General features: G+C 44.1%; 205 protein-coding genes and 5 pseudogenes (2 of these 210 cut by a window edge). 146 read left to right on the forward strand and 64 right to left on the reverse strand.

What is annotated here, in order from left to right:
- The 8 genes from pulA to BN1546_RS18495 form a co-directional block, all read left to right on the forward strand.
- On the forward strand, nt 1-2,178 hold the 3' portion of the coding sequence (gene pulA, locus BN1546_RS18460) for a type I pullulanase (protein WP_090738524.1). Its footprint begins 351 nt before the window's first position; 2,178 of the gene's 2,529 nt are visible here — the last part of the coding sequence; its start codon lies off the left edge, out of view; the stop codon is at nt 2,176-2,178.
- A gap of 236 nt (nt 2,179-2,414) precedes the next feature.
- Nucleotides 2,415-3,056 (forward strand): 50S ribosomal protein L25, encoded by a 642-nt coding sequence (locus BN1546_RS18465; RefSeq protein WP_090738525.1) that lies wholly within the window; start codon nt 2,415-2,417, stop codon nt 3,054-3,056.
- A 208-nt stretch (nt 3,057-3,264) separates the two neighbouring features.
- On the forward strand, nt 3,265-4,761 hold the full coding sequence (locus tag BN1546_RS18470) for a methyl-accepting chemotaxis protein (RefSeq protein ID WP_090738526.1): 1,497 nt from the start codon (nt 3,265-3,267) through the stop codon (nt 4,759-4,761).
- A gap of 182 nt (nt 4,762-4,943) precedes the next feature.
- Nucleotides 4,944-5,930: a S66 family peptidase gene (locus BN1546_RS18475; RefSeq protein WP_090738527.1), complete on the forward strand. Its 987-nt coding sequence runs from the start codon at nt 4,944-4,946 to the stop codon at nt 5,928-5,930.
- Between the two features lie 37 nt (nt 5,931-5,967).
- On the forward strand, nt 5,968-7,629 hold the full coding sequence (locus BN1546_RS18480) for a sensor histidine kinase (RefSeq protein WP_176702343.1): 1,662 nt from the start codon (nt 5,968-5,970) through the stop codon (nt 7,627-7,629).
- Nucleotides 7,626-8,390, forward strand: coding sequence for a LytR/AlgR family response regulator transcription factor (locus tag BN1546_RS18485; protein ID WP_013372559.1), 765 nt, complete (start codon nt 7,626-7,628; stop codon nt 8,388-8,390). The genes BN1546_RS18480 and BN1546_RS18485 overlap by 4 nt, the downstream gene beginning before the upstream one ends.
- A 189-nt stretch (nt 8,391-8,579) precedes the next feature.
- On the forward strand, nt 8,580-9,833 hold the full coding sequence (locus BN1546_RS18490; protein ID WP_040103093.1) for an L-lactate MFS transporter: 1,254 nt from the start codon (nt 8,580-8,582) through the stop codon (nt 9,831-9,833).
- Nucleotides 9,834-10,009: 176 nt separating this feature from the next.
- Nucleotides 10,010-10,921: a serine/threonine protein kinase gene (locus tag BN1546_RS18495; RefSeq protein ID WP_090738528.1), complete on the forward strand. Its 912-nt coding sequence runs from the start codon at nt 10,010-10,012 to the stop codon at nt 10,919-10,921.
- Between the two features lie 40 nt (nt 10,922-10,961).
- On the opposite strand, the gene BN1546_RS18500 is transcribed toward BN1546_RS18495, so the two are convergent.
- Nucleotides 10,962-13,052 (reverse strand): vWA domain-containing protein, encoded by a 2,091-nt coding sequence (locus BN1546_RS18500; protein WP_255305430.1) that lies wholly within the window; start codon nt 13,050-13,052, stop codon nt 10,962-10,964.
- 638 nt (nt 13,053-13,690) lie between these two features.
- On the opposite strand from BN1546_RS18500, the gene BN1546_RS18505 reads away from it, so the two are divergent.
- From BN1546_RS18505 to BN1546_RS18570, 14 genes are all read left to right on the forward strand, one after another.
- Nucleotides 13,691-15,859 carry a hypothetical protein gene (locus BN1546_RS18505; RefSeq protein ID WP_025365581.1) on the forward strand — a complete coding sequence of 723 codons (2,169 nt, stop codon included), beginning with the start codon at nt 13,691-13,693 and terminating at the stop codon, nt 15,857-15,859.
- A gap of 119 nt (nt 15,860-15,978) precedes the next feature.
- Nucleotides 15,979-16,404 carry a hypothetical protein gene (locus BN1546_RS18510; RefSeq protein WP_007431573.1) on the forward strand — a complete coding sequence of 142 codons (426 nt, stop codon included), beginning with the start codon at nt 15,979-15,981 and terminating at the stop codon, nt 16,402-16,404.
- A 130-nt stretch (nt 16,405-16,534) separates the two neighbouring features.
- Nucleotides 16,535-16,987 (forward strand): J domain-containing protein, encoded by a 453-nt coding sequence (locus BN1546_RS18515; protein WP_090738530.1) that lies wholly within the window; start codon nt 16,535-16,537, stop codon nt 16,985-16,987.
- Nucleotides 16,988-17,019: 32 nt separating this feature from the next.
- Nucleotides 17,020-17,568 carry an FHA domain-containing protein gene (locus BN1546_RS18520; protein ID WP_090738531.1) on the forward strand — a complete coding sequence of 183 codons (549 nt, stop codon included), beginning with the start codon at nt 17,020-17,022 and terminating at the stop codon, nt 17,566-17,568.
- Nucleotides 17,569-17,632: 64 nt separating this feature from the next.
- Nucleotides 17,633-18,160 carry an FHA domain-containing protein gene (locus BN1546_RS18525; protein WP_040103097.1) on the forward strand — a complete coding sequence of 176 codons (528 nt, stop codon included), beginning with the start codon at nt 17,633-17,635 and terminating at the stop codon, nt 18,158-18,160.
- A 35-nt stretch (nt 18,161-18,195) separates the two neighbouring features.
- A complete protein-coding gene (locus BN1546_RS18530; protein WP_090738532.1) occupies nt 18,196-19,026 on the forward strand; it encodes a PP2C family protein-serine/threonine phosphatase in 831 nt (276 codons plus the stop codon).
- A gap of 22 nt (nt 19,027-19,048) precedes the next feature.
- Nucleotides 19,049-20,926, forward strand: coding sequence for a hypothetical protein (locus tag BN1546_RS18535; RefSeq protein WP_058710414.1), 1,878 nt, complete (start codon nt 19,049-19,051; stop codon nt 20,924-20,926).
- A 47-nt stretch (nt 20,927-20,973) separates the two neighbouring features.
- Nucleotides 20,974-22,293 carry a normocyte-binding protein gene (locus BN1546_RS18540; RefSeq protein ID WP_090738533.1) on the forward strand — a complete coding sequence of 440 codons (1,320 nt, stop codon included), beginning with the start codon at nt 20,974-20,976 and terminating at the stop codon, nt 22,291-22,293.
- Nucleotides 22,290-22,979: an iron-dependent peroxidase gene (locus tag BN1546_RS18545; protein WP_090738534.1), complete on the forward strand. Its 690-nt coding sequence runs from the start codon at nt 22,290-22,292 to the stop codon at nt 22,977-22,979. Before BN1546_RS18540 ends, BN1546_RS18545 begins: the two co-directional genes overlap by 4 nt.
- A 31-nt stretch (nt 22,980-23,010) precedes the next feature.
- A complete protein-coding gene (locus tag BN1546_RS18550) occupies nt 23,011-25,662 on the forward strand; it encodes an Hsp70 family protein (protein WP_090738535.1) in 2,652 nt (883 codons plus the stop codon).
- Nucleotides 25,663-25,723: 61 nt separating this feature from the next.
- Entirely contained in the window at nt 25,724-26,236 is a 513-nt protein-coding gene (locus BN1546_RS18555; protein ID WP_040103103.1) for an RDD family protein, read from the forward strand.
- A gap of 232 nt (nt 26,237-26,468) precedes the next feature.
- On the forward strand, nt 26,469-27,245 hold the full coding sequence (locus BN1546_RS18560) for a DNA and RNA helicase (RefSeq protein ID WP_090738536.1): 777 nt from the start codon (nt 26,469-26,471) through the stop codon (nt 27,243-27,245).
- A gap of 498 nt (nt 27,246-27,743) precedes the next feature.
- Nucleotides 27,744-28,676 carry a DUF2167 domain-containing protein gene (locus BN1546_RS18565; protein ID WP_025676101.1) on the forward strand — a complete coding sequence of 311 codons (933 nt, stop codon included), beginning with the start codon at nt 27,744-27,746 and terminating at the stop codon, nt 28,674-28,676.
- 50 nt (nt 28,677-28,726) lie between these two features.
- A complete protein-coding gene (locus BN1546_RS18570) occupies nt 28,727-29,392 on the forward strand; it encodes a hypothetical protein (RefSeq protein ID WP_090738537.1) in 666 nt (221 codons plus the stop codon).
- Between the two features lie 105 nt (nt 29,393-29,497).
- Here BN1546_RS18570 and BN1546_RS18575 read toward each other — a convergent pair whose 3' ends face one another.
- On the reverse strand, nt 29,498-30,529 hold the full coding sequence (locus BN1546_RS18575) for a PocR ligand-binding domain-containing protein (protein ID WP_090738538.1): 1,032 nt from the start codon (nt 30,527-30,529) through the stop codon (nt 29,498-29,500).
- A 189-nt stretch (nt 30,530-30,718) separates the two neighbouring features.
- On the opposite strand from BN1546_RS18575, the gene BN1546_RS18580 reads away from it, so the two are divergent.
- The 4 genes from BN1546_RS18580 to BN1546_RS18595 all read left to right on the forward strand — a co-directional run bounded on the left by BN1546_RS18580 (nt 30,719) and on the right by BN1546_RS18595 (nt 36,019).
- Nucleotides 30,719-31,852, forward strand: a complete 1,134-nt coding sequence (locus BN1546_RS18580; protein ID WP_090738539.1) for a glycerol dehydrogenase — start codon at nt 30,719-30,721, stop codon at nt 31,850-31,852.
- 1 nt (nt 31,853) lies between these two features.
- Nucleotides 31,854-33,614 carry a dihydroxyacetone kinase subunit DhaK gene (dhaK, locus tag BN1546_RS18585; RefSeq protein ID WP_090738540.1) on the forward strand — a complete coding sequence of 587 codons (1,761 nt, stop codon included), beginning with the start codon at nt 31,854-31,856 and terminating at the stop codon, nt 33,612-33,614.
- 163 nt (nt 33,615-33,777) lie between these two features.
- Complete coding sequence (locus BN1546_RS18590) at nt 33,778-34,029, forward strand: hypothetical protein (RefSeq protein ID WP_013372537.1); 252 nt, start codon at nt 33,778-33,780, stop codon at nt 34,027-34,029.
- Between the two features lie 385 nt (nt 34,030-34,414).
- Entirely contained in the window at nt 34,415-36,019 is a 1,605-nt protein-coding gene (locus BN1546_RS18595) for a cellulase family glycosylhydrolase (RefSeq protein ID WP_090738541.1), read from the forward strand.
- A gap of 325 nt (nt 36,020-36,344) precedes the next feature.
- Here BN1546_RS18595 and BN1546_RS18600 read toward each other — a convergent pair whose 3' ends face one another.
- The gene (locus BN1546_RS18600; RefSeq protein ID WP_013372535.1) at nt 36,345-37,349 is read right to left on the reverse strand and encodes an LLM class flavin-dependent oxidoreductase; all 1,005 of its coding nucleotides are present in this window, start codon (nt 37,347-37,349) and stop codon (nt 36,345-36,347) included.
- 152 nt (nt 37,350-37,501) lie between these two features.
- Here BN1546_RS18600 and BN1546_RS18605 point away from each other — a divergent pair, with 152 nt between their 5' ends.
- Complete coding sequence (locus BN1546_RS18605) at nt 37,502-37,825, forward strand: DUF3817 domain-containing protein (protein ID WP_016324638.1); 324 nt, start codon at nt 37,502-37,504, stop codon at nt 37,823-37,825.
- Between the two features lie 144 nt (nt 37,826-37,969).
- Here the strand turns inward: BN1546_RS18605 and BN1546_RS18610 are convergent, their stop codons facing one another.
- Entirely contained in the window at nt 37,970-38,926 is a 957-nt protein-coding gene (locus BN1546_RS18610; RefSeq protein WP_090738542.1) for an acetylxylan esterase, read from the reverse strand.
- A 36-nt stretch (nt 38,927-38,962) separates the two neighbouring features.
- Nucleotides 38,963-39,226 carry a YkgJ family cysteine cluster protein gene (locus BN1546_RS27920; protein WP_209446902.1) on the reverse strand — a complete coding sequence of 88 codons (264 nt, stop codon included), beginning with the start codon at nt 39,224-39,226 and terminating at the stop codon, nt 38,963-38,965.
- A 297-nt stretch (nt 39,227-39,523) separates the two neighbouring features.
- Here BN1546_RS27920 and BN1546_RS18620 point away from each other — a divergent pair, with 297 nt between their 5' ends.
- A complete protein-coding gene (locus BN1546_RS18620; RefSeq protein ID WP_013372531.1) occupies nt 39,524-39,781 on the forward strand; it encodes a GlsB/YeaQ/YmgE family stress response membrane protein in 258 nt (85 codons plus the stop codon).
- A 125-nt stretch (nt 39,782-39,906) separates the two neighbouring features.
- On the opposite strand, the gene BN1546_RS18625 is transcribed toward BN1546_RS18620, so the two are convergent.
- Nucleotides 39,907-41,199 carry an MFS transporter gene (locus BN1546_RS18625; RefSeq protein WP_090738543.1) on the reverse strand — a complete coding sequence of 431 codons (1,293 nt, stop codon included), beginning with the start codon at nt 41,197-41,199 and terminating at the stop codon, nt 39,907-39,909.
- Between the two features lie 279 nt (nt 41,200-41,478).
- Between BN1546_RS18625 and BN1546_RS18630 the strand changes: the two genes are divergently transcribed.
- Genes BN1546_RS18630 through BN1546_RS18640 form a run of 3 tightly spaced genes read left to right on the forward strand, consistent with a single transcriptional unit; the run spans nt 41,479 to nt 43,783 of the window.
- Nucleotides 41,479-42,330, forward strand: a complete 852-nt coding sequence (locus tag BN1546_RS18630; protein ID WP_013372528.1) for an amino acid ABC transporter substrate-binding protein — start codon at nt 41,479-41,481, stop codon at nt 42,328-42,330.
- Between the two features lie 17 nt (nt 42,331-42,347).
- Nucleotides 42,348-43,016: an amino acid ABC transporter permease gene (locus BN1546_RS18635; RefSeq protein WP_013372527.1), complete on the forward strand. Its 669-nt coding sequence runs from the start codon at nt 42,348-42,350 to the stop codon at nt 43,014-43,016.
- 14 nt (nt 43,017-43,030) lie between these two features.
- Entirely contained in the window at nt 43,031-43,783 is a 753-nt protein-coding gene (locus BN1546_RS18640; RefSeq protein ID WP_090738544.1) for an amino acid ABC transporter ATP-binding protein, read from the forward strand.
- 86 nt (nt 43,784-43,869) lie between these two features.
- Here the strand turns inward: BN1546_RS18640 and BN1546_RS18645 are convergent, their stop codons facing one another.
- From BN1546_RS18645 to BN1546_RS18655, 3 genes are all read right to left on the reverse strand, one after another.
- The gene (locus BN1546_RS18645) at nt 43,870-45,027 is read right to left on the reverse strand and encodes an MFS transporter (protein WP_090738545.1); all 1,158 of its coding nucleotides are present in this window, start codon (nt 45,025-45,027) and stop codon (nt 43,870-43,872) included.
- 259 nt (nt 45,028-45,286) lie between these two features.
- Entirely contained in the window at nt 45,287-46,570 is a 1,284-nt protein-coding gene (locus BN1546_RS18650; protein WP_013372524.1) for an AAA family ATPase, read from the reverse strand.
- Complete coding sequence (locus BN1546_RS18655; protein ID WP_090739171.1) at nt 46,570-48,027, reverse strand: RtcB family protein; 1,458 nt, start codon at nt 48,025-48,027, stop codon at nt 46,570-46,572. The genes BN1546_RS18650 and BN1546_RS18655 overlap by 1 nt, the downstream gene beginning before the upstream one ends.
- A 541-nt stretch (nt 48,028-48,568) precedes the next feature.
- Here BN1546_RS18655 and BN1546_RS18660 point away from each other — a divergent pair.
- From BN1546_RS18660 to BN1546_RS18680, 5 genes are all read left to right on the forward strand, one after another.
- Nucleotides 48,569-48,898: an ArsR/SmtB family transcription factor gene (locus BN1546_RS18660; RefSeq protein ID WP_007431533.1), complete on the forward strand. Its 330-nt coding sequence runs from the start codon at nt 48,569-48,571 to the stop codon at nt 48,896-48,898.
- Between the two features lie 28 nt (nt 48,899-48,926).
- Complete coding sequence (locus tag BN1546_RS18665) at nt 48,927-50,708, forward strand: SulP family inorganic anion transporter (protein ID WP_058830073.1); 1,782 nt, start codon at nt 48,927-48,929, stop codon at nt 50,706-50,708.
- A gap of 531 nt (nt 50,709-51,239) precedes the next feature.
- On the forward strand, nt 51,240-52,847 hold the full coding sequence (locus BN1546_RS18670) for a S8 family serine peptidase (protein WP_090738546.1): 1,608 nt from the start codon (nt 51,240-51,242) through the stop codon (nt 52,845-52,847).
- Nucleotides 52,848-53,386: 539 nt separating this feature from the next.
- Complete coding sequence (locus BN1546_RS18675; RefSeq protein WP_090738547.1) at nt 53,387-58,891, forward strand: S8 family serine peptidase; 5,505 nt, start codon at nt 53,387-53,389, stop codon at nt 58,889-58,891.
- Nucleotides 58,892-59,070: 179 nt separating this feature from the next.
- Entirely contained in the window at nt 59,071-59,421 is a 351-nt protein-coding gene (locus BN1546_RS18680; RefSeq protein ID WP_025365561.1) for a prenylated flavin chaperone LpdD, read from the forward strand.
- A gap of 8 nt (nt 59,422-59,429) precedes the next feature.
- Here the strand turns inward: BN1546_RS18680 and BN1546_RS18685 are convergent, their stop codons facing one another.
- Nucleotides 59,430-60,017, reverse strand: a complete 588-nt coding sequence (locus BN1546_RS18685; protein ID WP_025676003.1) for a hypothetical protein — start codon at nt 60,015-60,017, stop codon at nt 59,430-59,432.
- A gap of 221 nt (nt 60,018-60,238) precedes the next feature.
- Between BN1546_RS18685 and BN1546_RS18690 the strand changes: the two genes are divergently transcribed.
- The 5 genes from BN1546_RS18690 (at nt 60,239) to BN1546_RS18710 (ending at nt 63,764) form a co-directional block, all read left to right on the forward strand.
- A complete protein-coding gene (locus BN1546_RS18690; RefSeq protein ID WP_013372515.1) occupies nt 60,239-60,610 on the forward strand; it encodes a DUF4190 domain-containing protein in 372 nt (123 codons plus the stop codon).
- Between the two features lie 93 nt (nt 60,611-60,703).
- A complete protein-coding gene (locus tag BN1546_RS18695; protein ID WP_058711764.1) occupies nt 60,704-60,907 on the forward strand; it encodes a hypothetical protein in 204 nt (67 codons plus the stop codon).
- A gap of 91 nt (nt 60,908-60,998) precedes the next feature.
- Nucleotides 60,999-61,589 (forward strand): RNA polymerase sigma factor, encoded by a 591-nt coding sequence (locus BN1546_RS18700; protein ID WP_058830069.1) that lies wholly within the window; start codon nt 60,999-61,001, stop codon nt 61,587-61,589.
- The gene (locus tag BN1546_RS18705) at nt 61,564-62,766 is read left to right on the forward strand and encodes a DUF4179 domain-containing protein (RefSeq protein ID WP_090738548.1); all 1,203 of its coding nucleotides are present in this window, start codon (nt 61,564-61,566) and stop codon (nt 62,764-62,766) included. Before BN1546_RS18700 ends, BN1546_RS18705 begins: the two co-directional genes overlap by 26 nt.
- A 41-nt stretch (nt 62,767-62,807) precedes the next feature.
- Nucleotides 62,808-63,764, forward strand: coding sequence for a DUF5643 domain-containing protein (locus BN1546_RS18710; protein WP_090738549.1), 957 nt, complete (start codon nt 62,808-62,810; stop codon nt 63,762-63,764).
- 192 nt (nt 63,765-63,956) lie between these two features.
- Here BN1546_RS18710 and BN1546_RS18715 read toward each other — a convergent pair whose 3' ends face one another.
- Nucleotides 63,957-64,109, reverse strand: a complete 153-nt coding sequence (locus tag BN1546_RS18715) for a DUF1540 domain-containing protein (RefSeq protein ID WP_017426780.1) — start codon at nt 64,107-64,109, stop codon at nt 63,957-63,959.
- A 333-nt stretch (nt 64,110-64,442) separates the two neighbouring features.
- Between BN1546_RS18715 and BN1546_RS18720 the strand changes: the two genes are divergently transcribed.
- Nucleotides 64,443-65,587 (forward strand): IS3 family transposase gene (locus BN1546_RS18720; protein WP_090735930.1). Its coding sequence is split into 2 segments (ribosomal slippage): nt 64,443-64,716 and nt 64,716-65,587, totalling 1,146 coding nucleotides; the frame shifts between segments, so codons are not numbered across the junction.
- Nucleotides 65,588-65,697: 110 nt separating this feature from the next.
- On the opposite strand, the gene fabV is transcribed toward BN1546_RS18720, so the two are convergent.
- Nucleotides 65,698-66,885, reverse strand: a complete 1,188-nt coding sequence (gene fabV, locus BN1546_RS18725) for an enoyl-ACP reductase FabV (protein ID WP_090738550.1) — start codon at nt 66,883-66,885, stop codon at nt 65,698-65,700.
- 189 nt (nt 66,886-67,074) lie between these two features.
- On the opposite strand from fabV, the gene BN1546_RS18730 reads away from it, so the two are divergent.
- The 5 genes from BN1546_RS18730 (at nt 67,075) to BN1546_RS18750 (ending at nt 76,999) form a co-directional block, all read left to right on the forward strand.
- Entirely contained in the window at nt 67,075-72,801 is a 5,727-nt protein-coding gene (locus BN1546_RS18730; protein ID WP_090738551.1) for a WIAG-tail domain, read from the forward strand.
- 157 nt (nt 72,802-72,958) lie between these two features.
- Entirely contained in the window at nt 72,959-73,438 is a 480-nt protein-coding gene (locus BN1546_RS18735) for a hypothetical protein (RefSeq protein WP_090738552.1), read from the forward strand.
- 175 nt (nt 73,439-73,613) lie between these two features.
- The gene (locus BN1546_RS18740; RefSeq protein ID WP_090738553.1) at nt 73,614-74,324 is read left to right on the forward strand and encodes a response regulator transcription factor; all 711 of its coding nucleotides are present in this window, start codon (nt 73,614-73,616) and stop codon (nt 74,322-74,324) included.
- Between the two features lie 2 nt (nt 74,325-74,326).
- Nucleotides 74,327-75,706, forward strand: a complete 1,380-nt coding sequence (locus tag BN1546_RS18745) for a sensor histidine kinase (RefSeq protein WP_090738554.1) — start codon at nt 74,327-74,329, stop codon at nt 75,704-75,706.
- A 225-nt stretch (nt 75,707-75,931) separates the two neighbouring features.
- On the forward strand, nt 75,932-76,999 hold the full coding sequence (locus tag BN1546_RS18750; protein ID WP_013372507.1) for an ABC transporter ATP-binding protein: 1,068 nt from the start codon (nt 75,932-75,934) through the stop codon (nt 76,997-76,999).
- Between the two features lie 144 nt (nt 77,000-77,143).
- On the opposite strand, the gene BN1546_RS18755 is transcribed toward BN1546_RS18750, so the two are convergent.
- Nucleotides 77,144-78,367, reverse strand: coding sequence for a pectate lyase family protein (locus BN1546_RS18755; protein WP_172800017.1), 1,224 nt, complete (start codon nt 78,365-78,367; stop codon nt 77,144-77,146).
- 503 nt (nt 78,368-78,870) lie between these two features.
- On the opposite strand from BN1546_RS18755, the gene BN1546_RS18760 reads away from it, so the two are divergent.
- Nucleotides 78,871-79,608, forward strand: coding sequence for a cyclase family protein (locus tag BN1546_RS18760; protein ID WP_090738555.1), 738 nt, complete (start codon nt 78,871-78,873; stop codon nt 79,606-79,608).
- A 123-nt stretch (nt 79,609-79,731) separates the two neighbouring features.
- Here the strand turns inward: BN1546_RS18760 and BN1546_RS18765 are convergent, their stop codons facing one another.
- A complete protein-coding gene (locus tag BN1546_RS18765) occupies nt 79,732-80,145 on the reverse strand; it encodes a DUF4183 domain-containing protein (RefSeq protein ID WP_013372504.1) in 414 nt (137 codons plus the stop codon).
- Between the two features lie 249 nt (nt 80,146-80,394).
- Here BN1546_RS18765 and BN1546_RS18770 point away from each other — a divergent pair, with 249 nt between their 5' ends.
- Complete coding sequence (locus tag BN1546_RS18770) at nt 80,395-81,210, forward strand: DUF4183 domain-containing protein (RefSeq protein ID WP_244491531.1); 816 nt, start codon at nt 80,395-80,397, stop codon at nt 81,208-81,210.
- Between the two features lie 39 nt (nt 81,211-81,249).
- Here the strand turns inward: BN1546_RS18770 and BN1546_RS27365 are convergent.
- A pseudogene (locus BN1546_RS27365) lies at nt 81,250-81,547 on the reverse strand (NADPH dehydrogenase); the annotation flags it as partial.
- Nucleotides 81,548-81,640: pseudogene (locus BN1546_RS27925) on the reverse strand (transposase); the annotation flags it as partial.
- Between the two features lie 294 nt (nt 81,641-81,934).
- On the opposite strand from BN1546_RS27925, the gene BN1546_RS18780 reads away from it, so the two are divergent.
- The 3 genes from BN1546_RS18780 (at nt 81,935) to nfi (ending at nt 83,960) form a co-directional block, all read left to right on the forward strand.
- Nucleotides 81,935-82,519 carry a TetR/AcrR family transcriptional regulator gene (locus BN1546_RS18780; protein WP_090738556.1) on the forward strand — a complete coding sequence of 195 codons (585 nt, stop codon included), beginning with the start codon at nt 81,935-81,937 and terminating at the stop codon, nt 82,517-82,519.
- Nucleotides 82,520-82,591: 72 nt separating this feature from the next.
- On the forward strand, nt 82,592-83,173 hold the full coding sequence (locus BN1546_RS18785) for an NAD(P)H-dependent oxidoreductase (protein ID WP_090738557.1): 582 nt from the start codon (nt 82,592-82,594) through the stop codon (nt 83,171-83,173).
- An 82-nt stretch (nt 83,174-83,255) separates the two neighbouring features.
- A complete protein-coding gene (gene nfi, locus BN1546_RS18790; RefSeq protein ID WP_090738558.1) occupies nt 83,256-83,960 on the forward strand; it encodes a deoxyribonuclease V in 705 nt (234 codons plus the stop codon).
- A gap of 463 nt (nt 83,961-84,423) precedes the next feature.
- On the opposite strand, the gene BN1546_RS18795 is transcribed toward nfi, so the two are convergent.
- Nucleotides 84,424-85,617, reverse strand: coding sequence for a glycoside hydrolase family 5 protein (locus BN1546_RS18795; RefSeq protein ID WP_013372496.1), 1,194 nt, complete (start codon nt 85,615-85,617; stop codon nt 84,424-84,426).
- A 338-nt stretch (nt 85,618-85,955) separates the two neighbouring features.
- On the opposite strand from BN1546_RS18795, the gene BN1546_RS18800 reads away from it, so the two are divergent.
- From BN1546_RS18800 to BN1546_RS18840, 9 genes are all read left to right on the forward strand, one after another.
- The gene (locus BN1546_RS18800; protein ID WP_090738559.1) at nt 85,956-86,978 is read left to right on the forward strand and encodes a substrate-binding domain-containing protein; all 1,023 of its coding nucleotides are present in this window, start codon (nt 85,956-85,958) and stop codon (nt 86,976-86,978) included.
- A 317-nt stretch (nt 86,979-87,295) separates the two neighbouring features.
- Nucleotides 87,296-88,546, forward strand: a complete 1,251-nt coding sequence (locus BN1546_RS18805) for a PTS ascorbate transporter subunit IIC (RefSeq protein WP_013372494.1) — start codon at nt 87,296-87,298, stop codon at nt 88,544-88,546.
- Between the two features lie 73 nt (nt 88,547-88,619).
- Nucleotides 88,620-88,961 (forward strand): cupin domain-containing protein, encoded by a 342-nt coding sequence (locus BN1546_RS18810; RefSeq protein ID WP_025676085.1) that lies wholly within the window; start codon nt 88,620-88,622, stop codon nt 88,959-88,961.
- A gap of 258 nt (nt 88,962-89,219) precedes the next feature.
- The gene (locus BN1546_RS18815; protein ID WP_090738560.1) at nt 89,220-89,663 is read left to right on the forward strand and encodes a HEAT repeat domain-containing protein; all 444 of its coding nucleotides are present in this window, start codon (nt 89,220-89,222) and stop codon (nt 89,661-89,663) included.
- A 274-nt stretch (nt 89,664-89,937) separates the two neighbouring features.
- Complete coding sequence (locus tag BN1546_RS18820) at nt 89,938-91,698, forward strand: cache domain-containing sensor histidine kinase (RefSeq protein WP_090738561.1); 1,761 nt, start codon at nt 89,938-89,940, stop codon at nt 91,696-91,698.
- A gap of 2 nt (nt 91,699-91,700) precedes the next feature.
- On the forward strand, nt 91,701-92,501 hold the full coding sequence (locus BN1546_RS18825) for a response regulator (protein WP_090738562.1): 801 nt from the start codon (nt 91,701-91,703) through the stop codon (nt 92,499-92,501).
- Between the two features lie 136 nt (nt 92,502-92,637).
- Nucleotides 92,638-93,981, forward strand: a complete 1,344-nt coding sequence (locus BN1546_RS18830) for an extracellular solute-binding protein (protein WP_013372489.1) — start codon at nt 92,638-92,640, stop codon at nt 93,979-93,981.
- Nucleotides 93,982-94,007: 26 nt separating this feature from the next.
- Nucleotides 94,008-94,889, forward strand: coding sequence for a carbohydrate ABC transporter permease (locus tag BN1546_RS18835; protein ID WP_013372488.1), 882 nt, complete (start codon nt 94,008-94,010; stop codon nt 94,887-94,889).
- A gap of 56 nt (nt 94,890-94,945) precedes the next feature.
- Nucleotides 94,946-95,827, forward strand: coding sequence for a carbohydrate ABC transporter permease (locus BN1546_RS18840; RefSeq protein ID WP_043886031.1), 882 nt, complete (start codon nt 94,946-94,948; stop codon nt 95,825-95,827).
- A 497-nt stretch (nt 95,828-96,324) separates the two neighbouring features.
- Here the strand turns inward: BN1546_RS18840 and BN1546_RS27930 are convergent, their stop codons facing one another.
- The 10 genes from BN1546_RS27930 to BN1546_RS18890 all read right to left on the reverse strand — a co-directional run bounded on the left by BN1546_RS27930 (nt 96,325) and on the right by BN1546_RS18890 (nt 106,749).
- Nucleotides 96,325-96,588 carry a hypothetical protein gene (locus BN1546_RS27930; RefSeq protein WP_255305431.1) on the reverse strand — a complete coding sequence of 88 codons (264 nt, stop codon included), beginning with the start codon at nt 96,586-96,588 and terminating at the stop codon, nt 96,325-96,327.
- Nucleotides 96,589-96,758: 170 nt separating this feature from the next.
- Nucleotides 96,759-97,226: a DUF6985 domain-containing protein gene (locus BN1546_RS18850; protein ID WP_090738563.1), complete on the reverse strand. Its 468-nt coding sequence runs from the start codon at nt 97,224-97,226 to the stop codon at nt 96,759-96,761.
- A 653-nt stretch (nt 97,227-97,879) separates the two neighbouring features.
- The gene (locus BN1546_RS18855) at nt 97,880-98,332 is read right to left on the reverse strand and encodes a DUF6630 family protein (protein WP_025676075.1); all 453 of its coding nucleotides are present in this window, start codon (nt 98,330-98,332) and stop codon (nt 97,880-97,882) included.
- 21 nt (nt 98,333-98,353) lie between these two features.
- Nucleotides 98,354-99,328 carry a hypothetical protein gene (locus tag BN1546_RS18860; RefSeq protein ID WP_090738564.1) on the reverse strand — a complete coding sequence of 325 codons (975 nt, stop codon included), beginning with the start codon at nt 99,326-99,328 and terminating at the stop codon, nt 98,354-98,356.
- Nucleotides 99,329-99,344: 16 nt separating this feature from the next.
- Complete coding sequence (locus BN1546_RS18865; protein WP_090738565.1) at nt 99,345-102,419, reverse strand: contractile injection system protein, VgrG/Pvc8 family; 3,075 nt, start codon at nt 102,417-102,419, stop codon at nt 99,345-99,347.
- A gap of 25 nt (nt 102,420-102,444) precedes the next feature.
- A complete protein-coding gene (locus BN1546_RS18870) occupies nt 102,445-102,924 on the reverse strand; it encodes a DUF4280 domain-containing protein (RefSeq protein WP_090738566.1) in 480 nt (159 codons plus the stop codon).
- Between the two features lie 31 nt (nt 102,925-102,955).
- Nucleotides 102,956-103,585 carry a hypothetical protein gene (locus tag BN1546_RS18875; protein ID WP_090738567.1) on the reverse strand — a complete coding sequence of 210 codons (630 nt, stop codon included), beginning with the start codon at nt 103,583-103,585 and terminating at the stop codon, nt 102,956-102,958.
- A 12-nt stretch (nt 103,586-103,597) separates the two neighbouring features.
- Nucleotides 103,598-104,110 carry an imm11 family protein gene (locus tag BN1546_RS18880; RefSeq protein WP_025676071.1) on the reverse strand — a complete coding sequence of 171 codons (513 nt, stop codon included), beginning with the start codon at nt 104,108-104,110 and terminating at the stop codon, nt 103,598-103,600.
- A gap of 12 nt (nt 104,111-104,122) precedes the next feature.
- Nucleotides 104,123-105,226, reverse strand: coding sequence for a pentapeptide repeat-containing protein (locus BN1546_RS18885; RefSeq protein WP_090738568.1), 1,104 nt, complete (start codon nt 105,224-105,226; stop codon nt 104,123-104,125).
- A gap of 20 nt (nt 105,227-105,246) precedes the next feature.
- Complete coding sequence (locus tag BN1546_RS18890) at nt 105,247-106,749, reverse strand: hypothetical protein (protein WP_090738569.1); 1,503 nt, start codon at nt 106,747-106,749, stop codon at nt 105,247-105,249.
- 249 nt (nt 106,750-106,998) lie between these two features.
- Here BN1546_RS18890 and BN1546_RS18895 point away from each other — a divergent pair, with 249 nt between their 5' ends.
- The 3 genes from BN1546_RS18895 (at nt 106,999) to BN1546_RS18905 (ending at nt 109,272) form a co-directional block, all read left to right on the forward strand.
- The gene (locus BN1546_RS18895) at nt 106,999-107,961 is read left to right on the forward strand and encodes a helix-turn-helix transcriptional regulator (RefSeq protein ID WP_090738570.1); all 963 of its coding nucleotides are present in this window, start codon (nt 106,999-107,001) and stop codon (nt 107,959-107,961) included.
- Between the two features lie 108 nt (nt 107,962-108,069).
- Nucleotides 108,070-108,696 (forward strand): type 1 glutamine amidotransferase family protein, encoded by a 627-nt coding sequence (locus BN1546_RS18900; protein ID WP_058711322.1) that lies wholly within the window; start codon nt 108,070-108,072, stop codon nt 108,694-108,696.
- Nucleotides 108,697-108,747: 51 nt separating this feature from the next.
- Nucleotides 108,748-109,272 carry a VOC family protein gene (locus BN1546_RS18905; protein WP_058711323.1) on the forward strand — a complete coding sequence of 175 codons (525 nt, stop codon included), beginning with the start codon at nt 108,748-108,750 and terminating at the stop codon, nt 109,270-109,272.
- Between the two features lie 364 nt (nt 109,273-109,636).
- Here the strand turns inward: BN1546_RS18905 and BN1546_RS18910 are convergent, their stop codons facing one another.
- From BN1546_RS18910 to BN1546_RS18955, 10 genes and pseudogenes are all read right to left on the reverse strand, one after another.
- On the reverse strand, nt 109,637-111,064 hold the full coding sequence (locus BN1546_RS18910) for a pyridoxal phosphate-dependent decarboxylase family protein (RefSeq protein WP_090738571.1): 1,428 nt from the start codon (nt 111,062-111,064) through the stop codon (nt 109,637-109,639).
- Between the two features lie 21 nt (nt 111,065-111,085).
- Nucleotides 111,086-111,493, reverse strand: a complete 408-nt coding sequence (locus BN1546_RS27375) for a hypothetical protein (protein WP_176702344.1) — start codon at nt 111,491-111,493, stop codon at nt 111,086-111,088.
- 165 nt (nt 111,494-111,658) lie between these two features.
- Nucleotides 111,659-112,018, reverse strand: a complete 360-nt coding sequence (locus BN1546_RS18920; RefSeq protein ID WP_013311396.1) for a putative zinc-binding protein — start codon at nt 112,016-112,018, stop codon at nt 111,659-111,661.
- Nucleotides 112,019-112,206: 188 nt separating this feature from the next.
- Entirely contained in the window at nt 112,207-112,539 is a 333-nt protein-coding gene (locus BN1546_RS18925; protein ID WP_090738572.1) for an Imm8 family immunity protein, read from the reverse strand.
- A gap of 224 nt (nt 112,540-112,763) precedes the next feature.
- Nucleotides 112,764-113,555, reverse strand: coding sequence for a hypothetical protein (locus tag BN1546_RS18930; protein WP_090738573.1), 792 nt, complete (start codon nt 113,553-113,555; stop codon nt 112,764-112,766).
- A gap of 188 nt (nt 113,556-113,743) precedes the next feature.
- Entirely contained in the window at nt 113,744-114,331 is a 588-nt protein-coding gene (locus tag BN1546_RS18935) for a hypothetical protein (protein WP_255305435.1), read from the reverse strand.
- Between the two features lie 653 nt (nt 114,332-114,984).
- Entirely contained in the window at nt 114,985-115,410 is a 426-nt protein-coding gene (locus BN1546_RS18940) for a DUF600 domain-containing protein (protein ID WP_090738574.1), read from the reverse strand.
- A gap of 124 nt (nt 115,411-115,534) precedes the next feature.
- Nucleotides 115,535-116,017 (reverse strand): antitoxin YezG family protein, encoded by a 483-nt coding sequence (locus BN1546_RS18945; protein WP_090738575.1) that lies wholly within the window; start codon nt 116,015-116,017, stop codon nt 115,535-115,537.
- The gene (locus tag BN1546_RS28525; protein ID WP_369690603.1) at nt 116,010-117,059 is read right to left on the reverse strand and encodes a DNA/RNA non-specific endonuclease; all 1,050 of its coding nucleotides are present in this window, start codon (nt 117,057-117,059) and stop codon (nt 116,010-116,012) included. The genes BN1546_RS18945 and BN1546_RS28525 overlap by 8 nt, the downstream gene beginning before the upstream one ends.
- Nucleotides 117,048-119,088: pseudogene (locus tag BN1546_RS18955) on the reverse strand (contractile injection system protein, VgrG/Pvc8 family); the annotation flags it as partial. The gene BN1546_RS28525 and the pseudogene BN1546_RS18955, both read right to left, overlap by 12 nt.
- A 704-nt stretch (nt 119,089-119,792) precedes the next feature.
- On the opposite strand from BN1546_RS18955, the gene BN1546_RS27090 reads away from it, so the two are divergent.
- The 3 genes from BN1546_RS27090 (at nt 119,793) to BN1546_RS27380 (ending at nt 120,883) form a co-directional block, all read left to right on the forward strand.
- Entirely contained in the window at nt 119,793-119,993 is a 201-nt protein-coding gene (locus BN1546_RS27090) for a GNAT family N-acetyltransferase (RefSeq protein ID WP_141651589.1), read from the forward strand.
- A 403-nt stretch (nt 119,994-120,396) separates the two neighbouring features.
- Entirely contained in the window at nt 120,397-120,714 is a 318-nt protein-coding gene (locus BN1546_RS27935) for a hypothetical protein (protein ID WP_090738577.1), read from the forward strand.
- 1 nt (nt 120,715) lies between these two features.
- On the forward strand, nt 120,716-120,883 hold the full coding sequence (locus BN1546_RS27380) for a hypothetical protein (RefSeq protein ID WP_176702345.1): 168 nt from the start codon (nt 120,716-120,718) through the stop codon (nt 120,881-120,883).
- Nucleotides 120,884-121,054: 171 nt separating this feature from the next.
- Here BN1546_RS27380 and BN1546_RS18970 read toward each other — a convergent pair.
- Nucleotides 121,055-121,306: pseudogene (locus BN1546_RS18970) on the reverse strand (phenolic acid decarboxylase); the annotation flags it as partial.
- A gap of 200 nt (nt 121,307-121,506) precedes the next feature.
- Here BN1546_RS18970 and BN1546_RS18975 point away from each other — a divergent pair.
- Nucleotides 121,507-123,747 (forward strand): right-handed parallel beta-helix repeat-containing protein, encoded by a 2,241-nt coding sequence (locus BN1546_RS18975; protein ID WP_090738578.1) that lies wholly within the window; start codon nt 121,507-121,509, stop codon nt 123,745-123,747.
- 89 nt (nt 123,748-123,836) lie between these two features.
- On the opposite strand, the gene BN1546_RS27385 is transcribed toward BN1546_RS18975, so the two are convergent.
- Entirely contained in the window at nt 123,837-124,004 is a 168-nt protein-coding gene (locus BN1546_RS27385; protein ID WP_176702311.1) for a hypothetical protein, read from the reverse strand.
- 383 nt (nt 124,005-124,387) lie between these two features.
- Between BN1546_RS27385 and BN1546_RS27940 the strand changes: the two are divergent.
- Nucleotides 124,388-124,480 (forward strand): annotated as a pseudogene (locus tag BN1546_RS27940) (recombinase family protein); the annotation flags it as partial.
- Nucleotides 124,481-124,513: 33 nt separating this feature from the next.
- Nucleotides 124,514-125,185, forward strand: coding sequence for a recombinase zinc beta ribbon domain-containing protein (locus tag BN1546_RS18985; protein WP_238437881.1), 672 nt, complete (start codon nt 124,514-124,516; stop codon nt 125,183-125,185).
- A gap of 27 nt (nt 125,186-125,212) precedes the next feature.
- Here BN1546_RS18985 and BN1546_RS27390 read toward each other — a convergent pair whose 3' ends face one another.
- The 6 genes from BN1546_RS27390 to BN1546_RS19020 form a co-directional block, all read right to left on the reverse strand.
- Entirely contained in the window at nt 125,213-125,500 is a 288-nt protein-coding gene (locus BN1546_RS27390; protein ID WP_176702346.1) for a hypothetical protein, read from the reverse strand.
- A gap of 198 nt (nt 125,501-125,698) precedes the next feature.
- Entirely contained in the window at nt 125,699-126,247 is a 549-nt protein-coding gene (locus BN1546_RS18995; RefSeq protein ID WP_090738579.1) for a T6SS immunity protein Tdi1 domain-containing protein, read from the reverse strand.
- A 15-nt stretch (nt 126,248-126,262) separates the two neighbouring features.
- A complete protein-coding gene (locus BN1546_RS19005) occupies nt 126,263-129,349 on the reverse strand; it encodes a polymorphic toxin type 15 domain-containing protein (protein WP_255305436.1) in 3,087 nt (1,028 codons plus the stop codon).
- A gap of 417 nt (nt 129,350-129,766) precedes the next feature.
- A complete protein-coding gene (locus tag BN1546_RS19010; RefSeq protein WP_090738580.1) occupies nt 129,767-130,567 on the reverse strand; it encodes a hypothetical protein in 801 nt (266 codons plus the stop codon).
- Nucleotides 130,568-130,750: 183 nt separating this feature from the next.
- Nucleotides 130,751-130,972: a hypothetical protein gene (locus tag BN1546_RS27395; RefSeq protein ID WP_158451761.1), complete on the reverse strand. Its 222-nt coding sequence runs from the start codon at nt 130,970-130,972 to the stop codon at nt 130,751-130,753.
- 948 nt (nt 130,973-131,920) lie between these two features.
- Nucleotides 131,921-132,646: a hypothetical protein gene (locus BN1546_RS19020; protein WP_090738581.1), complete on the reverse strand. Its 726-nt coding sequence runs from the start codon at nt 132,644-132,646 to the stop codon at nt 131,921-131,923.
- A gap of 486 nt (nt 132,647-133,132) precedes the next feature.
- On the opposite strand from BN1546_RS19020, the gene BN1546_RS19025 reads away from it, so the two are divergent.
- From BN1546_RS19025 to BN1546_RS19075, 11 genes are all read left to right on the forward strand, one after another.
- Nucleotides 133,133-133,819, forward strand: coding sequence for a restriction endonuclease (locus BN1546_RS19025; RefSeq protein WP_090738582.1), 687 nt, complete (start codon nt 133,133-133,135; stop codon nt 133,817-133,819).
- Nucleotides 133,820-133,944: 125 nt separating this feature from the next.
- A complete protein-coding gene (locus BN1546_RS19030; RefSeq protein ID WP_090738583.1) occupies nt 133,945-135,453 on the forward strand; it encodes a hypothetical protein in 1,509 nt (502 codons plus the stop codon).
- A 1-nt stretch (nt 135,454) separates the two neighbouring features.
- Nucleotides 135,455-135,976 carry an ABC-three component system middle component 1 gene (locus BN1546_RS19035; protein WP_090738584.1) on the forward strand — a complete coding sequence of 174 codons (522 nt, stop codon included), beginning with the start codon at nt 135,455-135,457 and terminating at the stop codon, nt 135,974-135,976.
- Nucleotides 135,977-135,990: 14 nt separating this feature from the next.
- The gene (locus tag BN1546_RS19040; RefSeq protein WP_090738585.1) at nt 135,991-138,825 is read left to right on the forward strand and encodes an AAA family ATPase; all 2,835 of its coding nucleotides are present in this window, start codon (nt 135,991-135,993) and stop codon (nt 138,823-138,825) included.
- 812 nt (nt 138,826-139,637) lie between these two features.
- Nucleotides 139,638-139,943, forward strand: a complete 306-nt coding sequence (locus tag BN1546_RS19045) for a hypothetical protein (protein WP_063213714.1) — start codon at nt 139,638-139,640, stop codon at nt 139,941-139,943.
- Nucleotides 139,944-140,343: 400 nt separating this feature from the next.
- On the forward strand, nt 140,344-141,738 hold the full coding sequence (locus tag BN1546_RS19050) for a TldD/PmbA family protein (protein ID WP_090738586.1): 1,395 nt from the start codon (nt 140,344-140,346) through the stop codon (nt 141,736-141,738).
- 3 nt (nt 141,739-141,741) lie between these two features.
- Nucleotides 141,742-143,085 carry a TldD/PmbA family protein gene (locus BN1546_RS19055; protein ID WP_090738587.1) on the forward strand — a complete coding sequence of 448 codons (1,344 nt, stop codon included), beginning with the start codon at nt 141,742-141,744 and terminating at the stop codon, nt 143,083-143,085.
- Between the two features lie 215 nt (nt 143,086-143,300).
- Complete coding sequence (gene thrC / locus BN1546_RS19060; RefSeq protein WP_090738588.1) at nt 143,301-144,692, forward strand: threonine synthase; 1,392 nt, start codon at nt 143,301-143,303, stop codon at nt 144,690-144,692.
- Nucleotides 144,693-145,111: 419 nt separating this feature from the next.
- Nucleotides 145,112-146,488: an NADP-specific glutamate dehydrogenase gene (gene gdhA, locus BN1546_RS19065; protein ID WP_058830035.1), complete on the forward strand. Its 1,377-nt coding sequence runs from the start codon at nt 145,112-145,114 to the stop codon at nt 146,486-146,488.
- A 282-nt stretch (nt 146,489-146,770) separates the two neighbouring features.
- The gene (locus BN1546_RS19070) at nt 146,771-147,163 is read left to right on the forward strand and encodes a MarR family winged helix-turn-helix transcriptional regulator (protein WP_058830147.1); all 393 of its coding nucleotides are present in this window, start codon (nt 146,771-146,773) and stop codon (nt 147,161-147,163) included.
- A gap of 50 nt (nt 147,164-147,213) precedes the next feature.
- Complete coding sequence (locus BN1546_RS19075; protein ID WP_025679299.1) at nt 147,214-147,867, forward strand: nitroreductase family protein; 654 nt, start codon at nt 147,214-147,216, stop codon at nt 147,865-147,867.
- Between the two features lie 143 nt (nt 147,868-148,010).
- On the opposite strand, the gene BN1546_RS19080 is transcribed toward BN1546_RS19075, so the two are convergent.
- Both BN1546_RS19080 and BN1546_RS19085 read right to left on the reverse strand, forming a co-directional pair.
- Nucleotides 148,011-149,168, reverse strand: a complete 1,158-nt coding sequence (locus BN1546_RS19080; RefSeq protein WP_058830034.1) for a VanZ family protein — start codon at nt 149,166-149,168, stop codon at nt 148,011-148,013.
- Between the two features lie 7 nt (nt 149,169-149,175).
- The gene (locus BN1546_RS19085) at nt 149,176-150,519 is read right to left on the reverse strand and encodes an amino acid permease (RefSeq protein ID WP_013372423.1); all 1,344 of its coding nucleotides are present in this window, start codon (nt 150,517-150,519) and stop codon (nt 149,176-149,178) included.
- Between the two features lie 272 nt (nt 150,520-150,791).
- Between BN1546_RS19085 and BN1546_RS19090 the strand changes: the two genes are divergently transcribed.
- Nucleotides 150,792-152,786 (forward strand): AraC family transcriptional regulator, encoded by a 1,995-nt coding sequence (locus tag BN1546_RS19090; RefSeq protein ID WP_090738589.1) that lies wholly within the window; start codon nt 150,792-150,794, stop codon nt 152,784-152,786.
- 117 nt (nt 152,787-152,903) lie between these two features.
- Here the strand turns inward: BN1546_RS19090 and BN1546_RS19095 are convergent, their stop codons facing one another.
- Nucleotides 152,904-153,956 (reverse strand): 2,3-butanediol dehydrogenase, encoded by a 1,053-nt coding sequence (locus BN1546_RS19095; protein WP_090738590.1) that lies wholly within the window; start codon nt 153,954-153,956, stop codon nt 152,904-152,906.
- Nucleotides 153,957-154,297: 341 nt separating this feature from the next.
- Between BN1546_RS19095 and BN1546_RS19100 the strand changes: the two genes are divergently transcribed.
- Nucleotides 154,298-155,335, forward strand: a complete 1,038-nt coding sequence (locus BN1546_RS19100; protein WP_013372419.1) for a LacI family DNA-binding transcriptional regulator — start codon at nt 154,298-154,300, stop codon at nt 155,333-155,335.
- Between the two features lie 87 nt (nt 155,336-155,422).
- Nucleotides 155,423-156,058 (forward strand): hypothetical protein, encoded by a 636-nt coding sequence (locus tag BN1546_RS19105; RefSeq protein WP_090738591.1) that lies wholly within the window; start codon nt 155,423-155,425, stop codon nt 156,056-156,058.
- A gap of 97 nt (nt 156,059-156,155) precedes the next feature.
- Here BN1546_RS19105 and BN1546_RS19110 read toward each other — a convergent pair whose 3' ends face one another.
- Nucleotides 156,156-157,085, reverse strand: coding sequence for an AraC family transcriptional regulator (locus BN1546_RS19110; RefSeq protein WP_090738592.1), 930 nt, complete (start codon nt 157,083-157,085; stop codon nt 156,156-156,158).
- 349 nt (nt 157,086-157,434) lie between these two features.
- Here BN1546_RS19110 and BN1546_RS19115 point away from each other — a divergent pair, with 349 nt between their 5' ends.
- The 3 genes from BN1546_RS19115 to BN1546_RS19125 all read left to right on the forward strand — a co-directional run bounded on the left by BN1546_RS19115 (nt 157,435) and on the right by BN1546_RS19125 (nt 159,924).
- Entirely contained in the window at nt 157,435-158,172 is a 738-nt protein-coding gene (locus BN1546_RS19115; RefSeq protein WP_090738593.1) for an SDR family oxidoreductase, read from the forward strand.
- Nucleotides 158,173-158,400: 228 nt separating this feature from the next.
- Nucleotides 158,401-158,679: an ArsR/SmtB family transcription factor gene (locus BN1546_RS19120; RefSeq protein ID WP_013311367.1), complete on the forward strand. Its 279-nt coding sequence runs from the start codon at nt 158,401-158,403 to the stop codon at nt 158,677-158,679.
- 72 nt (nt 158,680-158,751) lie between these two features.
- A complete protein-coding gene (locus BN1546_RS19125) occupies nt 158,752-159,924 on the forward strand; it encodes an MFS transporter (RefSeq protein WP_090738594.1) in 1,173 nt (390 codons plus the stop codon).
- On the opposite strand, the gene BN1546_RS19130 is transcribed toward BN1546_RS19125, so the two are convergent.
- Nucleotides 159,880-160,569, reverse strand: coding sequence for an acetyltransferase (locus BN1546_RS19130; protein WP_090738595.1), 690 nt, complete (start codon nt 160,567-160,569; stop codon nt 159,880-159,882). The two genes, BN1546_RS19125 and BN1546_RS19130, sit on opposite strands and share 45 nt — an antisense overlap.
- A gap of 90 nt (nt 160,570-160,659) precedes the next feature.
- On the reverse strand, nt 160,660-160,839 hold the full coding sequence (locus BN1546_RS19135; RefSeq protein ID WP_013311365.1) for a hypothetical protein: 180 nt from the start codon (nt 160,837-160,839) through the stop codon (nt 160,660-160,662).
- 183 nt (nt 160,840-161,022) lie between these two features.
- Between BN1546_RS19135 and BN1546_RS19140 the strand changes: the two genes are divergently transcribed.
- Nucleotides 161,023-161,394 (forward strand): hypothetical protein, encoded by a 372-nt coding sequence (locus BN1546_RS19140; RefSeq protein WP_025679288.1) that lies wholly within the window; start codon nt 161,023-161,025, stop codon nt 161,392-161,394.
- Between the two features lie 210 nt (nt 161,395-161,604).
- On the opposite strand, the gene BN1546_RS19145 is transcribed toward BN1546_RS19140, so the two are convergent.
- The gene (locus BN1546_RS19145; RefSeq protein ID WP_025679287.1) at nt 161,605-162,606 is read right to left on the reverse strand and encodes a chitosanase; all 1,002 of its coding nucleotides are present in this window, start codon (nt 162,604-162,606) and stop codon (nt 161,605-161,607) included.
- Between the two features lie 420 nt (nt 162,607-163,026).
- Between BN1546_RS19145 and BN1546_RS19150 the strand changes: the two genes are divergently transcribed.
- The 4 genes from BN1546_RS19150 to BN1546_RS19165 are packed head-to-tail and all read left to right on the forward strand — an operon-like array spanning nt 163,027 to nt 165,221.
- On the forward strand, nt 163,027-163,830 hold the full coding sequence (locus tag BN1546_RS19150) for an isocitrate lyase/PEP mutase family protein (RefSeq protein WP_013372409.1): 804 nt from the start codon (nt 163,027-163,029) through the stop codon (nt 163,828-163,830).
- Nucleotides 163,831-163,850: 20 nt separating this feature from the next.
- Nucleotides 163,851-164,411: a bifunctional transcriptional activator/DNA repair enzyme AdaA gene (locus BN1546_RS19155; RefSeq protein ID WP_090738596.1), complete on the forward strand. Its 561-nt coding sequence runs from the start codon at nt 163,851-163,853 to the stop codon at nt 164,409-164,411.
- 23 nt (nt 164,412-164,434) lie between these two features.
- Nucleotides 164,435-164,962, forward strand: a complete 528-nt coding sequence (locus tag BN1546_RS19160) for a methylated-DNA--[protein]-cysteine S-methyltransferase (RefSeq protein ID WP_090739174.1) — start codon at nt 164,435-164,437, stop codon at nt 164,960-164,962.
- Nucleotides 164,934-165,221, forward strand: a complete 288-nt coding sequence (locus BN1546_RS19165; RefSeq protein WP_090738597.1) for an antitoxin Xre/MbcA/ParS toxin-binding domain-containing protein — start codon at nt 164,934-164,936, stop codon at nt 165,219-165,221. The genes BN1546_RS19160 and BN1546_RS19165 overlap by 29 nt, the downstream gene beginning before the upstream one ends.
- A gap of 114 nt (nt 165,222-165,335) precedes the next feature.
- Here the strand turns inward: BN1546_RS19165 and BN1546_RS19170 are convergent, their stop codons facing one another.
- Complete coding sequence (locus tag BN1546_RS19170) at nt 165,336-165,893, reverse strand: YdhK family protein (protein WP_090738598.1); 558 nt, start codon at nt 165,891-165,893, stop codon at nt 165,336-165,338.
- A gap of 284 nt (nt 165,894-166,177) precedes the next feature.
- On the opposite strand from BN1546_RS19170, the gene BN1546_RS19175 reads away from it, so the two are divergent.
- The gene (locus BN1546_RS19175; protein ID WP_013372404.1) at nt 166,178-167,017 is read left to right on the forward strand and encodes a MetQ/NlpA family ABC transporter substrate-binding protein; all 840 of its coding nucleotides are present in this window, start codon (nt 166,178-166,180) and stop codon (nt 167,015-167,017) included.
- Nucleotides 167,018-167,083: 66 nt separating this feature from the next.
- The gene (locus BN1546_RS19180) at nt 167,084-168,259 is read left to right on the forward strand and encodes an aminotransferase class I/II-fold pyridoxal phosphate-dependent enzyme (protein WP_090738599.1); all 1,176 of its coding nucleotides are present in this window, start codon (nt 167,084-167,086) and stop codon (nt 168,257-168,259) included.
- A 193-nt stretch (nt 168,260-168,452) separates the two neighbouring features.
- Here BN1546_RS19180 and BN1546_RS19190 read toward each other — a convergent pair whose 3' ends face one another.
- The 4 genes from BN1546_RS19190 to BN1546_RS19205 all read right to left on the reverse strand — a co-directional run bounded on the left by BN1546_RS19190 (nt 168,453) and on the right by BN1546_RS19205 (nt 171,912).
- On the reverse strand, nt 168,453-168,938 hold the full coding sequence (locus tag BN1546_RS19190) for a DUF5381 family protein (protein WP_090738600.1): 486 nt from the start codon (nt 168,936-168,938) through the stop codon (nt 168,453-168,455).
- Entirely contained in the window at nt 168,931-169,767 is an 837-nt protein-coding gene (locus tag BN1546_RS19195; RefSeq protein ID WP_090738601.1) for a hypothetical protein, read from the reverse strand. Before BN1546_RS19195 ends, BN1546_RS19190 begins: the two co-directional genes overlap by 8 nt.
- 34 nt (nt 169,768-169,801) lie before the next feature.
- Nucleotides 169,802-170,887, reverse strand: a complete 1,086-nt coding sequence (locus tag BN1546_RS19200) for a WXG100 family type VII secretion target (protein WP_025679278.1) — start codon at nt 170,885-170,887, stop codon at nt 169,802-169,804.
- A gap of 275 nt (nt 170,888-171,162) precedes the next feature.
- Complete coding sequence (locus BN1546_RS19205) at nt 171,163-171,912, reverse strand: MORN repeat-containing protein (RefSeq protein WP_025679277.1); 750 nt, start codon at nt 171,910-171,912, stop codon at nt 171,163-171,165.
- Nucleotides 171,913-172,069: 157 nt separating this feature from the next.
- Here BN1546_RS19205 and BN1546_RS19210 point away from each other — a divergent pair, with 157 nt between their 5' ends.
- From BN1546_RS19210 to BN1546_RS19370, 33 genes are all read left to right on the forward strand, one after another.
- Nucleotides 172,070-172,996 (forward strand): cell division protein ZipA C-terminal FtsZ-binding domain-containing protein, encoded by a 927-nt coding sequence (locus tag BN1546_RS19210; protein ID WP_090738602.1) that lies wholly within the window; start codon nt 172,070-172,072, stop codon nt 172,994-172,996.
- A gap of 11 nt (nt 172,997-173,007) precedes the next feature.
- Nucleotides 173,008-173,718, forward strand: a complete 711-nt coding sequence (locus BN1546_RS19215) for a DUF1963 domain-containing protein (RefSeq protein WP_255305439.1) — start codon at nt 173,008-173,010, stop codon at nt 173,716-173,718.
- 24 nt (nt 173,719-173,742) lie between these two features.
- Complete coding sequence (locus tag BN1546_RS19220; RefSeq protein ID WP_040103182.1) at nt 173,743-174,213, forward strand: DUF6097 family protein; 471 nt, start codon at nt 173,743-173,745, stop codon at nt 174,211-174,213.
- Between the two features lie 50 nt (nt 174,214-174,263).
- Entirely contained in the window at nt 174,264-174,734 is a 471-nt protein-coding gene (locus tag BN1546_RS19225) for a hypothetical protein (protein ID WP_040103183.1), read from the forward strand.
- Between the two features lie 110 nt (nt 174,735-174,844).
- Nucleotides 174,845-175,315, forward strand: a complete 471-nt coding sequence (locus BN1546_RS19230) for a DUF6097 family protein (RefSeq protein ID WP_040103182.1) — start codon at nt 174,845-174,847, stop codon at nt 175,313-175,315.
- Between the two features lie 50 nt (nt 175,316-175,365).
- Nucleotides 175,366-175,836, forward strand: a complete 471-nt coding sequence (locus tag BN1546_RS19235) for a hypothetical protein (RefSeq protein WP_040103183.1) — start codon at nt 175,366-175,368, stop codon at nt 175,834-175,836.
- 34 nt (nt 175,837-175,870) lie between these two features.
- Nucleotides 175,871-176,668: a hypothetical protein gene (locus tag BN1546_RS19240; RefSeq protein WP_090738604.1), complete on the forward strand. Its 798-nt coding sequence runs from the start codon at nt 175,871-175,873 to the stop codon at nt 176,666-176,668.
- Between the two features lie 123 nt (nt 176,669-176,791).
- Nucleotides 176,792-177,580, forward strand: a complete 789-nt coding sequence (locus tag BN1546_RS19245; protein WP_040103185.1) for a YwiC-like family protein — start codon at nt 176,792-176,794, stop codon at nt 177,578-177,580.
- 15 nt (nt 177,581-177,595) lie between these two features.
- The gene (locus tag BN1546_RS19250) at nt 177,596-178,702 is read left to right on the forward strand and encodes a TIGR04053 family radical SAM/SPASM domain-containing protein (RefSeq protein WP_025679268.1); all 1,107 of its coding nucleotides are present in this window, start codon (nt 177,596-177,598) and stop codon (nt 178,700-178,702) included.
- Entirely contained in the window at nt 178,695-180,116 is a 1,422-nt protein-coding gene (gene hemY / locus BN1546_RS19255; RefSeq protein ID WP_090738605.1) for a protoporphyrinogen oxidase, read from the forward strand. The genes BN1546_RS19250 and hemY overlap by 8 nt, the downstream gene beginning before the upstream one ends.
- Before the next feature lie 109 nt (nt 180,117-180,225).
- Nucleotides 180,226-180,933 carry a DUF542 domain-containing protein gene (locus tag BN1546_RS19260; protein ID WP_090738606.1) on the forward strand — a complete coding sequence of 236 codons (708 nt, stop codon included), beginning with the start codon at nt 180,226-180,228 and terminating at the stop codon, nt 180,931-180,933.
- 46 nt (nt 180,934-180,979) lie between these two features.
- Nucleotides 180,980-181,831 (forward strand): molybdate ABC transporter substrate-binding protein, encoded by an 852-nt coding sequence (gene modA, locus BN1546_RS19265; protein WP_058830016.1) that lies wholly within the window; start codon nt 180,980-180,982, stop codon nt 181,829-181,831.
- Nucleotides 181,828-182,505 carry a molybdate ABC transporter permease subunit gene (gene modB, locus BN1546_RS19270; RefSeq protein ID WP_043886027.1) on the forward strand — a complete coding sequence of 226 codons (678 nt, stop codon included), beginning with the start codon at nt 181,828-181,830 and terminating at the stop codon, nt 182,503-182,505. The genes modA and modB overlap by 4 nt, the downstream gene beginning before the upstream one ends.
- Nucleotides 182,506-182,703: 198 nt before the next feature.
- A complete protein-coding gene (locus BN1546_RS19275) occupies nt 182,704-186,378 on the forward strand; it encodes a nitrate reductase subunit alpha (RefSeq protein WP_040103189.1) in 3,675 nt (1,224 codons plus the stop codon).
- Nucleotides 186,368-187,957 carry a nitrate reductase subunit beta gene (narH, locus tag BN1546_RS19280; RefSeq protein ID WP_016324613.1) on the forward strand — a complete coding sequence of 530 codons (1,590 nt, stop codon included), beginning with the start codon at nt 186,368-186,370 and terminating at the stop codon, nt 187,955-187,957. Before BN1546_RS19275 ends, narH begins: the two co-directional genes overlap by 11 nt.
- Entirely contained in the window at nt 187,950-188,516 is a 567-nt protein-coding gene (gene narJ, locus BN1546_RS19285; protein WP_013372382.1) for a nitrate reductase molybdenum cofactor assembly chaperone, read from the forward strand. The genes narH and narJ overlap by 8 nt, the downstream gene beginning before the upstream one ends.
- Nucleotides 188,513-189,196, forward strand: a complete 684-nt coding sequence (narI, locus tag BN1546_RS19290; protein WP_013372381.1) for a respiratory nitrate reductase subunit gamma — start codon at nt 188,513-188,515, stop codon at nt 189,194-189,196. Before narJ ends, narI begins: the two co-directional genes overlap by 4 nt.
- A 45-nt stretch (nt 189,197-189,241) precedes the next feature.
- Nucleotides 189,242-189,694, forward strand: a complete 453-nt coding sequence (locus BN1546_RS19295) for a GAF domain-containing protein (RefSeq protein ID WP_013372380.1) — start codon at nt 189,242-189,244, stop codon at nt 189,692-189,694.
- Nucleotide 189,695: 1 nt separating this feature from the next.
- The gene (locus BN1546_RS19300; RefSeq protein WP_040103190.1) at nt 189,696-190,760 is read left to right on the forward strand and encodes a PAS domain-containing sensor histidine kinase; all 1,065 of its coding nucleotides are present in this window, start codon (nt 189,696-189,698) and stop codon (nt 190,758-190,760) included.
- A gap of 7 nt (nt 190,761-190,767) precedes the next feature.
- On the forward strand, nt 190,768-191,415 hold the full coding sequence (locus BN1546_RS19305) for a response regulator transcription factor (RefSeq protein ID WP_040103856.1): 648 nt from the start codon (nt 190,768-190,770) through the stop codon (nt 191,413-191,415).
- Between the two features lie 208 nt (nt 191,416-191,623).
- Nucleotides 191,624-192,820, forward strand: a complete 1,197-nt coding sequence (locus tag BN1546_RS19310; RefSeq protein ID WP_013372377.1) for a nitrate/nitrite transporter — start codon at nt 191,624-191,626, stop codon at nt 192,818-192,820.
- A 108-nt stretch (nt 192,821-192,928) separates the two neighbouring features.
- A complete protein-coding gene (locus BN1546_RS19315) occupies nt 192,929-193,948 on the forward strand; it encodes a ThiF family adenylyltransferase (RefSeq protein ID WP_013372376.1) in 1,020 nt (339 codons plus the stop codon).
- 86 nt (nt 193,949-194,034) lie between these two features.
- The gene (locus BN1546_RS19320) at nt 194,035-194,478 is read left to right on the forward strand and encodes a molybdenum cofactor biosynthesis protein MoaE (RefSeq protein ID WP_025679247.1); all 444 of its coding nucleotides are present in this window, start codon (nt 194,035-194,037) and stop codon (nt 194,476-194,478) included.
- Nucleotides 194,471-194,704 (forward strand): MoaD/ThiS family protein, encoded by a 234-nt coding sequence (locus BN1546_RS19325; RefSeq protein WP_058830014.1) that lies wholly within the window; start codon nt 194,471-194,473, stop codon nt 194,702-194,704. Before BN1546_RS19320 ends, BN1546_RS19325 begins: the two co-directional genes overlap by 8 nt.
- A 69-nt stretch (nt 194,705-194,773) precedes the next feature.
- The gene (gene moaA, locus BN1546_RS19330; protein WP_090738607.1) at nt 194,774-195,790 is read left to right on the forward strand and encodes a GTP 3',8-cyclase MoaA; all 1,017 of its coding nucleotides are present in this window, start codon (nt 194,774-194,776) and stop codon (nt 195,788-195,790) included.
- A 399-nt stretch (nt 195,791-196,189) separates the two neighbouring features.
- Nucleotides 196,190-197,014 (forward strand): BglG family transcription antiterminator LicT, encoded by an 825-nt coding sequence (gene licT / locus BN1546_RS19335; protein ID WP_090738608.1) that lies wholly within the window; start codon nt 196,190-196,192, stop codon nt 197,012-197,014.
- A 115-nt stretch (nt 197,015-197,129) separates the two neighbouring features.
- On the forward strand, nt 197,130-199,046 hold the full coding sequence (locus tag BN1546_RS19340) for a beta-glucoside-specific PTS transporter subunit IIABC (protein WP_090738609.1): 1,917 nt from the start codon (nt 197,130-197,132) through the stop codon (nt 199,044-199,046).
- Nucleotides 199,047-199,074: 28 nt separating this feature from the next.
- Nucleotides 199,075-200,532 (forward strand): glycoside hydrolase family 1 protein, encoded by a 1,458-nt coding sequence (locus BN1546_RS19345; protein ID WP_040103193.1) that lies wholly within the window; start codon nt 199,075-199,077, stop codon nt 200,530-200,532.
- A gap of 226 nt (nt 200,533-200,758) precedes the next feature.
- Complete coding sequence (locus BN1546_RS19350) at nt 200,759-201,595, forward strand: methyl-accepting chemotaxis protein (protein WP_090738610.1); 837 nt, start codon at nt 200,759-200,761, stop codon at nt 201,593-201,595.
- A 113-nt stretch (nt 201,596-201,708) separates the two neighbouring features.
- Entirely contained in the window at nt 201,709-202,059 is a 351-nt protein-coding gene (locus BN1546_RS19355; RefSeq protein ID WP_090738611.1) for a hypothetical protein, read from the forward strand.
- Nucleotides 202,060-202,145: 86 nt separating this feature from the next.
- On the forward strand, nt 202,146-202,952 hold the full coding sequence (locus BN1546_RS19360; RefSeq protein WP_090738612.1) for an alpha/beta fold hydrolase: 807 nt from the start codon (nt 202,146-202,148) through the stop codon (nt 202,950-202,952).
- Nucleotides 202,953-202,976: 24 nt separating this feature from the next.
- Entirely contained in the window at nt 202,977-203,960 is a 984-nt protein-coding gene (locus BN1546_RS19365; RefSeq protein WP_090738613.1) for a sensor domain-containing diguanylate cyclase, read from the forward strand.
- 280 nt (nt 203,961-204,240) lie between these two features.
- Nucleotides 204,241-204,687 carry a DinB family protein gene (locus BN1546_RS19370; RefSeq protein ID WP_016324608.1) on the forward strand — a complete coding sequence of 149 codons (447 nt, stop codon included), beginning with the start codon at nt 204,241-204,243 and terminating at the stop codon, nt 204,685-204,687.
- A gap of 12 nt (nt 204,688-204,699) precedes the next feature.
- Here BN1546_RS19370 and BN1546_RS19375 read toward each other — a convergent pair whose 3' ends face one another.
- Complete coding sequence (locus BN1546_RS19375; protein ID WP_090738614.1) at nt 204,700-205,743, reverse strand: IS1595 family transposase; 1,044 nt, start codon at nt 205,741-205,743, stop codon at nt 204,700-204,702.
- Between the two features lie 125 nt (nt 205,744-205,868).
- Here BN1546_RS19375 and BN1546_RS19380 point away from each other — a divergent pair, with 125 nt between their 5' ends.
- Both BN1546_RS19380 and BN1546_RS19385 read left to right on the forward strand, forming a co-directional pair.
- Nucleotides 205,869-206,264, forward strand: a complete 396-nt coding sequence (locus tag BN1546_RS19380; protein ID WP_090738615.1) for a hypothetical protein — start codon at nt 205,869-205,871, stop codon at nt 206,262-206,264.
- Between the two features lie 130 nt (nt 206,265-206,394).
- Nucleotides 206,395-207,351: a helix-turn-helix domain-containing protein gene (locus BN1546_RS19385; RefSeq protein ID WP_090738616.1), complete on the forward strand. Its 957-nt coding sequence runs from the start codon at nt 206,395-206,397 to the stop codon at nt 207,349-207,351.
- Between the two features lie 88 nt (nt 207,352-207,439).
- Here the strand turns inward: BN1546_RS19385 and BN1546_RS19390 are convergent, their stop codons facing one another.
- Together BN1546_RS19390 and BN1546_RS19395 are read right to left on the reverse strand one after the other, a co-directional pair.
- Nucleotides 207,440-209,029: an S-layer homology domain-containing protein gene (locus BN1546_RS19390; RefSeq protein ID WP_090738617.1), complete on the reverse strand. Its 1,590-nt coding sequence runs from the start codon at nt 209,027-209,029 to the stop codon at nt 207,440-207,442.
- Nucleotides 209,030-209,326: 297 nt separating this feature from the next.
- Entirely contained in the window at nt 209,327-211,087 is a 1,761-nt protein-coding gene (locus BN1546_RS19395; protein ID WP_090738618.1) for a methyl-accepting chemotaxis protein, read from the reverse strand.
- A gap of 360 nt (nt 211,088-211,447) precedes the next feature.
- On the opposite strand from BN1546_RS19395, the gene BN1546_RS19405 reads away from it, so the two are divergent.
- The 5 genes from BN1546_RS19405 (at nt 211,448) to BN1546_RS19420 (ending at nt 214,082) form a co-directional block, all read left to right on the forward strand.
- Nucleotides 211,448-212,650 (forward strand): MFS transporter, encoded by a 1,203-nt coding sequence (locus BN1546_RS19405; protein ID WP_090738620.1) that lies wholly within the window; start codon nt 211,448-211,450, stop codon nt 212,648-212,650.
- Between the two features lie 115 nt (nt 212,651-212,765).
- Nucleotides 212,766-212,909, forward strand: coding sequence for a hypothetical protein (locus BN1546_RS27400; RefSeq protein WP_158453334.1), 144 nt, complete (start codon nt 212,766-212,768; stop codon nt 212,907-212,909).
- Nucleotides 212,887-213,237 carry a CbrC family protein gene (locus tag BN1546_RS19410; protein WP_013372355.1) on the forward strand — a complete coding sequence of 117 codons (351 nt, stop codon included), beginning with the start codon at nt 212,887-212,889 and terminating at the stop codon, nt 213,235-213,237. Before BN1546_RS27400 ends, BN1546_RS19410 begins: the two co-directional genes overlap by 23 nt.
- A gap of 94 nt (nt 213,238-213,331) precedes the next feature.
- Nucleotides 213,332-213,658, forward strand: coding sequence for a hypothetical protein (locus tag BN1546_RS19415; protein WP_013372354.1), 327 nt, complete (start codon nt 213,332-213,334; stop codon nt 213,656-213,658).
- Nucleotides 213,659-213,674: 16 nt separating this feature from the next.
- On the forward strand, nt 213,675-214,082 hold the full coding sequence (locus BN1546_RS19420; protein ID WP_235329918.1) for a hypothetical protein: 408 nt from the start codon (nt 213,675-213,677) through the stop codon (nt 214,080-214,082).
- A 128-nt stretch (nt 214,083-214,210) separates the two neighbouring features.
- On the opposite strand, the gene BN1546_RS19425 is transcribed toward BN1546_RS19420, so the two are convergent.
- Nucleotides 214,211-215,215 (reverse strand): hypothetical protein, encoded by a 1,005-nt coding sequence (locus BN1546_RS19425; protein ID WP_090738621.1) that lies wholly within the window; start codon nt 215,213-215,215, stop codon nt 214,211-214,213.
- Between the two features lie 260 nt (nt 215,216-215,475).
- On the opposite strand from BN1546_RS19425, the gene BN1546_RS19430 reads away from it, so the two are divergent.
- The 9 genes from BN1546_RS19430 (at nt 215,476) to BN1546_RS19470 (ending at nt 225,095) form a co-directional block, all read left to right on the forward strand.
- The gene (locus tag BN1546_RS19430; protein WP_090738622.1) at nt 215,476-218,226 is read left to right on the forward strand and encodes an alpha-L-rhamnosidase; all 2,751 of its coding nucleotides are present in this window, start codon (nt 215,476-215,478) and stop codon (nt 218,224-218,226) included.
- A gap of 24 nt (nt 218,227-218,250) precedes the next feature.
- A complete protein-coding gene (locus tag BN1546_RS19435) occupies nt 218,251-219,444 on the forward strand; it encodes an MFS transporter (RefSeq protein WP_013372350.1) in 1,194 nt (397 codons plus the stop codon).
- A 28-nt stretch (nt 219,445-219,472) separates the two neighbouring features.
- Nucleotides 219,473-220,471 (forward strand): AraC family transcriptional regulator, encoded by a 999-nt coding sequence (locus BN1546_RS19440; RefSeq protein WP_090738623.1) that lies wholly within the window; start codon nt 219,473-219,475, stop codon nt 220,469-220,471.
- A gap of 93 nt (nt 220,472-220,564) precedes the next feature.
- Nucleotides 220,565-221,572 (forward strand): phosphotransferase, encoded by a 1,008-nt coding sequence (locus BN1546_RS19445; RefSeq protein ID WP_090738624.1) that lies wholly within the window; start codon nt 220,565-220,567, stop codon nt 221,570-221,572.
- Nucleotides 221,573-221,656: 84 nt separating this feature from the next.
- Nucleotides 221,657-222,817, forward strand: a complete 1,161-nt coding sequence (locus BN1546_RS19450; RefSeq protein WP_090738625.1) for an immunity 26/phosphotriesterase HocA family protein — start codon at nt 221,657-221,659, stop codon at nt 222,815-222,817.
- A 30-nt stretch (nt 222,818-222,847) separates the two neighbouring features.
- Nucleotides 222,848-223,366: a hypothetical protein gene (locus BN1546_RS19455; protein WP_090738626.1), complete on the forward strand. Its 519-nt coding sequence runs from the start codon at nt 222,848-222,850 to the stop codon at nt 223,364-223,366.
- 34 nt (nt 223,367-223,400) lie between these two features.
- Complete coding sequence (locus tag BN1546_RS19460) at nt 223,401-224,060, forward strand: DUF2625 domain-containing protein (protein WP_090738627.1); 660 nt, start codon at nt 223,401-223,403, stop codon at nt 224,058-224,060.
- Between the two features lie 29 nt (nt 224,061-224,089).
- A complete protein-coding gene (locus tag BN1546_RS19465; RefSeq protein ID WP_090738628.1) occupies nt 224,090-224,530 on the forward strand; it encodes a hypothetical protein in 441 nt (146 codons plus the stop codon).
- 28 nt (nt 224,531-224,558) lie between these two features.
- Nucleotides 224,559-225,095, forward strand: a complete 537-nt coding sequence (locus BN1546_RS19470) for an SMI1/KNR4 family protein (protein ID WP_090738629.1) — start codon at nt 224,559-224,561, stop codon at nt 225,093-225,095.
- Nucleotides 225,096-225,201: 106 nt separating this feature from the next.
- Here BN1546_RS19470 and BN1546_RS19475 read toward each other — a convergent pair whose 3' ends face one another.
- Complete coding sequence (locus tag BN1546_RS19475; protein ID WP_255305442.1) at nt 225,202-225,789, reverse strand: RBBP9/YdeN family alpha/beta hydrolase; 588 nt, start codon at nt 225,787-225,789, stop codon at nt 225,202-225,204.
- 348 nt (nt 225,790-226,137) lie between these two features.
- Between BN1546_RS19475 and BN1546_RS19480 the strand changes: the two genes are divergently transcribed.
- Nucleotides 226,138-227,883: a methyl-accepting chemotaxis protein gene (locus BN1546_RS19480; RefSeq protein ID WP_090738630.1), complete on the forward strand. Its 1,746-nt coding sequence runs from the start codon at nt 226,138-226,140 to the stop codon at nt 227,881-227,883.
- Nucleotides 227,884-228,000: 117 nt separating this feature from the next.
- Here BN1546_RS19480 and BN1546_RS19485 read toward each other — a convergent pair whose 3' ends face one another.
- Nucleotides 228,001-228,570: a DUF1697 domain-containing protein gene (locus tag BN1546_RS19485; RefSeq protein ID WP_090738631.1), complete on the reverse strand. Its 570-nt coding sequence runs from the start codon at nt 228,568-228,570 to the stop codon at nt 228,001-228,003.
- A gap of 34 nt (nt 228,571-228,604) precedes the next feature.
- Nucleotides 228,605-229,255, reverse strand: a complete 651-nt coding sequence (locus BN1546_RS19490) for a hypothetical protein (protein WP_090738632.1) — start codon at nt 229,253-229,255, stop codon at nt 228,605-228,607.
- A gap of 217 nt (nt 229,256-229,472) precedes the next feature.
- Between BN1546_RS19490 and BN1546_RS19495 the strand changes: the two genes are divergently transcribed.
- Together BN1546_RS19495 and BN1546_RS19500 are read left to right on the forward strand one after the other, a co-directional pair.
- Nucleotides 229,473-230,468 carry a hypothetical protein gene (locus BN1546_RS19495; protein WP_090738633.1) on the forward strand — a complete coding sequence of 332 codons (996 nt, stop codon included), beginning with the start codon at nt 229,473-229,475 and terminating at the stop codon, nt 230,466-230,468.
- Nucleotides 230,468-230,686, forward strand: partial view of a hypothetical protein gene (locus tag BN1546_RS19500; RefSeq protein ID WP_090738634.1) — the 5' portion only. Its footprint extends 867 nt past the window's final position; only the first 219 of its 1,086 coding nucleotides appear in the window; it begins with the start codon at nt 230,468-230,470; its stop codon lies beyond the right edge, outside the window. Before BN1546_RS19495 ends, BN1546_RS19500 begins: the two co-directional genes overlap by 1 nt.

The raw sequence follows: 230,686 nt of genomic DNA on the forward strand, positions 1-230,686 counted from the left end.
AATGGGCAACGTACGGCTATCATTGATTTGGATCGAACCAACCCGGATGGATGGGAACAGGATGAGGGGCCTGTACTTGAGCGTGCGACGGATGCCATTATCTATGAGCTTCATGTGCGTGATTTTTCGATGGACCCCCATTTTAATACGGGTATAAAAGATTTATCTGCCGCTCAGGGGCGGTTTGCAGCCTTTACGTATACGGGATTAACGGATTCCGAGGGTAACCGTATCGGACTGGATCATTTGCTGGAGCTGGGCATTACACATGTTCATTTGCTTCCCGTGGCTGACTTTCATACGGTGAATGACTTTTCGGAATTAGGAACTGAATATAACTGGGGCTATGATCCGCAGCACTATAATGTGCCGGAGGGGTCCTACTCTTCCAATCCAGCTGATCCGGAGGCGCGTATACGCGAGTTGAAATTGCTGGTACAGTCTCTGCATGCGGCCGGCATCGGTGTCATTATGGACGTCGTGTACAATCATACGTATTCGGTGGAAAAGGGTCCGTTTGAGCCAGTTGTACCAGGATATTATTACCGTACAGATGAGCAAGGGAAGCTCACCAATGGATCAGGTGTAGGTAATGAGATGGCAACCGAACGTCCGATGGTGCGCAAGTATATCAAGGATTCACTGCGCTATTGGGCAGAGGAATATCATATAGATGGCTTCCGGTTTGATTTGATGGCGTTGATTGATACACCGACTGTAGAGCAGCTTACTCGAGAACTTCGCTCTGAGATACGTCCCGATCTGCTGATCTATGGTGAGCCTTGGACAGGAGGAGAGTCCCCTCAGCCTTTGCTTACATTAAAAGGAACGCAGCGGGATAAGGGTTTTGCCGTTTTTAATGACAATTACCGTTCTGCCATTAAGGGAGATAGCGACGGTACAGGAAGCGGGTTTGCTACGGGTGCGGAAAATCAGGAGGAACGGGTACTTCAAGGTGCTTTTGGAGCTATTTATGATTTCACAGCTCAGCCATCAGAGACCGTCAATTATGTAACGGCCCACGATAATCTCAATTTGTGGGATAAAATTTTGACGGTGAGACATTTGCGGGAGCATTGTCGTTTTCCGCAATGGGAGCAGGGGAACCCCAAAGATGGAAGGACAGCCGAACAAGCCGTAGCCGAAGCAGACCCGTATCAGGAGATGGATGAAAGTAACCTACTTGAAAACGAAACTGTACGTAAGTCCCTGTTAGCTAACGGAATGGTTCTGACATCGCAAGGCATTCCTTTTATCCATGCAGGGGATGAACTGCTGCGTTCCAAATATGGAGACCATAACAGCTACCGAAGCTCTGATGTGGTGAACGCCATCCGTTGGAATCACAAGGCGAGGTTTCGACCTGTGTTTGATTACTACAAAGGCTTAATTGCTTTGCGGCGCAGTCACCCGGCATTCCGTATAGATCAGCGTGAGCTGGTGGAGCAGCATATGGAAGTCCTACAAAGCAATGGGCATGTGGTCGCTTTTGCCTTGAGGCATCATGCTAACGGCGATGCCTGGAATCATATTGTGGTGATTTATAACGGTTCGGATACAGAACAGACCATATCATTGCCTGCGGAATCGGACCGTTGGCATGTGGTCGTGGATGCACACGGGGCCGGGAATGAGACACGGTATGAGGTGGTAGGCCATCGTGTGACGGTATCGCGCTGGTCGATGATGGTGTTGTATGATCAGGATGGACCTCCGCAAGCCTCCTTTTTGACCGAGCAAGGTCAAGCCAACGAGCAAATGGATAACAAAACGAAAGGCTTGGATGAGGGGACAAATCAAGAGATTGCAGGTACAGCAATGACAGATGCCCAGCTAGGAAACGATAGAGAGGTTATTCCATTCCGCACAATTGAATTGATCTACGAGCGTGCAGATCGGCAATACTCTGGCTGGAATGTGTGGGTATGGGGCACCGGGCACCAGGACGGACATGTTGAATTTCATGATTGGGATAATGGTCGGGCAGTAGCCCGCATTCGGGTGGCTCCTGATGTACAGCGAATTGGCTACATTGTCCGCCTGAATCACTGGGATGCCAAGGATGTGGAGGCAGATCGATATATTGATGTAGATCTGACCCAGTCTGTGATGCAGGTATTGATTCATAGTGGCAGAGAGGAATATTTATTACTAGTTAACGATAGTCGGGCGGGATAGACTTGTATGCCTGGTTGTCATATATACACGAGAAAATAGCATTTTTCGATCATTTCGAGAAATGCTATTTTTTTATGCAAATGTGCGTCACTTTCAGAAAAAAGGGGTAAAATAGAATTATGGACTTGTTTAGTTTTGCCAGCTTGCTGGCTCATATTCTGTAGTACGACTGGTAAACCAAGCAAGATTCTTGGAGGAAAATCATTTGTAAGGTAACCTGAAGGAGGTTGTATATCATGAGTTCTAATGGAGGAAGTATTCAACTAACCGCCCAGCCGAGAACAGAGAAGAAGGGTTCGGCCATTCGTGGATTAAGGTTAAAAGGACGGATTCCAGCTGTGGTTTACGGCTCTGAAATCGAGGGAACCCCTGTACATGTCGATGCCAAGGAATTTAATAAAGTAGTCAGAACCGGACGTTCAGAGGTTTTTAATCTCACAGTAGAAGGCGGAGAAACGATCCCAGTAATTATTAAAGATTATCAACAGCGTGACAACCAATGGTTGCATGCCGATTTTTTAAAAATTTCCAAAAACAAACCGCTTCGCGTGCGTGTTTCTATTGATTATCAGGGAACCCCTGTAGGTACAAAAACAGGCGGTATCCTGCAAGTTCAAGAAACAGAAGTCGAAGTTGAAGGTTTGCCTTCTGACTTGCCGTCCACAATTGAAGTGGATGTATCCGCACTGGATATTGGCGACAAGCTGAGCGCAAGCGACTTAAAGCTTCCTAAAGGTGTGACGCTGCATGTCTCTGAAGAGGAGCAGCTGGCATCCGTGATCGTGCCGCGTGCAGTCGAGGTAGAGAATGCTGCTGTGGAAGGTGATGCAGCGGCAACTGAAGGCGCTGAAGAGGCTTCCGAAAACAAGGAATCTTAATGAAGTCAGCAGGCATATTGAACGTTGGCTGATTAAAGAAGATGATCAAACCGTGAGCTAAAAACCGTTCCCTGTTAGGGGGCGGTTTTTCTCTTTAAAGCACGACCATCATTCAATACGCGTTCTGATATGACGATATATATAGTATGGCATTTACATTTTTATTTTATAAATACCTAATATATATCTAAGGAGCGCGTACGCAATCATGGACAGAACGAATGAATTGTTGTGGCAAAGAAACAAATTGGTGATCATTATTTTTTGGATTATGACTTTGAGCAGCATCATCCCGGCAGTATCTAATCCCTCGATGTGGGTATCTAGTGGTGTAGGATTTGTAGTCGCGGCAGTTTTGACAATTCTGAATATGAAAAAGAAAGGAATCCGTCTTATTCCTTGGATTATTACATTTTATAGTGCATTAATATGTATATTTGTGAACTTGTCTAGCGTGGATGTAGTAGTTTCGATCTTTATCTGCTCATTGTTGTTGCTCTACCCATCTTACCGATATTTTCTGGTAACCATGACCTTAAATCTGTGTAATATTTTTGTACAAATTACGATCGGTACGCCCGCAACTCCCCAGGCTACCGGTTCTTTGCGTTATGTGCATGAGTTTATCATTGTTTTACTGATTGGTTTGCTACTGTTAGTGGTATCGGTGTTAAATCAAAAGCAGTTTCAGAAAACGGAAGAGCAAAATAAAGATATGGAGGCAACAAGGCAACGGATTGAATTCTTGTTTGAGCAAGTTAGACAAGCTGTAGCTGGATTGCATAGCTTTACAGAACGATTCAGGAATCAAGTGGATGCTACAGGCAACGTGACGAATGAAGTTGCTATCGGGTTTCAGGAGGTCGCTAAAGGCGTAGAAATGCAAGCTTCGAATATCACTGAGGTAACCGATAACTTGGCTCAGTCTGATCAGCACGTGCGCGAGGTTGCCGATCATTCCCGAGAACTGAAGCAGCTCTCCGAAGATACGAAAAATGCCGGGGGTAGAGGGAGCAGTCAACTACTTGCACTAACATCTCAAATTAAGGATTTGGGTCGGGTGATGAGTCGTACCAAAGAAGAATTAGATGAGTTTAAAGTGCAGAGTGACAATATGTCTTCCATGCTTAAAGATATTACTCAAATCTCAAAGCAAACCAATTTGCTGTCCTTGAATGCATCCATTGAGGCTGCCAGAGCGGGAGAGCATGGGAAAGGATTTGCGATTGTGGCTGGAGAAGTGCGTAATTTGGCTGAAATGGTTGGAAACACCTCAGTGGCGATGGAAGGTATTTTGGAGCAGCTGAGAACTCAGATGGATTCTGTTGTAAGTCAATTTGACATGGGACAGGAAAGATTACAGCAAAGTATGGAGTCGGCACATTCGACCGAAATTGTACTGGAGGATATCCTGCAAAATGCCAATAAAGTATTGGTGCAGGCCGTGGAGGTAGAGTCCAGTACGAATAGTATGCAGCAATTTTCGTCTCAGGTCGTTCAAGAGATGATGGAATTTTCCAGTGCGACAGAACAAGCAAGTGCAGCGTCAGAGCAAATTTTGGCTGGAGTAGAGGAGCAGCAAAATATAACCTCCAATATGGTGGCGGGATTTAGTGAGCTGGAGGCATTGATTATTCAGTTGAAAGAGCTGGTGCATGATCAGAATGAGGGCGGCAGTTCTAGCAAAATCAGCAAAAGTAAATAACCGAAAAGCTTCATCAGCGGACTAGAGATCCGGGGCTTATCGCTAACAAGCGGTATCCCCGGTTTTTTACTGTGTTTAAGAAGAAGGGAAATGAAGTGGGAAGTTTTAGAAGCTATAATTAGATGGAAGTTGATGGTATAATTTGTGGCAGTTTAAATGCTTTGTAACAAGGGGGAGTGGCTATGATGATGGGAAAGCAAGCACCTAAATTAAAAGCTGGAGACGAGATACGCATTCTTTCGCCATCCAGAAGCTTGTCTATTGTTTCTGAGGAAAATCGCCTGATTGCCCAGCATAGGCTGGAGGCGCTTGGGTTTAAAGTGAGCTTTTCACAGCATGTGCTGGAAAACGATGATTTTGCATCTTCTTCGATAGAGTCTAGAGTAGCTGACTTGCACGAAGCTTTTATCGATCCGAAGGTAAAGGGCATCCTGACCTCAATTGGGGGCTATAATGCCAATCAGCTCCTTGCCCATCTGGATTATGATCTGATCAGCGCTCATCCTAAACGATTTTGTGGTTATTCGGATATAACGGTGTTAAGCCATGCGATTTATGCTAAGACGGGGCTTATCACGTATGCGGGACCTCATTTTTTGACGTTCGCCATGTTGCGAGGAAATGAGTATACGATGACTTATTTCCAAAGGTTAATGTTGGAAGAGGGCAGCATTCAAATCCAATCTTCATCGGAGTGGAGTGACGATACTTGGTATCTGGATCAGGATAAAAGAAGCTTTCACCATAATGCGGGTCCATATGCGATTCATGAAGGAGAAGCAGAGGGTACGATTGTGGGTGGAAACTTGTGTACCCTGAATTTGTTACAGGGAACCCCATACATGCCAAGTCTAAAAGGAACCATAGTGTTTGTTGAGGATGATTACGAAAGCTCTCCCGCTACATTTGACCGGGATTTGCAATCATTGTTGCACCAGCCTGGATTTGATCAGGTTAAAGGAATCATCATAGGACGATTTCAGAAGGCGTCTCATATGACAGAAGAATTGCTGCGGCAAATCATTCGCTCGAAAAGAGAATTGGCCTCTATACCGGTGATTGCAGATGCCGATTTTGGCCACACCACGCCGCAGTTTACATATCCGATTGGCGGAAAGGCGCTTATTCGTGCCCGTAATGGCAGGGTGAGGATTGAAATATGTGAGTAGTGGTAGGCATATCCGTTTTTATTTGGGAGGAACGCATGTGAACGCCTTGTTGGAAATGCTGATGCAGCTATTTGAGCGCGCGGCATTGTTGCTGATTTGTTTGTTTTTTATTACACGTATCCCCCGGTTTAAGGAAACCTTGCAGAAGAACAGTCATTCTCCGGCAGAGCTGACGTTACTAACATTGATTTTCTGTATGTTTGCACTGTTTGGTACCTACACCGGGATTGAAGTTGAAGGCTCGCTGGTTAACGTTCGGATTATCGCAATTATGGCGGGCGGAATTTTATTTGGACCCTGGGTTGGGATCATTACAGGTATTGTATCTGGGATTCATCGTTATCTGATTGATATCGGGGGAATCACCTCGATTCCGTGTCTGATTACAAGTATTCTGGCAGGTGGGGTGTCAGGATATATCGGTCGCCGGGTCAATCGTTCCAAGAGATGGCTGGTCGGTATCGCCGCAGGTATGGTCTGTGAAGCGTTGACGATGCTGCTCATTCTGGTGATGGCCCAACCTCATGGTCTTGGTGTCGACATCGTTTCCAAGATCGGTCTACCCATGATTATCGGAGAAGTCAGTATCGGTTTAATCGTACTATTAATCCAGAGTGTGGAAGGGGAAAAGGAGAATATCGCGGCCAGACAGGCCAAGCTGGCATTGGATATTGCCAACAAGACGTTGCCTTATTTTCGTTCCATTAATGCGGAATCCTTGCATACGATTTGCTCAATTATAAAAGAAGACATCAAGGCAGATGCGGTGGCGATTACGGATACCAGAGATGTGCTGGCTTACGTCGGTTTTGGCGAAGAACGCTATCATATCGGGGATGAAATCATTAGCGATGTGACTAAATCGACGATCCGTAGCGGTAAAATCACGATCCGCAACCATATCGCTGACGACAAAACGCCCCAAATCCAGTCTCTGCTCATTATCCCGTTAGAGGAGCGGGGAGAAGTAACCGGAACCCTGAAGATTTACTACCGAAAAGCTTATAAAATTACGTATCCGCTGCAGACGATGGCGATTGGCTTGTCTCAGATCATTTCCACGTTAATGGAAGTGTCGCGTGTGGAGCAAATTAAGGAAGCGGCGAATAAGGCCGAGTTAAAGGCACTCCAGACGAAGATCAATCCTCATTTTCTATTCAACGCATTGAACGCCATTGCCTCAACGACGCGCACCAAACCGGACAAGGCGCGAGAACTGATCATCAATTTGTCAGGCTATCTGCGTTATAATTTGGAGTTGAATGATGATTTGATCGAAATTCACAAGGAGCTTCAGCAGGTGTCGGATTACGTAGAAATTGAAAAAGCGCGCTTCGGCAATCGGCTTCAGGTGGAGTATGTAATGGATGAGGTGTCAGTGCGTATTCCGAGCCTAATTATCCAACCCCTGGTTGAGAATGCAATTAATCATGGAATCCTCAAGAAAAAGGGACCAGGTACAGTAACCATTTCTGTAAAGGATCGTGGCGAAAAAGTGCGTATTTCTGTGGCTGATACCGGGGTGGGTATACGGGACGATGTTGTGGATAACCTATATCATGATCAAGTTCCAGCTAAACAGATCGGCTTGTACAATGTGCACAGAAGACTCAAGCTTATGTATGGTGAAGGAGTAATTATTCTTAAACATGATCCAGGCACCGAAGTTTATTTTGACATACCAAAGGAGAAGTCATGAAGGCCATAATTGTAGAAGACGAACTTCCAGCACGTGAAGAGCTGGAGTATCTTATTCAGACTCATAGCAGCATTGAGGTGACCGATAGTTTTGAGGATGGGCTGGATGTGTTCCGGTTTCTGCAAGATCAGGAAACGGATGCGATCTTTCTGGACATTAACATTCCTTCATTGGACGGGATGTTGTTGGCACAGAACATTAGCAAATTTGCTAAAAAGCCCTATATTATTTTTACGACCGCCTATAAAGAACATGCGGCGCAGGCTTTTGAACTGGAGGCGTTCGACTACATTCTCAAGCCATATGATGAAAAACGGATCGCATCCATGCTGCATAAGCTCGAAAATGCTTATGAGCAGCGAAACGCTCAAATACAGGAGCCTGTTCAGGCTGGGCAACCCCGAGCTGCTGAAACCAGTACCGTTGCTGCTCCGGGACGTATTAATCTGCTGAAAAATGACAAAATTATCGTAACGGATGCGAACGATATTTACTATGCGTGTGCGCAGGAAAAGGTAACTCGTGTCTTTACAAGGCACGAAGAATATACGATGCCGATGAGCATTTCGGAATTTCATGCCCGGCTGCCGCAGCAGGACTTTTTCCGTTGTCACCGATCGTACACGGTGAATCTGTCGCAGATCCGTGAGATTGTACCTTGGTTCAATCATACGTATCTCCTGCGCTTGCGTGGACTAGAAGCAGAAATTCCGGTGAGTCGCAGTAAGGCCAAGGAATTCCGGCAAATTATGCGACTTTAAAGGCATTTCATTCCGCTATATGTGCATTTCATTCCTCAAACGATTTCTGGCTGACATGCAGGGTTATAATAACCATGTAAACAGGATCCTTACAGACTTGCTCTTTCACAGACGCAAAGCGTACTGGATTCACGGTTATCATTATAACAAATGTATGCTGTAGAGCCGGAATGAAAAGAGGAGATCAATATGAAATCAAACAGCGGAAATCGCCTGCTGGTCGTACTTGGAACGATTATTGTCCAGATGGGCTTAGGTACCATTTACACATGGAGTTTATTTAATCAACCATTGGTGGACCGCTTTGGCTGGAACCTCAGTTCGGTCGCTATTACATTTTCAATTACCAGTTTTGCACTGGCGTTTGCTACGTTATTTGCAGGCAAGCTACAGGATAAATGGGGACTACGTCGTCTGATTTTGTGTGCAGGTGTCGTGTTAGGGGCAGGGCTCATGCTCAGTTCACAGGTAACTTCGTTATCCTTACTGTACATTTTGGCGGGTATTGTCGTAGGTTTTGCGGATGGAACGGCATATATTACATCACTGTCGAATCTGATTAAATGGTTTCCTGAGAAAAAAGGACTTATTTCCGGTATTTCAGTTGGGGCCTACGGAACAGGCAGTCTGATATTCAAGTATATCAACGGTTCGCTGATTCAGTCTGTTGGCGTATCGCAAGCGTTTCTGTATTGGGGAATGATCGTGCTGATCATGATCGTCGGGGGTTCTTTCCTGGTGAAAGAAGCAGTAGTCATGAATAAGCCTTCGGTACAAAATGGGGCTGTACAGCGGGACTACACCGTTAAAGAAATGCTGCGCACCAAGCAGGCATACCTACTGTTCGTCATGTTCTTTACCGCTTGTATGAGTGGTCTCTACTTGATCGGAGTGGTCAAAGATATCGGCGTACGGATGGCTGGTTTGGATGTAGCAACAGCCGCTAATGCGGTCGCTATGGTCGCTATTTTTAACACGGCGGGTCGGATTATATTAGGTGCGCTATCCGATAAGGTGGGTCGTCTGAAAGTGGTAGCAGGCGCACTTTTAACAACAGCAATTGCAGTTACAGTACTGAGTGTGATACCCCTGAATTTTGGTTTGTTCTTTGCCTGTGTAGCAGGGATTGCTTTTTGCTTCGGCGGCAATATTACAGTCTTTCCTGCCATCGTAGCTGATTTCTTCGGTTTGAAGAACCAAAGCAAAAACTATGGTATTGTGTATCAGGGCTTTGGCCTTGGTGCGCTGGCGGGGTCATTTATCGCTGCCTTGCTCGGCGGATTTATCCCGACCTTTACCACAATTGCTGTGCTGTGCGTTGTATCGTTCCTGATTGCCCTCACCATTCGCACCCCAGAACAAGGTAAAGGCAAACTGCGCAGTGAACGGAAGAAAAATGCCAACGGTGTACGCAGCATGAAGCCAGGTACAAAATTAGGTTAAACGATTTGAGAAAATAGGACCAGATGAATGCCAAAAGACCTGTCATCATTCTCTAAGGGAGATTATGGCAGGTTATTTGTTTTTCCAATAACCTATTTTACGCTATAATAAAAAGATGTGTAATAAGCCGATATATACAAAAGACATAAGCTAAGAACCTGACAGGAGGACGAGTCATGATCGTGGATACAAGCGGGAATCTGCTTGCCCGCAATACGAAGCTGCGAAATACATATCAAATTCGAAGCGCCTTGTCCCGCAGTGAGCTGGCCATCGTGTATACGGCAAGGCTGTTGGATAACCGAGAAAAGGTCATTGTGAAGGAATTTTTTCCGAATGCACTGGCTTTACGGGGGACAGATCGAAAAACGGTCACTTGTAGCGCTACGATGCAATACAAATACGTGGAATTTATGCATTATTTTTTGCGTGAAGGGCAAATGTTAAAGGAGTTAAGTCATCCGGGAATTGTCGGTTATATAGATCATTTTGAGGAAAATGGAACTGCTTATCTGGTCATGGAATACTGTGCAGGCAAAACGCTGGATCGAATGATGCAAGAAGAGGCTGTGCCAACGTCTGATCCTGCTTTTCTGTACCAAACGTTGCTGCCTTTAATTGATGCCTTGGAGTATATTCACAACAAAGGAATTATTCATCGGGACATTAAGCCAGGCAATATTATGATTGGGGAACATGGCAACATCAAGCTGATTGATTTTGGCTCTGCTGTGCATTTTGAAGGCAAGGAGCATCCGATCTTCACCACGGCAGGCTATTCTCCGCTGGAATTTTACTCTAACCGTTCGCAGCAGGGGCCTGTATCGGATATTTATAGCTTGGCCGCAACGCTGTATTATTGCCAAAAAGGATCACCTCCACCGGATGTGCCAGGCAGATTATTTGCAGATCGAACCGAACGGATTCGGATCGAAAATGCAGGGATTTCACTACTGCCGTATGTTATTAGGCGCGGTCTGGAAGTACAGGCTACCAAGCGTTGCCGCTCACTTCGATGGTTTAAAGCCGCCCTACGTGCGGAATATTGGATAAAAAAAGAGAAGCGCCCTACTCTTACGGTTCGTTAACCGTAAGAGACGGCGCTTCTCTTTTTTTATTCCGACGATGTTATCCTGTCGGAGCTTGAATATGGTCGGTGTAGACTGAAGTATTCGGCTTAATCGCTTTATAGCGCAGCTCAATTTCAGTGACACCATCCTCAAATGTGATATATAGTTTGTCACCATACTCCATGACCGCTTTTTTGTTGCGGATCAATCTGATTTTTCCATGCTGCAGGGCGCAGCGTGTATCATGTTTCACGATCAGAGTCCCTTTTTTACCTGCGGAAAATAGGATTCGTTCCGCTTCTGGTAATGGTTCGTGAACGTCAAGCGTACGGAATAACTCCTGCAAGCTGACCTTATGACCCGGAAAGGAGGTAAGCGGCCAAGATTTTACCGGAATCTCCTGCCCACTCGCTGTAGCGAGAAAATAACCTTCGATTCTTCCAGCAAACTGCGGCTTCGGTTGCAAGAACCAATACAGAAGAGCAGCTATCACAATGCTGATGGCTACCGTCCATTTAATGGCTGTATACCGGGATTGGACTGAAACGGTCAGTGTAGCGCTACTGGATGCACCTTCTGGATCGGTAGCGGTAATCTTTAGCTTCGTGTCACCTGTGTGAAGCTCGGATAGCAGCAGATCATTACCGTTAATCTCGGCATTAATCGTATCGTCAGAAGCTCCTGAATCCAGCTTATAGTTCAGCTTGTCATGATTGGGATCAACAATAAAGTCTGATAAACTTCGACGGGAATCACCGTCTTCTTTAACCAGGCGAATCGTCAGGTCTTTTAAAGCTTGTGGTGCTGCATTGGTGGCGTGAACCTTATGTACAGTTCCCTTACGGTACCACTGCGGACTATCCAGGGATAGCTGCCATGTATAATCACCCGTTTGGGGGAACGCATATTCGGTATAAAAGGCTCCTGACTTATAGGTCATAGGCACCTTTTTAGCTGTACCGCCCTTTACAGGGGTAACTATAATATGGGCTTGGAGAGATGTGTATACAGCTTCATCTGTAAGCTTTTGGCCATCCGGTAACACGAGCCGAGCTTGAAACGATGTCGCTTGACCCTTCAGCAATTGCATAGGCTTGTCGCCATGAGTTGCTGTTGTTTGCGTTCCCCCTGTAGTAGCTTCAGCTTCCAGTCGGTAGCTGCCAAGTAAATTGATTTTAACCAAATCTCCGCGTATTCCCCGTAATTTTAACTTCACTTTACCTGCTTGTGGATGCTCAATTTTCAAAATTGCATATCGGCTCGACTTGTACCTGCGGACATTTTCTGAATTGGAGTATAGCTGGGTTTCCAGCAGGGGATGCTCCGACAAAAGCACCAGATTGGCTTCCTCCATACTAGAGTCCGGTAGAGTCACCGTTAATTCTTGCATCTCGCCAGTGGTCGTAATTGCAGCAACTGGAACGAGCTTGGAGCGAATTTGACTGGCAAAAATACGGTTCAGAATTTCGGGCAGATCCTCAGCACTACTGGTAATAAAAGAAGCTCCTCCCGTTTGAGAAGCGATCCGTTCGAGTTCTTGCCGGTTTACCGTGCCATCATGATTCAGACCAATCGTATACACCGGGTATCCCTTGGTCTGTGCAGATTTGATGACAGAGGATACATCGTTATTCGAGTCACCCTTGGACCGAGAACCAGAAGAGGCACCAAAATCAGTCTCTCCATCTGACAATAAAATCATAAAAGGCTGACGCCCTTGGGATGCTGCTGCGGCTAGCAGTTCTGAGCCTTTACGCAGTCCCAGTCCCAAATCTGTATAGCCAGAACGGTTCAACATTCTGATTTCCTGCTGGATTTGCGATTTTTGCGCTGCCACGCCAATCGAAGTCAGTGGTTTTGAGGCGACAACGTGATGGTTGTAGGCGACGAAACCCACACGTGTACGGTCTGCATCACTCAAGTCCATAAACATACTGATGACTTCGGCGGCAATACCCTCTGGATCCGTGTCTCTCATGGAATAGCTGGTATCCAGTACAAAAACAGCATCGTAACCCTCGATCGAAGCAGTCCCCAAAGATGCTGCATTAGCCTGATTTACAGTGCAAATGACCCCGTTTAATCCTGTTTGAAAAAATAGTACAAAAGTCATGAAAGTAATAATTCCTAGTTTCCTTATTCTGAACATAAGCTCCTCCATCGGCGAGACCAATGTGGGCGTAGCAACTCTCCTAATCCTTGGGATATAAGGGATAAAGGATCAAAACAGCTGAAAAACCTCACATTAGCCATGAATTTGATACTTTTACGCTTCTCAGAAATATCCAATGAACTTCTATCGGTCATTGGATTCCATTTGTGAATATTTCCCTGAAGAAACAGGTCTAACATATCATAAAAATTACATACTTACGCATAAAATGAGTCAAAATGCCCTGTTTCAATCTGAGACTACAGAAATTGACAAAACTGAAGGGTGCTTTGTATGATAGCTTTCGTATCAACGGCAAAAATTGGGATTGAAGTTAGGAATACGAAATCATAAATTTGAAATTTCTGTGTTATATGACTTTTGATTTTGAATTTTCTCTCATTTGAATGCCTTGCCGTTAAAAGCCGAATAGCGCTTCGGACCGATTTTTGAGGTTATATGCCTGTACCGTAAATGTGGTATAAGCTCAATCCTTTGACGAATTTAAATGTTAAGTAGGGGGGAGGAGGCAAATGAACTAAAAATGAATATTCGTCCGTTTCAAATTGGACATCCCGTGTCCGTATATGGAGCAATGGACCTATAACTCATACTTTATTCATTTGCCGACAGCGATGGAAATCATTTATCAAACCAACCGGACAATGCTTTTTGAAGAGATTAACCCGGAAAAGCTGGACCTGATCACCATAGTAGGTGATGTGAAGGGTATCGACAGCTTGAGCGATGAGAAGATCAAGGAAATTAATCAGCACCTTCTGGTGCGTAGCTTTGACGAATTTTTGGATAAGTTTTCACCGACCGTATATTCATTTTTTAACGCGGCCAATCAAAAGGTCGTCTACACCCTTAAAAAGCCTGAGGGAATTGATGAGGATAGCATTTCTGAAATTCGTATTAATCAAAGTAATGATTTTCTGAAAATGTTATTTACGCTCATTGATACTAAGCGCAGTCAAGGAATCACCAATGTAGATTTCAAATTTGAAAATCTGCTGGATATGATTTCACCGAAAAAGGTTATGGACGATATTCGTCAAGTCCGCAAAGAAATTCACTATATGTACGGTGAATACGACAAGCTGGATGATGGCGATCCGAAGAAACTCGACATGGGTGACAAGCTGAATGCCATGTTCGAGGAAGCGAGCCAGAACTATAACAACGTTATGGCTATGCTGCCGCTGGCAATTGAGGACATCAAAACCCGTCTTCTGCTCGGTGGCGCCCAAGAGGAAAACGCCGGTGAGTTGATCCAGGTGGGTATGCTCTCCATTGGGGAAAGCGGCGAACTGAAAATTATTGAAGCGCCGAAGAGCGAAAGTACTGAGCTGATGCTGTTGGATGAGAACAGCACTGGCGATCTCTCCCAAGTATTCGAAGAAGATTATAACTCTATCACAGATACGCCTTCTGACTATGTGAAGGACTTGGTGGTTCGCACGTTTGTGCCACTTCCAGCTGTTCAGACCAAGGTTGACACAGCGGTTGAAGTTCAGAACTACAACACGTATCTTGAGTTCTATAAAAATGCCAAGGATGATTTCGTAAAGGCGGTTAAGCCGCTGGTAGAAAAAATCCTCGGTGTCAAAATGTTCTTCGACCAATATGCGACGAAGAGCAAAGGAATGCTGCCGACAATGCTGGTGGCGAATAACAAGCTGGACATGCTGGTGAAAAGCAGCAATATTCCACGTCTGGAAACGTACCTGAATACCGTAAATGCCAAAAATGAATTCAGCGACACCATCTGGTTCGGGATCGTTCCATCTATTGAGCTGGAAGCAGCTGGTAAGGTGAAGGTGTCTCGTGAACGCTTTAAGGGCAACGAGAAGGTCGTAAAGCAGGGCGGAAATTCAATGGAATCGCTCTCGATGCTGCTGCAAGTCGTGAAGGATTACAAAATTCAAATGTTCTTTAACTTTGAATCCGGTGAAGAGACGACCTTCAACAGTATGGCGACAGCAGGTATCGACAAATATGTCGATAAATGCGCCAGTCTTGTGCGCAGAGAATATAGCGAATTTGCGATTCCTTGTGTACCGAACTTTACCATTATTCCGAAGGATAAATCGGGTGTCATTATTGATAGCAAAATGCTACAGACCGAAGACGGTGTGCAACTTTCCAAGGAAAAAGAAGATATTCTCAAGCTGTGGATCGAGGGCGTATATGTAGGCGCTGCCTACGTGGCTGCTGGCTTGGTCGCTTCTTATCAATGTCCTGAATACCTGCGTGAGACGTTCAAAACGGTCAATAAAAACTTCCCTGGTGTACGCTTTGACATTGAAGCTGGGGACAACAGTCTGCGCACAGTGACGACGATGGCCAAGGAAATCACTGGGTTCACCAACACGATCAAGGATGCCATCAACCGTAAAAACTTTGGCTTTGTATTCTCGTCTGAGAATGCTCAGATTCAGGATAAGGATATCCGCCGGATTACTGTCTACAAGGCAAGAAGCATGGCGATGTCCGAGGACGGCTTTGACTCCATCTACAAAACGCTGGTCAGCACGTACATTGAACGTATTTTGCGCTACCAAACAGGAGACTTCAAGCACGAAAATATCGTCCGCTTCTTTAGTAACAATCCGAGCAGTCAGAAGAGCAAGTGGCTGAGCAGCAGAGGATCTGTGAACTCGATCATTCAGGACGGAGACGATATGAGCTTCATTATTGATGAGAAAAGCAATATGTGCCATATCGATCTGGTCTTCAATGGTAATGTGAAGAACCTGGAAGTCATGATCACTAAGGGAACCAGCTCGGTCAAATCATGATCCGAGCACTACGAAAGATGTTAGAGGCGTTTCTATCCAGAACCGCCTTTATACATAAATCGCGGAGAAGCACTGCTTCTTCCGCCATCATTTTACCTATTATCAAGGAGGCAACACACATGGGATTCAGATTGAAAGTAGAAGGACAAGAAACAATTGAGCTGGGCTTGGATAACATCCAAACGGTTATTTATGACACCGATACACCGGACGATTCCAATGCACGCTCCACTGACGTAGGCTCCACGCTGCGCATCAGCGGTAAAATCATCACAGCAGTAGACGGTGACAGCGCGGATGACACGTTGAAATTGGCTTTGTGGTCTCTGGTTCCTGCTGAAAAAGCAGACAGCTACCGTAAAGTAACACTGGAAGTTATTGCAGCTGATCAAGTTGTGCGTAAAATCTACTTCCCAAATGCTTTCGTTGTAGACTACAACGAGCACTTCGGCGACACAGAAGGTGTAGGTGCATTTACACTCTACATCAAACAAAAGAAAGACAAAACCGAGCTGGCTACCATCGACGGCGGATATCCGGTTTAAGCTTAACGTCTTAACGTTAAGTGCAGCTTAAACACACACTCACCCGGCGCATACGTGAAGGGTGGATAAATATTAAGAGGCCTACGGGTCTCTTAATATTTATTTTTTTCGGAGAGGGGAACATCAGACAATGACCAACTACTATGAGCTGCTCGGTGTCGGCCGGGATGCTTCGGAGGCAGAGATTAAGCAAGCTTACCGTAAACTGGCCAAAAAGTATCATCCTGATACCAACCAGGGAAGCGAGGAAGCAACGCGCAAGTTCAAGCTGATTCACGAGGCTTACAATACCTTGCGTGACGAAGCATTGCGGCAGGCATACGATGCTGAGCTCATCCGAAAAGTAACGGGAACTAGCGGAGAACAGCAAGAAAAAGCAAGAGGGGCAGCAGCACCTTCAGGGGGTACACGTAGGGCAGCCAAAGGATTCAATCCGGCTGACATAGGCACTGATTTTGAGCAATTTTTCGGCTTTCATCCGAAAACGAAGGAAGGCTCACCAGGGAAAAAAACGAAAAAATCCGGTGATCCGACGGATACCTCAGCCATGTTCAACCAATTTTTTGGTATTCGTAAAAAGTGATGATTTCAGGATAGAAACGGGGGAAGCAAGCAGTGAAAACGGCGCAGAGCAGATGGGTTTTCATCATAGATGTTGCCATGTTCGGGCTGATGCTGGCGATCGCCTTTTATGTGTTTAACCGTACAGGCTACAGCGGTTTGAAGACTGTGGTCGCGATAGGTATTGGGATTAGCGTGCTTGTATACATACTGCGCAATCTGGTTTCCGTGGTCCCTGTGCCAAGGCCAAAGGCAGAGCGTAAACGGATTGCCAAGCTGGTGTTAATTGATGAAGAAGGTGAATCCATTAAAGAATGGTATATCGAAGGCGAAACATCATTGTTAATCGGAAAAACAACGTCACGCTCTGAGGCGGATATTGATTTGGCAGGTACAGATTATGCTTCCTTGGTAAGTGTGGAGCATGCGGTACTCAACCGGATAAACAGTGACTGGTTTGTGGAGGATGTGGATTCCGGCAATGGGACCGGGCTACGGTCTGCGAACGAAAGTGTAACCAAGAAGCTGGAAAGTGGCGAGCCTTACCGAATTTACTCAGGTGATTTATTATATATTGCCAATACCAGGCTGCTCGTTAAATAGAAGAAGTTGCACAATCCTTAGATTGCTGTAAAGACAATCAAGACAATGGGGGAAGGAACCGACTATGAGTTTGACAAGATGCCCGAACGGACACATGTTCAGTACACGAAAGCACGGAAATACGTGTCCTTATTGTAATACAGTAGTAAATATAGCCGCACCCAAAAATGCCGAACCAGCAGCGAAAACAAACGTTGCAGGAGACGATGACAAAACCATGCCGTATTTAGGCGAAACCGTGGGGATTCACCCAGTAACCGGATGGCTGGTATGTATCGAAGGAGCACAGGTGGGTCAGGACTACCGCATTATGGCGGAGAAAAACTTTATCGGGCGCGCAGAGGAAATGCATGTCCGTATTATCGGAGACAACACGATTTCCCGCAGAAATCATGCGGTCATTGTGTATGATCCGAAGAAACGCAACTTTTACTTGCTGCCAGGCGATTCGTCAGGCTTGGCGTATCACAATAACGAGGCGGTATATTCACCAGTGGAGCTGGCTGCTTATGACGTGATTCAGCTCGGGCGCAGCAAATTTATCTTTATTCCGCTGTGCGGCGCTCATTTCGAGTGGGATAACGAAAATTAGAACGGAAGTGGGCAATGGTGCAGGGAGGTAACGATATGCAGCCTTATTTTGTTGTATGTGGAGCTGCGGTGCTATTCGCTGTTCTTCTCATCATCCGTATACGACTGACGCGAAGTTTCGGCAGCCGTACCGTGAGTGGAATTGAGATTGGAAATGGTCAAACGATCGGGAGCCGGAGCGAGCAGGATGATTATTTCTCCAGTATGACCACCCCTGTCGGTACGCTGGCGGTTGTTGCAGACGGGATCAGTGGGCTGGCCAATGGGCGTATGTCCAGTACCTTGGCTGTGACGACTTTTACGAAGGCATTTGCCAAGTTAGAAGATGCAATGAATTTGAACGGATATTTTGCAGAGGCCGCAACCCAAAGCAATCGAGGCATTTTGCAAAATTTGAATGGGCAGGGCGGGGGAACGACGCTCGCGGCGGTCATTGTGTGCGGCTATCAGCTGTATTACGGAGCGGTGGGCGACAGCTTGATTACAATTTACCGCAATGGTCACTTTCAGACAGTCAATTCCAAGCATACTGCGGAAACACTGCTGGAGGAACGAGTACTTGCTGGACAAATGACCTCGGAGGAAGCTAAAACGAGTCCTGTACGCAATCAACTGGTCAACTACTTGGGCTATGAAGGCTTTGAGAGCATGGAACTGGGGAGTGCACCAATTCGTCTGTATTCGGGTGATTATGTGCTGCTGTGCAGTGATGGCATTCAGGAGGCACTGACGGAGATTGAGCAGGAAGAGATCATGCGCAAGGGCGGAACTCCGCAGGAAATGGCGGATGCCATGATCGACACCATCAACGATAAAGGGTTTAAAAGTCAGGATAATGCGACAGTGCTTATTTTGGCGATAGGATGAAACAAGAAAGACGGGGGTAGCGATGCGCAAGGACAACAGCGATTTTAGTACCGCCTTTGTGTCGGAAGCGGGCTCTTACATAGACAACCGGGACTATTTTGCATTCATGGAGACGGACGACATGGCCTGTTATGTCCTCGCAGATGGTCTGGATTCAGATCAGGAGCTGCGCAGCGCAGAAATGGTTGTCAAAACGGTGCTGGAAAACTTCATGGAGAAACCTTCCATGTCCAAGCGGCGTTTGATGAGAGATCTGCGTGAAGCGCAGGAATGGCTGCAATTTGAAAGCCGTCGTGTCCGGCTCAAGGCCAGTCTACTGATGGTAGTGACCAACTATAACAAAATGGTGTACGTTTCGTGCGGTAATGTGCGGCTATATCATTTTCGCAATGGAAGGCTTAATTTCCGCAGCAAGGATCATAGCCTGGCTCAGTCATTGGCGGATGATGGACGTATTCCAGACGAAGCGACCAGTACACACGAGGAACGGGGCAATCTGCTGGAATACCTCGGGAATCCGAATGGGGTTCATGCCCATTTCGCCAAAAAGACACAGCTTGCAGATGGAGATGTAATGCTGCTCGCTACATCTGGGATGTGGGAGGATGTTGAACTGGCGGAAATGCTGGGTGCGCTGGAGGAAGCGAAGGACCCGGGTATGCTGACGGATACGTTGGAAGAGGTCCTGCTGAGCAAACAGCGCCGGACGGTGAATAATTACACGGCTGCCGCCATTTATGTAAACAAAGTTTTTCAGGAAAAACCTAAAAACCGTCGTAAGCTGATCAAACGGATCTTGATTGCGTTGCTCGCCTTTGTAATCGTGGGCGGGGGAGCATGGATTACACTAGCGCGTATGGCTGCGAACAAAGCGGCTGCGCTGGAAACGATGATTGAATCGGCTCAGGCCGCGGATGATTATGCAAGAGCAGGAGATTATGCAAAAGCGCTCAAATCCTACAGTGAAGCGAAAAATGCGGCGATTAAGATTAACGATAAAATTCACAAGCGACTGTATACAGCTGAGCAGAAAGTATCTCAATTGATGGTAGATGGAGACGGCTATGTAGAAAAGGCCGATTTCACCAAAGCTGAAGCCAGCTACGAGAAGGCACGGAAAAGTGCCGGGCTATATCCACCGTTTAATGTGAAGGACATTGAGCATAAAATCGACCAACTGGACAGCTATGCTGAGACAGCGAGCTGGATGAAGGACGGAGATTTAAAATTCCAGGGTGGCGATTATACCAATGCGCTTAAGCTGTACAAAAAAGCAAACAAGGCAGCGATGGAATCTGGTTATACGTCCGCGCAAAAAGAGCTGGAAAAGAAAATAACCGAGACCAATGACAAATTAACATCCATCCAGCAGCAGCTCAAGGAGATTCAAGCTGGCAAACTTCAGGCCAAAGGGGATCGGCTGATGAAAGATCTCGATTATGAAGGAGCCATTGACGCTTATAGCGGGGCACAGGAGATTTATCAGGAGATCGATAAGCTCGAAAGTGTTCTGGCGCTGGAGCGGAGCATAGCCAAGGCGGAGGAAAAGCAGAGCGCGGAGCAGCAGCAAAATGGTCAGCTTCCTGCTGGATTGGGATTGTCTGACGGAGCGATGAACGACACAGATACCGGGGACGCAGCGAGTGAAGCTTCATCTTCTGCTGGGGCAACCTCTGCCACAGCATCGCAAACGAAGGTTGCGCCGACGGCTTCAGCAGGTACTACGCCCGCGAAGAAGGAGGCCTCTCCGGCTGCAAAGAGCAGTGGTACGGGGGATGGCAATGCCGCTTCGGCCAAGGCGGACACCAGCAAAGAGCAAGGAACTGCTGATTCTGCTTCTAAAGCAGCCGGGGCGTCTAATTCAGAGAGCTTAGATCAGGCTGCTGCGAACGGGAAATAAGTTTTTAATGTTCATTGAATGCTGGAGTCGGAAAGGAGTGAGGCGTCGTGAAAGAGCTGGTACAGGATCGTTTGAGCAAGATGGACGATTTAGAGCAGAGACGTTTACTGAAAAATATGATGGCCGGGGTATTTATGAACCTCGTCGAATATCAGGAAGAAATGACCCGCCAGCTAGAACGGCGGGTATTTGAGGAAATTGAGAATACGGAAGAAAAGTTTGATGTGTATGTGTCATTGACATCGCGTGAGGACTATGACCCGATTCATGAATTTTTATATCCTGTGTTGCCCTCCGATGCAGAAGAAAAACAGGTAGACATCAGCCGTGTGGCAGAGGTGGTGGGCGAAGGCGGGGAGATGCCGCTGTTTACGCTTTTTCTCGAAATGGAGACCGAACGAATCTCGGCACTGGTACGCAGCAAGCGAATTTTCTCAGGAATGCTGGTCACGGAAACCGGAAACTATCCGATTCGTTTTCGTTTGGAGCATAACCGTTCTTATATTTTGGAGATTGAGCAGTTGTATCATACGTTTATGCAAAATGGTATGCCGTGGAAAACGATTAATCACCCGTACGCTTATAAATTTGTGGACTGTGTATTGATTGGTGGAGACGGCGAGCCGGCCGCTCATGAAGAAATCCATGAAATCACGATTTCGTTGGAGGAATTCGACATTTTTAAGAAAGCCGATGTTTTTCCGCTATGGAACATTGAAAGACTGGCTCTAAAGAACAGCGGTTTTCCTATACCAGCTATGGATCGTGTGAACTATGAGCATGTGCTGCCTTTGCGTAAAACAGGACCAGAGCATGGTTACCTGATTGACGGGACTGAAAGCGATATCCGCTATATCAAGCGGACAGAAGAGGAACTGACGATTGTCACACCACGTGATAAATCTGGCGAGTGGAATGTGTTGAAGGTTACGAAACCAGCTACAACCAAGCTTAGTCGTCAGACCTATCCGGTATTGTCCAATCGGCGGCAAGACAGCTTTTTGGGTCGCTATGCAGGGAAACAGGCCGTGATTGTCCGGGCCAAAGCAGAGATCACGCGCATCGTCAATTCGTTTGAAGCGGCACAGGGGCTGGAGCTAGAGCGTGTGGACATCTGGGGAGGTGCAGGGAGAAATGATATAAGCAACCTTGTAACCAAAACTCAGACGTATCCGTTAAATCCGTTTGTCAGCGATAATGTACGGACAGAGGATGGCAAGCAGATCATGCGATTGGGGTTCAGACGTGGTTCTGAGGATGTTTTGCCAACCGCACCTGCTTACATTTTGTCCGATTTAATGAGCTTTCTGGTGTCGGAAGTGCAGATGTATTTTCCAGAGTACAAGTGTGAAGGAGAATGGGTGTGAATTACGTTTGGGATTTGCTCATGCGCGCAAGGAAACAGGGGCTGGATGTAGATAAATTCCGCTTCGTACCCGCTGTCAGCTATTCTCCGTATATGGAGCTTAGCTTGGCTGAGCTGAATACGTCCCATTTGGAGCAGGTAGTGGAGATTAATCCGTACTACCGCTTTTATTCTATTTTTCGGGATCTGTTTCCACCGGATGCAGCAGAGGATCTGGAGCTGAGAGAATCGCTATTTGATATTATGATACATTTTCTGGCGGAGATCGATCTGTATCAAGGAATGAATCGGCGAGAGTACCATATCCGGTTTGTTCAGCGTGATATTGTGGATGGCATTTTTGGCCCGAAGGTAAAGGAAGCCTTTGGACAATTAAACCGTGAGGAACAGGACGCGATTGCTGAAGGCCTGCTGCGCCTGTATGAGACGGGGGAAGCCGTACATCTGCTAAAACAAACGATGCGTCGCGTCTTTCATCGCTCGATCATTTACACCAACTGTGAGGAAAAAGACGAACTGCTCATATATATTGGTCAGGAGGAAACGATGCTCTCACGAGTCAAAGTCGATTTGATTCTCGATTTGTTTCTTCCAGCACGGTTTACGACGGAATTGTATTGGACCAGTCATTTCGGCATTTTGGAGGAAGACCCTACGATGAAAATTGATGCTATCGCCCTCTATTAAGGCTAAATGGCTAAGAAAGGACATGTGAACGATGAACGGACCCTATACATACAGGTTGCTAGACCCGCTCACCGATCGAAAAAACGCTCGTTTCACGACCAAATATACGCGGGCGGAATTGGAGCAAATGACGACCTTTCAGTTGCGTGGCATATGTGATAAGGAGCGACTGGTCGAGGGCTTTGCGAATCGTCTGGCACGTGAAGAATTAATTCGCGTAATTTTGCGATTTCGAAGCGCGGAGGAGCATCTACTCATCACCAGACCCAATCCTAGCGGCTTTGAGCGTATGCAATCGGCATTACAGCGCAACTGGAACGACCGCCGGCAGGAGAGCGGTGGTATCCGAGTTCCCGCCAAAATCACGCTGTATCAGGGTGTGCGCACAGGTCGCATGGACAACTATCGGATCGAATCCGATTTGCCTTGGCTGAGCTCATCTAATGTGCTGCTGGTGAATGCGACAGGGGAATTGTGTGGTGTTTTAAATTTGGTGAAGGACGAGGGACGAACAGGCGTATATTATCTTTCTCGTCACCGCGATGCTGAACTGCGAGAGACATCCAATCATAGCTATAGCTTGCTGTTTTTGCGAAAGCAGGAATCAGAATATTTTTATAACCTCTACTATGGAGATAAGCCGATGCTACCGCTGAAACTTCAAGGTCACCGAATCCCGGTGGCAGAGCTGATCATTCGGGGCACGGAAACAACCGATGCGGTACTGGCGATTGACTTTGGCACCTCGAACACCACAGCAGGTGCTTATTTGGATAGTTCCTACGTTACGGCCCCTGATACAGGTATGAGCAGCACGGTAAGGCTGGATGCCATCAATTATGTATCATTCCCTGGCCCAAAAGGTACGGAAGGCGACTGGATCGAAGTGTTGCCGACCGCCATTCGCGTCGCAGACTGCTCCAATCCCGAACATATCGTTTATGCATTTGGGGAGGAGGCACTACGTGGAAGCGATGTGGCAGGCAGCCGTGCCACGGTATTACGAGGGATTAAACGTTGGGTCAATGACTATAAGCGAATCGAAGAATTAATGGATTCTGAGGGGAATACAGCAACTGCTTCCCGCAGCGATATTTTAGCGGCGTTTATCCGTTATGTGATTGCTACAGCCGAGCAGCAATTTAAGTGTCGGTTTCGCAATTTACACTTTTCTGCTCCTGTCAAGCTGCAGCCCCAGTTTATTGAGATGTTTAGCGATATTTTGCCTGATTACCGGATTGAAGCGGAGGATGCGCTGGACGAAGGGCTGGCAGTGCTCTACAACACGTTGGCAGACCAGATGGAACGAGGAACTTTTGCAGACGGTGAGGAGTATCAGGCACTTGTCATTGATTGTGGTGGGGGCACTACAGATCTGTCTTCCTGCCGCTTTCGGATAGAAGATGGACGTATTGCTTACAAGCTGGATATTCACACAACGTATGAAAATGGGGATACCAATTTTGGCGGCAACAATCTGACGTATCGGATTATGCAGTTTATGAAAATTGTATTTGCAGGTTATTATGCTGCCGAGACGCGTTTGCCTGACACCGATATTGATGCTCTGATCGGCATTCCTTCGGGAGATTTGTACCGTCATGTGGATGAGTTTGGAGTAGATGCTGTATATGCAGGGCTGGAGGAACGCTATCGCGACGCAGAGGCGATCTTGCCTACCGCGTTCAAACGGTATGAGCATGCTACACGGGATGAATATCAACGGGTACTGAGTAATTTTCATCTGTTGTGGAGTGCGGCAGAAAATATGAAAAAGGAATTTTTTCTACGTACGGGGATCTTGCGCAGTCGCTTTGAATCCGAGCAGGTATTATCTGCTGAAAGCGACCTGAACATTGCCGTAATGGATCGTTGGCTGGTTTCGGTGATTGAGAACGGACGGTTCCGTGATGAATATGGTTTGCCTGATGTGGTGTTTAATATTCGTGAAGTACAGCAGCTACTTAAGGCAGATATCTACAATATTGTGCGCAAGTTTCTGGATGATTTTTATTTGGAGGGGCGCTTGCAGGATTATTCGATTATCAAACTGACCGGGCAGTCCTGCCGGATAGACGTGTTCCGCGAAGCGCTTAAGGAATTTGTGCCAGGGCGCAGTATTGAGTTCCGACAAAAGGCAGAAGATCTAAGCCGGGTACCTGAGTTGAAAATGGCCTGTCTGCGCGGGGCTATCCGTTATCTGAACGCTAAAAAAATGGGGACCATTGAGCCTGTCATTACCAATCATATTCCAGCTATTCCGTATACGGTCAGCGCATGGACGCATACGGGGCGTGAGAAGGAGCTGATTGCGAGTTTGGAAAGCAACCGGGTACGCGGTTCGATTTCCCGGCCGTCTCAAGCGGTCGAAGTGGAATTCTTCCTGACGGCCAACGGGGGTAAGCTTCGTCAGCGCCATGTGTACCGCAGTCGGCCAGCTGCTTTTGAACCCATGCCGTATGAGGAAATCGCAGAGCTGTACGGTCGGGATATCCCGCAGGATGATACGGACTCCATCCGCAATGAGGAAACGAAATATTTTGTTTTTGTCGGGGATAGTCGTTGGGGCTTTTATGTAGTACCGATTACCCGCCGTGATGAATTGCTGTATCTGGGTCCCAAGCGCTTTTTTGCCTTCGAAAATGATCTCTCCGAGCTGGATTTCTTTGACGGCACGAAATAATAAATTAAGAATTATTCAAATGCAGAAATCAGAAAAGCACACAACACTTGGAGGGAATAACATGCTGTATGCAGGTTTTTGGAAACGAACTTTAGCCTATATCATTGACAGCCTTATTTTAGGATTTGTGTTTATGATAATCGGACTGGTCTGGATCATCATTCAGGCCATTGGAGATTGGGTGCCATCTCCGGCAGAAACCTCTATGCTGACAAACGGGCCGACTGCTGTTTTTACCATGCAATTATTGGGGCAAACTTTGATGAATTTGGGGGCTTCATGGCTGTATTTTGCGATCATGGAATCGTCCAAATGCAGAGCTACGGTGGGCAAGCTGGCTCTTGGTATCGTTGTAGTAGATGAATTTAACCAAAAGCTGAGCTTTGGACGTGCGAGTGCCCGCTACTGGAGTAAAATTGTATCGAGTATCATTTTGTGGATCGGTTTTATCATGGCAGGCTTTACAGCTAGAAAACAGGCTCTTCACGATCTGATCGCCCGTACCTATGTTGTGGACAAGCGTGAGCTGAATTATATACTTCGCGAGCAGGCTGGGCGCGGAGCCGGGATGTAAAGGTAGATAATAAATTCTGAGATTATAATGAACCTCAGTCTTCAATCAGGGGGAACACGATGGATTTACGCAGATGTATAGAAAAGAATTTTCGTCTATTTATTGGATTACTTGGAGTAAGTAAAGCTCCACCCACCACCGATGATGGAGTTACAGTCCCGCCGCCTGCGCCCGGTGTGAATCGGCTATCTGTTCCCCTAAATAAAGAAGAATAGAGAAAGGAGGGAACCCCATGTTAACGCATATCGTTCCAAAGTTTGAAAAAGGTCGTATTCTCAAAACCGAGATGCTGGAAAATCTGCGGGATTACCCACGTAGCTTTCTGGATATCCGATATCAGGATTATTCGGATGGCATTATTACCGGAATGAACGTGACCGTTGGGGAACATGCGCTGACCGTAGGCAGAGGCATTGTAAAGCACAAGAATAGATTATACCTGCTGGAGCAGGAGCAGGAAGTGCCGTATGCAGCCACGGGGCGGCTGTCGGTGTTGAAGCTGCTTTTTTTGGAACAAACAGATCGCCCGGATTTCACCGTGCATCATGCAGATATTGTGCTGGAGGCCGAGGCTGAGATCGGATTGGATGAACTGGAGCTGGGCCGGTTCAAACTCAAAGATGGAGCCGTGCTTCGCTCCAATTATCAGGATTTTGCTGATATGGCTACTGAATTTAATACATGGAGTGATATCCATGTCCCGTTTGCGGGCTTGTATCAAAGCACATTGCGCCCGGAAACGATGCGCTACTTTGCATCCGAACTGCTCAAAAGCGGTACAAACGATCCGATGGATTGTATGTTTGCACTGATGTGTCTGAACCTGGAGGCTGTGGACAGAGAATCTATCCAGCATTATATTGCGAACCGAAGTGGTGCGGAATATAAGGAATTTTCACATGCTCAGCTCCATAGGCAGCTAGTGTTGATTTTGGAAGGAGCCGGACGGGGGAAGCGCACAGCAGGCCGCTGGCAGGGCGGCGGAGCCGGACGGATGATTGTGGATTAAAATAACTGATAGAGGAGTGGAGTGTGCATCCCCTCTATCTTTACTTCTATGTCCCGGCATTTGATAAATCAATCCGGTGTAAGCCTATACATTCTTTTAAATAAAAAAATGACATATGTATAAAAAACAGGAATAAAGTCACTAAGACTATAGTCGCTTGTTTGGTGAAGTGTACATTTCTTATTCTGCTGAAATTCGACATTTTATATGCTAGATGAGACTTGAACGGATAAGTTGCAGCCATTACGCAATTGTGCTTGTCCATGATGAGTCTTTTCATATCGCTCCTCTATACCTTGTAAAACCAGTCCGATTAGAGTAGAAATTTGCATACATATGTATAAAAATGAGTATTAAGTCTTGGAAACGCCCTTTGCTACTGTGAATTGACAAAATATAAAGCAGTGGCTAATATGGTTGGGGACACGGGAGATATTGGAATTTATAAAGGGGTAATGAGTTTTGAATAAGAGACTAGATAACAAATGTAACAACAAAATGAGATGGAGCCAAACGATTTTGGGAGCGCTGTTGGCGCTTAGTCTGGTGTTACTCAGTGGAGGAAACGCGTGGGCTTCATCCAGTGAACAATTAAAATGGGTTGAAGGTGGCCGAAAGGTAGACCTGGGAAAGGTGGCTACGGTTGATTTAGACTCATCTCTTCTTTTTTTGGATGCGGCTAACACTGCAAAGGTAAGCGAGATGAATCACGAAAAGCCATCTGGCAAGGAAATTGGGAGTATATTTCCGAAAGATGAAAATCAAAATTGGGAAGTTGTTTTTGAATACTATGAACTTGGACATATCAAGGATGATGAAAAAGAAGATATCGATGCAGATGCCATTCTAGATAGTTATAAAGAAGGTACGGAAGAGAGTAACAAGGAAAAGGCGGAAAGTGATCGCCTGTATGTTACAGGCTGGGATGTGGAGCCTTTTTATAATGAAGCGACCCATAATCTAACTTGGTCTATGCTGGCGGAGGATGGGAACAAGGAAAAGCTGATTAATTATAATGTTCGCGTGCTCACTCGTCAGGGTTATATCTCTGCCATATTAGTGTCCGATCCTGCACATTTGGAGGCGGATAAGAAGTTTTTGAATGAGAAAATATTACCCAAGTTGACCGTCAAATCAGGTGAGCGATACGAGGATTTTAATGCTTCAACAGACAAAATTTCTGAGTATGGCCTGACTGGACTGATCTTGGGAGGAGCTGGCTTGGCAGTAGCTAAAAAGGTAGGCTTGTTAGCATTAATCATTGCTTTTTTTAAGGGCGCGGGAATTAAGGTGCTCGTCCTCATTGGTGCGGCTTGTGCAGGTGTGTTTGGTGTGATAGGCAAGTTTTTTGCCAAATTATTTCGCAAGAAAAAATCAGAATCCTTGCACAATGAAACGAATGCTCAGGATCAGTCAGAAACATTACGGTAGCTCTAAAGAAACACACCATAATAAAATTGCTGATAAAAAGGGGGATTTGTATGTCCGTTCATGATGATGAGAAAACGAAAATTTATAAATTGGATAATAAACGTTTTGCTATTCTCCATCCTCATGCCATTCTTACCGATTTGGCTCAGGCTCAGGCAGAAGCAATCAGTGTGCAGCTTTCCGAAGGAACTGTGACGATGGAAGAAATGGAGCATTATGATTATTGTATTCCATTACATGCAATAGAAAGCGTGCAAACAAATTTGACCAAATTTGATGATACATTGCTTCTTACCTATACAAAAGCAGGTAGCTCCACAGCTGAAAAAGTGAAAATGGAATTTGCCAGTGACGAAAAGGACGCGTTCGTACAGCATTTGTACAGCTATATGAAAGAGGATTACACTTATGAGCAATCTACGAATACAGCTTGGGCATCTATGAAACCGTCGATCGTCTTTTTTCTATACACATTATTGATCGGGGGCTTTCTCTCCTGGTTGGCGTATTATATGGAGACGGCTGATGAGTATTCGTTCAGGGTACCTGCCATCCTGTACCCGGTTGTAGAGCTGATATCATATACGGGTTATATCCCGGTCGTCATCTTTATGGGGGTAATTGCACTGATTTCCTTAATGATGGTCGTCAAAAGAGCCATCAAACCAAGCACTAAACTGATCATCGAGCGCAAGCCACTATCTCAGGCAGCCTGATCAGTACACACAGATATGTAGCTTAGATAAGAGCTTTGCCAAGACCAATTTAAACAGATGATTCTGGTAACAATATACCCATGAATCATCTGTTTTTTCGTTTATTTATCCCTTGTAATACTTTCGGTACACCGCAGGTGTTGTGCCTTCATATTTTTTGAATATTTTAATAAAATACCCCGGCTCATTGAAGCCAAGCTCACTACTGATCTGGGATACAGGAATATCTGTAGCTTCGAGCAGCTGCTTCGCCCATTTCATCTTTAAGCGGGACAGATAGCTGGAAAAGTTCTCACCCGTTTCCTTCGCAAACAGCCGACTAAAATAACTCGGACTAATGTGACACAAGTCAGCCATGGCTTTTAGAGAGAAAGTTTCACCTTTGTGCTCATAAATATATTCAAAGGCGGGTTTGAGTACAGGATTCCCGCACGGAATATCCTCATCCCCTGAGGAATTCAGATAGGCATCTGCTAAGAAATTATTCATTTCTTTCTTAAGGCTTTCGATATGCTTCAGCGAGTAGCCAGGAAGGATCTCGGACAACTGCGGATTGGACTGTATGGCCGAAGCCTTTTCGAACATTTCTGCAAGAAGATTTTTGTTCATTGCTTCTTCAACAATATAATTACACAATAAGGATAACATGTTGGAGATCATCTGAATTTCCTGATAAGTCATCGTCGGCAGATCGGCGTAGTAGTCCTTAAGTTCCTCCCATTTGGAACTGTACAGTTTTTCATTTTTTGACGTGAGGATTTGTTCCAGCTGTAAAGCGCTCGAAGGATCGGCTAGGCGAACCTGACCTGCCATGACGGCGCCGATGTACTTATCGTCGATAATAATCGGTACTGCGATGTCAACGATGTCATAATGACAGAGATAAATATAAGGTTTGTTGGAACGCACCGCTTCAAGTCCACCACGAGAATCACATTTTTGACAGTAGGGAAGGAGATTCTCATCTTGGCGAACCTTCTTGCAGAACGATTGGCATTGGCTGTGGCTAGTTACGGGATTCCCTCTATAATCGACGGTGAGAATGGCTAATTTGGTAACGGATGCTAATGAATCCTGCAACTGCTCCCACTTTTTCAAATCAAAGATTTTCTGGATGCTCAAATGTTCACGTATCAAGATTCTCATCCCTTAATGGTAAATTATCCTGTAAGCAACAACAAAAAAGTACAATTTACATTTTTCAGTGCAAAAAAATACGATTGTAGATTATAATATATTCCTTGATTCCTCCAATGTAAAGTTCACATGGTTCGTTTATAGTTTTAATCAGAACGAAACCAACACCATTAAAGGGAGGAATTATAGATGAGAAAAGCTTTTATCAGCCCAAGCAAATATGTACAAGGTGAAAACGAATTATTGAATTTGGGTTACTATGTGAGCACCTTCGGCAAATCTGCCTTACTGATCGCGCATCCAGCCGATGTGGAGCGGGTGAAAGATAAGCTTGATTCCACTACGGAAAAGTATAACGTGACCTTTATTGAAAGCGGTTTTATGGGTGAGTGCTCCAGACAGGAAGTGACTAGACTCCAGGAAATCGCCACTGCAAATGGATGTGATTGCATCGTTGGTCTCGGCGGCGGCAAAGCGATTGATGCGGCGAAATGTGTGGCACAAGGGGAAGCGCTTATCATCTGTCCGACGATTGCTGCGACGGATGCGCCGACAAGTCACTCGGCCGTTCTTTATACTCCAGAAGGCGCCTTCGACGATTACGCCTATTTTAAACAAAGCCCGAGTGTCGTATTAGTCGACACCACTGTAATTGCCAATGCACCAACCCGATTCCTCGTATCAGGTATGGGGGATGCACTGTCGACTTACTTTGAAGCCCGTGCGACTTCCCGTTCTTACTCCAGGGTCAACGCTGGACTGCCTAACGGAGTACGCGAGGGACAGTGTGCGCCAGCAGTAGGTACGAATGCGGCGATGGCACTTGCAACGTTATGTTATGAAATGCTCTTAAAAGACGGTGCCAAAGCAAAAGCGGCATGTGATGAAAATCAAGTTACACAAGCACTCGAAAATATCATTGAAACTAATATTTTACTCTCAGGTCTTGGCTTCGAAAGCGGCGGACTTGCTGCGGCCCATGCGATTCATGATGGACTCACCATTTTGGAAGGCACGCATCATTATTATCATGGAGAAAAAGTCGCATTCGGTACGATCGCACAGCTGGTGCTCGAAAACGCACCGACGGAAGAATTACATCAGGTACTGGATTTCTGTTTAACCATCGGTTTGCCGGTCTGCTTGGCCGATATCGGTGTCGATCATATCAGCCGGGAAGAACTCATGGAAGTAGCTGCTAAAGCCTGCATTGAGGAGGAATCGATTCATGCCATGCCGTTTCCGATCACGGTGGAGCAGGTTGCAGCGGCAATTGCTGCGGCCGACCGGATCGGCAGCCAGTACAAAGCGGAGGTAAAATAGCATGAAAAAGGTCATCAACCGTACGGAAAACTTGGTTCTTGAGATGTGCAGCGGTATTGCGCTCGCGCATCCCGAGTTGGAATTCCTGTCAAAATATAAAGTGCTCAAGAAAAAGGAACTGAACACGGAGAAAGTAACGCTCATCAGCGGCGGTGGCAGCGGACACGAGCCCGCTCACGCTGGCTTTGTCGGCAAAGGGATGCTCGATGCGGCGGTCTGTGGTGATGTTTTTGCCTCTCCTTCGCAAATTCAAGTGTATCAGGCCATTCGAGCAACCGCTGGGAAAAAAGGCACACTGCTGATTATCAAAAACTACAGCGGCGATATCATGAACTTTAGAAACGGTGCCCATTTGGCTGCTGAAGATGGTCTGGAAGTGGACTATGTAAAGGTCGAAGACGACATCGCTGTAGAAGACAGTCTATATACGGTCGGACGACGCGGTGTAGCGGGCACGGTACTTGTGCATAAGATTGCGGGTGCAGCTGCAGAAGAGGGCCGTAGTCTGGCGGAAGTCAAAGCAGTGGCGGAGAAAGCCGCTGCGAATGTACGCAGTATCGGATTCGCATTGACGTCGTGCACCGTGCCGGCGAAGGGCTCGCCAACGTTTGAGCTCGGGCCAGATGAAATTGAATACGGCGTTGGCATTCACGGCGAGCCTGGAATCAGACGCGAGAAGCTGACAGATGCGGATACGCTGGCACGCAGAATGGTAACCGACCTCCTTCGGGACATGCAGATCGAAAACGGATTTAGCGGAGAAATCGCTCTGCTGATCAATGGTTTTGGCGGTACGCCTCTACAAGAACTGTACCTTTTCAATTATGCGGTCACTCGCGAACTGGCAGCGAAGGGGATCAAGATCAATCGAGCTTTCGTTAACAATTTTATGACGAGTATCGATATGGCGGGCATCTCAGTTTCGATCATGAAGCTGGACGGCGAGTTGAAAACGCTACTTTCCCATGAAAGCAACGCGCCGGCGTTCAAGGTGTCTGGACCTGTTGATCATGTTGAATTCACGGAGCTTTCAACTGTAGCAGACGAAAATCAGCAAGTATCTTTCGAGGTGGAAACCGCTCCTGCCTTTGCAATTATTGAGGATAACAAGATTACGTTGAACAATCTGATATACCTGGTTGACAAAATGAGTGAGGTTATCATCAAGAATGAGGTGCCTTTCTGCGATCTTGATTCTCATGCAGGCGACGGAGATTTTGGTATGAGCGTTGCGAAGGGATTTCGTCAGCTGAAACGGGAATGGAGCGATATCCTAGACCAAGATTCTTTGACGATGGGGGCCTTTCTCCATTCGTGCTCGCTCGTCATCATGGAATACTGCGGCGGTGCTTCGGGCCCGATCTGGGGCTCGGCATTTCGCGCAGCAGCACGCTCTGCGGGCGAAAGAAACGAGCTCACCGTTACCGAATTCGCAGATCTGATGCAGGCTGCGGTGCAAGGCATACAGTCGACAGGCGAACGTTCTTTCGGCAGAGGAGCCGTCGTTGGTGATAAAACGCTTATTGATGCATTAGTGCCATGTGCGGATAGCTGGGTAGAGAGCGCGAAATCAAATGTTGACGTGAAGGCAGCCTTTGTACGAGGTGCTCAGGCCGCTGTACTAGGGGCCAAAAAGACAGAAAACATTGTGGCACGTATGGGACGTGCCGGAGCGGTCGGAGAGAGAAGCCTTGGTTATCCAGATGCGGGGGCTTATGCGCTTGGAGTAATTTTTACAGAGCTTGCTGAATGTTTGAATTGATTCGCTAATTCTTAAAAATTCAAGGTTTGTTCATTGCAATTGGGATGCATTAGGTTTATAATTTCAGACGGATTCAAAAGGCTTATCCCTGGATCCGTGGGAGATCATCCCATCTGAGCAAGCATACTGCATGCTCAAATAAGAATTAAGCGAGGGATTTACAATGAAAACCTGCTGCACCATCCAAGTTGACGAAGACAGTTTAGTTATTGATTTGCCAGAAGAAGGAACCACGCTAGAGTCCCTGCTCGGTGATATTGAGAGTTGTGGAGGCAGTGAAGAACCTTGGCTACAACTTATAGACAAGGTAATGGGTAACTCATCTGAGACTGTACTGACAGATCAAGCGACGGATGGCGGCGATATGAACGAAGATCAGGCAACCCAAGAACCTCAAGCTGCCGCTAAGGGGTAATAGGGACATCATACATTAAGACGAATTGTTAATATTATCTGATCACATATAAGATCATGATAAGACTGCTGTACCGAGCCTAGGCATCGGGAAGCAGTCTTTTTTTAGGTTAAACTTAATAAGTAAATGAGACTTTTGTCCCTTCAGTGCTCTATAGTAGCCAACTAAGGGGTACATATCCCAAAACCGTGACTTCTTGTTCATTTTCTGGGATAAAGTCGAAACGTAACATGAAACTAACTATAATAGTAGTAGCATCCATATACAGGTAAGTGACATCGAATGTTGGGCCTGATCCTTTTATTGTATAAAAGAGGGGGCGAAAAAGCGGAGAACAACGTACTGATAAGTCTTATCTACTTTATTAAAAGGAAGGAATGTGTAAATGATGAACGGGCAATGGGTCCTGCCAAGGATCGCAAAAAGAGTAGCAGTAATGTTAACAGCAGTGTTGCTATTGACGTTAACGAATGGGTTCAACTGGAATGCGCCGACAGCAGAGGCGGCCGGGACGACCCCTGTGGAACGTTACGGACAACTTTCAGTAAAGAACGGTAAACTGGTGGATAAAAATGGACAACCTGTACAGCTCAAGGGCATTAGTTCTCATGGCGTTCAGTGGTTTGGGGATCTGGTGAATCAGGACACTATGAAATGGTTACGGGACGATTGGGGCATTTCCGTGTTTCGAGTTGCGTTGTACACTGAAGAAAATGGTTATATTGCCAACCCTTCATTGAAAAATAAAGTGAAGGAAGCAATTGAGGCAGCACAGAAACTGGGCCTGTACGTCATTATTGACTGGCACATTCTCTCAGATGGTGATCCGAACACTCATAAAAATGAAGCCAAAGCTTTCTTTAATGAATTTTCCACTAAGTACGGTCATTTGCCTAACGTAATCTATGAACTTGCTAATGAGCCGAATGGGAATGTAAACTGGAACAATCAAATCCGAACTTATGCATCTGAGGTATCTCAGGTTATTCGAGCTAAGGACCCGGATAATATTATTATTGTAGGAACAGGTACTTGGAGTCAGGATGTACATGATGCAGCAGACCATCCGCTTCCAGATAAAAATACAATGTATACCGTGCATTTCTATGCAGGTACACATGGACAATCTTTACGTGATCGGATTGATTATGCCCTGAACAAAGGTGTAGGCATTTTTGCTACCGAGTGGGGTACAAGTGACGCTTCGGGTAACGGTGGTCCGTTCCTGAATGAATCCAAAGTATGGACTGATTTTATGGCCAGTCGCAAAATCAGTTGGGCCAATTGGTCGCTTTCCGACAAAAATGAGACCTCTGCTGCCCTGTTGCCTGGTGCTGACCGCAAGGGTGGATGGCCTGATTCACAATTAACGGCTTCCGGCAAATTTGTAAAACAGGCGATTCTGGAAGGCTCCAGCAATCATGGTGGAGGAAGCAACGGCGGGAATAGCGACGGAGATGGCAACAATGGTAGTAATAACAATGGTGGAAACAACGGTGGCGATCACAGTGGAAGTACACCAGGCGGTAATAATGAAGGGATTGTGCTTCAATATCGCACTGATGACACGAACGCCAAGGATAATGCAATCCGGCCTCAATTTAATATCAAAAATACCGGAAAAACAGCTGTGAAGTTGAGTGACCTGAAAATTCGCTACTATTACACAGATGAGAGCAAACAAGCTCAGCAGTTTTTTGTAGATTGGGCCAAGATTGGTAATGAAAAGGTAAAAGCAACTTTTGTAACTTTGCCAAATCCGAAGTCCAAGGCTGATAAATATGTGGAGATTTCCTTCACAGATGGAGCGGGAACGATTCAGCCCGGCGGCGAAACCGGAGAAATTCAATCTCGTATTCATGCGGCGAATTGGAGCAACTTTGATGAGACCAGCGATTACTCCTATGGAGCTGCCCAAACAGTATTCGCAGACTGGGACCATGGCACCGTATATCAACAGGGTAAGCTGGTATGGGGCATAGAGCCCTAGAATTTTCCGTAGCTTTTACAACTTTGGACGAGTGAAAGATATGGGACTTTTGGTTGCACTCTTTTGAAGATATGAAGTATAGCGTATGAGCCTTTGGTATATGGATGATGGAACTTTAGAAGTAAACAACTCATACTTTCGTTCCGTTGGATATACTACCAAAGTACCATATGACATTCAACTTTTGTGGTGTCTACACTACTTCTATAGTACAGATGGGTTGGTTCAAATGAACCGATCCTCTACAACAAACCCCCGCTGTTGCCATTATAGGCAGGCGGGGGTTTTAAAGTTTCTAAAAATTAGCCTCAGTTCAACCGTCTGTTTATACTAAATTAAAAGCTTTGGCCAGCAGTCGGTAGGACTGAACACGTTTATCAAAGTCATGAATGGATGAAACGACCAGTAACTCATCGGTGCGATACTGCTCTGCCAGTCTCAGCAGCTGTTCCTTGCACTGTTCAGGAGTGCCAACAACACGCCATGCTGCGGACTGACGTAGCCGCTCACGATCAAATTCTGTATAGGGATAGGACATGGCTGTTTTCACCGATGGAAGAGAATTCATTTCTTTACCCTGCATGAGTAAAAGGAAATACAAACTAGCACTGGACGCCAGCTGCTCAGCTTCCTCTTCAGTTTCAGCGCAGGCTACCGTAACTGCCGCCATAGAGCGGGGCTTATCTCCTAAAATCGAAGGCATGAATTGCTCGTGGTAACGCGCGGTAGCTTCTACGCCGCCCGGAGTACCGAAAAATTGGGCAAAGGCATAGGAGGCACCCATCATCGCGGCCAATCTGGCGCTCTCCCCGCTGGAGCCAAGCAACCATAATTCAGGAACGGTCGATATCATCGGGGAGGCGTGAAGACCAGCAAACCGATGATTGTCAGGCACCGAATCATGGAAGTAGTCGATTAAATCTAGAATCTGCTGTGGATATTGTTCGACAGCTTGGTATTTCCCTTCCTGCAAAGCGCGAGTAGCCAGCGGCAAGCCGCCTGGAGCACGCCCAATCCCCAAGTCAATGCGTCCTGGGTGGAGCGCCTCCAGCAGGCGGAAGTTTTCAGCTACTTTATATGCGCTGTAGTGTGGTAGCATAATACCGCCTGAACCCACACGAATACGCGATGTATGAGCGGCCAAATGGGCAATCAATACCTCGGGACTGGAGTGTGCTAGTGTTTTGGACGCATGATGCTCGGATACCCAATAGCGGCTGTACCCCAGTTGATCAGCTTCACGCGCTAAATCTGTTGTATTAGACAATGCATCTTGAGCGGAACCGCCTTCAGGAATATGAGACTGGTCCAGTATACCCAGTTTAAGCATTTGTAATCACCTCTTACACAACTGTATCAAACACAACTCATTTGGTCAAAATTCAAAAATGGATAGGTTGGAGTTTGGGGATCTTTTCGTTATAATAAAAGATGCAAAAGGGATGAGAGAACATTCCTGCTCATGGAGAGGGGATTGAATTTGTGTTAAGAACACCTTTGGGGCGTGTCCGGCTCATGCTCTGGATTCAAGCTATAGCGTATTTGGCGATACTATTCACCCACCAGCCGCTGCAGGCTGCGGGCATGACCCAGGCGGTTATGGTGATTGGTAACATATACCGGGTGAGCTTTCTGTTGCTCCTCGTTGCTCTGATCTATGGAAAAACCGCATTGCATTGGTCTATACGGCGGCCTCTTTTCATTATGTTTGCATCCTTCATTCCGTTTGGCCTGATGATTATGGATTTTGTTTGGGTCCGAAAATGGACAGGGGATTCGGCAGCAGAACAGCGAACTGCATCGTAAACTTTGCAGAGATGCTTTGTTGTGAAGTGTCGAGGAGCTTGTCAGAGTAAGCAGGACTGGCTCCGATGCAGTTGAAAGAACATTACGCAGATAGATGCGTGGTGTTCTTTTTTTTATGCACCGGAACCGGAGGAAACCGTTAACTCAATCTAATGCTAAGATTTGAACTAAAAATTCAGCCGTCTTGCGTCTATGGAAACCTTCTACCCAATGTCCGGTGAACGGATAAACTTCAATTGTTTTTGGTGATTCAATGCGGTTATAAGCAGCAAAAATCGTCTCTGGCATGCACACCGTATCCTTCAACCCTACAGATACCATGACCGGGATACGAATGCGATGAGCTAAATTCATCACGTCAAAATAACTCAATGTATGTAGTACCTGCTCCAAATGCTCGGGGAAGCGGTTTGCGAATTCGGCAGCTTCTGTCAGTGAACTGGTAGAATTCATCATGCCAAAATCCATATGACACATATTAGGAATATCCGCTACTATAGTAGCAGCTTTATCGCTGAGTGCACCCACCATTAATGCAAGTCCACCACCCTGGCTGGCGCCACTGATTGCGATTTTATCTGCATCGACATCGGACTGCTCCGCCGCCCAATCTACGGCTCTAAGGGCATCGGTTGTAATCGTTTTGTAGTAGCAGGTATCCTTGTCCAATATTCCTTTCGTAACCCAGCCTTTAACGGTTCCGTGTGGATCATTCCGACGATCTCCCGTTTCTCCTCCCTGACCACGAACATCTACCGCCAATACAGCAAAACCAAGCATTAGCCAAGATGAATAATCTTCAGGATAGCCCTTTCCGCCTGTGTAGCCATGAAACAGAACGATGCATGGCAGTTTTTGATCTCCAGCATATCGGGGGCGTACATACCAGGCATGCAGAGGCGTATCATCGACCCCCTCAAAAGTGACCCGATAGGCCATCATATGAGGATACGGTGTTTCTACGGGCGTTTTGAATGCATGTACAGGTTTGGCGTGAACTTCTCTCAGTGTTTTGTCCCAAAATAAATCCATATCTTTGGGGGTGGTAAGATCGGGACCGTACTGCTTCAATTCGGCAATTCTTTTTTCAATAACATTCATAATCAAAAATTCTCCTTCATATCGAATGAGTTCGCCTTAAGTTTTACTTGGTAAAGTGGACTTCTCCAGCTCTCTCAGCAGCTCAAATGCTCTTTCATTAGTGTCTCCGCATGTATCCTTATCCGCATGAAAGCCACTGCATACAGCAGGACGCTCGGGTTTTCCAAATAATTGGCAACGGTAATCAGGCGTGAGCTGAGGGCATGGAACACCAGCAGGTTTTCCGTCTGGCATGCCGGGAATAGGGGAAGAAATCGTAATGGCAATGCAACATGCAGCACATCCTACTCGACACTCCAGTGGGGGTCACTCCTTAATAATTTGTTATTTTTGTAACTTATGCATGAAGTGACTTCAGTGAAGCCATAATGTGAGGATGGCACAAAAAAAGCAGGAATACAAGGATAAACGAATAGGAGACACACTTTTCACACAAAGAGCATAAATAATCTGGGAGGCACGTAGGATGATATCAAGCCCCCAAATCAGCGTTCCATTGCGTGGTAATATTAACCAATTGGTCTCTGTGTGTTCAAAAGGAGTTCGAGTGGTTAATAATAGAACACAACGATAAAAACTTAAACGAGGTGACGCAAAATGAGTTGGTTATGGGCATTGATTGTTGGCGGTATTATTGGTTGGTTGGCAGGAATTATCGCAGGTCGTGATGTTCCGGGTGGCGTGATTGGTAACATCATCGCTGGTTTTATCGGTGGATGGTTGGGTAGCTTGATTCTGGGAGACTGGGGTCCTGAAATCGGATCGTTCTACATCGTTCCTGCATTAATTGGTGCGATTGTGCTAGTCGTGATTGTGAGCTTGATCTTCCGTTCCGTTGGACGGAGCAGAGGTTAACTTTATGAATTATTGAATAGACTCGTCCTATGGGACGCGAGTCAAAATGGAAAAAAGCTGCTTCCGCAAGGTTCACAAATGAACCTGTGGGAGCAGCTTTTTTTGAGAAAAGGTTACATATTCCCCTATTGAAACCGTCTGATATGAGGAACAATTAGCACGCCCAGCACGATACACATGCCGATGGTTGCAAACATACCAATGGTGAGGATGCCACCAAGCTTATCCGCCACGGCACCTACGGCCAGATAGCCGACAGGAAGCAGTGCAAAGGAAAACATCAAATCCAGACTGGCTACACGTCCAAAGGATTCAGCGGGGACTAATTCCTGCAGGCTTGTCTCCCAGATAATTGCAAAAATCATAATGCCAAATCCTTCGAGCATCATGCTCATAATCAATCCTGGCATCCAGGTGACTATAGACAACAGCAGTAAGGCGAGACCGCTGACAAAAGCTCCTAAGTAAGCGAGCAGACCGCGGTGTTTCCAATGCTTGCGTGATCCATACACAAAGGCTCCCAGCATGGCACCAATGCCACTACTTGCCATTGCAATGCCGTATACGACTGGATTATAGCCATGATGAACCTTGAACAGCCACGGGATGAGCACAGCGATAATACCTGAATAACAGATATTAATGAAAGAAAAGGCGAGAATCGTAATCCATAGCCAAGGATGACTTCTGAGAATAGCAAAGCCTGCTATAAAATCCTTGAGAAAATGTTGTCCACCCTGATCTTCCTGTTCTGAATCGGCCTGACGTTTACCGATGATGGAGGCCAAATGAGCACTTAGCATCCAAAAACAGGCAAAGGATACCAGATAAGCGATAGAATCCAGTCCAAAGCCGACACCCGGGGAGGAAAAGGATACAATAAAGCCTCCTAGCGGAGGACCGAGTAGACGAACGGCTTGTATACTGATTTGACTTAGTGCATTGGCAGCATTGCGGATGTCCGGTGTGAACACTTGTGCACGTAAGGCCGAATAAGCCGGATTAAAGATACCATCCATCAATCCGTACAACGCAAGGCCAACGAATAGGAACGGCAACTTCATCCCGTCCGTAAACATCAACACCGATGCAACGAACATCAGACCAAAGCGGGCGACATTCGTGAACAGAAGAAGGCGAATTCGGTCAACTCTGTCCACGATCATTCCTGCGAAAGGAAGAATAAGTACGTTTGGCAGCATATAAACCGTCATCGCCAATCCCATGATGGTGGTCGAGCCTGTCAGAGAATAGATAACCAGTGGCAAAATGACTGTCGTAACAGAACTTCCTAACATAGCGATCCAATGTCCAAGCCACAAGAGGGTGAACGCTTTGGATTGCTTTAAAGGTGAAGTAAAGGTAGCCCAGGCTGAGTGCCTTCCTTCGGGAGATAAAGCTGAATTTTGGGGATCCATGATCACACTCCGGTAAATATTTCTAATCTGCATATTAAAACCTATTATACGAAATCTCTTATGTAATGGTACACAAAAAGTTGCTTCGAGGGGAGTGAAAATGAATAGCCTGCCTATGATTGAGTCAACCTAGAATAGCCTTAGATGATAAAAAAATATAACTTACCTTTTGGATAGGGATTATTGGATAAAAGCATTGACGCGCGAAAATGAATGATGTACTATTCAATGACTAGCCTGCGCTAGGTGATCAAGAAAAAGGGAAAGAGTGTGGATAACATGAGAAAATTTAGTTTTTTGCCGATTGTATTCATCGTGATGGCATTGCTGGTTTCGGCTTGCGGCAACAATGATAAAGGCGCGGGCACGAATAATGCATCTACTGGAGAGAACGGTTCTAATAATGGAAAAGCAGATACAACGGCTGCAGCTACTCTTGAATCTGTCAAAGCCAGTGGCAAGCTGAGAATCGGTACGGAAGGTACCTATGCTCCGTTTACTTACCATGATGCTGCTGGCAAACTGACAGGCTTTGACGTCGATATTGCAACTGAAGTAAGTAAGCGCCTGGGTGTGCAACCGGAATTTATCGAGACGCAATGGGACGGAATATTTGCAGGCTTGAACTCCAAGCGGTTTGACGCAGTATTCAATGAAGTGTCTATTACAGATGAGCGCAAGCAAAAATATGATTTCTCCGATCCGTACATTGTCTCTAAGGCAGTTCTGATCGTGAGTGAAGATAATACGGACATCCAGAAATTTTCGGATCTAAAAGGTAAAAAGGCAGGGCAATCCCTGACTAGCAACCTGACTCAAATCGCAAAAAGCAACGGTGCGGAAATTGTAGCAACCGAAGGATTCAACCAAGCTATTGATCTCCTCACTTCCAAACGGGTAGATGCGACCGTCAACGACGGATTGTCTTATCTGGATCTGAAAAAGCAAAAGCCTGATGCTCCGATCAAAAAGGTGGACGAATCTGCGGATGCTTCACACAGTGCAGCTGTATTTAATAAAGGCAGCGAAGATTTGATCAAGGCAGTCAACAAAGCGTTGGCTGATATGAAGGCTGACGGTACGTATCTGAAAATTTCTGAAAAATATTTTGGAGCCGATGTGTCCAAATAATAAAGGATGTCTGTACAATGGATGATCGCCAAATACAAATTATTATGGATTCATTATTACCTCTGCTAAAAGCAGGGGTTTCTTTTACGATTCCGCTCACCCTGATCTCATTTGCTCTGGGACTCCTACTGGCGCTGATCACTGCACTCGCCCGGTTGTCCAAATGGAGAATACTCAAGCTGATTTTCGGCTTTTATGTATGGGTGATTCGAGGAACTCCTTTGCTGGTGCAATTGTATATTATTTTCTATGGTTTACCTTCGGTGGGTATTACACTGGACCCATTTATTGCTTCAGTGATCGGCTTTACGCTCAGCGTGGGGGCCTATAGCTCTGAAATTATGCGTGCGGCTATTATTTCCATTCAGGAGGGTCAATGGGAGGCAGGATACTCCTTGGGGATGACACGCTGGCAAGTGTTGCGGCGGATCGTGCTCCCCCAAGCTTCCCGTGTGTCGGTGCCTCCGCTTGCCAATTCATTCATCAGCTTGGTAAAGGATACCTCACTGGCTGCCACTATCACCTATGTGGAAATGTTCAGAACGGCTAATCAGATTGTAGCTACCACATACGAACCGTTATTAGTGTATACCGAGGCTGGGGTTATTTACCTGCTGTTTAGTACGATATTGACTGTGCTGCAAAATTATTTGGAAAAGCGTCTGAGCCGTTTTTCCGTTAGATAAAGGAGATTGTACCGGTGATCCAAATTCGGAATATACACAAGTCGTTCGGCTCGCTGGAAGTGCTTAAGGGGATTGACGTGACGTTGGATAAGGGGAAAGTGCTTGTAATTATCGGTCCTTCCGGTTCTGGTAAAACAACACTTTTACGCTGCTTGAATTTGCTGGAGGTTCCCGACCAGGGAGAAATTCAGGTAGGTGATATTGCACTGAATTTTGCGAAAGGGACGAAGCTTCGGCAAGAAAACATTTTGGCGCTGCGTAAGCGGACAGGGATGGTATTTCAATCCTACAACCTTTTCCCCCATATGACCGCTGTGCAAAATGTGATGGAGGGGCAAGTCACGGTTCAGAAAAAAAGGAAGGACGAAGCGCGCAAACATGCATTGGAGCTGCTTAAGAAGGTGGGATTGGCTGATAAAGCGGAATCCTATCCACATCAATTGTCGGGAGGACAGCAGCAACGGGTCGGTATTGCCCGGGCAATGGCGGTCGAACCTGAGGTGCTTTTGTTTGACGAGCCGACCTCTGCTCTTGATCCCGAGTTGGTAGGTGAGGTGCTCAAGGTCATGAAGCAGTTGGCTGCCGAAGGGATGACGATGGTTATTGTCACCCATGAAATGAAGTTCGCGGCAGAGGTTGCTGACCATGTAATCTTAATGGATCAGGGCGTAATCATTGAGCAGGGTACGCCATATCAGGTGCTAGAGCAGCCAACCAGCCCACGGGCCATCCAGTTTTTGAACCGACTGAGTGGGGAAACGGAATAAACTGAACAGACAGGCAGCTACAGCTGGGCATTTGAAAAATAAAGCCTCGCACCCGTAGCTGCCTTTTGCTCATCAGTTGTCCTCTTTTATTTCATTTTTAATGTAATCAAAAAGGTAATCAACAGAATACAACAGCCAGTTAGGAATGGAGCGAACATATTCGCATCAAATAAAAATCCCGCTAGAGTAGGGCCTAAAATATTCCCGACACTCATATAGGCATTATTCATACCAGCTACATATCCTTGCTCATTGCCTGCCATCTTCGACAGTTGTGTATTAAGAGCTGGGCGAAGCATAGCTGTGGCAAAGAAAATAAGGGAAGTCACAAGAAAGATACTCCAAAAATCTTTGGCGAAGAGAAATAAAATATAAGCAGCAGAGGTGAAGAGAAGCGAGCCTTTGATCAACCTTTTTTCACCAAACTGATGGATCATTTTAGCAACAACTAATGCCTGCATACCGACGCCGATCACAGCACCTGCAGTTAGAAGGATTGAAATATTTTGCGGTGAAAATTGGAAGCGATTCGTTACATATAAACCAAGAACGGATTCAAAATTAGCGAGTCCAAAAGTCATTACCAGGACAATGACAAAGAACATCGCATATTTAGATTTCAATGACCTTGTATACTGTTTGAAAATAGACTCTCTTTGATGATTAATTCTTGCTCGTGCTGCCTTCATTTGTTCTTTCGATAAACTTTCAGGTAAACAAACGATTGAAAAAATAACTGCAATCATAGCTGCACCTGTTGCTGTATACAGTGGCACTCTCGTTCCATATCCTGCAAGAAGGCCACCAAGTCCTGGACCAATGACAAATCCAAATGATATCGCTGCCGCTAGTAGACTATTTCCTTTGCCACGTTCTTCGGTTGTTGTAATATCAGCTACATATGCCATCATGGGTGGAATAATCAGGGCTGCTGCAACTCCTTCCAGAAGTCTTGAGGTATACAGCATCCACAGCTCATCTCCAATAGCAAAGATCAATTTAGCTACAGCAAAAACAACAACACCTGCGACGATAAAAACTTTTCTCCCATATCGATCAGACAGCTGCCCAGTCATGGGCGAGAGCAGGAATTGCGTTATGCCATAGGCTGCCACCAATAAACCGATGGCCTGCCCACTGGCACCAAATTCAATGATCAGTTCCGGCAGAATAGGGGTGATCAAACCCACGCCGACCATCACAATGAATATATTGATCATGAGAATTGCGAGTATTCTTTTCATACAAAAAAACCTCCTTATCCATTGGTTTCTGGATAGGAGGCAGACATACAAACAAGAAGATACACTGCTCCCGTCAACGAAGCAATGCTCTTATCGTTAATACCCAAAAGCCTACACTAATCCTATCCAGAAAATTCGTAAGATTACGTTTTTTCTTTGGGAATAGGATTAGTAGATCATTGGCTTAAGGTCACCCTTTCGGTACTTTATTGTTTATCAATGTAACATAAATTTCATAATGAGGCAATAAAAGGATGAATCAGAAGAAGCCGACTCGTCCTTCGGATACATTTTTTAACCAGTCCTGCTTGCGGCTTTTATCAAGCTCGCCTCGCATACCTTTAATAATCAGCTCAATATCGGCTTTTCCTTGTTCATGCCATTCTAGAGCCGTACTGACATACAGTTCTCCGAGCTGAGCCAGGGAGAAGCCGTCTGTCATCGCTGCTGCCTTCTGTGTACCTGTCTCACCTGCAAAAACAAGGAAGTTACGCAACTTGAGATACGCGAGTCGCAGCGCTTCGTCAGGCAAACTGATTTCATAAGCCCGATCGAAGCGGCCCGCCCGGTTCATCAGACCCGGATCGATTTTCTCGGGATAATTGGTCGTTCCGATCAGGAAGATACCCTCCTTGGATGTAGCGCCGTCGAGCGTATTCAGGAAAAAGGAACGAACCTCCTGAGGCATGGAATCAATGTCCTCAATGACCAGCACCATCGGAGCCAGGCGAGTAGCTGCCTCGAACACCTCTTTGACCGATTCACTGGTTGTATATTCTGTAATTTGCCAGTAAGCGGCCGGACCTGGCACGCTATTGGCAATAGATTTCACTAGGGTTGTTTTACCGTTGCCTGGATGGCCGTATAGCAGAATCCCACGCTTGTAAGGAATGTTATAAGTCTGATAGAAGGTACGATCCGCTTCAAAAAACTGATCAAGTGATCGGAAGATATCCCGCTTGATTTCCGCTTTCAAAATCACATCATCCCGCGTAATTGCGCGGGTTATCGGTTCTGCTTGCCGGGAGAGTCCACGGCTTGTATCGGTGAAGACGGTGACACGCTTCATATTTTGCTTGCGTTCACGACCGCGTACTCCTGCGAGGAAGCTTTGCAGCTCCTGGTCGCCTATAGCAAATACGTAATCTTCATTGTATACGCCATTATCACGGAAAAAGGGAACTCGTGCCAGTGCGATCCCCCACTTGGGATAGGCGAATACATTATTACGCATCGACAGATGCACACCGTATTCAGGAGTTGGCCCGTCATCGTCATACTGGATGGTGCGTTCCTCCAAACGATCGAACACCCGTGCCACATGCTCCAGCTCAGGGCTGCCTGAACGAATATCCTCCTCCAGCAAATCCCAATACTCAATATTGGGATCATCACTGGCGTACAGCTCGTATTTTACGCCATAGCGGTTATAGAGTGCTTCACTAATGCCGTCGATCAGACGGGCATAAGCAGCATAACCGGTAATGCGTCCATCTGTACGTTCGTCAAATTCATAAATAGCTGGGGTGTCTATACTCAACATTATTTTGCTCCTTTCAGGGCGGCCAGCGGTCTACATTTGGCTACAACGGCTGCAAGTCCTGCCCCGGTAACACTTTCAATAATATCATCTACATTTTTGTAGGCTTGTGGAGATTCGTCGATAATACTTTCCAGAGATGCCTGGTTGACCACAATTTCGTCGTCTGTCCCTACACCCAGAGCGCCTGCAAAATCGTCCACACTCACGAGCCGTTTGGTTGCAGATCGCGAGCGAATACGGCCCGCTCCATGACAGATGGAGTGAAAGTTATCCTGACCGCCTGGTAAACCTACCATAATATAAGAGGCAGTCCCCATAGAACCGGGGATCAGGGCCGGATGCCCAGTCGACTGATAAGGTCGCGGATTGTCGGGGTGTCCTGCTGGAAGAGCGCGCGTCGCACCTTTACGATGTACAAACACGCTACCGTGATCTGAATGGGATTCCTCCCAAGCATAATTGTGCATCAGATCGTACAGAGTACGCAACTCGCACTTTGTACCAAAGACATCGCGGAAGGCTTCTCGCACGGAGTATGCAATCAGATGTCGGTTCACCACAGCATAATTCAGCGCTGAGTACATCATATCCACATAATGTGCTGCCTCGGGATGATTAAGCGGTGCGAATACCAGTCTCGGATCGGAGGTGCCGAGACCGAGACGGCTCATCGCTTTGGCAATGGCAGATGAACTGGTCTGACTGACTGCTCCCCCCCAAGCACGTGATCCGGAATGAATCATCACAGCCACCTGACCGTCGAACATCCCCCAAGCTTCAGCGACTTCTCTATTTTCTTCTGCAATTTCAATCGCCTGAATTTCGACAAAATGATTGCCTCCACCCAGCGTGCCGAGCTGCCGATGAGCCCGGTGCCAAGTACGATCTTCGACGAGATTCAGCACTTCCTCGTCAAAGGAGAACTTACTGTGCTCTACATGGGTCAGTGAGGTGGATTTCTTAGGAGTGTAGCTATCCGGAATATATTTATTAGGTAAGCCATGCAAACCCTTGCGTACAATATGCTCCAGCCGTATATCCGAATAATGTCCGCGTTGGTGGGCTTCCATCGGCAAGTATTTGTCGATCGTCTTAACCAGCTTGCGGCGCAGCTTGATTTCCTTCAAGGCATCCTTGTGCAGATTGGTCAGGTGTACGCGCATGCCACAGCCGATATCGCTACCGACGATGGAGGGAGATACATAGCCGTCTTCCATTCCCCATACCGCAGTTGTACCGATGCAGGTTCCGACGCCTACATGTACATCCGGTGTGTATCCCATATAGCGGATACCTGGAATTTGTAAATTGTTATTAGCCATCTCGAACACTTTGTAATCCAGTGAGGAAAAGAGTTGCTGCGAAGCGTACACGGTCAGATCCCCTGCCGGAAGCTTCATCAGGTGGCTGTATGGTCCTTCATGAAAAGATGAATTGGTCGTAGGTTGTATATTCATAATAAATGGGTAGTTCCCTTCTTCATGTAAATTCATAACATCGTAAAAAAGATTTGAAAAAAACAAAAAAGCCGCAGACTTGTCGTCTACGGCTTCCTGCACCGAAAGTGTCATTACATTTTATGATTAGTACATCATAAAAATATAAATAACCTGTTCTTTCAATAGCATACAAAATAAAAAAAGCCTGGCATATCACGCCGTCAGACAGCGTGATACCCCCATCATGTTGCCCGAACGGGGCCGATGAGACGAAATTTCGAATATGTGATTGTATCATGCTGACTGATTGTCATTATCGTGTAAAGCTTGGTCATGTCTGTCGGCCCCCTTTTCTTAAAGTTAATTGTTATGTTAATGGAAACCTGTGGAAGCTGTCAACCCTGAAAGATAAAAGTGTGGAAAAATGTGACTATACGCATGGTGAAGTGTGAGTAACATCATAGTTCAATTGACCCAAAGCTGTTATTGTACTGAATATTCAAATATTCAGATATTGTTGATCGTTATGAAACAATTCTGTGAGGGGGACGGCGCAGGAATGGAAGGAGATCTCCAGAAGTTTAAGGCTGACTTTTTCAAAGCATTGGCTCACCCTCTGCGCATCCGCATTTTGGAGGTGCTGAGTGAAGGGGAACGGAATGTGAACGAGCTGCAGACTGCGCTTGGTTCCGAAGGTTCTGCCGTATCGCAGCAATTGGCTGTTTTACGGGCTAAAAATTTGGTGAACAGCTTCAAGGAAGGCACAACGGTCGTGTATTCACTACGTGATCCGCTCTTAACGGAGCTGCTAGCGGTGGCGCGGCGAATTTTTGACAATCATTTAGTCGAAGCGATCTCGTTGCTGGAAGGCATACGTAACGAGAAGTAATGCTACTACAGAAAAGAAGGGTTACAGGATGAAGTGGAGAGGAAGGTTTGAAGGCTATAACGCAGGGGCTTTACGAAAGGATTTAATTTCTGGAAGCATCGTGGCGATTGTGGCTATCCCGCTCGGTATGGCGTTTGCCATTGCATCGGGGGTAAAGCCGGAATATGGTCTGTACACAACCATCATAGCGGGAATTTTGATTTCACTACTGGGTGGGTCCAAATTTCAGATCGGAGGACCTACAGGTGCGTTTATTCCGATTTTGCTGGCTATTGTCATGCAGTACGGCTATGAGAATTTACTGATAGCTGGTTTTATGGCAGGTATTATACTCATTTTAATGGGTGTTCTAAGGCTGGGGGCATTGATTAAGTTTATTCCCAAGCCCGTAACCATTGGCTTCACGGCCGGGATTGCCGTGACGATCTTCAGTGGTCAGATTGCTAACTTTCTCGGCTTGCGCGGGGTAGAGCGACATGAAACCTTTCTGCCTTCGATGGCAGAGATCATCCATCGGCTTCCTTCACTCAATGTGTACAGCATCCTGACAGCTTGTATCTGTCTTGCTGGACTTATTGTGGTGCCTAAAAAATGGCCCAAGATACCTGGCTCACTGGTCGGCCTACTCTTGTCTACGCTGGTGGCAGCTCTGTTTTTTCCAGGGCAGGTGGCTACGATTGGCTCTGCTTATGGCGCAATTCCGGCATCTTTGCCTGAGCTGCATATTCCTGCAATGACGTGGGAATTAATCGTGAAGCTCTTGCCGCCAGCACTTGTTATAGCGATGCTGGGGGCTATTGAATCACTGCTTTCAGCGGTGGTAGCTGACGGGATGACGGGAGACCGCCATAACAGCAATCGCGAACTGGTTGGACAAGGGATTGCCAATTTGCTGACACCATTATTCGGTGGCATTCCTGCGACAGGTGCCATTGCCCGTACGGCCACCAATATCCGCAACAACGCGGTTTCTCCTATGTCAGGTATTGTGCATGGGGTCGTTGTACTCCTCATTCTGATGCTTTTTGCACCTTATGCATCTAATATTCCGTTAGCTAGTATGGCACCGGTGTTGATGGTAGTGGCCTGGAATATGAGTGAGCGCAAGCATTTTGCGCACATCCTCAAAACACGGACAGCGGATTCTATTGTGCTGGTCGTCACCTTTTTGCTGACGGTTTTTACGACACTGACAACGGCTGTGGAGGTAGGTCTGATCTTGGCAGTTGTATTGTTTGTCAAACGTATGAGCAATACACTTTCAGTAGATAAGGTGCTTCCTGACCCTTCTGTAAAGCATGAAAAGGTAGGCGCACATATGGTCACAGAGCAGCATGATTGCCCGCAGGTGGCTATTTATAATGTGGAAGGCCCCCTATTTTTCGGTGCAGCTTCAGCGTTGGAAAACTCAGGTGTAGGGGGACAGACTGGTCTCCAGCAAGGGATTTTGTTGTTGCGTATGGGAAAGGTCCCTTTTATGGATATGACGGGAGAAGCTAACTTTACCGCATTAATACAAAAATACCGAAAGTCTGGTGGAACAGTGCTTGTGTCCGGACTCCAGCCTCAACCGCAGGAATTACTGCATAAAACCGGATGCTACGACATGATCGGACAAAATCATTTTTTTGAACATACAGGAGAGGCCTTAACAGCAGCTCTTGCAATGGTAAATCAGGATCGGTGCAGTGGGTGCAGACAAATGGCTTTTCGAGAATGTACGAGCCTGTGTCGTAGAACCCAGGAAACCAAATCTTCCTTTCCAGAAGGAGCCGTTTCGGTTCCCATACCTGTAAATAGCGGCAGATAGCGCTTTTCTACTTTTGCTGCTGAATGCCGAAAAACCTCTTCTATGATCCGAAACAAAATGCACGAAGAAGACCCGCATTTGTTTTGAAAATGGAAGAGGTTTTTCGATTTTTCAAGAAAAAAAGGAATAAAATTCAAAAAAATGCTTGAATATCTGATTTTATGACACTATACTAGATTCAAAAGATACCATATGTTTCATGCTTTTGTTTTAAATTGTATTTTAATATATGCTTATCAACCTCCTCGATCACTTCTAGTATCTTACCCTACCTTTTTCTTCATTTTTTTCACTTACTTTCTTCCAGACTTGTCCACAGTTCTTAATTGAATATCGTTCCTTGCGGTCTGCACCAAAGGTTATTCACCTTAGAATATGACCTATGGATTTCACCCCAGAATCTATATTTTTTTAAGGAGGTGAGTACCAGAGGCTATTTGTGAGCTTTTGACGCTGCTATCGGAAGGTTGTCTTTGAGAATCAAAAAAACCAAGTAAAGGGAGATGAAAAGTATTAATTAAGTCGAAAAATATCAAAAAGACGCTGTCGGTCGGTTTTACCGCTATTCTTGCTTTTTCTCTGATTTCTCCGGTGTATGGAGATTCCAGCACAACCTCCTCACCAGGAGCATCGACGATTTCCGCCAAGGTTTTAGCCAAGCTGAACCAGCAATTCAGCACCAGTGAGTATGTCACCTATCTGGTTAAATTAAAAGATCAGGTAGACACGGAGTCTGTTGCTAAGCACGCATTTCAGAAAGCTTCTGCCGAGCAGATTTCCCCCGCTGCTGCTAAGCTTTCTGTACGTAAAACGGTTGTCAACTCTCTGATGGATACTGCAGAAAAAACTCAACCATCTGTGGAAGAATACTTAAAGAAGGAAGTCAATAACGGAAACGTAAAAAAATACAAGAGTTACTTTATCGTGAATGCATTTGCGGTAACCAGTACCAAAGAGGTCATGGATAATCTCGCAACCCTACCTGAGATCGACAAAATTTTACCAGATGAAAAGCGCGAGCTGCAAAAGGTAGAAATAGATAAGGATGCCCAGCCGGTAGGGGAGCAATCAACAGCAAACCAAGCAGTTGCAGATCAAACTGCTGTCGACCCGGCTGTGACGGTAGAGAATGCACAAAAATCGGTGCAAGAATCCGTATATAAAGATGCGGTAGCGCCAAGTCGTGTCGAGTGGAATATTTCTAAAATCAAAGCACCGCAGGTTTGGGCCAAAGGTATTGACGGCAAAGGCATTGTCGTTGCCAATCTAGATACAGGTGTTGAATATACTCATCCAGCACTGAAAAGAAAATGGCGGGGGCTGAATGCTTCTGGTCAAGTCGTGAATCCTGAGCTGAGCTGGTATGATGCGGTTAATGGAGCATCGCTGCCCACAGATTCCAATGGACATGGTACACATACGATGGGGACAAGCGTTGGCTCAGACAGCAACGGTACGAATGAAATCGGTGTTGCTCCGGGGGCCAAGTGGATTGCCGTTCGAGTATTCAATCCAGATAGCACAGACTCCATCTTGCTGGACGGTGGGCAGTGGATTCTTGCGCCTGTAGATAAAAACGGCAAAAAACACCCTGAGCTTGCACCGGATGTGGTGAATAATTCTTGGGGTGGTGGACCTGGTTTGGACGAATGGTATCGCCCAGTGACCAAGGCGTGGAGAGCGGCTCAAATCTTCCCTGAGTTCTCCGCAGGCAACACAACACTATCGAACCCGGGCGGACCTGGGTCTGTGGCTAATCCGGCAAATCTGCCTGAAGCCTACGCCACGGGAGCCACCGATATCAATAACAAGCTGGCCAGCTTCTCGTTGCGTGGTCCTTCTCCTTATGGCGAAGTGAAGCCAGAAATCTCGGCTCCTGGCGTGAACATCCGTTCTTCTGTGCCGGGCGGGGTTTATGAGGGTGGATGGAACGGTACCTCTATGGCAGGCCCGCATACTGCCGGATTAGCGGCATTGCTGCTTCAGGCTAAACCCTCTTTGACCGTGGATCAATTAGAGGATGTTATTTCGAAAACAGCGACACCGCTGACAGACAGTCAGTATCGGACCTCACCCAACAATGGTTATGGATATGGTCTGATTGATGCGCTTGCTGCGGTGAACTCCGTACTTAACTAAGAATATCAGACAGGTTTAAAAAAAGATCCCCGAAAATCCCTTTGGGTGGCTCGTACAAAGATGTATGCACCTGCTAACCGTGTGTTGCACTCATGACGTAGCCGCTAAAAAGGGGTTTTCGTACATAAATGAACATAAAAGTCATAGAATTTCAAGAAAAATGCAAAAAAATGACTTGTATATCTGTTTTGGTAACTTTATACTATCCATAATATATGATTTTATATCAATTTTTAATATAAAATGTAATGATATAACATGTAATGGTATATCATGTTTTTTTCTTCGAAATGCTCCTGCTTTTTCTCCTAGGTATCTACTGGATTTCATCGCTTTTCTATTGGATTATAAACTCACCTATGAAGTACTGCCATCTATGAACAGCCCAATACTTTTATATCTTTCTATAATCTATGAAGGAGGTGGTCGCCAACACATCGTATTGCGCAAGCCGCGTGTTTGATGTGCAAGGCATGAGGTCTGACTCTGTACAGGTTATTTCGGAATCATTAAACCTAGTAAAAGGAGTGGAGAAGTAGTTGATTAAACCTAGACGTTTCAAGAAATCGTTATCTATTGGACTCTCTTTGCTTATGGCCTTTTCATTTGTTCAACCCGCTTTAGCGAAAAACACACCGGATGGCTCCAAGCTGGAGCTAAAATCAGCCTCACACAAGGTCACGACCGCGAAGGTGTCCCCGAAACTGACCAAACAGTTTGAGGAGAACAACTATGTTACTTATTTGGTCAAATTAAAAGAACAGGTAGATACCAATAAGGTTTCCAAAAATGCTCTCCAAAAGGCTTCACTTGAGAAAATAACACCTTCCGCTGCCAAAATGGCTGTGCGCAGCCATGTGATCAGCTCTTTGCGTGAAACGGCTTCCAGAACTCAATATGGGCTTGAAAGTTATTTGGATAAGGAATCAGGGAGCGGCGGAGTAAAAGAATATAAAAGCTATTTTATTGTCAATGCTTTGGCTGTCACGAGCACCAAGGAGGTGCTGGACCATATTTCGAAGCTGCCCGAGGTCGATAAAATTTTGCCGAATGAAACACGTTATCTGCAAAAGGTAACGGTTGATAAGCAGCCAGAGGACACAGGTAACAAAGCGGCTGGAACAGCAACGGCAGCAACAGCAAAGTCTGACACAGCACAGAAGGCTGTAGAACCGGAAAAGGACGATAGCAAAACATCGGCATTGCCCGGCAATACAGGCAAGAACGCTGTGGATCCATCTACGGTGGAATGGAATATATCCCATATTAACGCACCACAAGTGTGGGAAAAAGGAATTGACGGAACCGGAATCGTGGTCGCCAATCTCGATACAGGCGTAGACTACACGCATCCGGCCCTTCATCGCAAATGGCGTGGTCTGGATGCGGCAGGCAATGTCGTAAATCCAGAACTGAGCTGGTATGATCCGCATAGTCATGCGGCGCTTCCGGTCGATCAGGAAGACGATTCCCATGGTACGCATACGATGGGCACGATGGTCGGCTCCGAGGAAAATGGAACGAACCGAGTGGGCGTTGCCCCAGGTGCGAAGTGGATTGCGGTTCGGATTTTTAATCCAGAAACGACGGATGCAATTATACTGGACGGCGGTCAATGGCTGCTTGCGCCAAAAGATGCCCAAGGTAATCTTCATCCCGAGCTTGCTCCAGACGTAGTGAACAACTCGTGGGGAGGCGGACCGGGTCTTGATGAATGGTTCCGGCCTGTAGTTCAGGCGTGGCGGGATGCTCAAATCTTTCCCGAATTCTCCGCAGGGAACACCTCTCTCTCCAATCCGGGCGGACCTGGATCGGTAGCCAATCCGGCCAACTATCCGGAATCCTTTGCCACTGGGGCAACCGATATCAATGATAAACTGGGAAGCTTTTCATTGCTGGGACCCTCACCTTACGGTGAGATCAAGCCCGAAGTTTCCGCGCCGGGTGTAAATATTCGTTCAACCGTGGCTGGTGGCGGTTATAAAGGTGGCTATAACGGTACTTCCATGGCCGGTCCTCATGTTGCGGGTCTGGCTGCTCTGCTGCTGCAAGCGAATCATTCTCTTACCGTGGACCAGCTGGAGGAAATTTTGGAAAACACGGCTACCCCTCGTACAGACAACACATATCCTACTTCGCCAAACAATGGATATGGACATGGTGTCATTAATGCACTCGATGCAGTCGGATCTGTCATGCAGGGTCTGGGCTCTGTATCCGGTAAAGTCGTAACAGGTGGCGACGATCTGGAAGCGCCTGTTCTTGAGCATACACCGCCTGCAGCTGCATTTGAGGGGCTTGATATACCTTTGACGGCTCATGTTACGGATGATGTTGGCGTAACAGCCGTTGAGGCATTTGCCAAAACAGCGGGTTCGTCAAACTATGTATACATTCCGTTGGAGCGGACCTCCGGAGACAGCAAAGACGGTACATATCAAGCGTCCATTCCGACCTTTTTGGTGGATAGCGCAGGTCTGGAATACTATATCCGTGTAAATGATTTCGGCAATAATGGTTTTGAAACGGAAGTATATAAGGTGAATGTCTCCAAAGGTGTTAAACCAGGCTACACACAAGACTTTGAAAAAGACATCGTCGGTATTAATATCGGTGGTCAGGGTAGTGTTTGGAAATGGGGAACCCCCACAAGCGGCCCTAAAAGCGCACATTCGGGTACAAAGGTCATCGCGACCAATCTCGAAGGCCAATACCAGACCAACACCAACAGTTATTTTATGGCTCCTCCTATTGATCTGACCGAGAGTTCTAAGGGGGCACTGGTCAGCTTCAAGCATTGGTACGATCTTGAAAACAATTCTGATTTCGGCAAAGTGTATGTAGCGACCACCAACAATCAGAATGCGTTTGAGCAGGTATTATCATTTACTGGAACCAGCAATGGCTGGAAAACACAATATCTTGATTTGCGAGCATTTGCGGGTCAAAAGGTATACCTCCTGTTCAACTTTACTAGTGACAATACGATCGTGAAAGATGGCTGGTATATTGACGATCTGTCCATTCAGGAACCAGACGCCGTTGCACCTGCTGCCCCTGGCCATTTGACTGCTGAAGCAGATAATGTGGGCAATGTTACACTCGCCTGGGGTGCTTCCTCTGATGAAGATGTGAAGCAGTACAAGGTGTATCGTTCAACCCAGTCCGGCAAAAATTATACTTCCATCGGTACAACTTCTGGGCTGACCTACACGGATACGATCACCGTCGGTGGTGCGACCTATCATTATGCAGTGGCAGCCGAGGATTATAGCGGTAACGAAGGTGTCAAGTCGAACGAGGCTTCACTAAGAGTGGACGTGCCGGATACGCTGTATAGCGATCATTTTGATGGCAGCTCAGACAATGGTTGGACTCATTCCGGGACCAAGGATGAATGGGAACGCGGCATTCCTAAGGAAGTAGGACCGGGGAGCGCAGTGTCCAAGCCGAATGTGTGGGCCACCGATCTCGATAGCAACTATGAGAACGGTGCTGATTTTTCGCTGGTTTCTCCAAAAATTAATTTGAATGGTATACGCAATGCAACACTGACTTTCAACCACTGGTTTGAAATTGAGGGCGGCTATGATCACGGATATGTAGAAGTGTCCAAAAACAATGGCGACACGTGGAGTGAGCTGGGTAAGTTCTCACATAATACAAGCGGTAAGAATTGGGCGCCTGTTTACTACAATCTGGATAGCTATACCGGCAATGAGATTCAAGTTCGTTTCCGCTTGAAATCGGATAACAGTGTGAACAAAAATGGCTGGTACATTGACGATTTCCGTGTGCTGGGTGTTCCAGCTTCGACAGTGACCAAGGATATCGTACCTGAGTCCAATATCAAGCTGGAAAAAGCGGAAGAACAATTCCCGCTGTATAAAATTACAAGCACTGAAAAGAGTGAATTCCAGGAAAAAGTGAAGCCGGCAGATGCATCCGTGGAGCGTGGACGTGTCGGTCTTGACAGTCTTCCAGCCAGTGCTACCGTTACGGTACTGGAAACCGGACGTTCGGTGAAAACAGACCCAACCACGGGCAAATACAGCTTCACTCATGTAGCAGGTGACTATACGCTGAAGGCCGAAGCCTACGGTTACGTGCCTCAGACGAAAGCAGTCACAATTGAAAATAACAAAGTCATCAGAGCAAACTTTAGTCTCCAGGCTGTCCCTCACGGTACGATTCACGGGGTTATTACCGACAAGCAATCCGGTGAACCGATCCAAAAAGCGAAAGTATTGGTGCTGGAAGATGCACGTATTGCTCCTGTAGAGACGAATGAGGCTGGAGAATTTACGCTGGACGTGCTGGAAGGAACATACACATTGTCCATTGCAGCCGAAAATTATTACAGTGACAGTGTTTCCGTGACTGCTCCTCCAAACGGCAGTGTTGAAGCGAATGTCACGTTGAAGCCTTTCATCGGTTTCCAAGGAGGCATTGCCTATGATGACGGTACAGGAGAAAATGCCAGAGCCTTTAACGCGGCAGGCAATTCATGGGCAGTGAGAATGACACCTGAGTCGGAAGTGGCACAAGTGACAGGAGCATCCCTTTTGTTCTGGAACTCTGCTTTCCCGAATCCGGGGGGAACGGCATTCCAATATTCTATCTATGACGCCTCCGGTGCAGCAGGAGCACCTGGACGACTAGTGGCTGGTCCATTCGACGGGACTGCTGTCCGGGATGAGACACAATGGACGACGGTGCAGCTTCCAGAGCCGGTGACGGTTCAAGGTGATTTTTACATCGTATATACACAGTCTGCGGTAGGGACACAGTCACCAGGTCTGGCTACAGATGAAAACAGCCCCAATGCGCTCCGCAGCTGGCAAGGTGTAAGCGGCACATGGAGCCAATCACCTGAAGAAGAAGGGAACTACATGATCCGGGCTATCGTCAGATATCCGGTGAATGCTCCAATGATTACGACTCCTACGAAGGCTACGTATACGCAGGAGGAAACGATTACCGTAACAGGAACTTCTCCGGCAGAAGGAGCTGATATTCAGCTCTTTAACGGTAAGGAGCTGACTGGCACAACGAAAGTGAAGGATCGTCAATTCAGTTTGTCGGTCGATCTTCAGCCAGGTGCTAATCCGCTGAGTGTTCAAGCGGCGGTATACGGCAAAGTAACGGATCGTTCCGAGCCGGTGGTTGTAACGCTCGATCAGACTAAACCGGGTCTGATCCTGACTTCACCTGATGAAGGAGCTCGTACAAATGCGGGTGTGGTCAGTGTAACCGGTACGGTGTATGACGAGTTCCTCACCGAATTGACGATTAACGGCGAGTCCGCTGAATTCGGAAGTGACGGTAGCTTTAATAAACGGCTGCTTATCAATGAAGGTGAAAATCAAATTACGGTAACGGCCAAAGATCTTGCCGAAAACGAAACGACTGTTACACGCTCGGTGTATGTCGATACAGCGCTGCCGAAGCTTGAAAATATTAGCCCTGCTGAGGATGTACGTATTACTGCAGGACAGCCGGTACGAGTAGCTTTTGACAGTGCATCCGGTTTGGAGGCATCCTTCCATGTGGAGCTGCCCTTTAACCTGTCCACTTTGGCCCGTAATGAAATTCCATTAAATGAAACTTCGTCAGGCCACTATGAAGGTACTTATCTCACTTCATCTTCTCTGAACCTGGAAGGCGGAGTCATCGTGATCCGGGTAAGGGATGCAGCGGGGAATGAAGTGGAGACGGAGGCGCCGGGGAGGTTGTATGTAACCCATGGTGGAGGAGAGGGCCCAGGTCCGAATCCACCTACATCGAATGAAAAGCCGGTAGCTATTATCCAGGCGAATGACGCAGCCAAGAAGAACAAAAATGTACAATTTAATGCCAAAGCTTCCCGCGATACAGATGGTGAGATCGTCAGCTACAGTTGGAATTTTGGTGATGGCGATACGGCAGTTGGTTCCAAGGTGAAGCATAAATTCACCACAGCCGGAACGTATACCGTGGAGCTAACAGTAACGGATAATGACGGCGCAACGGGTAAGGCAGTGCATACCATCACAATCCGTTAACAGCAAGTAAGAGGATGGGAGTTTTTTTAGAATACAATAAAGGTCTACAGCAAGCCACTGTTAATAGAGGCTGCTGTGGGCCTTTTTAAATTTGTGCAACAGTTCAGGAAGCGATACAATGAATGGTACTCTATGAAGTGAATCGTTTCACAATAATATTTTTAGCAGGAGAGGATCATATGATTCATTTGGAAAAAGAAAGCGGACGTATCCGTCTTGTGCTGGATGCCTATTTTATGGGGGAAGATATCGTTGTGCTCATATCAGGCGGTGATCAGCCTCACTTGGGGACGATTACTGCGGGGGCTAGGCTTGAGCCGATTCAAACCGTGCAATTGCAAAACCACAAGGAATTTTATATTACTGAAGAAATTGCAGTTCGCTTGCGTAAAGAGTTTGCGGGTAACTTCGCCATTTGCTGCGGGACGCATTTGGATCATGCAACCAAGGACGAAATCCGAGTGCTGACAGACATGGCTATACAAATGGGAAAAGAGCTCATTGAAGAACTTAAGCAAGTGCGCTTGTAGCGACCTTTTTAAGTGAACTCTCGAAAAAGTAGATTGCGATAGGGGTACTTACTAAAGGGATACTTAAAAAGCAATGCAAAACCATCATCCTCAATGTCTACAGATTTTAGCGCAGAGGATGGAATTAAACTACGGATCATTACATGAACTGCACGCTGGTCTTGCCTGTTGATCGCTTTGGCTAGGGCAGAAGCAAAGCATTCATTGCGTGCCAATTCGCGATACAGCGGAAAAACGGCTTTGGCAATGGCACGATGAACCTTTGGCTCAAATGTAAACTGCACCGTCCCTGGGGGAATCGTCGTACCGTTCGTGTAATAGAGCATCGGCGGCTGAGCTAAAAAGGAAACAAAGTAGCCAATCCCATTCGTACCTAAGCCTTGTTTGGCGGCAAATGGCGCTACCGAGCAGAGAAGGGATTTCATCCGATCCAAATTACCCTGAACGACAGCTCGTGACCATTGGACGGCAAAAGCACGTTGGGTTGCAATAGCTTTGTAAAATGGCAGCATGGCGGCGGATATTTTCCGAAGTGTCTCTGCATGTAAACGTTGGTGAGACGAGCCCTTTCTGCGGGCTGTTCCACGATATAACATAGCTCCGTCCTCCTTGGCAGGATGCTCTCTTGGAGCGTAATTTATCTGTAATAGGTACAGTACTGTATGCCCGGTTATCTCAAAAAGTGCTAAGATGCTACGCTTCTTCTTTTTAACGTTCTAATTTAAAAAATTGAAATAAGTACTGTCCTGATTTGTAAGATTGTGGTACCCTAGAACTTATATATTGCTATTATAATTATTGGAGTTGAATTAAACAGATGAGTGACTTGTACAAGGAGCCTCGATCTTCCGATCCTTTTCAGGAGCCGAACGATTATAACGCTCCATTTAACCAGCCCCCAGTAGTTCCACCTACAAACAGTAAAGCTGTTGCCTCGATGGTGCTCGGGATTTTATCTGTTGTCATTCCCTATCTTGGGTTGATTATCGGAATTGTGGGTATTATTTTGTCCAGTCTTTCCCTGAAGGAAATTAACCGTCATGGCGAGCAAGGCAGAGGTATGGCCATTGCTGGACTGGTATGTAGTATTATCGGCACACTGATTTATGCACTGATTATTATTTTCTTGGTTATTGTTTTTGTTGTGGCGGCCTCCAGTGGCGATCCGGATATTTTTTCAGACATTTAATGAATTAAAGAATGTTTGAGTCAGACAAACCATTCACGATTTGCCTATTGGATGCTATGATACAGGGAGTCCAATCAAGGAGAGTGAAGCAGTATGGCACGTACTCAAACACAAAAGGCGTTGAGCAAGGCGAAACGCGCCGGGATCTATTGCGCGGCACAGAGTCGTAAAACGAATGATCATTATGGCGAGATTTCACAGCACACGCGAATGAAGCCAACCAAGCAGGAACAATTACAAAAGGTCAAACACAAGAAGCGAATCGTTCAGAGCGACGCTTCTTTTTTTTGTCTTTAGCGAGAATTTTTTTGATTTTATAGAAGTTGTCACAATCAGGAAGACAGTATTCGTTATACAGATAATGACGGACACACAAGGAGGTGATCCTATGGAACGGTTCAGCCCCGGGGCCAACGACCATACAGAACATGTAGAATCCGTCGTGGAATGCGTCAAAGCTGGCGATCAACAGGCTTATGCCACCATCATACGTACTTATGAAAAGCAGATATATATGTACTGCTATTACAATCTGAAAAACCGCGAGGAAGCGGAGGATGCGGTACAGGATATATTTATCAAAGTATATCAGGCAATAGGTAAATATAGACAGCAGGTTTCCTTTTCAGCGTGGCTTTATAAAGTAGCATACTATCACTGCCTGGATCAAATTAGGAAAAAAAGCCGCTGGCATCGATTAATATCGATCCAAAAAGAGCAACAGCAACATCTCGATGATTACTATCCATCCGATGATGAACGCGAAGTCGATGAGCTTTTAATGAATCTGAATTCAGAAGAAAGAAATCTTGTGCTATTGAAAGCTGTTGAGCAGTACAGCTTTGAGGAGATCGGGGAAATTATGGATTGCAAGCCCGCGACTTTGCGAAAAAAGTATGAACGGTTACGCAAAAAGCTGATTCAGCAAAAAATAAAAAAAGGAGGGCTAACGAATGAGCGCATGGCAGGATCAAACTGAACACGAGCAAATGGAGCAAATCCGCCGCACGGTCCAAAATAAGAAGATGCCTCAGGTTAGCTATGCGGATGACATTATGAAGAGGTTGGGGGAAATGGACGTGGTGAGTAGGAAGTTGACTCATAAAAAAGGCACATGGACCCAAAGAGTGGCTATCGGTGCGTCTGCTGCGGCAGTTTTGGGAGGACTGGTGCTGGGAAGCGGTTTTGTGTCTCCAGCTATGGCCGAAACGTTAAAAAACATCCCGTTGATCGGCGGCGTATTCCAATATAATTTTGACAGAAGCTTGCAGCAAGCCAGTAAATCTGGACTGACGACGACACCCCATTTGAGTGTATCCCGCGATGGAGTGACCTTAAACATCAAAGAGGTTATGTTTGACGGAACACGGCTGGTGTTCATGATTGAACGCCAAGGGGTAGAGGATGAGAGGATCATGTCCCCTTATTTGCCCGAGGATGCCGTGAGTGTCGAGGGGAATACATTGGAGAAGGTACCCGTGGAAAAGCAAAAAAAAGGGTATTTGTTCACACCTAAGGTCTTTATTGAAGGACAAAAGATGGTGTACGGTTCGTTTACGGACGCGGTTGGCAAAAAGGAAGACGGCAAGCTCATCAACAATATGGCTATGTATGAAATAACCAAAGGACTGTCAGAGAAAAATCTACTTGATGAATTTGAGATTACAGTAAAAGTGAATGTGAGCGGCTTCCATGAGCCCTTTGAATTTCAGGTGCCGGTGAAGAATTTATCCAAAAACAAAATTTTGCTGAAGCCTGATAAGACACAGAGCAGCGGAACGTTCAGTTACACGGTGAAGCAGATCGAGCTGACTCCGGTAACAACCCGTCTCATTGTGGACAGCAAGGGCAAAGTACCGAGCGCCGCAGAGCAATCAGGCGATTTAAGCGCGACTAAAATGTATTACGACATTGTGAATCAGGACGGAAATCAGCTGGAGCAACATATGTTAGGTCTGTTCCATCGCAGCCCTGATTCCGAATACCATGAGGATGAGGCATACAGTCCATTTGCAAAAACACCGACCTCCATTACGATCAAGCCGTACACTATGACGGTTAAGAAGGACTGGTCTGTGATAGAGGATCAAGAGGGAAATTGGGCCAAAACATATCATAAGGATTTGGAAATGACGATCCCAGTCCCATCTCAATGATAAAACAACCCAACCCGGACGATAAAGGAGAGGAAATACGAATGAAGCAATATATTAAAGTGAAGCGTATAATATTCAAATCGGCTATTCTAGCTTCAGTAACTATGATTATGGGTACAGGAGTGACGATTTTCGATACTGCATGGAAAATACAGGGAGCAGATGCACAATCAACTGCCCCGGAGGCAAGCGCAAGCAGTCTGACCCGGGATGGCATCACACTGACGGTCAAAAAGGTGAAATATGACGGGATTCGTCTGACCGTGCAAATTGAACGCAAGGGGATCACCAAGATCAGTACAATGCCTCCTTTCAGCAAGGACAAATCCCGGAAGTTAGAAAAGGGTTACTTAATAGATCCTCAAATATCTATTAATGGAGAAAAAATAAGTTTATTGAGAGTCTCAAACGCGGTATTCGACGAAAATAAAAAAATGTTGGATAATACATTAGAAATCGCAATAGACAAAGGATTATCTGAAAAAAATCTGCCAGACTCATTTGAAATGGCATTAAAAATCAATGTTAGCGGCATTAAAGAACCGTTTTCATTTAAGGTGCCTGTGCAGAATACGGTGAAGGACAAACTGGTCCTTAAGCCGGAAAAAACGCAGAGCAGCGGAGATTTCAGTTATACCGTCAAGCAGATTGAGCTCTCCTCGGCCAATACCCGGATCATTATTGACAGCAATGGTAAAGTGCCGAGTACATCCAAACAGACTGGAAATTGGAGTGCAACCAAGATGTATTATGACATTGCGGACCCGCAAGGCAAACTGATTGCTCAAGAATTGATGGGAATTTATAACAAGGCTCCGGCGCTCAATTATCACGAAGTTGAAATGTATGCTCCGTTTGCAACCAGACCCTCTTCCATCACCATCAGGCCGTATACGCTGACCGTCAACAAGAAATGGGCGCCTATGAAGGATGCCCAGGGTAAAGAGGTAAAAACATACCATAAAGACTTAGAAATGGTAATCCCATTGAATAATTGACCTTATACAGGAAAACAAAAGAAGCGGAGCGAATCGTTCAGGCAACGCTTCTTTTGTGCTTCGAAAGATTCAATCCATTACTGCAAAAGGGACTTGATAATAATTATCATTCTTGTTAGAATCATAAGAAAGAAGGAACCCTGGCAGGGGCTCCTTCATGATAAAGCTATGGTTTGGCTTGGAAACAAAGGTTTATTTTGCTTCAAAGGTTTTGCAGTCTGTTTCTTCGGACGTGTGAGTGTTTGCAGGCTTGTTGCTTACGATATAAATAGAGCTTGCGCTGCATTTATTATCCTGAGCCCAGTACGTGCATGAGTTGACTTCGCACAGAACGTCTTTTGCCATATTGTTCACCTCCTTACAGGGATGTGATGGGCTGAGCAAATATAATCACGGTCAGTCAAGGTAGGACTTGTCCAACTGTGCTTACCCTCTTGGTAAGAAGAGGGATTTTGCTATGCCTACTTGTACAATATCAAATGAATTTTAAAATTGCAATGTTTACACATTTTGCAGTTCAAAATAGACACAAGTGTTCCTTTTTAGTTAGAAAACAAAAAGCTGTCCTTGTGCAGAAGAGAATGGGACTGACCCCTTAACGTGAGACAAATCAAAACACCTTCAAGAGAATGCAACCATGTCGTAAGATATGGAGACAACCTTGGAGGTGTTTTTTCGTTGGCAACAAGAGTCAGTTATCCATTAGAAGTTAAAATGAAGGCGATTGAAATGAGAATGGCTGGTATACCGGTCAAAGAAATCATGGAGCAATTAAACATACGAAACAAGACACAAGTGGAAACTTGGATGAGATGGTACCGTAATGGCGAGCAGAACCGTCTAGAGCAGCCTGTAGGTAAACAATACAGCTACGGCAAAGGGCCCGAATACACTTCGGAATTAGAGAAGGTCCAGGCTGAGAACAGGTTTTTGAGACAACAACTAGAGTTGCTAAAAAAGTACAGCGTACTGGAGAGGAGGTATCGTCAAAGATCGTAATGGAGTGGATAGAGTCGATCCGAGGGGAAGTGAGTGTGAAGCAAGCTTGTGCATGGATAGGAATCCCTCGCGCCACGTACTATCGCTGGAAGGCGGAGTATGCGAGCAAACTTGAGGATCACTTGGTAGAGAAAATCCGCGAACTCTGTATCCAGCATAAATATCGTTATGGATACCGGAAAATCACCGCCTTGCTTCGGAGGGAGTATACGGTAAACCACAAACGCGTGCAACGGATTATGCAGCGTGAAGGGCTGCAATGTCGTGTCAAAGCGAAGAAACGGAAACCTACTGGGCAACCCATTCATATCGCGGAGCATCTGCTAAAGCGACAGTTTGAAGCAGATACGCCTATGCAAAAACTTGTAACGGACATTACGTATTTGCCATTTGGAGGAAGAATGTTGTATCTGTCGAGTATTTTAGACTTGTTTAACGGAGAGATTGTGGCATACAGTATAGCTGACAAGCAGGATACCGCATTTGTGCTCGATACCCTTCGTCAGTTGCCATCTCTACCAGGTGCAATACTTCATAGCGATCAAGGCAGCGTCTACACATCCTTGGCCTACCAGGAAGCTGTAAAAGGAAAAGGCATTACCATGAGCATGTCCCGTAAGGGAACGCCTGCTGATAATGCCCCCATCGAATCGTTTCATTCCACACTAAAGTCTGAAACGTTCTACCTCGAAGGTTTAACCTGTACGACGACGGCAATCGTCGAGCAGACCGTTCGAGAGTACATCCTTTACTATAACTCAATTCGCATTCAAACAAAACTAAACAACCAGTCGCCGGTTCATTTCCGACAACTGGCTGCTTAAACTTGGAAGGTGTTTTGATCCCTGTCTCACAAACGGGGGTCAGTCCCAATGTTCTTCTGCCAGAGACAGCTTTTTTATATTTTTCTAACAGAATGGCAGCACTAAAAGACTTAGCGTGCGTTAGGAATATTTACGATTGGATCAATATCAGCATCATAGTCCACACCCTCGAACTCAAAGCCGAACAGCTGGAAAAATTCGCGACGATATCCTTCAATATCGGACAATTCATAGATATTATGGGTCGTCAGTTCCTCCCATATTTTCGCGACTTCTGCCTGCACATCCTCGCGCAGTTCCCAATCATCAATGCGAATACGACCTTCTTGATCTACCGCAGTTTCTGGTGCGTACAGACGCTCGGCAAACAGGCGGTAGCTCTGTTCTATGCACCCTTCATGCAGCCCTTTCTCCTTCATCACCTTATATAAAGCGGAAATATACAGAGGAACGACAGGGATGGCCGAACTGGATTGGGTAACCAGTCCTTTGGTGACTGCTACGAAGGCGCGTCCACCGGTGGTTTTCATCTGGTCGTTCAGCTGACGAGCTGTCGTCTCCAGATGATCTTTTGCACTTCCGATACTGCCTTCTCGGTAGATGGCTTGGGTAATATCTGAACCGATATACGAAAAAGAGAAGGTAGTGGCATTATCAGCGAGTACGCCGCCTGCACGCAAGGCGTCAATCCACAATTTCCAATCCTCACCGCCCATAACCTCTACAGTCCCCTGTACTTCTTCTTCTGTTGCCGGTTCGAGCGTCACGCTGCTGACTTCACCGGTGTGGAAGTTAACGGTCTTATTCGTGTAAGGCTCACCAATAGGTTTGAGCACGGAATTAGACGTTTCGCCTGTGCGGGGATTAGTACGGCGACCTGAAGCAACACTGTAAACCACCAGATCGACTTGTCCCAGTTCTTCGCGAATGGCTTCCACCGTTTTGGCTTTGACCTCATCCGAGAAGGCATCTCCTGTCACGCTTAAAGATTTAAGCCCAGCATCCTGAGCTGCTTTTTCAAATGCAGCAGAATTATACCAGCCTGCTGATGCTGTGCGTGTAGCCGTAGCATTGCTAGGACGATACACGCCAATTGTATTGGCACGCGCACCGAAAGCGGCCGTAATTCGAGATGCCAACCCATATCCGGCAGATGCCCCGATCACAAGCACATTACGAGGTCCCTGGATAGCAGGACGGGCTTGTACATAGTCAATTTGCTCCTGAACATGTTGGGCACAGCCCACCGGATGAGCAGTGGTGCAGATAAAGCCACGTGTTCTTGGTTTGATAATCATGTTATTGTAGTTCCTCTCTTCTTGTAGCAATCTTCACCCTTACTATTTTAACTTTTAACAATTTTTTTTCAAACGTGGATTTCAGTAAGTATCCTTTTTACCCAAAAGTGAATCTCTGTACAGGGTGGCAAGTGCCTAAGAGTCTGCATATGATGCTGTAACGATAAACATGAGAAGGGAGAGAGCTGCTTGAAGAACAAGAGCCGCAAAACCAACAGAAACAAAAAGCCGCTCTATCGTGTAATTGACCCGGATATGAATGAGTTAAATATGATACAACGCTCAAAACCACTGCCTGCGGAGAGGGAGACAGAAGCAAGACTTCATCAAGTTGCTTCTCCGCCTCCCCCAACTACAGAGGAGTCGGAGCTACAGACAGTTGTCGAGCCTGAAGTCGAGGCTCTGCACGAGAAAGAGATTGAGGTTGCAGATGTAGAGGAGACTCCAGCTTTGAGGGAAGAACCCCCACTGCCAGAGCTAGAACCAGAGCCAGAACCAGAGCCAGAACCAGAACCTGATCCAATTGATGTGGAAGAAATTTTGAACAATAAGAAGGCTCCGCATGTAAACAATGCTTTCATCTATACAGACGATTTGAGTGATTTCGCTGTGACAGGTGAAAAGATCGCTCCCGCTTCCATAGATTCCAGCAAGCTGAAACAAGAGAGTATCCAAACGGAATTTCTAGCAGATTATGCTGTTCATACAATTAAAATAGCTGACGGTGCTGTGACTGCTTCGAAGATTGCTCCCGACTCCATTACGGTCGAGCATCTGTCGGACGCATCAGTGGCAGGCAGTAAATTGCAGGATCGCTCTATTAGTGGTGAAAAACTTCGTGATGGCAGCATCACTCCAGAAAAGCTGGCGGATAAAATTATCAGCGGCGATCATATTGCCAATGGCTCGATTGAAAGCCGTCATTTCAAGCAATGGATCGTGTCTTCAGATATGCTTCAAGATCAGTCGGTCACCTCCGATAAAATTCGCAGCGGTACGATTCAATCGAACAATTTGGCGAATGAAGCTGTTGATAGCTCCAAGCTGGGCGATCAGTCTGTGACCACCTCCAAACTGCGGGATGGGGCTGTGGATGGAACTAAAATCCAGGCAGGCAGCATTGAGAGCGCACACCTGACCGAGCATGCCGTTCATGCCCGGCATCTAGCTCCGGGTTCGATTAATCGCAAGCAGCTATCCGACGGAATTGTGGGCAGGGAACAATTGGAGGAAGGTGTTGTCAGCGGGCGTCATCTGGAGTCTGAGGCAGTCACCAGTACGCACATTCAGGCAGGAGCGATTGAAAGAAAGCATCTCAGTCCTGGCTCCATCGGGGAAGAGCAGCTTGGAACGGGCCAAGTGACAGCCCGGCATATCGCGGATCGGAGTATTCAATCCAATAAACTGGCAGATCAGTCTGTAGGCTCATTGCAAATTGTTGATCAATCCGTCACTTCATCCAAAATATCGGATCAGAGCATTCTCCCACACAAAATTGCCGATGAGGCAGTACTTACCAGACATATTGCAACAGCAGCCATACAAGGACCCCAGATTTCTCCGGAGGCAGTTTCTTCCGTGCATCTTCAATCCGAAATTATTCGGAAAGATCATATTGCACCAGAGGCGGTTACGGAGCAACATTTGCATGCCGGGGCTGTGACAAGCGAGAAAATAGGGAAGGGTGCAGTTCTGGATCACCATGTGGCGAATCAGGCTATCAAGGAAAATCACATTGCTTCGAGCGCTATTAAGTCTGACAAAATCGCTGACGAGGCGGTTATAGAAACTAAAATTGGCACAGGGGCGGTAACCGGAAATAAAGTTGCGTCTCAAGCCATTACCCACGTACACATTGCAACGGGAGTAATCCGTGAGAACCACCTTGCCGACAACAGTGTGGGCGGAAAGGCATTACAGGCTCAATCGGTGGATTCAGCCCATTTGGCCCAGAGCTCTGTACAGAGCAAGCATCTTGGGGAAGACAGTGTCGGAACCGCGGCGTTGCAAGAACAGTCCGTTACCGCAGACATACTAGGTGAAGGCGCTGTTCAAACCGCACATTTGGCCAGCGGAGCGGTATACTCCCACCATTTGCAGGATCATGCCGTTACTTCGTTGAAACTATCGCCGGAAAGTGTGGCTACGGATAAAATTAATGATTTGGCGATTACTGCGCCTAAGTTAGCTGAGGGCAGTGTCACTTCCTCCAAGCTGTCTGCTCGTTCTGTGCAACCTTGGCATATTACAGATAAAGCGGTGCTGAGCAACCATCTGGCTGTTGAGGCAGTGGAGGCGAATCATCTTGCTCCGGAATCCGTCACCTCCAACCATTTGCAGTCTGCTTCGGTCCAAACCAAACATCTCGCCCCAGATAGTGTGTCCGGCCATGCACTTCAGTCGGAAAGCGTCACTTCCGAGAAGTTAGCGGCTCGGGCTGTGCAGGCTTCCAACCTGGCGGAAAACAGCGTGGGACCCGGGCATTTGGCTGCACAGGCCGTACACACCAGACATTTGGCCGCAGGATCAGTAGAGGACACGATATTAGCCCAGAATGCTGTGAAGTCTGAGCATCTTGCAGCAGAATCCATCCAATCCGAGCATTTGCAAAGCGGGATCATTCAGGGAGAGCATATTGCATTGCAGGCGATAGCGACTCCGGCCATACAGGATGAAGCGGTTACCTCTGCCAAACTATCAGAGGAAAGTGTAACCTCTACCAAGCTGTCAGCCCATGCAGTGCAGTCCGGGCATATTATGGATGAAGCTGTACAAAGCAACCACTTGGCCGTGGCGGTTGTAGACTCGACCCATCTAGCATCTGGAGCGGTCACCTCAGTGCACCTACAGGCCTCCTCGGTGCTTACGAGACATTTGGCTCCGGATAGTGTGTCCGGTCGTGCACTACAAGCGGAAAGTGTTACTTCGGAAAAGTTGGCAGCCCGTTCGGTACAAGGAATGAACCTTGCAGAAGGCAGTATCGGCCCTTCACATCTATCCGTGCAGGCCGTACACACGCGGCATTTGGCAGCTGGAGCGGTACAGGATAGAGTGCTGGCAGAGGGAGCAGTGAAGTCCGTGCACATTGCCCCGGAATCGATCCAACCACACCATCTGCACACTGAAACCATTCAGGGCGAGCATATTGCATCTCAGGCCATATCGACCGATGCTTTACAAGATGAGTCTGTGACATCTGACAAACTGGCAGATGAGGGCGTGACTGCCGCCAAGCTGTCGGCCCACTCGGTACAGTCGTGGCACATTACAGACGAAGCAGTGCAAGGAAATCATTTGGCAGCAGAATCCATCCAGTCGAACCATCTGGCACCGGAAAGTGTCACTTCAGCCCACTTGCAGTCTTCGTCAGTGCTCACGAGCCATCTGGCCCCGGATAGTGTGTCCGGCCGTGCACTACAAGCGGAAAGCGTCACCTCGGAAAAGTTGGCAGCCCACTCGGTGCAAGGAACGAATCTTGCGGAAGACAGCGTCGGCCCGTCACATTTGTCTGCACAGTCGGTACACGCCCGGCATTTGGCAACTGGCGCAGTACAGGATACAACGCTGGCAAAGGGAGCAGTGAAGTCGGTACACATTACCGCGGGGGCAATCCAGCCGCATCACCTGCACACAGGAAGCATTCAGGGCGAGCATATCGCATCCCAGGCCATATCGACCGATGCTTTGCAGGATGCGTCTGTTACCTCCGATAAATTGGTGGATGAGGGTGTGACTGCCGCCAAGCTGTCGGTCAACTCGGTGCAGCCGTGGCACATTACAGACGAAGCTGTGCAAGGAAATCATTTGGCAGCAGAAGCCATCCAGTCAAGCCATCTGGCTTCCGAATCCGTTACCTCTCGCCATTTGCAGGCTTCCTCAGTGCTCACAAGTCATCTGGCGCCAGATAGTGTATCCAGTCGTGCACTACAGGCGGAAAGCGTCACCTCGGAAAAGCTGGCAATGCGCTCGGTACAAGGGACGAATCTTGCGGAAGGCAGCATCGGCCCGTCCCATCTGTCTGCACAGTCCGTACACAGCCGGCATCTGGTAGCCGGAGCGGTACAGGATAGAGCGTTGGCAGAGGGAGCAGTGAAATCCGTGCATATCGCTCCAGAATCGATCCAATCGCACCATCTGCACCCTGGAACCATTCAGGGCGAGCATATGGCATCTCAGTCGATATCGACTGATGTTTTACAGGATGAGTCTGTGACATCTGATAAATTGGCCGATGAGGGTGTGACTACCGCTAAGTTGTCGGCTCACTCGGTACAGCCGTGGCACATTACAGATGAAGCAGTGCAAGCTAATCATTTGGCAGAAGAGGCCATTCAATCGAGTCATCTGGCGCCGGAATCTGTCACCTCAGCCCACTTACAGTCTTCGGTGATACTTGCGAGTCATTTGGCGCCGGATAGTGTATCCGGTCTTGCGCTACAAGCGGAAAGCGTCACTTCGGAAAAGCTGGCAGCCCACTCGGTGCAAGGGACGAATCTTGCGGAAGACAGCGTCGGTCCTGCGCATTTGTCTGCTCATTCGGTACACACCCAGCATTTGGCAATTGGTGCAGTACAGGATACAGCGCTGGCAGAAGGGGCAGTGAAATCCGTGCATATTGCCCCGGAATCGATCCAGCCGCACCATCTGCACCCCGGAACCATTCAGGGCGAGCATCTGGCATACCAGTCGATATCGACTAATGCTCTGCAGGATGAGTCTGTTACGTCCGATAAACTGGCAGATGAGGTCGTGACAGCTACCAAAATATCTCCACATTCCGTACAGCCGTGGCACATTACGGACGAAGCAGTGCAAGCCCATCATTTGGCAGAAGAGACCATCCAGTCGAGCCATCTGGCGCCGGAATCCGTCACCTCAGCCCACTTGCAGCCTTCGGCAGTGACGATCCAGCATATTGCGCCAGGGAGTGTATCTGTTCACGCGCTCCAGGCAGGCAGCGTGAACGCTGAGAAGCTTGCGCTTCGGGCGGTGCGAGCTTCGAATCTGGCGGAAGCCAGCGTAAGCTCCGTACATTTGACAGAACATGCCGTGCAAGCCCAGCATTTGTCCGATGGAGCGATTCAAGAGTCAGCACTGGCAGAGGGGGCTGTGCAGTCCCGCCACATTTCACCGGATTCTGTCCAATCCGAGCATTTGCAAGCAGGAGCTATTCAGTCACAGCATATCGGCTGGCAGGCGGTGTCAGAGGAAGCTATACGGGATGGAGCGGTGACGTCCGGCAAACTCGCAGATGGAACGGTGGAGTCCCGCCATGTGGCTGAGGAGGCAATTGAAGGCCACCATATTGCAGAGGAAGTCATTGATTCGCACCATTTGAAACCCGGCTCAGTAACACTGAATCAATTGTCCACAGATATTCATCTCTCGGGACTTTTGCCTGAGGAAGGAATCAGTGGCGACAAACTTCAGGCAAACAGTATATCCCGCAGCCATCTGCAGAATCAGGTCGTCGACAGTGAGGTGCTGAGCCCAGAAGCTGTAGGTCCAGAGCATCTGCAGGCTGCTGCGGTACAAAGTCATCATGTGGCAGAGCAGAGCATCGAAGGTCATCATCTGGTAGAAGGTTCCGTGGGCTCACGTGAGCTGGAACTGAACGCAGTGACACCAGAGCATTTGAGCATCACCCCGGTCCGTACTTGTGCAAATCAGCCTGCATTGCAGCAGTTTGGCAGAGCGCCGTTTCTTTTAAAGGGAAGCGAGGGAGAGACAGAAGTAACCATTGTATTCGGGGAGCCATTTGTGAACCCGGATTACACGTTGGTAGCGATGACGAACCATCCTCTCTTTCATGCGACGCTGAAATCTCAGACGACTCATGGAGCGGTGATCGTCGTAACCAAGTGGAGTGAAACCGCGCATAACTACGGTATTGTTTCCTGGATTGCCATCGGTTAGTGGAGATGATGGTTGCAACACTTATAGCGTGCAGACTCATGTATTTTTCAGATACAGAGCTGCACGCTTTTTCATATACTTTTCACATATTTGCTCCACAATTATCCCGAATTCTCCTGATAAGCTAAAGATACTTTAAAGGAGAGGTGATTCAATCATGAAAAAATGGACTAAAAATGCAGCAGCCGTATTGACCGTAGTAAGTGTACTGGGAGGAGCAAGCAGCGCATTCGCCGCTACAGCAACCACAACTCCAGTAACCACTGCACCAGCCATCAAAGCTCCTGCGGTTACGACTCCTGCTAGTAAAACACCGTCAAAAGCGCCTGCAACGAAAACACCTGTGGTGAAAGCACCTGTTAAAAAAGCTCCTGCCCAAAAAGCCATTGCGAAAAAAGTGGCAAGCCACAAAGCAAAAGCAGTGAAAGCAAAACACCGTACAGTTAAACATCATGCGAAAAAACATAAGGCTGTTCAACGCAAGGTAGCGGCACATAAAACTCGTGCACAACATGTTGTAGCTAAAAAAGTGACCCATAAAGCTCCAGTAAAAAAAGCAGTCCCAGCTAAAACAGCTCCAAAAACGGTGAAAACAGCTCCAAAAGCAGCAGCTAAAGTAGTAACAAACAAAAAATAAGGTAGAAGGTAGAAGTTAGTTAGCTTTCAGTTCACCTGGCATATACAGCAGCGATTCATGATAAGAAAAGACGGGACCGGGAACGGTATACCCGTCTTTTGTCTATTCTGCTGGGCTTCTGTTAAGCTTGAAGAAAGGATGCTAGCGTCCAGAACAACGGCAAGGGGTTAAGGCTATGACAAAAATAGTAGTAGTAGATGACGATGTATTCATTTTGCAATTAATATCTGAATATTTAAAAAAAGAATCCTACCAGGTAACTTCCTTTTCCAGTGGGAAAACACTGGTAGAGCATATCCGAACCAACCGTCCGGATTGTCTCGTGCTTGATATTATGATGCCAGGCATTGACGGGCTTTCTCTATTGACTCAGCTTCGTGAGTTTACAGAAATGCCAATCATTATGATCTCCGCGCGCGGAGAGGAAAATGACCGCATCCATGGGCTGGAATTGGGATGCAGTGACTTTCTGACCAAGCCCTTTAATCCAAGGGAGCTGGTGGGAAGGGTCAAAGCGATGCTGAGACTGAGCAAGGCGGGCACGTCTGCATCTGATGACAAGCAAGCAGCAGAGGGCGCAAATCTTTGCCATGCAGGCAATCTGTGCATTTTTGCTGACTTTCGTAAAGTTACAGTAGACGGACGAGCGGTGAATTTGACCTCGCGTGAATTCGATCTGTTGCTGTTTCTTGCGAATCATTTGGAACGGCCTTTTGGCAGAGAGCATTTGATTCAGCAGGTGTGGAGCTATGATTTTATAGGAGATGTGAGAGTCGTAGATGATCTGGTCAAACGTATTCGCAAAAAGTTGGCAGAATACCACTCCACACTCGTCATTAATACGGTATGGGGATTTGGATATAAAGCAACGGTTCAGGAGATGTAGCCATGCGTACGATGAGAGCCAAAATTCTGCTGTCCCTGTCCATTGCAATGCTGATTACTGTCTGTATTACGGTGGTCTTATTTATCAGGCTCATCGACGACATTCTGGTGAATCAGGCCAAATCCAAGCTCCATGAGCAGGCACGCAAAGCCGTCCATATTATGAGTGACGGGGGCTTTGATCGACTGGATAATGCTGAACTTAACTATGTTATCAAGGGTGTGCTTTTATCTGCCGATTACTTTATTTTAAGCACGGATAACCGCATCATCGACTCCAGCGTCTCTGGAATGGAAGGCAAAAAGCTCGAGCGTTTGCTTTTGACCCGCCAGGGCTTTTTTGCATCGGTTCATCCGTCTGCCCACGATCTGGTTACTACACATGAAGGCGTTGCTGTCCTTCAAGGTAAAAAGATACTGTTTACGAATGAAGAATTGCCCGGACAACCTTTTCGGATCTTTGTATACTCACCCTTATCTTCTTTGAGAGCACTCTATGTACCATTAATGAGAACTACGCTGCTGTCAATCGTCGCGAGTTTTCTGGTGATTCTCGTTATTGGTCTGATGGTTGTTTCACGTCTGGTGCGTCCGCTCAAGCGATTGAAAGAGGCGGTAGGCAACTATGAGCCGAATCAGCCGCAGGATAGTGATTTTCCGCAGGCGGACAAAAGCGAAATTGGCGAACTGATAGGCACCTTTCATTCCATGTCCGCCCGCATTCAGCAGCACCACCACAGCCAAATTGAATTTCTACAAAATGTATCACACGAGCTAAGGACACCGTTAATGTCCATTCAAGGCTATGTATATGCCATTCAGGATCAAGTAGTATCGCAGGACGAGGGACTGAGCATTATTAAAGTGCAATCCCAGCGATTAATTGATATGGTGGAAAAGTTGCTTCAGCTATCGAGGTTGGAGGCGCTGAATGAGGAATGGCCCGTCTCTTTGATTGATCTGAGAAGTATGGCGGAGGACGCTGTTCATCTGTTGATGCCGATGGCCAGCGAACGCTCTATCTCGCTGCGAGTGGAGGGAGAGGGTCTGCATGTGGCCGTTCCGGCCGAGCAATTATTCCGTATAATATTGAATTTGCTGCAAAATGCAGTTCGACACACCTCCACAGAGGTAGTCATTCATTTGGAGACGGGGACAACACCGGAGGTTGTGTGGGTTATGCATGTAGATGATGATGGGGAAGGTCTAACCGAATCTGAAGCAGCCGAGGTGTTCGGAAGATTCTATACCGGATCAAATGGTGCGACGGGACTAGGATTGGCCATCTGCCGTCAAATAGCCTCCCGACTGAATGGAGAATTACTTTGTACACGATCGCCATTAGGTGGGGCACGCTTCAGCTACATTCAACGCATGTCATGACGCATGTTATAAATGAGGCAAAAATGGTTAAAAATGATCAATTTTTCGCTAAAACGTGCCATTAATATGACATTTCATGATAGATTTTTGGTGATATTTTAGATATTGCTTGACTGGCAGGTACTAAAATGAGTAAAATTATTCGTATATACCTTGACTCATGAACGTCGTTTTTTTAGATAGTGGTCAATAATAGTGATGAATAATAAATGAAAGAGTGATGAGATGAACCGCCTTTTGGAAGTGAAGGACTTAACGATATCTTTCAAGACCCGTCAGGGACTAGTGCAGGCCATTCGTGGCGTAAACTTTCATGTCAATAAAGGAGAGACGCTGGCGATTGTCGGTGAATCCGGCTCAGGCAAAAGCGTAACCTCACAAGCTGTTATGAAGCTGATCCCGACTCCTCCGGGCGTTTATCAAAAGGGTCAAATTATGTTTGACGGACAAGAGCTGATTAATAAAACGGAAAAGCAGATGCAAAAAATTCGTGGTAAGGAAATTGGTCTGATTTCTCAGGACCCTATGACTTCACTTAACCCGACGATGAAAGTCGGTAAGCAGATCACGGAAGTGCTTTTCAAGCATGAAAAGATATCCAAGGACGCTGCTCGCAAGCGGGGTATTGAGTTGCTGAATCTGGTAGGTATTCCACATCCTGAACAGCGTTTTAACCAATATCCGCATGAATTTAGTGGCGGTATGCGTCAACGTGTCGTCATTGCAATGGCATTGGCTGCTAATCCGAAACTTCTGATTGCCGATGAGCCGACGACTGCGTTGGATGTAACCATTCAAGCTCAAATCTTGGAACTGATGAAGGATCTTCAGAAAAAAATTGATACTTCTATCATCTTTATTACTCATGATCTCGGTGTTGTGGCGAAGATGGCGGATCGCGTTGCTGTTATGTATGCAGGGCAAATCGTGGAAACAGGTACGGTTAATGAAATTTTCTATAACCCAAAACATCCATATACATGGGGACTCCTCGCTTCCATGCCTAGTTTGGACAGCCATGGTCAGAAGCTGGCTGCGATCCCGGGAACACCACCGGATCTGCTTCACCCACCTGTAGGGGATGCGTTTGCAGCCCGTAGTTCTTATGCCATGAAAATTGACTTTGAGAAAGAGCCTCCACTCTATCAATTGTCTGATACACACTTTGTGAAATCATGGCTGCTTCATCCAGATGCACCTGCGGTTGAGCCACCAGAAGCGGTGAAGGCTAAACTTCGCAAGCTGGATAACGCATTTGAAAAGCCAGTTTTAGTTGAACAATACGGCAGTTAAAGCACGATATCATTTGTAAATAATCAAATAATAAATAAAAAAAGGCTGTTTCTCCGTGTGAATTAATATTACGGAGGAACAGCCTTTTTGGTATAACACCACAGGTTGTATGAGTCTGTGGTGATTTATATTAGACGGCAGCGCTTACAACTTGCCGGAACCGGCTTGGGAAGTGACTTCTGTCTTCACGCTGGCGGATGGGGAAATTTTATCGTTCAAGGATGGCTTCCAGCCTACAGAGGAGCTAAGCCCCGCGCTGGAGCCTGCGTTTACGGCCTGTCCATTCAGAAGTGTGCCAGTGTCTGACAAGGCAGTTCCACCAAAAACAGTCACAATTTTGGCTGCGGACAGTCCTGCAACGTCAATGACATTGTTTTCAGCAAAGATTTTAGAGGATTTGCCCGCGCCCCATATATACAGTGTAGGGTATTCAGAGCGTTTTACATCACCTGTATAGTAATTGTTATATAGATGGACTTGTCCATAACGTACGCGCGGTGTGCGTTGTACTGTATTCTCATAATAATTGTGATGCAGGGTTACACGTAAAGACCCTTCATCCGCTGTTTTGCTGTCGCTGTTGCCGATAATGGATGTTTTGTCATGATCGTAAAAGTGATTGTATGAAATGGTAACCAGATCACCTTGGTTAATCACATCGAGCAGTCCATCATGATGCTGGTATTCTTGACCGTAGAAGGTGCCGTTTCCGCTATCGGGGTGAGCCCCGTCATTGAACGTATTGTGATCCACCCATACATGCGTAGCTCCGTTAATTGTAATGCTGTCATATTCTGAATTCCAGTTGCCTGTACTGCCATCAGTTGGGTCCCATTGTGGGAAATAATCGTAGGCATCCTGAAACTCAATATTACGGATAATGACGTTGTCTGTACCCTTTTTTAATTGGAAGTTTGCACCATTAATGACGGCATTGTTGCCCAGACCGACAATCGTTGTATTGGATGGAATTTCAATAACGATACGACTGGCTTGATTCTTCTGTGATGCCTTACGTGCATCTTCCAATGTACCAGAAGGAACCTTTTTCCCCCATGTAGACGGATCATACGCCTTGAGATACGCATTGAAATCATACTTAGAGTCCTTGTAATCGTTCAATCCTAATGGTTTATTATTGTCATCGACGTTAGCATTGATTGTACCTTTGACATAAATAATTTTAGGTGTAGTGTTGCTGCTCTTGCCTAACGCATCGACAAGTTGTTTACGGTTCGTTACGGTGAAAGTATTGGAGGAAGTAGCAGTAGCTCCACCTGTTGTGCCAGTAGAAAAGGCGGCCCAGCCGTTTTTGCTGCCGAGTGTCTCCTTGCCAATATCGCTGGCTGCATGAGCAGGTGCACCCATAGGAGCCAGAGTAGCGAACAGTAACACGGCTGCGATTCCGAGTGAAAATCTCTTTTTCATAAAATACCTCCGTATATTGGATAAATGGAGTAGACGAACGAAGGGAGTCCCGGGTGCTCCTGTAGTTTCTACATGTTCTATCATACTTTGTGTTCCAGTATTTGTTAATATAATAAAAGTTACATACTAAAATTTTTGTCGAATTTTTTATATAATTCAATAGAGCCCTTCTTTTTCCAATCAAAACGCATATGCCAGAATGAAAACGTTAACAATCATACCGAATAGAAAATGTATATATGATTATATGGAATTTTCCTGGTGAATTTCTTTCAAAATCAGTCTGTTCATCTTCATATTAAAGCAAAAGAAAATTGAATGGGTTTTCTCGTAATGTTAACGGTTTCAAGCCAAAATACGAAGGGGAAGGACAGGGGATTTATAGATTTTTGCAGCATCCTCAGGTACAATGCTTGTAATAAAGCTGAGGAGGAATGGGCATCATGGCAGAGCATTTAGCAGATATCCTGAAGTTGTTGAAGCAAAAAGAGTGGGTGGACTTGTCCCATGCCTTTTATCCCGAAATTCCCCATTTTCCGGTTTTCGATAATGTTCAGGTGGATACCCTGTTTACCCACGACGATGGCTTTTTTGTAAAACAATACTGCTTTCCAGGGCAATATGGAACTCATATCGACGCCCCCGTTCATTTTGTGAAGGGTAAACGTTATTTACATGAGCTTTCGTTGAAGGAACTGGTTTTGCCGCTGGTTGTCATTGACCGTTCAGCAGCCGTTGCAGCCAATTCCGACTATGAGCTTACGGTTGCGGATATTCTGGATTTTGAAAAAGAGCACGGACGCATTGCCGATCAGTCCTTTGTCGCCTTTCGTAGTGATTGGAGCAAGCGTTGGCCTGATCCTGATGCCTTCTCGAACAAGGACAACGCTGGAGATGCACATTGCCCGGGTTGGTCGCTGGATGCGCTGCGCTTTTTGGTAGAGGAACGAAATGTTGCTGCTATTGGACATGAAACACTGGATACTGACTCCTCTGTAGCTTATCGAAAAGAGGGCAAGCTGGTAGGAGAATATTACATATTGGAGCAGGATCGATATCAAGTTGAGGTGCTGACGAATTTGGACAAGCTGCCCCCGAAGGGTGCAGTCATTTATAATATTGTGCCGAGTATTCAGGATTCTCCCGGATTTCCGGTGCGCTCCTTTGCTATTTTGCCTTAATCTTGAGCTTAAAAGACCGATTCAGATCTGGACATCTGAATCGGTCTTTTTCTAGCATATACGGGGTAGTGTACAGCGTGAATGACCATTCAGTCCGGCTTGGTTCAAAATCATTGAAACGCCTTATGTGATAATCGTTACGGTAGGGGCAGAGATGGTAGGCTGAGTTGTGATAGTAGAGGTTGTGCCGCTAAAATCAGATATTTCTATGACAGCGGGGACACCTGGTGTAATATCTACGGAGGCAATGACCAGACTTGCCGTGGTTAGGGTGAATAAGGAGCTCTGCTGAATAACTCCGTTAATATAATAATTAGCAGAATCAGTAGCCGTTAATGTTGGCAAAGCAACGACTGGAGCATCGGCGTCATCTACGAAGCTGGCAGCAGGAATAGTTGTTGTTGTTGCTCCGATCATTCCGGCTGTAATGGTTGCAAAAAAACGAGTCACGGCTGGGGTTACAGTCGTGCTTATGGCACCACCAGTAGCTACTGGAGCAGTAGCTACTGCTGTGTATACAGGTTTTATGATGGGCATCGTTTTCATCTCCTTTCTTTACTGGTATGAGTCACTGCTGGCTCTTAATCAATAAATGATTTTTCAACCTATTCGGAAACGGCATATGAACCTTCCTATTAATAATAGGGTAAATGGAGAAAGCCCTATTTTACTGCGCAAAAAATGAAAGCGAATACTTGGAATCTGCATGCTACAAATGCCTAAGACCCTAATGGGAGATGTGCATACAATACATAAGCATGAGAGGAGGAGGTGTGTACGGCTGTTATGAAAAGACGCGATGCATCACTAAGGAGGCAAGGAAAGAGACCGGTACATTGCAAGATCAACAAACGAAAAAAGTGCAAGCCCCGGTATTCATTCAAAGGTAAAACAAAAACGGGGCTCCATGCTCAAAAGCATCCAAAACTAATTATTATACAACGACGCTTCAGAAATACTCCTGCCAAACGGAAGAGGATAGAGCATACAGGAAAGCAAGGTTTGCCAGGCGAAGCCGGGGTGACAGGAGCGCCAGGAGTACCGGGAATTGCGGGAACACCAGGAATACCTGGAATACAGGGTCCAGCAGGAACACAGGGAGCACCGGGAGTGCCAGGTCCAGCTGGGGCTCCCGGTAGTGCAGGCGCAACAGGTGCACCTGGTCCTACCGGAGCACAGGGCATACCTGGCCCTACCGGAGCCCAAGGCATACCCGGTTCTACCGGGGCACAAGGCGTAACCGGTCCTACTGGAGCCCAAGGTATAACTGGTCCAACAGGTCCGGCTCCTGACATCTCCAATGTTGAAATTGTCCCTAGGGCTGAGCGGTATTTTTATTTTACTCCTGATCCGATTGAATCTTCAGTTACGATTATGGCGGATCAATTTTCTGTAGATGGTGTGCAGGGGGCTTTTCAGAGGTTTCATGTCGGAAGCAATAGTTATGCCAATCTGTATATTAACGGGATGTTACAAGAAAGAACGTTGTTCAGCTTGACACCTTCATCGCTGACGATTCACCTCAGCGAAGGGGAGACTATTTCCTCCGGCACACCTATTATTGTGGAAATTGTTCAATTTAGTGTGCGATACAGTGCATGACATTGCTTACGATGAATACTTCATGTGATGGACATTATTTTAAAACCAAAAATGGTTATAGGGTGCAGATCCTTCAATACGAACACCGAGTTGCTCGGCTGCCTGTCTGGGCCAGAATGGATTACGCAGCAGTTCCCGACCTACTTCAACCAGATCCGCCCGACCATTACGCAAAATTTCCTCGGCTTGAATACCGTGAGTAATCAATCCTACGGCCGCGGTAGCTATATCAGTAGCCTGACGAATAGCTTCCGAGTAAGGCACCTGATAGTCAGGAGCGTCCGACATGCCAAAGCTGGAGACCGGCTTTAGAGCCTTGGTCATGGATGGCCTGCACCACTTTTTGCAGCGGGGAAATGTGCTCGTCGCTCCATATGCCAAGGCTGCCCGAATCTTTTCCCTGCTGGGTGACTGTATGCACTTCAAGCATGATTAGCCCGACTTGTCCTAGCGCCGAGCGCCGTAATGCAGCGTATGCCAATCGGTTGCTTTTCCCTCCTCTTTATTTACGGTTCAGAACGCCCGCTTTTATTCGGTTACATATGTATTTTATAGGAATAAAATGAGGCAATACACGTATCATTTAACGTATTCATGACCATTCACTTATAAAAACATGGTATTTTAGGTTTATTACGATGGATTTTAAATTCAAGCATACAGACAGGTTGAAACTGTATAAATATGAATTGCAATTTGGTTAGCAATCACTTACTATAATCCTATGAATAAGAAAACACATGTAGACAGTAAAAAGAAGGATATTCTGCAGGCAGCGATGTGCTTATTTGCAACCAAAGGAATTGATGGGATTTCGGTCAAAGAAATTGCAGAGGCTGCCGGTGTGACAGATGCTGCGATTTATAAGCATTTTAAGAGTAAAGACGCGATGGCCTTGGAGGTATTCGGGCAGTATTGCAATAGCTACACCACCTTAATTGACTTTTATCGCAAGCAGAGTGGGAGCTTTCTCAGTCGTTTCCACCAACTGGTGGATGAAGTGCTGAATATGCATGATGAGGACCAATATGGATTGCTTTTACTGTCGCAGCATCATGAGTTGTATGTTGAAGCAAGCCAGAACCACAATGTCCGTCAGCCGCTGGAGGCGTTGACAGAATTCATCGAACAGGGAATTCAACAAGGGGAACTCCCGAAGCAGAATGCTCAGCTATCCGGTGTGCTCATGATTGGAGCCTTTACACGCTTGTCAGTGTCAAGTCTGGAAGGTGAACTTCCGCAGCAATTGGTTCCATTGGCAGCAGAGATCAAACAACGTTTAACCGCTTTATTAAGTAAAGGTCAGTAGTGGCCTTTTCTTTTAAATATAAAGTTAGTGTTCTCTAACTAAAATGATAATATGGAGTAGGAAGTGACTTATATGTCTAAAAAAATATTGGTGATTCAGGGGAATCCGGTCGCTGACAGTTATGGAGAAGCGCTGGCTCAAGCCTATGTAAAAGGAGCCGAAGGCGCAGGGGCTGAGGTTCGCTTATTGCAGCTGTCCGCGTTGGAGTTTAATCCAAATCTATCAGGTGGATATCGGAATAAATTGCCAATAGAACCTGATTTGATTCAAGCACAGGAATGGATTAAATGGGCAGAACATCTCGTTTTTGTCTTTCCGATCTGGTGGGGCAGCTTACCTGCGTTAATGAAGGGATTTATTGACCGTACCTTTATGCCGGGATTCGCGTTTAAATATCAAAAAGGAAAACCCTTGCCTGACAAGCTTCTAAAAGGAAGAACAGCCCGCCTCATTACAACGATGGACGGTCCGCACTGGTACTACCGATTTTTCCAAGGACAGCCTGGGCACCGAATGATGAAGGATTCCACGTTACATTTATGTGGAGTCAAACCAGTACGTTCTACAACCATTGATCTCATGAATAAGAGGACAGAGCAACAGCGTAACGAATGGCTGAGCAAGGTTGAGCAGCTAGGACGAAGCATGAGCTAGGTTTTCGCCATCTCAATAGCAAACACGCTGATCCATTAACATATAGAGGACATTCGGAAAACTACATTCTAAGAGGATAGAAATGAGGCACAGAAAAATGGAACCAATCATAAATCATGAATGGGATCTAAATGAAAAAGAAGCGGTGAAATTACAGCAGGAGTTATCTTTAAAAGTTACAAAAGAAGATCGATTCCCTGAAATTCAATATGTTGCTGGGGTAGACGTGGCATACAGTGAACAAAGTGATCTCTTAGTTGCGGCCATCGTGATTTTAGATGCTAGCTCATTACAAGTAGTGGAATCCATAGTGGTTGAAGATGCTGTCCATTTTCCCTACATCCCCGGATTGTTTTCATTCAGGGAGCTACCGCCTATAGTAAAAGCATTGAAGCAAATCAAGACCTCTCCCCAGCTGGTGGTCTGTGATGGACAAGGAATTGCCCATCCTAGACGATTCGGATTAGCCAGTCATTTAGGTGTTATATTTGATATTCCTACAATTGGATGTGGTAAAACGAGGCTATGGGGTGAATTCGAAGAGCCATCTCGAGAACGAGGGGCATGTTCGTTATTAATGGATCGTGAGGAAATTATCGGTAGGGCGTTAAGAACCCAGGACAACATTAAACCTTTGTTTGTATCTGTAGGGCATCGTATTTCATTAGAAACGGCCTGCAACTGGATATTAAAGCTTTGTCCACAATATCGCTTACCTGAGACCACTCGACAAGCTGATCAGCTTGTGAGAAAAGCTTTATCACAAATAAACCAGGGGAGTATCTGATCATAATCGCTCTACATAAGGAAAAACACCACAGTGGAGCAACTAGCTCGCATTGTGGTGTTTGGAATAGCTCATGTTTTACAATCAACGTTATATAAATATCGATGCAACGATTAAAATAAATCTGATCGCTAGACCAGCAGGGCCCCAATAATGCATAGGGTGCCAGATAATAACTTCCGACACAATGAGCACAAAAGCCATCGGCAGCTGGGAATCTATGGAGTCAAGCCCTAGAGCGGATACTAAACTGCCGACAATAACAAATGTTCACATCCAACATATGTATGTATCGGTTAAAAGAGAGATTTAGTTTACAATATGACCCATTCATTAGGGAATTTACAATGTGTAAAACTGGAAAATGAAAAAAGCCGTTTCTCCACCTTTTCGCAGTCCCAGCACAAGCTGGACTGAAGGAGGAAAAATCGGCTTTTTTAATAAACGGATTGAAGTTCTGTGCCTATTCGGCGCTTGCTTTCACTTGCTCTGCTATGAAATTTACAGGCTTCATAATCCGGCTCAGCATGTCCTGCTTCGGACGATTCCAGGTAACCCAATCATCCAGCAGCAGACCACCTGTATCGCCGCTATTCGGATTCAGGGACCAATACGTAAAGTACAAGTTGTTGGCACCAATATAGTCTACGAGTGCATTTTGCCATTTACCCTCAGCGGAAGACGAATCAACATTGCGACCGCCGAATTCACCGACCAGCACCGGAGCTATGTTTTGCTTACTGATGTAGCCCCAGGTTTGATCCCAGATTGCTGGCAGGTTGGACGGGAAGGTTGAATCGTTGAACCATGGCTGCGAAGACACACCAGGACCGTAGTCATGTGGTGAATAGACGACACGGTTCGGTACGTCCAGAACGACAGGATAGTTGGCTACACCTGTCAGGTTGCCGCCCCACCAATATTGGCTGTTGTTGCCTTGTACATTATGGTCCACACCTTCTACCAGAATCAGCCAATTCGGATTCACAGACAGAATGGCATTCCCTGCACGCTGCGCCGCGAGACGCCAGTCTGTGGAAACATCGCCTGTTCCCCAGCTTGCCTGACCGTGCGGTTCGTTGTGTAAATCTGCACCAATGACGGTAGGATTGTTTTTATAACGTTCAGCTAACATCTTCCAGTCGCTGATCCAGCGGGACTCAGGGTACTGAGAGGTATACCATAGCTCGGATTGTCCACCTGAGCCTGGGCGGTGACGGTCAAGGATAATCTGAATACCGCGTTGTCCAGCTTTTTCGATCAGCTTGTCCATAATTTGAATCGGAGTCAATCCGACCAGATCAGGATTTTTGTAGTAATCAATACTGTCCGGACGAGAGCTGGAATCCAATAACTGATTGCTGTAAGGCAGACGGATGAGATTATAACCTTCCTTCTTCACCTGATCCAGCATGTCGTCCATTGAGCGACTCCATAGTCCATGCAAAGTGTAATTAGGGGTTTCCAGACCAAACCAGTTCAGACCGTTAAATGCGGCCTCTTTCCCGGATTCATCTACAATCTTGTTTCCTTGGGTATGATAATATCCTTTTACGCTGGCTGCATCTGCCGAAGGTGGAGTGTACCCATACAGTGTGAAGCCCATGACGAGGGAGGCAATGACGAAAAATGTTTTTTTCAACCCTTTTTTCTTCATGATTCTTGCTTCCTCCTTTTATATAAATGATATTGTAACCGATTACATTTTCATTTTATGTTCAAATCTTCCATCAAACAAGTTCATAAAATTTGTATATTTTTAAGATTTCGTTCAAAATTATTAGTTTTGCGACAAGGGATATTTAGGTTAGGGGGTATAGCATTTGTGGGGCTGGATTATGGGGTGAGGCACGTTCCAACTCACATTTATTATATTTTCCTCCTGTAAAAGAAGGTATATAATAAAGGAAATTCACATTACATACAGGTTGTAGAGTACATACATAGTTGAAAATGAACACATGCCTAATACGCAATATAGAAAGGGGGGGAATCATGGTAACCACGATGAAAGAAGTCGCAGAACGTGCAGGGGTGTCGAAGAGCACAGTTTCGCAGTTTCTGAATAAAAGATACAACTATATGAGTGAAAGCACCAAGAAGAAGATTGAGCAAGCGATTGAGGAGCTCAGTTATATTCCCAATGAGGTGGCGCGCAGTCTCAAGCAAAAGAAGACCTTTATTGTGGGGGTTATTTCTTCAACTATTTTGTCGAGATTTACAACAGAAATCGTGCGCGCAATTGAAGATGAATGCCAACTGGAAAATGTCCAGGTCATTGTCTGCAATACTGATGATGATTCGCTCAAAGAGAAAAAGTACGTCCAGTCGATGATTGCTCGGCAAGTGGATGGACTTATTATTTTTCCGACAGAAGAGAACAAAAAATTATATGTTTCCCTTGTTAAAAGTGGCTATCCGTTCGTGTTTGTCGACCGAAAAATCGATGAAATCAACGTAGACACGGTGCTGTTAAATAATGAAAAAGCTAGTGAGCTTGCGGTTGAAGCACTGATTGAGCATGGTCACAAAAACATCGGCATCATCACGTTTCCCCTAGGCAAAAAAGCAATTACCACACGAAGTGAGCGGCTGTCCGGCTATAGAAATACGCTCGGCAAACATGACATATCCGTGCATGAAAACTATATCAAAAGCGGCAGGCTGGATGAAATGTCTGATCTTATTAGACAACTATTTCACATGGAGAACCCGCCCACCGCAATCATTGCTACGAATGACATGATTTTGGAGCAGGTGCTGATCTATGCCAAAAATAATCATCTGACCATACCTAATGATTTTTCCTTGATTGGGATAGATGATGTATCCTTTGCATCTTTTTATAATCCGCCGATCACTACCGTTTCCCAGCCGAGTTTTGAAATGGGGAAAAGAAGTGCGAGGCTACTGCTCGATAAAATTGATCAAAAAGAGCAGGGGCATGAGCAGCTGTCAGACATCATCCGATTGAATCCGGTCATTAACCACAGAGAATCTGTCCAAAAGTTAAATTGAATAATTGGAATAAGTATTTTTTTCTTTTTTTGAAAACGTTTTTATGAATTCTATTGTAAAAGGAAAATAAAGAGCTATAATGATCTTATGATTCGAGTCATGAATACCCTTTCTGGTAGTGTTGAGTGTAGTGATGACTGCAACTTAATAAAGGAGAGGAGTGAACCATAAACGGAAATTTATGATTGGATTTGTGATATAATTCACAAAAAACAGTTCTACTTCTTTTTACATTCCCGGAAGGGAAATTTTTTTCAAGCATTACTAAATCGATTTAGTAAGAATGAAAAATAAAAGAAAAGAAGGTCGGGATCATTATGGAAATGTTTATGAGCATTATCAGGGAGCCATCCATCATTATTGCGATTGTGACATTACTCGGTCTCATATTCCAGAGGAAGAAAGTATCCGAGATCATAACCGGAACCACCCTTTCTTTCATGGGCTTTACCATGATTAAGGTCGGCGGCGGAATTTTAGGAGGCGTGCTCACCAACTTCAGCCAAATATTTTCTTTTGCGTTCAACCTTAAAGGTGTCGTACCAAGCAATGAAGCTATCATGGCACTGACCATTGATCAGATCGGGGCGGATGCTGCGCTCATTCTACTTTTTTCCATGATCCTTAACATCGTGCTTGCGCGCCTGACCAAGTTCAAGTACATTTATTTGTCTCTCCACTTGATTTTGTTCATGAGCTTTGCCGCTACAGCCGTTATGAAAGGTCTGGGTCTCAGTTCGCTAACTACAATCATCGTTGGTTCCTTGGTCATTGGGAGCTATATGGCAGTGTTTCCTTACCTGCTCCGAAATGCCAGCAAAAATATTATCAAATCGGATGAATATACAATTGCTCATGCTTCCATGACTTCTTACATTCTCGGTACCTATTTAGGAAAAGTTTTAGGCAATCGTGAACATGACACCGAAAATGTAAAAATAAATGACCGCATCAGTTTTTTGCGTGATCCCAATGTGGCAACAACCTTGACGATGCTGGTGCTTTTGTTGGTATCTGGACTGGTTGCTGGTTCTGAATATGTCAGCAAATTATCTAACGGCAAAGAATACCTTGTCTTTATCCTCGAACAATCAGCCACTTTTGCTGCTGGCTTGTATATCGCAAAAGCAGGTGTTAAGCTGTTCACGACTGAAATTGTACCCGCTTTCAAGGGGTTCTCCCAAGTGTTCGCACCTGGAGCAGTTCCTGGGGTGGATGTTCTGGTACTGTTCGACAAATCACCCAATTCCGCGTTGGTAGGCTTCTTGGTCAGCTTTTTCACAGGTGTGGCCTGCGTTTTTGTTTTCCCGCTTATCGGACTGCCTGTTATTGTACCGGGGATCATGGCCTGTTTTCTCGCTGGCGGTGCAGCCGCGATATTTGGCAATTCCAGCGGTGGTTTTAGAGGGGCAGTCATTTCCAGTTGTCTTAATGGATTCTTGCTCTGTCTGCTGCCGGCTCTCACCTTGCCGCTCTTTTCTTTTTTGGGTGCCGACGGAGTGACATTCGCCGATCCCGACTTTACAACCCTTTCCGGATTACTTTGGCTTATTTTCCGCTGGTTTTAAACTAAATCGATTTATGAATCTTTAAAAATAACTCATCTAAATAAATTGGGTTCTAAATGAGGAGGAATGATTCATGTTTTTTAATGACCAAGATATTCAAATGGATACAGTAGACAGTAATACGACCCGGAAAGTGCTGGCCCACAGTGACCAGCTTATGTATGTCAAAGTGATGTTTGCTAAAGCCCAAACTGGGGAAATCCTGTTGCATAAGCATGTCCATGAACAAGTCACTTATGTTTTGAAAGGAAGCTTTAAGTTCATGATCGATAATGGGGAAACCAAGGAAGTGCAGACTGTTAAAGAAGGAGACAGCATCCATTTTCCATCCGACACTCTTCATGGCTGTATCCCGCTGGAGGATGACGGAATTTTGCTAGATGCATTTACACCAGCACGTGCCGATTTTCTATAAATTTTCTTACTAAATATGGCTATTATCGAGCATGCCGAATATAAAAAAACTGTACCAACGCAGGTTTTCAGTTGTTAATCTGCACCAGTGAGCCTGAGGCGGAGCCTTGGGTTCTTTTTTGTTCGTATTATTGGCTGCAGCTCCAATACACTTCATAATGATCTTTTTTAGTAGAAGACCTGCAAGTATGTTATATTTAACAAACGGCAATCGTGATGAACAGCAGTGTAGTGATTTTTAGAAAAGGATGAGATTATTTTGGAAAACAACGAAACTCAGCAGGAATTTGCAGAAGTATATGAGCAGCTTAAGGTGGCTGCAAACCGAACCTCCGATTGGAAAGCGCGTCTAGCAGCGGTGAATGAATTGGGTGCATGGAAGAACCAGCAGACGATTGACTTGCTGACGCACCGAATGAATAATGATACGGTATATGCTGTTCAGGAAGCCGCTTACCACAAGCTACAGGAATGGGGCGAAAACGTACAGCCACCTGTGCGCAAAGAGGGTGAGCTTGTTAAGGGGTTGACGAAGATTCTAGTGCGGATTAAAAAAAGCCTGCCAGCCGACCATACCTATAACGATTTTCGCGAGAAGCTGCGTAAGATGAGAGTCGATATTTATGATATCTATGAAGGCAACAAGGGTACTGAATTCGATCAGTGGCTGGAGCAAAAATGGGCTTCGTTATCCACAAGATAATGCCTGAACCCTGCCATTGATGTACTTCTGAGGACTGCTTTGGTAATGCAAACCAAGTCTTAACAAGGATTAGGATATATCTTTGTTAAGGCTTTTTTTAATATATATCGTTATTACGTGTTATGATCAAACGCAATGATTTCAAAGAGGGCTGGCCGTTTTAATTAATCTCTGCTAAAAAGATGCCAACAAAGGGGAACGATGCGCTAGAATAGAAAAATAGAAAGCGTTATCATTACTAACTTTTCTGCGATGACTCAGGGGGAGAAGGCTTATGCGTTCAAGGTTTCAACCATTAAACACGTTGCGTAATCAGATCTTTATCGGCTTTATATTGGTAATGCTCATTATGATGAGTGTGGCGGGAGCGTTTATTTATCTCAATGTCTCTCACCTGTTGAAAGACAGTGCCGAACGGCATATTGGTCAAACCGCAGTACAAGCAAGCGGCAGACTGGATGCATTAATCGGCCAGATGGACAGCCTGACGGAACAAGTGGCGAATCATCCATCTGTTCAGCATATTTTGCTGGAGGAGCGTAATGGGGGCAAGGTGACTTTCGGACAGCGTCAATCGCTACTGCAAGTGATGCACAGCTATCAGGCTTATATGCCGAGCGTTGGCTCGCTGGAGCTGTATACCGCTGAAGGGAAGATGTTGTTTCCGATTAGAGAAGGCAGTCTGGAGGATCGTATCGGACAGGCGGACATTCGGGAAGCAAATGAGATGAAAGGCAGGCTGGTCTGGATCGGCATAGATCCTGAAAATCCCCAGTCGCTGCTGGCGATTCGGCAGGTGAGCCTGGTGGATCGCTGGTTTTCACGCGGAGGATATCTGATTACCCGCATGGAACGAAGTTATTTTGGGCTAAATGGTACGTCAGCGACCCATGAAGAAGCAAATGAAACTATGCTGCTTGTAGATCGCCGAGGGCAGCTGCTGTCGGGTGAGCCTATGAGTCAGACTAATTTGTTAGATGTATTGCACAGCAAGACACAGACGGTTCATATTGGAGAGCGCGAGTATGTGAAGGCAGTTCAGCAATCGGAACGGACCGGCTGGTCGCTGCTGATCCTGATTCCAGTTAGCGTCGTCACAGACGGAATTACGGTTTTACGGACGACACTTATTATTTCGGCGTCTCTAGGTGCCGTGTTATTCCTGTTCATGTCCTTTATGCTGTCAACGTTGATTACCAGACCGATAGGTCACTTGATTCAGGCGATGCGCCGTTCACGGGAAGGAGCGTTGGCCCTGAATCCTGAACCTGCAGCAGCGGTTGAATTACGGGAATTAAATGCAGAGTACAACACGATGATTGTCGATATCAATGAATTGATCCGTGTCATTTGCGAGAAGGAGGCTTTACAAAGCCAGACCGAGCTTAAAGCACTGCAAGCGCAGATCAACCCGCATTTTCTTTTTAATACGCTAGATGCATTCAATTGGTCGCTGCAAGAAAAAGGAGAGGAGGAGCTTGCCGGGCTGATGGTTTCCATGTCGCGGCTGTTTCGTTATGTGATCGAACCGGCTCACCATGACTCTTGGGTGACACTTGGGGAAGAAATAGCACAAGTCCGTCGTTATCTGGAATTGATGGAGATGCGTCTGGGCGAACGTCTGAGCTGGCAAATTCATATGCCACCAGAGGCAGCAAGCATTCCGCTTCCTAAGCTGCTGATCCAGCCCATTCTAGAAAATGCAATTTTACACGGTGTCGAAAATCGCATCGGCAATGGCCGTGTTGAAATTCGAATCACTCCTTCGGCGAGGTTGGGTTGGACTAGGATCGAGGTTGTAGATAACGGACCTGGAATGACACAGGAGGAACTTGTAGCTGTGCGTACAGCGTTGATCGAGGGATCTGCCTGTCAGAGCAAGGGAACCGGTATGGGACTGGTTAACGTGCAGCGCAGGCTTGCTCTCTATTATGACAGTGCATCTTATCCAACGGACGGCGTGCTGATCTACAGTGCTGTGCAGGAAGGAACGGTGGTCGCTTTTGAAATTCCTGATGAATACGGGGGGCGGTAGGAATGAGTTTTTCATCCAAGACCATTGTTATTGTGGACGATGAACAAAGAACACGTCAGGGGATACATCAGACACTGGAGCAGTGGGCCGCCGGGAAATACCGGATTATGACATCGGGGAATGGCCTGGAGGCATTACATATGCTGCAAGCGGAGAAGGTACATCTGCTGATTACAGATGTCCGGTTGCCGGAATTCAGCGGGCTGGATTTAATCCGTTCTCTGGAACGGGATTCACATCGCCCGGCGATCATTGTGATCTCGGGATATGCAGAGTTTGATTATGTCCAGCAGGCGCTTCGTCTCGGAGCCGTTAATTATTTGCTCAAGCCGATTGATAAGCAGGAGCTGCTGAATGCGGTAAATGAAGCACTTCAACTGGAAGAGGAACGGCAGCGGTACAAGAAGCTGGACAAGCTGGCTGACCCTGTTCTGCTAGAGCTTGACCTCCAAGCGACTACGATTAGCGATCCGGTACGGCGAGCCTTCACCTTTATGGCAGAGCATCTTCACGAACCCATTACGATGGCGCAGACTGCAGCGCATTCACACCTGAATGCGAGCTATTTTAGTGTTTTATTTAAGGAGCAAAGTGGTTTGTCCTTCAGCGAATATCTGCACAGGATACGGATACAACGGGCTAAGGAGCTGCTGCTGCATACCCAGTTGACGATTGCCCAAATCGGTGAGCGCTCAGGCTACCGGACAGATAAATATTTTATTAAAGTATTCAAAGCGACCGAGGGGGTAAGTCCCAGCCGCTATAGACAGCAGATGCGTAAAGGACCAGAGAATATCGACTGACATATAGGCTGCTCACGACCCAATAAAAGTGGAATTATACCCAATGAGCGTACCCTGTTGGAAGCAGAAATAGAGTGCTAAACTTACAAATGATAACGGTTACAAAAAATATAATTACAATAACGGAGGTCTAACGATGTCCAACGAGTATTCAGTTCGTAAGCGCTCACATCGAAAATGGGTTGCTGGGTTGACCCTGCTGCTGTCATTCATGCTAGTGCTGTCCGGTTGTGGTGTTGGTAAGGATGGGCAAGGCGGTTCCAGTGGAGCTGGGGGCAAGGTTACGCTCAAAATGATGCACTTATGGCCAGAGGGAAGCTCGGCACAGCAAAGCAAGCTTGTAACTCAGATTATAGATCAATACCAAAAGGATCATCCGAATGTCGTCATTCAGCAGGAAGTGCTGGAAAATGAACAATACAAAAACAAACTCAAAGTGCTGTCAGCTTCCAATGAATTGCCAGATATCGGCATCACTTGGGCAGCCGGTTTCATGGAGCCTTACGTTAAAGGTGGATTATTTACGCCGATGGATGACCTGCTGCAAGGTTCCAAGCTGAAGGACAAATTCGTACCGGGAACGACCGATGCCTATGCGCTGGATGGTAAAACGTATGCGCTTCCGATCGAATTGAACATAACACCCATTTATTACAATAAAGCCATATTCCAAAAATACAACTTGAAGGTACCTGCGACATTTGATGAATTTAAGCAGGTGGTGAAAACACTTGTAGATCATGGAGTTGCACCGATTGCATTGGGCAATAAAGACCGCTGGACGGGTTCGCTTTGGTACATGTATCTGGCAGACCGTATAGCAGGTAGCGAAACGCTGAAAAAAGCAATTGACGGCTCAGGATCATTCGATGACCCTGGTTTAATTCAGGCGGCCTCCGAAATTCAGACGCTGGTGGATATGAACGCCTTTAACAAAGGATTTAACGGCTTGTCCAATGATGAAGGAAAATCCGAGTTTATGAACGACAAAGCGGCGATGTATTTGATGGCTACTTGGGAGTTGCCGAATTTTACGACTAATCCCGAAATCCCGCAAGCGTTTAAAGATCAAGTCGGCTTCTTTAAATTCCCGATGGTTGCAGGCGGCAAGGGCAACGAGAACAGTTGGGTAGGAGGTCCGGGAGTCGGCTTGTTTGTTTCGGAAAATTCCAAAGTAAAAGAAGAAGCCAAAGCGTTCGTGGAATACTTCGTAGAAAAATGGGGAGAGCAATCGGTCACACAGGCGGGCGTTATTCCGGCGACGAAGGTGGACACCTCTAAAGAAAAATTGCCCAAGCTGTATGTCGATCTGCTGAATGGGCTGAACCAAGCCAGCAACATTACATTGTTCGCTGATGTACAAATGAAGCCGAATGCAGCGCAGGTACATTTGAATATGATTCAGGCGTTGTTTGGTAAAGCGGTGACACCGCAACAATTTGCCGACCAGCATAAGGCTGCCATCGAGAAAGGAAATTGAAATTGACCACCTAAGGAGGTCTGACCGTGGAAAAGGTCATGTCCAATAAGCTCGTCATTGCTCTCTATGTGTTGCCTTCCCTGCTGCTGTTATTTGCCGTGATTTATGTGCCCATCGTACTGACCGGCTATTACGGTCTGAATCAGTGGAATGGAATCGGCCCTATGACTTTCGTAGGGCTGGATAACTATCAACATTTGTTCACAGACGCGGCATTCTGGCAAAGTGCTTGGCATTCGCTGCTGCTGGCCTTGTTTTCAGGCATCAGTCTGATCGGTTATCTGGTCGTTGCGATGATTCTGTCAGGAAAAATCAAGGGAGCGAATCTGCTGCGGAAAATTTATTTAATTCCCATGCTGCTGTCTTCTGTAGCGATCGCTCAATTGTGGCTCAAAATGTATCACCCGACCAACGGAGTGCTGAATTCTTTGCTGGCATCGGTCGGAGTTCACAATCCGCCCGAGTGGTTGGCTAATCCGTCTCTGGTGCTGCTTGCCTTATTCATTCCGATTATTTGGCAATATGCAGGCTTTTATATCCTGATCTATTATGCCGGGCTGAAAAACATTCCCGAAACGCTGATGGAGGCTGCACGGATCGACGGAGCCAGTGCCTGGCAGATTGCGACTCGTATCAAATTGCCTCTACTGCGCGAGGTAATTAACGTGACGATCATATTGTCCATTGTCGGCTCGCTCAAATATTTTGACCTGATCTACGTCATGACGGACGGTGGGCCGAACGGGGCCAGTGAAGTGATGGCTTCGTACATGTACCACCAGGCGTTCCGTAGCTTCGATTTCGGATATGGCAGCGCTACAGCCTTTGCCCTGCTGCTCATCTGTCTGGTTGCTACGTGGGTGATTCGCAAGGTGACCGCTACTAGTGACACCATCCAGTATTCATAGAACATTCATGCAACTAGATCATAGGTAACAAAGGACAGGAAGAGGGAGGAAAGGATATGAAAACCCAGGCAGCCGCCAACTATCCGCTTGGAGTCGCTACTCGCGGCAAAATGTTAACTCGGGTCGGTTATGCCGCTTTGTATATACTTTTGATCATCTTAGCGGTGACGCAGCTTTTACCGCTGGTGTGGCTGATGCTTTTTTCGCTTAAAAATAATCAGGAAGTGTTTAACCTTCCACCGTTTGCACTCCCGTCCCAGCCGCATTGGGAAAACTATATGAATGTGTGGACCAGCGGCAATATCGGACGGTATTTCTTCAATAGTGTGTGGATTACGGTCATATCTGTGGCGCTGACCGTGCTGCTTGCCAGCTTTGTTACGTTTGCCATTACACGTATGCGGTGGAAAGGGAGTCAGCTGGTCCTCGGGCTCTTTATGGTCGGACTCATGATTCCGGTCCATTCCACCTTAATCCCGTTGTTCAGTATGTTTCTCAAACTGCATCTAACAGATACTTCAGTATCCATCATCCTGTCGTATGTCGCTTTTAATCTGCCAACAACGATGATGATCTTGCTGGGATTTTATTACGCCCTGCCCCGTGAAGTGGAAGAAGCGGCCGTTATGGACGGCTGCTCCGTCAACCGGATGTTCTTCAGGATTGTGCTGCCCATGACCACCCCCGTCATGGCAACGACGTCTATTATTAACATGATCTACAACTGGAATGAGTTTATTTTCGTCAATACGTTCATCAGCTCGGACGAAAATAAAACACTGACCGTCGGCGTTCAGAACTTTATCGGTCAATATACGACCGACTGGGGAGCAATCGGAGCCACGTTGATGATTAGCATTTTGCCCATTTTGCTCGTGTTCCTCATTATGAGTGACCGGATTGTGGAAGGGATCGCAGCCGGGTCAGTTAAAGGGTAAAGCAAATTTTCTTGATTAGAAGAGCACCCCTAGTATAGACATTGGATCAAACCTCTTGGTTTGTCCGATGAGTGCTAGGGGGTGCATTTTTGTTGAGTCCAGGTTGACTGAATCAAACTCAAGAGAGTTCATATTTGTGATGCAGACTAATTGCGTGAATCTATCAGAGGCTATAATGTAATTGTAAAATGTCGAGGGTTAGCAAGTTGTGTTTATACCCGTTATTGTCTCACAAATTTATTCTAGTGCCTTACATAATTAGTATTTCTAAAAAAATCTTTTGTAGAATTAGAGCAATATTATTTCTTTTAAAGAATTTGTCCTCAGCTAGGCCACCTATATTTAACCTAATTTCTCTATAAGTGACCAGGCCATTTTTAAAATTAAATCTGGATCATCATCTTTAATCGAAAGTAAGATTTCTTTAATAGTCTGCTTATCTGAACTTCCTAGTTTGTCTATAACCTTGTCATAAGACGCCACCAGATCTTTTGAATTTAAAAGTGTCCGGTGAATTCTTTCTGCCCAAAACTGTGCAACATCTTAGGGATGCTCAAAGCCAATTTATATAAACCGTCTTCTAAATTATTACGTTTTGCAACATAAAATATAGTTTCGATAAGATAATCACCGGCTGACGGCTCTGCAACTTCTTCTTCGAAAATCGTGCAAAGATTAGGAATTATATCATTTGTTCCTACAAGGGATAATTCGTTTAGAATACTCTCAAATTCCTCAATATCGTCTCCTTCATTCTCCATAAAACGCATTGCATATAGTAAATTAATTAGGATGTACTTATTTAGCACTTTCGTGTGTACAATTCATCTCTCAATTCACGAAACTTTTTCAAATTTAAACAAAGGTTACATTGAAAATGATGATGAGATTAAGTGTTTAATTCAGCACCAGTTTGCCCTTCTCCAATTATTTAAATTGCAACATCTTGGTAACCTACTTCAGTTACTTTTTCGTTAAATAAACGAATTTCCAATCCATTCTCTACATCCCATGTACAATCAAAAAGGATTCCGATGTCTCGACCTTCATAAATATCTGCATATGGAACAACAATTCCATCCAAAGTAACCATTTCAAGAAGTTGATCGGTTGTTTCAACTAAGGGATAATTCTCATCAAGTTCAGTATCATAACCAAGTTCATATCGCTTTTGTTGGTAATAGTCTAAAATTGGTTGCAAGAAGCTTTGCTGCAATTGCTCCCAGTTTTGCATTAAAGATTGATATGCCGCATATTGAGCTTCATCAAAACCGCCATCTTCTTCACCATCTATCATCAATGCAATTTCAGTTTCTTTCCCAAAAAAATGAATAGTGGCACCCTTTACCCAACTATAGTTATATTCGAGTTCACCAAAGATTGGATCGCTTTTCGTCATTTTAGATCATCTCTTTTTCGTTTATTGGGAAGCCCTCTCCGGTTCAACTAGCCCTCTGTTTATACGCAAATAAAGTTCCAAAAAACTTTTCATTTAATTGACCACTTTGAATATGTTTCTTTATTTACTCCCAATCTACCTATATAAGATCTCTGATGTAAATTTTTTTGTAAGCTTATAAATTTCATAGTTATTTTAAAATTCTGTTGAAATAGCATTTAAAACTGTGTTTTTAATATCATCTGAAAAACTCTCACTATAGTTTTCTTCAAAAGTCCGAGAACTGCTCACTGTGGCTCTGCTGGATATCTTATTTTAGCCCTCATCGGCTGAAAGGGGTAACCGTCATAATTCTATTAGATAGATGAGGTGAGGATGTCCATTTACTACACTATAGTATGAAATTCAGATTTTATATTTGGAGAATTAACTCCCAAGTAGCCAAAATTTGAACCGTCGGGGCGTAATGATTGACTGAGGTAGCCCTATATTGTCGTTAGCGGATCATTTAAAATTTGACCAGAAAGCTCTTTTTTCTTCCTTGAATTTAGCGTAAAAAGAGGCCTATTCCCACTCATGATTCAAGTAGGAATAAGCTTTTGAAAAGTTTATAAGTTGTTAGATCAGCTGATTTTAATAGACCGAAAGTGTAATTAATAGTAATACTGTATGCATCTTTCTTTGTAAGGTGTCCATTCATCAACCAACAGCTCTGCTCGCAGCAATTTAGATTTGTGCTCCAGTTTGGCAATAAATAGGGCATAATAATCGCCACTGGTTGGATAAGTAAACAATCCATACCTTTTAGGATAAATGAGTTTATTGACTTCTTTTATCTTATCAGGTATATACTCATAATCAAATTCCCCCAGTTCCTCTAGTTCCTTTTGGGAAGCCAACTCAAGGCTATGAGCAAATTCATAATCTAAAATATAGTTAACAATCTCCATAGACTGCTCACCTCGATAATCAAGGTAGAGAAATTTCTTCGTGGATAGACCATATTTTAGAACACTCTCGTAGAGACTTAACTCCAAGTCACTTAAAATAACTTCTATGTCTTGGCGATCCTCGAATATAAGATGGACGATCTCCTCATCAGACATGTTGATTTCCTCCATTTGTAATTATTGAAACAATTCCCCATATTTGTTCGGAATATATTCGGGATAATTCTTTCGATAGAAGTTATCTGTTAGGCGCAACAGCGGATCCCATTCTGGATAGGGTTCAGGGTCCCCGATTTCCATTTTAGCTTCTGGCGTGTTCATCAATACCTCGTCAAATTCATTGAAAACCGGTAGGCCCAACTTTTTCCTTACATAAAGCAAGAATAATATTTCATACGGATAGAATCCATATTTAAAGTCGCCAAATTCAATGGACTCGCCCATTTCTGAGGCTAAAATAGAGTGGTAAAGTGACATTTCGCCAATCAGGTGTTTAATTGCTTCCGAATCCCGAGTTGTCCATTGTCCCAACACTTCCTTATATATATCCAAGTCTTTCGGGATTAAATCGTATCGAAGCCCAGCTTCCTTGAATTTTTCCTTCACAGCTATATTCAAGTTTTGACTCGTTCCTGCAATAGTTTTATTTCTATATTGCAAGTATAATTCCAGTAAGAACCATGTATGCTTGTTCCATTCATTGGATTTCAGTATATTACTTCCAAGGTTATTATCAATAAATTCGAATAATATGTTTTCTTCTTTCTCCCACCCAAACATTGTGAAATGAATTAGGGCTGTTATGACTTCCTGAAAGGAGTATTCTGTCATCATTTCAGGGTAACGGATTTTATAAAGATCTTGCCCCATACACTGGTAAAAAACGACTATTTGCATTTTTTTTAAGTCTTCTACTGTATTTTCACCATTAACTAGAACATTTTGTTTCCATTTAGAGAGATGATATGAAGAGATCGATTCTAAATCTATTAATAAAATATGATCCTTCTCCACGGCATTCATATCGACAATATTAATTATTTCTTTCTGGCACTCTTCATATTCCTCTTTAATATCTTCAAATTTGATTCCGTCAACAAAGTTTTTGCTGTATCTTTTATACGCTATTTCTAATTTTTTTGGGTTTAGCATTATATCCTCCTTAAGGTTAGTCTATTACTTTATTCCAGTCTTTTACCTTTAACTCGTCCACGCCAAATCCAGTTTTGGTTATTTTCACATCTGTTTCTACCCTAATAAAATCAAACTGTAATCCAGGATACTTCTTTTTTAGCTTTTTCAATTTACTCTGAAAACTCGCATATCTTGGATCCTTACTTTTTAACATATCTTGAAAATAAGCTTCCCCTCCCAATTTCTGTTTGTTAGAATAACTGAAACTGGCGGAATCTGATGCTTTTGATTCAATCATTGTTAATTTTGGTGGAGGACCCTCTGATAAAAATGTCGCATCAATACCGTTTCTACCTACTTGGAACAAATCTGAAATGTCTTCACCTAAGTTACTGTCTCTTGCTACTTTTTTCGCTACTTCTTCTCCAAAATCACCTTTATCATGACTAAAATATTTAGAATTATCGATTTTTCTTTCATGTTCTTTTGCGTCTTGCAAGTCAAAATTATCACTAATTTCATCTTTTGTATCCAATTTGTTGGCCAATTTGTTTCGTTTACGTGTTAATCTTTTGAGGTCATTCTCATTTCCTTCTTTTTTCAATTTGGCTATTTGTTCATCTAAATTTTTAATTTCTTTTTTGATATTGTCGGCCTTCAAACCACCTGTATCTTTCCCCTTAGTGCTCTTACCCGTGTACTCTCCTGATTCTAACGCATCAATCTGCTTTTGTCTCTCAGGTGAAATCTTTGCACCGGAACCTTTAGAATGTGGGATGTCAGGACCAGGATCATGAAACCGATAATGACCACCAGCAGTTGCGAAGATGGGTGACCTTTTAGTTAAACGAATATTCATCTTTCTAGATACACTTTGCAAGTAACTCCCCAAGGATTCAAAATTGGTTGGAAAACGGATGGCATTCGTTTTGAATTTACCATCTCCAATCTTGGCCAGAGCAGAGTCGGCCTTTGCTGAATCTCCGAATAAACCCGGCGCGCCACCTTTACCGGCTTTCTTTTCCTCAGTTTCCTTGAGTCCCCTAGATAAGGAGGCTTCTTCTTTCCCCAACTTTCCCAGCTTTCTAACTAACTTTGTGCCGCCTTTAACAAACGCATAAATGTCTGCAACACGTTCAACGGCCTTGATGCTGTCGTATCCTGCATCGTAACTTTCCTGTTTGGTATCGGTCAATGGATTAGGGAAGAAATTATTCAATTTTCGCTCAATCGGATCGGGTATGCTTTTTATGCCATCCCATACAGTTTCAAGGTCGTGAACCACATCTTTCTTTGTTTTCTTCCCTTGGAATGAATCGGCAATATAGTTCCAGCCAAACTTCGCACCGTTCTTAATGCCCTCGAGCGTCTCATTGCGCTCCAGAAAACCTTTACCAGTGTAATTTCCCGGCATAACAAGAGGGGTCATTACCATGGTCCCCATATCCACTATATCGACAACCGAGTCCCATACACCGCCTATAAATTCCAAACCCGCATCCCATTCTCCCTTGAGGGTGGCACCTACGTTTTCTTTAGCACGAGCTCCCATTACGCTTTGGATTCCCTTTTCAGCGACTTGTTTCTCAAAGTCAGATAAGATCGGATCTGGGTAGTATTGATGGAGGGAAGCTTTAAGCTGGATTTCCGAACTCACGCTGTTAACTTCCTGCTCCAAATCAAGCGTATCCGTTGTTGTATTCAAGTGTAAGCCATTCGTTCCTTGCAGCCGGATGCTACCTGCCGAAAGACTAAGGCTGCCTGCAGCTTGAATTTGTACACGTTGGGTACTGTTCAGGCTGACACCGTGCTGGGTATTCATGGAGATGTATAGCGATCCTTCCTGCGCACTCATCGACAGCTCGGAGTTCCCTAAGGAAATTTCTTTTCCTTGGGGATTTGCAAAGGATTTGACCCCAGGATCGGCTGTTTTACGCTGGTGACGTTCTGCTGGTGATTCGATCACGGCACCTTGAGCTGCGTGAGATGAAGGGACAGCAACACTAGATGGTTTCGTTCGGACCGATTGTATGACCATCGCATCGTCTTCGTCTGCACTTGGAAAATACAGCTTCACCTGTGCACCCTTTTCCGGCATCAGATACCACACCTGATTCCCTTCTGCAGAATAGGGAAACCACTGGGCATCCTTAGGATTCTGGTGATCGTCCATATCCAAATGCAATCGAACCTGATTCCGGCTGACCTCCAGTATTTTTCCTTCAATAGCCGCGCCAATGATTGTTCGATTATAGATTTTGGGGACCTTCAAGCCCCCAGTCAGGGCGCATTCATACGACCAAGTCATCAAGCCACGAATCAATTGACCCTCACGTTTGGTGATGACGTAAGTTTCGTGATTGCGTTCAACTTCATCTCCTAATTGCAGCATTTGATCCCACTCAAAGGTATAACGGGTGTAATCTCCGATATTGGCAGATCTCCAGCCGTTCGCCTCCTGATCCAGATAAGGAGCGATCTTGCGTTGTAACGAAAAAGGAACCTCTTTCAAATGAATATGCTGCCTGGCTTGCGGGATTCCGATCCAAATTTGCGCATGGTGTGAAACGATATTGGGGACGAGCAGGGCTCCCACATGTGAAGCCAGCCGTTTTAAAAAAGTCCAATCCGTCTCCTGATACTGCATAATAAACTGGCCTGTCGCTTTTTTCTCAAAAGCTTCATCGATCTTATCCGAGCCTTTATAATCGGCCAGCACTGCATCTACAATCTCCACAAATTTTTGATTGATATGTTGAAAGGAACGATTTTTGAACTGCGTATCCAATTTGAAGCTGTGAGAAATGACGTCGAGAGTTACCACGATTTCCTGGTGCGTGTGCTCCACATCTACGCAGTATAGTTGTCCTATGAATAATGGATGCTTCTGATCTTTGGCATCGGAATACCATAGCTCAACTTCGTCGTCGCTACTTGCTTTAGTAATGATCGTTTCTGCTTGATTGCCTTCCAAGACGCCCGTGATCTTCAGTCTGGCATGTTCTCCGAGCTCGTGACTCATATGGACATTACGAAGACGCAGCTTGCCATAGGGCCAGGTAACATGTAGATGCTGATAGGTAAAACGGTCTTTTGCTACGATGTTCATTCCTGAATCTCCTTGCTTGATAAAATCAACTGTCTTGCCCGTCATCGATGATTGAGATGATGCCCCCACCACTAGGTCCGATCGCAGAAGAGAGGGTACCATCATCACTGGGGTCTATCATGAAATTGAACGTATTAGTCAGAACATCTTGGCAGCTACACATTAAGGTCGAATTGTTGAGTAGGGCGGGTGCCCCCTCAATCAATACGTCTTCTTTCCCACCAGTCCACTTGGACCCAAACGCAATCTCAGGTTCGCAAGGAAGACCATGCTTCAATTTACACAGACCAAAAGCATTGATTTTGCTAATGTTGGCTCCACAAATGGCATCGTCCACGTTCAGAACGGGTTTATCTTTAATGAAGACACCATGGCTGTACATCATATTAAGCACACCAGGGTCTGTACCTTGACTGCACTGTAGCTTGGCTCCTCTCACCACATAGGAATGTTCTCCGCTGAATGCACCTTGGGCCAAAGCTTTAATAAGTATAGGTAAAAACATATAAGTACCTCCTTGGATAAAAGGTATAGATTCAAGAAAGCTCCGACCATGTCGCAGTATGCAGCATGGCATAGGTTAACGGAACCCAGAGGGGAGCATCCTCCAGCTTAAATTGGCAACTCCCGATCATAGCCTTGCCACGCCAGGAACGCACAAAGACAATCTGATAATAGGGAGAGGGGGAAACTAGAAAAATAGCTTCATAGCAGCCAATGATGGTATCTTGAATAGAAAGAATCTTTTCATCTACAAGCTTCATACTTGGTTGTGCGCGACTGGTTTGCTCAATCATCTGTTGTTGATAGACTTCTGTTTGCGTAGTGTCAAGTGCTTGCCTGCTTTGGTGCAGACCGAACAGGATTCCGCCCAGCTTGTCCTGAACGACGAAGCTTCTCGATGGATCTACCGTCTGTCCAGTTCGAACTTCTGGAGCAAGAGAGTCAGGCAGGGAAATGGTGACTTGATTTTCAAAGACAGGAAGGGTTTGAAACCGAATTTCCTGTTCATTCGTCAGCGTTAGTGAGCCTTTTAAAATTCCCTCTATCGCTTCTTCAATAGATATCATCATCCAGCTTTCATCGTTTTCCGCTGTACTTAATTGCTCTTTCAATATTTGCTGATGATGCAGTTTTAAAAAAAATTCATCCCAATGCTCCGTCAAGATTGAACCTCCTTATAAGAGTTCTAGCTTCTGTAGCCGAAAACCACTCAAACTCCGCCGAAGCAAGCTTTCAGCAGCCTCTAAGCTAACGATGAAATAAGGTTCCCTCACGTTGGACAATCGGAAAAAATGGTGTCCATTCACCTTATGGCTATCTAGAACAAGTCGTTTTAGAGTTTGGTCGTGCGCATAAAATTCAGTCTGCTCTGAAATGCCATCCACAGAGGGAACGGAACAAATCCAATATAATTCCTGACGGCTAGGTTCCCGGTTCACGATATACACCTGCTTAAAACGAGCTTGTGTATTGTATAATTCTAGAATCCGTTTCATAGGATCGGAAAATAGCGGTTGTGAGGTTAAAAATGGTAGCCAGTCCGTATACTCCGCATCTTCTGTCGCATGAACATCTAAAACCTGAGCCGGAGGCATGCCAACAAATGGCGTTTTAAAAAGATTTAAATTCATCGGTTCAATGTTTCGGGATATACGATGATCATCGACCAGCACATAATAATGGCGCATACACATTCCTCCTTACTCCGTCCACACAATAGATTGAAGCTGTGCTTCGCTTAGTTTCCAATGCTGGTAGTACTTTTGCGGGACGAGGGTTCCTTGCATCGAAGCCCCCTCAAAATACGCATGTTCAAACGAATGTACATCCGTAAAATCGGCCCCATCCAGGATGGCATGTTCAAAATGAAGGCCACATAGACCTGGCACCCGAACTCCATGTTCCCGATAAGGTTGTCCGCTGGCATTACTGAAGTTAGCATCTCTCAAATCGCTATATCTAAAATCCGCGTCGGTCAGTAAGCATCCCTGAAAGCTACCCCCTGCTAGATTCGATCGCTGCCACATGTTTCCGATCAATATGCAGGTGTGAAACTGGCTTTCCCGTAAGTCAGTGTGGCTAAAATCGTTATAGCGCAGATCCTTTTGCATCAGGTGAAGGTGGGGAAGAGAGAGCCGCTTTAGGTTTTCGTAAACATAGGGTTCTTCTTCACTGGAGTGTATCAATTGCTCTCTCACATGATCTGCAAGAAGTACTTCCTGATCTTCGACATATAGATTCTCGCTGATATCCTTGTACTCACCCGTTCGGATGGCTACACGATCAGCTTTATGAATAGCGAGATACTCAGGCATTTGAACCACTTCTGTCATGCCTAAGCGCAGAAGGGAGCTCACAAACTGGTGGAATAAAGGAGCGGATTCCAACATCAATCGTTCAACGTCCACTGAAGTGATCGTCCCCATATATATTTTTCGTTCCTTCTCCAAGGCTTCCAACATGATACTCATTGGTGCGTAAGCCCATGACGCGTCATAGGTTAACTTGCAATCGGAATCATCTTCGTACCATTCAGCAGAATAAGCCTCGACCATATACAGGTAGGATTGCTCCAGCATCTGAGTGCGCAAGAACGAGTAGTGAATATATCCAATGGGTTCTTTTTGGCCTTGTTGCTGCATGTTCAGAATGTGTATACACAAATCCCTAAACGATTCTTTGAAATCGGAGATTAGTTGAGCTTGGTAGCGATCAAACATGGCTTCCAGCCTGTCCAACTGAATGTCCAGCAAAGGTGTAAAATGATGTTCTTTAAAATGGTGTAATGCCGCTTGTTTATCCATCTGCTAGTTTTCACCTTCCGTTAGTTCATCTTAATTTCCGTGCCGGAGAAGGTGGTTTTGTCATCCAACGTGATCGTGTTACCTTTACCAGACAGCTCAATTTTTCCGGCAGAAAGCTGGATGTTACCGGAACTCATAATAATATCCGAAGCCGCGCTAATACTCACATTTTTTCCACTTACAATATCAATGCCTGTTTTATCGTTAATGACAATGGACATGCCATTGCCAGAAATAACGATTTGATCTGGGGCGAGCATGATTTCTTTGCCGTATTTGGTTCGCAGCGTCTTAATGGCAGGATCAGCCATTCGATCTGGCGCAGGAGCTACCGCAGACAGTGCCGAAGAAGAATTTGATCCGGCAGACGAAGCAGAAGTTGTGCCATGACCAGAAGTAACAGAAGCTTTTCCCCCGGAAGGTTGTGGTTCTCTTTTAACTGAGCTGATTGCGTATCCTTCTTCTTCCTTATAACTGGGGAAATAAATGCGAATGCTGTCCCCATCCTCAGGCATACAATACCAGCCCGTGTTATCCGCAGAGGCATAAATGGTAGAGTAGGGAAACCAGTAATCTGTGTTCGGATCTTGCTGATCGTCCATATCGAGCTGGGCACGTACTTTGTCCCGACGAACGCTCAGTACTTTGCCTTGAATAGAAGCACCGATAATGGAGCGATTGTAGTCTTTAATCGGACGTAAGCCGCTTCGTGGTGACAGCTTGGCGGTATGGGTCAGTACCCCGTCCTTCATCTCTGTTAGCACTTCAGCTACGATCAGCTTATGACCTTGAAAGGTCACTTCGTAGCCAGGCTCCAGCAATTTCTCCGTCTCGACCTCATATTGGATAAAATCCGCATCACGCACGCCAGGGATATGGTTCTCTGAGGCGGTTTGAAAATCAGCGACCCGTTTGGTGACTTTATAATTGGTAGATTGTATTTCGCCCTTGCTGAGTCCCATAGGTAGACCAAAATAAAACTTTGGCACTCCATAGCCCACTGCAGGAATGAGCGGAGAGTAGAAGTGGGAAGCCATCCGTTTCAGAAATTGCCAATCGGTTTCATCATATTGCATGATAAAGGTACCAATGGGCTTCTTATGGGACACAACATCCATCGCTTCTGCTTTGGAGTAGTCTGATACAATACTTTCAATCAAACCCGTATAGGTGAGCTTGGGATTTTGGAAAGAACGTTGATGGCGTTTAATATCTAACTCGTAGGTATGAGAGATGGCTTCGACGGTTAGGTAATGGACCCCGTGAACGACTTTTTCCTCCACATCCAAGGCAATGCCTCGAAAAAGAGGCTGCCGATTGCCATTTTTGTCTGTAACAAAAGCTTTGACCTGGGTTTCTTCATCCGAAGCACGTATATACAGCTCTCGCTTTTTCTCCGAGATGATGCCTGTACAGATCATTCGGGCATGGTCATTGACTGTTTTTAAGATTTTAAGTTCATGAAGGCGGACGAACTCATAAGGCATGATTTCGATATGACCGTACGTCACGATATTTTCCATAGGTGTCTCCTTCTGTAGTTGTGTTTAAAAAGTGGAATTATAAATCCAGCATATGTATTTATCGGTTAAAAGAGAGAGTTAGTTTACAGAATGACCCATTCATTATGGTATTTACTATGTGTAAATCTGGAATTTGAAGATATGAGAGGGACGTATAAAATGGAAATAAGCATATAATAGGTGGTAAGAGGGAGTATAAAGTGATATTTATAAAAGATTAAGCTTTAATGAGAGAGGAGGGTTCATGTTATGCCAAAAAACGATAATATGCTGGCCATTTTATGGATGCTGAATTCGGGTGTAAAAATGACAGCAAAACAAATATCTGAAAAGTTAGAAATAAATATAAGGACAGTTTATCGGTATATTGACGCACTATGCGCCAGTGGAGTGCCTATAATATCCGACACGGGCCATCATGGCGGGTATCGCTTGCTGAATAATTTTATTAGAGCACCTTTGCTATTTGATATGGAGGAAAAAAAGGCGCTCCTTCATGCTGCGGTTTTTGCAAAAGAGGCTGGATACCCTTTGAGTGAGGCATTAAGCAATGCGACGTCAAAATTGAAAATGTATTCGAATCAAGAGCAGGAAAGTATACTTAGTCGTCATTTAGCCGGATTTGAAGTGATAAATCGCATGGGAGATCCTTCTCTTCAGCCGATATTGGCAGAATTGGAGCAGGCTGTAGCCAACGAATTCTCTGTCGAAATGGATTATCGCACAAGCCATGAAGAACAACCCAAGAATAGGGTGATAGACCCCTACGGAATGGTTTATTGGAACAACAAATGGTATACTGTTGCATTTTGTCACCTAAGGAATGAGATCCGTAGCTTTCGGGCAGATCGGATTCTACAGATTAAGCGTACTCCAAGCCTATTTAAGCGGCCTGAGGCTTTTTCGGCTCGTGAATTTTTTATGCAAAATCTGTTACCTGATTTAGTGGGCAAGGACGGTTTAATTTCTTTAATGATCGAAGGCAAGTCAGAGGCATTGGATGACTTATGTCTGCATTGGTTTTTGGGGCATCATCTGAAAGAACGAACCGCTAACCAAGCCATCTTTTTGCTTGAGGAAAAATCACTTCATACATATGTCCCTTATTTACTCCTACCCTATGGGAAATCCATTCAAGTCATCGAACCACAGAGCTTGAAGGAAAAACTAGTTGCTGTTGCGTCGGAGTTAGTAGAATATTATCAGCGCTAAAAGCTTCACTGACAGCAGATGTCAGTGAAGCTTTTTTATAATGGGGATAATCACGGGTTACTGAGGTTGGTATCACTTGATAAATTATAAAATAAGGAGAACCTGTGAATGAATAGTACGGTATATCTTTATGTATTTGACACTATGGCAGACTGGGAGATCGGTTACTTAACTGCCGAACTGAACTCGGGGAGATATTATAAAAAGGGGCTGTTCCCATCCAAAATAGTTACCGTGGGAATGGAAAAGACTCCTGTCACAACCATGGGCGGATTGAAAATCCTGCCTGACATCAAACTGGATGAGTGCAGCATTGAGAGCACGGATTTATTGATTTTACCCGGTGGAAATACATGGACAGAAACCATTCACCAACCGATTTTAAAAATTGTTGAGAGATGTTTAGAGGAAGGTATATGGGTGGCGGCGATTTGTGGTGCTACCATGGGACTTGCCCAGGCAGGACTACTGAATTCACGTTCGCATACAAGCAATGATCTGGAATACCTCAAAATGACCTGTCCCACCTATACGGGCGAAAAGTATTACAAAATGGAATCTGCTGTAACGGATGGAAGGCTGATCACTGCATCTGGAACGGCTCCGTTGGAATTCTCCGTACACGTTTTGAAAGCTCTAGGTGTGTTTTCTTCTAAAACATTAGAGGCTTGGTATAGTCTTAATAAGACTCGTGCATCCAAACATTACTATGAGTTGATGAATTCAATCCAATGAAGGTATAAGCATAAAACTGAACTGTTACGATCATTTAAAGGAGGAGTTAAAATGACTGAAAGCAGAGAATATGTGGGAGTGTCAGGTAAATATACAAAGAATGGAATACCCAACGGCTTTACATCTATTACCCCGTTTATTACTGTGGAGAATCCTTTGGAAGCAATAGAGTTTTATAAAGCGGTTTTCAATGCGAGGGTTAAGGATATTACTGAATTTTCTGATGAGAATGGCAATAAAATCATTGTTCATGCGGAATTAGATTTTGGAAATGGTTTTTTGCAACTCGGAGCAGCGAATCCGACATATCAATTGGTCTTGCCACCAGATGAAGGAAATGCGTGTTATTCTTTCGGAATTTACGTAATGAATGTGGATCAGGTCATTGAAAATGCGGTAGCAAGAGGAGCGAAAGTAAGGGAACCCGTTACAAACTTTGTTTCAGGTGATCGATTCGCAAGTATATTGGATCCTTGTGGAGTAAGATGGTCTATTATGACCAGGATCGAGGATTTGTCAGAAGAAGAAAGTAGCCGTAGGGTTGCTGAATGGGCCAAAAGCTTTAGTGAAAAATAGATGCGATCACTTTTTTTGGTAAAATGTATTAAAAGTGACTATTTGCTGAAATGATGCCAAATAGTTGGCGGAAAATATGGCATCATTATCACCAATAAGGCATGTTGTGTACGTGGTAATAATATATCGAGATCAGAAAATTGATGTAAGAGAGTTTAAGAGCAATTTGAATATATTACTGCATTCCAAATAACGTTTTAGGATTGAGTGATGTTCATTGTTACTGCATTTCACAATGGCATATAATTTGGAAGATGTGCAGGAAAGACAGTAAAGAGGGGCGGCGTGCCCCTCTTATTTTCGTAATGCTGAGCATTTTTATTTATTTACAGAAAGTGTAGCACTTCATTTTCATAATTGAACATCATAAAAAAACTTTTTTCTCATTCAATGATCTTGCTATATTCGATAAAAGCTGAACTGTATTCCTTATCTCATCTTCCGTAGTGTCCGGGTGAATTGCGCAGATTCTGAGAACAGTCTTTCCATTGAGTTGTGTCGTAAGCACTGTGGCGTACCCGTTGGTCACCATTTCTTGGGAGATCCTTTTATTGAGTGAATCTAATTCCTGGTCGGATAGCCCAGGTGGTGCATATCGAAAATTAACAATCGCTAATTGCGCGGGGCATACAATTTCCCAATGATTATGTTTTTTGATTTCATCTTCAGCCCATTCTGCGAGTTGAACTCCATGCTCTATCACTTCACCGACAGCATTCGTGCCTAAAGCTTGCAGTGTCACCCATAGTTTCAGACTTCGAGCAGGCCGGGTTAACTCTGGACCCAAATCCCAATAATTAATATGTTCTTCATCGGTCTCGGCATCCTTCAAATATTCTGGGCGTGTGCTGAAGCAGTTTTTGAGTTGCTGCTTATCTTTGGCTAAAACCACGCTACAAGAATAGGTCTGCATTAGCCATTTGTGTGCATCCCAGGTGATACTATCTGAACGCGATATCCCGCTCAAAAGAGACTTATATTTCGAAGAAGCCAAAATCGACGCACCGTAAGCTCCATCCACGTGTAACCAAATATTATGTTTTTCACATAGGTCAGCAATTTCGTTTAGCGGGTCAATGCTTCCTGTATTGGTTGTGCCTGCCGTGGCAATGATCGCAAAAGGTTTCATGCCAGCCGCCTGATCATCCATTATTTTTTTCTCTAAGGCTGAAACATCCATACGAAAATTTTTATCACTTGGAACCTTTCTGATTTGATCACTACGGAATCCGAGGATGCGTAACCCTTTGGCGACCGATGAATGAGTTTGATCTGAAACATAAGCAGTTCCAATGGCATATTCCTGCTCGGATAACCTTGCATTGCGTGCAGCGGCTAAAGCGGTCAAATTCGAAAGTGATCCGCCGGACAGAAATAAGCCTCCAGCCGTATCGGGATATCCTGCTTGGTCACACATCCATCGGATCACTTCCCCCTCTAAAAGGCTTGCGCTCGAACTCTGCATCCAGCTTCCGGCGTGGGTATTATAAGCACAGGTCATGATATCTCCTAACCAAGAGTAAACAGACACGGGGCTAGGAACCATTGCAAAAAAACGAGGGTGTTGCATGAAGGCTTGATGAGGATAGACGTTTTTCCTCATTTCATCGACAACCTCTTTTACGGGTCTTCCTTTTTTGGGAAAGCCAATTCCCCTTAAATGAGCTATTGTATCCTCATCTGCAATGTTGATTACTTTTTGAGATCGAATGTTATTGTTTTCTGCCATGTATGAATGTATGAACTCCTCAATAATCTCACCTAATTGCTGATTTGGTTCTTGATTCATCATAAGCATCTCCTTTGTTTAACTTCAACCAAAGTATAATATAACATCTGTTGTCATTTTGTGATATTTACCGATTTCATCATTACGTTTATTTTTAGGCACTTCGCTATACGTAAAGTAATTTTCAAGGGCAAAGATGGCTGTAAAATCGCCGTTCAGTGCAAATGCTGGAAACGTGATGTTGGGAATGAGATAGTACTCCAACTCAAGGCTGGTAAGCAGGCAGATACATAGTTGCTGTGTTGCTTGGATGGTAACGACGTAATTTTGCAAGGCAGCAAGGAGGCGGGGGAGCTTGAATATAGGAGGGGGAACCTTAGTTATCTGAAAAGTATTAAAAAAGAATGTATAGTCACTTGTAAGAAAAGTGTTCGAAAACGCTTTGCCAGATGTTGCAAATGAGCTGCTTGAAAATTTGAAAAATGACTCCAATTAGTGCTCCAAATTCTTAAGGATTTTTATATCCAATGATTAAACTGGGAGTAAAAAATACTGGTGGTCCCTAAAGATATGTTAGGAGCCACCAGTAAAAACTAATTTACGATATTGTGCATATTGACAGCCATCTTTCGATACACACCTTAATTTGATTAAGAATTATTGTCCAATTTGCTCTAAGATTTGTGTGTAAGCATTCCTATAATGATCAGGGTTAGGATCTTCTCCTATGATCTTGGGTACGTCAAAGTCAGACAGCAGGAAATGGTGTTTGGGTTGAACTTCATGCCTTGCTAAGCAACTCTTGCAACAGGACAAGGGACAGCCGTCAATTGCAATGATGTCACGTCCCGATTTCGCTGTTCTGACAAGGGGTTTGACATCACCACCAACACCAGCTATACAGGACATTTCAGCGACTTTTTCTCGATCCATTTGTATAGCGATCATGTTAGCGGTTTGTGCTGCGGAGGAACATCCAGAACAAGAATAGACAAGAGGTAAATCAGTTCTTTTCATCTTTGTACACTTCCTTGTTTTTTCTTTGTGATCGATCACGGTATCTTTGGTTTCAGCTGAAATAAATTTAAAATTGTTTATATTTTAACTTAAATTTACAGTCTAAACCGTGATCGTGATCACGACATTATTTTTGTGAAATCTGCTATAGGGCTAACTGTGTGTATGTAAATCAGCTAGATCTCTAATTATTCATCCATCTCCCGACGAAAATATGTAGATAGGTTTTTGTATGCCTTATTAATATCATCATCTGTGTATTTATTAATGATACGGTTTAATGTTGCTTCAAGTGTATTTTCATTAAAGTCCTTTGCTATAAAATGACCATGCCCGATAATAATATCACCTTGATCTGCCATTCTATCTAACCTTTTAGGACTTATTAGTTTAAATGAAAACATGTCTGATGCTCCATTTATTTCACTGGGTCCGATATCTACATTATAAGTAATATAGAAATCGTCTATATCTTCACCCCAATCCTCATACATCTTTGTTAAAGCCTTTATTATAAGCATTTAATTATTCTCCTATTCTCCTATTCTTCAATATCAATATGAACATTACTTATCTGCTTTGGTGCCTATGCTTTACCAGCACTGTATTCTTCGAACACTTTCTCTTGTAAATCAAACACGTTAAGATGTGGAGGGATCTCAAGTCATTGTTTTAGGGGAAAGATAGGAGCGTGTTCTATACAAAACAAAACAACTCTCGCAGTGACTTCTTTGGCGCTATGTTTTTATTTTGGTAGAGTGTAAATAACATCAAATGGGTTCTTATCTTCAAAAAAATCGGTGTAGAGCTTTGCAATTTCGTTTGAATTCAAATCCTTATTATATCGCAATAATCTCCCTAATTTCACCAATACGTCAGCTTCTTTTGAGGTTACTATTTTCTTTTGTACTATATTTTCTGTATTTTTTGGGGTTACCCATGTCCAATCATTCATAGCCGCTTCAGTAAATGGATATCCAAAAGATAACGAACTGATATGAGCGTATTCTGAACACAGAGGATGAACAATTAATAAAAAGGCTGCAATTATTCCTGAACGATATCTTATCCTTTGTGCATTTTGAACCTCTTGAGTAAATGATTCTAGGTAATGAGGGATTTCTCCCCAATTAGAGCGTCCCATTGAAACTAGTATTTCAACGGCAAATTTATTATTTAATTTATTGGCCAATTGTAAGAATATCTGTTTGTTTGTAGAGCCAGAGGCGGTAAATGCACCTAAACATCTTGCAGCTTCCTTAACGTTAGTCGCACCTTCTGATATAAGTTTCACGTATTCGTCCAACATCGTATCGTCGCTAACGAATTCTGGAGATTCCACAATTGTTTCAATTAAAAGTGCCTTTGTACTCTGTTCTTTAACCAGAGGAATCATACTAACAAGTTGAGCAAAATAGTCACCCTCTAATTCTTCTAAATTGCAATCATTTTTTAATAACTTTAGAGCAGCTACTATAACACTATCATCTTTATCTAAAGTAGCATTTGTTATTAGTTGTATAATTTTTCCGACCACAGATTTCTTCCTTTCAGGATTAGATTAAAGGTCATCTTAATCTTTTAATTTGTTCTTTAGGTAGGCTAATGATAGGGAGGAATGAAAAATTATTTTTTTGCGTGGAAAAAAGGCTCATTCCTACTCATCGTTTCAGATAGAATAAGCCATTATATGATCCTTTTATTTAACATTTGAACTACTCACTCTTAATAGCTCTTCTCCCAGATCCAAAATACTCTTGGAAAAGTTGAAATCAACAACTTCCCAAGAGATTTCATGTGTTTAGACTCTACTTTTTTTAAATTTGCTTGCTCTAAGCTACTGCTATTCATGAAATCAAAAGGAACTGTCTCCTCAATATTAAATGTTAATGTTATTTTAGGCTTACTTTCAGTAACAATCATTAATGCTACGTAGCAATCCTCTAGGAAAGATAACTTCCCCCCGCATTTACATACAATATCACCGCTATCAATTGTATAGGGCCAACTGTAATATTGCTCACTTCCTGCAAGAAGGTTACCTTCAATTAGTTTGAAATCCGCACCTTTGACCCCCTCAATTCGAACTTTCATTTTTCCAAATACAAAAAGTGAATCATCTTTTACATGAAGTCCCTGATTTTGTTTTTGATCTTTAAAATTATAAATATCTATCACTGTATTTATGAGTTCAAATTCGTATATTCCTCTAATATCACTTGGAAAATTCAAAAAAATAGTCGGTGTAAATTCTCCATCACCATCTATAATTCCATCAAATTCTTCATTACTTATATCAAGAGTAAGTATCATTTCACTATAACCTCACTTTCTTATAAAGGTGTACTAATCTAGCATTGGTGATTTTATATTTTCACCATCTGTAGTTAAATAGCTGCCATCATTGGGGATCTCTCGTCTTTCACCTTTATCCTCAACCCTCAACCCTCAACCCTCAACCCTCTACCTCTAATGTTCTCACCAGCTTGTTCATATTACCAAACGGCATTAGGGGCAAGAGGAAAGTAAAAAGAACAAGTCAATCATGGCAGTCTGACCATAATCGACTCGTTCGACTTAATTCAAAAATGTTATTTAGGATACTCTGATTTTACTTTTATCATGTAATAAACAGGGGAAATTTACCTTTTATATCCGCTATCTTTAAAAATATCTTCTTCTAAATAAGGATAATTCAGTAGCTCTAGATTTTTTTTAGTGATATACCTGGTTTGATTTTCATCTAGATTATTATTGATAAATAAACACTGTTCTTAGTGAATTTCCCTCCCTTAGCCGTTTGAGTCTGTGTATGTAAACTCTGATGGGGAGGGATGGGAGGTTATTGTTTTTTTGGAATGGAAATCCATACATACTAATAAAACAAGTTGGAATGAGCTTTTGTAAGTTTATCGAGTGCTTAAATCAGTTAGTGTTAAGTTTGTTGGTAAGCATTTAAATTTACTTTAATAACTTTTTTCTGCTTGAATTTGTTCAAACCATTCCATTGAAATATCATCTGCAGTTTTAACCGGATGATTAGTGTGTACTAATTCATAGTTGTAATTAGCTGTTAACTTGTTTAATTTAACATCATAAATTATTTTCATTTCTGTAGGCATCTCACGTCCGTGTTTTTTGCATAAATGAAAAATTTCCTCAATATCATTGTTTATTATTTTTATAACTCCACGTTGTCTTTCTACAGATACGTCATATACAAAAACGTCTTTTTCTGCACTGTTTAATACATCATTAAGTTTATGTCTTTCAATAACTTTGTTGTTTATACGATAAAAAAAGTCGCTAGAAATCATTCCCTCTTCATATGAGCAATAAATATAAATTTTATCTGCTCTATCATTAACATATTCCAAGCAAATGGAAACCATATCAGCTTGTAACTCGCTAAAAAAATTTTCAAATAGATTAGTTATATAAATCTCTCCTAATTTAGGATTAGAAGGTCTCCAAACTATCTCAATATTATTTTCTCTAAAAGTAACATAGTTATGCTTATTTATTTTCTTTTTCTACAGTTTCAAGATACTTTTCTAAATGCTTTTTTCCTGAGTTACTTTTAGGCATAATGCCAAGATAATTGTATTTCCAAATCGTTTTTCTTGCATGAGGGTCTGTGTTCGAAAGATTGTCATAATTAAAATCAATTTTGAATTTTCCTGTACTTTCTAATACTAAAGTTAGATTGCTCCAGGCCTCTTGGTCGTTATCTTTAAATTCTCTCCAGAGCACCTGAATTAAATCCACTAATTCATTCCACTTTTCAGAATATTCAATTTCACTTACTGTGAAAATTTCAGGAATGTCATGGCTGTAAACAGCTGTATCACTACCCTCAGGATAAAAGTAAAAATATGCAGTTTGGGCACCGTCCACGATTTCGCCGTACAGGTAGACCTTAGACCATTCCTCGGGAATCGCATCCACTATGACTTCTGCTATTTGTTGATATAATATTCCTAATCGTTCATCATTCATTCAATTTCCCTCCTGGTACATTATCGAATCTACTAAATTCCCAATCTTCTTCACCAATTTTATATTTAATATCAAAACTTTCAGGACGTTGAGAATTCCCCTTGTAATTTGGTGTTATTTTTACCTTCACTTCATCGCCTTGTTTAAGTGCGTCAGCCCAAGAATTTTCGAGTTTCTTCCATTCACCTTTATTTAGATTACCATTCATTGGCACGAGATTATCAAGATTCCCTGAACCCTTAAATATACTTGCAATCAGATGGCCACCTTCGTCATCAGGCAAACGATCTTCTCGACCCGCAATCCTCTGAGCATATCCGTTTCTTTTTCCGTCTCCTAATTTGAGTTCACCTTCCACATTTGAAACACGTCCTTGACCATCGGTTTTATAATTGTATCCTTCCTTACTAGTATACTCAATATCTGGTTTCAAAACCTTTTTGCGACCATTTTTAGTGTAATGATCTCCATAGTTTACTTTGGTGGGATTTTCTGAAATCTTCTCAGTTTTAGGCGGTTTCTCCTTAGGTTTGCTCGGCTTAGGAGGAGCGGAACCATGTTTGCCTTCATCTTTGATCATTTGCCAGAGTTCAGCGGAGCTTTTTCCAGTGTTGGACGCGCCACTGTAGAGCGCCTTACCTCCATGAACCATGAAACCAGCGGATGCTGCTGCTGCCAGTACGCCTACAGGAGTTAATACGCCCGTAGAAGTCGCAATTACAGAAATGCCTTCTCCTCCCACCCCAGCGATTACTTCCCCAGCACCTACTAAAGTGCTAACCACGTTTCCTGCAACTTCGCCTACCTTACCTGCTGTCGGGTGCTTAGGATGATAGTCACGTTGCTTATATAAATCCATTGACATATTCACCTTGATGGTTTCATTGGCTCCCTGAGCAGCATCCCATATCAATTCACCTTGAAGCTGTGCCGCTTCCCTTTTTGCTTGAGCAGCCATCATATCATTTTTAGCACTTTGTTCAAACATCTTTTCCCACCAAGGCTTAGGTTCCACGACTTGTGGTTTAGGCTGCTGCGCCATGCGGCTGTCGTAATTGGCTCTCCAGCGTTTTCTTACTTCTTCCGGAACCTGCTGATACGCATGAACCATGGCATTCGATTCTTTAAGCAGATTCTGTACTAGTTCCAATGTGTCGCCGGAATGAGCTATATGACGTGCGCTCGTAAACACTTTCCCAAGAATCCACTTGTTATAATAGGCTTGTTTAGCTTTCTCATGCTCGTGTATACTAATCAACCCTTGCATGGCCAAACCAGCCAAGTGTTTCAACGGATGAATGCCGTTCCCCTTACTGCCTCCAACGGTAGGGGTTCCTTTGCTCCGAACAGGGATCGCTGCGGTTGCTCTCAGAATCACACCACCTGCAGGTCCACTTAGCGCACCCGCTACAACACCAGCCACTTTTCCCATCACTGGAATGGAGCCTAATAGTTTGGACACCGTACCCATCATGGCATTCGCCTGTTGAAGCTCTGCTGGCTGGACTGGTGACTTTTGCTTTAGGAGGAGAGGTTTGGCTGCTTGATGATGTCTTAGCTGCTGATGGAGCTTGCGCCGCCTGATATGCTTTGATGCTCATCAATGGAGGTTCTGGAACAGGAGGGAGGTCAGCCACGAAAACAGGAGCCTTCACTGTACCTTCCTGATAAATCACCGGAGCCTTGGTATCTGTCTCACCATCCAATACCATGCTGCTGGCTCCACCTTTTAAGTATAGCGCCGTGCCAGCTTCCAGTGATAGTTCCTCACCTGCATTGAGCTTCACATGACCACCCTGAATTTGCACATTCCCCGGACTGTTAACGGTAATGCCACCATCTTCATTTAGTGTAATTGAAAATCCATCCGAGGTGGACAGGGCCAGTTCTTGCTCAGACATTTCTATGCCGCTTCCTTGCACGTGTTGCCACACCTTCATATCGGGTTGTCCATTCGCGTGGCGTTGTTGTCGTAATGAATCTGTCACATAGGCATCCTGTTCGTGATGTGTAGGCAGATACAATTCCACCTGTTCCCCGATCTCAGGCATATCGTACCAGCCGCTATGTTCTTCTGCAACATAACGGGCGGCTACGGGAAACCAGCACGCTTTGGCAGGATCTTGCTTCGAATCAATTTCCAGTTGAAGCTGTACGAAATCCTGTTGTACCTTCAGCACCGTTCCTGTCAGCGAAACCCCGGTGGCCTGATTGTTTTCATACCGAGCATACCGGATATCCTGTTCGGACTGAAGATTATAGCGAGTACGCAGTAAGCCATCTATCAGGGTTGTCACGGCTCGAACCACGGCCAGTTCTTTTCCTTGCCCGATAGGTAACGTGATGAGGTCGCCTAGTGCATAGTATTGCAGGCTTTCAATCATATAGGTGACATACGAGCCAGCACGTTCTCCCGGCTTTTCCGCATCCAACTCATGAAACGTTTTCCGTACTCGATAAAATACATCCCGTTCCACCTTATGCTGCTTGCCTTCTGGCATACCGAAGAAAACCTTGGGCGAGGCTGCGGTTACCTCTGGCACAAGTACGGAGCCGAAGCGAGAAGCGAGGCGTTTTAAAAACGCCCAATCCGTCTCCTCATATTGTAAAACAAACGTGTCCAATTTGGCATGGTTGCTTACCGTATCAATGGCATCTCCGTACTGATATTTTCGAACCATCGATGTGACCAGATCATCATAGGTGCGGTGAATATCTTGATAGGAGCGTCTTTTACGTTTAATATCCATCTGGTATGAATGGGAAGCGGCCTCCAGTTCAAATGTATACACGCCTCGCACGCAGTGTACGGACATACGTGTAACAATCCCATGGAACAGCCTTCTCAGCGATTGTCCTTGCTCATCCAACTGACGAATCACAATGGGCTCCTGATCCATATTTTGACCAATACAAGCTACTCCCTGTTCTTCGGAGAGCATGCCGCTGATATGTAAATAGGCATGATCGTTAATGTCGCTTGTTATTTGAAGTTGTTCAATGTGTAGTGGCTGAAAGGGACCATAAAAGCGTAGGCTTTCATATCCAATCCCATCTGATAATACGCTCAAGTGAGTTCATAACTCCTTTCCAGATGTGATGGGTATTTTCTAAGTTGAATTTGCTTCTGATTATAGAAGCCGCAGATGAGTACAACTTGAGTTAAGACCCATATGTATCACTGAGTTTGTTTGGCATAGAAACCTTGTTATTCGGATTTAGGAGTTTCAAGTAAGCTTCCATTCAAGGTACAAAGGGCAAGAGGAGATATTTAAATAACAGTCCAGCATATGTATATATCGGTTAAAAGAGAGATTTAGTTTACAGAATGACCCATTGGTTGGGGGATTTACTATGTTTATTTTTGGAAGTAGGAGGATGAGAGGGAAGTGTAACATGAGTTAATATAGGAATATGGTAATACGCCACATGGTTTGCTATTTCGATGCTTTTTCATGCTGCCAAAACAGATACTTAAAACCAAATGATACCCTACCTAACTAAACAATCTAAATTTAAAAATAATGGAGTGATAGAATGATAAGGGGACTTGTGCTTTTAAATAGTGGGAATATTGAAGATTACTTACCAGACTTATATGATTGGAGTCTTACTGAAAGCGAAAAAGAGCAACATACTTGCCGACCCATAATCGAACTTCCTCCATATAACAATTATAAAGAGAATGTACTGAAAAGGCTTGCAAATGGGCAATTAATATATATCTTGGTTGATAAAAGTAACGGTAATAAGCGGATAGGAAAGATACAGCTTTTTGACTATAATTCTCGGAATAAAAGTGCCGAGATCGGATACCATTTTTGAACGTAAGGATTTAGAGTTGAACAAAATTTATGCAACGGTTGCAGCATGTAATCAAGCTTCTATAAAATTATTAGAAAAATTCCATTTTAAGCTGGAAGGGACTTATCGAGAGCATGCTAGCTTAGCTGAAAAAGAAATAGAAGGAAATTGAACTATTATTTTTAAAATGGAACGAGTTAATTTCAAGTAAATCCGTTTCATCCTCTCGACACACGTTGAGGCCGTAGTAAAGCTATGTCGAGTCGATATATAGAGGTGCTTAATTGTAGCTTCCTATGTCCTTTACGAGCTGGGGAAAAGTTTATAGAAATAAGGTATGGCACAACAAAATAAATGTTTCGATTTTTTTGGATTTAAAGGGGTTGGACACATCCGATGTATTTAACTGAAAATGTGAGTATTCAAGAGAGCGTCCTTAGTTTGGCGTTCTTTTTTTTTGTACGCTACCTGTAAGAATTCCTCAAGCAATAAGGTTATTCCCTTCTGTGACGTGCAATCAACTTGCTGTGGTTCAATTACTTTAAATAAATACGGATGCAGGGAAGGTGAACCCCTTGGATAAATTTAAAGATCTGGAGAAATTGATTAAACTTACAGGAGATCGCGCCAAGTTGGATGCGAAAGCGAACGATACATATATTGTATATAAAACGCCGGATGGCCAAATTGTAAAAGAATACAACGATGGAGACATTGTTCCTGTTGCGGATACGGATGTTCTCATGCATAAACATATACCAATGATGTATGTATTTGCGGGGAATAATGGAAGCGGTAAAAGTACGATTCAGAACCTGGTTGTTGACCGACTGGGAATTAGCGTAAATATTGATCCTGATGCCTTGCCCAGAGGAATCGAAGTGACTTTCTGAGATGGATATTGTGAACAGACCTGGATTCTCGGAATGGGAGGATAAGCATCATTACAAGCAAGCATTGGAGAATGAAGCTTTGTACTGGCAGGGCATGAAGGACGGAGCACAGTTTGTATATGTTGTATTAGAGAAGATGCTTCATGATGAAAAAGAGAAAGAAGAATAGCCAATGGAGATTAGATGGTTATAGAGAATATTTAAAAAGATGCTGGGCACCTACCAACCTGGTCATACCCCTGTCAAGTAGACAGGGTATGACCAGGTTGGTAGGTGTTTTAATTTGTCTTACGTTATGGGACACAGGCTCAGGCTTTTCAGTTCAATTCGTCTTGTTTGACTATGCTTGCAACTTACCCGCACGAATATCATCTGTCATGCCCGCGTAAGGTGCCTGGGCAATCAACTTCTTGTTGTTCACACCTGCATTTTCAATGAAAGTAATATATGCGAATTCAGGAACTACATGCTTCGGATAAGTCTCATACTTTTCACGCGATTCTTCCATTACAGGGATGAAATCATTTTGATAGCGTACTTTAATCCCTGGATGCTCATGCACCCATTTCGGAAAGAAAATAATACCATGCATGGTCAATGAAATGGCTGGATGGGTTCAGTATTGGAGAAGCTTCGCCGAAAGAATCATAAACTTTAAGTCGGTATAAGTCGATTAAATAATTAAGGGCTTATATATACACAAATTTCTATATTAGAACATACCTAGCAGTGAACTTAGGCCCAAGCGTAGAAGCCGTATCTAAAAATAGAATTCATTCCAGGAGGTAAGCTATGAATAAGAGAACAGGCTTTAGATTTTTAGTTGTAATTATGATGATTTATGTATTTACTTTTAATCTGGGTGTGGAAACTGTAAAGGCAAATTCCGTATATTATGTTTCTACAACGGGGAATGACATCACTGGAACCGGTACACTATCAAATCCATGGAAAACCATACAAAAGGCAGCAGATACCATGACAGCCGGAGATACCTGCATCATACGAGGTGGTACATACCGGGAAACAGTAACACTTCATACTTCCGGAACTTCTGCAAAACCCATAAACTTTGAGGCTTATACAGGAGAGAACGTAACGGTATCCGGTGCCGATCCGGTTACTGGCTGGAAAAATTACTCCGGATCCATCTATTATGCGGAAATGAGGGGTTCCCTTGGAACAAAAAATCAGATATTTGTTAATAAGCAAATGCAATTTGAAGCTAGATGGCCCAATTCATCAACACTTGATCCCTTAAATTCAACATATGCAACAGTTGATTCCGGTTCCACTACAACCATCAAGGATGGAAACTTAACTCAGGCACCTGGATACTGGGTTGGCAAAACGGTTTGGAGTGTTCCGGGAACAGGCTACAAATCTTATAAAAGTACCATTACCAGCTCAAGTGACGGCTCCATTACCTTTGATCAAATAGATACTGCAGCGACAGGCGGTAACAGCTATTATATTACTGGTAATCTTAAAGATCTTGACAGTGCGGGAGAATGGTATTATGACAGCATTACTGGCAGACTTTATTTATGGGCACCTGGTGGAGTTGATCCGAATACTTTGACAGTAGAAGCAAAGAAGCGGACTTATGCATTTGATTTAAGTTCCCACTCTTACATAAATATTACCGGAATTAATATCTTTGCCTCCAGCATTAAAATGTCTAATTCTAATTACTGTAAAGTTTCTAATATGATTGCGGAATATGTCAGTCATGATTCGGATGTTACCAGACAATACAGTACAGGGATATTTATGTCCGGTACCAATAATGAGCTTAGAGACAGTACTTTGACCTACAGTTCCGGTAATCTGGTGAGTATAGAGGGAACAGGAAATAAGGTAATTAATAATCTTATTCATGAAGCAAATTATTCGGCAGCGGATATTCCGGCAATCTATCTATTGGGGGCAAACCATCTAATCAGTCATAATACGGTATATAACGCTGGGCGTTATCTGATATTTATGCCTACCCAAAACAGCCAGATACAATATAATAATCTGTACAATGCAGGAAAGCTGACAAAAGACTGCGGAATACTCTATGAATTTGCCTGGGATGGGCAAGGGACGGTAATTCATCATAATTACATCCATGATAATCTGGCAAAGAATTATTCCGGCACTGGTATCTATCTGGATAACGGTAGCAAGGGCTATATTGTGCATCATAATGTTGTATGGGGAAACTATACAGGGATAAGATTGAATACACCCAGTAATTTTAACCTGATTTATAACAATACCACCTACAGTAACGGAAATGTAGGATATTGGGGAAGTAATTTTCAGTCAGATATGTACGGCGACAGAATTTTCAACAATATCTTTACTACAGCCTTTACACTGCCTGGTACTCATATAGAGGGAAATAATATTACCTCAGAAACCAATCCGTTATTTGTGAATCCCACAGCATATGATTTCAGGTTGCAGTCTACTTCTCCAGCTATTAATGCAGGGGTTGTAATATCTGGAATCACGAATGATTATGTTGGTGCGGCACCGGATATTGGAGCATATGAGTTCGGTGGAACTGACTGGACTGCCGGGCATGATTTTTCTTCACCTCCGGACCCGGTTTTTGAGAGTGTCAGCTTACTTTATGTTAATAACGTAAGGCAATCTGATTTCGAGAAAGGGATAATCTCACCATGGGCAGCAACATATTCAGATACTGCTGCAAGTGTATCGGTACCAAGAAGCGGCTCTAAGAGTGTTAGATTGGGACCCGGAGAAGATGGTATCGAGCAGGTACTTACGGGGCTAAGTCCTAATACCAGCTATATGTGTACCGCCTGGGTTAAGGCAGACATAGGCGAGCGGATTCAGATTGGCGTTAATGGCTTTGAAGGAACGGATGCATCCGAAACATCTGACAGTACATCCTGGACAATGGTAAACATTCCTTTTACAACCGGAGCAGGCGCTACCAGGGCAACGGTGTATGCTTACAAGAATCCTGGTACAGGATATGTTTATGTGGATGATTTTGGGGTAGTTGAGCAATAAATTATTTTACTGGTTTTATGTTTGACAGGATTGTCAGAAAGTCAGAAAAACCAAGACTGCCTTGGGGCAGATGGATCAGGAGGGACACTTTAAGTAGAAAATACTTCCAGTGGACAGAAAGCTCGATATGTTGTCTCTAGTATGTAACCATCTTCAAATGAAAAGCTTTTGCGATAAGGTTGTACATCTGCCATCATCGGCAGAACAGGTGTGAAATTGGCGTTATCCAAAATTTCCAGCTTCGTATCAAAGAACATTAATCTGTCCCGACCTTGATTTTAGGTAAAGGAAGAGCAAGCCGGATACTTGTCGGAATGCCTGTTTCATAGGTAGCTGAGCGTTAACTTTCCTGCTTATCTATTAGACCAACCGAAGCGAGCATAACTTTGCTCAAGATTGGTAAGTTCCCGCACATGTAATTGAAGTTCGTCCAGACGGTCAGTAATTTGGTCCATTAACAACGTCAGAGAATCAAAAAGATCTTTTCCCACCCAAGCGAAACCATAGGGAGGAAGGTCAATCGACAGATGTAAATGCCTTTCTATAGGTCGCTTGTTCGGGCGCTCCATGGCAGGTTAATGGACCTCTACCCGAAATAGGAACTGATCATAAAACTTCAGACTCTTGACCGACTGTAACAATTGAACATAAGGGACAAGAGCAGCAATATTTTATAGAGGATAACCACGAACCAATTGTATCCAAAGAAATATTTGAAGCGGTGCAAAAGGAGAAGAAACGGAGAGCCCAGCTGAAAGGGAGTGTGATGGGGGAGAGTAAAAGATACTCCAGCAAATATGCACTGAGCAGTAAAGTATATTGTGGATGCTGTGGAGCCATTTTTAAACGCCGAACCTGGAATAGCAATAACCCATCCAAAAAAGTGGTATGGCAGTGCAAAACGTATGTCAATGAGGGTAAAACAGCATGTGATGCCAAATCGGTTGATGAGCAAGTTTTACATTCCGCGTTTGTACGATTGTTCAACCGGATGTATGAGAACAAGGAAAGATTGATTAAAACGCTGAAAGGAAATATTGTATCGGTACTTTCCAGCAGAGTAGAGCAAGAAACACTATTGGACATTGAAGGAAAGATGCAACAATTGAAATCCGACTTGAAGGAATTAGTGAATCTTAAGCTACGGAATCAGATTGATGAGATTGTATATGATGAAGAAACGAACAGACTTTCCAGCGAGCTAAACGAGCTACGGCAACAGATGCTGATATTAGAGGAGGAAGAGGATCAGAAGGAGAAAACCAAGGAACGAGTCGATGAGATTATTCAACTTTTGAGCTCACGGCAAGATATACTGGAACAATTTGATGATAACCTATTTAATGCGTTGGTGGAGAAGATAACCGTTCTCTCACCAGCGCATTTTGTTTTTACCTTGAAAAGTGGAATGAACATAGATGAAATTATTGGGGATTAATATTACATTGTTAGATGAATTGATGGGCTAACGAATATTTGTGGGTTGTATGACGGGAAGGATCAATCGAATCCCGTCTTTAACTCCTTCTATATAGATGGATTGCTTGTCCTGACTTAGCTGATAGCCTATGCTTTCTTCCCATTCGGATAGCAGATGTTGAATATCTTCAGTTTGGTTGATTTTGAATTGATCCATTTGAGTGAATAGATTTTTGTCCTCAGATGAGCATGAAGCGTTTTGTTCGCCAGCGAGTTCTAGTTGATAAAATCGTTGGCGTAATGCTTCGAGAAACCATTCTGGCCAATTTGACATAAATACATTTTCCCTCCCGTTGTTGAAGTGTGTGTATGTTAACTCTGATGGGGAGGGATGGCAAGTCATTGTTTTAATGCAGTAAGTGGCTTGCTATGTTACTTAGTTACTAATCTTGAAGAGATAAAAAACTTATCCACCTTATAAATCAAGTTGGAATGAGCCTTTAGGAGTATAATAATTTTGAAAGCAATTTTCTTACTCAACAAGACCCGTGAATTGGGTAATCAAATATATGTGCTCAATTAGTTTGACTTTTTCTAGATTTTCTACCTTTTCGGAACCGCCTAATCCTAGAAGTGGAACATAACCAAAGCATTCATCAAATGCTGGTTTTCCGTATTTTTCAATGGCATCAGGATATGGTAGCCAATCTAGATCGTTTTGTAGGGATGAATCATCCTCTAGGTCAGAGAAAAAAAATTCAAACCCAGATGATATGCCTTGCATCTTTCCTCTTCTAAAATTAAGTAAAAGTAAATATTTATTATCTTCCCAAATAAGTAGATCTCCCATGGAAGTAGTAAATAAAACCAGAGCCTCTTTGCTTCTTACATACACCTCTTTTAGCAAAGAATGAAATTCATCTGGGTTTACTATTTTTAGATATCCATTTAGGATACTACCAAAGCCATACTGCTTCCAAACTTCTATTAATTGCTCAGGTACTTTACCTTCAAATTTATTAATCAGTTTTTCAGAAGCCTTTTCATGTAGCTCAAAATCATTAAAAATTCCAATATCCATCCTGATCTCCCTCTGTTAATTTGTTAGTTTAATATTTAAATGAGTTGACTTTCTTTCTGCCTCGGTCATAGATTCAGCAGCTGATCTTACATGTTCATCTATTTTACCCGCCCTTTTTTTCCATTGGGAGCCAAGAGAAGAGTTAATCCTTCTATCCCCCACTCCACTGACATGTTCTGGTATACCTCCAGCAATTTGATCAGGATTATGTAATGCCGCTTGACCATCTAGCCATTTACTAGCTTGTTTTTTTGCTTCTTCTTTATCCACTCCTTCTTTTCTTAACTCAGTAACCTTATCCAAGTATGCTTTTTCTCTCGCAGCTTTTTGCGCAGTATCACCTTCGGGTGCTCGTCCTTCTTTTAAATATCTATCTCTATTTTTGATAAACTCATCAACGGTTAAGGAATTAAGTCCTTCCTCTTGAGCTTTTAGCTGTCTTTCAAATTCTACTTTATCATGTTTTGGATTCCTTTTGAAATTGACTTCAACTTCAGAGATTCGGGGAATTTTTTTTAGATTAGCTTTACCCGTCCCCTCAGTTTTAGTTTGACTCGATTTCGGCTCATTCGTTGGCTTCAAGGGTTTTGGTTCTGGAGCATCTTTGGAATTATGATGTTTCCCTTTTCCACCTTTTATTTTTCCCTTACCCAGAAGAGAGCTAATTAGCATCCCAGCTAATGTCTCACCCTCCATGTAACTTTGGCCCTTCTCTAACATCCGTTTATCGTCTTCTTTTAAACCTTTGAGATACTCTTCTCTGGCATTTTCCTGATCCAAAACATAATTTTTAGCAAATACCAAATTTCCCTTTGCCTCTTCATATTGGCCTGACACTATAGTACTTATAGTATCCACAGGATGCTCGATAAGAGCATCTTTTAACTGTTTTAACCCTTCAACGTTCGCTTGAACTGTTTCCTCCATGCCCTGGAAAAAGAGTGTGGTTTCCTCGCCAAAGCTTTTTTTAGGGGGTTCGGGACGATTAGCTTCCCAGTCACGAATACTTTGCGCATACTTTCTTGCTCTCTGTAATTTTTCTTCTTCTGGGGAAAGCGGCTTAGGAGGAGGTTGTTGCTTCATATAATCCCTAATCCATTTTTCACGAACACTTTTAGGAACCTGCTGATACGCATGAACCATCATCTTAGACTCTTTCAGCAAGTTTTGAACCAGCTCCAATGTTCCACCGGAATGAGCCACATGACGAGCACTTGTATACACTTTCCCCAAAATCCACTTGTTATAATAGGCTTCCTGAGCTCGCTCATACTCGTATTGACTGACCAGTCCCTGCATTGTTAAACCAGCCAAGTATTTCAACGGATGAATGCCGTTCCCCTTACTGCCTCCAATCGTAGGGGTTCCTTTGCTCCGAACGGGGATCATTGCGCTTGCTTTCAGAATCACACCCGCCGCAGGTCCACTTAGCGCTCCCACAACAACGCCAGCCACTTTCCCCATTACCGGAATGGAGCCTAATAGCTTGGACACCGTACCCATCAATGCATTCGCTTGTTGAAGCTTTGCTGGACTGGTGACTTTTGCTTTAGGGGTAGAGGCTTGGCTGCTAGATGAATCCTTAGCTGCTGTTGGAGCTTGCGCCGCCTGATATGCTTTGATGCTCATCAATGGAGGTTCTGGAACAGGAGGGAGGTCAGCTACGAAAACAGGAGCTTTCACCGTACCTTCCTGATATATCACAGGAGCTTTGGTATCCGTTTCACCATCCAGGACCATACTGCTGGCTCCGCCTTTTAGATACAGTGCCGTTCCAGCTTCGAGTGAAAGTTCCTCGCCTGCATCGACCTTCACGTGACCACCCTGAATCTGCACATTCCCCGGACTGTCGATCGTAATGCCGTTACTTTCATGCAGTGTAATGGAAAATTCACCGGAGGTGGATAGAGTCAGCTTATGCTCAGACATTTCTACGCCGCTACCTTGGATATGTTGCCATACCTTCACATTCGGCTGTCCATTGGTGTGGCGTTGTTGTCGCAGTGAATCCGTTACATAGGCATCCTGTTCGCGGTGTGTTGGCAGATACAATTCCACCTGTTCCCCGATCTCAGGCATATCGTACCAGCCGCTATGTTCTTCGGCAACATAACGGGTGGCTACAGGGAACCAGCAGGCTTTAGCCGGGTCTTGCTTGGGATCAATGTCGAGTTGAAGCTGGACGAAATCCTGCTGTACCTTCAGTACCGTTCCTATCAGCGAAATTCCAGTAGCCTGATCGTTTTCATACCGCGCATAGCGGATATCTTGTTCCGCTTGGAGATCATAACGGGTGCGCAGTAAGCCATCCGCTAACTGTGTCACTGCGCGAACCACGACCAGTTCTTTTCCTTGTCCGATGGGTAACGTAATGAGGTCGCCGAGCGCATAGTATTGCAGACTTTCAATCATATAGGTGATATACGAGCCAGCACGTTGTTCTCCAAATTTTTCGGCATCCAGTTCATGAAACGTTTTACGTACTCGATAAAATACATCTCGCTCCACCTTATGCTGTTTGCCTTCAGGCATTCCGAAGAAAACCTTGGGCGAGGCCGCGGTTACCTCTGGCACGAGTACGGAACCAAAGCGAGAAGCAAGACGTTTTAAGAGCGCCCAATCGGTCTCCTCATATTGTAAAACAAATGTCTCCAGTTTGGCATAGTTGCTTACCGTATCAATGGCATCTCCATATTGATACTTTCGAACCAGCGCAGTGACCAGATCATCATAAGTGCGGTGAATATCTTGATAGGAGCGGCTTTTACGCTTAATATCCATCTGATACGAATGGGAAGCGGCCTCCAGTTCAAAGGTATATACTCCACGTGTGCAATTCACAGACATTTGCGTAACGATCCCGTGGAACAGTCTTCTTAGCGATTGTCCTTGATCATCCAACTGACGAATCACAATCGGCTCTTGCTCCATATTTTGTCCGATGCATGCGGCTCCCTGTTCTTCGGAGAGCATACCACTGATATGTAAAAAAGTATGATCATTAATGGTACGTGTTATTTGAAGTTGATCGATGTGTTGCGGCTGAAAAGGGCCATAAAAGCGTAGGCTTTCATACCCGATCCAATCTGATAATATGCTCAAGTGAGTTCATGACTCCTTTCTAGATTTGATGGCTGATTACAAAAGTAAAGTGCAGTATTTTTAATTCGAGTCTGACTAATAGAAGAAATGGATGAATACAACTTTGAGTCAAGACCTATATGTATCACTGAGTTTGTTGGGTATAAAGTTACGAGATGTGATATTTAAATAACAGTCCAGCATATGTATTTATCGGTTAAAAGAGAGATTTAGTTTACATAATGACCCATTGATTGGTGTATTTACTATGTGTATTTTTGGAAGTAGGAGAAATGCGAGGGGGTTAAGTTGTGTACAGTGGCGGTTATTATCAATACTTTCATTACTCAACTGATCGGATATCTGTGTAAACAAAAAAACGTATTTAGTTTACTCGACTAAATACGTTTTTTCCTTTTAAAAATGCATATTTATGTTTTAGCTACGACTTCCGAATGAGCCAACATATGTAAGATCATTGCTGTTAATGACTTGACCTGGAGTTACAAAAGCCTCTTTATTTGGAGTATAGTAACCGATAATATAGTCTGTGTCATAGTTTCCATAATAGAATGCTTGCCAAATAAATTTAGAGCAGTAATTAGGGTTTATAGTTTTAAGTTGAAAGTTATCCCAAGAATAAATAGGTATATGGTAACTTGTTACCGAAGAGTAATTGTTTTGTGCCCAATAAGCTGCGTTACGGCCATGAGTCGCTCTATAGACAGCGATTGATTCACCAGCCTTATGCCTCGTTTGGTAATAAGAAATGGTATCCCTTTTTCCGCCTTCTCCTTGATTATCATTAACTGCATTTACATGATAAACCATATAATCAGGTCCAATGATACCAACATGTCCAACAATCATTGCGCTTCCGCCTAATGCTTTTGATGAATAAAGTACATCTCCTACCTTAACTCTGATATTGGTTCCTGGGTAGGTTGAATCTGGCTCTAACGCTGATGGAGAAAAGTCATACGTGGCCTCTGGAGCACTTATAGAAGGATCAACTTCTGGAGCACTTACAGAAGGATTAACCTCAGGAGCACTTATAGAAGGATCAACTTCTGGAGCACTTACAGAAGGATTAACCTCAGGAGCACTTATAGAAGGATTAACCTCAGAAGCACTTACAGAAGGATTAACCTCGGAAGCACTTACAGACGTTATACCAAAAAAAGAGGTAAAGAAGAGAAGCATTAGTAGAGCAGGTAAAAAAACTTTGATTTTTTTCATAATGCACCTCCATTTTCCATAAATTTAATTGCAATACTTATTATACACAGAATGTACTGGAAGTAAATAGAATAATAAGGTATGATTATCCTAAAAGAAGATTTGTTTGTTTGAATAAGATGAGGGAGATGAAAAATTGAATTTTTATAATAATAGAGTGGTTCAGATATTAAGCGTAATACTCTATCCCATTTCGGCATTCATCATATTAAGTAATGGTGATAAGATAGTTTCATGGGGTATACCAGCAGTCATTGCAATTTTGTTTTGTTTTCTTTGGAAAAATGTTCGACATCTAATGATTTCCAATGCATTGTTATGGATTTTATCAGTACCAATTTGGTTGTTTTTGATTGAGGGAGGGCAGGGAGCAGAAGTTTTCATTGCATCTTTACCATTCATCATACCCCTATATATATTTATTGTGTTTCTACCAGAAATTATAATTGTTTTGATTAGGAATTTCCTTCTCAATAAGTTTAGACGGTAGCGTCAAGAACTATGTGTAAATGAAAATAACCTTTCTTGTAGAAGTTGGTATTCATCTTTGCTGGTGAACATGATGAGTCCGCTACAGAAGGGCAACCAATGGATTTATGCTCGCTTGTCAGAGACTCACGTTATCTGATTGCCTCGGATTGTAGTCATAGACTATGTTTAGAGAACAGCCCCGATTAATCAATGATTCTATTCTTTTCGATAGACATGCTATTTCTGATCATAAGTATATTCTTTCCATCGTCTCGACACACGTGGAGTGCGTGGTAGTGATATGTCGAGATAGGAAGCAGTGATGAACGAGGGTTTAAGAGCAACTTGAATATGTTCCTGCATTCAAAAAATTGCTTTAGAGTTGAGTGCGGGAATATATTTTATTTACATACATGAGGCATGTGTAATCGACAGTGCTGTTTGTTAGTGCGGAAGATTATTAGAGATGTATCGGTGTAAATAGAAAAGGGGGAATCCCTCTTTTTGTTTTGTTGGCTGTCATTGTACTATGATGTCAATCTATTATGTTTTATTTTCTCCCTAAAACAAGTATTGCATCATAGGGGGCCCTTTCCTCTTTTTCCAACTCAATAGCATTAGTTGAGTCTCCCCATAGTTGTTAACCCATATTCTAGGACATGAGTGTTTCTTCCTCCCATAGTACGTTTATTTTGTGTTGACGATTTGTTAGAAGGAGGCCATTTTATTCTATACAGTTTACGATGCTATACGTTTCTACTTTGGAGGAGCTAACATGTTTTGACTGGATCTGAAGTAGAGTAGTTCTTTTCAAAGCAATGGGATTCCTTTTTCAGGAATACCTTTTTACACAACTATGGATAGTGTATTGAGGAATACAATTTAATCTATAGATTCCTTAATTATCTTTAGTAACTCATTCAGTTGACGATATTTCTCAGCTTTTTTAAAAAGAATAGATGTTAATATTGTTCTTAATGCAAAAATCAGAACTACGAATATTAGTAGAGCTACAAAAAATATAATGGTGAGTACCCAATCTTTTTGTTTAATAATACTTTGGATAATCTTATTAACAAATGCATTCCAAATAGGTAAACTAAAAACTGTAAAAAAAGATATAGGTAACCAGTTCTTAGATTTGATAGATTCGCTTTTTTCATCGAAATAACTTATATAAGTATCTAATATGTTTTTATTCAATTTTTTTTTATAAATTAGATTAGAGAGCTTGTTAATTCTTATTGCTTTTAGAACCGAAATTTCATAGCTTAGTTTTTTGTACTCCATATGTTTTATATAATAAGGGTACTCCGTCTTAATGTAGTTACCTGAAGCTGTAACAGAACTAGTCATGGAAATAATGTATGTGATCAAAGAAAATAAAGCGCCTATTAAAAGCCAAAATGAATAAGATTTCAAATCGGTTGAGTAAATGACAAAAAATAAAATTTCAAAAATAACTGCGAATATTATCGCTCCAGTGGCAAAATTTTTGAGTAGTATTGATTTTTTATCCATTAAAACCTTTCCTAGTGAAAGTTCTTCGAAACAAGTATTATAAATAATCTTTCTAAACAAGAAGTGGGAATCTAATCTGGTTTTCATAAAAAATCTCCTTTATTTTTTTATATACATTATCGGTTTGTAAATAAAAAATGCTAAATATTATTTATTGGAGATAATTAGGTTTTCATATCTATATTACAAAACTCTGCTACATATTTGTGGGTATACTACGTCTGATTGCCAATATTTATCATGGCTTTTGAATGTGTTGGATATATAGACAACCGAAGAAATAACGAAAACAACCAATTTCTGATTCTTTGTTTAGGGTAATTTGCTATCTAATTTTTATATATTTTGTGTAATTACCCAAATGAATGTATTATATAAGCAATATTCTAAATTAGGTCCTTGGAATCATTCGAGGGCTTTTTTTGTTCCATATATCCCCATGAATATGCTATAGTGTAAGAAATAAAGAAGATTTATGCAGAAATTAGTAGAGTATTGGGCATGAGTATACCTATAGTCTTGGGTATATAGTCTTTCTGTATTGGTTGAGATATTTCGATGAGGTGAGGGCGAGTGGCAAGGACGTATTATGCTGAAGGAAGGCAAGTTGCTTATGTATTAAGAGGGCTATTTATTATAGTTGGACTTACTATTTATTTTAAAATACCTGGTCTACACTGGGGATACCTTTTTGGTATCCTACTTGGCTCTGTGATTATTGGAGAAATTTTTGGAACAATGTGGACACGAAAGCGACGACAGAAAAAGAAGGGTAAGAGCATCAGTGAAAAAAGTGGTAGGAATAGCGTAGCTAACACAAACAATGGGGCGCGCAAGGCAAATGCGAGAACAACGAGTAAAAAACTAACCGATGCACAGATTCTCCAAGCTGATGTAGATACACTATCAGGAACAGATTTTGAACGATTAATGGAGCTTTATTATACGGATCAAGGCTACTCAGTACTGCGAGTTGGCGGGTCAGGTGATCATGAAGTCGATTTGATTCTCAAAGGCAAAGAAGGATATAAAATCGCCGTTCAGTGTAAACGCTGGAAACGTGATGTTGGGAATGATATAGTACTCCGGCTCAAGGCTGGTAAGCAGGTACATGGTTGTTACGATGCTTGGATAGTAACGACGAGTAATTTTACAAAGGCTGCTAAGGAGGCGGCAGATAGTTTGAACATTAAGTTGATTAATGGTGTGGCGCTTGCTAATAGGCTTGGGAGATGGAAAAGTCAAAAGCAAAAAAAATGATGTCATGCAAGTTTTATTCAGTCTTTTAAAATTATTGTTCTTCATTGGCTAAATGGTATTTATGTTTTCTTAATAATGAGCAGTTTCTGGTAACTTTATAGTGGAAGAAAGGGAAGATGAACTGTATGAGATCTACTGACGTGAAACATTCAATAGCTGGTTTTTACTACCAAGTCCTTTTAGCATGTAAAGAATTGATTTTATTATTGAACAGGTCAAAATCAGAAGAAAGTTACGTGGCTGTTGAATATGGGGCTGACGTAAGGATTTTTGATGAGCAAGATATTCGTATGGAAGCAAAATTTTACAATGATAATACCTTTACGAGGTATAAAGAGGCTATTACTCATAGCATATATAATTTTTTTAATTCGTTCAAGGATTCATCGGCCAATGTGAAGTATCGATTTAAATGTAATGTTCCAGTGAATATTAAAGATTTGCAATTTTTTACTAATTGGGTTAAACCAACTGAGATATCAGAGAAAATAAAGTATATAAAAGAATGTTTTGTTTACGAGTCAGTAGGACAAAGTCCTATTAAAGAAGGCGAATATAAGAACTTTAAAACCTATTATGATACCACTACAAATTCAAAAGAAAAAAAACATTACAAACAAGCACTTATTAAATATTTGGATCATCATCCTAATTCTACTGAATACACTAAATACATAATTCCAAGTATGAATGTTGATGACTCGGTATTAGAAAGTTTTATTAAGCAAATTGAATTTATCTTTCCTCCCAACAAAGTATCTAAATTTGAATCCATTGATTCCTTGAAACGAGTAATAGATCGTGAATTAGCTGAATACAATAAAAGCCTGACTGTTGAAGAACGTAGTAAAATAATGCTTCTTTTATTAGAAGCTTTCTTTGATTCGACAATAGATTCTAACATGAGAACTATAAAAATATCTGATTGTAAGAAAATTATAACTAATTATCAAGCGCTAACCTTAACACATCTGGATAACGAAGAAAATTTAGAATTGATCAAAGAAATTGAGCAAGAACTTGCTGATTATGAATATATATTAAGAGAACATGGATATGCCGAATTTATTGATGACATTATGGTGGTTCTAATTAGCTTAAAAGAGCAACTTCATTCTGAAATTAATCAATTTGGTGCTAAAACAATATTAAAACGTTTCATTATGTCTAATAGACCGTATCCTCTTGAAGTAATTAAATTGTTCCAGTTCATCTCTGAATTGATGATAAAAACTAAACGTGGTGGCCAAGTAGCAAGTATTATTGATATTGATAGTATTAACAACTTAAAAATTGGTGATAGTCTTCACCTTTCACTACGTGCTCTTCCAGCAGCGAGTTCCGCTCGATCCAATGCTAAATTAATTATTAATTATTTTATTGATCATACACAAGAAAATCTGGAAATATCAAAAGCTACGGGTGGAGAAACAATAGTATTCGATACAGATAGTGATGTTTGTCAATTAGAACTTGAAGATATCAATAATACTATAATTGATATTAGAAGAGTTAAGGACAATAAACAGCATCAGGAGATGTATAAATCTTTTAGATATAAATGTTTTAAATGTATGAAATTATCATATTGTGATGCATGCTCGTTTCTCAAAGAGTTAGAGGAGGGAGAATAGATTGGAGCATTTAGCAAAATTATTACTACTCAAAGATATTCACATATTTGAAGAGCTGAGAAACTCATTCGTTTGTAACTTAAATAAAGATAAGGTACTAGTTATCACAAAGATATCTTCCCTAGAAGAGGTACAGGAGTTAGTTTATACACTTCCGAGTCTAAGAGAAAAATTACGAAAAAAAATAGAAAATATAGAAAACACTATTGAAGTAGCGGATATATATCTATCAAAGTTTTTATGGGACATGTATGTAATTGGTTTGCATCAAATTGAGCTGGATGAAGAAAAATTTAACGAAATTGAAGTGGCAAAACTTCAACGAAATCGCTTTGTAGCGCGAAAAATTATCATTGAATATGAGAACGAAGAGGAGCTTAAAAAAAAATTTGATCAATTGGTACTTCCAGAAAGGGCTCTAAATGAATTGTTAGGGACTTATGTTAATGAAGAATTTGAATATCAAGCAAGAGAAATCGAAGAGCTACTTACACGGGTTAAAGAAATCACAATGGATAATTAAGGTGGTGTACATTTGTGTATCTTAGTGAGGTGAAAATCAAAAATTTTCGAGGTTATGGGGAAAATCTCAACCGATCTGATCATTTTTTTGTGTTTGACGAATTAGATAACCCCCTTGTATTGTTTCATGGCTTTAACGGCCATGGAAAAACCTCGTTTTTTGAAGCTATAGAATGGTGTTTAACTGACACTGTAGCACGTTTAGAGAAACTTTATAAAGCTAATTTTGGCGGAGCTTATTCAGCAAACGATTTAAATAGAAGTCACTATTTCAAATTTTCTCCGAGTATTTCAAATCAAAGAAGAAGTTCTATAACAGATCGTGAGGTGGTTGTTGAGCTTTTATTTAATAATGGAACTAAAGTCATTAGGAAGAGCAACAGCCGAGTTTTAGCGATTAGTGATAGATCTAATTATACTTCTGAACTTGAATTCATTGAGAAAGATAAGGTTATTAGAAGGATCGATAATCAAGAGCTCTTAGAGTATTTGGTACCTCGCTCAAATGATCGTAGTAGTTTTATACAGGCACACGTTTTGGCCCAAGAGGGGATCACTGATTTTGTACGAAAAACTTCACCTGAAGAACGAAAGTCTTTGTTTATGCGTTATCTTCGACAAGAGGAGCTATCTAATCATATAGCTCAATTACGTTTTTACTTGAATGGAGGTAATGTTTTAGGAAAAAGAAGAAGTAGCTATGAAGGTAAAAAAACTGAATTAATCTCAAAGCAGCGTCAGATTAATGAGTTTTTGCGGAATATTGGTTACTCTAGTTTTGAAAGTTACAAGTCACAATTTCATTTGCTATATGAGAAACTTGTACCATTTATAAAGCGAAAGTCGCGTCTATCAAATATCCCGTTAGATTTGATTATACATGAACTTGAATTTCAATCAAAAGATTATTCCAGGTTGCTACGAGGTGCAGCACAATTGTATGAAAATACTAATGCAGAAAGGAATAAGTTTCAAAAGAGACATACTGAATTGCAAGTGATAAAAAATCACATTAATGCTTTAGAGTCTCTACAAGAAGCAGAAGAATGGGTACGAAAAGGAGAGCATACTCAATCTCTTGAAAGTCTAAATATTAGAGATATCCAATTAATAAACGAAGATATAAAAAAACAAAGATCGCATATTGACCTTACTAAACAGGAGATTGTCAATCGACTATCAAAAACAGTTGAATCCAAACAGTTATTTGAATCATTTTTAAGCTATATAGACAATATTAACAAAACTATTTCTTCCGAGCTATGGAGCGTAATTTATGAAGATTTTCAACGTTTTCAAATTTTTAAGGAAGAGTTTGATGGAATAATAGGACAACATAAAGCATCAATTCCTTTAAAGGATGAGACTCAATTAAAGGGTTGGCAAAAACGTTATCTTGAACTTAGTCATGAACGTCAACATTTAGTTAAAGAAATGGGACAAATTATCGAACACAAAGATAGTCTATCTTTATTGAATAGTCAATATCAACAAGTCTTAAATCAGGTAAAAGCTTATATCCATGATCACTCCAATTCTGTTACATCATGTCCTGTTTGCTTGAATGAAGATTTTACGTCAATGCGCTATACTAAAGAATTTCAATTAGATCCCGAAATTAGTATATCTTCTAAACTAATAACCATAATTGATAAAACCGTATCAAATGGTGATGAAAAACTCGATGAATTAATAAATAAGGAAAAATATATAAACACTGAATTAGCCAAAATTGTTGATTTTATAAACAAAGAAGTTATTGAACCATTACAAAGTTGGATGAAGTCTCTTCGGGAGCAATTTATTCTTTGTTATGATGAGGTTAAAAATAAGTTAGAACATCAACATAAAGAACTTCGCACTTCTGAAAATTATTTGATACAAAGAGAAAAGGAAATCTCAGAGATGTGGGAACAGATGAAAGTTTCATCCCGAGTATTATTTGGGGAAAGTATTGAATTAGAGGATATAAGTTTAGAAAACTTAAATCAAGTAGCGTTAAACAAAAAAAGATGGTTTGAAGAAAACTTTAAAAAAATAGGTTTCGAATATGTGCCTAGTTTACAAGAGATATCAAGTAAAATGCTTAAAATAAGAAGTGAAAAAGAAGTAGCTGACTACTATCCAAACAATAAAGATCAATTATATAAAAATCAATTATCAAATATACGGACTTTTTTGATGCTAGAGTTGCTAATTAATCACTTAGAAGAGTTTTTAAAACTTAAAGTGCCAGGGGAGTACGATGCATTTTTCTCGCGATACGAGCAATTGGATTCTGAGATAAATGAAGTAGAAGAAAAAATAAAATATATTGTTAGAAATAAAACAGAGGTAAAAACAAAATATGCAGAGCTTGTAGCAAAGCAAAATCATATTCTTGGTGATCAGCTACATGGACATCCAGTAATATCGTGGGTTTACGGTGCTATTAATCCACATACGCAATATAAAGATTTAAAAGTAATTGTTAATACAAATGGTACCCATTTTACAAGTGAAGAAATTCAAGGAGATTTATATTTGGATCAAATTTTTAGCCAAGCACAGTTAAACATATTGGCGCTAAGCACTTTTCTCGGTATTGGTCTCACTCAGAAATATAGTTCTTTGGATCAATTGTTTCTTGATGATCCAATTCAAAGTATGGATGATGTAAATGTGCTTGCATTCATAGACGTTCTTAGGGCAATTCTAGATTCCGAATCCAATAATAAACGTTTAATTATTTCTACTCATGATGATAGTTTTGCTGAGTTATTAGCTATTAAAATGAGAAATAAAAATGTGGTACAGTATCGTATAGAAGGGTATGGTCCAGAAGGACCTATAGTCGAAAAAAATAAATAAATTTATATGAAAAATTAATTAATATATATTTAATAGCAATTTGAGGCATTATCTCTATAAGAAAAAGCTCTAGTAGTGATTAAAGTTTTACCAAAATAAAAATGAGCATATGGAAAGGCTCAGCAACAAATGCTGGGTCTTTTCGTCATACTCTTTGCATTGATATAGCACACTTAGGAGGGGGAGTGCTAATTAGAATTCGAAAGCATTATGGTGATTTTTTTATTTATTTCAAATAAAATCTATTAATATAGACTAAACTTGAAATGCGAAACGCATATTCGCTATTAATGTAATGGGAATATTTGTTCTGATTAACTTACAGAAACAAATAACCATAAAGACGGAATGTTCACAATCATATCACACAAACTACTAAACAGGTGGCTAAAATATAAATGGGAAGCAGCCTCTGGTATGAGTCGTTTCAGCAGTACAACCAGTACCGTATCTCCACGTATCGTCGTTATCCCAGACTATGAAAAGGATGCGATCGTCGAATATATGGAACGTGGAGAAGTGTGCTGAATTATTTTAAGCAACAGAATTGATTTTCGATGAAAAGATGAAGCAACATGAATACATCAAAAAACTTACATAAGTCAGTGTGGTTACCCAAATTATAGATTTTAAGAAATGTTCATACAAAGTCTATTCCTGATATAAAATGAATATAAAACTTTCAACGGATGGGATAAACATAATTGTGGTGTGAAGCTAGAATAATATTTGATTCTTCCAAGTGCTACGTATCCACGTACCACATCCAGCATCATCCTTTGCTACACTTTGAATAAAAAGGAGATGATAACTTGGATATCCAACCTAAGATACTAAAGAGCGTGGAACATACAAATTCATCTGAAAATACAGCTGAAGAATACGAGAACTTGGTACAGCAAGAAGACGAACACATAGAGAGACTTAAAACATGCACAAAGCTCATTTGGGATGCGCTAGCTATTATTTCTCAAAAGGCAAGTGTACTGCACATGGAAACCGTCAAAGAAGCAGCAGACCATCTTCATATCATGGAACTGGATTTACGAAGAGAACTGTTTAAAGTTCGTTTGAAAAAAAGTATTTTGGCAAACAAAATGAAGCAAACCCAAGCATAGCAGCGGAGGGGACGGAATCGTTCTGAAGAAGCGGAGTGTTCGCCTTTGACCCCAGATTTTTACCGTTAAAATATTATCAAAAAATCTGGGGCAACAGCGATCGGAAGAATGATCCGTCCACGTAGCGTCCTTAGTTGCACTTACTTGCTCAATCCACCCAGTAATCAATTTTCTCAATAACCCGATATGACCTTCACGGTCTGATCGGGTTTTCTCATTTCAATCCCTCCATCCCACACATGAAATTTTCACTCCCTTCCAAACCACTTGCCACCCAGATAGTTACACCCACTCCCAACATCATGTATAGTAAAGTTATGGGAAATAAACATGAACCCGCATATGTTCTTGATCGCTTAGACGTACAATAAGAAACATGGCAAAAACGAGGAGGAACGTGATGATACATCCAACACAGATTCAGGATATGCTGCAAGCCGCGCTGGAGACGGGAGGGGATTTTGCAGAGGTGTTCGTCGAGGACCGTACCAATGGACAACTGGGCATGACCGGGGGCGTCGTGGATACGGCGCTGTCGGGCCGAGATTTTGGGATTGGCATTCGGATCATGAAGGAGCATTTTTCGGTGTATGCCTACACCAGCGATATGAGCGAACAGAGCCTGATCAGACTGGCCAAATCGGCCGCCAAGGCTATTCGCGGAGGTGGAGCGCCAGGTGCACACACGATTACACTTCATCCTCATGCGATCCCTAACCAACATCCGATTGCGATCATTCCTGACGGTTCACAGAAACGATCCAAGATCGACATGATGAGACGGGCGCATGAGGCGGCAATCCAATACGATCCTTCCATCACGCAAACCTCTGTTGGGATTAGCAACTCGATCCAGAACGTCTTAATCGCCAATAGCAACGGGCTGCTGGTGGAGGATACCCGTACGTATACACGCATGAGAATAAGCGCGATTGCGACGGATGGGGAGCATAGACAATCCGGATTCCGTGGGCCGGGAGCGTATGCAGGAACTGAATTTCTGGAAAATCTGAATATCGAAGAAAATGCCAGACACGCCGCCCGGATTGCGTCCACGATGGTGAAAGCGGGATATGCGCCTAGCGGCAGACTGCCTGTCGTGATAGAGAATGGCTTCGGCGGCGTCCTTTTTCACGAGGCGTGTGGACACGGGCTGGAATCTACGGCGGTGGCGCATGGAACTTCCGTGTTTGCCAATAAGATCGGACAGCAGGTGGCTTCACCGCTCGTCACAGCTATAGATGATGGAGCGATTCCGAATGCATGGGGCTCGCTCAATATCGATGATGAAGGGGCGCCAACACAGCGCAACGTATTGATCGAGAACGGCATTTTAAAAGGATATCTGATCGACCGCATGGGCTCGCGCCAGATGGGTGTACCTGCGACAGGGTCAGGACGAAGACAGTCCTATAAATTTGCGCCTGCGTCCCGTATGAACAATACGTTTATTGCGAATGGCGAGTCTACCCGTGAAGAGATCATTGCGAATACGGAGTACGGGATCTATGCCAAATCGCTGGGCGGTGGTTCGGTGAACACCTCGACGAGCGAGTTTAATTTTGCAGTTGAAGAGGCATACATGATTCGCAACGGCAAAATTGCTGAGCCGGTCAAAGGCGCAACGCTGATCGGCAAAGGGATTGAAACCCTGCAAAATATTGATATGGTCGGCAACAATCTGGATCATGGTCAGGGGATGTGCGGCTCGGTCAGTGGAAGTCTTCCGGTCAACTGCGGACAGCCGACGATTCGTGTGTCCGAAATGACCGTCGGTGGACGGAAGGGGGAATAGGCGATGAATATTCAGCAATTTCAGGAAGCGTTGTTCGCCAAAGGTCGGGAAATGGGCTATGCGGATATGGAAATCTACTATGTAAATGGACGTTCTACCTCGGTAAAGGTGCTAAAGGGAGAAATTGATCAATATACCATCGTTGAAAACGGCGGACTTTCCTTCCGGGGCGTCATTAACGGGAAAATGGGTTATGCCTCTACGGAGAAGCTGGAGCCCGACGTGATCGATTTTTTATTGGAAGAAGCTCGCAGCAACGCTGACATATTGGAGAGCGAGGAACAGGATGAGCTGTTCGCAGGCTCTGAGAGCTATCCTGAGCAGCCTGCCTATGCCTCAGCGTTGGCCGACGCAGCTCCTGAGATTCTGATCGAAGCAGCACTAGAAATGGAGCGTACAGCGCTTGCCGCAGATCCAAGGATTGTGATGGCTCGGCATTGCTCGGTCAGCATTCGTGAAAATGAGGTCCTGATTGTGAACACTAAAGGACTGCACTGCCATCGTCGCAAAAGTCTGGCGACCGCTTATGTGTATGTAATTGCAGCAGACAACGACGAGACCGTTACCGGGGGTTGGCATGATTATTCCCTGCGGAGCGTGGAGGAAATCGATATTGTGGATGTGGCGCATAAAGCCGTAAAAGAGGCGGTTTCCAAGCTGGGTGCGCACACGATCCAATCGGATAACTATCCGGTCATTTTCCGTCATGATGCAGCAGCGCAATTGCTGGCTGCGTATACGTCGGTATTTTCAGCGGAGTCAGTGGATAAAGGCTTTTCACGCTTGGCTGGGAAACTGGGGCAAAAGGTGGCAAGCGAGCGTATTACGCTGATTGATGATCCGCTAATGAAAAATGTTCCGGCAGGCAGCACGTTTGATGCTGAAGGCAGTGCGACACGCCGCAACGAGATCATCAAAGATGGTGAACTACGGACGTATTTCCATAACCGCAAGACGGCCCGCAAGGCAGGGGTACAGAGTACCTCTCATGCTTCCAAAGGTAGCTATAACGGTAAAATTGGGGTGTCGTATCATAATCTGTACGTGGCTCCAGGCACGTCAACATTGGAAGACATGATTCGCAAGACGGATCGCGGGCTGATGATCGTCGAGCTGCAAGGACTGCATGCAGGTACGAATGCGGCGTCTGGTAATTTTTCGCTAGCTTGTCTGGGCTACTGGATTGAGCAAGGGCAAGTGGTCAGAGCGGTCAATCAGATTACGGTATCAGGTAACTTCTTTGACGTACTACAGCAGGTAGAGGAAGTTGGCAACGATTTGCGTTTTACGGGAAGCTGCACTTCTCCTTCGCTCAAGCTGGCTGCACTCTCGATTTCAGGCTCGTAATGGCTGGAGAAGCCTTCTTTTTTCAGACTCATGTCCTGTTTCTGACGTTCCGATTGCCTGGTGATTACAGATGCCTGATGCATCAGGGTATGGTAAAGTAGGAGAAAGTCTTTGAAATATGAAAAAAAGGCTTGGTTACAGCACCGCGACAGGGTATTATAGACAATAATATATTCGAAAAAAGGTTCGAATTGAATTTTTATTGGGGGATGTATATGAGATATATAAGCACTAGAGGTCGAGTAGAAGCCAAGGGATTTATTGATACCGTGCTCATGGGGTTAGCTGACGATGGAGGTCTGATGGTACCGGAGCAGATTCCGACCGTGTCGGGAGCTACGCTGGAGCAATGGGCTACATTGAGCTACAGAGAGCTGCTGCTGGAAGTTTTTGCGCTGTATATCAATGATGAGATTCCTCGTGAAGATTTGGAACAACTGGTGGAGCGCAGCTATGCGAGCTTCCGTCATCCGGAAGTTACGCCAGTGAAGAAGATCAACGATTCCCTGTCTATTTTGGAGCTGTTCCATGGACCTACGTTCGCGTTCAAGGATGTGGCGCTGCAATTTATGGGTGAATTTTATTCCTACGTGTCCAAAAAGCAGAATGAAATCATTCACATTTTGGGTGCAACCTCAGGCGATACCGGGGCGGCAGCCATTCAGGGCGTACGAGGCAAGGAAGGCATCAAAATCTGTATTTTGCATCCGCATCAAAAAGTGAGCAAGGTACAAGAACTGCAAATGACGACGGTAGACGATGAGAACGTGCTGAATCTATCTGTAAAAGGGAACTTTGACGATTGTCAAAAAGTGATTAAGGACCTGTTTGCAGATTTGGACTTCAAAGCCAAACATCATCTGCGGGCGATTAACTCGATTAACTTTGTGCGTATTTTGGCGCAGACGGTATATTACTTCTATGCTTATTTCCGGGCGCAGGAGTCATCGGGTGCAAAGAAGATCAATGTCAGCGTGCCTTCCGGCAACTTTGGCAATATCTTTTCTGGCTTTCTCGCAAAGAAAATGGGTCTGCCAATCCATAAGCTGATCATTGCCACGAACGAAAATAATATTTTGGAGCGCTTCGTGAAGACAGGCGAATATAAGCCAGGAGACTTCAAAAGCACATACAGTCCTTCGATGGACATTCAAGTGGCAAGCAATTTCGAAAGATACCTGTACTACTTCCTCGGAGAGGATGCAGCCAAGGTATCTGAATACATGAATAAGCTCAAAACCGAGGGACGGATTGTGATCGGGGCAGAGGATTTGAAACGGGTACAGCAGGATTTTGAAGCGCTTGGTGCTTCGAATGAGCAGTGTCTGGAGCTGATCAAAAAATACAAGGCTGAATACGATTATTTGCTCGATCCGCATACAGCTTGCGGTATTGCCGCGTATGAGGCGTATAATGGCGCAGGCGAAGTCTGTGTGACCTTCGCGACAGCACATCCGGCCAAATTCGATGAGGCGATCCGTCTGGTGGATATTAAGCAGGAGTTCCCGGCGCAAATTGAGCAATTGTTCTCCAAGCCGCAGCACCAGCAGGTGGTAGAGCATGACGAGGCCGAAATTGTGCGTCAGCTTGAAGCCTTTTATATGTAACAGAATATTTCCGTAACGGTGAGTGGTTACATTCTTGCGGATGAGAAAAGAGGCTGCGCCCTGTGCGCTAGCCTCTTTTTTTATAATCCATATTTTCCAGATATGATGTATGTTTTAGTTTCAATTTGTTCACATATTAATGCCATATCGAGTAAGGTGTTAGAGCTTGGAAAATCGTGAAAAAAGCCCGTAAATCAAGGGTTTTGGCTTTAGGAATATAACAGGCAATGGTAGGTTCATAGAGTTATTTAATGAAGGATACAAAAATCTTTTATAGGCGATTTTGATGTATTATTATAAAAAATCATGTATAGTAAACTAAATTTTATGAATACATAAAGTTCCACTCTCGAGGGGGCAGAATAAAGTCATTCCGTCATTTAACAGAGGGGCTAATTATAAAAGGGGTGTATTAAATAATGACCATGATCCGTCCAGAGCAGAGTCAACAAGCAGCAGCCGAATATGTGCAGTCCGTTTTTGAGAAGGTTATCGCGCGCAATCCTCATGAGAATGAATTCCATCAGGCCGTCAAGGAAATTTTGGATTCGCTAATTCCGGTATTGGCTAAGCATCCTAAGTATATGCAGCAGGGGCTTTTGGAGCGGCTGGTGGAGCCAGAACGTGTCATTACCTTCCGTGTACCTTGGGTAGACGATGCAGGCAATGTACAGGTCAACCGTGGCTTCCGCGTACAGTTTAACAGTGCGATTGGTCCTTATAAAGGTGGACTTCGTTTCCATCCGTCCGTGTATCTGGGTATCGTCAAATTTTTGGGTTTTGAACAAATTTTCAAAAATGCGTTGACGGGTCTTCCCATCGGTGGTGGTAAAGGCGGTTCGGATTTTGACCCCAAAGGTAAATCAGATAACGAAGTGATGCGTTTTACACAAAGCTTTATGACCGAGCTGTATAAATATATCGGCCCAGACGCCGACGTTCCCGCAGGGGATATTGGCGTAGGTGGCCGTGAGATCGGTTACATGTTCGGGCAGTACAAGCGAATTCGCGGAGGACATGAGGGCGGCGTCCTGACGGGTAAAGGGATTCATTACGGAGGTAGTCTCACACGTACGGAGGCAACTGGTTACGGTTGTGTGTATTTTGTCAACGAGATGCTACAAGCTCAAGGTTTGTCCTTTGAAGGACAACGTGTCGTTGTGTCGGGCTCGGGTAACGTATCCATTTATGCGATTGAAAAAGCTCAGCAGCTCGGTGCTACAGTCGTAGCATGTAGCGACTCGAATGGTTATGTTTATGATCCAGACGGTATTGATCTCAAGCTGGTGAAGCAGCTTAAAGAAGTGAATCGTCTGCGAATTAGCGAGTATACGAAAGAGCGTCCAGGCGCAATCTATACAGAAGGCTGTTCGGGGATCTGGTCGATCCCATGCGACATCGCACTGCCATGCGCCACACAGAATGAAATTGACGAGCAAGCAGCTCAGCTGCTGGTAAGCAATGGCGTAAAAGCTATAGGCGAAGGTGCCAATATGCCATCCTCGCTACAGGCCATTGAAGTGTTTTTGGGCAATGGAGTTCTGTTTGGACCAGCGAAAGCTGCCAATGCAGGCGGAGTAGCGGTCTCGGCGCTCGAAATGTCGCAGAACAGCATGCGTCTGTCATGGACCTTTGAAGAAGTGGATGCCAAGCTGCATGATATTATGAAAAATATCTATGCTAACAGTGTGAAGGCGGCTGAGGAATACGGCGTGCCAGGCAATCTGGTGGTCGGAGCGAACATCGCCGGATTTGTGCGTGTAGCTGATGCTATGCTGTCTCACGGGATTATTTAACTCAAGGCCACAATTCCTTTTCTCAACTGTACAATGATTAATAACCTAGCTAATAAAAGCAAACTTGAAGCTGAGCGGCTCCGTGGGAGTCGCTCAGCTTTTATTTGGAATGAGGCACTTTATTTTTCTCAGGGACTTGATTTATTGTTAAAGAGGATGTATATTACTTGATAGATCAATAATTGATGGATCAAAGGTTGAATCACGAGACCCAGCGATATGCTAAAGGGAGGAGAGATTGATATCACCCAGACACCATCCGAAGCTGAGTATATTTTTGATATGCTGTTGCTGCTGAACAAGCAGATTAGCTCCAAGTTTGAGCGATGTGCAGGGATCAGCGCATCCAGATTGCAGTTGTTATGCAAGTTGTATCAAGTGGAGGAGATTAGCCAAACGCTGCTGCAAAAAGAGGTTGGCATCGACGGTGCGGCCGTAACGCGCCATTTGAAACAACTGGAGGCGGCTGAAATGGTCACACGACGCACGAAGCCAGAGGACAACAGGGTTACTTTGGTAAGACTGACCGATTATGGACGTGCGCGTATTGTCATCTTTAAGCAGGAGCGCTCGCAGTTTGTAGCTCAGCTGTTACAGAGCTTTGACGAGACGCAGCGGAATCAACTAGCCGATATGCTGCAAGTGATGAATAGTCATATATCCAGTATGGACTGACAACATTGTCATATTACGATTACCCACAGAGGAACAAAGGAGAGATTGGAATGAGTAATACGAATACATCCAATATTGTAAAAACGAATGATTTTAAGGAAATCGCACTGGGACGCCGTTCGGTAAAAGTATACGATCCGTCCGTGAAGATTAGCCGCGAGGAAATGACAGAGATTCTAACGGAAGCTACACGCGCCCCATCTTCCATTAACCTGCAACCTTGGCGTTTCCTTGTTATTGATAGCCCAGAAGGTAAAGCAACCCTGGCGCCATTGGCTCGTTTTAACCAACGTCAAGTGGAGACCTCTTCGGCAGTGATCGCTGTGTTTGGGGATCTGAACAACTTTGATAATTTCGAACAAATCTTCGGAGAAGCTGTAGAACTGGGCTATATGCCACAAGACATTAAAGAAATGCAACAGGAAAAGGTAACAGCCCATTTTGCTGCCCTTGATCCAGTTGTGAACAGAGAAACGGTCCTGATCGACGGTGGATTGGTGTCTATGCAGCTTATGCTGGTGGCACGTGCTCATGGGTACGACACTAATGCTATCGGCGGTTATGAAAAGGATAAAATTGCTGAAGCCTTTGGTATGGACAAAGATCGTTATGTCCCTGTTATGCTCATTTCGATGGGTAAAGGAATCAACGAGGGTCATCCGTCCACACGTCTACCAATTGATCAAATTGCACAGTGGAAATAAGTTGAGTTAACATCTATACGCAACATAAAATATAAGCAACATAAAAAAACAGGTGGAGCAAGGACATCCCTTTGCTCTCACCTGTTTTTTATTTGCCTGGATGCAATGTAGATCCGGGGCTTGATGACGTGTCGATCCTCTGGTTATTTTTGTACTATATTCGCTCCCGACGTCTGTGTTGGGTCAGCGGGGTCATTCTGAGTAGGATGGTAGCGCTTGGGCCATATAATCTGGTGCGAAGTATGGCTAAGCTCCTCATAAAATAACAGGCCTTTCTTGAATAGGCGTATGACCAGATGGAAAAAGAACCATCCGTTCATCACCAACAGCACAAGGCTGATCATAACATTTATCCAAGGAGACAGATGAGATCCCAGTACAGATCCACCTAGCACGTAATTCAGTCCAAAATACAACCAATACAAGAGACTGTAGCGCTTAATGAGCTCCCACAAGGAAACTCGTTGTCCTCTCCCTGAAAGGTGAATGCGTACCAGCCACTTCCCTGGAGTTCGTCCATTCGTTAGGTAAGGAACCACCATAAAGTATATCCCGCTGGAAACCCAGAAAGCAGCAGACACATGCATGGACTCCATAATGCCGAGCAACCCCGTCCAAAGGATAGAATCCACTAAAAAGGCTACTCCTCGTCTTGTATAGGACACCCGTTTGGTCGTAATGTCCAAGTGCTTGTCCAGATGTTCCAAACGGGGAAGGAAGCGTGAGAACCATTCGCCGAGCAGAAAGCCCAGCATACCGCCCAATGTGTTAGCCATCAGATCATCCACGTCAAACACACGATACGCATGGTCAAAAAATCCATACAATCCTGTCAACTGTGTCACCTCAAAGAAGAGGGACAAGGTGAAGGACAGAATGAGACACCATCTCCATCGTGCACGGAAATAATAACGTAAGAACATACCGAAAGGCATGGTCATCATCACGTTAAAAACCACTTGCAGAAAAGCACGCTCCTTCAGCAAATGAACATAACTGGAGGGATGAGCAGGTGAAACGGATGTTTCTCTTATAATGTCTTGCACGAACTGCAAGGGCATCAATTGCAACGCTCCCCCGGCCAAGGCTGCATTATGACGCGATGCTGGAAGCGGTAGTATGACCAAAAAGAAGGCGTTCATCAAGTATAGCAGCATCAAGTAAAGCAACCACGCTCTAGCCTTGTGAATATAGCCATGTCTGCGATATTGCACGATGAGAAATGGTAGTGTAAACAGTAACGCAGCAACAGGGAAGGCTAGAAAAGCATATGAAACTGGAAACAGATACGATTGAATCATGAGCTGTTTAAGCCTGCTTTCTCCGGAACTTCACCAAAGACCAGATGATCAAAAATGCCATGAACGCCACGCATACGCTGATACTGATCCGATTTTGCGGGTCAATCAAGAACAGGAAGGCAATGACCCATAGGCATCCCACTGTTACCGCCGTTATATAAGGGTATCCCCATATCTTGAAAGTAGGCTCTACTGGATAAGATTTGCGCAGTTTCAATTGGGACAGGCAGATACAGCTCCAGACAAGCAGCACGACAAAGCCAGGTACAGCCATCAAAATACGGAACAGCCCGTCCTGAGCGACGTATGCGACCATGGAGCCAACAATCAGGATGACTGCGCACAGTTTGAGACTGTTCACCGGAACTCCATTTGAAGACAGGCGCGCGAGTGACTTGGGACCTTCTCCATTAATCGCCAGCGAATGGAGCATGCGTGTAGCCCCGTAAATTCCCGAATTGGCGGCAGACAGTACAGCAGTGATCAGAATAAAGTTCATGACATGAGCTGAGCCTTGAAGCCCTACAGAAGACAATACCTGTACAAACGGGCTGGTACTTGCATCCAATTGGTTCCAGGGAATCAAGCCACAAATAATGAGAATTGGCAGCGTATAGAACAAAACAACGCGAAGAATAAAACTTTTAACCACTTTAGGCAGTACCTTTTCTGGATTTTCAGTCTCCGTCAACGTCAATCCGATCAGCTCAGACCCTCCGTAAGAAAAGGTAACGACCAGCAACGCCGAAAAGATAGCCAGCCAGCCATTGGGGAGAAACCCGCCGTGCTGCGCGTAGTTGCTCAGATAAGGTGGAGTTTCAGTGGGAATAATTCCGAATAGTATACAGCCACCCAAGGCGATAAAGATAATAATCATGGCGATCTTAATACCCGCCAGCCAAAATTCCAGCTCCCCTAAACCACCGACACTCAGCATGTTGACGACAATAATGAAAGCCGCACTTGCTAAACTGAGGAGCCATAGAGGAACATCTGGCAACCAATATTGCAGAAAGCTTCCAGCAGCAATGACCTCAATGACACAGACGGCCAGCCACATGAAGCAATACAACCAGCCGATAATGAAGGAAAGTCGCTCTCCAAAAGCCTTGCGAATAAAATCCTTCATATTCATGTTGGGGTAGACCGTCGCCATCTCGGCAATCGCTCCCATAACGACCAGGAGCAGAAGTCCTGCAAAGACATAGGACAAAATAACTCCAGGTCCTGCCAAGCTAATCGTTTCGGTACTTCCTTTAAAAATACCCGTCCCGATGACTCCACCCATAGCCATAAAGGTAATATGCCGTGGTCGAAGCTTTTTGTGTAAAGTTGCTTCATTTGATTTCAATATGAAATCCTCCTTCATCATAGTGTATAGCTTCAGCATAGCCCAAGCAGGGTTACTTCAATTAGACTTATACTACATGAAAATATCCAATTAGGAAATGAAAGAAATAGGATCTGGTAGGGAGAATGACATAGATAGGGGACAAACTGGTGAACAGAGGCAGAATGATATCGTTGACGATTGTTGTATTATGATATCATTCTGTCTTTATGATATATAATGAGGTTGGTTTGAAAAAAAGTATGATATTTAAGAAGCGGAGGCTTGGATACGTGAAGCAGGATCGGCAAAAACAGACAGGTTCCCATACCGGGATGAGCAAGGGGCATGAAGCTGATGAGCTGAACAAGCTGCTGTCCGTATGGCTTCATTCGTCGATCCGTGTCATGGATGTCCGGCACATTCGACTGGAAGCGGAAGAGCCGGTTCAACCCTATCGTCTCCCAGCGCATGCTTTTGTGTTTATGCTACAAGGTAGCGTACGCTTGGCTGGTGATTGGGAGGATGAATCCCATTCAGGGTATGTACTGCATGGCAGCAAAGGCTTTGAACTGAATATAAAGCCCGCGTCATGCGGGATCGAATATATTCTTGTTCTATATAAAGCAAACTCTTTTTCGGGAAACACGGTGTACAATCATCCTTCGATAGCTTATGGTTTCAGACCGTCCTATCCGGTTATACTATATCAAAAGCTGCAACTACTGGCGGACGCCTGGCAGGATCAAGAGACGTTATCGAAGATTCAGGCTCAGGGTCGGTTCTATGATTTTGCATATGAATGTATGCGTCAATGGCAGGAGCCGCAGGCTCGGACTTCCACGCGGGATGTCGTGGCACAGACAATTCGATTTATGCAGGCTCATTATGCGGAATCCATCACACTGGAACGTCTGGCCGGATTATTGGAATGCAGCCCGCGACACCTGACCCGATTATTTAAAAAACAAACGGATTGCAGCCCGATTATGTATCTGATTCAATTACGGATGGACAAGGCGAAGGAGCTTTTGCGGAAGACGGATGCCACTTTACAGGATATTGCTGTGAGTGTGGGGTATCCGGATGTGTATTTCTTTAGCCGGGCATTCAAAAAATATACTGGTGTATCCCCGGTTCATTATCGGGACAGCTTATATTCATCTGCTTTTATTAGTAATATGCGTCTGGATAATCCATCAAGCATGTCTGAATGTTCCATTGATTCGAAAAGTGGCGCCCTGCATACTGTTATTGAGGATAATAATCATTATCAAAATCATGATGAAGGGATTTTACGAATGAATAGAAACGCAAAGCATTCCATGGCATTTATTTTATTGCTTAGTTTTACCCTGCTGCTGAGCGCATGCTCAGACTCATCCAGTCCTGCGGCAACCGATGGCGCTTCGCAAGGGAACAATAATACATCAGCGGAACCAACATCACAGGAAAGGGTGCTGAAGGATGCACTTGGGCATGAGGTGAAGGTTCCGGCTCAGCCTCAGCGTGTGCTCGCTTCTTATCTTGAGGATCATCTGGTAGCGTTGGGTGTTAAACCGGTAGCCCAATGGTCGGTAGGTAAAAATTCAGTTCAAGCTTACCTGCAAAAAGAATTGAAGGATGTTCCTGCGATCGCTTCAGATCTTCCGTTCGAGGCGGTTCTGAACTTCAAACCTGATCTGATCATTATGGACAGTGCGAGTATGGTCGAAGGTGACAAATATGATCAATACTCCAAAATTGCTCCGACCTATGTTGTAGGTAGTAATATGAATAATGATTGGCGCCAAGAGCTGCTGACCGTGGGTGAGGTGCTGAATAAGAGCAGTGAAGCGAAGCAGGCATTGAGCGAGTACGATAAAAAAGCAGCAGAAGCGAAAGCCAAGCTAAGTCAGAAGGTAGGACAAAAAACCGCTGCGGCATTGTGGGTAACGGATAAAAACGTATATGTGGTGAACCAGAATCTATCCAGCGGTGATGTATTGTACAAGGATTTGGGATTCAAGATTCCACAGGTTGTACAGGAGATTTCCAAAACAGCCAAGGCGAACTGGAGTAACTTATCCCTGGAAAAACTGGCTGAGCTGGACGCTGATTATATCTTTATCGTGAATAGCAAAAATGTGAGCAAGGATGAGATTATTAAAGATCCAGTCTGGGCAGGAATTCCGGCAGTTAAAGAAGGGCACGTATACGATTTTGGTAAGGATTCCAGCTGGTTGTATACAGGTACAATCGCAAACAGTCAAATGATTGACGATGTTCTGAAAAATGTAATGAAGTAAGCAAAACGGTAATCAAAAAACGCTGCTCATCTTGACGACAGTATGTCGCAGGAAGGAGAGCGTTTTTTTATATAAAAAGATGCCTGCAAAGGGCAGACATCTGGTTTATTTTCGATATTAGGATTGCGGAGATACCAGGATTTTAACCTGATTTTTCTCTTTCAGGAGACCTTCAAAGCCTTGCTCGATCACTTCTTCGAGCTTAATACGTTTGGTCACAAGTTTGTCAGCAGGGAAATATCCTTTTTCCATCAAGCTGATGACAGCCGGGAATACATCGCGGTAGCCGATAATACCAGTCAGATTGCGTTCTTTCATGACAATATTGTTCGGTTTGATTGGAGCTTCTTTTTCAAAAATGCTGACGATCATGATTTGTCCGCTGATTTTAGTGGATTCAATCGCTTGAGTCAGCACAGGAGGTACTCCAGTGACTTCATAGGCTACATCTACGCCACCGTTGGTCCGTTTGTGCAGCTCTTCCACTACGTCATAAGTCTTAGGATCAAGCACGATAGCACCCAGCTCTTCAGCTTTAGCTTTACGCTCTTCGGAAAGCTCTACCGCATAAATCTCAGACGCGCCTGAAGCTTTCAACGCTTCAATTACGAGCAATCCGATAGGACCAGCGCCAAATACGACAGCTTTGTCGCCGACTTTCAGTTGGCTTTGACGTACAGCATACAAAGCAACGGCCGAAGGCTCTACCAAAGCGCCTTGCTCGAAAGATACGCTTTCTGGAATTTTGTGAACCATGTGCTCGTCAGCTGCCACATATTCAGAAAATCCACCGCCGCCGCCTGCCAAACCGAGGAAGCCCATTTTATCGCAAAGGTTATATTTGCCTTGTTTACATGCATCACATTCTCCACATGCAAAAACGGGTTCAACGACTACACGGTCGCCAACCTGAATTTTGGTTACGCCTTCACCGATTTCAACGACTTGTCCAGAAAATTCATGTCCCATCACGACCGGAGCTTTTTCACCAGTCAATGGATGCTGAGCATTTTCAGGAATGAAGATCGGTCCTGCTACATATTCGTGAAGATCACTTCCGCAAATACCACACCATTCGACTTTGATTTTTACTTTTCCGGGAAGAGCAGCGGGCTGCTCAATGTTTTCCAAACGTAAATCTTTTACTCCATGCCATCTCAATGCTTGCATGTTTTGTCATCTCCTTGATGATTATATGATCATTGCCGCTATAAAAGTGAATGAATTAGGAAACGTTTCCGAAAAATAATATGTCACAATTTTTACACATTGTCAAACCAAATTAATGCAAAAAGCACTTGATTTTTTTGTGAATATAATCACTTGTGACTATGGCGCTATATTTGACTCATTGCTTAGTACAAAAGAATTTTTGCGAATTTTGCAAGTGAAGCAGAGGCTAGAAGAAAACGAATTCAATTTTTAGAGACCCATTCTGTGGTATAATATCTATATTAGAGAGTTTATGTGCATAGAGAGAAAACGATTCCGAGCGTGAAAGGATTTTGGGTGTGTCAGAGCAAAAGAAAGTAACCATAGAGGATGTAGCCAAGCGGGCAGGGGTCGGTATTGCGACTGTCTCTAGGGCTATTAATGATAGTGAGGGCATCAGCCCCAAGACGAAAGCATTTATTTTGCAAGTAATTGAAGAAATGGGCTTTACGCCCAATACCTCGGCTCAGAGTTTAAAGGTGCGGCAGACACGGCAAATTGCGTTGGCTGTACCGGATATTCGGAACGCGATCATTCCAGAGATTGCTTGGTCTGTAGAACAGGCTGCCAAGCAGCACGGTTATCGTGTCGTGCAGATCAATACGGCCGGGAATGCCAGAATGGAGCTTGAAACGGTGCGTGAGGTTAAGAAGCTGCATGTAGACGGACTTATCATTATGCCGCTGGCATATCCTAAAATGCTGGTAGACCTGATTAATAAAGCCAGCGTTCCGGTGTCGATTATTAACTATGGTAAGAAGCTGGGTGAAGACGTTAAGGCGGATATCGTCAGTTTGGCTCGGCAAGAGGGAAGACTTGTGATGGAGCATTTGCTTAAAATCGGGAGAACGAGAATTGCTTATGCAGGTGCGGCGAAGGACAAAATCGAAGAGAGATACTTTGCTTACGAGCAGTCTCTCCAGCATGTGGACCCTTCACTGGTGTATTTTGGCGATGACTTTTCCTTCGAGACTGGGCTACGGGCAGCCGATTATTTTTACAGCTTGAAAAATATGCCGGATGCCATTTATGCAGTTAATGATATGGTGGCCATAGGAATCGTAAACCGCTTTAAGGATTTGGGTGTAAAAGTACCGCAAGAGGTTGCAGTGGTTGGTATTGACAACAATTTGTGGGCGACCGTAACGACCCCACAGATCAGCTCAGTTTCTATTATGGGGGAAGAGGTGGCACGCCTGGCTGCGGAACTGCTGCTTAAGCGAATTCAGGACCAGACCGTGGGAGATTATGAGCGTGTACAGTTCGAGCCTCGTTTGATCGTCAGGGAATCCAGCGTCTCTGTGATCCGTAAGCCTACGGTTGGGCGTGACGAGTAGAAGATAAGTCTAGATCTGAATCCTGCTCCGTCATACCAATAGATGAGCGGTCGCAGGTGTAAAAGGTGTGGATAGGAGAGTGGATTCGTGTCAAAAGGTAGCGTGTTTGTTTCTGTAGCTTGTACTATACTATTGCTGGCTGTAATCATAGGGTGTACTCCCCATGCTGACCCTGCGGCGCCGTCTGGAGCAAGCAATGAGGTGTCTAAGCAAAGCGCAGTCAGTACGCAGCGTGCCCAGCAAAGTAAAGAGGAGCTTGTGCTGTCCTTTTATAAGGATTCCTCTCTCAGTGATGAAGTAAAGGTACGTCACATTACGGACCAATTGGCAGGTATTGATTGGAGGAAGATGAACGAAATCAGTGAACATCAAAGCATGGAAATTATCGAATATTTGTATAAGCAGCGTGCTTTGATTCCTTCGGAAAGTTTCCCCAATGTGATTAAGGGCACTGCTGGCTTGGACGGAGCGCTAACTGAAAGCTATGATGCACTTATGGGAGATTTGTTTACAAGAGACAGAACTGCGATGACCCGAGCATTGGCAAATATGGACAAAGCCAACCGTGTACAAGGTATAGGGGGCATTGGGTATGCTCTCAGCTATAGCGACCCCAAGGAAGTCAAGAAAGAGATTCAACAATGGCAGGCTGGGCAACAGCTTACTACGGCAGAGAAGGATGTTATTCGTGCCCTGTTCGCCAAGCTGGATAATCCCTATTGATGCTGAATGAGTGATGAGCTTTGCCTCGAAGTATATAAAATGAAAAGCTGCTTCTCTACCCGAGGCAGCTTTTTTGTGCTGTTTTTACATCCTGCGATTATGATTGGAGGTGATCCTGATCTACACGCAAGCGCTTGATATCACGAATTGGAGGCAGGCCGAACAAGCGAGCGTATTCACGACTGAATTGAGAGGGACTCTCGTAGCCTACCTGAAAACCGACATCTGCCGCATCTGCTGATTCAGATAACAACAGGCGACGAGCTTCTTGCAAACGTAATTGTTTTTGATATTGCATGGGGCTCATAGCCGTAACCTCTTTAAAATGACGATGTAGCGACGAAGGACTCATACTAGCCAGTTGGGACAATTTCTCAATTCGCAACGGCTTATCATAATCTTGTTTAATTCGCTTTATGACTTCTGCGATCCGGCTTGAATGGCTGCCAGTCATGACCAGTTGTTTTAAGGATTCCCCCTGCTTCCCCTGTAAAATCCTATACAATATCTCACGAATGACTAATGGAGCCAGCACCGGAATATCCTGCGGATTTTCCAAAAGACGCACAAGCCTTACCACGGCATCCAGCAGCGGGAGGTTGGTTTGACTTACATACAAGCCTCGTCTGGAACCAGTGCTTGAGTTTGCGGAGCAAGCAGGTTCGTTGATCAGATCCAAAACCTGATGTGGATCAAAATTGAGTCGAAGACACAAATAAGGAGCATCAGTTGATGCTTGTATGACCTGCCCGGAAATGGGTAAATCCACCGAAACCACAAGGTAGTCGGATGTGCCGTAATAATAACTTTCCTCTGCGAGTATCACAACTTTTCTCCCCTGAGCCACAATGCATAAGGCGGGTTCATGAACCTGATAAATCGGAACGGTGGTATTCGAACTTCGGACGAAGTAAAGTGAAGGGATATCTGTAGCGTGAACTCCGTCGTGACTTGTAAATTGTTCTATGAGACTGGGCAATTCGGCTTGCTTTTCCGTAGTAGAACTCTCAATTTCGGTTGCTTTCACTAGGACCCTCCCTTTTTCACAACGTAGCTAATCTTCACTCTTCAGTGGACAATTCACTTTAAGATGCGCTTTTTTTTCGATATCGATTTGAATTCATATTAAGTGTATTTGGAGGATTAGGCAATAATTTGCTCTGATTCTTCTACCAGCCCGATGGACATTCCTCTCATAATTAGATGCAGATACAACACCTAATGAGCAATTAAGAAAAAATAAAAGTGCAAAGGAGTGAAATAGTCATGGAGAGCAACAAAGCGGAAAAAAGTGTACACGCTTCTCAGTATCCTATATAGGGATGTGGGTAACTTATCGTTTTTCAGTAACATTTTAAACTAAAGGAGGAGCAAGCATGTTAAATATTAAAGGGAAAGTCGCAGCTATTACAGGGGCAAGCAGTGGGATCGGTGAAGCTACTGCTCGTTTACTTGCTCAACATGGGGCTCATGTGGTATTAGGGGCCAGACGCACAGAACGATTGGAGGTTCTTACCTCTGAAATTCGTTCAAAAGGGGGATACGCTGATTATCTGCAACTGGATGTGACCCAAAGGGAGCAGATGGAAGCGTTCATTAAGTATACTGAAAAACGATTTGGACGTGTGGATGTCATTGTGAACAATGCGGGAGTGATGCCTCTTTCAAAATTGGAAGCCCTGAAGGTAGAAGAATGGGACCGCATGATTGATGTTAATATACGAGGCGTTCTGCATGGGATCGCGGCAGGGCTTCCCATTATGAAAAAGCAAGGATTTGGTCAGTTTATCAATATTGCCTCTATTGGCGCGTATAGTGTAACTCCGACTGCAGCAGTATACTGCGCAACGAAGTATGCAGTTCGGGCCATTTCCGAAGGATTGCGTATGGAGGTTGGAGGAAATATTCGTGTAACACTGGTATCACCGGGAGTAACTGAATCCGAGCTTGCCGACAGTATTTCTGATGAAGAGGCCCGGCAGGGAATGAAAGAATACCGCCGTATTTCAATTTCGCCGGATGCCATTGCTCGTTCCATTGTGTATGCCATGGAGCAGCCTACAGATGTAGATGTGAATGAAATCATTGTCAGACCCACGGCAAGTCCGAATTAACACCATGAAATGAAATCCGTAGTTCATCTTTGCATTTAGATTGTTTGGTCCTCTATCTTTATGGATGGGGGATTATTTTATTATAAGATGAGAAAGACCATTATTCACACTATAGAGTTCAAAAAAGATGTGACTTTACCATAACGGGTTTACTTTTACCAAAGTTTGTGTTAACTTAATTTCGACAAACATCGAAATTAAGGCTGGAACTGAAGGGAGACGAACAGGGTGAAAGATACAACAGAGATGCAGCAAGCTGTAAAAATATATAAAGCACTTGGAGAACCGACTCGTCTCAAGATAGCACTTCTGTTAAAAGAGGAAAGTGACCAATGCTGCTCTGTGCTGGGCGAGAAGCTGAACAGTGTAGCTATTTCAACGCTATCGCACCATCTGAAGCAAATGGCAGAGTCGGGGCTGCTCACATACCGTAAAGAGGGGACGTTTATTTATTACAGTTTGGATGTGGAAGCAGCACAGAAATATGCCCCGTTCCTGATCACATAATTTTTTTTAGTCTTAATTTCGATATTTGTAAAAATATAAAAATACAAAAAGGAAAGAGGCGTTATTTACAAAATGCAGAGCACGTGGAAAGTGTATATTTTGGCAATTATTAGTTTTTTGGTAGGTACATCCGAATATATTATCTCAGGCATTTTGGATCAGATTGCGACAACCATGGGGGTTACGGTGTCCGCAGCGGGCCAGCTGATTACAGTCTTTTCTCTTGCTTACGCGATTGGCACGCCGTTTCTGATGGCAGTAACTGCTAAATGGGACAGACGCAAGCTGCTCTTGAGTTCCCTCGGATTATTTGCCGTAGCCAATGTCCTCTCCTTTGTTTTGCCGGGTTTTGGAATGTTTATCGCTGCACGTATTCTTATGGCCCTCGGGGCAGGGATGGTTGTGGTTACAGCATTGAGCATTGCTGCGAAAATTGCCCCAGCTGGCAAGCAGGCTAGTTCTATTGCTACGGTCACTATGGGTTTTACAGCCTCGCTGATTATCGGGGTGCCGCTTGGGAGAATGATATCTTCTGCATATGGCTGGAAAACCGTATTTCTCGGCATCGCTTTGACAGGGATTATTGCTTTGATCGTTATCGCTATGACAATCCCTCGCTTAAAAGGAGATCAACCGATTCCCTTACTACAGCAGTTTGCTCTTCTGAAAAAGCCTGAAGTTGCTTTGGGATTGGCGATTACCTTCTTTTGGGGAGGGGGATATTCCCTCGCGTATACTTACATTTCACCGTACTTGCTGAATGTATCAGGTGTAGGGGATAATATGCTAAGCTCAGTATTACTTGCCTTCGGGATTGCCAGCCTGATCGGGTCGAAAATCGGTGGATACAGCGCAGATAAAAAGGGTATTTCCTTTACATTATTCGGGGGCATGGTGTTGCATGTCTTTTCCTTGCTTTTACTTCCTGTCGCCGCTCATTCTCTAGGTGTATTATTTGTCTTACTGATGCTGTGGTCGTTCGCAGCCTGGACAACCGGACCTACTCAACAATATAACTTGGTCACTCTCGTACCGGAATCTTCTGGTGTGATGCTGAGTCTCAATCAGTCTATGATGCAGCTTGCTATGGCAGCCGGAGCTGGTATTGGTGGTGTGGCTGTTAGCCAGGTTTCGCTGGCTTCTATCACTTGGTTTGGAGCAGCTGGTGTCGCCATCGCCATGGTAGCTGTATATTTACTTTCACGAAGATCTTCGGTTCACACGGAATTGGGTGTGATAGAATAAAGAATTATAGATAATTGAAGGATGAGCCCAGCGATAGATGGCATCGCTGGGCTTGTTTATTTTGAATGAGCAATCATATGCTCTCTTACAGCAGGAGGGTTTATCCAAACGCAATATCAGTAATTCTGCCACCTCCGCAGCTGAAATCTGACTTGCTGGATCAACTGAATGGTCTAAAGCCTCCTCTGCAAAGCCAGCTAGAAACTGGGCAACTAACTGTACGTCCTTTGAAATGGCTTGTCGCAGAATTCCCCCAACGCCTGAAGGTTTTTTGTATTCAGGACAGAAATAAGATTCCATGACCATGTGTGTATGTACCTGAGCAGTATGCCGCTCGGCGTAAGCAATTGCGAACTTCTCGGCAGTTTCGATATCACCACAGACACCTGATAGGTTGATTCCTTCTATATAATGTAAGAGTTCTTCGATATAGGTCAACTGATGGTTGCCGATGATTTGCTGTGAAATCCATAGCCAAGCCTTATGTCCGGGTGATTGAGCGAAAATCATATTTCCATCAGACGTTTTAAGGCATGTTGATTCTTCTGACTCACATATTCGATGAAGCAGATTATATCGAACCTCATCAGCTAAAAATGGATTGTGATTTAATAGATCGTCGTATGGGACTAGCTGCTCAATCATGGATTTGCCTCCCTAAAAATGAGGTTTGATCTAATGTACTTGTATATGCTATGAAAATTAAACTGCTACGAAGTACTGTTGTTATATCTACTAGGACTTAAACTTCCGCGCTATAAGTTTCTTATTCTTTTGTCGCCAAATCCATCTTTCGATAAAGTTTTTTTCTTTTCTTTCCTGAAGCGTTTCTTTCATACCCTTAATGAGAAATTCGGATCTTCGCTTGTCGTTCCTGCTAATTTCACGTAGTTCCTCAATAAATTTATCGTCCATGTCTACATCTCCGTTAGTTCAGGATTTTCCAAATTGCTAAGCTAGATTATACAGAACGTATGTTCCTTTTTCAAGTCTGCGTCTGCTCTATTCAATCACATAACCATTTTTAGATGGATGCTGCGAGGCCCGCGCCAATCGGATGGTGAAGCATAAGATAAAGTTGAAAGGAGGAATTACAATATGGACAACAAAGCATATGTATCTCAAACGTATCCACGTCTTACAGTTTACAACGAAGAAAATTTTCGGGGTTCCAGGAGAGTATTCAGAGGAAACCTAGGCATTCGTAATACCGATAATATTCTCGACGGCATCGAAAGTCTGCGTTTCTTTTCTACCAGCAGCAATGCTACACTTGTACTCTTTACTGGCACGCGGTTTAGAGGTAACTTCCGTGTGTTTAGAGGCAATCGCAACATTGCCGACCTGGATGATCTGATTCGCGGGAATGATGTGGAATCTATTATCTCTACCAATCAACGTTTGACGTTGCAGCAAATCCGTAATATCCGCAGTACTGGCAGACTGCCAGCTGGCTATCGGATCATCTAACGGACTCCATTCGACACAATAAACATTTTACAAGACTACTTCAGGAGCTTGCAACTTTCGGGCTTCTGGAGCAGTTTTTCTATTTGTACACAATGCCTACATAATAGAACGATGAGAAGAACTGTATGGAAGAATGAATGGAATGTTATTTTCATGAAAATAAAATAAGGAGGGCATACGATATGCTCTCCTTATTACGTATATGGTTATTTACTTCATTTCCCAATTAGTTACTTTGATTATGGCTGCATCTGCGTTCTTAAGATCTGTTTCGCCAGAAGCTAAAAGAGAACTCCATTGTTTCACCCGATTCTTACCATTAGGAGGTTGGTTATAATCGTTGGTATCGACAACCAATGTACGCTTAGCATAGAAGTTAGTCATGAATGTCTTTTCATTCGTGCTATTGCCAGATCGTGAGAGGACTCCTTCAAGACTACCGTCATCACCCGTAGCACCTTGATTGAGTGCAGTGTCGACAAATGATCCAATCGTCAGAGCAGTATTAAATCCGCGCTTCCGGGCTTGCTGCACACTATATTCGATATAGGTGTCATAGAACGTACGCCACATGGCTTCTCTCCAAGCTTCATTATTTTGGAGAGCTTTGATCTTCTTTTTGATTACACTATCGCTATCGCTGAGTTTTAAAATCGAGCCACTCATTTTCCCCTTCAGTCCAGCACGGGCTAATCCACCTGCAATGGAAGGATTGCTAGCTCCACTAGCAGCATCAAAAGCTTTGAATAAGGCCGGACCGTCTGGTCCCGTATCATTGGAACCGCCTGTTGTTGCTCCAAAAATACCAATGGTATATCCACGATCATCGCCAATATCTTCGGCATAGCCATAGAATTCAGTCCATTTCAAAGAATCCTGCTCTGGCTTGTTCACTAGCTTCATAATATTATCCCATTGCTCACCGTCGAGTCCTGTATTATCCTTCAGAAACTGAAGTGTTGAAGGTGAGAAATTAGCATCATGATCAATAGCTGTAACCGCTGTTTGGCTAGTAGTCTCCTCGCTGGTGAGGGGGATTTGCTGTATATTTGATTCATTTGTTTCTTGTACTGGAGTTCCGTTTTCTTCAGCAAGAGCCTTGGCGGGTAAGGGGCCGTACAAGCTAGAGAATGAAGCGATTACAGAAAAGCTTAGCAATATCATAAAAAACTTCGTTTTATGGGAAATGAGTTTACTCCTGATTTTAAACATATAACTCCTCCTCTAATAATGTAATTGTGAAAGGCTAAAAGAAATGTTACATATAAAAAAAGTGATGCTGTGTCAGTAGTAAGTAGCAACACCAAATACACTTTTAAAGCTTACGTAGATTAGCATCTAACTCGAATTAATTTAGCAAGATTATAGATAAGAAACATATGATTGAACAGTGCTCGAATAACCATTTTTATTCCAGTTTTGTGAATTGTAACTGGATACATTGGCCTAAATCTTCTGTTTTTTAATTCAAAATTAGATTCGTAGAGTGTATGGAAAACAGAAGGAACACTTTAACAGCTCGTTTGAATTCAAGTAATTAGATTAACACAGACCATAAAAGCAAGAATGAGGACGAAAACCAATACAGCCTCTTGATAGAATGAGATACATCACCTAACAGGAGGTTATAAATTGAACAAAATACAAGAATTTAACGATTTGCATACATCAGAGGAAATTTTATTTCTAGGGAACGCCTGGGATTTGCTATCTGCCCTGGCTCTGGAAAAAGCAGGCTTTAAGGCGATAGGTACGACAAGTTGGGGAATTGCCAATACGCTTGGGTTTTCAGATGGAGAGCTTATTGATTTTGAACAGCATGTAAGCATCATTCGGACGATTGCAGAGCATGTTCAGATTCCAGTGTCGGCAGATATTGAGGCAGGATATGGGAAGGATGTAGCAACGATTGTTGAGCATGTATTAAGGACAGCCGATGTCGGAGTGGCAGGGATTAATATTGAGGATTCATTAAAACAGCAAAAGGGGCTTCGAGAAGTGAGGGCGCACAGTAACCTGCTGTCCAAAATAAGAGCTGCCTTGGATGTTCATGGGTTTAAAGATTTTTTTATAAACGCAAGAACGGATACATTTTTGCAGATAGAAGCTCCACTTTCGGAGACCATAGAAAGGGCCAAAGCGTATGTGGAAAGTGGTGCGAACGGCATTTTTGTGCCAGGGTTAAAGAATGATGAAGAGATCAGAAAAGTTGTATATCATATACATGCTCCGCTTAATGTTTTATCCTTGCCAGGTCTGACGAATGTCCGCCAGCTTCAGCAGTTAGGAGTCAAAAGGTTTAGCTTTGGAAATGCGTTTTCTGATAAGATAATAGTTGCTTTGCAAAAGAATGCGGAACAGTTGATCAACCTTCGAGATACGTCACATTTATATGATGATTTTGCAAATCCTGAACTAGATGAGTATGAACTATAGAAGGGACGGAATCTTCGATCATGGCTAACCTTAGTCTTTCTTTTGAAGAAATGTGGGACAAAATTATAGCATGTGATCGTAAATATGACGGGGTGTTTTTTACCGCTGTGAAAACAACCCGTATATATTGCCGACCTTCCTGTCGATCCCGAAAACCGAAAAAAATCAATGTCGAGTTTTACTTTGATGTGGACACCGTGGAAAAAGCAGGTTTTCGCGCTTGCAAAAGATGCCAGCCTCATACAGATCATTCACCGTATATCAGGCTTGTCCAGAATGTGGTTGCTTTTTTAATCAATCATTATAAAGAAAAATTAGTATTGCAGGATATTGCGGACTATGTTGGAATAAGCCCTTTTTATTTGGATCGGATTTTTAAACAGGAAACCTCCGAAACCCCGCGTACGTATTTGGAAAAAATAAGAGTAGATAAGGCAGCCTATCTTCTTAAAAATACAGATCTTACGAATCTTGAAATTTGCTATGAGACAGGCTTCCAAAGTCCCTCAAATTTCTATAAGTCGTTTCGCAGCTTGAACCAATGTTCTCCTAGTGAGTATAGGAAGTTACATAAAGATTAGGAATGGAAGGTGGTTATCTTTTTATGAGCAAGCTATCCGTATCGAATTATGTATCGCCGATTGGAGAGATAGAGATACAGGGCACCAAAGAGGCTGTCTATTCTATTATGTTCTCTAATCGGAATGAGCCCTTAACGAGGCTTACAGAAGAGGCTCCAGTCCAAGTATTAGAGGAATGCGCCAGCCAGCTTGACGAGTATTTTAAAGGTGAGCGCTTTAAATTTTCGTTTCCTTATGCTTTTGAAGGTACAGACTTCCAGCAAAAAGTATGGAATGCGCTGGTGACCGTAGGTTACGGTAGAACGACAGCTTATAAAGATATTGCTCTTGCTATTGGAAATGAAAAAGCAATCCGAGCTGTTGGCAGTGCGAATGGCAAAAATAAGCTGAGCATTGTGATTCCATGTCACCGAATTATCGGATCGAATCAGAAACTAACTGGCTATGCAGGGGGCCTATGGAGAAAAGAATGGCTTCTTCAGCATGAGAAGCGTTGTCTGGGATCAAAAGGAGGGCTCATGGATGAGAGAGATATATTTGAAAGAGTTTAAGCCGGAAAGCTGGGCCAACATGGTTCAAATCTATCAGGAGCAATATGATCAGGTAGATCCAGCGGTAAGAGCAAAGGTGGCCAAGAGTGAAATTCCAAAGGAGATTCAGATTGTGCTGCTGCCTGACATGGGCGAATATTTGCTGACTTGGATGGATCGAAAGGTTCCCGCACTTGGTCACGAAACACCGTCGGATTATTTAAAAGGCGAAGAAGGGACCAAAGCACTGAAGGCAGCCATTCTGCGTATGCCGCGTTAAACAACTGACACAAGGAGATACATATGAACACGTCCAAACCCCAATCAAGCTATACAAAGGGAGCCGTTGCCGTGCTCCCTCTGGCGATCACAAGCAACCTGTGATAAAAGAGTTCTAATTGGCTGAAAGCTCACTCTCCGTCACCCATTTATGATTTTTGACAGGCTCTCCTCCTGTAGTCGGCGTATAATCTACCATATATACGGTCGTTGGCACGGCGGAATCTATGGTAGCCTTAGCCCCATCCATCCCCTTCATATGATCTGCCGTCAGGATAACTTCCGTTCCCGGTTCATAGGGCTCGCTGCCTGCATCCTTAATCTCTTCATGAATAACCCACTTATGATTAGTCACTTTTTCTCCTCCAGTCGTTGGAGTATAGGAGACTGTATAAGCAGTAGTCGTATAAGCACCCACAATCGTGGCCGTAGCGCCCTTCATGCCTGCCATATGATCGGCTTGCATGGTCGCTTGACTGCCAATTTTGAAGGCTGGATGTTCAGCTTCTTTTAGCCCGGCAGGAAGCTCACTGGAAGTGGAATGGTTCATATCTGATGTGTCGTGCTGTTGATTGCTGTTTGTCGTATGCTCCTGATCTGGCGTGTTACTGTTCCCGCACCCACTCAAAATAATCATGATTGTACCAGCAAGCAAAGCCCATTGTTTTTTCATATTTAGCTCCTTTAGGATTGTATTTACATATTCAATTATACCCCATGGGGGTATAATTGAAACAGAATTATATTACAAACTTGTGAAGTGTTTTGCCTTCAAGCGGAGCGCCTGATGTGATCCTTTTGAGTTATGCGGAAGATGCGTAACTAAATATTGTTGACAGTGAATAAAAAATCATTGTAATATCTACAAAACATATCAAATTACTATGTTTTAAAAAGCTGTAAACATTTTAACTCACTAAACGTAGATCATATCAAGGAGCAGGGGGAGACATCAAAATGAAGAAACAATGGATTTCATTTATATTGCTACTGGGAGTAGTCGTGCTTTTTATTTCAGGCTGTGGCAGCAAGAATACATCGGGCGGCGCTGCTGGTGAAGAAAAGAAAACACTGCATATCAGCTTTAATCCCGGCCCATATAGCGATCAGTTTAAGAATGGTGTGGCTCCATATTTGGAGAAGAAGGGGTATAAGATTACATATAAAGAGTTTACAGACGGGGTTCAGCCCAATGTAGCCGTGGCTAATGGTGATATTGATGCCAATGTGTTCCAGCATTCGCTCTATCTGGATTCTATGAATAAGCGGGAGAATATTGATCTGGTTGGTGCTGTGCAGGTCCCGACTCCTCCAATGGGATTGTACTCCAGCAAGCATACCAGCCTTGACGAAATTAGCGCTGGCGCCCAAATCAACCTGCCCAACGAGCCAGTTAATATGCTGCGCGCGCTGAACATTTTGAAGGAAGTAGGTTGGATTACGTTAAAGGACAATATCGATCCATTGCAAACCTCGGTGAATGACATCACCTCTAATCCACATCATCTGCAATTTGTTGCTACCGACCCGGCACAGGGGCCACGTGTACTGGAGGATGTTGATTTTGCGGCTATACAAGGGAACTTTGCTGTATCGAATGGAATGAAGTTGACCTCGGCATTAAAGCTTGAAAATATGACAGACCCGTTCACGAACGTGGTGGCTGTGGACAGCAAGAATAAGGACAAGCCATTTGTCAAAGACATTATTGAGGGATATCATTCAGATGAATTCCAACAGTACATCAAATCGAATCCTGCGTATGAAGGCTACAAGCTGCCAAGCTATTTTAAATAAATGGGTATGATCCTGGCGGGCTGACATTCTCAGTCTATATCTTATGGATAGAAGGTGGAGATAAACGTGATTTTTTCATCCTCTGATCTCGTCAAGGCTCTGCCTGACAACTATTTTAGCGCAATCGATGACAAAGTGAATCTGTATAAAAGCAAAGGAATAGATGCAATTAATTTGGCAGCCGGGAACCCGGATCAGCCAACACCGCCGCATATCATCGACGCTTTGAAGGATGCGGTCGATCAACCGATCAATCAGGGCTACCCGCCTTTTCATGGAAAAAAAAGTACGCTGGAGGCAGTCGCTGCGTTCTATAAACGGGAGTATCAGGTGGAGCTGGACCCTGAACGGGAAGTTGCCGTATTCAACGGCTCTGCCATAGGTGTAATGGGGATTCCACAGGCGTTGCTGAATCCTAGTGATTGGTTATTGACCACCGATCCGGCATATCCCCAATATTATTCCGCTGCTGCGCTGGCAAGAGCCCATATTCATACGATTCCACTGGATGAGAAGCATGGATTTTTGCCTGATTATGCAACCGTGCCGGAAGAAATCGCAGAGCAGGTCAAACTGCTCATGATTAATTATCCGAACAATCCGACAGGAGCCGTAGCTACTGTAGATTTTCTGACGAAGACACTGGATTATGCTGCTCGGTACCAGTTTCCGGTTATGAATGATTTTGCTTACGGTGCTCTTGGCTTTGGTGGACATAAGCCGATTAGTCTATTGCAAGTCCCTGGTGGCAAGGAGTATGGTGTCGAGACGTATACAGCTTCCAAAACGTATAACATGGCTGGATGGCGCTTCGGCTTTGCGGTTGGAAATGCGTCCGTCATTGGTGCACTCAAGCATTATCATACGCATGCCTACAGCACTGTTTTTGGTGCGGTACAGGATGCAGGAGCTGTCGCATTGCTGGGCACCCAGGAGCCAGTACGGGAACTCGCGGCGTTATATGAGCGGCGACGTGATGTTCTCATTGTAGCGTTACGAAATATTGGCTGGGATGTAGCTGCTCCCCAAGGGTCCTTTTTTGCCTGGTTCAAGGTGCCGGAGGGGTATACATCGGCTTCCTTTGCAAACTTTTTATTGGATGAGGCGCATGTTGCGGTTGCCCCTGGAGAAGGCTTTGGTCGTGCAGGAGCTTCTCATGTGAGGGTCAGTCTGGTGAATAGTGAAGAAAGACTGCTGGAGGCGGTACAGCGCATCGCAGCAACGGGTGTTTTTCAAGCTTAAGCTGGAATAAAAGAAATTCATGGAGGGATCGAGAAACGAACTTTGAGTATAGCCATATCGGAGCCATGGAAGAAGAAATAGCAGGTTTGAGAGCGCAAATCGAAGGGATAAAGATGACCCAGATTGCGAACGGGATTTTTTATACGGGTCATCTTCAAGGCAAGGAAGTTATTGTGCTGCGTCCATGCAATGTTCAGGAACGTATTTTCTTTGGCTTGCCATACTGGTTAATGAGAGTTCGAAGTTGTTTCCCGGCTTGATTCAATTCCATATCATTCAACACATAATCGGTGCTGACTTCCCAGGTGCTGCGGTCATTCAGATAAAAAATAAAGGCGGGGAAGCGAGGGCGCAGCCATTTACGGATGGAGGCCCCCTCGAATTCGACTTTAGTGATTGCAGACCACGGGACAGTTCGAATACCATCGGAAATACTGTGTTCGTCAAAGATGAACAGGAAGGCTTCCTTACGAAGCGTTCTGCTCAAACAGACCACCAAATAACTACCGAAAAAAGGAATTCCAATAATGGCGGACGTAATAAAGAAGAAGATTTGCAGAGCAGAGATATCTTCGTCGATAAAAATGAGCAACAGCAAAAACAGACAAATCAGCACAAACATCAAGCTGCCCAGGGCTTTCCAAAATGCCAAAGATCTGCGATATACAATTTTATCCACGGAATACCGCCTCGTCGGGTACAAACGCCTGAATGAAATGAGTGATCCGTTCTCTCCAGTCTGATTCGGTCACACTTTCAATTCGCAGGCATGGGGTGGCCTGCATATCCAGTTCTGTATTTCTTACAACCCACACATCATTCGTTCCTTTAAGAACAAATAGCAGATTCGTAACGGAAGGACCCTCTTCATCCGTGTCCGTGTATACCATCTGGCTCAAATTATCCAGGCTGCAGTGATTACGATTAAAATCCTCTCGCCAGTCTTGTATCATTTGTTGATCCAACTCTTGAAGTTTCCACGTTGCCATTTGCTGCATCGTGAAGTTGGATGAGGTCAACTCATTCCACTGTTCTTCTGTCAGATCGACGTATCGGCTGTGACCATTGAAGCTGGGAGCCGACAGGCCGAACAATTGATCAATATCGTGATGCCAGTCTTCTGGAGAAGACCAGCGAAAGAAATGGAGTTCATTGTGGCTGGAAAAGTGATACAGAAAACGTTCGTTTCCATGGTGTATCGTTAATGTATTTTGCTTGTCCTGCTGCTCCTTGTATCCACGCAGCATTTGGCGGCTTTGTACCAGATGAGCTAGCATTTCAACAATGAACGCATCAAATTTAAGCTGCTGTTGCCCGTCATCCTGCTGTTCCAACAAGCCTTTGGATACCAGGCTATGTGTTGCAGCATGAAAAAGCAGTTCCCAGCGATCTTCGGTTAGTTCCCCGTAATAGGATTGGAGCAGACCCGAAGCCATATCCTCTGCACCCAGCGCGGTCAAGGCAAAGCCTAGTTCCTCAAGCGTTAAAATTACTGTTTGTTTGTCCATAGTCAGGCTCCTTCTCCATCTGTTAAGTGTATGTTTATTTAAATAGTTTGCTGGCCCAGCGTATCCCTTTTTCGGCGAATTTGGCGACTTTTCCACCTGCCCAGCTCCCCACTGTACCGCCGACGTATGCACCGACGGCTGCACCAACCGGACCGCCGATAGCACCGCCTATGGACCCCAAAACGACAGCTCCGCCATAAGTTGCGGCGGTTTTAATCGCTACGTTAGAAGCAGATACAGCCACATCCGTTCCGGTAAGCTTCCCGCTTTTCCATTTTCCAGCCAGACTGATGCCTTCGCCCACAATATTCATGGTGGCATTAATTGGATATAGCTTTTTGGCGATCATGCCGGGAATTTGGCGTGTTGCTATGCCGTAGCGTCCTTTTTCCACCCCGGCGATGACGTTGCGCGTCCACTGAGGAAAGCTGTTGGCTTTGTTAAACCCAAGGCCGAGCTTACCCATTTGCAGCTTTCCAGCTAAACGATCGAAACCTTTCAAGCCCTTCATCACAATACCTGGTTTAGCGAACTGGCGGTTTATGCTTTTGCCCAAATTACGCATAAAAGCATTGTTACCTTTGCCTTTCACCCATGCCGCATTATGTATAACCGCTCGAGTGGGATTTTTCAGACTTTTCTTGAATTCTACTGTTTTGGTGAGCACAAGTGTGGAAGCCAGACCGCTATAGATCGCTGTTCCAGCAAAGCCCAGTTGCCCTCGCCATTTATTGGCCTCTGACAGGCTGTTAATGGCTATATCTGCGGGATCGTTTCCTTTTTTTCCGGAAGTTGCTCCTTCACTGCTCTTAATCTGTCCGCTTTGATCTCCTTGGTTAATCCCTGTGTCTGCTTGGGTATCTATTTCCTTGAATTTTACTGCAATCGAACGCAGCTCTGTGCTGACAGAACCGACGGTTTGAGTAAAAGCGTCCATTTGTCCACGTGCTTTGTGAAAATCCTGATAAAAGCGCTGCTGTGTCGTTCCTGCCCAGCTATTCTCTAGCATTTGAATATGCTGTGACAGTTGTCCGCAAATTTGTGCCCCCAGCTCACGTGCCTGCGCGAACTGCCTGGAAACCGCCTCTAGTTTCTCAGGAGGAACCATAATTTTAGCCATGATGTCCACCTCGGATGATTAAAATAATTACTTTATATTTTAGTGATTCTAGCGGGAGTTAGCAAAAAAAGGAGGGGGTTTGAGCGAAAAATAAGTCATTTGTATGAGTTCATTGATGGGCATAAGGGAGAATAGTAGGAGTCGTTATGATCCGAAGTTCTTATATGTCATTCATGAAGAAAATGAAAAAAGCCTCTCTTTCTTGTAGGAATTTCTATAAGAAAGAGAGGGCTTCTTTGCGTAGAGGCTATTTATATACTGTGCGATACTCTAACTTATTTGAGAGGGACCTGCTTGGACAGCTTTTCAAACTGCTGCAAGTGAGGGGTGACCTTGGCGGTAATCCCTTTGAGATACTTGATGGCCGCTTGTCTTTGACGTTCTTTGGTTGCGACCTCTTCAGGGAACATGGAGTATTCCTTTTGAACAGAGCCATTTTTATAATTTACGGAGAAGAGCTCTCCTTGCTGCCATCTTTGGACCAGATCTTGATTACTGTGCAAGATGTTTAGCACTTCTTTTCCATTTTTATAAGTGAAGCTATAGTCTGGATCGGCTACAGCGTGGATCACTTGGTAGCCGTTCTGTAATCCATTATCCTGAAAAGTACCTACTTGGATCTGATTCGAACGGATCGTTCCATCCGATTGCGTCACTTTTTCAGTCTGCGTACCCTTACCGCTCATCGTGTCATTGCTCCATGTTCCGTTGTATACGACTTTATGATGTTGTCCATCTGCATCTGTGTATTGATTCATATATTTTCCAGTTCCTGATCGCTTGCCATTCACAAAATCGCCCGAATACTGCTTGTATTCGCTCCATTTGATCGTACCACGTCCGTTTGGCTGTCCATTCTCAACTTCTCCGTAGTAAGTCGTCTGTCCGGATAACTGAAGCAGTTCCTTGGTCGCAGCCGCATTCACCGTAGGTATATTATTTACCAACAGCGTTCCTGAAATCAGCGATGCAGATACCACTATAGGCAGGGACAGAGCCTTTCCTTTTTGCCAAAGTTTTTGCATCATGAGTTCTCCCCTTTCGAAGCTTTGAGTTTCTACGAGTCATGTTCAACAACCCAGCACTTTTAACCTATTTTGTGCTTGGTGGTTTATAGTTTAATATAGATTGAGAATTATAGGAAACTATAAAGTAAAAAATAGGTAATAAGGAGGGGAGATTTTGATTTTACCTGAATATGGAAGTGGGGATGTATCGAGCATCCTTGCCGTAGAGTTGGATCATGGGCCTAGAAAGACAATAAAAGGAGTCCATGAAGTGGAGCCTGATTCTAATATCTACTGGCTGATTGATGTGGAATTCAATGGTTTTACGTTGTCAGATGAAGACATTTTGCAATTGCTCAAAGGATATATCGTATACGGGCATGTCCAAGATTTGCAGATATGGACTAGCGTCGGGCGTAGACTAGAAGGCGAATGCCGTTATGATAAAATCTGTATTTGTGTGGATATATTCAACAATGTAGAGATGCAGATTTGTTTGGAAGAAGCCAAGGTTGCTGATTTTATGAACACACTACCGGCGCGATTTCAGGAGAAGGGGACCATTCGTGTGTTTCCTCGGGAGGATGCTGCCCATGCACGTGCAAAAGCGGAAAAGCTACAAGCCTTTACAGATCAGGAGGGTGAGAGGGAACACTTTGTCATGCTTAGGCTGGTAGCGGATCAAGGTCAATCTTATCGTGGAGCGGACATTTGGGATGTCATGCTGAGCCTTGGAATGAAGTGGGGAGATATGGATATTTTCCATGCACACCATCACGGTCCGGGAGGCAATGATGAACTATTTAGCGTACATACGGGAACAGAGCCTGGATTTTTTTGGCTGAGTACACTTGCAGAGGATCGGTTTGCAGATTTGATTTTCAGTATGGATGTGGTAAGAACGGTGCAGCCGCAAGCTGTGTTTGAGGCGATGTGGAAAAGTGCCGAATATGCACGCGCCAGACTCGGCGGAACATTAGTCAATGAACAAGATTTGCCAGCTGTACCGGAAGATTATCTTTGTCAAATTCAAGAGATGGAAGACCGATTAAGTGAGTTTGGATTTAAAGCAGGCGAGTATACTGTTGCGTTTCTACTCTAGCCTAGAAAGGGGTGATTTCGTTGTCCAGCAACTCTATCGAGAAGCTAAGAACGATTCTAAAACGTAAAGCTACTATTTTTCATACAGGGGGCCGCAGACCGTTAGATTCCCTGGAACAGAGCTGGATTGGCAGAGTTACAGTGGCTTTGCCGGCGGAAGAACAACCCGTTGATGTACAGGGGAATGTTATGGCTCCGATCATGCAATTGTATTTGCCTGCTATGCCTTTTGTTCCACAAGCTATGCGTGATGTCAAGCTGTTGACGGTCTTCCTGTCACCCGATGTTCTGGATCATGAGGACATGGAAGGATATATGTGTATTCGTGAGTATACGTCGGTAGAGGATTTGGTCGAAAAAGATTTTGGGGAGGCATTCATGCATATCAAGGCATTCCCGTTATTCCCCGAGCTCATAGAGAATGACTATCCCGTTTGGGACGGGGAAGATATCCCTGAGGAATATGGTGATGCCCTCAACAACATGGATGAGGAGGAACCCGACTATTTTGAGGACATCGTGGAGGAAATACATGCGGTTCACAAAATCGGTGGCTATCCCAGCTTTATTCAACCAGGCATCGACTTTGGCGAAGGCTATGAATTTATGTTTCAGATTGCGTCAGATGCCAAAGCTGGATTGAATATTGTCGATGGCGGCAGCTTTTATTTTGCCAAGCATCAGAATGAGGGAATCTGGCGGGGTTACTTTGATTTTTACTAAATATTGAAATGGGGTAAAAAAGAGATGAATGTTTTAGGTCAGTTAGGATCTGCCATCCAGAGCAGTCTATTTATTCAATCCGAACTGAAGAAAGCACATGCCTTGATTCAGAAGCACGACCTGCCTGTAGAGCAGGTGGAGGATGATTTTCACAAGCAGATCATCTTGCTGGAGCAATATGCCGGCACTCGCATTTTTCAGCAAGGGCTTGCCAGATACAAAGTAATTAATGCAATGCTTTTGATCATATCTGTGATTATATTGCTGGCAGCAGTTATCGTTGCGGCGGTGGAATATTTGCAGCCGGAACGACATCTGCTGCAAGTGTTGGTGAATGCCATGTTCGACTACTGGGTTCCCTCTATTACCATACTTAGTGTTGTATTCGTGGGTGTGATCGTTCTTGCCATCGTTAGAAATGTTTTTGCCAGACGATTACATACGCGTGTGCTGGATCGGTCCTGGCAGGCCATTTTCCAACATGTAGACAAATGAGGCTAGAGAGCAACTAGTAGATTGTCATACCAGCTTAAGGAGTGGCAGCAATGAATGACTGGGAATCGGGAATCATTCAAGTTGATAATGAGCACGCGTTTTATTCTTCTTTAACGGAAGATCAGTTGTTAGAGACTGCTTTGTACACGAAATATTTTCATTCTGTAAGAAAGCTAGGCAATGGGTACATTTGGTACCATTTTGATCAGGTTCCTTTGCTGCACCGGCATTTTTTTGTGTCTGTATGCTTTAAGGATACAACCCTAATTGTTGTGGAGATTTCGCTCCAGGGCAATGAATTTCCAACCTCATGGGATAATTGGTCTGAGGAAGGGGAGAGAAAGCGGCAAAGGGAGCATGATCGTTTGTTAGAGCGGCATTTGTCCATGAAGCCGAGCTATCGTCAAACCAAGCCCTATCCCTATATGGAATATGAACTGAACTGGGGGAAAATCTCTTCTTATTTTGACCCCCGGTCGGGAAATACGGCCATTGCTTTTAAGTATAAAGATGATTGTTGAAGGTGAGAGTGTCAGACGAGTAAGGAGAAATGTGATGGATAAAAAAGCAAAGAAAATACTTATGAACACTTTTTGATTTTTACTAAATATTGAAATGGGGTAAAAAAGAGATGAATGTTTTAGGTCAGTTAGGATCTGCCATCCAGAGCAGTCTATTTATTCAATCCGAACTGAAGAAAGCACATGCCTTGATTCAGAAGCACGACCTGCCTGTAGAGCAGGTGGAGGATGATTTTCACAAGCAGATCATCTTGCTGGAGCAATATGCCGGCACTCGCATTTTTCAGCAAGGGCTTGCCAGATACAAAGTAATTAATGCAATGCTTTTGATCATATCTGTGATTATATTGCTGGCAGCAGTTATCGTTGCGGCGGTGGAATATTTGCAGCCGGAACGACATCTGCTGCAAGTGTTGGTGAATGCCATGTTCGACTACTGGGTTCCCTCTATTACCATACTTAGTGTTGTATTCGTGGGTGTGATCGTTCTTGCCATCGTTAGAAATGTTTTTGCCAGACGATTACATACGCGTGTGCTGGATCGGTCCTGGCAGGCCATTTTCCAACATGTAGACAAATGAGGCTAGAGAGCAACTAGTAGATTGTCATACCAGCTTAAGGAGTGGCAGCAATGAATGACTGGGAATCGGGAATCATTCAAGTTGATAATGAGCACGCGTTTTATTCTTCTTTAACGGAAGATCAGTTGTTAGAGACTGCTTTGTACACGAAATATTTTCATTCTGTAAGAAAGCTAGGCAATGGGTACATTTGGTACCATTTTGATCAGGTTCCTTTGCTGCACCGGCATTTTTTTGTGTCTGTATGCTTTAAGGATACAACCCTAATTGTTGTGGAGATTTCGCTCCAGGGCAATGAATTTCCAACCTCATGGGATAATTGGTCTGAGGAAGGGGAGAGAAAGCGGCAAAGGGAGCATGATCGTTTGTTAGAGCGGCATTTGTCCATGAAGCCGAGCTATCGTCAAACCAAGCCCTATCCCTATATGGAATATGAACTGAACTGGGGGAAAATCTCTTCTTATTTTGACCCCCGGTCGGGAAATACGGCCATTGCTTTTAAGTATAAAGATGATTGTTGAAGGTGAGAGTGTCAGACGAGTAAGGAGAAATGTGATGGATAAAAAAGCAAAGAAAATACTTATGAACACTTTCTGGTCCTCCAGCGGCTGGAAGCAGGAGAGGGAACCTTTTTCGGGTGAGGATTTTGAATATGCCAAAAGTATGGGCTTGATGTTCGATCCGATCACCATTACACATGATGAGATTATAAAAAGGTTATATGAGCTGCACCAGCAAAAGGCTACAAAAGAGCGAGTGGCAGCAGCGTTTTTACACAGTCTTTCCACGAAAAAAGTTCATTTACGAAGCGCCTTATCGAGCTGGGCATTAACCGCAAAACTGCCTTTGCACACCTATAGGGAGCGGCCTGTCGTCCTGCCCAATTACAGTAGCTGTGGGGATTGTAATTTTCATAAACTAATGTCCGATAAGGAATACGTCAATAAGGATTTGAATGTACTGAATTTTGAACGAATCAAATGGGGAGGTATTCGGCTGAATCACCTTCTTTATTGCTGGATGGACCTTGAATTGTTCAGTCAAGAGGAGGAGTTCCAGGTTACTGATGAGGATCTTGTAATACTTCACAACATGCTGGAAGCGGTTCAGGACTGTGAGGCTCAGAACGGTCCACGACAATTGGAGAAGCGCTGGAAAGATGTGCTCCCATCCAGTAAAAATGAACGCGATGTGGCTATGGAAGTATGGGGATATGCAGGATTGCTCACACCACGGGACACACCTCGCAGGCGCCGCGGCGGCAATGATGATTTTTGTTCAGTAGCAGCCTGGCAAGGAGATGACGGATACTCACAGGAAGCGCTCGACTATTACTTCGGTACGTTTTTATAAAGAAAGTGAAGGTTTATCTTCAGGTTAGGCTATTCCCCCAAACAAATAAGGGAACTCCCTGATTGGTTCAATTGGACAGAATACTTAGAATTAAAGTAGGGTGAAAAATTGAACTTTGGGGGAATGGATGATGAGTCGATTAACCGTAGCTACAAAGATGTTATACATTGTGAAAAAAGGATCAAGACTTTGAAAGGGATCAGTAGATACATCCCCAATCAGCATGGAGCTTGGGCAATGCTCATTCTTCCATTTTTGTTTGGCTTAGCTGCTTCTCCAAAACAATTCATTCATATACCTCTATTCGTATGCTGGTTTTTTATCTATTTATTTAGTTTTCCTGTTCTCCAATGGATCAAAACAGGAAACAGTAAAAGATACCGTAAGCCTGTTGTTATTTACGGAGCAATACTCCTTCCTCTTTTAGCTTCTCTAGTATGGGTTAAACCTGCGTTGATCTGGTATGGAGTTCTGCTTCTGTTCTTTTTTATGGCTAATATGTATTACGCCAAAATGAAGAATGAGCGTGCTTTGTTAAATGACATTGCCGCGATTCTGCTTTTCTGCTCTTTTATATATCCTGTTGTTCATATTGGAGAAGGCGGAGATTGGACGCTAACCACAGAGCTGTTTTTGCTGTTGGTGTGTTATTTCATAGGAACGGCTCTTTATGTTAAAACGATCATCCGTGAAAGAAAAAATCCACGTTACTATTATGCGTCTATTATCTATCATCTGATCATTGTGCTGTTTGCCGCCTGGATCAAGGTGTTTTTGGTTATTCCATTTTTAATTTTGTTCATACGAGCTATATGGCTTCCTAAGTTCGAGTTAAAGGCAAAGCATGTAGGCATGGCTGAAATTGGATTTTCATTGATGCTCTATGTATCTGTGCTGTTTTTATATTTTTAAAAAGGAGAGACATCAATGATATCTTTGCAAACGCCACGAGATTATCGCGTAGACCCGTTTATCGTCATTTGGGAGGTAACAAGAGCTTGCGCATTAAAATGCCTTCACTGTAGAGCGGAAGCCCAATATAAGCCTGACCCTCGTCAGCTGACATTTGAAGAGGGCAAAAAGCTGCTTGATCAAATCGCCGAAATGAATCATCCATTAGTGGTTTTCACAGGTGGAGATCCGTTATCGCGTCCTGATTTGTTTGAGCTGGCTCAATATGCAATTGAGGAGAAAAAGTTATCAGTTTCAATGACGCCCAGTGCTACCCCGAAAGTGACACGAGCAGCAGTCGAAAAAGCAAAGCAGGTTGGCTTATCACGGTGGGCTTTTAGCCTGGACGGTTCATGCGCGGACATTCACGATCATTTTCGAGGGACTGTGGGTTCTTATAATACGACCATGCGGGGAATTGGCTATTTGAAGGAATTGAACATTCCTATCCAAGTGAACACAACCGTGTCCCGATACAATCTTCACGATCTGGAGCGAATTGCAGAGAAGGTAAAGGAAATGCAGGCGGTGTTATGGAGCTTGTTTTTTCTCGTTCCAACCGGGCGTGGTATGGAAAAAGATATGATTACTCCTGATGAGCATGAGGCTGTAATGAAGTGGTTGTATCAGATACAGCAACAGATGCCCTACGGTGTAAAGGCTACCGAAGCACCTCACTATCGAAGGGTTGTCCTACAGGAAAAGCACAAAGCAGGACAGCATAGTGCAACGTTCGAACAAAAAAGGGCAGATGTTCTGGGGCGTGCCCCTAAAGGTGTAAATGATGGAGATGGATTTGTTTTTATCAGTCATATCGGCGAAGTGTACCCGAGTGGTTTCCTGCCGCTAACATGCGGGAATGTACGAAAGGATAGTTTGGCCCATATTTATCGGAACTCTCCGATTATGAATAATCTTCGGGATAAATCTCTGCTTAAAGGAAAATGTGGAGTCTGCGAATTCAATACAGTCTGTGGAGGCTCCAGAGCAAGGGCTTTTGCCATCACAGGAGATTACTTAGAGAGTGATCCATATTGTGCATATATGCCTGGAGTGGGGAAGGAAACGTGCGCTTATGAATAAAAATGCTAAAAAAGTTGTGATCCTCGGTGGAGGAATAAGCGGTTTAAGTGCTGCCTTTTATGTGAAAAAGCTGGCGGAGGACAGGCAGCTTGAAGTGGAGATTACATTAGTGGAGAAAAGCGACCGCCTGGGAGGAAAGCTGCAAACGGTTCGCCAAAATCATTTTATGATCGAAAAAGGACCAGATGCTTTCCTGGCCAGAAAGACGGCTATATTGGATCTGACTATGGAGTTGGGACTGGAAGCTGATTTGGTGTCAACAAACCCGAAGGCCAAGTCGGCCTCCATTTTGCATAAAGGCAAGCTGCATACCATGCCGATGGGCTTTATTTTAGGTATTCCAACCAAGCTAACTCCCTTCATTCGGACAGGGCTAATTTCTCCATTGGGAAAAGCGCGCGCAGCCATGGATTTGATCATTCCAGCCAAGAAAGGCGATATGGATGAATCTCTGGGAGATTTTATCAAGCGGCGTCTAGGTAAAGAGGTGTTGGAGCAGATTACAGAGCCTTTGTTATCTGGTATTTACGCTGGCGATACGTATTCTCTTAGCCTCAAGTCAACCTTCCCTCAATTTAAGCAGATGGAACAAAAGCATGGAAGTCTGATTATAGGTATGGCTAAAGGGGCGGGGAGAAAGTCGGGTGCACCTAACAAATTGCCGGAAATCGCCAAGAAAAGCATGTTTCTTTCCTATCGACATGGATTATCGACCATCGTGGAGCGGTTAAAGGAAAAGCTCGACACTGTCCAATTTGTGATGGAGCAGCGTGTGGCTGAGATAAGAAAAGAGAACGGTTATCAGGTAGTCCTGAACCAAGGACAAATCATAGATGCAGATGCAATAATCTGCGCTATTCCAGCCTTTGAGGCGGCTAAATTATTTTCCGATATCACAAGTGTGAGCTGGCTTAATAAGATCAATTACGTTTCGGTAGCGAATATTTCCTTGGCGTATAAAAATTCAGACCTTCGCCTGGCCTATGAGGGAACTGGATTTCTCGTTCCCCGTAAGGAAGGAAAAATGATTACGGCCTGTACTTGGTCATCTACAAAGTGGAGCCATACCGCACCCGAAGGGTATACACTCTTGCGGACTTACATTGGCCATGCAGGTGCCCAGGGATGGGTTCAGATGACAGACGAGGAACTAGTGGAAGCAGCCCGCAAAGACCTGAAAGATCTAATGGGGATCGATGCTCAACCTGAAATGACCGAGGTCAGTCGGTGTAATCAATCCATGCCACAATATCCGATTGGGCACCAAGAACAGATGGCGAAGGTGAGACATGATTTGTCACAGTATTTTCCGAATGTGTTTCTTTGTGGCGCTGGTTATGGAGGCGTTGGCATTCCAGATTGTATCGCTCAAGGCAAAGAAGCAGCTGAACAGCTGGTCTCAGGTTTCTTATAATCAGGCTCTTTCCACGAGTGAAAAAGGGATCACCCTAATTGGTTCAGCCTTGAGAGAGACATAGAATGAGAGTTGAGTATAAAACTGAAGTAAGATGGGGGAATGAAAAATGAGCCAGTTAACGGAAGAAACATGGGTAGCGGACATTGTGAAAGAAGTACCCAAAACAAGTGACTTGTTCCGTAAACTACGGATTGACTTCTGCTGTGGCGGGAAAATATCGCTCCGTGAAGCAGCTGCCAGCCGGGGGCTTCACGCTGGTGAACTGCTGGCGCGGGTGCATGAAGTGGAGGAAAATCAGGCACAGCACAAGCAAATGCAACCTTCCTCACTCGAACCCAAAGAACTGATCGCCTATATTCAGAATGAGTATCACACAAAGTTATGTGAAGAACTAGCGGCGCTCACACCGTATATTACCAAACTAACGCGGGTTCACGGCGAACGTTATTCGCACCTAAAGCGAGTGAATGAACTTTATAACTTGCTTAAACAGAAGTTAACGATACATATTCAATTCAAGGAAAGCCTCCTGTTTCCGTTGATTCAAGCGTTTTTTCAAGACTCGGCATTTGAGCGTGTGGACGCACTTCACTTTCATTTATCCGAGTTGCAAGAGGAGCATCAAGCGGTTGTGGATATACTGCAGGAGCTGCGCTTGATTACCAATGGCTTTGAGCCGCTGCAGGAAGCTTGTGGTACGCATCGACTTGTATTGAAGCGTTTGGAGGATCTGGAAGCGGACATTTATAATCATATTCTTCTTGAGAATTGTACCTTAGTTGAACGTACCAGACAGGCACAACTCCATTCATAATGTAACCTCTCACTTAATGACAGGCTGAACGTAAGGAGCCAATAAAATGAAGAAATTTGTTAAACATAGTCAGGCACTCTTTTTTATTTTTGCCATTGTGTTATTACTTGCGGGGTGCGGTGCGGGGCAACAATCAGCTTCAAGTGGTAGCAGCACGGCCCAGAATGAGGTCTCCGGCCAGGATTCATCGAACAAGGCTGAAACTGTTGATCTGACCATTTCCGCAGCCGCGAGCTTAACAGATGCACTCAAAGAAATTCAACCGTTGTACGAATCATCCCATAAAGGTATTAAATTGAATTTCAACTTTGGTGGTTCTGGTGCACTGGAAAAGCAGATTGAGCAAGGAGCTCCATCGGATTTGTTTTTGTCTGCTTCGAAGAAAAACATGAAGTCTCTCGTAGATCAGCAGTTAATCGAGAGCAATCAACAAAAAACATGGCTGACGAACGAGTTGGTAGCGGTGATCCCTGCAGACGGGACGATGAGCATCACGAGTGTAAAGGATTTAACGCAAAGCGAAGTGAAAAAGGTAGCAATCGGTATTCCTGAGAGTGTTCCTGCAGGCAAATATGCACAGGAAGCACTGACGAACGTAAAGCTTTGGGATGTGCTACAGGACAAGCTCGTTCAGGCAAAAGATGTTAGACAAGTGCTGCAATATGTGGAAACGGGTAACGCAGATGTCGGATTTGTGTATAAGACAGATGCGTTGACTTCGCAAAAGGCGAAAATTGCCTTTGAGGTGGACTCTAAAACTTATTCAACGGTTGAGTACCCTATCGGGATTATCAAAGCTTCCAAGCACATCCAAGAAGCCGAAATCTTCTATGAATACCTTCAATCGCAAGAAGCTCTGAATATTATGGCTAAGTATGGATTTACCATACCGAAGTGAGCATGCAGGCTATAGATTGGAACGAATATTGGCCTCCGATCCGATTATCGTTACAGGTTGCACTGTTATCCAGCGTTTTGGTGATCCTACTAGGCTTGTTTGCGGCATGGTCCATGTCGCGGTTAGGATTATTCAAAGGGAAAACACTCGTTGAAACCGTGCTTATGCTGCCTTTGGTACTCCCACCAACGGTAGTTGGATTTTTACTGTTAATCTTACTCGGACGAAAAAGTTGGTTTGGACGTTTGGTGGAGCAATGGTTTGGCGAGCCTATTGTATTTTCATGGTGGGCTGGGGTTGTGGCCGCGGTGGTTGTGGCTTTTCCTCTAGTCTATCGAACACTGAGAATGGGATTCGCTTCAGTGGATCAGGACTTGGAAAACGCGGGACGCTCAATGGGGGCAAATGAATGGCAGGTCTTTCGATATATCACCTTTCCGTTGATTTTCCCTTCTTTTAAAGCGGCCTTTATACTCGGGTTTGCCCGTGGGCTGGGCGAATTCGGGGCTACGCTGATGATTGCCGGAAATATTCCGGGTAAAACACAAACGATCCCCACAGCCATCTATATTGCAGTAGATTCTGGTCATCTTCCTATGGCCTGGGTATGGACATGCTCTATTATACTGATTTCCTTTATGATGCTCCTGTTAACAGGCCAAAAGAACAATTAATTTATTCATACAAGCTTCCCTCTGGTAGAGGGGGCTTTTTTTGTATCTTTCCATAGAACGAGGGATTTTCTATAGCGCTATAGGACATTCCCTAATGGGAACGGAGATGAATGAATTACATAATGAGAGTAAGCGAATGAATCTTCCCCGTGAGTTTGCGATGGGCTGATTCATTCTGAAAAGGAGCGTTGATCACCGATGAAAAAAAAATACAGTCTCAACTTCTTCAAGCCAATCGAGAGCTATTCTGGAAATTGGTCAATCCTTGAAGAAAAAAATAGAGAATGGGAAAACGTGTATCGCCAGCGTTGGTCTCATGACAAAGTGATTCGTACGACGCATGGTGTTAACTGTACTGGCTCCTGTAGCTGGAAGGTTTTTGTTAAGAATGGCATCATCACCTGGGAAAATCAGCAAATCGATTACCCCTCCTGCGGTCCAGACATGCCGGAATTTGAGCCGCGTGGATGCCCGCGTGGGGCTTCATTTTCTTGGTATGAATACAGCCCGTTACGTGTGAAATATCCATATATGCGCGGTAAGTTATTGCGACTCTGGCAAGCTGCCCTCAAGGAGCATAGCAATCCGGTAGACGCATGGGCCAGCATTGTGGAAGATCCGGAGAAAGCCAAGCTCTACAAATCGGCTCGCGGCAAAGGCGGCCATGTTCGTGTGGCTTGGGATGATGTTCTGCATCTGATTTCGGCGCAATTAATTTACACCATTCGCAAGTACGGTCCTGACCGGATTGCAGGCTTCACCCCTATTCCAGCAATGTCGATGATAAGCTACGCTTCGGGAGCACGGTTCATTTCTCTGCTTGGTGGGGAGATGTTGAGCTTTTACGATTGGTATGCCGATCTTCCGCCTGCTTCTCCTCAAATTTGGGGTGAGCAAACGGACGTACCTGAATCCTCAGATTGGTACAACGCAGGTTATCTGATCATGTGGGGCTCGAACGTGCCGCTTACCCGGACGCCAGATGCCCATTTTATGACGGAAGTACGCTATAAAGGAACGAAGGTTGTATCCGTGGCTCCGGATTTGGCGGAAAACGTAAAGTTCGCTGATAACTGGCTTGCACCCAATCCAGGTACAGACGCCGCTGTGGCACAGGCGATGACGCATGTCATTCTGGATGAGTTCTATCAAGAACGCCAGGAACCTATGTTCATTAACTATGCCAAGCAATATACAGATATGCCATTCATGATTCTGCTTGATCCCCACGAAGGAGCCTGGAAAGGCGGACGTTTTCTGCGGGCCAGCGATCTGGGGGATGCTTCACAACATGCAGATTGGAAACCGGTCATATTCGATGAAGTAGCAGGCGAAATGATGGTTCCGAACGGTACAATGGGACAGCGCTGGGAGCAAGATAAGAAATGGAATCTGATCTTGGAGCGGGAAGACGGAACAAAGGTTGAACCTGCGCTCACGGTGGTAGGTCATGACGAGCAATGGGAAGAAATCGTATTCCCTTATTTTGATAACGCAGGTAACGGAACGTTCAAACGTGTCATTCCGGCGAAAAAAGTACGTCTGGCTGATGGTTCAGAGCGTTTCGTAGCCACCGTATATGATTTGATGATGAGCCAGTATGGTGTCGCTCGTAATGATAGCCCTCATAATGCAAAGGACTATTACGATGCAGCTTGTCATTATACTCCTGCCTGGCAGGAAAAGATCACGGGAGTCAAGGCATCGGTTGTAGTGCAAGTTGCTCGCGAATTTGCTCAAAACGCAATCGACACCCAAGGACGTTCTATGATCATTATGGGGGCGGGTATCAATCACTGGTTCAACAGTGATACCATTTATCGCTCCATCTTGAACCTGGTCGTGCTGACTGCTTCTCAAGGTGTCAACGGCGGAGGCTGGGCGCATTATGTAGGTCAAGAGAAGTGCCGTCCTATTGAAGGCTGGTCAACGATTGCCTTTGCAAAAGACTGGCAGGGACCGGCTCGATTGCAAAATGCTACTTCATTTTTCTATTTTGCAACAGAACAGTGGCGCTATGAAGAAAGTGGCACCGACACATTGAAATCGCCGACTGCGGGAGATGTCAGTTACCAGCATCCGGCGGACTACAATGTGCTTGCTGCCCGGTTGGGTTGGATGCCTTCTTACCCACAGTTTAATAAAAACAGCCTGCTATTCGCTGAAGAAGCAGCGCAATTAGGCAAGAAGTCAAACGAGGAAATCATTAACCACACTGTGGAAGAGATTAAATCGCGTAAGACCCGTTTCGCTATTGAAGATCCAGGGGCAGCAGAGAACTTCCCGCGTTCACTCTTTATTTGGCGATCCAACCTCATTTCCAGCTCGGCCAAGGGACAGGAATATTTCATGAAGCATTTGCTCGGAGCCTCCGACGCACTGCTTGCCCGACCGAACGAAGATCAGAAGCCAGAGGAAATCGTTTGGCGGGAAGATGTAGAAGGAAAGCTTGATTTGATGGTCGCACTTGATTTCCGGATGACCACAACGCCATTGTACGCGGATGTCGTACTTCCGGCGGCAACCTGGTATGAGAAGACGGATTTGTCCTCAACAGACATGCACCCGTTCGTACATCCATTTAATCCGGCGGTAAATCCGCTTTGGGAATCCCGCTCAGACTGGGATATTTACCGTCAGCTGTCTGAAACCTTCTCGAACATGGCCAAAGTGCATCTGCCGGGAATATATAAAGACCTTGTAACTGCACCGCTTGGACATGATTCTATAGGCGAAATTTCGCAGCCGATGGGTCTTGTCAAGGATTGGACGAAGGGCGAGGTCGCTGCTGTACCGGGTAAAACTATGCCTAATTTCAGCATCGTAGAACGCGATTACACGAAAATCTACGATAAGTATGTCTCGCTCGGTCCCAATTTGGCTACAGGAAAAACGGGCGCGCACGGCGTTAGCTTCTCGGTAGCGGAGGAATATGAGGAATTGAAGAAGCTGAACGGGGTCTATTACGATGAGTCCATCAAAGATGGACTGCCGAAAATCCAGACAGCTCGCCAAGTGGCCGATACGATTCTCCATCTGTCGTCGGCAACCAATGGTCGTGTCTCCCAAAAAGCCTACGAAGAGGCGGAAAAGGATCACGGGGTGAAGCTGATGGACATCTCAGCCGACCGCGCAGCCGAGAAAATCACGTTCCAAAGCATTACAGCGCAGCCGCGTGAAGTTATACCGACACCGGTATTCAGTGGCTCCAACAAACAGGGACGTCGCTACTCGCCATTTACCACAAATATTGAGCGTCTCGTTCCGTTCCGGACTTTGACAGGCAGACAGCATTTCTATATCGATCATGAAATCTTCCAGCAGTTTGGGGAGTCGCTGCCTATCTATAAACCGACTTTGCCACCGATGGTATTCGGCACGCGTGATCGGGAAATCAAGGGTGGTCAGGATTCACTGGTGCTTCGTTATCTGACTCCACACGGGAAATGGAATATTCACTCCACCTACCAGGATAATCAGCATATGCTTACGCTATTCCGCGGAGGTCCTACGGTATGGATCAATAACGAAGATGCAGCGACTCATGCTATTGCCGACAATGACTGGCTGGAGGTGTACAACCGTAACGGTGTCGTAACCGCCCGGGCAGTTGTCAGCCACCGAATGCCAAGAGGAACGATGTTTATGTACCATGCTCAAGATAAGCACATTCAAGTGCCAGGCTCCGAAATCACGGATACACGCGGGGGCAGTCATAATGCGCCAACAAGAATTCATCTCAAACCGACCCAGATGGTTGGTGGATACGCTCAGCTTAGCTACGGATTCAACTATTACGGTCCGATCGGCAACCAGCGCGATGTGTACGTAGCGGTACGTAAAATGAAGGAGGTTAACTGGCTTGAAGATTAAAGCTCAAATTGCCATGGTCATGAACCTGGATAAATGTATTGGCTGCCATACGTGCAGCGTGACGTGTAAAACAACTTGGACAAACCGCAAAGGTGCGGAATATATGTGGTTCAACAACGTGGAAACCAAACCTGGTATTGGGTATCCAAAACGCTGGGAAGACCAGGAGCAGTATAAGGGCGGCTGGCAGCTTCGCAAAGGGAAGCTTGAACTGAAGTCAGGGAACAAGCTGTCCAAGATAGCGCTAGGTAAAATTTTCTACAACCCCGATATGCCTGAAATGAAAGATTATTATGAGCCGTGGACCTACAATTATGAACATTTGACCAACGCTAAAGAGCAGAAGCATTCTCCGGTAGCACGTGCACAATCTGCTGTAACAGGCGAAAAAATGGATCTGAATTGGGGACCAAACTGGGAAGACGATTTGGCAGGCACCCATGTGACAGGACCTCTTGATCCCAATATTCAGAAAATCGAAGAAGAGATTAAATTCAATTTCGAAAAGTCGTTCATGTTGTATCTCCCTCGGCTTTGCGAGCACTGTCTGAATCCGAGCTGTGTCGCATCCTGCCCTTCGGGTGCTATGTACAAACGGGACGAGGATGGCATCGTGCTCGTGGATCAGGAAGCATGTCGCGGCTGGCGATATTGCATGACGGGTTGTCCATACAAGAAAGTGTACTTCAACTGGCAGACGAACAAAGCAGAAAAATGTACCTTCTGCTTCCCGCGCGTGGAAGCCGGGTTGCCAACCGTCTGCTCCGAGACATGTACTGGACGAATTCGTTACCTTGGCGTTCTATTGTATGACGCGGATAAGGTGCAAGAGGCTGCTTCTAAAGAGGATGAGAAAGATCTGTATAAAGCACAGTGTGATTTATTCTTGGACCCAAGTGATCCGGCAGTGATTGCGCAGGCCAAAAAAGATGGGATCTCGCAAGACTGGATTGAGGCAGCGCAGAACTCACCGGTCTACAAGCTTGCGATTGAATATAAGCTGGCATTCCCGCTTCATCCGGAATACCGCACGTTGCCGATGGTCTGGTATGTACCACCACTTAGTCCGATCATGAATTACTTTGAAGGGAAAGACTCCATCGAGAATCCGGATATGATCTTTCCAGCTATCGAAGAAATGCGCACGCCTATTCAGTATCTTGCCAATATGTTGACGGCGGGCGACACCCAGACGGTGAAAGAATCGCTGCAGCGGATGGCTATGATGCGCTCCTATATGCGCGCCCAGTCCACAGGACAATCTTTCGATGAAAGCCGTCTGGAACGCACTGGCATGACAGCACGTCAAGCAGAGCAAATGTACCGGCTTCTGGCCATTGCCAAATACGAGGACCGTTTCGTCATTCCGACATCGCATAAAGAGGGTTATGCCAATCCATATCGCGCCCAAGGAGCTGCCGGTTACGGTGATACTTTAGGGACTATGGATAGTTGTGGAACTCAAGGAGCTGGCTGTAGCGGTTGTAGCCTGGGAAGCTCCACAGGAATGGAAGAGCCTTCGAAAACAGGCAAGCAAATGTATGAAGAAAACTTCTACGGGGGTATTTGGCGTGATTAATGTAGCGAAACTGTATGAATTCAAGCCTTCATTCGGGTTTTTCGCCCAACAACTCATGTACCCAGAAAAGCTGGATTTTCATCCGGCTTTTCTGGAAGCATCCTTTAATCCGGATCATCCTGCGTATACGCATGCTAATATGTACTGGTCTTTGATGCAAGAGTTTAGTATGGAAGAAATCCAGGAAATGTATACGGAAACTTTTGATTTTCAAAAAAATTGCGCACTATATATGACTTACTTCAAGTTCGAAGATGCAAAGGAAAGAGGACAAATGCTGGTCAAGTTAAAGGTCCTCTATGAAATGTATGGTCTTGAAATGCCAGATGGAGAGCTGCCTGATTATCTGCCGCTCATGTGTGAATTTTTATATGCCGCTGAATGGGTGCAGGATGCAAAGACGACAGAAAACTTCCGCATGCCCATCGCGATTTTGGAAGACGGCACCTATCATTTGCTTAAAGCACTGGAAAAAATGGAAAGCCCGTATTTTCATCTGGTCAAGGGACTGCGCGAAACGCTTAAAGCTTGCGTAGAACAGGAGGCAGCCGCGTTATGATGATGGAGCAGTTTTTATGGGTCATTTTCCCTTATATGTGCGTGGTCATCTTTATCGTAGGTCATATCTTCCGCTATAGAACTGACCAGTTCAATTGGACGGCAAAATCGAGTGAATTTATTGAAAAGAAACAATTGATGATTGGAAGTCTCTTATTCCACTTGGGGATTATTCCTGTTATATTTGGTCATGTGTCTGGTCTGGGCATACCCAAAACCTGGATGCATGCGCTGGGTGTAAACGATCATCTATATCACATTGGAGCGGTCTATATTGGTGGAATATTTGGGGCTATGACGTTCCTGGGGATGTTGATACTTACCTCTCGACGTTTTACAATTCGTAATGTGCGCCGTTTAAGTACAGCTTCTGATTTGATTGTAAATGTATTGCTGTTGGCGCTTGTATGCATGGGGATGTTTGCAACTCTCGTAACGAATGCGGTACAGCCTGAATTCGATTATCGGGAGACGATCTCAATCTGGTTCCGCGGCCTGTTCATATTCCGTGTCGACCCGACACTGATGAGAGATGTACCGATTTCTTTCAAGCTTCATGTACTTATGGGTTTTGCGATTTTTGCGTTCTGGCCGTTTACCCGGCTTGTACATGTGTGGAGCGTTCCGTTGAATTATGTGCGCAGAAGTTATATCCTGTACAGAAGACATAAATCGAACTAGGAAAGCGGGCCCTGCCTTCTTTCCTAGTTTTATTAGGAGAGAGTGATGAATAATAAGATGGATTATCAAAGGGAGCTTGAGCGAATACGCGAACATTTCGGTTATGATTTTATGGCACTTGCTCTGGTTGAACCGGCCGAATATCAATACGTCATTAAATGGAAAAATGCCGCTGGCAATTTAAATGATCGATTTAAGCGGATTGTGCTGCAATCTGGAAAGGGCATAGCAGGAGTCGTGTTTAAAACCGGGAAGTCTGTCTTTATTCCATCTGTTCATCAATATGTTGGGGCAGAGAACCTATTTAACTATCCGATCGTTCAATCCGAAAAGCTCAAGAGTCTCGGGGCTGTGCCTCTGTGGAACGATGCTCGCGTCGCGGGCGTACTATTGGGTGGATTTCGAGAAGAACAACTGATGACCGAAGCCATGATGCGTGATTTGGAAGCCTTGGCACATGAGGGATTTGGAGAGTTGAACGGGAAGGAAGTGATTTGAATTGACATTGTCTATAGGGACAGACTCTTTGAGTGCGCTAATGGTGAAGATGTTTGAGAACAGCACAGAAGCTATCTTCTTTTTTGATAGGGAAGGGAAAACCCTAGCCATGAACCCAGCGGCTGAGGAGATTGTAGACGATGACGTTCTCATTCAACTCTATGAAGGACAGGACAAGGCTTTATGCGGAACATGCAGGGGCTACACAAGCGACACAGAGCCCCGCACCTGCCTTGACTGTTATTTCAATGTGCCTGAATCCGACAAATTTGCTTCTTTTCAAGTCTATTTGGAAACAAAAAGCAATGGGATGGTTCCCTATGCCGCTTCTTTCCATACCGTTGATTCTACAAATGGAATCCGGGTGCTGATGCTGAGAGATTTGACCCCGCAATTTCAGACGCAGGAAAAATTGTATCAAAACAAAATGATGAAGCATGTCATTGAAGCACAGGAAAACGAGCGTAAACGGCTTTCCAGAGAGCTGCACGACAGCGTCGCCCAGGAATTGATGAGCGCGGTTGTTGAACTACGAGTGTTAAAATACATGACGAATGATGATCAGCTCATTAAAAACATGAAGCAGACGGAAGCATCCATGACACGCTTGCTGGATGATATCCGTAACCTGTCTGTGGAACTCCGGCCTGCCACCCTTGATGATTTTGGACTTGAAGCGGCATTCCGTTCCCACTTTAAGCGGGTCGAGCAAAGCTTTGGTCTAGTGGTTGAGTTCGTATCTGATCTTCCCCAAAAGCGGTATGGAAGCGAAAAAGAAACAGTCATTTACCGCGTCTGCCAGGAGGCTGTGCTCAATGCGTTGAAGTATGCCCAGGTCGACACCATTAAAGTTTCTTTGTCCGAGCATGAACATTCGCTTCGTTTAACTGTAGAGGATGATGGGATTGGCTTTGATAAAGGGGGCAAACCTATTGGAACGGGACTTGGTCTGTATGGTATGCAGGAGCGAGCAGAGCTGGTAGGCGGAAGTTTTGGCGTCCTTTCTAATGTTGGTCAAGGAACCAAAGTCTTTTTACAAATTCCGATTGGACATGAGGAGGAATAGAAACTTGATCAAAATTGTATTAGCGGATGACCATGCCATTGTACGAAGTGGATTTTCCATGATTCTCAACTTCCAATCGGATATGGAGGTTGTAGGAACGGCTGCGGACGGTATTGAAGCGTATACTATGGTAGCTAAACATAAGCCGGATATTCTCATTATGGACCTTAGTATGCCTCCAGGCGAAAGTGGATTGATCGCTACAGGCAAAATTAAAGAGGACCACCCCGATACTAAAATTCTGATTTTAACCATGCATGATGACGAAGAATATTTATTTCATATTTTGAAGAACGGTGCTTCAGGGTATGTTTTGAAAAATGCACCCGATGAGGAGCTATTGCTTGCCATACGCACCATTCATGGGGGTGGGACGTATATCCATCCTAAAATGGCTACTTCTCTCGTGCGTGAGTTCATCAAAAAAGACACAACCTCACAAACCGAAGATCCTTATGAGATCCTGTCCAAGCGTGAGCTGGAGATTCTCCCTCTGGTCGCAAAGGGATACGGTAACAAGGAAGTTGCCGAAAAGCTGTTCATCTCTGTCAAGACCGTGGAAGCGAACAAAGCTAAAATTATGGAGAAGTTGAACTTAAAAAGCCGGCCTGAGCTGGTCCAATATGCCTTAAAGAAAAAAATGCTGGATTTTTAGTTTATGAAGAAGATCATTTTTAGTCCAATAATATATCTAGAATGAATCAAGCAGCTTCTTACGAGAAGCGGCTTTTTTTATTTTCAGGGACTCCCCTGACTGGGAAAGGGGAGTCCCCTATATTCGAAAGGAAGGGCTAGCGGCTACAATGGGAACAGAAAAATACAAATCAAACATTCGACAGAATAAAGTTGAAAAGGTGAGTTAAATGATTAGAAAAATGCAGTTGCCACTACAAACATTGAACTTGATTCTTGGATTCATGGTGTGGGTCATCATTTCTTCCCTCATGCCGTTCATTACGGAGGATATCGTGATTCCACCCGGAAAACTGGCCATGGTTACGGCGATTCCGGTCGTGCTTGGATCGATTCTGCGCATTCCGCTTGGTTATTATGCCAATATTTTCGGGGCGAGAATCGTTTTCCTCGTTAGCTTTGTTTTGCTTTTGTTTCCGGTCTACTATATCAGTGAAGCTTCTACGATGACGGATTTAATTATCGGTGGCTTATTCCTTGGAATTGGGGGAGCGGTGTTCTCGGTTGGAGTGACTTCACTGCCCAAGTATTATCCGAAGGAAAGACATGGCTTTGTCAACGGGATGTATGGTGTGGGCAACTTGGGGACAGCGGTAACGACCTTCTCCGCTCCGATTGTAGCGACGCAGGTAGGATGGGCACTTACAGTTAAGCTGTATCTGATCCTGTTGCTTGTTTTTATCGTTTTGAATTTCTTCTTTGGGGACCGTCATGAAACTAAAGTCAAAACCCCCATTATGGAGCAAATCAAAGGGGTTTACAAAAATGAAAAGCTTTGGTTTTTCTCGCTCTTTTATTTTATTACGTTTGGCTCATTTGTAGCTTTTACGGTGTATCTACCGAATTTTCTCGTATCGAACTTTGAACTGGATAAAGTGGATGCAGGGATGCGTACAGCAGGCTTTATCGCGATTGCCACATTCTTCCGCCCTATCGGTGGCTGGCTGGCGGATCGTTTTCAGCCCTTGTTCCTGCTGGTAGGTACGTTTGCTGTGTATACGGTTGCTGCGATTCTTCTGGCTTTTTCACCAGACATCACACTGTATACCGTAGGGTGCTTGGCTATCGCTGTGAGTGCAGGAATCGGGAACGGTGTCATTTTCAAGCTAGTTCCATTTTATTTTAATAAACAGGCAGGTATAGTGAACGGAATTGTATCCATGATGGGTGGCCTGGGGGGCTTTTTCCCTCCGATCTTGCTATCGACGATTCATGCCGCTACTGGCCAATATTCCATTGGGTTCATGCTGCTCTCCCAAGTGGCACTGGCTAGCCTGATTCTCGTCATATGGCTATATTATCAAGCACGTTTCCCTGTAGCTGCCGAGCAGAACCACTTTGAGAAACAAAAGGAACTTCAGCAGTAAAGCATTAAGAGTGAAGAAATTATAAAGGCACCTTTAACGTTTCTAGCGAGAGCCACAGGAATAAGCACAAAGTTAACGATCGCTCTTCAACGTTAGGGGGACATTGTGATGAAGGAACGTTATTCAAGACAGATCTTATTTAGACCTATCGGCAGTGAAGGACAACGTAATCTGTCTGAAGCTGTTGTCACCATTATCGGCTGCGGGGCACTAGGTTCTGCCATTGCTGAAACATTAGTAAGGGCGGGCGTCGGAGAGATTCACCTGGTTGACCGTGATTATGTGGAGACGTCGAATCTGCAACGCCAGCAGTTATTCACGGAGCAGGATGCTGTACAAATGCTCCCCAAGGTTATGGCTGCTGAAAAAAGGCTGAAGGCGATACGAGAAGACGTACGCTTGTATACCTATCTCGACAGCCTGGATGCCGGGCTTGCTCAAGAGCTTGCTGGTAAAAGCACATTGCTGATGGATGCAACGGACAATTTTGAAACTCGGTTACTTATAAACGATGCTGCACTAAAGGCTGAAATTCCATGGATTTACGGCGCCTGTGTTGGAAGCACAGGCGTTGTTTTTCCATTCGTGCCGGGCAAGTCGGCATGTTTTCGCTGCCTTCTGCCTTCGCTGCCAGCGATCAATCAGACCTGTGATACGGCTGGAATCATATCGCCTGCTGTCCAAGTGACGGCCGCCCTCCAATGTGCAGAAGCCATGAAGTGGCTGAGCGGCAAACGTGATAAGATGCGCAGCAAGGTTCATCTATTCGATCTATGGGAAAATACGCAAATGGACATAGGGATTTCCCGCATCCGGAATCAGGATTGTCCAACCTGTGGAGAACAGCCTGAGTTTCCTGCACTGACAGCAACCCATCGCTCGGCATATGCGGCGCTGTGCGGGCGGGATGTGGTGCAGGTTCTTCCAGACCCTCATCGTCCGATCACGCTGGACGATGCAGAGAAGATGGGCAGGCTTATGGCGGAACATGTAAAAAGGACCCCTTATTTCGTTGAATTTTATGCCTTTAAGCATCGAATGATTTTATTTAAAAACGGAAGACTCCTCATTCACGGGATCGGAAGTGTTGCCAGAGGTCAAAAGCTATACCATCAGTTGTTTGGTTGAACAAGAGATATAGATCCGATAAATGTAAATAATGTATAGAGTTTTCATAGCAGAGTAGCTTGTTAGTTGGCTGGAAGGTGGAAAAGATGAGAGTATTTGAAATCGTGACGGAGCCCATTCTTCCGCAGACTTATGCAGACTATGTCTTAAGACCGGAAGCGGGAGCGGTGACCGTGTTTACGGGGCATGTAAGAGAGTGGACCCAAGGCGTGCGGACATTATATCTTGCTTACGAGGCCTATGTGCCTATGGCCGAGAAAAAGCTTGCAGAGATTGGCCGCGAAATTGAACAGAAATGGGAAGGGACAAGAGTAGCAATTGCACATCGGATTGGTGAACTTCAGATCGGTGATATTGCCGTTGTCATCGCCGTCTCTTCACCACACCGCTCGGATGCATATCAGGCGAATGAATACGCAATCGAACGGATCAAGGAAATCGTTCCAATCTGGAAACGAGAGATTTGGGAAGACGGCACGCAATGGATCGGACAACAAAAGAAAAAACCGGAGGAAATCAGTCATGATTAAGCTGTACTATTTTGCAGGACTCCGTGAGGTGACGGGGAAATCTGAAGAAATGGCAGATTTGGCAGGACAAACTGTAGGAGAATTATGCAGTTGGATTACAGATAAATATCCGGATATACCGATCAAGTCTACACGAATTGCAGTAAACGAAGAGTACGCGTTGCTTACAGATGTACTGCAGGATGGAGATATCGCAGCTTTTATTCCGCCTGTCAGCGGTGGCTAGTGAAAATGCTCGTCATGTGTCCATTTCTGCAACGTCAAATACAGCTAATGAAAAAAAGAAGGTGGTCACATGAGTTCACATTCACTGAAAGACCTATTGCGGCGTCCGATCCGCGATTTACGTATATCTGTTACGGATCGCTGCAATTTCCGCTGTTCCTACTGTATGCCAAAAGAAATTTTCGGCGACGATTTTGCCTTTCTTCCCAAAAGCGAATGCCTATCGTTTGAAGAGATCCATCGCCTTACGGAGCTCTTTGTAGGCCTTGGGGTCAAAAAAATCCGTCTCACAGGCGGTGAGCCATTAATGCGGCCGAATCTTCCCGACCTTGTCTCTCGAATTTTGTCTATCACCGGAGTGGAGGATATGGGGTTGACCACAAATGGCTTGCTACTAGGGCAACAGGCTCAGCGCCTCTATGATGCGGGGCTGCGACGACTGAATGTCAGTGTAGACGCTCTGAACCCCGAGCTATTTGGGCGGATGAATGGACGGGGCATTAAGCCTGCTTTTATTTTGAAGCAGATTGATTGTGCAAGAGAAATCGGATTTGAGATCAAAGTCAATATGGTGGTTCAAAAAGGTGTTAATGATTCTGAAATTTTGCCGATGGCCGCTTATTTTAAGGAGCAGGGAATAACCCTTCGTTTTATTGAGTTTATGGATGTAGGTAACGATACCGGGTGGAGCTTCAAAAAGGTAGTAACAAAAGAAGAAATTATTGAGCGTCTTAAGAATGCGTACGAGCTGGAGCCGATAGATCAAAATTACTTTGGAGAAGTGGCAAAACGTTACCGTTATAAAGACAGCGACGCGCAAGTTGGCTTTATTACTTCGGTTTCTGATTCATTTTGCTCATCCTGCACGCGTGCCCGTCTATCTTCTGATGGCAAGTTTTATACGTGTTTGTTTGCTTCAGACGGATTTGATTTGCGCCAGATGCTTCGTGACGGGGCGAATGATCAGGAACTACTCGATGCGATTACATCCGTATGGGAGCAACGCATAGACCGGTATTCCGATGAACGTACTGAACAGACTGCAAACAACCGAAAAAAGATTAACATGTCCTACATTGGCGGCTGACATTTTTATCATGGTAATGTGCCGTATTCAAGGTGCTGCCCCCGAAAAGAAAGCGCAAACATTTTTGTTGGCAAAACTTAAATTTGATGTTATTATGATCTTGGGATTGTTACTGAAAAGGCAAAACCCGGGACATGGAACTGGATTTCCATGTGTTGGGTTTTGCCTTTTCTTTTTGTATACAGATTTGCAATAACGCAGAAAGGTGAGTGATGATGTAGGGCTTATCTCTCTTTGTGAATGCGCTTTCAATACAATGGAGTTGTAGATCTTTACTGCACTTTATAGTTTGGTTTGTAATGAAAGTTGATCGGCTATTACCGTCTTGTGACCTATCTGAAATATCGCCCAGCATCTAAATCCTTTTTTAAATTATTACGGGATCAGGGGGCAGCCAGAATGATCATAACAAAGATATTTAATAATAACGCCATAATAGCCAAAGATTCAAAAAGGCATGAATTTGTTGTTATGGGTCGTGGAATTGCATTCAAAAAGAATGCAGGAGAACAAGTAGAAGAGCATTTAATTGAAAAGGTGTTTGTACTTAAACAAAAAGATGCTTCAGAAAAATTTAAATTATTGTTAGAGGATGTCCCTACAGAATATGTTTCGTTATGCTATGACATCATTGAATATGGAAAAAGCATATTGGAAGCACAACTGAGTGACTATGTATATGTTTCGCTTACAGATCACATGAACAATGCATTTAAAATGTTTGATGAAGGATTTAAAAATGCGAACCCGCTCATCTGGGAAATTAAAAAATTTTATCCTAAAGAATTTGGAGTTGGCTTAAAAGCACTGGAGTTTATTGAAGACGAAACAGGTAAACGATTGTCTGAAGATGAGGCAGGTAACATAGCTCTTCATTTAATCAATGCTCAAGTCAACAGCTCCTACCATAAAATAGCTGATGTTGCTCAACAAACTCAAAAAATACAGGATATCTTAAATATTATTAAATATTCTTACAATATTACGCTAGACGAACACTCGACCAGCTATGAACGATTTATTACACATTTAAGGTTTTTCTTTCAGCGGTTAATTCAAAAAGAAAAATTAGCACTGGAAGATGATTTTCTATTAAGGCAAGTGAAAGCAAAGTACAAAAAAGCTTACAGCTGTATGCTGAAGATTGAGAAATACTTGGACACGGTATTATCAGATGAAGAAAAACTGTATATAACGATTCATATTCAGCGCGTAACTCAATGACCAATTGAATAACTCCTTGGATTGTTACTGGTAATGCAGGCGAAACCAACCTAGATCGAATTTGATCTATTTTGGTTTCGCCTTTTTTATAAATACAAATAAAGGGGCAGTTACAATGAAGTATGAGACATTAGCAAAAGACATCATCAGAAATGTCGGCGGCAAAGAAAATGTAAATAGTCTAACTCATTGTATTACACGCTTGCGCTTCAAACTAAAGGATGAAAGTAAGGCCGATACAGAGGTTCTGAAAAATATGGATGGTGTGGTCACTGTGGTAAAAAGCGGCGGACAATACCAAGTGGTGATCGGTAATCATGTGCCTGAGGTTTATGCGGATGTTGCCACGATAGGTGGTTTCCAGGCAGGTGATTCAGAAGAAGCATCAGGTGAAAAAGTGAGTTTGTTCAATAGGTTTATTGATACCATTTCAGGTGTATTTACACCCACGCTTGGCGTCTTGAGTGCTACGGGTATGATTAAGGGCTTCACGGCCTTGTTTGTAGCTTTAGGCTGGCTGACCGTAACCTCAGGTACCTATCAAATTCTCAATGCTTTAGGAGATTGCTTGTTCTACTTCTTCCCAGTTTTCCTGGGGTATACGTCGGCCAAAAAGTTCAATGCCAACATTTTTATAGGTATGGCGATCGGGGCGTCACTTGTTTATCCAACCTTTAGCACGATAACAGCCTCGGGTAAACCGCTGTACACTTTATTTAGCGGCACTATATTTGAGTCACCGGTATATATCACCTTCTTAGGTATTCCGGTCATTCTGATGAGCTATGCATCAACTGTGCTTCCGATTATTGTATCCACCTATGTCGGCTCAAAAATAGAAAATTTCTTTAAAAAGGTCATCCCTAGCGTAGTAAGAACTTTTTTGGTTCCGTTTTTCACCTTGTTAGTTATTGTTCCCTTAGCTCTGATTGTGATTGGACCGCTTTCGACTTGGGCGGGTCAACTGCTTGGCGCAGCAACGCTCTTTGTGTATAACTTAAGCCCAATTATAGAAGGTATCATCATGGGTGCTTTCTGGCAGGTATTTGTTATTTTTGGACTGCACTGGGGTCTTGTTCCTATCGCTATGAACAACTTGGCGGTGCTCAAATTCGATCCGATCCTTGCTGCGACGCTGGGAGCTTCCTTTGCTCAAACAGGTGTTGTGCTGGCGATTTTGTTCAAAACCAAAAATGTAAAGCTGAGATCCCTTTCCATTCCAGCTATCATCTCCGGGATCTTTGGTGTAACAGAACCAGCGATTTACGGGATTACATTACCACGTAAGAAACCGTTTATTTTAAGCTGTATAGCGTCTGCGGTAGGCGGCGGTATTATAGGCATGATGGGAACGAAAGGCTATATCATTGGCGGCTTGGGCATTTTCGCGATTCCGAGCTATATCAGTCCATCAGGAATAGACAGCGGATTTTATGGGGCTGTTATCGGTATCCTGGTAAGTTTCGTATTAGGCTTCTTGCTTATGTTCTTTGGCGGATTCAGAGATGATGAGGTGAAAGAAACGAAAAAAGAAGCGAGTACAACAGGGGCAGCAAAAGGAGGGGAAGTATTAGTAAGGCAGGAGACGGTGATCAGTCCGTTAATGGGTGACGTAAAGCCTTTATCTGAGGTAACTGATGAAGCCTTTTCCACAGGTGCTTTGGGTAAAGGGATTGCCATTGAGCCTTCCGAAGGCAAGGTTGTTTCACCTGTAGATGGTGTATTAACATCCTTATTTTCGTCAGGTCATGCCATCGGAATTACCAGTGATCAAGGCGTGGAGATCCTCATCCATGTAGGCAAGGATACGGTCAAATTAAAAGGTAAACATTTTTATCCCAAAGTAAAACAAGGGGAAGCCGTCAAAAAAGGGCAATTGCTCATGGAGTTTGATATGGAGGCGATCAAAGAGGCAGGTTACGTTCTGACTACCCCTGTGATCGTTGCCAACACTGCTAGTTACTTGGATGTCATTGAAACGGAGAAAAAGACGATTGGTTATAAAGAGGATTTATTGACGGTCATGGTCTAAGCTACCAATATTTTAGGAGGAAAGAACAATGAACAATAATATAACCAAGAAGTTTCCGCAAGGATTTTTATGGGGAGGGGCCACGGCTGCTAACCAATTTGAGGGTGGGTATAATGTGGATGGTAAGGGACTAAGCACTGCTGATGTCATAACAGCCGGGACGCATACTGTTTCCCGAAGAATTACGCCTGTGTTGGAAGAAGGCATGAACTATCCAAGTCACGAGGCGATTGATTTCTACCATCATTATAAAGAGGATATCCGATTATTTGCTGAAATGGGTTTCAAGGTCTTTAGAATGTCGATTGCTTGGTCCAGAATATTTCCTAACGGAGATGATACAGAGCCGAATGAGCAAGGCTTGCAGTTCTATGATCGTGTGTTCGCAGAATTGAAAAAGTACAACATTGAGCCTTTGGTTACAATCTCACATTATGAAGCACCGTTCCATTTAGCCCAAAAATATAATGGCTGGTCAGACCGCAGAGTCGTCGATTTTTATGTAAGATATTGTGAAGTGCTTTTTAACAGATACAAAGATGTCGTAAAATACTGGCTCACCTTTAATGAAATCAATATCTTAACCTTATCTTTCGGAGCGTTCATGGCCGGAGCGATGATGCCAGAGGGAAATGGAGAGCTTGCCCATGCTACAGTGAAGGATGAGCAGGTATTGTATCAAGCTTTGCATCATCAATTTGTAGCCAGCGCAAAGGCGGTAAAGCTAGGACATGAGATTAATAAGGATTTTAAAATTGGCTGTATGATTGCTTATATGTGTTCATATCCACTTACCTGTAACCCTGATGATGTTTTGCTGGCTCAACAAAAGGATAATTTGAGTAATTTCCTATGCTCAGATGTTCAAGTAAGAGGTGCTTATCCGGGATATGCTAAACGATATTTTAAAGAACATAATATCCAAATTACGATGCAGGACAATGATGAGGATGTCTTAAAAGAAGGTTGCGTAGATTTTTATACCTTCAGTTATTATTCATCTACTTGTGTCAGTGCAGACCCCAATCAGGAGAAGGTGGGTGGCAATTTATCCATGGGATTAAAGAATCCCTACTTAAAAGCAAGCGCCTGGGACTGGCAAATCGATCCACAGGGATTGAGATGGTCCCTCAATAACATTTATAACCGATATGAAATTCCGTTAATGGTTGTGGAGAATGGTCTGGGTGCCGTGGATACCGTGGAAGAAGATGGCTCCATTCAGGATGATTATCGAATTGATTATTTGAAGCAACACATTGAGCAAATGAAAGAAGCCATTGCTGATGGAGTAGATTTAATAGGTTATACGCCTTGGGGATGTATTGATCTGGTAAGTGCGGGAACCGGTGAAATGAAAAAACGCTATGGATTCATATACGTCGATAAGGATAATGAAGGTAAAGGGACACTTGCCAGATCCAGAAAGAAGAGCTTCTATTGGTATAAGAGCGTGATCGAAACCAATGGAGAACAGCTGGATTAATGCTTCGTGTGTGTCTTCAAAAAGTTGTACAGTCAGCGCGTGCCTATTCCATAGGTATGCGCTGTTTGGATTTAAAAACGACTCCCCTTCAGGAAACTACGGTAAATGTATACAGATTAGGGGCTCAACCTAGCCAATAGTATGTTAATTCACTAAACACATGGGATGAAAATGTCGAAATAGAGGGTAGGATGGATAACAAAATATAAGGAAGTGGATACATATTATGAATCAAGTAGAAGCTGTTTTGACTGCCATGCCGTATATCAGAGAAGCTGCACGACAAGATGTTTTAATTTCCGTAATGGATAGAGAAAAATTTCTATTCTTTCAGTCGGGTAAAAGTTTAGTCTATGACTTCAAGGCAGGCGACCCTCTTCCTGATGTACACAAGAACTTCAAAATGCTAGTAGGCGGAGAAAAGACCAGAGTGCGTTATGATGCCGAAGTTTTTGGGTTTGCTGCTGATTCTTACTTTCATCCGATAAAGAATGAACAGAATGAGATCGAGGCAGTAATGTGCATCACCTATAGTACGGATAATCAAGATCAACTGAAGAAGTTGATGAGTCAAGCAGAGGATGTTACAAGCAAGCTAGTTGAAGGGATTCAGCATGTGGCGGCCCATTCGGAGGAGCTTAGTGCGACGGCCGAGGACATTTTAAGCAATACGAAAAAGGCGGTTGAGGATTCTGGTAATGTGACTGAGGTGGCAGGCTACATCAAGGAAATTTCAGAGCAGACAAACTTGCTTGGATTAAATGCAGCCATTGAAGCTGCTCGGGTGGGTGAGGCAGGAGCAGGGTTTGGAGTTGTCGCTGCAGAAATCCGCAAGATGTCTACGGGCACTAAGGAAGCAACTGGACGAATCGAGCAATCCTTGCAAGCTGTCAGACAATCCGTTTATAACATGGAACAAGAGATTACGCAGATTACGGTATCTTCCCAAGAGCAGGCCAAGCTTGTGTCGGAGTTTATGAATATTATCGATCAATTAAATGAAACTAACCAAGGTTTGAGAGGTTTAATAGAGAAAATCACGAATGATGTTGATGCAAAATAAAGATTGAAAAAAAGTCTCGGTCTGTGAATTGTGCATTCCGTCATGGAAATGTAGATCACAGGGGCGAGACTTTTTTTAAGTTTATAGATGAATAACTTGGAGTGGATACATGTATGAATTTGAATGGGTTGAATGAACAGAGTTACACAGAACTAGAGGATTATTGGATGCGTGTATTTCTAAATGTAGTACAAGATCAGGATAAGGAGAACTGGGTGATTCCTTATTACAACACATCTTTTTCTAATGGTCAGAAATTCATGGATATGAACCCCATTTTTTCGGCTAAATCAAAATTAAGTCATAAATCCATCAGAATCATTCAAGAAACGGTTCATGAAGAGGATGACGTACACTATTGGTTAGATACGAATGGGAAAAATGAATTAGTTATTATTTGTTCCTTATCACAGCAACATGTGCACAAGGTAAAAGGGATCATTAAACGCTGGATTTATGAATGAGATCCATTATCCATAATCAGATCTTTTCCGATATAATAGGGAAGAGAAGCCATAGAACAGATCCTACCTCAGAGAGGTGATTTACAATGACCGTTGATATTCTCCTACGTAATAATGTAAAAGTGCTGGGCACAGGTAGCCAGACGATTGTGTTTGCTCACGGCTTTGGATGCGACCAGGATATGTGGCGTTATATCGTCCCTAGCTTTATCGACAGCTACCAAATCGTCTTATTTGATTACGTTGGTTCCGGAGATTCTCAAATAAAATACTATGATTCCAAAAAATACAGTGACTTGCAAGGGTATGCCCAAGATGTGCTGGATATTATGGAAGCGTTAGACTTACGAAATACCATATTCGTCGGACACTCCGTTAGCAGCATGATCGGAATGCTCGCCTCCATCCGCAGCCCTCAATATTTTGAACGCATTGTCATGCTCGGTCCTTCTCCACGCTATGTGAATGACCTGCCTTCTTATTATGGAGGCTTCGATAAGAGTGATATTGATGAATTACTGGATATGATGCAAATGAACTTTATTGGCTGGGCTAGTTACATGGCACCCATTGCTATGCAGAATCCCGAGCGAGGGAACTTAACCGAAGAATTGGAAAAAGCATTTTGTTCAAGAGATCCTCATATAGCACGGCAATTCGCAGAGGTTACATTTTTTTCAGATTGCCGTGTCGATCTTCAGCATGCTTCGGTTCCTACGCTTATTCTCCAGTGCTCAGACGATAGTATTGCTCCGATTGAGGTAGGGGATTATTTGCATACCCATCTTAGAAATAGCAGACTTCAGCAGATGAGAGCAAAGGGGCATTATCCTCATTTAAGCCAACCAGGAGAAACGAGCGATTTAATCAAAGAATATTTAGCCAGTGTGTAATATCGAATGAAAGGCAGTCATACAATGGATATTCAATTAGATAAAGCTCCCTGTGGATACTTTTCAATTTCGGACGCTGGGATCATTCAATCGGTAAATCAAACTTTATTGGACATGCTTCTTTATGAACACGATCAATTGCTTGGACGGCCGATTGAAACGACAATGTCTGTTACGAACAAGCTATTTTTTCATACTTATTTTTATCCCTATATCCAGTTGTACGGGCGTGTCGATGAGATGTACTTTTCGTTTCGGACAAGTGATCGACAGGATGTGCCTATACTTCTAAACGGGGTTCGCCAGGAACGAAACGGAGAAGCTGTTATTGATTGTGTAGTGCTAATGATGCGTAAGCGAATTGAACATGAAAAAGATATACTACAGACCAAAACCAAGCTTCAGGAATTATATCAGGCGACGAATGAAGCAAACCAGAAGCTTGAACGGTTGCACGCAGAATATGAAATCAAACAGCAGGAATTGGTGCGAATCAATCTCCAGCTAGAAACGATGGCGTCAACCGACCCGTTAACTGGGCTAAAGAATAGAAGATATTTTCAAGATCAATTACTAATCAGCCTAGCCTCTTTTCAAGAGACTGGAATACCTTTTTCGCTGCTGCTCATTGATATTGATCATTTCAAAAGCATTAACGACACTTATGGTCATCCGGTGGGCGACCTGGTGCTCACTCATCTGGCAGAATTACTACAATCCATTTCACGGAAAATGGACATTGTCGCTCGTTACGGTGGCGAGGAATTTGTAATTATCCTTCCCGGCAACGATCAACAGGAAGCTATTCGTACAGCCGAAAGATACCGCTCCATGACGGCTTCAAGGGATTGGGGAGAATACAGCATTACTGTGAGTATTGGTGTGGCAACGGTCACGCAAGCGGATACGGAACAATCGATCGTTCATCAAGCAGATTTGGCTCTGTATGCCTCTAAGAGTGGTGGGAGAAACCGGGTTACACATTCAGCAAGTCTTGTAAAGAAATAGATAGAGGCTTATTAATAAAGGGAATTAAGAGCCGACGCGCCTTAGAGCTAATTAGCCTAGCCTGCCTCTTACGGTGGGCTTTTTATTATAAAGGCTATGTTAAATTCTAATGTTGATATTTGACCATAAGAAAACCGCCTCAGTTGAAAGGCGGTTCATTAAGCTATCGTACCCGTTTGTTTAAGAATTACCCATGAAAAAAACCTTAGCGTAATAACCAATTGTTGACCCACAATATTAGTGTTGGTACAATCTATAAAAACAAATTGGAGGAAATACCATGGAAGCCATCTTACAACATCTTAATTTTAGGATTACCGATGTTCCATCCAGAATCCATACTTATTCTGAACTCGATTTTTCTATTCGGACCCGACCAAACAGTTGGTCAAAAAAGGAAATACTAGGGCATCTGTGTGACTCCGCACTTACTAATTTACAAATATTTGTGCGTTCTCAATATGAATCTCAACCTTACTCAGTGTTAAAATACGCCCAGAATCATTGGGTGGAACTCATGAATTACCAAAACCTAAGTATTGATCATATTTTGGCTCTTTGGGTTATATTGAATAAGCAAGTGGCTGTAGTCATTGCAAACATTCCTGAAGACAAGTTGCTGTATTTATGCGACATTGGTGAAGAAAAACTTGTTACGTTAGAGTGGCTTATAAAAGACTATGTTGAGCACTTGGAACACCATCTCGAACAAATTTTTAGTACATAACTGCCAGTTAGCTTAACAAGAATAAGCAGAAATCCGAAGTTTGGTATTCGTGTCGGTTACAGTAAACAAGCACGATTTGACCAACATATTTTTCTTATTCGATGCGGTATTCTCATATTCCTTGCTGTCTAGGTATTGAAACCAAACCAAATAATGTTGCAAATATTTAGTTGCAACACCATTAAAGTGATCCATCCATTTCTTCAAGCAGCTGTGGTAGCTGTTTACGTTTTGGATATAGTATACGCCTTTCACACGCTGTTTTCCGTCGGACTTGAATCGATAATGAGCCAAGCCTTTTGAATTCGCATAGGAACTGAATGCCCTCCACGAATCAGTGCATAGCACGTTTGAGTCGGAGAGATAACGGCCAATTGCTTCGTCCAATTCTGTAGTTCGAATACGTCCACGCCCAAGCACACCAGAGTAGGTCATTTTCTGACGGTCACGAGCAACCAGTACGCACACTTGATCGTGGCTTATACCACGATAATTAGCTTTACCTCCACGTTTACGTGGCTTGCGTTCGGTGATGTTACGTCTACCTTTTTCAGAGAACAAGAAATAAGTCTCGTCCATTTCAACAATATCTTGAAACGCATCGGTTGGAATCTGCTTTAAGGCAGAGAGAATCTTATGCCGCCAAAACAAGGTGACATGCGTGACTTCATCGTTTAACTGCTCTGCACATTTTCTCAGAGAAAAGCCCTCAATCATGCATTCAATATAACGAACCCAAATATGAGGTCTTCTCGTGCGTTGAAGAGGGGTGTTTGTAAGGTCATTGAACGTTTGGCGACAGGAATTACAACGGTAACGTTGACGTTTAACCTCTCCAGTGCGTGTTTTTACAGCGTACTTTCCAAATCGCTCGAGAGAATGATTTTTACAATGCGGACAAACAAGCCCATCTTTGTGCTTCTGCTCTTGAATTTCATCAATTGCCCGTATTTGATTAGCAATCCCCGTCGTTCGAGTCTGCAAAAAGTAAACAAGTTCTCGTTTTTCGCTATCGTTTAAGGCATTAGCAAGCTTTTTCAGTTCCTTTAAATCCATAGGTAAGCCATCTCCGAATAGTGATATTGCCTATATTATAGAACGTTTGTTCGTTGCTATCAAATATCAACAACAAAGTTTAACAAAGCCATTATAAATAGAATGAGTGATGTGGAGGGTTAAACATGGGGGAAGCGTACAAGCTGGATTGTGATAGCTGTGTTTTTACTAAGAACATATTTGTGGGATTCGGTTTTTCATATATGAGTTTGGAATCCATTGCTTCGTTTGTACAGGATACTGTCCTTAAACGACGTATTGGGGAATTCATAGGCAACCCTTCGACGAGAAATGATGCTTATGACGCGTTATATGTATGTCCGGTCTGTCAGGCCATCCGCAATGAACTGTTTATTGAGATGATATCGGACTCATCACAGTATAAAATTTCTTATGCTTGTCCTAGATGCGCGAGTGTTATGGAGCAGGAACACATTGAAAACAATGTGCCTGCTCATTTGAGTTGCCCAGCATGTGAAAAGGGGAAATTGAAAGCAACGTTTTATATGGATTGGGATTAATAGATTCCCCGAATATCACTACAGCATACTCCAATAAGTCTGGTCAAACCATTCAAATTCAGCTAATATTAATGATAACGATTCTCATTTGAATCATCAAAATGAATGAAAACCTTTGAGGTGGATGCTTGTGAATTCAAATTCGTTATCATTAATATATCAGCATTATTTAGAAAAAACTCCGTTTAGAAAACAAAACGAGCATACCTATATGATGTTACCAGAAGCGGGTAACGGACATATTTACCGAGTTACAACTTACAGCGGAATCGAGATTGTGTATTCGCACATTCAATATCACGAGCCTTACCCGACGAACTTTGCTTCCAGAGGACAAATGATTGAACTTCAATTTGCGCTTTCGGGGCAACGTCATGTGAATATAGCTGGTCTGGACTATACACTCCCGTCGGGGCGGGGGGCTCTTATTTTTTTACAGGATTTCAAAGCACGCTTCCATCCTCCGGTTAACGAACAATACCAATCATTTGCACTTGGCATTCCTGTTTCGTTGTTTAATTATGCGGCTTCACAGTTGGCGGCTCGTCGACAGGTAGCTATTGAATTTAATCAAATTCTGAAGGGGGCTGCATTCCATCACTTTGGTTTTGAACTGGATCACAGAAATATAGTGATGATTGAACATTTGATCAAAGACTTGAAAAGTGTGCATAGATCGCCTTTATTAATGGAAGCAGCAGCACTAGAGATTTTAAATCGACTTCAATTATTTGATTTAACCCCCATGCCTGAAGGGTTATCTAAAGAAGATGTCAGAAAGTTGCATATGGCTCGGCAAATCCTTGAATCCAGCATGATTGATCCTCCTTCACTGATCGCATTATCCAAAAAAGTAGGATTAAACGATTTTAAATTAAAAAAAGGATTCAAAGCATGTTTTGGAACGACTGTATTTGAATATTTGCGCCAAATTCGTCTCGATTATGCGATGAAGCTGCTTCGAAGCCAGGAGAGCAATGTAACAGAAGCTGCGATGGCTGTAGGGTACAGCAATGTGAGTGCATTTTCAGAGCAATTTTTCCGGGAATACGGAGTGAAACCATCATCCTTGAAGAAAGTATTTTAAAATTTCTTTTTTGACCATTCTAAAAATATCAAGTAAACAAAAAGCTGGAACCCTGTTATAGAAAGGATGCCAGCTTTTTATTTGGTGCTTATTTCACGAAAGTTTCTGTACCCTCTGAATTGATGGTTGAAGTATGGGTACGAGACGCTTCTTCAATATTTTTGAATGCCCAGTAATCTACTGGTACATCCTTCCAAGTAGCCTGAATTGTTCCTTCCAGGGGTCCTCGCTTTAAGATAGTGTTCAAAATGGTAACAGTCTCTACTCGTGTTATATATTTATTGGGTTGGAAGCTGTTGTCGTTATAACCGGTAATCCATCCTGCATTAGCTAGCGCTACAATGGAATCTCTTGCCCAATGCTTTTCGATATCGGTATAGGGAGACGCTGCGGTTTGTGTACCTTTAAGCTGCTTCCAGGATGCGAGTATTGCTGCCATTTCTGCACGGGTAATGGGTTGCTCTGGCCGAAATGTTCCATCTGCATATCCATTCATGAGGTGCTGTGTCGTAAGCGCTATAATCGAATCCTTTGCCCAATACATGTTAGGTACATCTTTGTATGTCGTTGAGCCTTCTTTTGTCTCCAGCTTCATAATTCTAGCCATCATCGCGGCGGTTTCAGCTCGTGTAATGGACTGGTCCGGTCGGAATGTACCATCCTGATAACCCGTTATATATTTTTCATGCGCAACCTCGGATTGCTCTACGGGCATGATTTCCGGAGTCGGTACATCCGTTGTTGAAACCGATGGTGATGAAGATGTGGTTGTTTCACTGGAAAAAGATGAATCACTGCTATCCGCGTTATCCTTCTTATCTTTTTTATTGCTACTGCTGCTGTCGTTACCAGTAGTAGCACCGGTTCCGCTCGTACTTCCAGTACCACCAGTGCCTGCATCTCCGTTTACAACCTGTATATACGCTTCAGAGGTACTCGGCGCGAATCGAACATCTCCACTGTATATAGCAGTAATCGGGTGGCTTCCCACACTTAAGTTGCTTGTAGTGTAGTACGCATTGGCATAACCATTCGAAATGCCCACTGGCTCCATCGTCAGCGTACCTAATATATTCGTGCCGTCCATAAGGATGACCGTTCCGGTTAAATCGCCCGAAGTTTGTGGGTTCGAAGTTGTCCTCACGCTAAACCTTACTTCTTGGCCGTGACTAGACGGATTCGGCGAACTCAGTACTGTAGTTACTGTAGGTCTCAGTGAAGGTGTAGTCGTAGGTGCATTTACGACCTGAACGTAAGGCTCAGATGTACTGGGGGCAAATCGAGCATCCCCACTATATATAGCAGTAATCGGATGACTTCCCACACTTAAATCGCTTGTGGTGTAGGTCGCAGTGGCATATCCATTCGCAATGCCATTTGGCCTCATCGTCAGCGTATCTAATATATCCGTACCGTCCATAAGGATAACCGAGCCGGTTAAATCTTTCGTAATTTGTGGGGTTGAGATGGTTTTGATGCTAAACGTTACGGATTGACCTTGTTTAGAAGGATTTGTCCAACTCGTTACCGTGGTTTCAGTAGCATACACAGCATCCGTTACACTAGGTGCTGGTGAGGAGGTTGCATACACAGTACTCTCGGAAAAACCCCATGTCCAGGTTCCAAATAAGACGATAACAGCAAGATAAGTTAAACAAAAAGACTTGAATTTACTCATAAACTTCCTCCATAAATTTCCGGTGTCACGATGAGCTTACTAAGATTCTCCATGATGACTAACCTACGAATATGATTTTCTTACACTACTGAATTACTATACTAAATGCCTCTGAACCAATTCTGAACCAAATCAACAAAAACCGTGCCCAATTCACATCGCTAGAAGGGGATCATGATTTGCAAGCCTTTTCAGTAATTCCTCAGAACAATGCAAAAAGGGTCAACCAGAAAGAACCGGTTGACCTCATAATATGAAGAACAGTTTAGCGCGATGTTTTGGAAAGACTTATTTCCGTTAGTATTTAAATTTGACCGTTAGATCTTGTAACTTTTGTGACATATCCGACAAGGTCGTTGCCAGGCTGGTGATCTGCTGCATCGAAGCCAGCTGCTCTTCTGCAGACGCTGCAATATTCTGCGAGTTGTCCGCTGCTTGGAGTGCCAGACTTGATACGTTCTCTCCGCTTGCCGAAATCTCCTGGACACTTGCGGTTATTTGCTCCGTGATGCTCGCGAGCTCTTCCGTTTGCTGTGCGATATGATTGGTGGACGCTACAATTTTATTAAACTGCTGCTCCGTCTCATTGACAATTTTAATGCCGGAGTCTACATCCTGTTTTACGCGTTCCATGGTCTTAAGCGAATGCTCCATATCTTTGCGCATATTCTGAATCAACTCGGAAATCTGCCCGGAAGACTGGTTCGATTGTTCGGCCAGCTTTCTTACCTCTGAAGCAACTACGGAGAAACCGCGGCCTTCTTCGCCTGCACGGGCAGCCTCAATCGAAGCATTTAAGGCAAGCAGATTGGTCTGCTGTGCGATATCCGTAATGGCATGTAGCATCGTGTCGATCTGTTGAGTGCGTTCATCCAGCATTCTCATAACCGCATCGGTTTCATTGACGGAATGGTTAATCAAGTCCATTTGCTTCACCGTATGTTGTACAGCAGTACCGCCAAGGCTCGCCATTTCCATCGCGTCTGCAGACGATTCAGCAATAGTCAAGGAGCTATCCGTGATCCGCTGCATGCCTATTGAAATTTCTTCAAGCGAGCTGGTTGTCTTCTGGAGCATCAGTTGCTGCTCCTTCGCACCGGCCGCCGATTCCTGAATCGCAATGGTGATATGCTCGGTTGCCTGTCCAGTGTGCTCTGCTCCAAGGGTCAATTCTTTCGAGGAAGCTGCTACCTGCTTTGTGGACAGATTTACTTCACCGATCAAATATCTAATATTTTTAATCATATGATTGAAATCCTGTGCAAGCTCGCCAACCTCATCTTTTGAATTCATTTTGACTTCTTCGACCGTTAAATCACCGTCCGCAACTGCGTTAAGCCGCTTTGCAATCATGATAATAGGCTTCGTAAAACGTCCCGAAACAAAGCTTACGATAATTGCTCCCAGAATAACTGCAATAGTCGTAATAATCAGGACAATATAAAGGACCTTGGTCGCCCCGCTGTTAAATTCGTTAAAATATGCTCCAGAACCGATGATCCATCCCCAATAAGGATCCCTTTCAACGTACGAAATTTTCGTCTCCACTTGATCTGTACCAGGTAAAGCCCATTTATAAGTGACGAATCCCCCGCCGTTTGTACCGGCTTCTACAAACTCTTTTCCCACATGCACACCGTCTTCCGATACGGCATTTATTAAATCCTGGCCTTCATTTGAAGGGTTCATCACTGAAACGGCATCTTGGTTGACTGCCCACGGATAACCTGTTTTACCTACAGTATATTTAATCTTTACCGGTCTTTTGTTATTAGCATCTTTTACACCGAGCAGCTCGATGCGCAGTTTTTCCTGTGCTTCTTCCAATGTTAAATTACCGGCTTCGACTTGCCCATTGAGGAAACTAATCATACCAATTACCATTTGCACACTATTCTTAAGTGCTACTTTGCCTGATTCATTCATTTCATTCTTGGAAACAACATAAGAACTGATTCCAATCACGAATGTGGGTACGATTAAAATAATCAAGCACATTATGGTTAACTTCGTTCTTAACGATCTTACCTTCATGATTGATCCTATTTTTGTTTTCACTGAGATTTCCCCCTTAGACATCGATATACAGACTCAACCCACAGCTACGCTAATTACTAAAGGCAAAAGACTGTACATCATATATCGTAATAACATGTCAGGAAATGAAGTCCTTCCATCCAGTCAGCAATGAAGAGACCAATGTAGTTCATTTCACAACGAAAGAGCGACTCTATAATTAACGACGCCCATTGGGCCATAGAATGCAGGCCATTTTTTACTGTCTGAAGACTGGCTGCTTTTTTATACGCAAAATTAAATCCGTTTAACCGCAAATTTATCCGTCTATAGGCAGTAGCGTTTTGGTATGCTCCGTATACTTCTGCATAGAGAGAATCTTTAACAGAGGAGTGTGCGAGGATGAATAGAATAAAAGGGAGCATCTTTTTCAGTGTATTTGTGGCTATGCTAGGGCTCATGCTCATTGCTCCAATTATGCCGCCCCTTATTCGTGAATTAGGCTTAAGAGAAAGCCATTCCGGATTAATTATATCGCTTGGTTCTATAACGATGGCCTTAATGGCTCCAGTATGGGGAAATCTGAGTGATGCAAAGGGACGCAAGCCGGTGATTCTGCTTGGTTTCATAGGGATGTGTGTAAGCTGTCTGTTGTTTACACTTACTCTTTTTGCAGGATTAAATGGTTGGCTTAGTGGGGGGCTGCTGTTAGTCCTGCTGATTGTTACACGCGGCTTAATTGGCGGCTTTATCCCGGCGGTGTTGTCATCGTCTCAAGCTTATATGGGGGATGTAACGGAAGGAGAAGAGCGTGGAAGTGGTATGGCTATTATTAGTGCGGCGAATGGGCTTGGGCTGGTATTTGGCCCCGCGATTGCAGGTGCTTTTACTTTAATAGGGCTGTTATGGCCCTTATATTTTGGAATTGTCATTGCCGCTGTTGCATTCGTGGTGTCTCTGCTGGCGATTCCGGCGGCCCAGCCCGTTATTCAGCAAAAACCCGCTCGAATTAACCCCCTCCAGCCAGGTCTAAGAATGTATTTGTTTGCAGGATTGGTTACGATGATAAGTATTGTGACTATTCAGGTTATAGGTGGTTTTTATTTTCAAGATCAGTTAGGTCTTACATCCGAAGAAACAGCAAGAGTCGTGTCCTTTGGACTTATGTTCTCCGGGGCAGCGATGCTGATTGTGCAGATCATCCAGATGAAATGGCTTAAATGGAAGCCTAAACCGATGATTTTGCTTGGTTCTCTATTCCTAATTGCTGGAATGGCATTATTTCTGATTTCAGCCAGCTTGGCCGTTTACTATGCAGCATTCTTTATGTTTGGCATAGGCACAGGCTTACTGATGCCCGGTTTTATGGCAGGTGCTTCGCTTTCGGTCAGTCAAGAGCAGCAAGGTGGAGCAGCGGGGCTGGTAGCTGCGGTACAGGGAATTTCCGCGATCATTGCTCCTATTTTGACGACCACCTTGTATCGAGTGGACAAATATATTCCCTTTACGCTTATAGCAGTCTTGGTAGCTGTTATGGCTGTTATTATGTTGGTAGTGAGAAAAAGAAACGGGAATAGTGAGCGTGTGCCTCAGAAGGCAAAATAAATAAAAGAGTGGTTAGATGAATCCATAGGCTTCCGGGGTATACTCACCGGAAGCCTATATCTATTATAATAAATTATAAGAAATTTCAGGAAAATCAGAAGGAAGTGAGGGGCTTATGGAAATCCAGCAAAAATGGGTGGCACTAAACAAAAGATATAGTTTGTACGCACCCAGTCCCGAGGCTGTACAAGCCATGTACCAATTGAAGGAAGAGCTTGAGGGCTTAGAAAGCGAGCATGCTACAGGGAACATTTCATGACCCTGCTTGCTGTGCACAACTGGAGGAACCAAAACTGGATGAGTTACTGCATCGGACTCCCGGTTATGAGGCATGGCAGACCGCCGCGTGGCTGGATCACTGTGATGACTACTGTGTTTTTATAGATTTTGTGGGCTGGAAGGAGCTTGTCAGTAGAGGGATAGAAAATGATGTCAACCTGATGTTTATGCCTATTTTGGCTTTGTATAATGAAAAAGAGGCTAAGAGTCGAATACGGGAAAGCATGGAACGTGACGGATCGTTTCGGGGTTATTTATTTCAGTGCAGGCATTGCAAGGAATACCTCTTATATGCGGACTATGACTGAATCCAAGTGAATTTCCTGAGGTGAATGAGAAGGTGAAACCCAATTTAGGGGTGGTTCTAATTAAGGAGAAGTTCATAAAATTGGAGGAATGCAGATGGGGTGGGAGTATGGAATTAAGGTCGCAGATGTTAAGGATATTAAAGCGCTAATGGAACGCTTAGCTGAAGCATTGCCTAGGATTGAGGGATATCGGATGCAAAGGGATGAAGATGGCTTTGTTCTGCTTCAGAATAATTCTGATTGGCCTGAAGCGCTTCAGATTTCAGTGGAAGAGGCAAGAAATATTGAAGGGTTAGAAGATGATGAACCTTATATCTATTGTCTATTTCATATCGGCGGCGGAGATGCGATGAGGTTAAGGGAAGGAATGTGTAGGGCACTGGAAGAAGAGAAATGCGCTGCGGATTGGTTCGAGTTGTAGCCGAAGAAAGGAGTAGATGAAATTGAGTAAGAAGGACAAAAAAGAGATTCAGACACTAATCTATCGCTATAGTGGTCCAAGAGCCAATATTGGATATACTTTTGAACCGCTACGCTATGGTGATACAGATGAGCCAAAGCTGGAGGAGATGATCTTCATCTACGCAGATGACTTTGATATCGTGCTGTCTGTGTTAAAGTCCAAATATCCACTTGTCGATCCTGACACGGGGGAAACGTATGAGGCTTTTGATGCCTGCTGGGATAATCCGATTCAGGCGTCGGTATGGCATGAAATATTAACAGAATTGGATGCTTGGCCTGCCAAGGAGCCAGAATTACGCATATTTATCGATTCCTTTACAGCATGGGTCAGAGCGCATTTGAAGCAAGCAGATGGTATTATCGTGACCGGAAATCTGTAGAGGAAGGCAATGCACTGCAATCCGTATTTTCGCTGCCCCTCGCTTCGAGGGGCAACTGGAAAGCGAGCTGCTGGGTCAAATGCCTCGTTCTTTACATTGCATGCGACAGGCTCCTTATGGTAACTGGATTATTGACGTTGCTTCCGAATCCTGAGTAACTTTTGCTCCAATTTGGTATCACCCATAAATTTGCTGACAGATACAGCAAGCTGATATTGAATGGTCCCCATATTGTTAGCGGCAGGTTGAAGAACCCCTTTTATCGTTTGCCATAACGAAGTAGCCTGTCGGCTTTTTGCTCCAAAATGCATGATGATGTGGATACAGGCTGTAATTATATTGCGGCCAAGTCCGTACAGGAACCATTCTTTTTCCTTCGTAATAAGCGGAATGATGGTTGCCATCGTTTCCCAAGCTTCATCCCATCGTCCTGTTTCAATGAGCTTTTCTGCCAAGCTGGATGCAGTAGAACAGTAGTTACTAGGATTTTCTTCTATTTTCTCCATTTCGGCCAGCTTTTTGAGAGCTTCAATTTCGCCTTCTGCATGGTTGCGCCATCTCTCATGATAAACGAGTGTCCGCAAATTTTCTTTGTCCCAATCCGTCTGCTCTCTGATCCACATATCAATAAATAATGATAGGTATACATCTTCCCCGAGTTCACTCGCGATATTGATGCAATCTTCAAGATCAGCTGTATCTTTGCTGAACAAATATGTTTCCAAAATCAACTCAGGATCAAACCCGGCGTATGTATCGAAATTGGCTTTCTTGGCCTGCTGGAACAAAACTTGGTCCTGCTCACGCTCATATTTTTGCAGTAAAAAAACGGCGTAGTATAGAGCATCGCCAATCCCCTGAAAACTGTTCGTTTCCCTATCTATAATCTCATTAACGAGCAGCCTTCTCACAATCGGTTCGTAATGCGGGGAATCTCGATCCTCACGATTATACATAGCCAAAAGCACCTTCAAGCGATTGATATAATTGGCATCACTTTTTCCATATTCCTCACTGTGTTGCTCCAAATAGTCAACCTTCGAAAAATCGGCGTGATCACTTATTAGACTCTGCAGCATTTCATCATAGGGTGCCATCATCTGATCCAGCAGCTTTTTGTAGTTCGTTTCCATTACTGTAATTCTCCTTTCACTGATCGGCTTAATACTACAATCCATATGTACAAAAAACAAGAGTTTACCTTTTGAGTACTGCGCTGTCGTGCGTACATATTTTTCTAATAAACCCATTTTAAGATTCGATATGAGGGATGGACATTCAACACCTGTAAATCAAGCATACAACATGCAGGGATACAACATTGCGCACAACTAATGGAAGCGTTTTAATTTGAATATAGAAACACAAAAGAAGATCTCAGGGAGGATATAAGATGCTAAAAGTGAAAGCGCTTAGATGTGAACATGTAAACAATCCGATTGGACTGGGTTGTCTAAAGCCTCGATTAAGTTGGCAAATTGAATCTGACAACATATATGTTTTCCAAAAACGCTTCCAATTACAGGTATCCATAAATCCTGTTTTTGAACCGCTGCTCTGGAATCATTTTTCCTATTCGGAACAATCCATTCTGTTTCCCTATGAAGGTCCTCCACTCGAATCAGGACAAAGATATTATTACCGGGTAAAAGTATGGGCTCAGGGAGCGGGTGACACCGAACCGGAGGAATCGGAATGGAGTGAGATTGGCTTTTGGGAAATGGGGCTGCTCCATGAGCAGGACTGGAAGGCACAATGGATTACAGTGAAGGAGCGAAGCATTCATGAAAAGTTTCAGACAAGAGCCCCTTTTGCCGCTTCCAAGTGTTTTTTGGTTGAGGGAAAAGTGAAAAAAGCAGTCATTTATGCCACAAGCCTTGGTCTGTATGAGCTGGATCTCAATGGACAAAGAGTAGGCGATGCCTACTTTACCCCGGGATGGACAGATTATAACGATCGTGTTCAGGTGCAAGCCTATGATGTGACTTCTACCGTTCGAGAACAACATAACCGCATCACAGCAACGGTGGGAGAAGGCTGGTACAGCGGCTATCTAGGCTGGCAAAAGCGCAAGGATACCTACGGGAACACGAATGCTTTGCTATTTCAAATGAAGATTAGCTATGAAGATGGCCGTTCAGAACTCATTTGCTCTGATTCTTCCTGGGAGGAAACGAGCTGTGCCATTTTGATGTCAGATATTTATAACGGCGAAATCTATGATGCTCGACTGGAGCAGCAGGCAGCCGAACATCGCTTCTTGAACGAACGGAAAATGATGCAGGTCGTCCCGTTTCCGTTAAGTCATCTGGTTGCTCAGGAGAACGAACCTGTCCGTGTAATGAACCGATTAAAGCCTGTTGAACTGATTCGGACTCCTAAAGGCGAACTAGTACTTAACTTGGGTCAAAATATGGTAGGCTGGCTGGAATTTAAAGTGGAAGCCCCCGAAGGTACGGTTCTGAATCTGGTTCATGGTGAAGTGCTGGATCAGCAAGGGAATTTTTACCGAGATAATATGCGTGATGCAGCGCAGCAGATTACGTACATTTGCAGCGGCAAGGGGACGGAGATATTTAGGCCGCATTTCACTTTTCAAGGCTTCCAGTATGTGAAGCTTGAGGGCTTTCCGGCTGGCGTAGCCATTGAAGATTTTACAGGCGTTGTTTTGCATTCAGACATGGCGACAATTGGCTTGTTCGAGACATCCGATCCAAAGCTGAACCAACTCCAGCACAATATTGTATGGGGACAAAAGGGGAACTTCCTGGATGTGCCGACCGATTGCCCGCAACGTGATGAGCGATTAGGCTGGACCGGCGATGCACAGATTTTTGCCAGAACGGCCAGCTTCAATATGAATAGTGCTTCCTTCTTTCGAAAGTGGCTGAAAGATTTGGCTTACAACCAGCTGGAGAATGGGGCTGTGCCTTTTGTCGTGCCGGATGTCCTCAAAGGAACCTTTGCAGACAATATGGACCAAACGACAGCCGCATGGGGAGATGCAGCAGTTATATGTCCGTGGACGATCTATCAATGTTATGGGGATAAGCAAATTCTAGCTCAGCAGTATGACAGTATGAAAGCATGGGTCGATTATATTCGTGCCCAGGGGACCGAGGAACATCTGTGGGATAGCGGTTTGCAGCTGGGAGACTGGCTGGCGCTGGATAGCGAGGAAGGAAGCTATTTTGGAGCGACCGATGGAACGCTGGTAGCGACTGCATACTTTGCGTATTCGACTCATATCTTGGCGCAGACCGCCAAACTGCTGAATCGCTATACCGATTACAACACTTATCAAAGCTTGCATGAGGGGATTAGAAGCGCTTTTGCGAACCGTTATTTTGATGACGCTGGCAAACTGACTTCTAATACCCAGACTGCACAGGTTGTGGCTTTGCACTTCGGATTGGTACCAGAAAAATATAAAAAGCAAGTGGTTCAGGAGCTCGTACGGCTGATAGAAAAAAATGATATGCATCTGGATACTGGCTTTGTAGGCACACCCTATCTATGCCTGGTTTTATCCGACAATGGCTATACAGATATAGCTTATAAAATTTTATTTCAGAAAGATTATCCTTCTTGGCTCTATCAGGTTGAACGGGGAGCAACGACCATGTGGGAGCATTGGGACAGTATCAAAGTGGACGGCTCGTTCTGGAGCACCGATATGAACTCGTTCAATCACTATTCGTACGGTTCAGTTGGAGACTTTATGTACCAAAATATTGCCGGAATCGATGTGCTTGAAGCGGGCTACAAAAAGTCACGGTTAGCACCCAAACCGCCTGTTAATCTTACTTCGGCCCATGGCAAGCTGGAGACACCTTATGGTGAGGTTGCTGTCCATTGGGAAATCGTGAATGAAGAAATGCGGATGACGGTTCACGTAGCACATAATACGACAGCTGAGATTACGCTTCCGGGCGTTCTAGAGCCAGAAGCATTACAACAGACCATTACTACGCAATACCCGTCGATTCAGTATCCGCCTGGTAATGTGCCACAAGAGCTGGCCGGGAAATCAGGTTCTCCCGGAGAACAGGCGATTTTCCAACTGAGTGGAGATCATGAATTGACGTTTACCGTCGGATCTGGACAGTATACGTTCCAGTACAAATACAACCAGAAGCTATAACATAGACTAGAGGTGAGAAGCTTGATGAATATTAAAAACAAAATATGGTTTAAAACAGCATTGTTGTCCATTTCCTTAGTCCTGACATCAGCGAGTGCTATTTCAGCTATCATCCCGATGATGCTGAACCAATTACCGGGAGTCTCCAGTTCACTGATTGAAAGCATAGTTACAATCCCATCTTTCTCGATGATGCTGTTTGTGCTGTTGAGTGGCCCGATCTCTTCCCGCTTGGGTAAAAAAAATACAGTCCTGCTAGGACTTTTGCTCGTGGTCATCGGCGGAATACTTCCTATGCTCACTACGAACATTACATGGATTCTCGCGTTGCGTTTGGTGTTAGGTGCAGGTCTGGGGATGTTCAATTCGCTGGCTGTCAGTTTAATTAGTGATTTTTTTGAAGGGGACGAACGTGCTCAATTGGTAGGCTTTCAAAGCGCTGTACAAGGGCTCGGAAGCAGCTTGGCTACCTTCGTGGCAGGACAGCTTGCCCTAATCGACTGGCCGTTTGCTTTTTTGTGCTATGCGATCACTATTCCTATCGCACTGTTGTTCTTTTTTATCATTCCTGAACCAGAGCGTGAGGAGCCTACAGCGAGCACGACAGGAACGGGCCACAAGAGCGGGGGAATGTCCCTACCTGTACTTGGATTAGGGGCTGCACTTTTCCTGTTTATGACCTTTATCATGATTGTGTATACCAAAACAGGTATTATGATTGCTGAAAAGAGTATGCCTAACGCAGGGTTTTTAGGGACCGCTTTGACGCTGTTCTCCTTATCAACTATGATTGCAGGCTTCTTGTTCGGTAGAATATATAAATGGTTCAGAAATTACGCACCTTTTATCTCCAGTTTATTAACAGCGACAGGTTTTGTCCTGCTGTGGTTTGCTCAGAATGTGACCATGGTTACGGTCGCCATGCTGATCATTGGCTTTAGCTTTGCGCTGTTTATTCCTTATATTTTTACGATACTAACTAAAATCGTACCTAAAGGCAGTGAGACGATATCTATTTCGATTGCAATGGTAGGCTCCAATTTGGGAGCGTTTGCTTCGCCTTATGTTATCAAGTTAGTTGGGGTGTTGTCTGGGAATGAAACTGCCTCATTTTCCTTTCTCGTCTCTGCAATTGTATTTATGATTGCTGCGCTCCTCTGTCTGGGAATCGCTATTAGAGGAAAGGGAAGCAAAACACAGACGGCAGTTCACAGTTAATGGGAGTCTGAAGGAGGAGTCTGTGTTTATGAACCTTCATGAGCTGGATCAGTTGCTGAGAAGTAAAACTGAAATTGAGCTTTTACAACAGCAAAACAATCAAGTGATTAATGATCTCTCCAAAGAATCGGAAAATGAGCGATTTTTTGATATAAATCAGAATATATATCGAATGCCTGCTTTATTTTTCTTCGGAGAACATGATATTTATATTAGCAAGCACAACAGGTTTGCTCCGATGCTGGAGCACATGCATGAATTTATTGAATTAAACTATGTTTACTCAGGTAAGTGCAACCAAATCATAGCGGGTAAAGAAATTGAGCTTTGTGAAGGCCAAGTGTGTGTCCTCGATAAGGATGTGCCGCACAGCATCGCACCTTTGGGAGAAAACGATATACTGATTAATATCCTCCTGCAAAGAGAAACGATTTCATCCCTATTTCTACAGCGGCTATCTAAGAAAAAAAGTTTGATCGGCGAGTTTCTTGCCAATTCAGTCCTCCAGCATCAGCATCATAATCACTTTATTATTTTTGAGTCACAGCATAATGAAAACCTTCAATATATATTGCGTAGAATCTTGATCGAATATTTTTCCAGGCAAGAGGATTCAATGGAGCTGGTCAAGGCTTATTTGCCCATTGTATTTGGGGAATTGGTCCGTGTATTGGAAAGCGAGCATAATATTCACTTAAACCAGCAGGAAAGTAATATTACTTCTATTCTGAATTACATGGAAGAGCATTATCAGCATTTAAGCCTCCAGCAATTATCTACTCATTTTAATTACAATAGTACGTATTTAAGTAATAAGTTGAAAAAAGTAACCGGTCTTACTTACACGCAGCTTATTGCCAACATTAAACTTAATGCGGCCTATTCTTTGGTAGTGAATACCAACCTGCCATTCGAAATGATCTTCAAGCAGGTCGGATATACCAGCATGAGTTTTTTCTATAAAAAATTTAAAACAGCGTATGGTGCCACCCCGCAGAATATCCGAAACAAACAAATGAGGAAATGAAGGATACACAAGGACGTCCAATTCTAATGGGCGTCTATATTTGTTATAATTACTGCAAATTCATAAGCGGATGTTTAATAGGGAGGATACATTTTGGAAGCGGTATTAAGACGGCACTGGCCGGAGTGGGACGGGATACTACAGAGACGAACCGGAGGTTGGAATAATACGACGTATTTTGTTAAGAGCGGTGGGCGAAGTGGGGTACTGCGCATCTACGATACACACAGGGATCGGAACAAAATCGAATTTGAGCATGCGGTTTTGCAGGAACTGAGCAGGCATTCTCTATCATTCAGGGTTCCAATGCCAATCCGAACGATTACGGGAGAGACACTTGCACAGGTTGAGAAGGATAGTGGCAAATATGTGTGTCTGTTCGAATACATAGAAGGCACATCCCCATCGGAGCAGGATCCTAGCTTTGCCCATTCTTTTGGCGAGGCTGCTGGCGAATTATCTGCTGCACTTGCAACACTTAATCTTGATATGACTCCAGTCTACCGGCCGTATTATGCTTTGCAGCAATCCTATCCATTATGTAACCGGGAAGTAATCCAAGGCTTTTGTTTAAACCCGCCGGAGCCTCTAAAAGATTTACATGAGGAGCTGCGTTTGATAGGAAAAGTATATGAAGAGATTATAGATTCACTTCATGCATTGGAAGACTTGCCGCATCAGCTTGTACATGGAGATTTGAACGCTTCCAATTTGTTGGTAAAAGATTCTGACCCTAGTCAGGTGGCTGCACTGCTTGATTTTGAATTTTGTACGCTGGACGTTCGGGCCATGGATCCGGCGGTCATTTTATCAGGATTTTTGGGACAACCGGAGGAAACGACAGCTGTTCGTGATTTTTGCCGGGGCTTCAGCCGTCAGGTTCGTTTGAGCCAATCCGAGGTTGACGCTTTGCCTGTGTTAATGCTGCTTAGGAAGGTAGACGTTTTTCTTCATTTTGTGAGTCGCTTTCTGGAAGGAACAGATCAGCCACACGTGCTGCAAGAACAGATCAAGCAGATCACGGCCGACTTGCTCCAACTGTCTACCAGCAGTAGCTGGATTCAGGAGGAGTTGGTCCAAGCTGGAACAATGTATGAATAAACGAGCTACATTCCGTGTTATGTTATAATTTCTGGAATAACAGAAATGAAGTCTACTGAATTATACTCGGAACAGGAGGAGCAGATGAATAGTTGGTTAACGAACGCGTTACGACCCTATTTTGGGCTGGAGACGCTGGAAGAACATTGGGACGTAGTAGAAATTAAAGAAGGATATTTTATTTGTATGGATGGAGATGTTATTCGCAAGCGAATTTCTTCCAAAGAGGATGCTTATGGAGAAGCTGATGTAGAGATTTTTACTCGTGATCGGGCATTTGTTCTACCTAAAACGGCTCGTGGCAAAGAGAAAAAACTGAATTATACAAGTGTTTCGAGCATCACAGCAGAAGGTGTGTCCTTTTCAGCAGGCATTCGAAGAGATCGTCCTATTAGTTATGTTACTGCTGTGAATAGCAAAACTGGCGTAAGATTGCCCATCACTGGATGTGAGCATTTACATAGTAAAGAAGAGATCATCGATTGGCTTCAACGTTACCCGTCGCTTGTACCTAACGACTATGATAGTAAGCTGGAACGATTGAAGCATAGGAAAAACCAGCGTTATAAAACCATTCCGGGAGACATCTTCCGCGTGGAAATAGACCTTTTTACAGATGGCTATGTACTGGTCGTCGGAGATTTGCGCCAAATGCAAAAGGATCAGTTGTTTGCAAAGGAGAGCATATGGAACAGTGTCATGACGATGCCTTTATTCGTACGTCCGTATTTGTGTACAAGTCGTGACCGTTCAATAACTTTGGAATCCGTCACGGCCGCCCCGTTATCTGATACAACCTGGATTGTCATGGATGATTCCTTTATGCGAGGGTCCTACGAGCGGATAGGGTATAAAGCGTTGGCGGAAGAGGATATTGTGTTTCCGATTGGTTACGGCAGTAGCATAGATAGCAGTAAAGAAAGAATATATAGACTGTCCTGGGGAACGGGCACAATTTCCAAACCGGAAGGGAAGACAGTGTTCAAGTCTTCGCGCGAATTGTTAAATAACGGTGTATATTCAGGTGTCATTGCAGACTGTTTTGGTCCTTGGGAAGAGCGGGAGTGGCACCACACGCTGGATAACCCGTTGTATCGGGAAGAGCGCCGAAAAGCACTGGCCGAATTCGGATTCCCGGAAGACATTTCGTACGATGAGTTCAATCGCCAAACAGGAGGACTGACGCGTTCGGAATATCTCGCATATTTGACAAGAATCTATAGCGGAAAAAGAAAGATGAAATGACACGGTTATACATCCTTTTAGGAGGTACGAATGAAATATCTTAAAGATTGTCCGGAACCAGGTATGGGAACCTGGTATTTTGAAATAGACTCAGACGGCGTAGCCTATCGGCAAATTGTGATCCAAGATGACGGTACTTTTATTGCTTCTAATCGTAAGCACGAGCAATATCATTTCTTGTTAGCCGAGAAAGCGATTGATGATACAGAGCCCTATTATACGAAAATTACAAAAAAAGAGTTTGAAGAAGTCTGGTCCAACAATCTTCACACCTTCAAAAAGGAATGGCATCAAATCAAAAATGCACTGCCGGTTGGGACTAAGGTAACTGGACATATTGAAGCCTTTTTTCCACACGGAACACTAATTCATATTTTCCAGCACAATGCAGTCGGATTGGCAGACACCCATTCATATGCGGAAAAGGCCCCATCCGAGTGGATGTATCCGAGGCATGAGATCACGGCGATTGTCCAAGGCTACGACGAGCTGAATCAGTGGGTGATTTTAGAGCAAACGCAGGTTTTCGAAAATCAGTTCACAGGTTGAAAGATAGATACGGAATACAGGAAGGAGAATGGATATGCATACGTTAACGGTTGATGAGCTAATGGATCAGGACAACCATGCATGGGAAGAGGTCAGAAACATTCTGCAAGAAGGGAATAATCCATATCGCATTGTACCGGCAGAATCGGAATCTGTTAGGGGAGATTCGCTCTACCGTTTGCAAGTGAGCACAAAATCGTACTTGGGAACGGTTGCCTATGAAACAGGAGGGATCATATTTGACCACGGATGGATCACCTTACTGGGTGCAGGTGGGCCTGAAATTTACGGTAGTTTGGCTTCGTGGAACGGGCTGCAAGAGCCAGCGAGCGTTCCTGCACTTGGGGGAATGCTGATTGTGGCCTATGATGCAGCAGGTGGCTTCTTTGGATTGGATACAGGAAAGTTTGGACGTAGCGGCCATATCTACTATTTTGCACCGGATGCATTGGAGTGGGAATCCACTGAGCTGGCCTATTCCGGTTTCTTGAGCTGGTTGGCTGAGGGAGATTTGGACTTGTTCTACCAGACATTCCGTTGGAATGGTTGGCAGTCGGATATGGAGCAACTTCAGCCAGGAGAGGTATTTGCTTATTATCCGCCGCTATGGACTCAGGAAGGTGGCGGAGAGACCAGCCACAAATCACCTATAGCAATAACAGAAGCGTGGCAGGCGGTGACGGATCGGGAATAGCCGCGAGTGGGGAGGGGGGACATAGGATCATGAATCATTCCATTCAATCCAAACTGATGCAGCTGAATGAAATACTTTCTCAAAATAACATTTACCATTACTACATTTATGATTATACAAGTCGCCCCAAGCTGGTACTAGCAGGGAGCTTTGACTTTAGCTATTATCACAACATAGAGATTACATTTTACGAGGTCTCGTTTCTTTCCTGTCCGGGCGGTGTATTTTCAATTGAATGCTTTAGACTGGCTAATGACAAGGAACTGGAAATGTTAAAAACTGTCTCTTACGGATTTCTTGAGGGGCCTGTGATTTGTATGGAGGATCAAACGTTTGGTACCCGATTTTTCATTGCTGCGGAAAGCTTGGATTACGAGCTCAAGACCGTTTTTTACTATAAACGTGAGAACCTTCAACCTCATGAAAGTGTGGCTGAATGGGTTGAAAAAGGTAGCAACAACAACTCTTAGAGGCATCGAGGCATGGAGGTTGGCACATATGTGGAGTATTCAATTTGAACAACCGTTTGTAATAAGTCAGGAAGCAACGGATGAACAAATCGCGAATTTTTTGAAAACATGGAACATAAAGCTATCCGAGCAAGAGATTCACGAAATCAAGCAAAGACAAGTGAACCCTTTTCCAAAGTCGTCTCCATTCCATGATCAATATAAACCTTTAGATCCTGTGAGCTGGCATTTGCCCCAAGGGCAATTTCCTGATAGCTATATGGATTTTTTGAGATACTCTAATGGCGGTGAATTTCAGAATGGAGAACGATGTTTTCAGTTTTTCAATACTGAAGATTTGAGAGAAATGAACCTCGCCTACGAGCTGCCAGAGTATATGCCGGGTGCCGTGTCGTTTGCGATGGATGGTAGCGGAAACCACTATATGTTTGATATGAGAGAGGAAAAAACAAACAATGAATACCCCATTCTTTTTGCTCATTCTGGTAGCTTGGGGTATGACGAATGTGAACAGGTTGCTCATTCTTTTATGGAGCTATGCACGGAAAAATGGGCATTGTATTGATACCTTGACTAAACATACGCTTTATTATCCATAGTTCATCCAGTAGAAAATGTAAAACCCGCAAGCTGGACCCTTTTTGCCAGGTCTATCTTGCGGGTTTTTAACGCTACCTATTTTCATTCATCATTTCTATTAAAACTTGATAGACGATCGGTAAAGTGGTAAAGCCGTCACTTTGTAAAAAGTGCCCTCCATGATCTAATTCGTGGAAATCAGCCTGCATATCTTCCGCTAGTTTCTTACTAAGTGCAAAGGGGACAATTGCGTCGTCCTTTGAAGCTATAACTACACGTGCCCCTAGTGAATCCATGATTTGCTGATAACTCAAATGGTCATTTGTAAACTCATCTAATGATGGTAGGCTTGGCACTGGGTCAGCAAAACCGGAAACGAAAATTCCACCACCCAGTGGTTCCGGGATATTTACTTGCTGCAGGTACCTTAAAATGGATACACAACCCAAGCTATGTCCAATAAAATAGGTGTCTTTATGTAGAACTTTAATATTTTGTAGTAGATGCTCAATCCACTCATTAAGCTTGGGTGCTTGCGAGTTGGGCATTTCTAGTATATTTACCGAAACCCCGTCTTCCTGTAATTTGTCTTGTAACCAAGGAAACCAATGATCTGTTGGCGAAGCTGTGTATCCGTGGATTATATATACTTGTTTTTGATTTTGTAGATTTGTCACCATACGTTCTCCCCCATCATCTAGTGTTTAGATCTTAGTTTGCATATGTGTCCCATTTCATGTAAAAATCCCTCTCTAGTTTACCAAACATCCAATGCTTATGAGTACCTAAAATTGTTGATTCATGTAGCAAGCCTATGTATGAATTTGCCTATTATAATATTCATTATTTTTGCAGTACTGTAATTTGGCTAATAAATTTAAGCGCTTTCTACCGATATATATAGCATCACGTTTTGTGATCTGCTTCATTTTGTTGTATGGAGGGCAGCATCAAGAGGAAGACCAGAGTACTCGTGAAAGTTGAGAGCAGCGTGAACTATTATCCATAGACGAGCTGGAGGGGTTTGAATGAGTAACCAACTATCGGACAGGACTAAAAAAGGAAAAGGTTTTAGAGATTTAAAGATCACGACAACGATGATCTCCATGATTATGATCAGCTTAGCGGGTTTGCTCATTGTATCGTTGGTAGGAGTTATCGGTATGTATCAAGCTAAAGAGGGTCAAGGTATTTTGTATACAGATCGCTTTCAACACCAGACGAATATTCTTGAGGTCAAAAGTGACTTTTATAACATGCGAGCCAATTATACAAAAATACTCGACAATAAGGAGTATACAGATAAACAGTATAAGCAGGTGCAGAAAGGAAAAAATAGCGTTACAACTGGGCTAAATGAATTTTCACAAAGGACATTGGATACTAAGGAACAGAAATTGTTTGAGGAACTACAGAGGAGTATAGACACGTATTTTCAGGACATCGAACAGATCATGGCCGTCAAAAAGAATACTGGAACCTATGACACAGAAGAGAGAGGCCGGATCAATAAATCTAGTACGGCCATTGTTACGATGCTGACTACGATTTCAGATTATAACAATGAGCAATCCGCCAACCTATATCAAAATACGCAAAACGAGATCAAAATGCGCACAATTGTTTTAATCACAGTTCTTGCTCTCGTGTTGGCTGTTCTGATCACAATCTCCTTTGCAGCCATTCGAAATATCCGTTCCCGGATGAGCACCATTACGAAATACTGTGAAGAGATTACCCAAGGAAATTTAACGGCAGCACTTGATCCTGCCTTGCTCAAAGGAAATAATGAGATCGCTGTTATAGCTCGTGCCATTCAGCAAATGACAGATTCAACCTCAATGGTCATCACAGGGGTGATCAATGAGTCACGTCAAATTAACCAACTGAGTGATCAGACGAATCATAATATGACAGATCTCAATGAGCGGATTCGCGATGTATCAGCCACGGTCGAACAGCTGTCAGCAGCTATGGAAGAGACTTCGGCATACACCGAAAATATGAACCATTCTGCGGAAGAAATGCAGCGGGCAGCAGAGTATATCTCGGTCAAAACTCAAGAAAGAGCTCAGTCTGCCTATGATACGAGTGTAAAAGCTGAAACATTGAAGCAGGCGGCTAGTCAATCCAATAAAGCGGCCAAAGAAATTTACCAAAAAGCTAATGAAAAGATGACGGAAGCGTTAGAGCGAGCCAAGGCAGTAGACCAGATTCGTATACTTTCTCAGTCTATCTTGGAAATTACGGCACAGACCAATTTGCTGGCTCTAAATGCATCCATTGAAGCAGCTCGTGCCGGTGAGTCAGGTCGAGGGTTTGCGGTTGTAGCTAACGAGATTCGTAAGTTGGCAGACGGCTCCAAACACGCGGTAGACCAAATTCAGAGTGTTACTCAAGAGGTTGTGCAGTCTGTAGAAAATCTGACTACCAATGCCGAAGAATTATTGCACTTCTTGCAAGCCCAGGTGGGCAAGGATTATCAGCTGCTTGAGGATACAGCAGGGCAATATTACAATGATGCCGTGGAGCATACGAACACAGTCAATGATTTGAACGCCACCTCTAAGCAGGTAAATGAAACCATCCAAACCATGGTGAGAGCGATCCATGAGATTGCTACCGCCAGCGAACAGTCCGCCATATCTACCCAACACATTGCTGAGAATATGGTGTCTTCAACGGAAAAATCTCGTGAAGTGGCATACCAGTCTGATCAGGTGAAGGAAAGTGCAGCTCGACTAAATGAACTGGTTGCAGGCTTTAAAATTTAATGAGGACCATACGGTGTTGGTATTTATAATGAAGGGAGAAGAAAAACGGTTGGGGAGCCGTAAGGAGGCTCCTTTTTTGAGCTTACTCTAGGTACTAGGGTTGCTTTCGGATTTGGGTCAAGAGCTCATATCCTGCAACTCTTCCTGTTCAGCCATTTGCATCAGCTTATAAATCTGACGGGTTGTGTTCACATTCCGCACCGTCATTTGCTGATACAGCTTGGTGCCGACTAATTTTGTTAACCCGCTTTTTGTGACTTGTTCCTTGCTGACAGAAAACAAAATCGCCCCGGGTGTATACATGACATGCCCAATTCCCGGTTTCAAGGGAAGCTTGTCCAGAATGGAAATATCGTTAATTTCATCCCACAGAAACATTACATCACTTTTCATCTGTGTATCATTAGACCATTCATTCGGCAGTGCCTCCATAATGCTCTGAATCTCCTTCATATTACGGACGATGACGCGGATAGGTAAGCTAAAATCCTCGAGAATCGCCTGTTCCAGTATGAGTGATAGCTCCTGGTTGGGCCGCTCCTGACTGGAAAAAATAATGTTTCCAGAATTAATGTAAGTCGTCACATGCCCCATACCTGCATGTTCAAACGTTTGCTTGAGCTTCTTCATCTCGATCTTGTTGTTGCCGCCGACATTGATGCCCCGCAGTAATGCGATATAGATCATAAAAAGCCCCACCTCTCTTTAACCAATAGGATTTCTAACAAAAGGATAGGTAATTCAGCAAATACGTGGTTTGGTTTTCGCCCAACAAATGATGCAGCAATGGTTTTACGTGCTCGATATATGCTGCTTTGGTTTCGTATGTATCTTCATCTATCAATTCTCCCTTAAAGGTACAGGCACCTTCAATCAGGATGGAAAGAGCCGTAAAGAAGTTAGCTAAAGAGTCAGCAACTTGCTGCGCCCTACCACTCTCAATTGCAGCATATACAGGGGAACCAGGTGCGCTAGTATCGACAATGACTGGATCATCATTAAACGTGGCAATTACAACATGATGGGAGGGCCACGAAGAAGACTCTTGGACAAGCTCTCCAGATGTAATGAAGCGATAGCCCAGCTGTTGGCGATATAAATGTTCTGGTGCGACAAAAAAGAGAACAGCAGCATCCCCGATTTCAACGGCTGCATTTTTTAATTTGTGTGTTCCCGCTGCCTTAGCATCGATCATTTCATAGTGGTTATATAGGTATTCAAGCTCAGGGGATACAGGAATTCGGCTGTCCCAGCAATCTGTCAGGTTCTCCGTCCGGGGCTGGATGTCGTGGTCTTGGAACAGCCCGTAGGCTGCATTATACAAGTCTTGTTGTTGTACAAACCGGGCCAGAGCTTCGCTTAGCTGTTTCATAGGTGTTCATTCCTTTCTAATCGCAGACTATGACCTTCGTCATAACGTTTCATTCCTAGCATAAAGATATCATAATATAGAAAGGAAGAACATATGTTTCTCTATTTTATGTCACCTTGCCAGTCGATCCAGATTAATTTTACAATATAGGAGTTCGGATTAATGTGTTATGCCAGGTTCAATATGAAGTTTGTCTTGCTGTGCAAGGAGGAGAGAAATGTCTTTTTCTAAAATATACGATTACAAATTAAGAGCCTATTTTAATGAGCGTATTTCTGATTTAAGTCATGAATATCTATTTTATTCCTATCCTGATCAAGAGCAAAATTTAAGAATATTAACTCTGAATATAAATGAGCAGAATCATATTTCTTTAGTGCGATGGCATGATTTATTTGACAGGTCGCTATTTACAAAAATGGATCATCGCATTCTAAGCGTAGCAGATGCTGAACGTCTGATTCGATTGCTTTCGTTCATTTTTAACGTTTTTGATATACATAAAGATATTGCTTATAGCCAAAAAAACTTATGTTGTGTTTATTATCGATATCAAGTTTCTCATCTAGCAGAGAGAGGGAATGAATTCTCGCTTACTCAGGACAGGCTATTTTTTCTTCACCAGCTCTTATTTGAACTGGGTTTAGGTGATGACATTTATGATCGTCTAACGATTGAAAATAATAAGATGATGTACAGCATGGAAGACGCACAGCAGTATGATATGCACATTCTAATTGACATTTTGCATGAGCATATTAACAAAAATGAGATGGATATAGATACCCGAGCAGCACTGGGAAAAATAAAGATTTTGCAAGGTCAGTTGGTGAACTTCATCCTGGGCAGTCATGATGTATATGATTTTCCGTATGACGATTTCAACAAGCCGTTTGCAGAAGCAACGATGTTTATACAAGCCTATAACTCCAATAAAAATAGGGTATTAGAGGTGCTGACCGACTGTATCAATGAGCATCAATCTCCAACAGAGCAGTTCATCTCCACTATGATCATGATGAATTACTCCTATTTTATTCTCAAAAGTAATCCTAGCGAAATTACATATCTTAAATGTTTCTGCAAGAAAAAACCGGGAGTTTTTATGAAAGTATTGTCTGCATTGCTTGAAATCAGATTTTTTATTGATAAATCCAGCTTCACAAATACGGGTATAAATTATTATTTATCCAGATTAAAAGGGGTTAAATGATGCCATTTCATCACGTTTCTTTACCCGATTTACCACAGCCTATCGGGCGTCTTACGGCCATTCATCCACTAAAAGGTGGCTCTCAGGGAAGCATAACCCTGCTAGCACTAAACACACAGGCAGAACTGTGGAGACTAGAACTTCGCTCTGGTAGCGCAGAATTATGCACACATATTTGTATTCCTGATTTTAATCCCCTGCAACCTGTCCAAATGGTT

The sequence above is a fragment of the Paenibacillus sp. Mc5Re-14 genome, from assembly GCF_001049835.1.
Classification (GTDB): domain Bacteria; phylum Bacillota; class Bacilli; order Paenibacillales; family Paenibacillaceae; genus Paenibacillus; species Paenibacillus polymyxa_C.

Bases quoted from the DNA above. Each gene is read 5' to 3' on its own strand.
- BN1546_RS18860 (WP_090738564.1), bottom strand. From the start codon at position 99,328: ATGCTAAACCCAAAAAAATTAGAAATAGCGTATAAAAGATACAGCAAA.
- BN1546_RS19310 (WP_013372377.1), top strand. From the start codon at position 191,624: ATGATTAGAAAAATGCAGTTGCCACTACAAACATTGAACTTGATTCTT.
- BN1546_RS19390 (WP_090738617.1), bottom strand. From the start codon at position 209,029: ATGAGTAAATTCAAGTCTTTTTGTTTAACTTATCTTGCTGTTATCGTC.
- BN1546_RS18690 (WP_013372515.1), top strand. From the start codon at position 60,239: ATGAGTGACTTGTACAAGGAGCCTCGATCTTCCGATCCTTTTCAGGAG.
- BN1546_RS19435 (WP_013372350.1), top strand. From the start codon at position 218,251: ATGAATATTAAAAACAAAATATGGTTTAAAACAGCATTGTTGTCCATT.
- BN1546_RS19160 (WP_090739174.1), top strand. From the start codon at position 164,435: ATGAGCAAGCTATCCGTATCGAATTATGTATCGCCGATTGGAGAGATA.
- BN1546_RS18645 (WP_090738545.1), bottom strand. From the start codon at position 45,027: ATGAAAAGAATACTCGCAATTCTCATGATCAATATATTCATTGTGATG.
- BN1546_RS18985 (WP_238437881.1), top strand. From the start codon at position 124,514: ATGGGGGAGAGTAAAAGATACTCCAGCAAATATGCACTGAGCAGTAAA.
- BN1546_RS18780 (WP_090738556.1), top strand. From the start codon at position 81,935: ATGAATAAGAAAACACATGTAGACAGTAAAAAGAAGGATATTCTGCAG.
- BN1546_RS18590 (WP_013372537.1), top strand. From the start codon at position 33,778: ATGAAAACCTGCTGCACCATCCAAGTTGACGAAGACAGTTTAGTTATT.
- BN1546_RS18650 (WP_013372524.1), bottom strand. From the start codon at position 46,570: ATGTTGAGTATAGACACCCCAGCTATTTATGAATTTGACGAACGTACA.
- BN1546_RS27395 (WP_158451761.1), bottom strand. From the start codon at position 130,972: ATGATGAATGGTAAAGATGCAATGAAAACTTCTGCTCCCTGCCCTCCC.
- BN1546_RS18620 (WP_013372531.1), top strand. From the start codon at position 39,524: ATGAGTTGGTTATGGGCATTGATTGTTGGCGGTATTATTGGTTGGTTG.
- BN1546_RS18770 (WP_244491531.1), top strand. From the start codon at position 80,395: ATGAAAAGACGCGATGCATCACTAAGGAGGCAAGGAAAGAGACCGGTA.
- BN1546_RS18565 (WP_025676101.1), top strand. From the start codon at position 27,744: ATGAGATGGAGCCAAACGATTTTGGGAGCGCTGTTGGCGCTTAGTCTG.
- BN1546_RS19460 (WP_090738627.1), top strand. From the start codon at position 223,401: ATGCATACGTTAACGGTTGATGAGCTAATGGATCAGGACAACCATGCA.
- BN1546_RS18465 (WP_090738525.1), top strand. From the start codon at position 2,415: ATGAGTTCTAATGGAGGAAGTATTCAACTAACCGCCCAGCCGAGAACA.
- BN1546_RS19345 (WP_040103193.1), top strand. From the start codon at position 199,075: ATGAACAATAATATAACCAAGAAGTTTCCGCAAGGATTTTTATGGGGA.
- BN1546_RS19260 (WP_090738606.1), top strand. From the start codon at position 180,226: ATGAGCCAGTTAACGGAAGAAACATGGGTAGCGGACATTGTGAAAGAA.
- BN1546_RS18665 (WP_058830073.1), top strand. From the start codon at position 48,927: ATGAAGTGGAGAGGAAGGTTTGAAGGCTATAACGCAGGGGCTTTACGA.
- BN1546_RS18995 (WP_090738579.1), bottom strand. From the start codon at position 126,247: ATGGATATTGGAATTTTTAATGATTTTGAGCTACATGAAAAGGCTTCT.
- gdhA (WP_058830035.1), top strand. From the start codon at position 145,112: ATGACCATGATCCGTCCAGAGCAGAGTCAACAAGCAGCAGCCGAATAT.
- BN1546_RS19380 (WP_090738615.1), top strand. From the start codon at position 205,869: ATGGGGGAAGCGTACAAGCTGGATTGTGATAGCTGTGTTTTTACTAAG.
- BN1546_RS19135 (WP_013311365.1), bottom strand. From the start codon at position 160,839: ATGGACGATAAATTTATTGAGGAACTACGTGAAATTAGCAGGAACGAC.
- BN1546_RS19320 (WP_025679247.1), top strand. From the start codon at position 194,035: ATGAGAGTATTTGAAATCGTGACGGAGCCCATTCTTCCGCAGACTTAT.
- BN1546_RS19050 (WP_090738586.1), top strand. From the start codon at position 140,344: ATGATACATCCAACACAGATTCAGGATATGCTGCAAGCCGCGCTGGAG.
- BN1546_RS18710 (WP_090738549.1), top strand. From the start codon at position 62,808: ATGAAGCAATATATTAAAGTGAAGCGTATAATATTCAAATCGGCTATT.
- BN1546_RS19220 (WP_040103182.1), top strand. From the start codon at position 173,743: ATGAATGTTTTAGGTCAGTTAGGATCTGCCATCCAGAGCAGTCTATTT.
- BN1546_RS18840 (WP_043886031.1), top strand. From the start codon at position 94,946: ATGAAAACCCAGGCAGCCGCCAACTATCCGCTTGGAGTCGCTACTCGC.
- BN1546_RS18655 (WP_090739171.1), bottom strand. From the start codon at position 48,027: ATGAATATACAACCTACGACCAATTCATCTTTTCATGAAGGACCATAC.
- BN1546_RS19240 (WP_090738604.1), top strand. From the start codon at position 175,871: ATGGATAAAAAAGCAAAGAAAATACTTATGAACACTTTCTGGTCCTCC.
- BN1546_RS19275 (WP_040103189.1), top strand. From the start codon at position 182,704: ATGAAAAAAAAATACAGTCTCAACTTCTTCAAGCCAATCGAGAGCTAT.
- BN1546_RS18555 (WP_040103103.1), top strand. From the start codon at position 25,724: ATGCTGTATGCAGGTTTTTGGAAACGAACTTTAGCCTATATCATTGAC.
- BN1546_RS18975 (WP_090738578.1), top strand. From the start codon at position 121,507: ATGAATAAGAGAACAGGCTTTAGATTTTTAGTTGTAATTATGATGATT.
- dhaK (WP_090738540.1), top strand. From the start codon at position 31,854: ATGAAAAAGGTCATCAACCGTACGGAAAACTTGGTTCTTGAGATGTGC.
- BN1546_RS19195 (WP_090738601.1), bottom strand. From the start codon at position 169,767: ATGGACAAACAAACAGTAATTTTAACGCTTGAGGAACTAGGCTTTGCC.
- BN1546_RS18510 (WP_007431573.1), top strand. From the start codon at position 15,979: ATGGGATTCAGATTGAAAGTAGAAGGACAAGAAACAATTGAGCTGGGC.
- BN1546_RS19145 (WP_025679287.1), bottom strand. From the start codon at position 162,606: ATGTTTAAAATCAGGAGTAAACTCATTTCCCATAAAACGAAGTTTTTT.
- BN1546_RS27400 (WP_158453334.1), top strand. From the start codon at position 212,766: ATGGAAATCCAGCAAAAATGGGTGGCACTAAACAAAAGATATAGTTTG.
- licT (WP_090738608.1), top strand. From the start codon at position 196,190: ATGATCATAACAAAGATATTTAATAATAACGCCATAATAGCCAAAGAT.
- BN1546_RS18880 (WP_025676071.1), bottom strand. From the start codon at position 104,110: ATGCGCCATTATTATGTGCTGGTCGATGATCATCGTATATCCCGAAAC.
- BN1546_RS18630 (WP_013372528.1), top strand. From the start codon at position 41,479: ATGAGAAAATTTAGTTTTTTGCCGATTGTATTCATCGTGATGGCATTG.
- BN1546_RS18530 (WP_090738532.1), top strand. From the start codon at position 18,196: ATGCAGCCTTATTTTGTTGTATGTGGAGCTGCGGTGCTATTCGCTGTT.
- BN1546_RS19355 (WP_090738611.1), top strand. From the start codon at position 201,709: ATGAATTTGAATGGGTTGAATGAACAGAGTTACACAGAACTAGAGGAT.
- BN1546_RS19245 (WP_040103185.1), top strand. From the start codon at position 176,792: ATGGATGATGAGTCGATTAACCGTAGCTACAAAGATGTTATACATTGT.
- BN1546_RS18750 (WP_013372507.1), top strand. From the start codon at position 75,932: ATGAACCGCCTTTTGGAAGTGAAGGACTTAACGATATCTTTCAAGACC.
- BN1546_RS19450 (WP_090738625.1), top strand. From the start codon at position 221,657: ATGAATAGTTGGTTAACGAACGCGTTACGACCCTATTTTGGGCTGGAG.
- BN1546_RS18885 (WP_090738568.1), bottom strand. From the start codon at position 105,226: ATGGATAAACAAGCGGCATTACACCATTTTAAAGAACATCATTTTACA.
- BN1546_RS19360 (WP_090738612.1), top strand. From the start codon at position 202,146: ATGACCGTTGATATTCTCCTACGTAATAATGTAAAAGTGCTGGGCACA.
- BN1546_RS18805 (WP_013372494.1), top strand. From the start codon at position 87,296: ATGGAAATGTTTATGAGCATTATCAGGGAGCCATCCATCATTATTGCG.
- BN1546_RS18735 (WP_090738552.1), top strand. From the start codon at position 72,959: ATGAAAAAATGGACTAAAAATGCAGCAGCCGTATTGACCGTAGTAAGT.
- BN1546_RS19205 (WP_025679277.1), bottom strand. From the start codon at position 171,912: ATGCAAAAACTTTGGCAAAAAGGAAAGGCTCTGTCCCTGCCTATAGTG.
- BN1546_RS19130 (WP_090738595.1), bottom strand. From the start codon at position 160,569: ATGATTGAGCAGCTAGTCCCATACGACGATCTATTAAATCACAATCCA.
- BN1546_RS18610 (WP_090738542.1), bottom strand. From the start codon at position 38,926: ATGAATGTTATTGAAAAAAGAATTGCCGAATTGAAGCAGTACGGTCCC.
- BN1546_RS18850 (WP_090738563.1), bottom strand. From the start codon at position 97,226: ATGACGAAAAGCGATCCAATCTTTGGTGAACTCGAATATAACTATAGT.
- BN1546_RS18580 (WP_090738539.1), top strand. From the start codon at position 30,719: ATGAGAAAAGCTTTTATCAGCCCAAGCAAATATGTACAAGGTGAAAAC.
- modA (WP_058830016.1), top strand. From the start codon at position 180,980: ATGAAGAAATTTGTTAAACATAGTCAGGCACTCTTTTTTATTTTTGCC.
- BN1546_RS18550 (WP_090738535.1), top strand. From the start codon at position 23,011: ATGAACGGACCCTATACATACAGGTTGCTAGACCCGCTCACCGATCGA.
- BN1546_RS19490 (WP_090738632.1), bottom strand. From the start codon at position 229,255: ATGAAACAGCTAAGCGAAGCTCTGGCCCGGTTTGTACAACAACAAGAC.
- BN1546_RS18740 (WP_090738553.1), top strand. From the start codon at position 73,614: ATGACAAAAATAGTAGTAGTAGATGACGATGTATTCATTTTGCAATTA.
- BN1546_RS19125 (WP_090738594.1), top strand. From the start codon at position 158,752: ATGCAGAGCACGTGGAAAGTGTATATTTTGGCAATTATTAGTTTTTTG.
- BN1546_RS19375 (WP_090738614.1), bottom strand. From the start codon at position 205,743: ATGGATTTAAAGGAACTGAAAAAGCTTGCTAATGCCTTAAACGATAGC.
- BN1546_RS19020 (WP_090738581.1), bottom strand. From the start codon at position 132,646: ATGAAAACCAGATTAGATTCCCACTTCTTGTTTAGAAAGATTATTTAT.
- BN1546_RS18495 (WP_090738528.1), top strand. From the start codon at position 10,010: ATGATCGTGGATACAAGCGGGAATCTGCTTGCCCGCAATACGAAGCTG.
- BN1546_RS18505 (WP_025365581.1), top strand. From the start codon at position 13,691: ATGGAAATCATTTATCAAACCAACCGGACAATGCTTTTTGAAGAGATT.
- BN1546_RS19430 (WP_090738622.1), top strand. From the start codon at position 215,476: ATGCTAAAAGTGAAAGCGCTTAGATGTGAACATGTAAACAATCCGATT.
- BN1546_RS18535 (WP_058710414.1), top strand. From the start codon at position 19,049: ATGCGCAAGGACAACAGCGATTTTAGTACCGCCTTTGTGTCGGAAGCG.
- BN1546_RS19325 (WP_058830014.1), top strand. From the start codon at position 194,471: ATGATTAAGCTGTACTATTTTGCAGGACTCCGTGAGGTGACGGGGAAA.
- BN1546_RS19495 (WP_090738633.1), top strand. From the start codon at position 229,473: ATGTCTTTTTCTAAAATATACGATTACAAATTAAGAGCCTATTTTAAT.
- BN1546_RS19295 (WP_013372380.1), top strand. From the start codon at position 189,242: ATGAATAATAAGATGGATTATCAAAGGGAGCTTGAGCGAATACGCGAA.
- BN1546_RS18870 (WP_090738566.1), bottom strand. From the start codon at position 102,924: ATGTTTTTACCTATACTTATTAAAGCTTTGGCCCAAGGTGCATTCAGC.
- moaA (WP_090738607.1), top strand. From the start codon at position 194,774: ATGAGTTCACATTCACTGAAAGACCTATTGCGGCGTCCGATCCGCGAT.
- BN1546_RS19140 (WP_025679288.1), top strand. From the start codon at position 161,023: ATGGACAACAAAGCATATGTATCTCAAACGTATCCACGTCTTACAGTT.
- BN1546_RS18680 (WP_025365561.1), top strand. From the start codon at position 59,071: ATGATTCATTTGGAAAAAGAAAGCGGACGTATCCGTCTTGTGCTGGAT.
- BN1546_RS18830 (WP_013372489.1), top strand. From the start codon at position 92,638: ATGTCCAACGAGTATTCAGTTCGTAAGCGCTCACATCGAAAATGGGTT.
- BN1546_RS18795 (WP_013372496.1), bottom strand. From the start codon at position 85,617: ATGAAGAAAAAAGGGTTGAAAAAAACATTTTTCGTCATTGCCTCCCTC.
- BN1546_RS18485 (WP_013372559.1), top strand. From the start codon at position 7,626: ATGAAGGCCATAATTGTAGAAGACGAACTTCCAGCACGTGAAGAGCTG.
- BN1546_RS18905 (WP_058711323.1), top strand. From the start codon at position 108,748: ATGACTGAAAGCAGAGAATATGTGGGAGTGTCAGGTAAATATACAAAG.
- BN1546_RS19075 (WP_025679299.1), top strand. From the start codon at position 147,214: ATGAGTAATACGAATACATCCAATATTGTAAAAACGAATGATTTTAAG.
- BN1546_RS18560 (WP_090738536.1), top strand. From the start codon at position 26,469: ATGTTAACGCATATCGTTCCAAAGTTTGAAAAAGGTCGTATTCTCAAA.
- BN1546_RS18900 (WP_058711322.1), top strand. From the start codon at position 108,070: ATGAATAGTACGGTATATCTTTATGTATTTGACACTATGGCAGACTGG.
- BN1546_RS18800 (WP_090738559.1), top strand. From the start codon at position 85,956: ATGGTAACCACGATGAAAGAAGTCGCAGAACGTGCAGGGGTGTCGAAG.
- BN1546_RS18660 (WP_007431533.1), top strand. From the start codon at position 48,569: ATGGAAGGAGATCTCCAGAAGTTTAAGGCTGACTTTTTCAAAGCATTG.
- BN1546_RS18685 (WP_025676003.1), bottom strand. From the start codon at position 60,017: ATGTTATATCGTGGAACAGCCCGCAGAAAGGGCTCGTCTCACCAACGT.
- BN1546_RS19420 (WP_235329918.1), top strand. From the start codon at position 213,675: ATGAAATTGAGTAAGAAGGACAAAAAAGAGATTCAGACACTAATCTAT.
- BN1546_RS18865 (WP_090738565.1), bottom strand. From the start codon at position 102,419: ATGAACATCGTAGCAAAAGACCGTTTTACCTATCAGCATCTACATGTT.
- BN1546_RS19095 (WP_090738590.1), bottom strand. From the start codon at position 153,956: ATGCAAGCATTGAGATGGCATGGAGTAAAAGATTTACGTTTGGAAAAC.
- BN1546_RS18695 (WP_058711764.1), top strand. From the start codon at position 60,704: ATGGCACGTACTCAAACACAAAAGGCGTTGAGCAAGGCGAAACGCGCC.
- BN1546_RS18920 (WP_013311396.1), bottom strand. From the start codon at position 112,018: ATGAAAAGAACTGATTTACCTCTTGTCTATTCTTGTTCTGGATGTTCC.
- BN1546_RS19415 (WP_013372354.1), top strand. From the start codon at position 213,332: ATGGGGTGGGAGTATGGAATTAAGGTCGCAGATGTTAAGGATATTAAA.
- BN1546_RS19165 (WP_090738597.1), top strand. From the start codon at position 164,934: ATGAGAGAGATATATTTGAAAGAGTTTAAGCCGGAAAGCTGGGCCAAC.
- BN1546_RS19230 (WP_040103182.1), top strand. From the start codon at position 174,845: ATGAATGTTTTAGGTCAGTTAGGATCTGCCATCCAGAGCAGTCTATTT.
- BN1546_RS18810 (WP_025676085.1), top strand. From the start codon at position 88,620: ATGTTTTTTAATGACCAAGATATTCAAATGGATACAGTAGACAGTAAT.
- BN1546_RS18745 (WP_090738554.1), top strand. From the start codon at position 74,327: ATGCGTACGATGAGAGCCAAAATTCTGCTGTCCCTGTCCATTGCAATG.
- BN1546_RS19010 (WP_090738580.1), bottom strand. From the start codon at position 130,567: ATGAAAAAAATCAAAGTTTTTTTACCTGCTCTACTAATGCTTCTCTTC.
- fabV (WP_090738550.1), bottom strand. From the start codon at position 66,885: ATGATTATCAAACCAAGAACACGTGGCTTTATCTGCACCACTGCTCAT.
- BN1546_RS18570 (WP_090738537.1), top strand. From the start codon at position 28,727: ATGTCCGTTCATGATGATGAGAAAACGAAAATTTATAAATTGGATAAT.
- BN1546_RS18490 (WP_040103093.1), top strand. From the start codon at position 8,580: ATGAAATCAAACAGCGGAAATCGCCTGCTGGTCGTACTTGGAACGATT.
- BN1546_RS19155 (WP_090738596.1), top strand. From the start codon at position 163,851: ATGGCTAACCTTAGTCTTTCTTTTGAAGAAATGTGGGACAAAATTATA.
- BN1546_RS19200 (WP_025679278.1), bottom strand. From the start codon at position 170,887: ATGGCTAAAATTATGGTTCCTCCTGAGAAACTAGAGGCGGTTTCCAGG.
- BN1546_RS18785 (WP_090738557.1), top strand. From the start codon at position 82,592: ATGTCTAAAAAAATATTGGTGATTCAGGGGAATCCGGTCGCTGACAGT.
- BN1546_RS18635 (WP_013372527.1), top strand. From the start codon at position 42,348: ATGGATGATCGCCAAATACAAATTATTATGGATTCATTATTACCTCTG.
- narI (WP_013372381.1), top strand. From the start codon at position 188,513: ATGATGATGGAGCAGTTTTTATGGGTCATTTTCCCTTATATGTGCGTG.
- BN1546_RS18600 (WP_013372535.1), bottom strand. From the start codon at position 37,349: ATGCTTAAACTGGGTATACTGGACCAGTCTCATATTCCTGAAGGCGGT.
- BN1546_RS19455 (WP_090738626.1), top strand. From the start codon at position 222,848: ATGAAATATCTTAAAGATTGTCCGGAACCAGGTATGGGAACCTGGTAT.
- BN1546_RS18945 (WP_090738575.1), bottom strand. From the start codon at position 116,017: ATGAATGATGAACGATTAGGAATATTATATCAACAAATAGCAGAAGTC.
- BN1546_RS18825 (WP_090738562.1), top strand. From the start codon at position 91,701: ATGAGTTTTTCATCCAAGACCATTGTTATTGTGGACGATGAACAAAGA.
- hemY (WP_090738605.1), top strand. From the start codon at position 178,695: ATGAATAAAAATGCTAAAAAAGTTGTGATCCTCGGTGGAGGAATAAGC.
- BN1546_RS19225 (WP_040103183.1), top strand. From the start codon at position 174,264: ATGAATGACTGGGAATCGGGAATCATTCAAGTTGATAATGAGCACGCG.
- BN1546_RS18705 (WP_090738548.1), top strand. From the start codon at position 61,564: ATGAGCGCATGGCAGGATCAAACTGAACACGAGCAAATGGAGCAAATC.
- BN1546_RS19115 (WP_090738593.1), top strand. From the start codon at position 157,435: ATGTTAAATATTAAAGGGAAAGTCGCAGCTATTACAGGGGCAAGCAGT.
- BN1546_RS18715 (WP_017426780.1), bottom strand. From the start codon at position 64,109: ATGGCAAAAGACGTTCTGTGCGAAGTCAACTCATGCACGTACTGGGCT.
- BN1546_RS19070 (WP_058830147.1), top strand. From the start codon at position 146,771: ATGCTGTTGCTGCTGAACAAGCAGATTAGCTCCAAGTTTGAGCGATGT.
- BN1546_RS18940 (WP_090738574.1), bottom strand. From the start codon at position 115,410: ATGGTTTCCATTTGCTTGGAATATGTTAATGATAGAGCAGATAAAATT.
- BN1546_RS19315 (WP_013372376.1), top strand. From the start codon at position 192,929: ATGAAGGAACGTTATTCAAGACAGATCTTATTTAGACCTATCGGCAGT.
- BN1546_RS19425 (WP_090738621.1), bottom strand. From the start codon at position 215,215: ATGGAAACGAACTACAAAAAGCTGCTGGATCAGATGATGGCACCCTAT.
- BN1546_RS19485 (WP_090738631.1), bottom strand. From the start codon at position 228,570: ATGATCTATATCGCATTACTGCGGGGCATCAATGTCGGCGGCAACAAC.
- BN1546_RS19055 (WP_090738587.1), top strand. From the start codon at position 141,742: ATGAATATTCAGCAATTTCAGGAAGCGTTGTTCGCCAAAGGTCGGGAA.
- BN1546_RS19175 (WP_013372404.1), top strand. From the start codon at position 166,178: ATGAAGAAACAATGGATTTCATTTATATTGCTACTGGGAGTAGTCGTG.
- BN1546_RS18700 (WP_058830069.1), top strand. From the start codon at position 60,999: ATGGAACGGTTCAGCCCCGGGGCCAACGACCATACAGAACATGTAGAA.
- BN1546_RS19365 (WP_090738613.1), top strand. From the start codon at position 202,977: ATGGATATTCAATTAGATAAAGCTCCCTGTGGATACTTTTCAATTTCG.
- BN1546_RS18820 (WP_090738561.1), top strand. From the start codon at position 89,938: ATGCGTTCAAGGTTTCAACCATTAAACACGTTGCGTAATCAGATCTTT.
- BN1546_RS19405 (WP_090738620.1), top strand. From the start codon at position 211,448: ATGAATAGAATAAAAGGGAGCATCTTTTTCAGTGTATTTGTGGCTATG.
- BN1546_RS19250 (WP_025679268.1), top strand. From the start codon at position 177,596: ATGATATCTTTGCAAACGCCACGAGATTATCGCGTAGACCCGTTTATC.
- BN1546_RS18500 (WP_255305430.1), bottom strand. From the start codon at position 13,052: ATGTTCAGAATAAGGAAACTAGGAATTATTACTTTCATGACTTTTGTA.
- BN1546_RS19350 (WP_090738610.1), top strand. From the start codon at position 200,759: ATGAATCAAGTAGAAGCTGTTTTGACTGCCATGCCGTATATCAGAGAA.
- BN1546_RS18910 (WP_090738571.1), bottom strand. From the start codon at position 111,064: ATGATGAATCAAGAACCAAATCAGCAATTAGGTGAGATTATTGAGGAG.
- BN1546_RS28525 (WP_369690603.1), bottom strand. From the start codon at position 117,059: ATGGCGCAGCAGCCTAAACCACAAGTCGTGGAACCTAAGCCTTGGTGG.
- BN1546_RS19475 (WP_255305442.1), bottom strand. From the start codon at position 225,789: ATGGTGACAAATCTACAAAATCAAAAACAAGTATATATAATCCACGGA.
- BN1546_RS19480 (WP_090738630.1), top strand. From the start codon at position 226,138: ATGAGTAACCAACTATCGGACAGGACTAAAAAAGGAAAAGGTTTTAGA.
- BN1546_RS19410 (WP_013372355.1), top strand. From the start codon at position 212,887: ATGCTACAGGGAACATTTCATGACCCTGCTTGCTGTGCACAACTGGAG.
- BN1546_RS19080 (WP_058830034.1), bottom strand. From the start codon at position 149,168: ATGATTCAATCGTATCTGTTTCCAGTTTCATATGCTTTTCTAGCCTTC.
- BN1546_RS18765 (WP_013372504.1), bottom strand. From the start codon at position 80,145: ATGCCCATCATAAAACCTGTATACACAGCAGTAGCTACTGCTCCAGTA.
- BN1546_RS19370 (WP_016324608.1), top strand. From the start codon at position 204,241: ATGGAAGCCATCTTACAACATCTTAATTTTAGGATTACCGATGTTCCA.
- nfi (WP_090738558.1), top strand. From the start codon at position 83,256: ATGAGGCACAGAAAAATGGAACCAATCATAAATCATGAATGGGATCTA.
- BN1546_RS19440 (WP_090738623.1), top strand. From the start codon at position 219,473: ATGAACCTTCATGAGCTGGATCAGTTGCTGAGAAGTAAAACTGAAATT.
- BN1546_RS18890 (WP_090738569.1), bottom strand. From the start codon at position 106,749: ATGGAAAATATCGTGACGTACGGTCATATCGAAATCATGCCTTATGAG.
- BN1546_RS19030 (WP_090738583.1), top strand. From the start codon at position 133,945: ATGAGATCTACTGACGTGAAACATTCAATAGCTGGTTTTTACTACCAA.
- BN1546_RS19470 (WP_090738629.1), top strand. From the start codon at position 224,559: ATGTGGAGTATTCAATTTGAACAACCGTTTGTAATAAGTCAGGAAGCA.
- BN1546_RS18525 (WP_040103097.1), top strand. From the start codon at position 17,633: ATGAGTTTGACAAGATGCCCGAACGGACACATGTTCAGTACACGAAAG.
- BN1546_RS18470 (WP_090738526.1), top strand. From the start codon at position 3,265: ATGGACAGAACGAATGAATTGTTGTGGCAAAGAAACAAATTGGTGATC.
- BN1546_RS19465 (WP_090738628.1), top strand. From the start codon at position 224,090: ATGAATCATTCCATTCAATCCAAACTGATGCAGCTGAATGAAATACTT.
- BN1546_RS19235 (WP_040103183.1), top strand. From the start codon at position 175,366: ATGAATGACTGGGAATCGGGAATCATTCAAGTTGATAATGAGCACGCG.
- BN1546_RS27380 (WP_176702345.1), top strand. From the start codon at position 120,716: ATGGATATTGTGAACAGACCTGGATTCTCGGAATGGGAGGATAAGCAT.
- BN1546_RS18515 (WP_090738530.1), top strand. From the start codon at position 16,535: ATGACCAACTACTATGAGCTGCTCGGTGTCGGCCGGGATGCTTCGGAG.
- BN1546_RS18625 (WP_090738543.1), bottom strand. From the start codon at position 41,199: ATGGATCCCCAAAATTCAGCTTTATCTCCCGAAGGAAGGCACTCAGCC.
- BN1546_RS19170 (WP_090738598.1), bottom strand. From the start codon at position 165,893: ATGAAAAAACAATGGGCTTTGCTTGCTGGTACAATCATGATTATTTTG.
- BN1546_RS18755 (WP_172800017.1), bottom strand. From the start codon at position 78,367: ATGGGTGCACCTGCTCATGCAGCCAGCGATATTGGCAAGGAGACACTC.
- BN1546_RS27390 (WP_176702346.1), bottom strand. From the start codon at position 125,500: ATGTCAAATTGGCCAGAATGGTTTCTCGAAGCATTACGCCAACGATTT.
- BN1546_RS18475 (WP_090738527.1), top strand. From the start codon at position 4,944: ATGATGATGGGAAAGCAAGCACCTAAATTAAAAGCTGGAGACGAGATA.
- BN1546_RS18595 (WP_090738541.1), top strand. From the start codon at position 34,415: ATGATGAACGGGCAATGGGTCCTGCCAAGGATCGCAAAAAGAGTAGCA.
- thrC (WP_090738588.1), top strand. From the start codon at position 143,301: ATGAGATATATAAGCACTAGAGGTCGAGTAGAAGCCAAGGGATTTATT.
- BN1546_RS18855 (WP_025676075.1), bottom strand. From the start codon at position 98,332: ATGTCTGATGAGGAGATCGTCCATCTTATATTCGAGGATCGCCAAGAC.
- BN1546_RS19340 (WP_090738609.1), top strand. From the start codon at position 197,130: ATGAAGTATGAGACATTAGCAAAAGACATCATCAGAAATGTCGGCGGC.
- BN1546_RS18760 (WP_090738555.1), top strand. From the start codon at position 78,871: ATGGCAGAGCATTTAGCAGATATCCTGAAGTTGTTGAAGCAAAAAGAG.
- BN1546_RS18895 (WP_090738570.1), top strand. From the start codon at position 106,999: ATGCCAAAAAACGATAATATGCTGGCCATTTTATGGATGCTGAATTCG.
- BN1546_RS18925 (WP_090738572.1), bottom strand. From the start codon at position 112,539: ATGCTTATAATAAAGGCTTTAACAAAGATGTATGAGGATTGGGGTGAA.
- BN1546_RS27385 (WP_176702311.1), bottom strand. From the start codon at position 124,004: ATGTTCTTTGATACGAAGCTGGAAATTTTGGATAACGCCAATTTCACA.
- BN1546_RS27930 (WP_255305431.1), bottom strand. From the start codon at position 96,588: ATGGAGAATGAAGGAGACGATATTGAGGAATTTGAGAGTATTCTAAAC.
- BN1546_RS18935 (WP_255305435.1), bottom strand. From the start codon at position 114,331: ATGATACTTACTCTTGATATAAGTAATGAAGAATTTGATGGAATTATA.